The organism is Geodermatophilus sp. SYSU D00691, assembly GCF_054050275.1.
The window spans coordinates 1-164,654 of the sequence record NZ_JBJGYZ010000010.1; the positions used below are offsets into that span (position 1 = coordinate 1).

The window sequence follows — 164,654 nt, forward strand, 5'->3', positions numbered from 1 at the left end:
ACCTTGTACTGAACACCGGTGGCCACTGCGGTCACCAGGCCCTGGTGGTGGGGGGTGGGGGTGTACAGCGCGGGGGCGATGGGGCTCGGGGCGGTCGCGGCCGCGACCACCAGACCGACGTCCGGCGCGGCGCCCGGCTCCGGCAGGCGGGCCCTCGTTCTCGCCATGGCCGGATGGTGCCGCCGGGCAGCCGGGCGCGGCTCATCCTCCCGGTGCGAGTTCCGCGGCGCCCGGCGTCCCTAGCCTCGGGGTCCCCGACCGCGGAGGACGCCATGACGGCGGAGCCTGCCACCGCGCCCCCGGCCCCCACCGAGGAGACCGCCCCGGCCGCACCGGCCGCGCGTCCACCTGGCCGCCCGAGGTGGCTGCGCCACCTCCCGCGCTACACCTGGAGCGGCACGCTGGGCGCGCTGCTGCTCGCGTGCAGCTCGCTGACCCCGTCGCTGCTGCCGCGCGGCTGGCTGCTCCAGGGCCTGATCGCCGGGATCACCGCCGCGATCGGCTACGGGGTGGGGACGACGGTGGCCTGGTTCGTCGCCGAGGTCACCGACCGCCGGATGTCGGCCGCCTTCCGCCGGCGGGCCTGGCAGGTGCTCGTCGTCCTGGGGACCGTCCTGGTCGTGGTCATGCTCTGGCTGGGCTCGGGCTGGCAGCGGGACCTCCACGAGCTCATGGGCGCCGACCCGCCGGCGGGGTGGTCCGTCGCCGGGCTGGTCGTCGTCGCCCTGCTGCTCTTCGCCGCCGCGGTGGGCACCGGGCGCGCGATCCGGCGGCTGGCCCGCTGGCTGGTCCGGCTGCTCGGCCGGTTCCTGCCCCGCCGGGTCGCCCGGCCGCTGGGCGTCGCCGTCGTCACCGTCCTGGTGCTGCTGCTGCTCAACGGCGTGCTCTTCCGGGGGCTGGTGGAGGCGCTCAACTCGGCGTTCAGCGTCAAGGACGACGGCACGGAGGCCGGCGCGGTGGAGCCGACGGCGCCGGAGCGCTCGGGCAGCCCCGACTCGCTGGTGCCGTGGGAGGAGCTCGGGCTGCAGGGGCGCAACTTCGTCGGGACGGGGCCGACGCCGGAGGAGCTGCAGGCGTTCTCCGGCCGGCCGGCGCTGCAACCGGTCCGCGCCTACGCCGGGCTGGCGTCGGCGGAGGACGTGGAGGACCGGGCCGCCCTCGCCGTGCGCGACCTCGAGCGGGCCGGCGGGTTCGACCGGGCGGTGCTGGTCGTCATCAGCACGACCGGCACCGGGTGGGTGGACCCCGCCGCGAGCGACGCGCTGGAGTACGAGTTCAACGGCGACACCGCCATGGTGGCCGTGCAGTACTCCTACCTGCCGAGCTGGATCTCCTTCCTCGTCGACCAGACCAAGGCGCGCGACGCCGGACGGGCGCTGTTCGACGCGGTGTACGGGGTCTGGGCCGACCTGCCCCCGGACGACCGGCCCGCGCTCTACGTGTTCGGCGAGAGCCTCGGCACGTTCGCCGGGGAGGCCGCGTTCAGCGGGCTCGCCGACATCCGCAACCGCACGGACGGCGTGCTGTGGGCCGGCCCGCCGAACTTCAACCCGCTGTGGCGCGACCTCGTCGCCGACCGGGAGGAGGACACGCCCGAGTGGCTGCCGGTGCTGGAGGACGGCCGCACCGTGCGGTGGGCCGACGAGGCACCCGACCTCGCCCGTCCGACCGGGGTGTGGGAGGAGCCGCGGGTCGTCTACCTGCAGAACGCCTCCGACCCGATCGTGTGGTGGTCCCCGCAGCTGATCCTGACCCGCCCGGACTGGCTGGAGGAGGACCCCGCGCCTGACGTCTCGTCGGACATGTTCTGGATCCCCTTCGTGACGTTCTGGCAGGTCACGGCCGACATGGCGTTCGCCGTCGACGCGCCGGACGGGCACGGGCACCGCTACTCGGCCGACTACGCCGACGGCTGGGCCGAGCTCGCGCAGCCGCCCGGCTGGACCGACGCCGACACCGAGCGGCTCCGGCCGCTGCTCGCCCAGGAGTGAGTGGCCCCGCCGTCCGCCGCCGCGACCTGGTGGCCACGGGGGTGGTCCTGCTCGTCCTCGTGGCGGTCAACCTGGGTGCCTCCCTCCTGGGCCCGCCCTGGTGGGCCCGCGCGCTCGCCGGCCTCGGCCTGCTCGCCGTCGCCCGTCTCGACGGGCTGACGTGGGCGCAGCTGGGCCTGGGACGCGACCGCCTCGCGTCGGGCAGCCGGTGGGCGCTGGGCGCCGTCGGCGCGGTCGCGCTCGTCTACGCGGTGGGGGTCGCGCTCCCGCTGAGCCGGCCGGCCTTCGACGACCCGCGCTACGACCTGCCGGTGCTCGACGCCCTGGGCACCGCGCTCGTGGTCATCCCGCTCGGCACGGTGGTGTTCGAGGAGCTCGCCTTCCGCTCGGTGCTCTGGGGCGTGCTCTCCCGCCACTGCCCCCCGTGGCAGGTCCTGGTGATCACGTCCGTCCTCTTCGGGTTGTGGCACGCGGTGCCCGCCGCACGTGCGGGCGGGGCCCTCCTCGCCGTCGGCACCGTCGCCCTCACCACGGTCGGCGGGCTGGTGTTCGGTGAGCTGCGCCGGCGCAGCGGCAGCGTGCTGGCGAGCATCGGCGCCCACTGGGCCACCAACTCGCTCGGCGTCCTGTTCGGCTTCGTGGCCCGGTACCTGGACACCTGACCTCATCCGGCCCGGGTGATGCCGGGTCCTCGCGCGGCCCGCGACCCTTCCGGCAACCGCTGGTGGCTCCGGACGAGGAGGGCTCGCCATGACGCTGGTCGAGGCTGCGCCGGCTGCGACGTTCGTCGACGCCCTCGTCCTGCGGCTGGCGGCGGAGTACGGCGCGGACCGCGACGAGGTGCGCGCACGGGCGGAGGCCGCGCTGGCCGCGTTCGCCGGCGCCCGGGTGCAGGCGTTCGTCCCGATCCTGGTGGAGAAGCAGCTGCGGGAGGCCTACCGGAGGACCGGGTGACCCGTCTCCCGCCGGGTCTCGCGGGCCTCCGCGGCTACCGCGCGGCCTGGCTGCGCAAGGACCTCGTCGCGGGCGTGGTGCTGACGGCCCTGCTGGTGCCGCAGGGCATGGCCTACGCCGAACTGGCGGGGCTGCCCCCGATCACCGGGCTCTACACGACGATCACCTGCCTGCTGGCCTACGCCGTGGTGGGGCCGTCGCGGATCCTGGTGCTCGGCCCGGACTCGTCGCTCGGCCCGATGATCGCCGCGACTATCCTGCCGCTGGTCGCGGCCGGCGGGGACCCGGAGCGGGCGGTCGCCCTGGCGTCGATGCTCGCGCTGCTGACCGCCGGCGTCATGATCGCCGCCGGGTTCGCCGGGCTGGGCTTCGTCGCCGACCTGCTGTCGAAGCCGACCATGATCGGCTACCTCAACGGGCTGGCCCTGACGATCGTCGTCGGGCAGCTGCCCAAGCTGTTCGGGTTCTCCGTGGACGGCGACGGCCTGATCGGTGAGATCGTGGGCTTCGTCCAGGGGGTGGCGCAGGGGGAGGTCGTGCCGGCCGCGGCCGCCGTGGGGCTCGGCGGGATCGTGGTCGTCCTCGGGCTGCAGCGGTTCTGGCCCAAGGTGCCGGCGGTGCTCGTGATGGTCGTGCTGGCCATCGCCTTCAGCAGCCTCCTCGACCTCGGCGACCGCGGTGTCTCCCTCGTCGGCGTGCTGCCCGAGGGCTTCCCGCCCCTGACCATCCCGTCGATCGAGTGGTCGGACCTCGCCGCCCTGGTCGCCGGCGCGCTGGCCATCGCCCTGGTGTCGCTGGCGGACACCATCTCCACGGCCTCGGCGTTCGCCGAGCGCACCGGGCAGGAGGTGCGGGGTGGCCAGGAGATGATCGGCATCGGGACGGCGAACCTGGCCGCTGGCCTCTTCCAGGGTTTCCCGGTGAGCACCAGCGCCTCCCGCACCGCGGTGGCCGAGCGCGCGGGGGCCAAGACCCAGCTCACCGGCATCGTCGGGGCCGCGCTGGTCATCGTGATGATCGTCCTCCTGCCCGGGCTGTTCCAGGACCTGCCGCAGGCCGCGCTGGCGGCCGTCGTCATCACCGCGGCGCTCTCGCTGGCCGACCTGCCGGCGACGGCGCGGCTGTGGCGCCAGCGCCGGGTCGAGTTCAGCCTGTCGCTGGTGGCCTTCGCCGGGGTCGCGCTGCTCGGCGTCCTGCCGGGCATCGGCATCGCGGTGGGACTGTCGATCCTCAACGTCTTCCGCCGCGCCTGGCGGCCCTACCAGGCGACGCTCGGGCTGGTCGACGGGCTGCCCGGCTACCACGACGTCCGGTCCTACCCGGAGGCCGCGCAGCTGCCCGGGCTGGTGCTGCACCGGTTCGACGCGCCGCTGTTCTTCGCCAACGCCAAGACCTTCCGCGACGACGTCCTGGCCCTCGCCCGCAGCGAACCGGCGCCGCGGTGGATCGTGATCGCCGCCGAGCCGATCACCGACGTCGACACCACCGCCGCCGACGTCCTGCTCGAGCTCGACCACCGCCTCGACGAGCGCGGCGTGACGCTGGCGTTCGCGGAGATGAAGGACCCCGTCCGCCGGAAGATCGAGCGCTACGGGCTGACCGAGGCGATCGAGCCGCGCCACTTCTTCCCGACCGTCGAGGCGGCGGTGGCGGCCTACCGCGCCCGCACCGGGGCCACCTGGGAGACCCCGGCCTGAGCGGGGTCGGGGCGGCCGAGCGCCAGGGACCACAGCCGCGCCCAGACCAGCTGACCGCGCGGCGGGCGGATGCCCGGCCGCTCGCGGGGGAGCCGCACGCGCAGCGCGCCGGGGCTGACCGCGCAGCGGACCGGCGCGGCCAGCCGGACGGTCTCCCCGTCGATCCCGACCGGCACCTCGGGCACGTCGGCGCTGACGACGACCTCGGTGGCCTCGGCCCAGAGCAGGCCGCGCCGGTGGGCGCCCTGCAGCAGGCCCACGGCCTGCCGGGCGGTATCGACCCGCACCGCGACGACCCCCAGGACGCCGCGGTCGAGCCGGGCGCGGCGGCTCATCCCGGCGAGGTCCGAGGCCTCGTACGGGTTGTTGCTGACCAGCAGCGCCTGGGGTCCGGTGACGGTCTGGCCGTCGAACTCGGCCACCAGGTGCGCACCCTGCCGGCGGCTGAGCAGGTCGGGGAGGGCGTCGAGCGCGGTCCGCGTCTTGTCCTCGCGGTAGCCGGGGTGCTCCACGATCTCGGCGTACGCGCCGAACGAGGCGTTGTTCACGAACGGCCGGCCGTTGACCGTGCCGAGGTCGATGCGCGCCTCCACCCCGTCGCGGAGGGCGTCGAGGCACCGGGCGGGGTCGGCGCGGTCGAGGCCGAGGTCCTGGGCGAAGTGGTTGCGCGTGCCGGCGCTGATCACGAGCAGCGGCACGTCGTGCTCGGCGGCCACCTGGGCGACGAGGGCCTGGGTGCCGTCGCCGCCGGCCACCCCCAGCAGGTCCGCGCCGCGGGCGAGCGCGTCCCGGGCGAGCTGCTGCACGTCGGTGCCCGGCCGGTCGAGCAGCACCACCTCGGCGCCGAGCTCCTCGGCCCGCTCGCGCAGGGAGAAGCGGGCGACCTTGCCGCCGCCGGAGCGCGGGTTCATGATCACGAACGGCTGCCGGGCCGGCGGGACCTCGGTGGTCGGCAGCGCCCAGGCCGAGCGGTCCGGCCGCAGGGCGTACCGCCCGGCCGCCGCGGCGGACGCCAGCAACACGGCCGCCAGCAGCGCGATCCACAGCAGCCCGTTCGCGACGAAGGCCACGAGCAGTGCGAGGGGCGCGCAGATCGCCAGGCCGAGCGCGAACCAGCGCACCGCGCCGCGGTGCAGCAGGAACCAGAACACGCCGGCGATCGCGAGCGCGGACGCCACGCTGGTGAGCACCAGCAGCCACAACCCGCCGTCCACGGCGAAGCCCAGCAGGAGGGCCAGGGCCGCGACCAGCAGGACCAGCGCGCTCCGGGCCGTCCAGCGGCGGGCACGTACCGACTCCACGCGGCGCCACCTCCTCGGGGAGGATCCCCGTGCCAGGCTGCCCGGGCCGCGACGCCCGGGAGATCACCCGCTCCGGACGGTTCGGGCCGCGGTCCGCGCCCGAGCGGCGCGGCGCCAGTCGCTCGGGCTGACGCCGAACTGCCGGTGGAACCACCGGGTGAACGCGCTCGGCGCGCCGAACCCGAGCAGCTGCGACACCTCCGTCAGGGAGTACCGCTCGGCGGCCACGTAGCGCTCGGCCAGCCGCCTCCGGGTCTCGTGCACGATCGACGAGAAGCTGGTGCCCTCCTCCGCCAGGTGGTGCTGCAGCGCCCGCGGGCCGAGGCCGAGGGCCCGGCCGACGCGGCTCGCGTCGCAGCGCCCCTGCGGCAGCAGGACCTCCACCGCCTCGGCGGCCCGGGCGGCCGTCGTCGTCGTCGGCGGGGCGGCGACCGCGCGGAGGAACTGCCGGGTGTACGGGCGGAGCGACGGGTCCGCGGTGAGCAGCGGCGCCCCCAGTTCCGTTGCCGGCACCACCAGGCCGCTGCAGGGCGCCGAGAACGTGACCGGCGCCCCGAAGAACCGCCGCCACGGGGCCGGGTCGGCCGGTTCCGGACGGGTGAGGGACGCCGCCGAGGGGGTCCAGGAGGTGCCGCGCAGCGCCCGGACGATGCCGAGCAGCGCGCCCAGCACGAGGTCGAGCAGCTGCGCATGGGCCGTCGGCTCACCGAGCTCGAGCCACACGTCGAGGGTGCCCGTGCCGCCGTCCTGGCGGAGCCGCAGGTGCACCGCCTGCTCGTAGACGCGCTCGTAGGACAGCAGCAGGGACAGCGCGCCGCGCAGATCCGGCTCGTCGCGCAGCGCGACCGCGATCGGGCCGAGCGTGCCCAGCCGGCGCAGGCCCGCCAGGCGCAGCCCGAAGTCCTCGCAGCCGGAGCGCTCGGCGGAGGTCTCCAGCAGCCGCGCGACGGGCACGGCCGGGAGCCAGTCGCCGGCCTCGAGGTCGGCCGGCGCGAGGCCGGCGCCGGCGATCAGCTCGGCCGGGTCCAGGCCCACCGACGCGGCCAGCCCGGCGTACCCCGTGAGCGCGGCGCGCTGGATCCGTGGGCGCATCGCCGGACCCTCCTGCCGGTGCGCGAAGAGGTAAGACCCGGTGCGGGAACGGTAAAGCCCGGCGCAGCTCCCGTCACTAGCGTTCGGGACGCGGCGTCCCGCGGTCGACGGGCGCCGTGCCCAGCAGGAGGCGGCCATGCTCCCCGACGCAGCGGTGACCCTGGGCAGCCGCGACCTCGAGGTCCTGAGACACCTGGCCGACGGCCGGTCCACGGCGGCGATCGCCGCGGCGCTGTCGGTCTCGACGAACACCGCGCGCAGCCGGATCCGGCGCGTCGAGGGCAAGCTGCACGCCCGCGGCCGGGCCGCGGCCGTCGCGGCGGCCCGGGAGCACGGGCTGGTCTGACGTCGGGCTCCGGGGGGCCGCACGGGACGGCGGTCCGCGCCACGATGCCCCACACTGGTCCCACCTCGTCAGGCGGGCGACAGAGGGCCTCCGTGCCCGGGGTGCGCCCGCCTGGCGAGGCCGCGTGACCGGCCGGTCACCCTGCGACACCGGCGTGCTCGTCGGCGGAACCGGTGCGCGCCGCGGGCCCCGCGGCGCAGGGGATCGCCGCTACGATCCGGCACTCCAGCGTCCACGAACCCTCCGCCGTCCTTCCCCCGTCTGGCGGCTCGACCACTCGGCGCGGGCCGCGCAGCCTCCGAGCCCCGGGAGGTCCACGCCGTGAAGACCCGCAGCGCAGTGCTCCACACGCAGCCCGGCCGGTACGAGGTCACCGAGGTCGACCTCGACGGACCCCGCGAGGGGGAGCTGCTCGTCCGGATGGCCGCCGTCGGGCTGTGCCACACCGACGACCACGACGTCCCACCGGGGTCGGCCCCGCCGCTCCGGCTGCCCCTCGCCGGCGGCCACGAGGGCGCCGGCGTCGTCGTCGGGGTGGGTCCCGCCACGCCCGGCTGGGCGGAGGGGGACCACGTGGTGCTCAGCTTCGTCGCGGTCTGCGGCCGGTGCCGGATGTGCTCGACCGGCCGGCAGAACCTGTGCGACCTCGGCGCCAAGCTCTTCACCGGCGCCCGCATCGACGACCCCACCAGCTTCCGCATGTCGTACCAGGGCCGGCCGGTGGCCCAGGCCTACGGCCTCGCGGCGCTGAGCGAGCACACCGTCGTCGACGCCCGGTCGGCGGTGAAGATCGACCCCAGCCTGCCGCTGGACAAGGCCGCGCTCGTCGCCTGCGGCGTCCCCACCGGCTGGGGGTCGGTCACCAACATGTCCGACGCCCGGGCGGGGGACGTCGTCGTCGTCATGGGCGTCGGCGGGGTGGGCATGAACAGCGTGCAGGCCGCCCGGGCCATCGGCGCCCGCGCGGTGATCGCCGTCGACCCGGTCGAGTTCAAGCGGGAGGCCGCCAAGCAGTTCGGCGCGACCCACGCCACCGGCACGATGGCCGAGGCCACCGACCTGGCCCGCTCCCTCACGAACGGGCAGGGCGCCGACGCCGCCGTCGTGGCCGTCGGCGTCGTCACCGGCGAGCACATCGCCGAGGCGGTGACCTGCATCCGCAAGGCCGGCACGGTCGTCCTCACCGGCACCGGCAGCATGCGCCAGGCGGGCATCCCGGTGAACCACACCATGTTCACGGTGTTCCAGAAGCGGTTGCAGGGCGCGCTGTTCGGCGGCTGCAACCCGCGGTGGGACGTCCCGAACCTGCTCGCCCAGTACGTGGCCGGCACGCTCAAGCTGGACGAGCTGGTGACGCGGACCTACTCGCTGGACCAGGTCGCCGAGGGCTTCGACGACATGAAGGCCGGGCGGAACATCCGCGGCGTCGTCCTCCTCGACTGAGGAGGTCTCCGCTCAGAGGCCCCGCATCGTCCACGCGAGGACGACCAGCACGACGAGCGGGCCGAGCACCGCGGCGAACACCCATCCCGTGGGCGCCGGGACCAGCTCGTCCTCCGGGGGGTCCTCGGGGATGTCGGTCCTGGTCCCCGACCGGCTGCTGAGCTCCCGCATGACGCCTCCCCGACCCGGCTGCTCGTCCCTGAGCAGGTGCGAGCGTCGTGCCCCGGCGCAACCCCGCGCCTCGTCTGCAGGGGGTGAGTTGGGGCCGGGGACGACGAAGCGGCCCCATCCCGGAGAGAGCAGCCGCTGGTCGGAAGGGGTGCGCCATCAGGGACTCGAACCCCGAACCCGCTGATCGCGAGTGATGCTCCAGCCTGTTTTCGCTGGTGAAGCAGTTGAACCCTGCCGGGCGACGTCTCTTCCGGCTATTCCATCCTCCACAGCTCGCGCCCACGTTGCGCCCACATGCAGCTGCCGCCCTGGGTGACTGCCTTGGCCACCACGGCCCGTCGCTCTATCGAGGATTCGGTCTCAGTTCACGGTCGTCTGCCAGAACTCCGACCCTCCCGGCGCCGTGTCCACGACGTGGCTGGTGCCACCGTCCGGCCTCATGGTCACCGTGATCCGAGGACGCCAGGTGTCCCCGCACACCTGACCGAAGGTGAGCTCAGCCTTGTTGACGAAGGTCTGCAGGTGCAGTTCGAGAGCCGCTGTCACCTCTTCGAGCAGGAACTCCTGCTGTTGACGGGGGATCGCCCTCGGCAGCTTGATGAAATTCTCGATGTTTTCGATGAACGCCTCCCGCGCTTCAGGGGTCAGGCGCTTCCACTGTCGCGTCAGGACCATTCGGGCCCCTGGGACGAGCGCCTGCAGTACCAGGTCTGAGATGTTGAGGCAGGCATCGAAGTAACCGACCGCCGTCAATTCCAGGGCACCGCCGGGCAGCGTGCGCGCCGAGACCTCCGCCAGCTCCGGGCGCTCCTCGAGCGTGATACCGACGAAGGCGTCTAACAGCCGTGAGAGCGCGGTGTCCTGCAGCCATGTCGCTTCTGTCGTGACGGAGTCGATTTCCTGGTGCAGTTGAGCCACCGTGCCGTCGTGACACCAGGGGACGGCCACGGAGAACAGGAATTGCGGTTCTCCCCACGCCGACGCGACCGCGTTGTACCGGGAGAACTCCGAGTCGCAGTCGGCCTCGTTCGGGTCCTGCGGACCCTCACAACCAGGGTCGGCGGGGAAGTCGACATGGCCGTCGCCGTCGTTGTCCCGGCCGTCCGAGCAGCCAGGCAGATCGGTTTCATCGGCGTCCTGAGGACCGCTACAGCCGAGATCGAGCCCGTCGATGCTTCCGTCGCCGTCGTTGTCCAAGCCGTCCGAGCAAGCTGGAAGGTTCTCCTCGCTGTTGTCGGTCCCACTCGTGCAGCCAGGGTCGTCTCCGTCCAGGAGACCGTCCGCGTCGTTGTCCAGCAGGTCCGAGCAGGCCGGCTTGTCAACCTCGGACAAGCCGAACGGCTCACTGGCACAACCCGGATCGTCGCTGTCGACCTTGCCATCGCCGTCGTTGTCCAGACCGTCGGCGCACGCCGGCGGCTCGACCAAGCCCTCGCTGCCCGTCTCGGCGGAGGCGCAGTCGGGATCGTCGGGGAAGTCGATCAAACCGTCACCGTCGTTGTCGAATCCGTCCGAACACTCCGGCGTCGGTCCGCCGGGCATGAACTGGTCCAGCGACCAGGTGCCGGTGGCTGGGCCCGTAACACCCCAGTTCGCGGCGCCCACCGTCACCGTCATGACGTCTGTTCCTTCGACGTGGAGGAGTCCTCCAGGCCCTGGGACCACCTCGACCCGGCCCGTGAGGTACTCGTCAGCCGACTCGTGGGAAAACCCGTCGAACCCGGCGTCGGGGAGCACTTGGACCGTCTCCTCCAAGCAGGTGGTGAAGGTCTCCGTCCAGGCTCCGTTGATCTGCGGCATCCCCACGAAATAGCTGCCGTCGGGGTTGAGGTTCACGTTGACCGGAGCCTGGGTCGTGGTGCCCCCCCAATGGATCGTGTGGGTAGTCGGGCAGTCGCTCGCCACCGTCCGAGACGCTGTGGCGTCGATCGTGACTTGAGCCGTCGCTCCGTTCGAGACGAAGGTCACCGTTCCCATCGATGAGACATCACCTTGGCGGAGCGACCAGGTGATGGTGAGTGTGCCTGCGGCACCGTCTCCCTCAGGAACGGCGGCGGTGGCAGAAAATGCCGGCATTCCCAGGAAGCCCAGCAATGCGGCCAAGGCAATTACCAGAACTTTCTGCAGCCTCGCCATGGCCACCCCTCCAATCAAAGTGTCCTGCTCGATGGCAGGCACCAGTCAGATATCCGCTCCGCAGATTGGGGGTCGACGGTCCAGCGACTGGCGGCAGTCTGCACCGTCCGACAGTTGTCAGCAGTCGTAGGTGAAGGCCTCTGGCCGAGCGGGATCGGCGCCCTCCAGCGCCCAAGACCAGACGTAGGCCAGGGCGTCTGCGTCGCATTGAGAGATGGTGGGGACCCTGCCGAACTCGCTGTTGATCCAGCCGTAGCCCATGAGGTCGGTGGATTCGAGGAGGTTGGTGGCGTGGCCGAGTCCGAGCGCGTGGCCGATCTCGTGCAGCGCGATGCCCTCGGTCGCCCATACCGGAGTCACCGGGTCGTCGTCCTCGCCGGAATGTCCGGGAGGAGCGACATAGCTGACGATGACGTTGTTGCACCCAGAAGCGCCGCACTCGGCGAGACCACTAAAGGCTAGTCCTCCCGCGTGCGGCACGAGGCGGACCACGATGTCTGTCCGCGCGACGGCGCCCGGCGTGATTGGTACGTAGGTTAGGCTCACCGCTCCGCCCAGGCACTCATCGAGCGTCGCTTGCCAGGTCCGAATAGCCCGCTCGACAGCCGCGTACTGGTCAAGAGCTACGTTCGGGCTGGCTGCGATGGCGATTGTGAGATCGGTCTTACTCCACCAATAAGCCTGAGACTGTCGGTTCCCGGGCAGCTGATTGCTGATGACGTGAAGCGCCTCGGCGTCGGAAGCGGGGCGGCTACAGGTAGCCGCCTCCTGTGCTTGCGCCGAGGTCAACGGCAAGCTAGCGGAGAATGCAGCGACGGCGAGCACGGACAGAAGGCGCTTCACGGGTTCTCCGGCGGGAATCGGTAATCGTGTGCGGGCTGCGGCGTGACCGGCTCTACAGCGAGGCCGGCTCGGCGGAACCATTAAGCCGCTCGCGAAGTGAACTGGCATCGACCACTGAGCGCAATAGTCTTGGCGCCCCAGTGGGCAACGAGGTGAATCGAGAACCAAAGGTCTTACCACTCTTGGTGAAGGACATCTGTGGTGATCTCTGCAAGTTCCCGCACCGCGATCTACGGGATGTAATCGCTCGCCGCCTAAAAGCGACTTCGAGAAGGCAGAGCCACCGTCGCCGAGAGCCCGCTGTCACCCCGATGAGTGACAGGGCGTAGCCACCCTCGCGCTTGCAGGATCGGTGGTCTCGACACTGGAGCCGCCCTGCCGTCCGCTCGCATCCGCTCGCCCGAAGGCGTGACGAGTCGTAACGCGGCTGTGTCTCGGCGATCGCCGTCGGCGACGCTGGCGCCGTGCCCGAAGTGACGGGACGACTGGACAGCCCTACGAGCACCTCGAGCGGGCCAATGCGGAACTGCGGGCGCAGTTGCGCTATCTGCTGCTGGAACAAGGCGGAGTGCCGGACTGGTCGTTATTGAAGGTGACCGGCCCCAGACGTCCCACGACGACCTGGGGTAGCGGTAGTTCGAGTACCGCGGAGAGGTGGAGGCCCACTAGCCGCACAGCGGCCCGTTTTCCCGGCGCGCCCTCCGCTTCAGGACCCTGGCGGCCGCGACCCGTCCAGCGGAGCCCCTGGTGCGCCCACGCTCGACCACTCCGGCCCCGGGTGCGCCCACACGTGCGCCGACAGGAGCCCAAGCACGACGAAGCGGCCCCACCCCGGAGGGAGGAGCCGCTGGTCGGAAGGGGTGCGCCATCAGGGACTCGAACCCCGAACCCGCTGATTAAGAGTCAGCTGCTCTGCCAATTGAGCTAATGGCGCGTGTCGACCGGTGTGCCGGGCGACCGGGGGAGAACGATACCAGCGCGGATCGGGTCGGGTCCGGGCGGGTGCCGCTCAAGATCCCCCCTCCGTCGTCCGGGCGTGGACACTGGACGCGGACCAGCGGAAAAGGCATCCAGCGACGGGTGCGGCGGAAGGGACGGGGCGGGTGCGACGCACAGCTGCACTGGTGGCCGGGGCGCTGCTGCTCCTCGTGGGCTGCACCGACACCGCGGAGGAGCCCGACGCGTCGGGCGAGCCGTCGCCGTCGTCGTCCGCCGAGGCCCGGCCGGCCCAGCTCGCCGTCGCCCCGGCCGACGGGTCGGCCGACGTCTCGCCGGTCGTCCCGCTCGAGATCACGGTCACCGACGGCGAGATCGGCGAGGTGACCCTCGTCGACGCCGCCGGTACGCCGGTCACCGGGAAGCTCGCCGAGGACGCCGCCGGTGAGGAGGAGCCCGCCGAGGGTCAGGCGGTCACCGAGGTCTGGACCCCCGACACCGACCTCGCCTACGGCACCACCTACACGCTCACCGCCACCGCGACCGGTGGCGACGACGAGCAGGTCTCCGCCGCCACGACCTTCACCACCGCCACCCCCGAGACGCTGTCGACCCCGTCGATCGGCCCGCTCGACGGCACGACGGTGGGCGTCGGCCTGCCGATCCGCGTCTACTTCGACGAGCCGGTCGAGGACAAGGCCGCCGTCGAGAGCCACCTCCTCGTCCAGAGCTCCACCCCGACCGACGGCGTCTGGAGCTGGCTGTCCGACTCCGAGGTGCACTTCCGGCCGTCCACCTACTGGCCGGCGCAGACCGACGTCACGCTGCACGCCGACCTCTACGGCGTCAGCTTCGGCGGCGGGATCTGGGGCGAGAAGGACCGCGTGGTGTCCTTCCGCATCGGCGACCGGCACGTGTCGGTCGCCGACGCCGGGACCCACCAGATGCAGGTGTACGACGGCGACCAGCTGGTGCAGACGTTCCCGATCAGCGCCGGCGGCCCCGACTTCCCCAGCCGCAACGGCCCGCACGTGGTGACCGAGCTCAACCGCGACCGGGTCATGGACTCCAGCACCTACGGCGTGCCGGTCGACAGCCCCAACGGCTACCGGACCCCGGTCGAGTACGCGGTGCGGCTGTCGAACAACGGCGAGTTCGTGCACGCCGCCCCGTGGTCGGTGGCGCAGCAGGGCCGCGAGAACGTCTCGCACGGCTGCATCAACATGTCCACCGAGAACGCGGCCTGGTTCTTCAACTTCAGCCAGCCCGGCGACGTCGTGGAGATCAAGAACTCCATCGGCCCGACCCTGTCGGCGGCCGACGGCGACATCTACGACTGGGCCATCCCGTGGGACCAGTGGCAGGCCGGCAGCGCGCTCAAGTGACGAGCGCTGAAGCAGCCGGGTAACACCGACGTCACGGCGCGGCCGTCCGCCCGACACAGCGGTCGGCTGGGATGAGCGGGACCCGCCGAGCGGCGTGGTCGCCGGGCATCCCCGCCCGGCCGACGCCCGGGGGTGGCCGTGCCCGTCGTCCCGCCCGATCCCGCGCTGCGCGGTCGCTGGCAGCGCACCCTGCTGATCCGACCCGACGGCACCTGCGACACGTCGGCCGCGGTCACCTGGCTGCAGGCCGGCAGCTACTACGTCGACCTGCGGCTGCCGGTGGACCCCACCGCGACCGAGGGGTTCGCCGGGCGTCTCCGGGCCGACGGCAGGTGGACCTGCTGGGAACGGGTCGTCGACCTCCGGCCCGGCCCCACCCCCGACGAGGGCCTGCTCGAGCCCGACGGCCCCGACGCGCTGGTCGAGACCGGTCGGCACGAGGCCTACGTCGAGCGCTGGGCCCGCCGCACCGGCCCCGACCTGCCCTGCTGCGCGGTCGAGCTGCGCGACACGGCGACCGGGGCACCGGCCGTCCTGGTACGCGTCGGCGACGACGTCGCCTGGGCCACCGACGCCGAGGTCGCCCTCGGCACGGTGGGTGCGGACGGCGCCGTCGTCCGCACCGCCTCCAGCCGGCCGGCCCGCGCGGTTGCATCGCTCGACCTGGTCGCCGACGGCGCGGGGCTGCGGGAGATCACCACCGACCCCGCCGGCACGCCGCTGCTGCGCCGCTGGTCCGTCGTCGCCACCGAGGGCTCCGCCGCCGCGCTGCCCGTCCGCCGTCCCCGCCCCGTCGTCCCGGAGGTCCGCACCGCATGAGCAGCCTGACCGACTTCACCGAGGTCCCGGTCGTCGACGTCTCGGGCCTGCTCGGCGACGACCCCGCCGAGCACCACCGGGTGGCCGACGAGCTCGGCCGCGCCGCCCGCGACGTGGGGTTCTTCTACGTCACCGGCACGGGCCTGGACCCGGCGCTGGCCGAGGACCTGCTCCGCGTGACGACCGCGTTCTTCGCCCTCCCGCCGGAGGAGAAGATGCGCACCTACATCGGGCGCTCCACCAACCACCGCGGCTACGTGCCCGAGGGCGAGGAGGTCTTCGCCGGCGGTACGCGCGACCTCAAGGAGGCGTTCGACCTCTCCGCCGACCTGCCGGCCGACGACCCCGACTTCCTGGCCGGGCGGATGCTCGGCCCCAACCAGTGGCCGGACCTGCCCGGCTTCCGCGAGGCGGTCGGCGCCTGGTACGACGCGGTGCTGGCCCTCGGCCGCGCCCTGCTGCGCGGCTTCGCCCTGGCCCTCGGCGAGCCGGCCGACGCCTTCGACCGGTTCGTCGCCAAGCCGCCGTCGCAGCTGCGGCTGATCCACTACCCGCACGACCCCGCGGCCGTGGACGCCGTCGGCATCGGCGCGCACACCGACTACGAGTGCTTCACGCTGCTGCTGCCGACCGCGCCGGGGCTGGAGGTGCTCAACGGCGCGGGGGAGTGGATCGACGTCCCGCCGCGCCCGGGCACGCTGGTGGTCAACGTGGGCGACATCCTCGAGACCTGGACCAACGGCCGGTTCGTCGCCACCACCCACCGGGTGCGCAAGGTCGTCGAGGAGCGCTACTCCTTCCCGCTGTTCTTCAACGTCGACCACGACACCCTCGTCGCACCGCTGCCGCAGTTCGTCGCCGACGGCGAGCCCGCGCGCACGCCCTTGGTCGCCGGTGACCACCTCTTCGCCCAGACCGCGCAGAGCTTCCGCTACCTGCGCCGCCGCCTGGAGAGCGGCGAGCTGGTGCTGCCCGAGGGCTCGCTGGCCCTGTCGTCGTTCGGCCAGGAGGCGCTGCAGGGGCGCGTCGCCTGATCGCGCGACCGGTGGACCCGGCACCGCTCCCGACGGCCGCTGCCGCGGTGGGACCTCCCGCCTCGGCAGCGGCCGTCGCGCGTCCGGTGACGGAGACCACGCAGGTGGGGTCCCGCGTCACACGAAAGGAACATGAGCGGAAACGGCGGGTCACGAACCGCCAGTTCACTGGTGCCCGACCCACTCCGGTGGGGCGCACCTAGGGTTCCGCCGCCTGCGGGCGGGCTGGTCCGAGAGGTGCAGCGGGGCTCGTGCCGTCCAGGTGCGCGCGTCCGTGCCACGGCGGGACAAAAGCCCGGGAGACAGTCGTCGTCGGCTGCCTCGCGGCCGGCACGTCCCACGGAGGTGACGGGATGCCGCGCTCGGCCCCAGCCGCAGCACACGACCTCGCCGGCGTCGTCCAGCACGACGCCGCGCCGGCCACCGACCTCGTCGTCGACGTCCAGGACCTGCACGTGGGCCTCACCCGCGGCGGCCGGCAGGTCGAGGCGGTCCGCGGCGTCGACCTGCAGATCGGCCGCGGCGAGATCGTCGGCCTGGTCGGCGAGTCCGGCTCCGGCAAGAGCGTGCTCAGCCTCGCCCTGCTCGGCCTGCTGCCCGAGGCCTCGCAGCCGCGCACCAGCGGCCTGGCCCTGGTCGAGGGCACCGACATGCTCACCGCCGGCCCGGAGGTGCGCCGCACGGTGCGGCGGGTGTCGATGGGCGCGGTCTTCCAGGACCCGATGACCTCGCTCAACCCCACGATGAAGGTGGGCCGGCAGGTCGCCGAGGCGGCGGGCTCGGTGAAGGAGGCGCTGCGGCTGCTGCAGGCCGTGGGCATCCCCGAGCCCGAGCGCCGGCTCGACAGCTACCCGCACGAGCTCTCCGGCGGGCTGCGCCAGCGCGTCATGATCGCGATGGCGGTGGCCGGCGACCCCGCGCTGGTCATCGCCGACGAGCCGACGACGGCGCTCGACGTCACCGTCCAGGCGCAGGTGCTCGCGCTGCTGGGCCGGCTGCGCGACGAGGTCGGCTGCAGCGTCCTCCTCATCACCCACGACCTCGGCGTCGCCGCGCAGGTCAGCGACCGGGTGGCGGTCATGTACGCCGGCCGGGTCGCCGAGCTGGGGCCGACCGGCACCGTGCTGCGCGAGCCGGCCCACCCCTACACCGTCGGCCTGATGCGCTCGCGGCTGTCGCTGTCGACCGACCGCACCCGGCCGATCCGGGCGCTGGAGGGCGGCGCGCCCGACCCGGCCGACCTGCCGCCCGGCTGCGCGTACGCGCCCCGCTGCCCGCTGGCCACCGAGGCCTGCACCACGCTGCTGCCCGACCCGCTGCCGGTCGCCGGCGGCCACCTTCGGGCGTGCATCGCCGAGCCGTGGGCGGTCACCGGCCTGGCCGTCGCGCCGCCGCCCCCGCCGCTGCCCCTCCCACCGGTGGCGGTCGCCGAGGAGGCGGCCGCCGAGGGCTGGGCGGCCCGCGCCGGCGGGGTGCACAAGGTGTTCCGGGTCCGCGCCGGTCGCGGCCGGAAGGCGGAGCTCGGCGCGCTGCGCGGCGTCTCGCTCGACGTCCGCGAGGGCGAGTGCGTCGCGCTGGTGGGGGAGAGCGGCTCGGGCAAGTCCACCCTGCTGCGGGTCCTCGCCGGCCTGGAGAAGCAGTCGAAGGGGGACGTCGTCCTGGGCCGCGGCGGCCGGCCGCAGATGGTGTTCCAGGACTCCGGCGCCTCCCTCACCCCGTGGCTGACCGTGGGCCAGCTGCTCGACGAGCGGCTGCGCACCGAGAAGCTGCCCAAGGCCCAGCGGCGGGAGCGGGCGCTGGCCGCGCTGCGCCGCACCGGCCTGCCCGAGGCGGTCTACGACGCCCGCGGCAGCGAGCTCTCCGGCGGCCAGCGGCAGCGCGTGGCGCTGGCCCGCGCCACCGTCGTCCCGCCCGAGGTGCTGCTCTGCGACGAGCCGACCAGCGCCCTCGACGTCTCGCTGGCCGCCACCGTGCTCAACCTGATCCAGGAGCTGCGCCGCGACCTCGGCATGGCCGTCGTCTTCGTGACCCACGACCTGTCGGTCGCCCGGGTGGTCTCCGACCGGATCGCGGTGATGTACCTCGGCCGGATCGTCGAGGTCGGCGACTCCGACGAGGTCATCCGCTCGCCCAAGCACCCGTACACCAAGGCGCTGCTGGCCGCCGTCCCCGACTTCGGCGTCGAGCCGCCCGCGCTCAAGGGCGAGCCCGCCTCGCCGCTGTCCCCGCCGGCCGGCTGCGAGTACCACCCGCGGTGCCCGTTCGCGATCGACACCTGCGCCGACCCGCAGCTGTTCGTCCCGCTCGAGCGGCTGCGGACCGGCACCGACCTGCTCATGGACGCCGACTCCCGGCGCGTGGCCTGCATCCGCCAGAAGGAGATCTGAGATGGCCGTCGCCGAGGCAGTCGTCCCCACCGCGCCCACCCGCACCGGCCGCAGCCGCCCCACCGCCCGCAGCCGCGGGCGGTGGGACCTCGCCGCCGCCGGGCTGCTCGGGCTGATCACGCTCATCGCGGTGGCCGCCCCGCTGCTCGCGCCGTACGGCCCGCTCGACCCGGCCGGGATGCCGTCCACCCCGCCCGGCCAGGACGGGTTCCTGCTCGGCACCGACAGCGTCGGCCGCGACGTGCTCTCCCGCGTGCTCTACGGGCTGCGCTCCAGCTGGCTGGCCGCGCTCGCGGTGGTGGCGCTCGGGGTGCTCGTCGGCGGCCTGGTCGGGCTGATCGCCGGCACCCGCGGCGGCTGGGTCGACAACCTGCTCATGCGGGTCACCGACGGCTTCCTGGCGCTGCCGGCCCCCGTGGTCGCCATCGCCGTCGTCGCCGCGCTCGGCAGCGGGCTGTTCAACACGCTGCTCGCCGTCTCGATCGTCTGGTGGCCGTTCTACGCCCGCATCCTGCGCGGCGAGATCCGCTCGCTGGCCGCCCGGCCGCACGTGGAGGCGGCCCGGCTGGCCGGCGCCGGGTCGGTGCGGATCGCGCTGCGCCACCTCCTGCCCGGCGCCGTCCCGGCCGCCGTCGTCACGGCCAGCCTCGACATCGGCACCCTCGTGCTCACCCTCGCCGGGCTGTCGTTCCTCGGCCTGGGCCAGTCGGCGCCGGCCCCGGAGCTCGGCGCCGACACCGCCCGCAACCTCAGCTACCTGCTGCAGGACTGGTGGATCCCGGTGATGCCCGGCATCGCCGTCCTCCTCCTGTCGCTGGCGGCCAACGTCGCCGGCGACGGCATCCGCAACCTCATGTCCGGCCGCTGAAAGGGGAGGACCCGTGCTGCTCCTCATCGCCAAGCGGCTCGCCGCCGCCGTCGTCATCGTCCTGGTCCTCACCGCGGTGCTGTTCGGCCTGCAGCAGGCCTCCGGGGCCGACGGCGTCCGGGCCAGCCTCGGCGCCAACGCCTCCCAGGAGGCGGTCGAGGCCGAGCGGGCCGAGCTCGGCCTGGACGACCCGATCGCCACGCAGTACTTCCGCTACGTCGGCGGCCTGGTGACCGGCGACCTCGGCGAGTCCTACCGGACCCGCCGCGAGGTCAGCGACGACATCGGCACCTACCTGCCGGCCACGGTGGAGCTGGCGGCCTTCGGCCTGCTCCTCGCGATCGTGCTCGGCGTCCTGTTCGCCGTGGCGACGACGCTGCGCTGGCCGGGGGCCCGGGTGTTCCGGCTGGTGCTCATGACGGGGGCGGCCGCGCCGGTGTTCCTGCTCGGGATCGGCGGGATCATCCTCTTCTACAAGACTCTCGGGTGGCTGCCGGCCACCGGCCGCACCAGCATCGCCGACGCACCGGACGGGCCCACCGGCCTGCTGCTGGTCGACTCGCTGATCGGCTTCCGGTTCGACGTCCTCGGCGACGCGCTGCAGCACCTGGTGCTGCCCGGCCTGGCGGTGGCCGTCGGGCCGGCCGTCGCGATCGGCCGGGTGCTCGCCTCCTCGCTGAGCACGACGCTGCGCACCGACCACACGCGCACCGCCCGCAGCAAGGGCCTGTCCGAAGGGCAGGTGCTGCGCCGGCACGTGCTGCGCAACTCGCTCGGCCCCGCGCTGTCGATGACCGGCCTGCAGGTCGGCCTGATGTTCGCCGGCGTGCTCGTCGTCGAGCTGATCTTCGCGTGGCCGGGTCTGGGCCAGTACACGGCCCAGAGCATCCCGGTCAACGACTTCCCCGCCATCGCCGGCGTGATGCTCCTGCTCGGCGTGGCCTACGTCCTGATCAACACCGTGGTGGACCTGCTGCAGGCCGCCGCCGACCCCCGGATCGAGGCCTAGACCCTCCCGTGTCGCACGACCACGACCACGCCCACAGCCACGTCCTCGAGGGCGCCGAGGACTTCCCGCACTGGCAGCTGCCCCCGCGCACGCCGGGCCCGGTGCAGGTCAACCGGCCCCGCGGCGAGCGCGGCTTCGCCGGCATCCAGACGTTCATGAAGCTGCCGGTCTGCCTGACCCCGGAGGACCTGACCGCCGGCGAGATCGACGTCGCCGTCCTCGGGGTGCCGTGGGACGGCACCGTCACCGGCCGCGCCGGCACCCACCTGGGCCCGATGGCGATCCGCTCCACCGACTACATCGGCGGCTACGGGTCGAGCCTGCCGCACCTCGACGTGCGGGTGGACCCGCTGGAGCACCTGCGCGCCTGCGACTACGGCGACGCCGAGGTGCTGGTCGGCAACACGCTGGGCACCTTCGACCTGGTCCGCGAGTTCGTCGGCGGCGTCGTCGACGCCGGGGTCGTGCCGATCGTCCTGGGCGGCGACCACGCCATCACCTGGCCGTGCGCCACCGCCGTGGCCGACCACTTCGGCCACGGGAAGGTCGGCATCATCCACTTCGACGCGCACGCCGACACCGCACCGGACTCGCCCGGCTCGCTGGCCAGCCACGGCACGCCGATGCGCAAGCTGATCGAGAGCGGCGCGGTCCCCGGCAGGAACTTCGTGCAGGTGGGCCTGCGGGGCTACTGGCCGGACGAGCCCATCCTCGACTGGATGGAGGAGCACCAGCTCCGCACCCACTTCATGGCCGAGATCCGGCGCGACGGCTTCGAGGCGGTGCTCGAGCGCGCCATCGACGAGGCGCTCGACCAGGCCGACCACCTCTACATCTCCCTGGACGTCGACGTGTGCGACCCGGCGTTCGCGCCCGGCACGGGCACGCCCGAGCCCGGCGGCCTGACCAGCTGGGAGATCCTGCGCACCGTCCGCCGGCTGGCCGCCGAGGTCGGCATCGTCGGCATGGACGTCGTCGAGGTCAGCCCGCCCTACGACGGCACCGCCGGCATCACCGCGCTGCTCGCCCACCGCGCCGTCCGCGAGGCCATGACCGGCATGGCCATGCGCCGCATCGGCCTCACCCAGCCCGACTACGTCGACCCACGGTCGGCCGGCACCGGCGCCGCCCGCACCTTCCGGGACGCCTGACCCCTTCACGACCGAGGAGAGAACCGTGCAGCAACCCATGATCGTCGGCCGGCCCGTGCTGGTCGTCGTCGACATCCAGCAGGGCGGCGCCATGCCCGCCGACGTGGTCGGCATCGCGCACATGCCGGGCACGGAGGGCCGCGTCGCGCGCGCCGAGCGGCTGGTCGCCGCCGCCCGCGCCGCCGGCGTCCCGATCGTGTTCTTCCAGGAGGTGCACCGCCCCAGCGGCATCGACTTCGGCCGCGAGCTGGACGGCGCCGAGGGCCGGCACTGCGTCGACGGCGCTCCCGGCACCGACCTGTGGCCGACCCTGCTGCCCGACCCGGCCGCCGACGACCGCGAGTTCCACATCGTCAAGCGGCGCTACTCGGGCTTCATCGGCACCGAGTTCGAGATCGTGCTGCGGGCGCTGCAGGCCCGGACGCTGATCCTCATCGGCGGGCTCACCGACGTCTGCGTGCACTACACCTTCGCCGACGCCCACCAGCGCGACTTCCACGTCCGCGTCGTCGAGGACTGCGTGGGTGGGTCGTCCTTCCCCGCCCACGAGGCCTCGCTGAACGCCATGGAGTACCTGCAGTCCGGCGCCCGGCGCAGCACCGACGAGATCGTCGAGGCGTTCACCGCGCTGGGGACGACGGCCGAGCTGGCCGGGGTGGGCGCGTGAACCGCCGGCTCCTGGGGGCGGTGGCCTGCGTCGTCCTCGCCGCGTCGCTCGCCGCGTGCGGCGGGGACGGCCAGCCCGAGGTCACCAGCTCGGCGCCCGACGACGGCGTCCTGCGCCTGTCGTTCCTCCAGGACCCGGGCCAGCCGCCGGACCCCGACATCTACTACTCCGGCCAGGGGCTGCTGCTGACCCAGAACGCCTACGAGGGTCTCCTGCAGTACCGGGCGGGCACCACCGAGCCGGAGATCGAGGCCGCGCTGGCCACCGACTGGCAGGTCAACGAGGACAACACCGTCTACACGCTGACGCTGCGCGAGGGGGTCACCTTCCACGACGGGACGCCGTTCGACTCCTCGGCGGTCAAGCCGTCGTTCGACCGGCGGCTCGCGGTCAACCAGGGGCCGGCGTACATGGTCGCCGACGTCGCCTCGGTGGAGACGCCGAGCCCGACCCAGGTGGTCATCACGCTCTCGGCCCCGAACTCGGCGTTCCTCGACTACCTCGCCTCGCCGTACGGGCCGAAGATGATGAGCCCCACGATCCTGTCGGAGCAGGCCGGCGACGACTTCGCCCAGACCTACCTGCAGACGCACGACGCCGGCACCGGGCCGTACACGCTCACCCGCGCCGACATCGGCGAGCACTACGAGCTGCAGGCCTACGAGGACTGGTGGGGCGGCGACGTGCACTTCGACACCATCGACCTGCCGGTCATCACCGACCTGTCGACGCAGCAGCTGATGCTCAACAACGGCGAGCTGCACGCGATCCTGCACGGCCTGAACGCCCCGGCGGTCGAGGACTACCTGGGCAACGACGCCGTCGCCACCTACGACCTGCCGTCATTCATCACCGAGCAGGTCTACGTCAACCCGAACACGGGGCTGCTCGCCGACGCGGCGGCGCGGCAGGCGTTCCAGCAGGCGCTGGACCTGGAGTCGCTGCGCGAGCAGGTCTTCGCCGGCCGCAGCCGCGAGGCCACCGGCAACTACCCCGAGGGGATGCTCCCGGAGGGCACCGACACCCAGGCGGTCGAGGACGACACCGCCCCGCTGCAGGAGATCGGGCAGTCGGCGTCGGCCGAGGACAAGACCATCGTCATCGGTTACGACACCAGCGCCCCCGACGACCAGCAGCTGGCCAACCTGATCAGCGCGAACCTGCAGCAGCTCGGGTTCACGCCGCAGGTCCAGGGCTACACGACCTCGCAGGTGTTCGGCTGGATCGGCAACCAGGACGGCGCGCCGAACGTGTACGTCGCCAGCTACTGGCCCGACGCCGCCGACCCCTACACCTCGGCGCACATCCTGTACGCCGCGGACGGGGGCCTGAACTACCTGGGCTGCTCGGACCCGCAGATCGAGGAGCTGCTGCCGCAGGCGCTGGCCACCGGCGACGACGCGGTCTACGCCCAGATCGGCGAGCTCGCGTCAGCCACCGGGTGCTGGACCAACGTCGCCTACCGGCAGGACTTCATGGTCGCCCAGACCTGGCTCCAGGGCATGGAGGAGTCCAAGGACATCGCCGCGCCCACCAGCCTGCGGCTGGCCGGGCTGTCCGCCTAGAACACCCGGGGAGGGCCGGCGGCAGCCGGCCGCCGGCCCTCCCGCCCGCTCGAGAGAGGAACGCATGGCCCGCACCGGAGTGCGCGAGATCGTCCTGCTCACCCTCGGCTGGGAGGACCTGCCGAAGTCGGTGTCGGTGGAGGGCGCCCCGCCCGAGGCGCGGATGCGCGAGCCCGTGCCGGGCGTCCTGCTGCGGGTCGACGGCGGCTGGCTGCTGCTCGACACCGGCTTCAACACCGCCTACCTGCGCGACCCGGCGCTGCGCCGGCGGTTCGACCCGCACCTGTCGGCGGTGATCCCCGCCGAGGGCGAGCCGCTGGAGCAGGCGCTGGCCGACGCCGGCATCGACGTCGGCGACGTGCACGCCGTCGGGCTGTCGCACCTGCACCTCGACCACGCCGGCGGGCTGCGGCACTTCACCGGCCGGCCGGTGCACTGCCAGCGCCGCGAGCTCGAGTTCGGGCTCACCCCCGAGGCCGAGCAGCACGCGATCTTCCGCATCGACTTCGACGACCCGCGGCACGACTGGCGGCTGGCCGACGGCGACGCCGAGATCGCCCCGGGCGTCACCGCGGTGCTGACCGCCGGGCACACCCCGGGGCACCAGAGCTTCGTCGTCGACCTCGACGACAGCGTCGGCGGCGGCGGGTTCGTCCTCGCCTTCGATGCCGCCGACCTGACCGAGAACATCGACGACGAGGTGTCGGTCGGCGGCCGCGTGGCCGCCACGCCGGAGGAGTGCGTCGAGCAGATCCGCCGGCTCAAGTCGCTCGCCGCGGCACGCGGCTACCCCCTCGTCCCCGGCCACGACCCCGTCGTGTGGCCGGAGCTCACCCGGCAGCTCGCCGACCGCTTCGGCCGCGCGCGGGCCCGCTGAGTTTCCGATCTTCCGGCGCCGGGAACCTCCCTCCCAACAGCTCTCTAGGAAGGGGACGGTCGTGGACACCTGGCTGATCGTGCTGATCGTCGTGGTGGTGGTGGTCGTGCTGCTGCTGGTCGCGCTCATGGCGCAGAAGCGCAGCCGCGTGGCCAAGGCGCGCAACCGCGAGCAGGCGCGCGAGCACCTGCAGGAGGCGCAGGTCAGGTCGGCCCGCGCCGAGCAGCAGCACGCGCTGGCCGAGGAGCAGGCGGCGCGGGCCCGCCGGGAGCAGGCCGAGGCGGCGGAGCGCGCGGCCCGCGCCGAGCAGGAGGCCGCCGAGATCCGGGCGCAGGCCGACCAGGACCGCTCGGCCGCCGACTCGCTGCGGGCCAAGGCCGAGAAGCTGGCGCCCGACCTGTCGCACAACGGCACCCACAGCGGCACCCACACCGGCCCGGTCGACGGCACGCACGGGCGGCACGCCGTCCCCACCGAGCAGCCCGGCGACGGCGGGGCCACCCGCCGCTGAGTTTCCGCCCTCCGGACGGTCCAACGCGTGAGACCGTCGACTCCGGGAGGGCGTCATGACCCATCTGCTCGCCATCGGCACGCGCAAGGGCCTGTGGCTCGCGCGCAGTGACGACGACCGTCGCACCTGGACGGTGGACGGCCCGCACCTGCTGGCCCAGGAGGTCGCCGCGGTGTCGATCGACACCCGCGGCGACCGGCCGCGGGTGCTGGCCGGCATCCAGTACGGCCACTGGGGCCCGACCGTCATGTGGTCCGACGACCTCGGCGCCACGTGGGAGGAGACCGAGCAGGGGGCGATCCGCTTCCCGGAGGACACCGGCGCGGCGCTCGCGCGGGTGTGGCAGCTCCGCCCGGACTCCGCGGACCGGCCCGGGGTGGTCTGGGCCGGCTGCGAGCCGCACTCCCTGTGGCGCAGCGCCGACGGCGGCCGCAGCTTCGACCTGGTGCGCGGGCTGTGGGACCACCCGCACCGGCCCACGTGGGAGCCCGGGGGCGGGGGAGCGGCGATCCACACGATCCTGCCCGACCCGGCGTCGGACCGGGTCGTGGTCGCGATGAGCGCCGGCGGGGTCTACGTCAGCGAGGACGGCGGCGGGGCCTGGACGCCGCGCAACCGCGGCATCTCGGCCGGGTTCCTGCCCGAGGAGCCCGAGTACGGGCAGTGCGTGCACAAGGTGGCGATCGACGCCGGCGACCCGCAGCGGATGTACGCGCAGAACCACGGCGGGGTGTTCCGCACCGACGACGGCGGCCAGAAGTGGACGTCGATCGCCGGCGGCCTGCCGGCCGACTTCGGCTTCCCGATCGTCAGCTCGCCGCGCACCCCGGGGACGGCGTGGGTGATCCCGCTGGTCGCCGACATGCAGCGGGTGCCGCCGGACGGCCGGCTGCGGGTGCACCGCACGCGCGACGCAGGGGAGACGTGGACGGCGAGCACCAGCGGCCTGCCCGACGGGTCGTGGACGTCGGTGCTGCGCGACGCCTTCTGCGCCGACACCGGCGACCCCACCGGCGTTTACCTGGGCACCCGCGACGGCTGCGTGTACGCCAGCGCCGACGAGGGCGAGACCTTCACGACGGTGGTCGAGCACCTGCCCGACGTCCTCACCGTGCGCGCGGCCGGGCTGCCGTGACCGTGGAGGTGGTGCTGCCCGGCTCGCTGGCCGACCTGGCCGGCGGGCGCAAGCACCTCGAGCTCGCCGTCGACGGCGGCACGCTGGCCGACCTGCTCGACGCGCTCGCCGCCGACCACCCGATGCTGGCCCGGCGGATCCGCGACGAGACCGGCGCGCTGCGGCGGTTCGTCAACGTCTACGTCGACGGCGACGACGTGCGCTACGCCGGCGGCCTGGCCGCGACGCTGCCGGCGGGGACGCAGGTGCACGTGCTGCCGTCGATCGCCGGCGGCTGAGGGGGCGGCGGGTCAGAGGGTCGCGAGCTCGGCGCAGGCGGGGCACAGCTGGTCGGGCTCGTAGCCCTCCGGCGGCCAGCGCAGCTGCTCGTCCTGGGCGACGTAGGCGCCGCACAGCGCCTTGCGGCTCTGCCCGTTCACCCGGCCGATCGTGGCGTGGGCCGGGCCGATCCGGCGCGGGGCCAGGCCTTCCGAGCCGAAGGAGCCGACCATCACCACCGCATGGGCGGTGCCGTAGGCGTACGTGCTCGTCATACCGCCAGGGTCCGAAGTCCCCCGGTGCACATGCCAGCACCGCGCCCGGCGTGTCCGGCCCAGCGGGCACTTCCGTCCCACCCGTCCCCGGTCCCACCCCTGGCCGTGACCTCGGCGTGACTCCCTGCCGGATACCGACCGCCGTGGAGCCGGAACCGGCGCCCCGTAGGTCCTAGGCTGATGCCCCGTCCCCAGGGGGGAGGCGAGGCGATGGCCGACGCCGGCCGTCCGACCGAGACGGTCACGATCATGATGACCGACGTCGAGGGCTCGACCGCGCTCCGGCTGCAGCGCGGTGACCCGATCGCCGACGAGATCCTCGGCTCCTCCGCTGCGATCGTGCGGGACCAGCTCCGCCGGCACGCTGGCCGGGAGCGGCAGTTCCTCGGGGACGGCTTCCTGTTGTCCTTCGGGTCCCCCGGCGACGCGGTCGCCTGCGCGGTCGGCATCCAGCGCGCGCTCGAGGAGCACAACCTCGCGGAGCCGGACCGGTGGGTCCGGGTCCGCATCGGCATCCACGTCGGCGAGGTCGGCGAGCGCGACGGGGAGCTGTCCGGACAGGCCGTGCACGCCGCGGCCCGGGTCATGGCCGAGGCGGCGGGTGGGCAGATCCTCGTGTCGGCCGACCTCCGCGACGGCGTCGAGCCGGACCACTGGACCTTCGCGGACAGGGGGCTGTTCTGGCTGAAGGGGTTCCCGGAGCGCTGGCGCCTCTACGAGGTGTCGTGGGGCGGGGCGGCGCGCGGTCGACGGGCGCACGGGCCGGCTCCGCCGCTGACGCCGATGGTCGACCGGGACGACGAGCGGGCGGACCTGCGGCGAGCGGCGAAGGAGGCGCTGGGCGGTCACGGCCGGCTGGTGCTGGTGGCCGGCGAGGTCGGGGCCGGGAAGACCCGGCTGGTCACGGAGATCGCCCGCGAGTTCGAGGCCCGCGGGACGCGCGTGCTGACCGGCTCCTGCGCCGAGACGGACGGCGCCCTGCCGTACCTGCCCTACGTCGAGATCATCGAGCAGGCGGCCGCGGACCCGCGCAGCCCGCTCGGGCTGCGCGATGCGCTCACGGGCGTCGCCCCGGAGATCGCGCGGATGGCGCCGGGCTTGCGGCGTTTCCTCCCGGACATCGGCGCACCGGTCGAGCTGCCGCCGGAGCTCGCCCAGCGCTACGTCTGGAACAGCGTCGGGGAGTTCCTCACCCGGGCCGCCCAGCGCCAGCCGCTGCTGCTCGTGGTCGAGGACCTGCACTGGGCCGACGAGCCGACCATCCGCCTGACCGAGTACCTGGCGCCGCTGCTGCCGGAGCTGCCCGTGCTGATCCTCGGCACGTACCGCGACGCGGAGATCGACGTCGCCCATCCCCTCTCCCGGCTGCTCAGCCGGCTCGGGCGTCGTCGGCTCCTGGACCGGATCAGCCTGCGACGGCTGTCCTCCGGCGGGGTGCGGGCGATGGTGGAGGCGCTGACCGGGCGCCCCGCGCCCGAGGAGCTCGTCCGGCTGATCGAGAGCGAGACGGAGGGCAACCCGTTCTTCATCGAGGAGGTGTTCCTGCACCTCGCGGAGTCCGGTGAGCTGTTCGACGAGCACGGGCAGCTGCGCCGGGACCTCCACGTCGACGAGGTGTCCGTGCCGGAGGGCGTCCGGCTGGTCGTCGGTCAGCGTCTCGAGCGGTTGTCGCGCCCCACCCGCGACGCCCTGACCGCGGCCGCGGTGCTCGGCCGGACGTTCGAGCCGGGTCTGGTCAGCGAGGTGACCGGCGGCACGCCCGACGACCTCCTCGAGGCGTTCGACGAGGCCGAGCTCGCACGGCTCGTCGCCCCCGTCGAGCAGGACGGGCGCCTGGCGTTCGGTCACGAGCTCATCCGCCAGACCCTGCTCGCCGGCCTGTCGACGCTCCGACGGGAGCGGTTGCACCTGCGGGCCGCCGACGCCATCGAGAGCGACCACGCCCGCAGCCACAGCGACGGCATCGAGGTGCACGCGGCCGACCTCGCCCACCACCTGGCCCGTGCCGGACGCTCGGCGGACCCCGCGCGGCTCGTGCGCTACCTCGGCATCGCCGGTGCGCAGGCCTTCGACGCGGCAGCTTTCGACGACTCCGTCGCCAGGTTCGGGCATGCTCTGCACCTGCTGCCCCCCGACGAGCGCGAGACCCGCGCGGAGCTGCTCGAGCGGCAGGCGCTGGCGTTGCGCGGGACCGGCCGCTGGGACGACGCCCTGCGCACAATGGACGACGCGCTCCACCTGTACCAGGCGCTGGGCCGGACCGAGGCGCTCGGCCGGCTGGCATGGGCGATGGTCTACCAGCTGACCTGGACGGCGCGTCCCGCGGAAGCGGTCCAGGTGGGCCGGCGTGCGCTGGACGCCCTCGGCGACGTCGTGACGGCGGACCGGGCCCGGCTGATCAGCGCGATGGCGTGCGCCACGAGCCTGTCGGGGGACTACCCCACGGCGACGGCCATGTTCGCGCAGGCGCGCGGGATCGCCGAGCAGGTCGGGGACGAGCGCGCGCTCGCCGACGTGCTGCACGTCCAGACGGTGCACCACATGGGCTTCGCCGAGTTCCCCGACGGCGTCCGGGCCGGCCTGCGAGCCGCGGAGGTGTTCGAGCGAGAGGGTGCCCTGTGGGACCTGTGCAGCGTGCAGGCGTTCGTGGTCTACCTCGACGGGACCGTCGGCGGCCGGCAGGCCGCGGGGCTCGCCGACCGGACGATGGAGCTCGCGCACCGGCTCGGGCACCTCGGCGCGGTCTTCCTCCTGCTGAACGACCGTGTCCGAGGGGCCGTGGCGCGCGGCGACCTCCCCTCGGTGGAGTCCCTGGGCCGGCAGATGATCGACGTCTGCCGCCAGGGGGGCCTGCCCTGGCTGTTCATCGGCCACCTGGTCGTCGGGTTCTCGGCGCACTGGCAGGGCGACGTCGGGCGAGCCGAGGCGGAACTCCGCCGGGCGGTCGAGCAGGAGCCGCCGGGGGTCTACGCCGGGCAGAGCGTCGCCATCCTGGCGCGGTTCCTGGCACACGTCGGCCGCACCGAGGAAGTCGGGGCGCTCTACGAGTCGGCGCGGTCGATGTTCCCGTCCGGCGGGCCGGTGAGCAGCCTGGGCTCCTGGAACTGCATGTTCTCCATGGTCGAGGCGCTGTACCTCGGCGGATTCCGGCAGGAGGCCGCCGCGTTGTCCCTGACGGTGGAGGAGGCGCTGCTGGCCGGCCGTGACTGGGTCTCCTTCGACTGCCGCCGGGTACGGACCCGCGCCGGTGTGGCCGCTGCGGCGGGCGGCCGCTGGGACGACGCCGAGCGTCACTTCGCGCGAGCTCTCGACGACGCCGGCCGGACGTCGAACCTCCTGGAGGCCGCCGACGTGCGGCGGCTGCACGCGCGGATGCTGCTCGACCGCGGCGGTCCCGGCGACGGGACGCGGGCCACCGGACTCCTGACCGAGGCTCTCGCCCAGTACCGCAGGTTCCGGATGCCCGGCTACGCGGCCGAGGTCGAGCGGATGCTGGACGCGGCGCAGTCCCCGGCCACGATCACCTGAGCCAGGAGCCGCGGCGGTGAGCCCGGAGAGTCAGGTCACGAACAGGTCACGCCGCGGGCGGGCTCTTGACATGAGTATGTAAGGACGGTGTCCTAACAAACCATGGCGGCGGCGAGCGAGGGCCTGGTGCAGCGGCGGCTGCTGCGCCCGACCGCGAAGGTCCTCCCCGGGCACGCCCGGGTGCACAACCGCTCGATGGTGCTGCAGCACCTCTTCCACTCCGGCCCCCGCTCGCGCGCCGACCTGGCCCGCGCCACGGGGCTCACCCGCGTCACCATCTCCGACCTGGTCGCCTCGCTGCTGGCCGAGGGGCTGGTCGACGAGCGGGGCTCGCGCGCCGAGGGCCGGCCGGGCAAGCCGGCCACGATGGTCGGACTGCGCACCGACGCCTTCCAGGTCGTCGCGGTCGACCTCGCCGACGACGAGCGCATGCACGGCGCCGTCCTCGACCTGACCGGCGAGGTCCGCGAGCGCCGCTCGGCCGCCGCCGCCGGGCGCACCGGCGCGGCCGCCGTCGAGGCGCTGCTGGAGCTCTGCCGCGAGCTGGTCGCCGCGGCCACCCGCCCGCTGCTCGGCGTCGGCGTCGGCTCGCCGGGCGTCGTCGACCCCTCCGGCACCGTGCTCCAGGCCCCCAACCGGGGCTGGTACGACCTGCCCCTCGCGCACCAGCTCTCCGCCGCCCTCGACCTGCCGGTGCACGTCGCGAACGACGCCAACACCGCCGCGCTGGGCGAGTTCACCTTCGGGGGGGCCTCCGGCGGCGGCCTGCTGGTGCTCACCGTGGGGGGCGGCGTCGGCGCCGGCATCGTGCTCGACGGCGCGCTGGTCCAGGGCCACGAGCACGCGGCCGGCGAGATCGGCCACGTCACCGCCGTCGACGAGCGGGACGACATCGACGGCGCGCCGCTGGGCCGCCCGCTGCCCTGCGCCTGCGGCCGCAGCGGCTGCCTCGAGACGGTGCTGTCGGTGCCGGCGCTGCGCCGCCGGACCGAGGGCCTCGACGACGCCGCCGCCACCACGGCGCTGGCCGCGGTCGGGCGGCGGCTCGGGATCGTGCTCGCCCCGGTGGTCAGCACGCTCAACCTGTCCGAGGTCGTGCTCAGCGGACCTCGGGAGCTCCTGGACGGACCCCTGCGCGAGGCGGCGCTGGCGACCCTCCGGGAACGCACCATGCCGGTCGTCAGCAGCAACCTGCAGCTGCGGGTGACCTCGCTCGGCGAGGACGGCGCCTTGTCCGGGGCCGCCGTCCTCGTGCTGTCCGGCCAGCTCGGGGTCACGTGACGACCCCGAGCCGGCCAGTTGCAAGTCGGAGAACCACATCCCCGTCAGCGGCGCTGTCCGGCACCGACTGAGCTGCACTGGAAGGAAACCCCGACATGAAGAGGGTACGCACGGGAGGGCTCGCCGCCGTGGGCGTCGGCCTGCTGCTCGCCGTCGCCGCGTGCGGTGGCGGGTCCGAAGCCGCCGAGAGCGGCGACGAGACGATCACGCTCTGGCTCAACGGCACCGACACCCCGCAGGAGCTGCGCGACTACCTGGTCGAGACGTTCGAGGCGCAGAACGAGGGCGCCACGCTGGTCATCGAGGAGCAGGACTGGAGCGGGCTGGTGCCGCGGCTGCAGACCGCGCTCGCCTCGGAGGACCAGACCCCGGACCTGGTCGAGATCGGCAACACGCAGAGCCCGACGTTCACCTACGCCGGGGCGTTCGCCGACATCACCGACATGGTCGAGGACCTCGGCGGGGACGACCTTCTCCCGGGCTTCCTGGAGGCCGGCACGGCCGACGACGCCGTCTACGCGGTGCCGTACTACTCCGGCGCCCGCGCGGTGTTCTACCGCAAGGACATCTTCCAGCAGGCGGGCGTCGCGGTGCCCACCACGATGCAGGAGTTCCGCGACGCGGCGGTGGCGCTGCAGCAGGCCAACCCGACCGGTGCGGCCACCTTCTCCGGCTTCTGGTTCCCCGGCCAGGACTGGTACAACGGCATCGCCTGGGTCTACAGCGCCGGCGGCGACCTCGCGGTGCAGGAGGGCGACCAGTGGGTGGGCAACCTGTCCAGCCCCGAGTCGATGGAGGGCCTGGCCCAGGTCCAGGACCTGTTCACCAACGCCACCTCGGCGCCGCGTGACGCCGACTCCAACGAGCCGTGGGTCCCGTTCAACAACGGTGAGGCCGCGATGTTCTCGGCGCCGACCTGGGCGCGGTGGAGCATCGACCTGCCGCAGTGCAACAAGGGCGTCGACCCGGAGGACACCTCGCCCGAGGCCGAGGCGCTGCTCGAGGAGCAGCAGGCCTGCAACGAGGAGCTCACCGGGGTCTTCCCGCTGCCCGGCCCGACGGCGGGGGAGCCCGCCACGGTGTTCGCCGGCGGCTCCAACATCGCCATCCCGGCGCTCTCGCAGAACCAGGACCTGGCCCGGAACCTGCTGGAGGTCATCTTCAGCGAGGAGTACCAGACGATGCTCGCCGAGAACGGCCTGATCCCGGGCAACAGCGCCTACGCCGACGCGCTCGGCGACGACGCCTACGCCCAGGCCGCGCTCGACGCCGCGCTGACCGCCAAGCTCACCCCGGCGGCGGAGAACTGGGCCGACGTCGAGGGTGACCGCATCCTGGAGGACTTCTTCCAGGAGGTGGCCGCCGGCGCCGACCTCGCCGAGGCGGCGGCCCGGGCGGACGAGCTGATCACGCAGACGCTCAACTGACCGCCCGGTCCGGCGCCGGGGGCGGGACGCCCCGCCCCCGGCGCCGGGCCCGCACCCCGGAGTGCCCCATGCCCGCTCCCCGCAGCACCCCGGCGACGCTCGTCCCGCCGGCACCCCCGCGGGCCCCCGTCGTCCCGGCCCCGCACCCGGCCCCGGCCGCGGCGGCACCCCGCCGCCGTCCGGTGCGCCGCCGGCTGGGGCCCTGGCTGCTCCTGGTCCCCGCGCTCGTGCCGATCGCGGTCGGCCTCGGCTACCCGCTCGCCCGGCAGTTCGTGCTCTCGTTCCAGGAGTACGGGCTGGCCCAGCAGTTCGGCCGGCCGGCCGAGTGGGTCGGGCTGGACAACTACGTCGAGCTGCTCACCGACTCCTACGTGTGGAGCGTGATCGGCCGCTCGATCGCCTTCTGCCTGGTCAACGCCGGGCTCACCATGGGCATCGGGTTCGGCCTCGCCGTCCTCATGACCAAGGTCGGCCGGTTCTCGCGGATCACCCTCCAGGTGGGGCTGCTGCTGGCGTGGGGCACGCCGGTGCTGGCCACGCTGACCGTCTGGCAGTGGCTGTTCGACTCGCAGTACGGCGTCGTGAACTGGGTGCTGGCGGAGGTGCTCGGCTTCGACGGCATGCGCCAGCACTCCTGGCTGATCGAGCCGTGGTCGTTCTACCTGCTGGCCACCGTGATCGTCGTCTGGATGAGCGTCCCGTTCGTGGTCTTCTCCGTGTACGCCGGCCTGCTGCAGGTGCCGGAGGAGTGCATGGAGGCGGCCGAGCTCGACGGCGCCAGCTCCTGGCAGCGGCTGCGGCACATCGCGCTGCCGATGGTGCGGCCGGTCCTCACCGTCGTGGCCCTGCTGCAGGTCATCTGGGACCTGCGCGTGTTCACCCAGATCTACGTCCTGCAGAAGGCCGGCGCCCCCACCCGGGAGACGCACCTGCTGGGCACCTTCATCTACTCGCTGGCGAAGGAGTTCTCCATGGCCGGGGCCATGGCCACGATCATGCTGGCCATCACGCTGGTCCTCACCGTCTTCTACATCCGCCGGATGCTGCGGGAGGAGGACGCATGACGACCGCCGTCCGGGGGAGACGGCGGGGTGCCGGCCGCCGGCTGCTCGGCGTGCTCGCCGTCGCCGTGGCCCTCGTCTGGGTCTTCCCGATCTACTGGATGGTCAATTCCGCGTTCCTGCCGACCAATCGGCTGCGCACCCCGGAACCGACCTTCTTCCCGCTCGACGGGACCCTCCGGAATTTCCGCCAGGTCCTCACCGACTCCACATTCTTCGCGTCTTTCCGGGTGTCCCTCGCGGTCACCGCCCTGACCCTCGTCGCCGCCATTCTGTTCGCATTCCTGGCGGCGCTGGCGATCAGCCGTTTCCGCTTCCGCGGGCGCAAGTCGTTCATCGTGCTCGTCCTGGTCGTGCAGATGATCCCGGCCGAGGGCCTGTTCATCTCCCAGTACCAGGTCCTCGACGGCTGGCACCTGGTCAACGCGATCGCCGGGCTGTCGCTGGTCTACGTCGCGGCGATCCTGCCGTTCACGATCTGGATGCTGCGCGGCTTCGTCAGCGGCGTCCCGGTCGAGCTGGAGGAGGCCGCCATGGTCGACGGCCTGTCGCGGACGGCGGCCTTCTTCCGGATCACGTTCCCGCTGCTGGCGCCGGGGCTGGTGGCCTCGGGGGTGTACGGGTTCCTGCAGGCCTGGAACGAGTACACGCTGGCGCTGGTGGTCATGACCGACCCGGCGCAGCGCACGCTGCCGCTGTGGCTGCAGGGCCTGGTCGAGGCCAACCGGGCCACCGACTGGGGCGTGGTCATGGCCGGCGCCACCCTCATCTCGGTCCCCGTGATCGTCTTCTTCCTGTTCGTGCAGAAGCGGATGAGCGCCGGGCTCGTCGCCGGGGCGGTGAAGGGGTGACCGCGGACCGCTGGTCGGTCGGCCTCGACATCGGCGGTACGAAGGTCCTCGGGGTGCTGCTCGACGACGACGCGCGGGTGCGCGCCACCGCCCGGGTCTCGACCCGACCCGGCGCCGACGGCGTGGTCGCCGCCGCGGCCGAGGTGGTCGCGCGGCTGTGCGCCGGCGCCGGGCCGGAGCCGGCGGCCCTCGCCGGCGTCGGTGCCGGGGTGCCGGGCCTGGTCGACCCGGTCACCGGCCGGCTGACGCACGCGGTCAACCTCGGCATCTCCGACGAGGAGGTCGAGCTCGCGCCGATGCTGGGTGCCCGCCTCGGCGGCGTGCCCGTCGTCGTCGAGAACGACCTGAACGTCGCCGCCGTCGGTGCCGCGCGGGTGCTCGGGCTGGCCGGTGACCTGGCGTTCCTGGCGCTGGGCACCGGGGTGGCCGCCGGCCTGCTGCTGGGCGGCGAGCTGCGCCGCGGGCACCGCGGCGCGGCAGGGGAGATCGGGCACGTCCCGGTCGACCACGCCGGCCCGCTGTGCCCGTGCGGGCAGCGCGGCTGCCTGGAGCTCTACGCCTCGGGGACGGCGATCGACGCGGCCTGGCCCAACCGCGACGGCCGGCCCACCGCGGTCGACCTGTTCGCCGCGGCCGCCGAGGGCGACCCGCGGGCGGTGCGGGTGCGCGACGCGTTCGCCGACGCGGTGGCCGCCGCGGTGCGCCTCCTGGTGCTGACCTGCGACGTCGAGCACGTCGTCCTGGGCGGGGGCGTGGCCGAGGTCGGGACGCCGCTGCTCGACGCGGTCGCCGCCTCGGTGCGCCGGCAGGCCGCGGGCTCGGCGTTCCTGCGCAGCCTGGCGCTGGCCGACCGGCTGCAGGTGGTGCCGCAGGAGGTGCCGGTGGCCCCGATCGGGGCGGCGCTCACCGTCCGCGGGCTGGTCCCCGCGGGGGCCTGACGTGGAGGTGGTGCTGCTGCCCGACGCCGGGGCGGTGGGCCGGCTGGCGGCGGCGAAGGTGGCGGCCGTGGCGCGCCGCCGGCCCACGGCTGTGCTGGGGCTGGCGACCGGCTCCTCGCCCGAGGGCATCTACGCCGAGCTGGCGCGGCAGGTGGCCGCCGGGGAGCTGGACCTCTCGGGTGTCACCTGCTTCGCGCTCGACGAGTACGTGGGCATCCCGGCCGACCACCCGCAGAGCTACGCGGCGGTGCTGCGGCGGACCGTGGTCGGGCCGCTGGCGCTGGACCCGGCGAAGGTGCACGTGCCCGACGGCCGCGCCGCAGACCTGGATGCGGCGGCGCGGCGGTACGAGGAGGCGATCGCCGCGGCCGGCGGCGTCGACGTGCAGATCCTCGGCATCGGCGCCAACGGGCACATCGGCTTCAACGAGCCGACGTCGTCGTTCGCCTCGCGCACCCGCATCAAGACGCTCGCCCCGCGCACGCGGGCCGACAACGCGCGCTTCTTCGCCTCGCCCGACGAGGTGCCGACGCACTGCCTCACCCAGGGGCTGGGCACCATCCTCGACGCCCGCGAGCTGGTGCTGGTGGCGCAGGGGGCGGCCAAGGCCGACGCGGTCGCCGCCGCGGTGGAGGGGCCGCTGGCCGGCGTCTGCCCGGCCTCGGTGCTGCAGCTGCACCCGCGGGTGAGCGTGGTCGTCGACGAGGCGGCCGGGTGGCGGCTGCGGCTGGCCGACTACTACCGGCACACCTACGCGCTCAAGCCGGACTGGCAGCGACCCTAGAGCCGGCGGCCCAGACGGCACGGACGGTCCAGACGTCGTCGAGGACGACGGCGTCGGCGGCGTGGCCGGGGGCCAGCCGGCCGAGGCGGTCGTCGAGGCCCAGCACGCGTGCCGGCGTCGCGGTGAGCGCGGTGACGGCGGCGACCGGGTCGACGCCGGCGCCGATCGCGGTGCGCAGCGCGGCGTCGAGGGTGAGCGTGGAGCCCGCGAGCGTCGTCGTCCCGGCCAGAACGGCGACGCCGTCGCGCACGGTGACGTCGAGCCCGCCCAGCCGGTGCTCCCCGTCGGGGCCGCCGGCCGCGGCCATCGCGTCGCTGACCAGCGCGATCCGCCCGGGGGCGCCGGCGAACAGCAGCCCGGCGACGACCGGGTGCACGTGGTGCCCGTCCAGCACCAGCTCGAGGACGACGCGCTCGTCGGCCAGCGCCGCGCCGACCGGACCGGGCGCGCGGTGGCCGAGGCCCGGCATGGCGTTGAGGGCGTGGGTGAGCAGCCGGGCGCCGGCGTCGACGGCCCGCGCGGTGAGCTCGAGGTCGGCCTCGGTGTGCCCGACGGCGACGGTCACGCCGGCGTCGGCGAACCGCCGGACGGCGTCGAGGCCGCCGGGCAGCTCGGGGGCGAGGGTGACCGAGCGCAGCACCCCGCGCCCCGCGGCGAGCAGCCGGTCGGCCACCTCGGGCGTCGGCGCGCGCAGGTGGCGGGGGTCGTGGGCGCCGCAGCGGGCCGGGGCGAGGAACGGCCCCTCGAGGTGGGCGCCGAGCACGAGCGGGTCGTCGAGCGCGGCGACGGCGGCCAGCGACGCCTCCAGCTCCTCGACCGGGCGGGACACCAGGCTGACCAGGGAGCGGGTGGTGCCGTGCGCGCGGTGCACGGCGAGCGCGGCCCGCACCGCGTCGGCGCCGTCGTCGAACGCGTGCCCTCCGCCGCCGTGGACGTGCAGGTCGACGAAGCCGGGTACGAGCCACGCCCCGGCCAGGTCGATGGTCTCGTCCGCCGGTGGCGGAGCGCCGGTGCCGGTGGCGGCCACGAGGTCGCCGTCGAGCAGCACCCAGCCGTCGTCGACCCGCCCGCCGGCGTCGAGCCGGCGTGCCCCGGAGAGCGCCGTGGTCACCGGTGCAGCGCCTCGGCGGCCGCCCGCGTGCAGACCCGGGCGGCGCCGTGGGTGGCCAGCGCCGGACCGGCGACGAGGGCCAGGTCGTCGGGCATGCCGACGGCGACGGTGACCGCGTCGGGCCGGGCCTCGGTGGCGCGGCGCAGCCACTTCTCCTGCCAGGGGCAGCGGTAGGCGTCGCGGACCACGACCACCAGCGGCCGGCCCTCGGCGCGGGCGAGCACCTGCTTGACCGGCGGCTCGCCCTCCCGCACGGCGACCGCCTCGGCGAGCAGGCCGAGGTCGGCGAGCGGACCGGCGAGGCCCCACGCCGCGGCGCCCACGGCCATGTTGGCCCCGGCCCGCAGCTCGGCGACCACGGCCGGCCCGGGCAGCGCCACGTCGCCGCGGCGGTGCAGGGCCGCCCGCGCCGCGCGGAGCCCGACCTCGCCGTCGGGCCGGGGCGCGGGGCCGGCGACCCGGGCGCGCAGGGCGGCCGCCCGGCCGGCCGCCTCGACCAGCCGCTCCTCGGTCAGCCGGCCCTCGCGCAGGTGCCGCTCGACCGTCCGCCGGATCGCGGCGCAGTGCTCCTCGCCGTCCTCGGCCCCGACCAGCAGCAGGTCGGCGCCGGCGGCCAGCGAGAGCGCGGCGGCCTCGGGGATGCCGTGCGCGGCCCGGACCCCGGCCATGTCGAGGGCGTCGGTGACGACGGCCCCGGCGAAGCCCAGCTCGTCGCGCAGCACGTCGACCAGCAGCCGGCGGCTGAGCGTGGCCGGGCGGTCGTCGAGGGCGGGAAAGACGACGTGCGAGGTCATGATCGCCTCGACCCCCGCGTCGACCACGGCCCGGAACGGGGGCAGCTCGCGGGCGCGGAAGCCGGCCTCGTCGACGTCGACGACGGGCAGCCCGAGGTGCGAGTCGACGGTGGTGGCGCCGTGGCCGGGGAAGTGCTTGGCGGTGGCGGCCACGCCGGCGGCCCGCAGTCCCCGGACGTACGCGGCGCCGTGCCGCGCGACGAGGCCGGGGTCGGCGCCGAACGAGCGAACGCCGATGACCGGGTTGCGCGGGTCGCTGTTCACGTCGACCGACGGCGCGAGGTCGAGCGTCACCCCGGCCCGGCGCAGGTCGGCGCCGATCGCCGTCGCCACGGCCTCGGTGAGCGCCTCGTCGTCGGCCACCCCGAGGGCGAGGTTGCCCGGATAGCCGCTGCCCACCCGGTACTCGAGCCGGGTGACGTCGCCGCCCTCCTCGTCGAGGGACACGAGCGCGTCGGGCGACACCGCGCGCACCGCCGCGCTCAGCGCGGCCACCTGGTCGCTCCCGTCGACGCCGGGCGGGAGGTTCTGCCCGTACACGCAGATCCCGGCGAGCCCCTCGCCGAGCGCTTTCCGCACCCATTCCGGGAGGGTGGTGCCGTCGAATCCGGGGATGAGGCAGGAATTCACCAGCCGGTCGAGATCGGACATGCCCTCTGCTCTCCGTCGTCCATTTCCGGGACCGGTGGGAATCCTCGCACGAATGCGACGGGAAATGGGCGGGAAGCGCAGGGGGGAGGCCCGAGGTCGTCGGGTTGACGGTCTGCGTGAGCAGTCGCTAACGTTAGCACACACCGACGCAGTGAGCAGAGGAGACAGCCATGGGTGCACCGGTCGCGTTCTTCGAGGTCACCAGCCCCGACCACGAGCGGGCTCAGCGGTTCTACGGGGAGCTGTTCGGCTGGCAGGTCGCCGCCGACCCCGGGATGGGCGGCTACGGCCTGGTCGACACCGCCGCGGGGGAGGGGGCCATCGGCGGCGGCATCGGCCCGGTCGAGGAGCAGGACAGCCCCGGCGTGCGCATCTACGTCCGCGTGGACGACCTCGAGACCTACCTGCAGCGGGCCGAGCAGCTCGGCGGCACCCGGATGGTGCCCCCGACCGACCTGCCCGGCGGCTACGGGACGTTCGCGATGTTCGCCGACCCCGACGGCAACGCCGTGGGTCTCTGGGGCTGACGGCCGTGGCCCGGGGGGACGCCGCGGCGGCCGAGCCGCTGGACGAGGCGATGCGCGCGTTGGCCGAGCCGCGGCGCCGCGCCATCCTGCGGCTGGTCGCCCACGACGAGCTGGCGGCCGGTGAGATCGCCGCTGCCTTCGACGTGACCCGGACGGCGGTCAGCCAGCACCTCACGGTGCTCAAGACCGCCGGCCTGCTGACCGAGCGCCGCGACGGCACCCGGCGGCTCTACCGCGCCCGGCCCGAGGGCCTGGCCGGGCTGCGCGAGTTCCTGGAGCAGATGTGGGGTTCCTCGCTGGACGTCGCCCGCCGTCTCGTGGAGGAGGACCGTGCCTCCGGCGGCGACGTCCGGCAGGATCCGCGACCGACCCGGACCGGGACCGGTCCGGCGCGCAGAGAGGGCTCCCGATGACCCGACCCGCCGAGCTCCCGGGCGACCCGGCCCCCGCGACGGTGCTGCCGCTGCGCCGCCCGCCGGTCCGGCAGTCGACGGTGGTGCGCAGCGACCAGGCGCACACCTTCGACGTCTTCGTCGCCACGATCGGCACCTGGTGGCCGGTCGAGCCCTTCTCCGGCGGCGGCGACCGGGTGCGCGACGTGACCTTCGAGCCGCAGCCCGGCGGGCGCGTCTACGAGACCTGGGACGACGGCACGACCGTCGACTGGGGGACCGTCCTCGACTGGGAACCGCCCCACCGGTTCGTCATGACCTGGCTCGTCACCGGCGCGGCCACCGAGGTCGAGCTCACCTTCACCGCGCTGTCGCCGGCCGTGACCCGCGTGGCCGTGGAGCACCGCGGCTGGGAGGCGCTCGACCGCGCCGAGCTGTCGGCGGACTGCGCGCTGCCCGGTGGCTACACCGGCGGCGCCTTCACCCAGGGCTGGGCCACGATCCTCGGCCGCTTCGCCGACGCGCTGGAGGGAGCACGGTGAGGCAGCACTTCCTCTACAAGCTCCTCCCGCCGCGGCCGGACTTCGCGTTCACCATGACGCCCGAGGAGGCCGCGGTCATGGCCGAGCACGGCCGCTACTGGGCCGGTCTGCTCGAGGGCGGCAGCGTCGTCGTCTACGGCCCCGTCGCCGAGCCGACCGGCGCGTGGGGCATGGCGGTCGTCGAGGCCGACGACGCCGCGGAGCTGCACCGCATCCGGGAGGCCGACCCCGCGGTCACCTCCGGCACCTGCACGGCCGAGGTGCACCCCATGATCTCGGCGTTCGCCCGCCCCCGCGCGGGCTGACGGCTCACCCGCGGGAGACGACGCCGAGGGGCCCGGCGTCGTCCAGCGTGGGGGGATGACCGACCCCGAGGTCCGGCGCGCCCTCCCGCTGTGGCTCACCGTCGTGCTGGGCGTTGCCGGAGCTGCCGTCGCCGTGTGGGGCATCCGGGCCGGGGCGCCGGTACTGGCGCCGGTCCTGCTCGCGTTCGTGCTCACCGTCGTGGCGCAGCCGCTCGTCGGCGTGCTGGTCCGGCGGGGGGTGCGGCGCGGCCTCGCCGTCGCGGCGGTGGTGCTCGTCGTCGACGGCGGCCTCATCGCCTTCTCGATCGCCGTCGTCGTGTCGGTCGGCCAGCTGGCGACCGTGCTGCCGCAGTACGCCGACGAGTGGGACAAGATGCTCGACGGCCTCCGGTCGGCCCTGAGCTCGGCGGGGATCGGCCGCGACCAGGTGGAGCAGGCGCTCTCGTCGATCCAGCTGAGCAGCGTCGTCGACGTGGTGGGCGGGTTCCTCGGGACCGTGGTCGGGTGGCTCGGCGCGTTCGTCCTCGTGCTGGCGACGGCGCTGTTCATGTCCGTCGAGGGCGCCGGGTTGCCCGAGCGGCTCGCCCGGGTGCCCGGCACGAGCCGGCTGCGCGCGGCCCTCGGCGAGTTCGCGCGGAACACCCGGAGCTACCTGGTGGTGACGACGGTCTTCGGCTTCGCCGTGGCCGTGGTCGACACGATCGCGCTGCTGGTCCTCGGCATCCCGCTGGCGCTGCTGTGGGGCCTGCTGTCGTTCCTCACCAACTACGTGCCCAACATCGGGTTCTTCCTCGGGCTGGCCCCGCCGACCCTGCTCGCCCTCCTGGTGGACGGCCCCGGCACGGCGCTGCTGGTCGTGCTCATCTACTCGCTGGCGAACTTCGTCCTGCAGTCGGTGGTCCAGCCGGTGGTGGTCGGAGACACGGTCGGTCTCTCGGTCACCCTGACCTTCCTGTCGGTCATCGTCTGGACCCTCGTCCTGGGGCCGATGGGCGCCGTCCTGGCGGTCCCGCTCACCCTCTTCGTGCACGCCGTGCTCGTCGTGCAGGACCCCGAACGCCGCTGGGCGGCGGTGCTGCTCGCCGGGGTGTCGGGAGGGCGACCACCGCGCACCCGCCGCACGCACCGGCCGAGGACGGCGGAGGCGCTCGCCGAGCCGCCGACCGGGGCGCCCGCGGAGAGCGGGGAACGGACCCCGGCCCGCGAGTGAGCGCCCGGCAGCCCGGCGACCGTCACCCCGCTGTGCGGGCCGGGACGTCGGTCCCCGCGGTGGCCGCGTGGGCGGGCCCGAGCAGGTGCAGCTCGCGGGCCCGGCGGACGGCCTCGTTGCGGCGGGTGACGCCCAGCTTGCGCAGGATGGCCCGGACGTGCGTGCGCACGGTGTTGATCGAGACGAACAGCGCGGCGGCGATCTCGGCGGTGGACAGCATCTCTGCCAGGTGCTCCAGCACCTGGAGCTCGCGCGAGCTGAGCTCGGCGACAGCCGCCGGTGGCCGCGCCGGCGCGGCCGACCCGACGGCGTGATCGGGGGGACGGCGCGGCGCGGGGATCGCCGCTGCGGTGGGGTTCAGCCAGGCCCCTGCGGCGGCCAGCGCGGGATGGGCGCGCATCAGCGGCCGCAGCTGCCCCGGCGCGTCGAGGAACGGCCGCCGCAGGCGTTCCGGGGCGGCCGTCCGCAGGGCCTGCTCGAGCGTGGCGACGGCGGTGGGGGTCCGGCCGACGGCGGCGGACCAGCAGGCCCGGGCCACGGCGTCCTCGACGGCCAGCCCGAGCGGCAGGGGGCCGCCGGTGTCGGGCCGAGCGTCGGCGGCGCCGCCGTCGTCGGAGAGGAGGCCGCACGCGGCGGCGGCGGACCGCAGGACCGCCGCGCGCGGGACCTCCGCAGGCAGCCGGGCGAGCAGGGCCAGCGCCGTCGGGCCGTCGCGGCGCGCGAGGTGGAGCCGAACGGCTTCGGCGAGGACGTGCTCGCGCACCCAGCCCGGGACCCCCGGCAGGTCGAGCGACGGTCCGAGGACGCGCGCGGCGGCGTCGAGCTCGCCGCGGGTGCGCCGCAGCCGGCTCTCCAGCACGGCACGCAGCGGGCCGGTGACGACGGCGTCGCCGCCGCGCTGGGCGGCCCGGGCGAGCCAGCGGTGGGCCGGTGCCAGCTCGTGCCGGTCGAGGTGGACCCACGCGGCGGCCACGGCAGCGGCGGCGGCCCGGTCGGCCTCCGGCACCCGGCGTCCGTCGGCGAGCGCCTCGTGCTCGGCCGCCAGCTGCGCCGCCCGGCGCAGCCGACCGGCCAGCGCCTCCAGCAGGGCCAGCTCGGCCAGGCAGCGGGCGCTCGGCACCGGGGCGTCCGCGGCCAGGCCGGCGGTCAGGGCGCGGCCGACCGCGTCGCGCAGCGCCCGTTCGGGCGCGTCGGTGTGCAGCAGGGCGGTGGCGCGGCCGGTGGCCAGCACGGCCGCGAGCTGCGACCGCTCCGGGGCCCGTGCGGCGGGCAGGTCCCCGACCAGGGTCTCCGCGGCCTGCGCGGCGGCGCGCACCGGGGAAGGGTCGGGGGCGGCGGCCGCCGCGACGGCGCAGACGACCGCCGCGCAGGCCCGCAGCGCGGGGCGGGTGCGGGGATCGTCGGCGGCAGCGGCGGCCGTGCCCACGTCTGAGGCCTCGGCCGGCCGCTGCCCGCCGAGCGCCGCGGCCGCGCGCAGCACCGCCGCATCGGGCCCGGCGGCGGCTGCTGGTCCCGGTGCGGCGCCCGCGCCCTCGGTGAGCAGGCGGGCGACGGCCAGGTCGTCCACGAGCAGACGGGCCGCGAGCGCCTCGTCGCCGGCGGCGCGGGCGTGGTCCACCGCGGCCGGCAGGTCGCCGGCCGCGGCGTACCAAGCCGCGCACACCCGGTGTCCGGCGGCGTACGCACCGGGGTCCTCGTGGGCCAGCTGCGCCTGCAGCAGTTCTCGGAAGAGGCTGTGGATGCGGAAGCCACCGGGAGCGCCCGGTGCCCGCTCGACGAAGGCGTTCGCCGCTGCCAGCGGGGTCAGCACCCGACCGCTGCCGGACCGACCGGCCAGCCGGTCCACCAGGCCGGGCCACAGCTGCTCGGTGACGCTGATCCGCAGCAGGAACCTGCGGACGCCGGCCGGCTGCCGCTCGAGCACCTCGGTGACCAGGTACTGGGCGACGCTGCCCTCGTCGGCGGCGAGCGACGCCAGCAGCCGGTCGGGCTCCGCGCCCCGGGCGAGAGCGGAAGCGGCCAGCCGCAGGGCGGCCGCCCACCCCTCTGTGCGTCGCTGGAGCGCCGCGGCGACCTCGGCCGGCACGGGAGCGCCCAGCGAGGCGAGCAACCTCCCGGTCTCCTCCGCGGTGAAGGCGAGCGCGTCGGTGCGGATCTCGGTGAGCCGGTCGTCGAGCCGGTAGCGGTGCAGCGGCAGCAGCGGGTCGGCGCGGGCGCACAGCACCAGCCGCAGCCGCGCGCCGGCGTGCCGCACGAGCAGGTCGAGGTCGCGGATCAGCTCGCGGTCGGTGAGGCTGTCGGCGGCGTCCAGGACGAGCACCACCGGCTGCGCTCGCGCGGTCAGCGCCGCGGCCACCTGCGACGGCCAGGCCCCGGGGGCGGGTCCGGCCGGGCCCGCCCCGGCCAGGCCCACCCCGGTCTGCCGCAGCGCCGCCACGAGGTGCGCCCGGAAGGCGGCGGGGTCGTCGTCGCCGGCGTCCAGCGACAGCCAGGCCACGCGGCCGCCCAGCTGCTCCCGCAGCCACGAGGCCGCGAGGACGGACTTGCCCGAACCGGCGGGTCCGGCCACCAGGGTCACCGGCGTGGTCGCCACCCCGTCGGTCAGCGCCTGCAGGAGCCGCGGTCGGAGCAGCGGTGGGAAGCCCAGCCGCGGTGGGGAGAGCTTGCTCCGCAGCAGCACGCTCCCCGTTCGGTCGGCGACGTGGTGCTCGGGCCGGGGGCGGCGCGCCCCGCCGGTCGGGTCAGGCGGTCGGGACATCGGTCGGCTCCACTGCCCGCCGCACCGGACGGCCGTTGCGACGGGCGCTGCTCGAAGGGGGGTGCCGGTCAGGCGGTGCGCTGTAATCTCGGCCACAACCGAGTCGATGCGACACAGGGCGGTGGACGCGGGGCAGGAGACCCTAGGCCGGTGGCCGGGCCCTCGGGGGTGGGACGGTCAGAGCAGTCCGAGGTCTCGTGCGCGGGGGACCACGTGCTGCCGGTCGGTGGCGCCCAGCTTGGCGCGAAGGCGGTGGATGCGGGTGCGCGCGGTGTTCGGGGAGACCGACAGGGCCGCGGCGATCTGCGCGGTCGACCGGCCCGCGGCCATCAGGCGCAGCGCGTCGAGATCCCGGGCGGAGAGGACCGGCCTCCGGTCGTGGTGGCCGTCCGCGGGCGGGTCGTGCATCGGTGCGCTCCGTTCCTCGGGCCCGCGCCGGTGCCGGCCGCTCCCGGTCCGGTGCGAGGGATCCTCTGCAGCACCCCGGGAACCGGCGGCCGGTTCGGGCGGCGCGGTCCCGGGTGCCGCCACGGTAGGAAGTCGCAGGTCGGAGCGCTTTCCCGATGCGGCCGCGCCGCTTGCGCATCCGGGCCACCAGCGGAAGGAGCCGGGGTGGACCGCCTCGTCCGCTACGCCGCGCTGACCGGCTACCCGGAAGTGGCCCGCTCCGTGGGCCTCGACCCGGCCCGGCTGATGGCCGAGGAGGGACTGGACGTCGACGCGCTGGCCGACCAGGACCGGTGGATCCCCGCAGTACCGGTGGCCCGGCTGCTGGAGCGCTCGGCGGCGGAGTCCGGCCGCGAGGACTTCGCCCTCCGGATGGTGGGCTACCGGCGGCTCTCGGCGCTCGGACCGCTCAGCGTGGTGGTGCGGGAGGAGCCCGACCTGCGCAGCGCGCTGGACCTGCTGATCCGCTACGAGCGCGCCTACACCGGCGTCGTGGACCTGCGGCTCGTCGAGGCCGACGGGCTGGCCACGGTGCAGGTCTGGCTGGACTTCGGCGCGCCGGTCCCCGTCCGGCAGTTCCTCGACGGCACCACCGCCGTCGTGGTCAACGTCATCCGCGGCCTTGCGCGGGCCGACTGGCAGCCGCTGTCGGTGGTGTTCGCCCACGGCCCGCCGGCCGATCCCGGCCGCTACCACCAGGTGTTCGGCCCGGGCCTGCGGTTCGACCAGCCGTTCAACGGCGTGGTCTTCCCGGCGCGCGACCTGGACCTGCCCACGGTGACCGCCGACCCGAACATGCGGGCCTACGCCCGCCGGCTGCTCGAGACCGTGCCCGCCCCCCGGCCGGCCAGCCCGTCCGAGCGGGTCCGCTCGATCGTGGAGGTCCTGCTGCCCACCGGCCGCTGCTCGCTGGTGCACGTCAGCCGCTCGCTCAACGTCCCACCGCGCACGCTGCGCCGGCACCTGGCCGAGGACGGCGAGACCTTCTCGACGATCGTGCAGGCCACCCGGGCCCGGTGGGCCGAGCGGTACCTGTCCAACGACACCTACTCGCTGGCCCGGATCGCGCACCTGCTCGGCTTCGCGACCCCCAGCGCCTTCTCCGTCTGGTTCCGCGGGCAGTTCGGCACCACCGCCACCGAGTGGCGCCAGCGCACGCAGTCGGGACAGCTGCCCCGCCCGTCGCTGCGGGACGAGGTCGGGGATCGTGGCTGACGCCGCCGACCCGCCGGCAACGGGGGCGGGCCGGTCGGCGTTCCCGTGGGTCGTCTTCGCGCTGGCGTTCGCCCTGCTGCTGTCGGACTTCATGTGCCGGCAGGTCCTCGTGGCGGTCTTCCCGCTCCTCAAGGCCGAGTGGGCGCTGAGCGACACCGAGCTGGGCGCGCTCAGCAGCGTGGTCGCGCTCACCGTCGCGCTGCTGACCGTCCCGCTGTCGGTGCTGGCCGACCGCCACGGCCACCGCCGCGCCGTCCTGCTCATGGCCGGCCTGTGGAGCCTGGCCACGCTGGGGTCCGCACTGGCCGCCGGGTACGGGCAGCTGCTCGGCGCCCGCGTGCTCGTCGGCGTCGGCGAGGCCGCCTACGGCAGCGTCGGCCTGGCCATGGTGCTGGCGGTCTTCCCCTCCCACCGGCGCGCCGGCCTGGCGGGGGCGTTCACCGCCGGTGGCTCGTTCGGCGCCGTCCTCGGGATCTTCCTCGGCGGGGTGCTGGCCGCACGCTTCGGCTGGCGCCCGGCCGTCGCGGCGATGGCCGCGATCGGCTTCGCGCTGCTCATCGCCTTCACGGTGCTGGTCACCGACGACCGGCTCGCCCGCCACGCCCGGCCCGACCCGGCCGACGGCCCGTCGGGCGGGCGCGTGCGGGCGCCGCTGACCGCGGTGCTGAACCCTCCGGCGGTGCTGTGGGTCTACCTGGGCAGCGGGCTGCAGCTGTTCCTCGCCGGATCCCTGGTCGCGTGGCTGCCGAGCTACCTCCAGCGGGCCTACGCGCTGCCGGCCGGCACCGCCGCCGGGCTCGCCGCCGCTCTGCTGCTGCTCATGGGCGTCGGCATGATCGCCTGCGGACTGCTCACCGACCGGCTCGGCCGCACCCGGTCGGCGCGCCGCTGGACGAGCACCATCTGCTACGCCACGACGTCGCTGGTCCTCCTCGGCGCCGGCTTCTCCCTGCCTGCCGGGCCGGCGCAGCTGGTCCTGATCGGCGCGGGGGCGTTCTTCACCGCCGGCACCGTCGGACCGGCCGGTGCCCTGGTGACGGAGATGACCCCCGCGTCGGTGCGCGCCAGCGCCCTCGGCGTGCTCGCGATGGCGAACAACCTGCTCGGTCTGGCCGCCGGCCCGGTGGTCACCGGCGCCCTCGCCGACCGGCTCGGCCTGCCCGCCGCGCTGCGGTGGGCGCCGGTGGTCTCGGTCCTGGCCGTCGGCGTCCTCGTCGTCGGGCGGCGCGCCCACGCCGCCGGCGGGCGCGGCGTCGCCCCCGCCACCTGACCCCCGCAGAACGGCAGAGGCCCTGGTCAGTCGCCTGACCAGGGCCTCTGCCGCATGGGGTGAGTGACGGGACTTGAACCCGCGACACCCAGGACCACAACCTGGTGCTCTACCAACTGAGCTACACCCACCACGTCCTCGCGCGGCCGGGGCCTGACGGGGATCCAGGGGCAAGGATACCGGAGGCACTCAGCCCTCCGACGCGGCCTCCCGGGCCTCGCCGGCGGCCAGCAGGCCGGCGTAGGAACCGACCACCTCCGCCGCCGCGCCCTGCGCCTGGTCGGTGGTGGGCCCCGGCAGCGGCACGAACAGCGTCCGGCGGTAGTAGGCCAGCTCGCGGACCGACTCGATGATGTCGGCCAGCGCCCGGTGGGCCAGGCCCTTGGGCGGCTGGGCGAAGTACACCCGCGGGAACCAGCGGCGGGCGAGCTCCTTGAACGAGGAGACGTCGACCATCCGGTAGTGCAGGTGGTCGTCGAGCTCGGGCATGTCGCGGGCGAGGAAGCCGCGGTCGGTGCCGATCGAGTTGCCGCACAGCGGCGCGCTGCGCCGCTCGGGCACGAACCGCTTGATGTAGGCGAGCAGCTGCTGCTCGGCCTCGGCGAGGGGGAGGGTCGAGGCGCGGACGGCGTCGGTGAGCCCCGACTTCGCGTGCATCGCGGCGACGACCTCGGTCATCCCGTCGAGGACGTCGTCGGGGGCGCTGATGACCAGGTCGAGACCGGGGTCGAGGGGGTGGAGCTCGGAGTCGGTGACCAGGACGGCGACCTCGATCAGCTTGTCCTTGCCGAGGTCCAGCCCGGTCATCTCGCAGTCGATCCAGACCAGGTGTCCCGCGCTGTCAGCCACGTGGAGCGAGACTACGCACCGCCGGAACCGCTCGCCCGCCTCTAGCGCACCACCTGCCACTGCGCCACTGGAGAGTGTCGGAATCCGGGCGCCGCGACGCTAGGGTCGGTCCACCGAGTCCACGAGCTCACGGGGAGTTCCGCGTGTCCGCACCATCCACCCCTGCCGCGACCGCGCGTGCGGTGCCGCCGGCCCCGGGGTCCCTGGGCAGGGCGCTGGCCCACCCGTTCGCCTCGTTCAAGTGGCTGTGGCTGGCCTACATGACCCCCGGGCGCCCCGGCCGGCCGGTGAGCCAGACCGAGCTGCGGTGGATGTACACCGGGTGGCTGTTCGCCTTCCTGCTCAAGATGCTCGGCTCGTCGTGGGACGTCTCCTGGCACTTCAAGTGGCTGCGCGACGACCTCGCCCCGCCGCACCTGCTCAACTCGGTGGGGACCGCGGTCGTCATCGGGCTCGTCGTCGCCCACAGCTACAGCGGCTACGCCGTCGACCGGCGGGCGCTGCGGCTCATGCAGTGGGGCATCGCGCTGTTCCTCTTCGCGATCCCGCTCGACATCGTCAACCACCGGCTCTACGGCCTGGACATCACCAGCTGGAGCCCCACGCACGCCGTCCTCTACCTCGGCACCGCCGTGATGCTGGCAGGCGCGATCCGCGGCTGGTGGCTCTACGCCGAGCCGGGGCGCACCAAGGACCTGATCTCGCTGGGGCTCTGGCTGTTCTTCGTGGAGAACGTGCTGTTCCCCAACCAGCACCAGGAGTACGGCGTCCTCTCGCTGCGCGACTACGCCGCCGGCCGGACCACCGCCGAGCCGCAGCTGCTGGACTTCGCCGCCTCGCAGGGCGACAGCCCCGCCGAGTTCATGCTGCCCGTGCCCGGCTGGGTGCACCCCACCTGGTTGGTCCTGGCCGGGCTGCTGTCCCTGCTGATCGCCCGCAAGGTGGTCGGCCTCCGGTGGACGGCGACGATCGTCGCCGGCGGCTACCTGGCCTACCGGTGCATCGCCTGGCTGGCCCTCGTCGGCGGCGACTTCCCGCCGTCGGTCGTCCCCTTCGTGCTGCTCGTCGGTGCGGTCGCGATCGACCTCGCCGTCACCTACGGCCTGCCGGGCTGGGTGGCCGGGCCGCTGGTCACCGCGGCGGTCTACGGGGCGGGCGCCGGCCAGTCGGCGCTGGACCTCCTGCCGCCGTGGAACTGGTGGTCGCTGACCTGGGTCGCGGTCGGCTTCGGCGTGCTGTGGACCGCCGTGGACCTGGTCGCCGGCAGCACCTGGTACGCCCGGTGGAAGCAGCCCGTGGAGCCGTACCGCGAGGCGCGGGACACCCCGGTCGCCGTCGGTACCGGCGGCGCGACCGGCGTGTAGCGAAGGGACCGCCCCGTCGCATGACGTAACGTCGAGGGGGCCACAGCTCGCCCGGCGAGGGGTGCACCCCGACGACCCGGGCGCGGCGGACCGGCGCCGGCGCGCGCCCCTCGCCCCCCCGAACCGACCCGCCGGAGGACGACGTGCTGCCCCTCACCCCGACGCCGTTGCAGACGGCCGGGGAGCGTGCGCTCTTCGCCGAACTGGCCCGCTGGGACACCGGCGGCGCCGTGCGGGCCGCGGTCGTGGCGTCCCTGCCGTTCGGCGACGGCGCGCTCGGCCGCCGGCTCTCCGACGCCGTCCTGCTGGTGCCCGAGGGCCTGGCCGTCGTGCGGATCGCCGAGGTGCCCAAGCAGAGCGGCGTGGTGACCGCCCGCCCCGACGGCGCCTGGACGATCGGCCCGGGCGCCGGCCCCGGCGACGTCCTGCACCTCGGCGGCGGCGGGTCGACGCCGCTCGACGGCCTCATGCGGGCCGGCATGGAGGCGGCCATGCGGCTGCGCCGGGCCGGCCTGGAGCCCGGGCGGATCGCCCGGCTCACCGTGCTGGTCGGCGAGCTCGGCGGCCTCGTCCCCGAGGACGGCGACCTGGGGGAGGGCGACCAGGTCGCGCTGCTGGAGCCCCGCTCGCTGCTGCTCGGCATCGCCCGGGCCAGCCGGTACTCCGGCGTCGACAACCCGCGGCTGTGGACCACCGCCGACGTCCGCGCCGCCCTGGAGGCGCTCGGCCTCGAGGGCCGCGGGCCCACGGTCGAGGAGCTCAACGGCGAGGGCTTCCCGTACTCGCCCTACGTGCTGCGCCGGCCGGAGCTGCTCGCCCCGGCCGCCATGACCGCGGGCTCGACCGCGCCGCCGCCGGTGCACCCGGCCGAGGCCGCCGAGGCGCCGCCGTCGCCGGTGGCCGCCGCGGTCGCCGCGCAGGCCGCCGCCCGCGCCGCCGTGGCGCCGGTGGCACCCCCGCCGGTCCAGCCGGCCCCGCCGCCCGTCGTGCCGCGGCCGGCGCCGGCCGCCGACCCCTTCGCCGGCGTGCCCGCCCGCGACACGATCGCCGTCGGCGCCCCGCCGGAGCCCCCGGTCGACGAGACCGGCGGCATCGGCGGCCTGTTCGCCGGCGCCGAGCCGGACGAGCCCCCGCCGCCGGCCCCCGCCCTGCCGCCCGTCCCGCCGCCGACAGCGGTGCAGCAGGTGCCGGCTCAGCCGCAGGTGCCCGCGGCCGTGCCGCCGCGGACCGCCGTCCACACCGCCCCGGTCCAGGCCCCGCCGCCCCCGGTGCCGCCGTCCTCCGCCGCGGCCGCCCGCTCCCGGCGCACCGCGCTGCTGATCGGCGCCGCCGTCCTCGTGGTCGCGCTGCTGGCCCTCGGCGGGGTGCTGCTGCTCGGCGGCGGCGGGGACGACCCCGGCGGCGGCCCGGCCGCCGCCGGGTCCTCCACCCCCGCGGCCCGGACCACCCCGGCCGGCCCGGAGCCGGGCGCCACGCAGCAGGTCGGCGGCGTGACGTTCACCCTCGAGGCCGTGCAGGTGACCGACACCTGCCTCGGGCACGGCTACGGCGACGTCGGCGACTCGTTCGCCACGACCGACTGCGTGGGCCTGTCCCGCGGGCTCTACTCGGCCTCGCTCGAGGGACGGCCGATCGTCGTCGCCGTGTCGCACGTGCGGATGCCCGACAGCGCGGCGGCGCGCGAGCTGCGCGCGCTCGCCGACACCACCGGCACCGGCAACGTCAGCGACCTGCTGCGCGACGGGGTCACCTACGACGGCGCCCCGGCCGAGCTCGCCGACGCCGAGTACGCCAGCGCGGTGAGCGGCGCGGTGGTCACCATCGTCGAGACGGCGTGGGCGGCCCCCGAGGCCGCCGACGACGCCGGCGGCCTCGACGCGGCGGCCAGCAGCGGCCTGGTCCTCGAGCTGCCCGACCCGCCCACCGCCTGAGCCCTAGGACGTCGCGGCCGCCCGGGCCATGCCGGCCAGCAGCGCGGCCATCGCCGGGCGGTCCAGCCGGCCGGCGCTGTGCGGCGTGGAGTTGATCAGGCCGAATACCGCGTGCGCCCGCGCCCGGCAGGTCGCGGCGTCGGCGGCCGGGTGCAGCCGGGCCAGCACGGTCACCCACACCTCGACGTAGCGGCGCTGCAGCCGGCGCACCGCGGCGGCGTCGGCGGGCGGCAGCGAGCCGAGGTCGCGGTCCTGCACGGTGATGAGCGCGGGGTTGTCCAGCGCGAAGTCGACCTGGAAGTCGATGAGCGCCCGCAGCTGCGCCGCCGGGTCGCCGCCCGCGGCGGCCACCACCTCGGTGCCGCCGGCCAGCAGCCGCTCGCTGATGCGCAGCAGCATCTCGGCGAGCATCGCGTCCTTGCCGGCGAAGTGCCGGTAGATCGCCGGTCCGGTGACCCCGACGGCGGCCCCGATGTCGTCGACGCCGACCGAGCGCGAGCCGCGCTCGGCGAAGAGCCGCGCGGCCGCGCGCAGGATCTGCTCGCGGCGGGACGGGTTGTCCGCGTCCGCGTGCAGGGCGGCGTCCACGACCCTCTCGGCCATGGCGGCATGCTAGCCCACCGTGAACCCCCGTTAACACACCGAGCCGCTGCACTGGACCCCGGTGTGAACGACGGTTAACCTCTGCGACGTGGATGCACCGGTGCTTCCCCGAGCGGTCCCCGCCGACGCCGAGGCGGCCGCGCGCAACGCCGCGGCCCACCGCGCGCTGGTCGCCGACCTCGTCGGCCAGCTGCAGGTCGTCGCCCAGGGCGGCGGCGAGCGGGCGCGGCAGCGGCACGTCGAGCGCGGCAAGCTGCTGCCCCGCGAGCGGGTCGACGCGCTGCTCGACCCCGGCAGCCGCTTCCTCGAGCTCTCCCCGCTGGCCGCGCACGGGCTCTACGGCGGCGAGGCGCCCGCGGCCGGGATCATCACCGGCATCGGCCGGGTCTCCGGGCGCGAGTGCGTCGTCGTCGCCAACGACGCGACGGTCAAGGGCGGCACCTACTACCCGATGACGGTGAAGAAGCACCTGCGGGCGCAGGAGGTGGCGCTGCACAACCGGCTGCCCTGCGTCTACCTCGTCGACTCCGGCGGGGCGTTCCTGCCGATGCAGGACGAGGTCTTCCCCGACCGCGAGCACTTCGGCCGGATCTTCTACAACCAGGCCACGATGTCCAAGGCCGGCATCCCGCAGATCGCCGCCGTCCTCGGGTCCTGCACCGCCGGCGGGGCCTACGTGCCGGCGATGAGCGACGAGGCGGTCATCGTCCGCGAGCAGGGCACGATCTTCCTCGGCGGGCCGCCGCTGGTGAGGGCGGCGACCGGCGAGGTGGTCACCGCCGAGGAGCTCGGCGGCGGCGACCTGCACAGCCGGGTCAGCGGGGTGACCGACCACCTGGCCGAGGACGACGCGCACGCGCTGCAGCTGGTCCGGCAGATCGTCGGCACGCTCGGCCCACGCGCACCGCGCCCGTGGGACGTCGAGCCGGTCGAGGAGCCCCTGCACGACCCGGAGTCGGTCTACGACGTCGTCCCGCCCGACCCGCGCACGCCCTACGACGTCCGCGAGGTGATCGCCCGGCTGGTCGACGGCAGCCGGTTCGCCGAGTTCAAGCCGCTGTACGGGGCCACCCTGGTCACCGGGTTCGCGCGGCTGCACGGCCACCCGGTCGGGATCGTCGCCAACAACGGCGTGCTGTTCGGCGAGTCGGCGCTCAAGGGCGCGCACTTCGTCGAGCTGTGCGACCGGCGCAGCATCCCGCTGCTGTTCCTGCAGAACATCTCCGGGTTCATGGTCGGCCGCGACTACGAGGCCGGCGGCATCGCCAAGCACGGCGCCAAGATGGTCACCGCCGTCGCCTGCGCCCGGGTGCCCAAGCTGACCGTGGTCATCGGCGGCTCGTTCGGCGCCGGCAACTACTCGATGTGCGGCCGGGCGTACTCGCCCCGGTTCCTCTTCACCTGGCCCAACGCCCGCATCTCGGTGATGGGCGGTGAGCAGGCGGCGTCGGTGCTGGCGACCGTGCGCCGCGACGGGCTCGAGGCCCGCGGCGAGGAGTGGCCGGCCGCGGACGAGGAGGCGTTCAAGGCGCCCATCCGCGAGCAGTACGAGCACCAGGGCCACCCCTACTACGCCACCGCCCGCCTGTGGGACGACGGCGTCATCGACCCCGCGCAGACCCGCACCGTGCTCGGTCTCGCCCTGTCGGCGTGCGCCAACGCGCCGCTGGGCGAGCTCGGCTACGGCGTCTTCCGGATGTGAGCCCGATGTTCGACACCGTCCTCGTCGCCAATCGGGGCGAGATCGCCGTCCGGGTGATCCGCACCCTGCGCACCATGGGCATCCGCTCGGTCGCCGTGTACAGCGAGGCCGATGCCGGCGCGCTGCACACCCGCCTGGCCGACGTCGCCGTCCCCATCGGGCCCGCGCCGGCCGCGCAGAGCTACCTGTCGATCGACCGCGTCCTCGACGCCGTCGCCCGCAGCGGCGCGCAGGCGGTGCACCCCGGCTACGGCTTCCTGTCGGAGAACGTCGAGTTCGCCCGCGCCTGCGAGAAGGCGGGCGTGGTCTTCATCGGCCCGCCGGTCGCCGCGATCGAGGCGATGGGCGACAAGATCCGCGCCAAGCAGACCGTGAGCGCCGCCGGCGTCCCGGTCGTCCCCGGCCGCACCGAGCCCGGCATGACCGACGACGAGGTGGCCGCCGCCGCGGTCGAGGCCGGGTTCCCCGTGCTGCTCAAGCCGTCGGCCGGGGGCGGCGGCAAGGGCATGCGGGTCGTGCGGTCCGAGGCCGAGCTGCCCGACGCCATCGCGGCCGCCCGCCGCGAGGCGCGCAGCTCCTTCGGCGACGACACGCTGCTGGTCGAGCGCTACGTCGGCAACTCCCGGCACATCGAGGTGCAGGTCCTCGGCGACACCCACGGCACGGTGGTCCACCTGGGCGAGCGCGAGTGCAGCCTGCAGCGGCGGCACCAGAAGGTGATCGAGGAGGCGCCGTCGCCGCTGCTCGACCCGACCATGCGCGCCCGCATGGGCACCGCCGCCGTCGAGGCGGCCCGGGCGGTGGGCTACACCGGCGCGGGCACGGTCGAGTTCATCGTCGACGCCGACCGGGCTGGGCGGGAAGAGGACATGGATTTCTTCTTCCTCGAGATGAACACCCGGCTGCAGGTCGAGCACCCGGTCACCGAGCTGGTCACCGGCGTCGACCTGGTCGAGCTGCAGCTGCGCGTCGCGGCCGGCGAGCGCCTGCCGATCGCCCAGGGCGACGTCGTCCTCGACGGGCACGCGATCGAGGCGCGGGTCTACGCCGAGGACCCGGCGCGCGGGTTCCTGCCGCAGGCCGGCACCGTGCTCGGGCTGGCCGAGCCCGAGGGCCCGGGCGTCCGCGTGGACAGCTCGCTCGCCGTCGGCAGCGTCGTCGGCACCGACTACGACCCGATGCTGGCCAAGGTGATCGCGTGGGGCCGCGACCGCGACACCGCCCGCGCGCGGCTGGTCGGCGCGCTCGGGCACACCGCCGTCCTCGGCGTCACCACCAACACCCCGTTCCTGCGGGCGCTGCTCACCGATCCCGACGTCGTCGCCGGCCGGCTCGACACCGGGCTGATCGACCGGCGCGGCGAGGCCCTCGCGGTGAGCCCGCCGCCGTCGGCGGCGGTGTTCGCGGCCGCGGCGCTGTTCGAGCTGCTCGAGGCCGAGCCGGCCGGCGCGGTCGTCGACCCCTGGGACCTGCCCGACGGCTGGCGGCTGGGCGAGCCGGCCTGGACCGTGCGGCGGCTGCAGGCCGCCGGCGGGGAGCCGGTGACGGTGCGGGTGCGCGGCCGGGCGGCCGACGCGCAGGTCCGGGTGGGCGACGGCGTGCCGCTGGCCGCATCGGCGTCCCGGGACGGCGACCGGATGACCGTGATCCTCGACGGCGTGGCGCACCGGTTCGCCGTCGTGCACGCCGGCGGCACCCTCTGGCTGGCCGCCGACGGGCGGGTGACGGCGCTGCGCGAGCACGAGCGGCTGCGCTCGGCGGCCGAGGGCGCCGCCGGGGGCGGCGTGGTGACCGCGCCGATGCCCGGCACGGTCACCGTGGTGCAGGTGTCCGTCGGCGACGAGGTGACCGCGGGGACCCCGCTGCTCGTCGTCGAGGCGATGAAGATGGAGCACGTGCTGACCGCCCCGGTCGACGGGACGGTCACCGCGCTCCCCGTGACGGCCGGCGCACCGGTCCGGCTGGACGAGCAGGTGGCCGTGGTGACCCCGCGGGCCACCGGGGGAGAGGACTGACACCGTGCTGGACTACCGGCTCGACGAGGAGACCGAGGCCCTGCGGAAGACCGTGCGCGAGTTCGCGCTGGAGGTCGTCGCCCCGCAGATCGGCGAGTTCTACGAGCGCGACGAGTTCCCGACCGCGATCGTGCGGCAGATGGGGGAGCTGGGCCTGTTCGGCCTGCCCTTCCCCGAGGAGTACGGCGGCTCGGGCGGCGACTACTTCACCCTCTGCGTCGCGCTCGAGGAGCTGGCGCGGGTGGACTCGTCGATCGCGATCACCCTGGAGGCCGGCGTCTCGCTCGGCGCGATGCCGATCTACCGGTTCGGCACCGAGGAGCAGAAGCAGCGGTGGCTGCCGCGGCTGTGCGCCGGGGAGGCGCTGGGCGCGTTCGGGCTCACCGAGCCGGGCGGCGGCTCCGACGCGGGGGCGACGCGGACGACGGCCCGGCTGGAGGACGGGCAGTGGGTGGTCAACGGCTCCAAGGCGTTCATCACCAACTCCGGCACCGACCTGACCGAGCTGGTCACCGTCACCGCCGTCACCGGCACCCGCCCCGACGGCGGCAAGGAGATCTCGGCGATCGCCATCCCCTCGGGCACCCCCGGGTTCACCGTCGGCCAGCGCTACTCGAAGGTCGGGTGGAACGCCTCCGACACCCGCGAGCTGTCGTTCAGCGACTGCCGCGTGCCGGAGGAGAACCTCGTCGGCGAGCGCGGCCGCGGCTACGCGCAGTTCCTCTCGATCCTCGACGAGGGCCGGATCGCCATCGCCGCTCTGGCCACCGGGCTGGCGCAGGGCTGCGTCGACGAGTCGGTGAAGTACGCCGGGCAGCGCGAGGCGTTCGGGCAGCCCATCGGCCGCAACCAGGCCATCCAGTTCATGATCGCCGACATGGAGGTCCGCACCGAGACCTCGCGGCTGGCCTACTACCGGGCCGCGGAGAAGATGCTGCGCGGCGAGCCCTTCAAGCGGGAGGCCGCCGTAGCCAAGCTGCACAGCAGCGAGGCGGCGATGGAGAACGCGCGCTGGGCCACGCAGGTGCACGGCGGCTACGGATTCATGAACGAGTTCCCGGTCGGCCGCTTCTACCGCGACGCCAAGATCCTCGAGATCGGGGAGGGCACCAGCGAGGTGCAGCGGATGCTCATCGCGCGCTCGCTCGGGGTCGGCTGACCTGCGGTTCCGGGACGGCGGGGTCCGCGCGGCCGCCATCGAGTCGACGCGGGGCTGGTGCTCACGCCGGCGGCGAGGCGCGGGCCCGGGTACGTCGACGTCCTGGCCCGTCCCGAGAACCTGGCGCGGGCGTCGTTCCGCACCGTGCTGGACGCCCTCCGCGAGGTCGTCTCGGAGCGCATCAGGCGGTGACGTCGACCAGCACCTTGCCGACCGCGCCGTCCTCGACCGCCCTGTGGGCCTCGTCGGTCCTCTCCAGGGGGAAGACGTGCAGCGGCAGCCCGGCCTCCTCGCCCACGCGGACGGCGCCGTCGAGCACCGCGGCGTTGACGTCCTCGACGCCGATCGCCTTGGCCCGCTCGGGCTCGGTGTAGACGAACACGAACTGCCAGCGGGCGTTCGGGGTCATCTGCGAGCGGATCGGCAGTGTGAGCGACTCGTCGCCGGTGGCGGCGTAGATCGCGACGGCGGCGTGCGGGGCGACCAGCTGGGCGTCGGTGGCGGCGTTCTGCGCGGCGTTGACCTCGACGACCGCGTCGACGCCGCGGGGCGCGATCTTGCGGACCTCGGCGACGACGTCCTGCTGGCGGTAGTCGACGACGTGGTCTGCCCCCGCGGCCGCGGCGAGCTGCGCCTTGCGCGGGCTGCTCACCGTGGCGATCACGGTGGCGTCGGCCCAGCGGGCGAGCTGGACGGCGGCGTTGCCGACCGCGCCGGCGCCGCCCTGCACCAGCACGGTGTGCCCGGTCAGCGAGCCCGGGCCGATCCGGTCGGGCAGCAGCTCGCCGACGGTGAGGGCGCGGTGCGCGGTGAGGAACGGGATGCCGAGGGCGGCGCCCAGCTCGAACGACGGGTCGGGGCCGAGCAGCACGACCTGCCGGGCGGGGACGACGGTGTGCTCGGCGGCGGTGCCCCACGGCCGCTGCCAGGCGGCCTCCCAGATCCACACCCGCTCGCCGACCAGCACGGGGTCGACGCCCTCGCCGACCGCCTCGACGGTGCCGGCGCCGTCCTGGTTCGGGATCTGGCCCTGCGGGCCGGGCTGCGTCCTGGCCCGCGACTTCCAGTCGGTCGGGTTGACGCCGGAGAAGGCGACGCGGACGCGCACCTCCCCGGGGCCGGGCTCGGGGAGCGGCCGCTCGACCAGCTCCAGGACGTCGGGACCGCCGGACCGGCTGTAGGAGATCGCGCGCATGCTGCGCCGAACCCGGCCGGACCTCGTCCGATTCCCCTACAGGCGGGCCAGCTCGTCGGTCAGCGGGCCGAGGCCGAGCGGGCCGAGGTCGAGGACGGCCCGGTGCCACGCCTTGAGGTCGAACGCGTCACCGTGCCGCGCCCGCGCCTCCTCGCGGCCGGTGAGGAAGACCCGCTCGCCGACCTTGTAGACCGGCGCCTGCCCCGGCCAGCCGAGGTAGCGGTGCAGCTCGTCGGTGCGCATCCGGTCCTCCATGGCGACGTGCCGGCGCAGGAACGCCGCCGCCACCTCGTAGGTCCAGCGCGGGCCGAGGCCGGCGGCGGGCGGGAGCGGCAGGTCCAGGTGCACGCCGATGTCGAGGACGACGCGGGCGGCGCGCAGCTCCTGGGCGTCGAGCATGCCGAGGCGGTCGCCGGGGTCCTCGAGGAAGCCGAGCTCGTCCATCAGCCGCTCGGCGTAGAGCGCCCAGCCCTCGGCGTGCGCGGAGCAGTCGCAGAGCAGCCGCTGCCAGCGGTTGAGCAGCGCCGCGTTGTAGACGGTCTGCCCGACCTGCAGGTGGTGGCCGGGCACGCCCTCGTGGTGGACCGTCGTCGTCTCCCGCCACGTCGTCATCTCCTCGACGCCCTCGGGCAGCGACCACCACATGCGGCCCGGGCGGCTGAAGTCCTCGGTCGGGCCGCTGTAGTACACGCCGAGGCCGGTCGAGCCGATCACCCGGCCCTCGAGCCGGCGGACCGGCTCGGGGATGTCGAAGTGGACGCCGTCGAGCGCGGCGATGGCCCGGTCGGCGGACTCCTGCAGCCACGCCTGGAGCGCGTCGCGGCCGCGGACCAGGCGGGCCGGGTCGGCGTCGAGCGCGGCCATCGCGCCGGCGATCCCCTCGCCGGGGGCGATCCGCTCGGCCACCGCCTCCTTCTCGGCGACGATGCGGGCCAGCTCCTCCCAGCCCCAGGCGTAGGTCTCGTCCAGGTCGAGGTCGACGCCGGTGTGGAAGCGGCTCTCCACGGCGTAGCGGTCGCGGCCGGCGGCGTCCCGCTCGGGGGCGCGGGGGAGCAGCTCGCGCTCGATCCGGTCGGCGAAGGCGTGCAGCCCCTCCGCGGCGGCGGTCGCCGACCGCTCGAGGTCGCCGCGCAGCGCGCCGTCGTCCGGGGCGCCGCCGACCAGCTCGGCGAAGAAGCCGGGCTCCGCGGCCGTCCCGGCCCACGACCGGGCGTGCCCGGCAGCCAGGCGCACCTGCCGCGCCGCGGAGACGTGGCCGCCGGCCGCGGCCGCGACGAGCCCGTCGGCGTAACCGTCGAGCGCGGCCGGCACGGCGGCGAGCCGCCGCCCGATGGTGGTCCACTGCTCGGGGGTGTCGGTGGGCATCAGGTCGAAGACCATCCGCACGTACTGCAGCGGGCTGGCCGAGCTGTTGAGGTCCGCCTGCGCCAGGCCCGCCTCGTAGCGCTCGAGCTCGGCGCCGACGCGCTCGAGCATCGCCGCGCGGGCGATCTCCTCCCGGCGGTCCACCGGCTCGGTGGCCGCGGCCTCCGCGCGGGTGCGGCGCAGCAGGCCGGCCAGCTCCTCGTGGCCGTCGGTGGTGAGGTCGGGCCAGCGGTCGTCGTGCCCCGGGACCCCGATGTAGGTCGCGATCACCGGCGAGGCCGCGGCGTACTCCTCGACGAAGCGGTCGGCCAGGCGGTCGAGGGCGGACGGCGGGCGGGAGGTGGCGTCCCCGGCGGTGGCATCGCTCACCCGCGCACGCTAACGCCTCGCCGCCCCGGGGGTCTCCGAAGTTTTCTCAACCGGACGGTTGACCACGGGCGCGAACGGGTCTACCGTCTTCCTCAACCGAATGGTTGAGAACGAAGGAGGCGGTCGTGGCGGCCGATCCCTTGTCCCGGGTCTTCTCGGCCCTGGCCGATCCGCTCCGGCGCGACATGGTCGCCCGGCTGGCCACGGGGGACGCGACCGTCAACGAGCTCGCCGCCCCGTACGACGTCACCCTCCAGGCGGTCTCCAAGCACCTCAAGGTGCTCGAGGAGGCCGGCCTGGTCACCCGCAGCCGGGAGGCGCAGCGCCGACCGGTCCACCTCGAGGCGGAGGTGTTCGACCTGATGACCAAGTGGATCGAGCGCTACCGGCGGGAGGCCGAGCAGCGCTACCGCCGCCTCGACGACGTCCTCCGGTCCATGGAGGACCAGCCACCCACCCACGGAACAGGAGAACGGTCATGACCACCGCCCACACCCGCGAGACGCAGATCGAGGTCGACGAGGACGTCCCGCTGGTCCGCATCACCCGTGAGTTCGACGCCCCGCCGGAGAAGGTCTACCGGGCGCACACCGACCCCGAGCTGCTGGCCCGCTGGCTCGGCCCGCGCGACCTGGAGATGACGGTCGAGACCTTCGACGCCCGCACCGGCGGCGAGTACCGCTACGTGCACCGGCGGGGCGACGAGGAGTACCGCTTCCGCGGCACCTTCCACGAGCTGCGGCCGAACGAGCTGATCGTGCAGACGTTCACCTTCGAGGGCATGCCCGACGGGGTGGCGCTGGAGAAGCTGCGGCTCGAGGCCCTGCCCGGCGGCCGCACCCGCCTGGTGGCCACGTCCCTGGTCGACTCGTTCGAGGACCGCGACGCCATGGTCGCCAGCGGCATGGAGACCGGCATCGTCGAGGGCTACGAGAAGCTCGACGAGGTGCTGGCCGGCTCCTGAGTCAGCGCCAGGTGACCGTCTCGGGGCGCCGGCCGAGGACCCGCCCGACCTCCCGGGCGGCGTCCTCGCCGGCGTTCACCAGCACCGGCCGGGACGTGCCGGCGAACAGCGGCAGGTCCGACGTGCTGTCGCTGTAGACCGCGCGCCACGGCGGCGGGTGGCCCCGCTCGGCGAGCATCCCCACCTTCGACCCGCCCATCGCGCGGCGCACCCGCGGGGGCCGGAACGAGCCGGTCGACCCGACGACGTCGAGGTCGCCCAGGCCGATCGCCCGCAGGAAGCCGCGCGCCAGCACCTCCTCGCAGCCGGTCGCCACCACCACGACGTCGCCCGCGGCCCGGTGCGCCCGCACGCAGGCGATGGCGTCGGCCACCGCCGCCTCGGGCTTGCGGGTCAGCGCCTCCGCGTAGGCGTCGGCGACCACCGCGACGTCGTCGCCGTCGGCCCCGCCGACCGCGATCCGGGTCATCAGCCGCGCGGCGAGGGGCCGCAGCTGCGGCACCGCCGCGCCCGGCAGGAGCGCCGGGGACGCCAGCAGGAGCGGCAGCGCGCGGGCCGGCCGCCGGCGCAGGCGGCCGTGCAGGAACAGCGTGGACGCGTCGCCGCCGAGCAGCACCTTGTCGAGGTCGAAGACGACGGTCGATGTCACGGCTCAGTGGTTACCGCGCCGGCGCGGCTCAACCACCGAGGCCGGCGGCGCGGGCGCGTTCCTCGACGGCCCGGACGGCGGCGCGCAGGTCCTCGAGGTGCAGCTGCACCATGCCGGTGAGGGACACGATCCGGCGCCGCCAGGTCAGGTTGATGCAGCCGACCACCCGGCCGCCCAGCCGGATCGGCATCGCGATCGACTCCCGCCCGTCGTCGGCCTCCGAGCGCGGGCGGTCGTGGTCGCCGCCGAAGTCGGGAGCCCGGACGGCGTACCCGCGCCGGCGGGTGGTGGCGACGAGCCGGCGCACGGCGGCGTCGTCGTGGGCCAGGCGGTACGCGCGGCCCTCGCGGTGCCGCAGCCGCGCCAGCACCGCCTCGAACTCCGGGTCGGGGCAGAACGACAGGTAGGCGCGGCCGGACGCCGAACCGAGCATGTTCACCCGGTAGCCGTGGGGCCGCGGCGGCAGCGCGTCGAAGTAGGTGCGGGAGCTGTTGGTCTCCAGCGTCTCCATGTGGTCCAGCCGCGGCACCGACAGCACCGACGGCCAGCGCACCCGCGAGGACAGCTCCTCCAGCACCGGCGAGCCGATCTCGACCAGCCAGGCCTCGTCGTCGGTCTCCGCCCGACGCTGCAGCGTGTGGCTGGGCAGGAAGGCGCCGTCGACCATCCGCTGCCAGACCAGCCCGTGGTCGTGGGCGGTCTTGAGGATCCGGATCAGCGTGGGCTTGGAGATGCCGGTCGTCACGTGCAGGTCGTGGAGGCTCGCGGCCCGCACCTCCTGCAGGACCTGCAGCACCTGGAGGCCGCGCGACAGGGAGTCGATCGACCTGACCCGGTAATCCCGCGTGCCACCCACCTCCTCGTTTTCGCAGCGCGAAAAGTTCCCACAAGAGTGTTGCCGATCACATCCCGGGCGCGCGAGGGTGTCCCGCCATGGGGACGACGGGGTTCCACCGCCCGGGTTCGGCGGTCCGCGAGGGCGACCTGCTCTGGACACCCTCGCCCGAGCGGGTCGAGAGCACGCGGCTCACCGCGTTCACCCGCTTCGCCGCCGAGCGCACCGGGCGGGACTTCCCCGACTACGCCGCCCTGTGGCGCTGGTCGACCACCGAGCTGGAGGAGTTCTGGTCGGCGGTCTGGGACTTCTTCGGCGTGCAGGCGTCGCGACCGCCGACCGCCGTCCTCGCCGAGCGGACGATGCCGGGCGCCCGGTGGTTCCCCGGGGCGCGGCTGAACTTCGCCGAGCACCTGCTGCGCCAGGAGCGGCCCGGCGAGCCGGCGCTGCTGGCGGTCAGCGAGACCGCGCCGGTGCGGGAGCTGCCGTGGGAGGAGTTCACCCGGCAGGTGCGGCGGGTCGCCACCCACCTGCGCGAGCGCGGGGTCCAGCCGGGGGACCGGGTCGTCGCCTACCTGCCGAACGTCCCCGAGGCGGTCGTGGCGATGGTGGCCGGTGCGAGCATCGGCGCGGTCTGGGCCGCCTGCTCACCCGACTTCGGCGCCCGCGGGACGCTCGACCGGCTGGGCCAGCTGGCGCCCACCGTCCTGTTCGCCGCCGACGGCTACCGCTACGGGGGCCGCGACTTCGACCGGCGCGCCGAGGTGGCCGAGATCGTCGCCGGGCTGCCAACCCTGCGCGAGGTCGTCCACCTCCCCGTGCTCGGCCTCGAGGCGCCCGGCACCCCGTGGACGGAGGTTCTCGCCGGCCCCGACGACTCCGACTTCGCCTGCGAGCAGGTCCCCTTCGACCACCCGCTGTGGGTGCTGTTCTCCTCGGGGACCACCGGGCCGCCCAAGGCGATCGTGCACGGGCACGGCGGGATCCTGCTGGAGCAGCTCAAGGCGCAGGCCTTCCACATGGACCTGCGCCGCGGCGACCGCGCGTTCTTCTACACGACCACCGGCTGGATGATGTGGAACTTCTGCGTCAGCCTGCTGCTGTCCGGGGTGGCGCCGGTCCTCTACGACGGCAACCCCGCGCACCCGGACGCCGACGCACTCTGGCGGGCCGCGCAGGACAGCCGCGCCCGCCTCTTCGGCGCCAGCCCGAGCTTCGTCGAGCTCATGCAGAAGGCGGGCGTCGTCCCGAAGGAGCGCTTCGACCTCTCGGCGCTGGAGGTCGTGATGCCGGCCGGTTCCCCGGTCTCCCCGGCCATCACCGCCTGGTTCTACGAGAACGTCGGGGACGACCTCTGGGTCGCCACCGGCAGTGGCGGCACCGACATCTGCACCGGCCTGGTCGGCGGCGTCCCGACGCTCCCGGTGCGGGCCGGCGTGATCCAGGGCCCCTCGCTCGGCGTGGCGGCCGAGGCCTGGGACGACGACGGGCAGCCGGTCGTGGGCCGGGTGGGGGAGCTGGTCGTCACCCAGCCGATGCCGTCGATGCCCCTGTTCCTCTGGGGCGACGACGACGGCGCCCGCTACCGGGCCAGCTACTTCGAGACCTTCCCGGGCGTGTGGCGGCACGGCGACTTCTTCGAGGTGGACGAGCGCGGCGGCTGCTACGTCCGCGGCCGCTCCGACGCCGTCCTCAACCGGCACGGGGTGCGGATCGGCACCGCGGAGATCTACCGCGTGGTCGAGGACGACCCCGCCGTCGTCACCTCGCTGGTCGTGAACCTCGACCTCCCCGGCGGCGGTTTCTGCATGCCGCTGTTCGTGGTGCTCGCGCCGGGGCACGAGCTGACCGCCGAGCTGGAGGAGCGGCTGCGGCGCAGCCTGCGCGAGGAGTACAGCCCCCGGCACGTGCCGGACCGGATCGTCGCTGTCCGCGCTGTCCCCGTGACCCGCAGCGGCAAGAAGATGGAGGTCCCGGTCCGCCGGCTCCTCCTCGGCGCCGACCCCGCGTCGGTCGCCGACCCCCACGCCATGGCCGACCCCGACGCCCTGGCCGAGTTCGTCGCCTACGCCCGCACCCATCGCGACCACACCCTCTAGAGGAGAGAGCCATGGCCGAGCGCTCGTTCCCGCTGCCGTCCCAGGTGCCCGACGTCCCGGGCGCCGAGGGGTGGGAGCAGATGTACCCGTACTTCTCGCGCTTCCAGCCGGAGGACGACCAGCGGTTCTGGTTCTACAACTCGATGCACTTCCCGGAGGTCGTGCCGGCGTTCGACGGCATCACCTCGGAGATCCCGTACACCGCGATCGGGGCCAACACGAGCCGGCTGTTCCCCCTGCCCACGTCGATGGGGATCGAGTACCGGATCGTCAACGGGCGGGTGTACATCACGGCCAACCCGGTGACCGACCCGGCGCAGGTCGAGGCGCGGCTACCCCACTTCCAGGAGCGGGCCGGCTTCTACTACGAGAACTGGCAGCGCCTCTACGACGGCTGGCAGCAGCGCATCGAGGCGCTGATCGCCGACATCGAGGCGGTCGAGGTGCCGCGGCTCGGAGACCTGGACGACGTGTCGGTGGTGATGGAGTCGCGCGGGTTCGCGAGCAACCACCTGCTGCGGGAGAACTTCCACCGCTGCATCGACCTGTACTCGAAGATGTGGCACCACCACACCGAGTTCCTGATGCTCGGCTACGGCGCCTACGTCGTCTTCTTCGAGTTCTGCAAGCAGGCCTTCCCGGAGATGGGCGACCAGATGGTGGCCCGCATGGTCGCCGGCATGGACGTCACCATGTACCGGCCGGACGACGAGCTGAAGAAGCTGGCCGCGCTGGCGGTGGAGCTCGATCTCGCCGACCTGTTCGTCGAGGGCGCGGAGCCGCACAAGGTGCTCGCCGCCCTGGAGGAGCGCGGCAACGCCGGTGCCCGGTGGCGGGCGGCGCTCGAGGAGGCCAAGGACCCGTGGTTCCACGTCTCGGTCGGTGACGGCTTCTACCACCACCACCTCTCCTGGGGCGACGACCTGACCGTGCCGTTCGCCGCGCTGCCGCGCTACGTGGAGCAGATCGCGGCCGGGGAGGACCTCACCCGGCCCACCGACCGGCTGGCCGAGGAGCGCGAGCGGATCGCCGACGAGCACCGGGCGCTGCTCGGCAGCGACGACGAGAGGGCCGCCTTCGACCAGATGCTCGGCCTGTGCCGGCTGGTGTTCCCCTACATCGAGTCGCACAAGTTCTACTGCGAGCACTGGTTCACCACCCGGTTCTTCCAGAAGATCCGGGCCTTCGGTCAGCTGCTGGCCGACCGGGGGGTGCTGCGCGCGGCCGACGACGTGTTCCACCTGCGGCACGTCGAGGTCGAGGACGCGCTCGCCGACGTGCAGCTGGCGTGGGCGTCGGGCGGCACGGAGCTGGGCGCGCGGTACTGGCAGCCGATCGTCGCCCGCCGCAAGGAGATCGTCGAGGCGCTCTCCGGGTGGTCGCCGCCACCGGCCCTGGGGCCGGTCCCCGAGGCGCTCAACGACCCCGCGGTGAAGATGCTCTGGGGCGTCACCGACGAGACCATCGAGGCCTGGCTCGGCGGCGAGGACGACGACGAGGACACCGTCCGCGGGTACGCCGCCTCGCCCGGCGTGGTCGAGGGCGTGGCCCGGGTGCTGATGAACGTCACCGACATCGGTTCCATCCGCGAGGGCGAGATCCTCGTCTGCCCGGTGACCGCGCCCAGCTGGGGCCCGGTCTTCGGCAAGATCGCCGCGGCGGTCTCCGACATCGGCGGCACGATGTCGCACGCCGCGATCGTGGCCCGCGAGTACGGCATGCCGGCCGTCGTCGGCACCGGTACCGCCACGGCCAAGATCCGCACCGGTGACCGCGTCCGCGTCGACGGCGACCGCGGCCTCGTGACGGTGCTCCGGTGACCGTGGTGACGCAGACGCAGGCGGTCCTGCACTTCTCGCAGGTCGGCAAGGACGACGTCCCGCTCGTCGGCGGCAAGGGGGCCAGCCTCGGCGAGCTGACCCGCGCCGGGATCCGGGTGCCGACCGGGTTCGCCGTGACGACGGCGGCCTTCCGTGCCTCGGTCGAGCACCTGGACCTGGGCAGCAGGGTCGCCGTCCTGGACCCCGGGGACGATCTGACCGCTCCGTGCGCCCGGCTGCGCGGCGTGGTCGAGTCGGCGCCGCTGCCGGCCGAGGTCGCCGAGGCGGTCCGCGGCGCCTACGCGGACCTGTGCACCGAGTGCGGCGACCCCGACCTGCCCGTCGCCGTCCGGTCGAGCGCCACCAGCGAGGACAGCGCGGAGGACAGCTTCGCCGGCCTGCAGGACACCTACCTGTGGGTGCGCGGCGGCGACGCCGTGGTCGAGCACGTCCGGCGCTGCTGGGCCAGCCTCTACAGCGTCGAGTCGGTGACCTACCGGCGCCGGCGCGGCATCCCGGAGGCTGACCTGGGCATGGCCGTCGTCGTCCAGCGGATGGTCGGCGCCCGCAGTTCCGGGGTGATGTTCACCCGGAGCCCGCTCACCGGTGACCGCTCGGTCGTCGCGATCGACGCCAGCTGGGGGCTGGGCTCGGCCGTGGTCAGCGGTGACGTCACCCCCGACTCCTTCGTCGTCAGCAAGGTGACCGGCGAGATCACCCGGCGGACCGTGGCCACCAAGACCCGCTGGCACCGCCCCGACCCGTCCGGGTACGGCGTCGTCGAGCTCGACGTCCCGGCCGAGCTGCGGGACCGCCCATCGGTCTCCGACGCCGAGATCGCCGAGCTGGCGGCGACCGCCCGGCGGGTCGAGGCGCACTACGGCTGCCCCCAGGACATCGAGTGGGCGGTCGCGGAGTCCGACGGATCGGTCCACCTGCTCCAGAGCCGGCCCGAGACGGTGTGGGCGGAGAAGGACGCCGCGGCTCCGAAGGTGGCCGCGCCCACCGCCCGCCCGTTCGACCACGTGTTCAACCTGCTCGGCGGCAGGAAGCCGGGGGCGTGACGTGCACCTGACGCCCGACGACGTCCGCGACGTCCTCCGCGTCCTGGACTCCAGCGGACTGGCCGAACTGCACCTGGAGACGGCGGACCTCGCCCTCACCCTGCGCCGCGAGGGCGCCTCCGGCTGGACGGCGGAGCAGCAGGTGCGGCGCGCCCCGGTGCTGGACCGGGCCGCCGACCCCGTGCCGGTCGCCGCCGGTGCGGCCCCTGCCGAGCTGGAGGAGGGGCTCGTGGCCGTCCACCCGCCGCTCCTGGGCACCTTCTACCGGGCGCCGCAGCCGGGATCGCCGCCGTTCGTCGACGCCGGCGACCCCGTCGAGGAGGACACCGTCGTCGGGATCGTCGAGACCATGAAGATGATGACGCCGGTGCACGCCGGCGTCCGCGGGACGGTCGTGGAGTTCCGCACCGGCGACGGCGAGTTCGCGGAGAAGGACGCCGTGCTGCTGGTGGTGGACCCGGCATGAGGCGGATCCACCGGCTGCTGATCGCGAACCGCGGCGAGATCGCCGCGCGGATCGTCCGCACCTGCACCCGGCTGGGCATCGAGTCGGTGCTGGCCGCCTCCGACGCCGACCTCGACGCGCTGCCGGCCCGGCTCGCGGACCGGGTCATCCGGCTGGGACCGGCGCCGGCCGCGCAGTCCTACCTCGACCCGGTGGCGGTGGTGCGCGCGGCCGTGGCGGTCGGCGCGGACGCCGTGCACCCCGGCTACGGCTTCCTCTCGGAGAACCCCGCGCTGGCGCTGGCCTGCGAGGAGGCGGGCCTGCTCTTCGTCGGGCCGACGGTCGCGTCGCTGCACGCGGTCGGCGACAAGCTGACGGCGCGCGAGCACGCGCTGGCCGCCGGGCTGCCCGTCGTGCCGGGCGGGGAGGCCGCCGATCTGGCCGCGGCGCAGGCCGTCGCGGCCGAGGTCGGCTACCCGCTGCTGGTCAAGGCGGTCGGCGGGGGCGGCGGGCGGGGCATGAAGCTGGTGCGCTCGGCCGCGGAGCTGCCGCGCACCCTGGACCTGGCGGTGAGCGAGGCGGCCGCGGCGTTCGGCGATCCGCGCGTCTACCTGGAGCGCTTCGTGGAGTCCGGCCGGCACGTCGAGGTCCAGGTGCTCGGCGACGGCACCCGCGCCGTGGCGCTCGGTGACCGGGACTGCTCCGTGCAACGGCGCTACCAGAAGTTGTTCGAGGAGGCCCCGGCGCCGCTGATCCCCGAGCCGGTGCGAGCCGGGATGCGGGAGGCCGCGCTCGCCCTGGCCGCGCACCTCGGGTACCGCGGCCTCGGCACCGTCGAGCTGCTCTACGACCGGGAGCGGCAGACCTTCTACTTCCTGGAGATGAACGCCCGCATCCAGGTCGAGCACCCGGTCACCGAGCTGGTGACCGGCCTGGACCTGGTGGCCGAGCAGCTGGCCGTCGCCGAGGGGCTGACCCTGCGGCTGCGCCAGGAGGACGTCGTCCTCACCGGGCACGCCGTCGAGTGCCGCATCAACGCCGAGGACCCGGCAGCCGGCTTCCGGCCGTCGCCGGGGCGGGTCGAGCGGGTGGTGCTGCCGGCCGGCGACGGCATCCGGGTCGACACCCACGTGCAGGGCGGCTCCGTCGTCCCGCCGTTCTACGACTCGCTGCTGGCCAAGCTGGTCGTGCACGGCACCGACCGCGCCGACGCGCTCGCCCGTACCCGGGCCGCGCTGGAGCTGCTCCGCATCGAGGGCGTGACGACGACGGTGCCGGTGCACCGGGCCCTGCTGGACGACGACGAGTTCCGTGCCGGCGGCGTCGACACCGCCTTCTTCGAGCGGTTCCTCCAGGGGGTCGGCCGATGACGGCCGTGGGGCTCGTCGACGTCTCGATCCGCGACGGCAACCAGAGCCTGTGGGGCGCCACCGGTCTCCGGACCGAGCACGTCCTGCAGGTCGCGCCGCTGCTCGAGCGGGTCGGCTTCCGGGCGCTGGACTTCACCTCCAGCACCGCCATGGGCGTCTCGGTGCGCAACCACCGCCAGGACCCGTGGGAGCGGATCCGGCTGACCCGCGCGCTGATGCCGACGACGAGGCTGCAGCTGATCGGCACCGGCTTCCGGTTCATCTCCTGGGAGAACTCGCACCCGGAGACGATGCAGCTGGTCTACGACCGGCTGGCCGCCAACGGCATCGACCGGGTCGTGGTGCTCGACCCGATGCACGACATGGACGCCGCCCGCGAGACCGCCCGGCGGCTGAAGAAGGCCGGCATCGACGAGGTGGTCGGCGCGCTGACGTTCACGATCAGCGAGGTCCACGACGACGCCTTCTACGCCGACCTGGCCCGGCAGATGCGCGAGTGCCCCGACATCGACCGGGTCTACGTCAAGGACCCGGCCGGCATCCTCTCCGCCGACCGGGCGCGCACCCTGCTGCCGGCGATCTGCGGGCAGCTGGCCGGCACCCCGCTGGAGCTGCACTCGCACGCCACGATCGGGCTCTCCCCGTTGACCTACTCGATCGCGCCGGACCTCGGGGTCGAGGTGGTGCAGGTCGGCTGCGGGGCGCTGGGCAACGGCTCGTCGTTGCCGGAGGCGCGGCGCACGGTCGCCAACCTGCGCGAGATGGGGCACACGGTCGACGTCGACGACCGCGCGCTCGAGCTCGCCTGCCGGTTCTTCGACCGGCACGCAGCGGCCGAGGAGCTGCCGGTGGGCGCGCCGCAGGACTTCGACGCGGCGTTCCTGCACCACCAGATCGCCGGCGGGGTGCTGACGACGACGCGGCGGCAGCTGCGGGAGATCGGCATGGAGGACCGGTTCGACGGCCTGGTCGAGGAGGTCGGCCGGGTCCGCGCCGAGCTCGGTCACCCGATCATGGTGACGCCGTTCCCGCAGATGGTGGTCTCCCAGGCGCTGTTCAACACGATCGGCGAGGAGCGGTACGCGAACGTGCCCGACCAGGTGATCCGCTACGCGCAGGGCACGTTCGGCCGGCCGACGGCGCCGATCGCACCGGACGTGCTGGACCGGATCCTCGACCGGCCGCGGGCGCGCGAGCTGGCCGCCGAGCCGCCGCCGCCCGACCCGGCCGAGCTGCGCCGGCGCTTCCCCGGTGTCCCCGACGAGGAGCTGCTCCTGCGGGCGCACATGCCGGCCGACCAGGTCGACGCGATGATCGCCGCCGGTCCGGCGCCGCGGCACGCCAACCCGTCGCTGGCGCCGGTGCTCGCGCTGCTGTCGGAGCTGGGCTCCCGGCCCTCGGTGCACGACCTGGCGGTGTCCAAGCCGGGCTTCTCGCTGGCGGTGCGCCGTGGCTGAGTCGCTGGCGCAGGTGCGCGGGTTCGTCCTGGACATGGACGGCACGCTGGTGCTCGGCGACCGGGACAACCGAGGGCTGGCCCCGCTGCCCGGTGCGCGGGAGCTCCTCGCGGCGCTGCACGAGCGCGGCCTGCCGTTCTGCGTGTTCACCAACGGTACGGTCAAGACCCCGGCGCAGTGCGCTGACGCGCTGCAGGCGACCGGACTGCCGGTGCCGGCCGACGGCGTCCTGACCCCGGCCTCGTCCGCGGTCGACGTGTTCCGGCGGCGGGGGCACCGCCGGGTGATGGTGCTCGGCGTCAAGGGGATCACCGAGGTCCTCGAGGCGGCCGGGATCGAGACGCTGCCGCCGCTGCGCGGCACGGCGTGCGACGCCGTCTTCGCCGGCTGGTACCGCAAGGAGCTCACGCTCGAGGCGCTGGAGGCGGCGGTCGAGGCGGTGGACGGCGGAGCGCCGTACTACAGCGCGTCGCAGTCGCCGTACTTCGCGACGGCGGAGGGGCGCACGCTGGGATCGTCGCGGGCGATCAGCGCGGTGGTCCACGACCTGACCGGGGCGCCGGTGACCGTCGTCGGCAAGCCGTCGCTGCAGGCGCTGCGAACGGCCGGACGGCACCTGGGCCTGCCGGTCGGCGACCTCGCCGTCGTCGGCGACGACCCGGAGCTCGAGGTGCCCATGGCGCACGCGGGAGGTGCCTTCGCCGTCGCCGTCCACACCGGCATCGGGCACGCGGGGTCGTTCGCGGACCTGCCCGGGGAGCTGCGCCCGCACCTCGACCTGCCCGACGTCGGCGCCCTCGCGGAGCTGCTGCGGGCGTGACATCTGCGCAGGCGGAAGGACACGCCACCGTTCTCGGGGGCTCGGGTGCGCGGGCGCAGGAGGGTGCGGAACGGCGGCGTCGGCGTTCCCGGGTTCCCTCCAGCATCTCGGACCCGACCCTCACGTGACGGAAGGGTCGTGGCATGTCCCTCACGCCCCGGGCGGCGGTAGTCTCCCGCGATGCTGCGTGCGCGAGGGCTCCTCGTGGCGGCCGCGACCGCCACGCTCACCCTGCTCGGGACGGCGCCGGCGGTGGCCCACGGCGGGGACGACGAGGCGACGGCGCAGCTGCAGGCCGCTCTCGAGGCGCTCGTCGCCGCGCCGGGAGGGCCGCCGGGCGTGGTGGTGACGCTCGGCTCCGACGGAGACCTCGCGGTGGTCACGGCCGGGGTGGCCGACCTGGAGACCGGCGAGCCGCCGCGGGCCGACGACGCCATGCGGGTGGCCAGCGTGGCCAAGGCGTTCAACGGCGCGACCGCGCTGAGCCTGGTGGCGCGCGGTGTCCTGTCGCTCGACGACACGGTGGGGGAGCTGCTGCGCCGCCAGCCGGCCGAGTGGCGGGACGTCACCTTGCGGCAGCTGCTCGGGCACACCAGCGGCATCCCCGACTTCAGCGGCAGCGAGCGCTTCGTCGAGGCGCTGCTGGACTCGCTCGACGACCCGCCGCGGCCCCGCAGGCTGCTGACCTACCTGGACGATCCCGACCTCGAGTTCGAGCCGGGGACCGAGTACCGGTACTCGAACAGCGACAACATCCTGGTCGCGCTGATGATCGAGGCGGTCACCCGCGACGACTACGCCGACGTGCTGCGGCGGCGGGTGCTGGACCGGGCCGGGCTGGACGACACCTCGCTGCCCGTCGGCGTCGAGCTGCCGGAGCCGTACCTGCACGGGTACGACGTCGCCGCCGCCCCGCCCGACGACGTCAGCACGCTCGTGGCGGCCGGCTGGAGCTGGGCGTCGGGCGGCGTCGTGTCGACGCCGGCCGACCTGGCGCGGTTCATCGGCGCCGACGTCCGGGGCCGGTTCACCGACCAGACCACCCGCGCGGAGCAGTTCGCGTTCCGGCCGGGCTCGTCGGAGCCGCCGGGGCCGGGTGAGAACTCCGCCGGCCTGGCGCTGTTCCGGTACGAGACGGCCTGCGGCACGGTCTTCGGGCACACCGGCAACACGCTGGGCTACACCCAGTTCGCGGCCGCGACGGAGGACGGACGGCGGACGGTGACGGTCTCCGTGACCGCGCAGATCACCCCGTCGACGGCGCCCGAGCGGTTCGCGGAGCTGCGGGCGGTCTTCGAGCTCGCCACCTGCGCGGCCCTCGCCGGGAACTGAGGAATTCCTCGTCCTCCCGCGGGTACGGATCGGTTCCGATCCGCCTCCGGGAGGTGCCCGTGACCGCTGCTCGAGAGCCCCAGGAGATGGCCCAGGTCGCCACGGAGCTGGGGGCCAAGAAGACCCACCGCTCGTGGGACCGGGTGCTGGTCAGCGCCTTCCTGGCCGGGGCGTACATCGCCTTCGGCGGGCTGGTCGCGATCGCCGTCTCCTCGGGCCTGGACGCCGACCAGTGGGGCACTCTGCCCACGCTGTTCACCGGCGCCGCGTTCACCCTCGGCCTGGTGCTGGTGCTCATCGCCGGCTCCGACCTCGCGACCGGCAACATGATGCTGGTCCCGCTCAGCGCGATGCGCGGGAAGATCTCCGGCTCCGACGTCGCCCGCAACCTCACCCTGGTGCTGCTGGGCAACCTGATCGGCGCGCTGTTCGTCGCCTACTTCCTCGCCGTCCAGTCCGACGTCATCGGGTCGGCCGGCAGCTCCGGCAACTCGCTGCTCACCTACGAGCGGCTGGAGGGCATCGCGCTCGGCAAGGCGACCGAGCACAGCGCGTGGGAGACCTTCCTGCGGGCGGTGGGCTGCAACTGGCTGGTCTGCCTCGCGGTCTGGATGTCGCTCGCGGCGACCACCGTCTCGGGCAAGATCCTGGCGATCTTCTTCCCGATCACGGCCTTCGTCGCGATGGGCTTCGACCACGTCGTGGCCAACATGTTCTTCCTGCCCGCGGCGATGTTCGCCGGCGTCCCGGACCTCGGCTGGGGCGACGTGGCGGTCAACTGGCTGCTCGCCGCGGTGGGCAACCTGGTCGGTGCGGTCGTGTTCGTGGCGACGTCGTACTGGTACCTGTTCCTGCGCGACCGGCCCGAGCGGGCGCCGGCCACCTCGGAGCCCGCCGAACGGGCCTGACGGCCGGGGCCGAAGGGGCCGGGCGGACGGGACCTCCGCCGACTGCCGGCCCGGCGCCGGGCGGACGAGCGTGTCGGCATGATCCCGACCAAGCAGGCAGTCTCGGATTTCCTGGCGCACAAGCGGATCGCCGTGACCGGGGTGTCGCGGACGCCGGCGGACCACGGTGCCAACGTCGTCTACAAGCGGCTGCGCGAGCGCGGCTACGACGTCGTCGCGATCAACCCCAACGCCGACGAGGTCGAGGGCGATCGCTGCTTCCACGACCTGAAGTCGGTGCCCGGTGGCGTCGAGGGCGTCGTCATCGCCACCAGCCCCGCCCACGCCGACGCGACCGTGCGCGAGTGCGTCGACCTCGGCATCCAGCGCGTGTGGATGCACCGCGGGCCCGGCCCGGGCAGCGTCTCGGACGACGCGACCCGCTACGGGCGCGAGCACGGGCTCACGGTCATCGACGGCGGCTGCCCGTGCATGTTCGACCCGACGGCCGACCCCGGTCACAAGGTCATGCGGTTCTTCGGCGTCGGCCACATGCCCAAGCAGGTCTGACCGGCGCCGTGGGCGCGGGTCACAGCGCGGCGGCGACGTCCTCGAGGTAGCCGTCGACGACCGCCGGGGCGTCGGGGGCGCCGTCGTCGGACTCGAGGACGACGAGCGGCACCAGGCCGTCCCGGTGCACGTAGCGGGTCGCGGTCACCGGGGTGCCGTCGCGGTCCAGGCCGATCGCGACGCCCGTCCAGCCGGCGTGCTCGAGGTCGGCGGCCGTGCCGGTGAACTCGGCGCCGGCGTCGATGTCGCCGTCCCCGTCGGTGTCGTGGTCGGCGAGCAGGGAGAACTCGCAGCCGTCCGCGGCGGCGGCCGCGTCGTCGATCGTCCGGGTGGCCACGGCCGGGGCGACCTGCCAGGCCCACACGCGGATGGTGGAGCCGTCGCCGCGGTGGGCGGCGGTGGCGGTGGGCTCGCCGAGAGCGGGGTCGACGGCGGGCCCGTCGGGCGGCGCTCCGCCGGCGTGCCCATGCCGGTCACGAACGAGGTGCAGCCGGTCAGCGAGGCGGCGGCGACCAGGAGCGCGGCGGCCCGCCGGACGGCGGTCACAGCGCCCCGGCCGCGGTCTCGAGGAAGGCCTCGGCGACGGCGGTGACGTCGCGGCCGCGGTCGTAGTCCGAGACCTGGACGAGCAGGACGACGTCGTCCATGGCCACGTAGCGGACCTCCTCGACGGCGGTGCCGTTCTGCTCCGTGCCGACCTCCAGGCCGCTCCAGCCGAACCCCTCGTAGGAGGAGGCGGAGGCGACGACGGAGGCGCCGTGGTCGATGTCCCCGTCGCCGTCCTCGTCGTAGTCGGCGAAGTAGTCGTACTCGCAGTCGTCCGCCTGCCCGACGGCGTCGTCGACGAACTCCCGGGCCCGCTCGGGCGAGCTGACCCGCCAGGCCCAGGCGCCGAGCTCGGCCTCGCCGTCCTGGTGCCGCGCACTGGCGATCGGGTCGCCGAGGGCGGGGTCGACCTCCGGCACGTCGTCGGTGCCGCCGCTGTCGCGGCAGACCTCGGCCGGCGGGAAGCCCGGCTCGGCCGCCTCGAAGCCCTCCACCGGGGCGGTCAGCGCGCCCGCCAACCCCGCCTCGGCCGGCGAGCCCATCCCCGTCACGAACGAGGTGCAGCCGGTCAGCGCGGTGGTGGCGAGCAGGAGGGCGGGGATCCGACGAAGGCGCACGAGGCCGGGAGGGTACGGGCGGACGACGGTCCGCGCAGCACTCCGCCGCGCGGTCAGACGCGGGGGTGAGCGGCAGCCCGGCCCAGCCACGCGCGGTGGCGGTCGGTGAGCTCGTCGTGGGCCAGCCGGTCGGCGGTGGCACCGGGCCGCACCGCGCCGGAGAGCAGGTCGCCCAGGTTCCCGACGACGTCGACGTCCAGGGTGGCGACGTCGGCCAGGACGGCGTCGAGCGCGCCGAGGTCGCCGTGGACGTCGGAGATCGCCGCGATGCGCACCGCGCGGGGCTACGGGCGGGTGCCGTCGGCCTGGATCAGCAGCCGCCCGTCCGGGGCGTGGACGGTGTAGTGGATCGTCTGCGCGCGGATCCGGCCGTCCTCCACGAGGTAGGAGTCGGCGCCGTCGCAGACGCGGTACGGGCCGGCGTCGACGGTCCACTCCAGCAGCGCCATCCGGCCGGCCACCCGCGTCGACCCGTAGGTCCACCGCCCGCTCGGGATCTCCTCGTACAGCTGCCGGGCCAGCTCGCGGACGCCGTCGTGGCCGGAGAAGACGCCGCGCGCGATCAGGACGACGACGTCCTCGGCCACGTTGCGGGCGATGTCCTCCTCCAGCGCGCCCTCGGCGGCGAGCCGCAGGTGGTCGTCGAGCACCTCGCGGGTGGTCCGCGTGCGCAGATCGGTCATGGCCGCCTCCCGGGTGAGCCCCGGGGACAGCTCAGACCGGTGTGATGGACAGCGTCAAGGCCCGGCGGCCCTCGTCGGTGCGGGCGGTGCGCAGCCGCTCCGCGGTGGGGGTGCCGTAGTCGGTGGTGCGCTGGCGGGCGGGGCGGCCGATGGCGGCGGCGATCGCCTCGAGCTCGGCGATGGTCTTCAGCGAGCCGTTCTCGCTGCCGGCCATCCGGCTGATCGTCTCCTCCATCAGCGTGCCGCCGAGGTCGTTGGCGCCGCCGGTCAGCACCGCGCGGGTGCCGGCCTCGCCGAGCTTGACCCAGGAGGTCTGGATGTTGCCGATCCGCCCGTGCAGCAGCAGCCGGGCCACCGCGTGCACCGCCCGGTTCTCCCGCACCGTGGGCCCGGGGCGGGCCACGCCGGCCAGGTAGATCGGCGCGTTGTGGTGCACGAACGGCAGCAGCACGAACTCGGTGAAGCCGCCGGTGGCGTCCTGCTGGCGGGCCAGGGTGCGCAGGTGCGCGACCCAGTGCGCCGGGGTGTCGACGTGGCCGTACATCATCGTCGACGTCGTCGGCAGGCCCACCCGGTGCGCGGTGCCGATGATCTCCAGCCAGGTCGCCGTGGGCAGCTTGCCCTTGGTCAGCACCCAGCGGACGTCGTCGTCGAGGATCTCCGCCGCCGTGCCCGGAACCGACCCGAGCCCGGCCTCCTTGAGCCCGGTGAGGAAGTCGGCGAACGACAGCCCGGTGCGGGCGGCGCCGTTGACGATCTCCATCGGGGAGAAGGCGTGCAGGTGGATGCCGGGCTGGCGGGCCTTCACCTCGCGGGCCAGGTCGAGGTAGGCGGTGCCGGGCAGGTCGGGGTGGATGCCGCCCTGCATGCAGATCTCGGTGGCGCCGGCCGCCCAGGCCTGGTCGACCCGGTCGCCGACCTGGGACATCGACAGGGTGTAGGCGTCGGCGTCGGTGCGCCGCTGGGCGAACGCGCAGAACCGGCAGCCGGTGTAGCAGACGTTGGTGAAGTTGATGTTCCGGTTGACCACGTAGGTGACGTCGTCGCCGGTGACCTCGGCCCGGACGGCGTCGGCGAGCGCGGCCAGCGCGGCCAGGTCGGCGCCGTCGGCGCCGAGCAGCGCCAGGTACTCGGCGTCACTCAATCCGGCCGGGTCGCGCTCGGCGTGCCGCAGCGCCGCCCGCACCGCGGGATCGCCCACCGCCCGCGCGGTGGAGCGGCCGTCCCGGGCGGACGCGGTGCGGTCGCGCAGGTCGGCCCAGTCGCCGTAGACGGCGTCGAAGTCGCTGCGCCGGTCGCCGGTGCGCCCGACGGTGTCGATCTCCACGTGCAGATCGGTCCGGCCCGTCCCGGCGGTGCCCCACTGCTCGTCGGGCTCCTGCCACGGCCGCCCGGCCGGGATCCGCTCCGCGACGGCGAGGCCGCCGGGGCCGGCCAGCGCGGCCACGTGCGGGCGCACCCGCGGGTCCAGCCACGGCTCGGGGGAGAGCACGTACGGCGGCTGGGCGGCCAGCCGCTCGCGCAGCGCGTACCCGGCCTCGGCGGTGAGCGCGGCCAGCTTGTCGATGTTCGGCCACGGCCGCTCGGGGTTGACGTGGTCCGGGGTGAGCGGGGAGACCCCGCCCCAGTCGTCGACGCCGGCGCGGACCAGCAGCCCCAGCTCGGTGGAGTCGCTCAGGTTCGGCGGCGCCTGCACCCGGGCCTTGGGGCCGAGCACCAGCCGCGCCACGGCGACGGAGGCGACGTACTCCTGCAGCTGCAGGTCGCCCGCGCCGGCCATCGCGGTGCGCGGCTTGGCGCGGAAGTTCTGGACGATGACCTCCTGCACGTGCCCGTGCCGGGAGTGCGCGGCCCGGATCTGCCGCAGCGCGTCGACCCGCTCGGCGTAGTTCTCGCCGATGCCCAGCAGCACGCCGGTGGTGAAGGGGACGGCGGAGCGCCCGGCGTCCTCCAGCACCCGCAGCCGCACCGCGGGCTCCTTGTCCGGCGAGCCGAAGTGCGGGCCGCCGGGCTCGGACCACAGCCGGGTCGCCGTCGTCTCCAGCATCATGCCCATCGACGCCGCGACCGGCTTGAGCCGCTGGATCTCCTCCCAGGACAGCACGCCGGGGTTGAGGTGCGGCAGCAGCCCGGTCTCCTCCAGCACCCGGATCGCCATGGCCCGCAGGTAGCCCAGCGTGGAGTCGAAGCCGTGCGCCTCCAGCCACTCGCGGGCGACCGGCCAGCGGTCCTCGGGCCGGTCGCCGAGGGTGAACAGCGCCTCCTTGCAGCCCAGCGCCGCGCCCGCGCGGGCGATGTCGAGCACCTCGTCGGGGGCCAGGTAGGGCGCCCGGCCGGCCCTGCGCAGCCGCCCGGGCGTGGTGACGAACGTGCAGTAGTGGCAGCGGTCCCGGCACAGCTGGGTCAGCGGGATGAACACCTTCCTGCTGTAGGTGACCACCCCGGGCCGCCCGGCCGAGGCCAGCCCGGCGTCGCGCACCCGCGACGCGGCGGTGAGCAGCCGGTCCAGCGGCTCGCCCTCGCCCAGCCCGCGGGCGTGCAGCAGCGTCTCCGCCTCGGTGCCATCGAGCGCGACACCGCGCTCGGCGCGGGCCAGCGCACGGCGCAGGGCGGAATCCGTCGGGGTCAGCGGCGCGTCCATCGGGCCTGACGCTAGCCGCACATGCCGACGGGACCTACGGTCCGGTCCGTCTCAGACGTCCCGGCGGGTGTACGACAGCGCCGCCAGGCCGCCGATGAGCAGCACCCACACCAGCACCCAGGCCAGGTAGGCACCGCTCAGCGGCGCGGTGCCGAAGAACGGCGATGTCCCGCCGGCGGGTCCGACCGCGGCCAGCAGCGAGGAGTCCTGGAAGGAGTACATCGCGCCCTGCCAGAGCCCGTCGGTGGGCAACAGCACCCGCGAGACGGTCCCGACCCGGGCGACGCCCTCGTTGCCGATCAGGTCGCCGACGCTGCCGACGACGCCGGCGATCCACGTCGCGCCGAACAGCCCGACGGCGACGATGCCCGACGCCATCGGGGAGACGAGGGTGGCCAGCAGCAGGGTGAGGGTGAGCAGCACGGCCGTCTGCGCCGCGAGGAAGAGCAGCCCGACGACCGGGTTCGGCGGCCAGTAGCCGATCGTCGCCTGGACGACGAGGAACTCGGCCACGCCGGCGACGGCGACGAACGCGCTGCCGAACGCCACCAGCCCCAGCCACTTGCCGGCCAGGACGGCGGAGCGCCGCACCGGCCGCGCGAGGATCGCCAGCGCCATGCCCGACTCCACCTCGCCGGACAGGCTCGGCCCGGCGAGGAAGGCGGTGCCCAGCGCCCCGATGAGGCTGAGCCCGAACATGACCAGGTTGAGCACCTGGGCCGCGATCAGCCCCGACTCGCCGCTGGTCAGCATCCCCAGCTCGGCGGCGAGCCGGGAGAAGCCCCACGCGGACAGGCCCAGCAGGGCGGCGGTGAGCACGGCGAGGGCGCGCAGCACCTTGCGGCGCGACGCCTCGCGCAGCGTCAGCCCGGCGACGGTGAGGACGACGCTCACCGGTCCTCCTCCTCGTGCCGCAGGATCCCCAGCAGCCGTTCCTCCAGGCTGATCCGCCCCGGCTCGACGGCGTGCACCCGCGCGCCGAGGCCGACCAGGTCGGCGATCAGCTCGGGGACGGTCGACCCGTCGTCCTCACCGGACAGGGCCACGGTGTACTCGTCGCCGCTGCGGGTGACCGCCCCGGTCGCGGCCAGCCGCTCCTGCGCGGCCGCGCCCACACCGGTCAGGCGCAGCCGCAGCTCGCGCTGGCCGAGCAGCTCGGCCAGCGTGCCCGAGGCGGCGACGCGGCCGCCGTCGAGGATGACGACGCGGTCGCAGACCCGCTCCACCTCGCCGATCAGGTGCGAGTTGAGCAGCACCGCCACCCCGCGCTCCTTGAGCGAGAGCACGATGTCGCGGACGTCGGCCCGCCCGAGCGGGTCGAGCGCGCTGGTCGGCTCGTCGAGGACGACGAGCTCCGGGCGGGCGACCAGCGCCACGGCCAGGCCGAGCCGCTGCTGCATGCCCTTGGAGAACCCGCCGACCCGGTCGCCGGCCCGGGCGGCCAGCCCCACCAGCTCCAGGGCCGCCCGCTGCTCCTCCCGGGGGATGCGCGCACCGGCGAGGCGGACGTGCAACTCCAGCACCTCGGTCGGGCTCAGCCACGGCTGGTACCGGAAGAGCTCGGGCAGGTAGCCGACCTTCTCGCGAGCCTTCGGGTCGCGTCCGGACCGGCCGAGGAGCAGCACCTCGCCGTCGTCGGGGCGCACCAGCCCGAGCAGCATCTTGATGACGCTGGTCTTGCCGGCGCCGTTGGGCCCGAGCAGGCCGACCACCTCGCCGCGGCCGACGGCGAAGGAGACGCCGTCGACCGCGGTCCGCCGTCCGTACCGCTTGCGCAGCCCCGAGCACCAGACCGCCGGGGACGGCGGCAGCTCGGCGAGCAGCTGCCCGGCGGAACGGACGGCGGTGGTGTCCACGGTCAGTTCAGGCCCTCGGCGACCCCGAGGACCTCTACCTCGCTGAGCGAGCCGCCCACGGCGGTGACGACGCCGTCCTCGACCCACACCACGGCGGTGAGGGTGCCGTCCCGCGTGGCCAGGACCGTGGCGGGCTGCCCTCCGACCTCGGCGGGGCCGGCCGTCGCGAACTCGGCCGGCACCGGCAGCGGCAGCGTCGTGCCGTCGCCGGTGAACGAGCGCAGCTGCGCGGCGATGTCCTCGGGCAGGCCGGGCAGCGAGAGCAGGTAGTCGCGCGCGGTCTCGAACGGGACGCCGGAGGAGAAGGCGGTCGGCGCGGTCACCCGGGCGACGACCAGCCCCGGTGCGCCGGAGCCGCTGTTCCAGACCGCGGCCACGCCGGGGCCGGCGACCATGCGGAACGTGCTGCCGTCGAGGCCCGCGGGCGGGGGTGGCAGCGTCTCGCCGGCCGCGGCGGCGGCCTGCGCGGCACGGTCGGCCGAGAAGGTGAACTCGGCGACGGCCTGGCCGCCGGCGGCGTACTCCGGCTCGCCGGTGACCCCGTCGGGCAGGTCGGCGACCTCGGGCACCTCGAGCCCGGTCGCCTCCTCGGCGGCCGCGGCGCCGGCGACGGTCTGCACGTCGGGCTCGGAGACCAGCCGGAGGTCGCCGTACGCGGACAGGTCGGGCAGCCCGACCAGGTCGCCGGCGCTGAACTCGACCGGCGCCACCGCCTCGGTGCGGAAGATCTGCAGCCAGTCGGCGGCGGCCGCGGCACCGGCGCCGCCGAGGATCACGGCCGCGCCCAAGGCGGCCACGACCGGGCTGCGCAGAAGCGAACGGCGGCGCCGCTCGGGAGCCGGCGCCGTCCGGGTCGCCGGGGCGGCGGAGGTGGCGGTGAACCGCCGCCAGGCGGCGTCGACGTCGACGGACGTGGAGGCCGTCAGCGCGCCGGCCGCGATCTCGGCGTCCTCGCGGGCGGCCGCGAGGCCGCGCAGGCACTCGGGGCAGCCGGCGACGTGCGCGCGGTCGGCATCGGCGACGCCGGCCGGCTCGGCGACGAGCCGGCGCAGGGTGCCGTCGGAGGGGTGGCGGTCAGTTCTGAGACGCATGGCTGTTCAGCTCCTTGCGCAGGGCGGACTCGGCGCGGCGGACGGTGGTGCCGACGCTGCCGGGGGAGAGGTCGAGGGCGGCCGCCACGTCGGCGTAGCTCAGGCCGCTGTGGCGCAGGACGAGGGCGACGGCCTGCGTGCGGGGCAGGCGGGCCAGCGCGGCGCGGACGCGGCCGTGCTCGTCGCGGGCGACGACGGTGTCGGCGACGTCCGGTGCCGGGGTGTCGCGGGGGGCGGCGGCCTCCTCGCGGGCCGCGCGGCGGCGGCCCGAGCGGAGGTGGTTGAGCGCGGTGTGCGCCGCGGCCACGGAGAGCCAGCCGGAGGCCTCGGCCGCGGGCACGGAGGTGCGGCCGAAGGAGAGGAACACCTCCTGGGCGACGTCCTCGGCCGCGTGCCGGTCGCCGAGGACGCGGGCGGCCACGGCGACCACCCGCGGGTAGTCGGTGCGGAAGACCTGCTCGAGATCGGCCCGCACGGTCCCGCGCGCAGCCGTCACGGGCCTGCTCCTGATGGCTGGGGTGCGCACCCCGGCGACGACGTCCACACCCCTACAGCACCGCCGCGGCCCGGAACGTGACACGCATCCTTCAGCGGCCCGCGAGATTCCCGCGGTCGTCCACGTAGCGGCCGCGCAGCCGCAGCAGCGGGCGGCCGGCGGGGTTGAGCACGGGCACGCCCACCACCTCCAGCAGCGCGAGCACGTGGTCGCCGGCCTCGACGACGCGGTCGAGGCGGCAGTCGAGGGCGGCCAGGCCGTCCCGCAGCACGATGGCGCCGCTCGCCCCGGCGCGGGTCCAGGTGACCGTCTCCAGCAGGTGGCGGGCGCTCGGGCGGCCGGCGGAGGAGAAGCGGCTGGCCACGATCGCGTGCTCGGCGGCCAGCACGGTCAGGGCGCAGCGGCCGACGTCGGCGAGCACCTCGGCGGGGTAGCCGTCGGCGGCCAGGCCCACCGCGACCATCGGGGGCACGGCGGACACGCTCATCACCGCGCTGACCGTCGTCCCGACGTCGTCCATGTCGTCCTGGACGGTCAGCAGGCAGACGCCGGTGGCGTGGTGGCGCAGGGCGGCGGCGAACTCCTCGGCGTCGACCGGCCCCGCACTGGAAGTCATGGCGGTCAGTCGACCACACGGCCAGGATGGGCCGGGTGAGCAGCGCAGAGCAGAACACCTACGACGTCATCGTCCTCGGCGGCGGGTCGACCGGGGAGAACGTCGCGGACATGGCCGTCAAGGGCGGGTTGTCCGCCGTGATCGTCGAGGCGGAGCTGGTCGGGGGCGACTGCTCCTACTGGGCCTGCATCCCGAGCAAGGCGCTGCTGCGCGGGCCGGAGGTGCTGGGCGAGGCGCGCGCCGTCCGCGGCGCCAAGGAGGCGGTCACCGGCGAGCTCGACGTCGAGGAGACCCTCGCCCGCCGCAGCTGGTTCACCGGGGACGGCGACGACTCCGGCCAGGTCAAGTGGGTGGAGGGCGCCGGGATCGGGCTGGTGCGCGGCACGGGGCGGCTCGACGGCGAGAAGACCGTCGTCGTCACCGGCGCGGACGGGACCGAGACGCGGCTGACCGCCCGGCACGCGGTGGCGCTGTGCACCGGCTCGGACGCCGCCGTCCCGCCGATCGACGGGCTGCGGGAGATCGAGCCGTGGACGCCGCGCGAGGCGACCAGCGCCAAGGAGGTGCCCGGGCGGCTGCTCGTCGTCGGCGGCGGCGTGGTCGGGTGCGAGATGGCCACCGCCTACCGGGCGCTCGGCGCGGAGGTGACCGTCGTCGAGCTGGGGGAGCGGCTGATGCCGGCGCTGGAGCCGGAGGCCGGCGAGGCGGTGGCCGCGTCGCTGCGGGACAAGGGCGTCGACGTGCGGCTGGGCGTCGGGGTGAGCCGGGCCCGCCGGGAGGGCGAGGTGGTGCTCACCGTCGGCGACGAGGAGGTCCGCGGCGACGAGGTGCTGGTGGCGGTCGGCCGCCGGCCGAAGACGGTCGGCATCGGCGTGGAGACCGTGGGGCTCGAGGCCGGCAGGTACGTGGACGTCGACGAGTCGCTGCAGGTGCCGGGGGTGCCGTGGCTGTACGCCGTCGGCGACGTCAACGGCCGGCGGCTGCTCACGCACATGGGCAAGTACCAGGCGCGCCAGGCCGGCCGGGCGATCGTCGCGCGGGCCCGGGGCGAGGAGGTGTCGCTCGAGCGCTTCTCGCCGTTCGTGGCGACGGCCGACGAGGTCGCGACGCCGTCGGTGGTGTTCACCGACCCGCAGGTGGCCAGCGTCGGCAGGACGGTCGCGGAGGCGGAGGAGGCCGGCCTGCCGTTCCGCCGGGTGGAGTACGAGATCGGGTGGACGGCGGGGGCGTCGCTGTTCGCCGACGGTTACCAGGGCAAGGCCATCGCCGTCGTCGACACCGAGCGCGAGGTGCTGCTCGGCGTGACGCTGATCGGCCCGGCGGTGGGCGAGATGATCCACGCCGGCACGGTCGCCGTCGTCGGGGAGGTGCCGCTGTCGCGGCTGTGGCACGCCGTGCCGTCGTTCCCGACCATGAGCGAGATCTGGCTACGGCTGCTCGAGACCTACCGCGGCTGATCCGTGGGGTTCGGGGGCCGCATCGGGGTGGTGCTCCACCCGCGGCGCGACTGCGCGGCCGCGATCGGCCAGGTGGCCGCGTGGACCTCGACGCACGGCGTGGAGCTGCTCGCCTCGACCGATGACGTCGCACGGCTGGGGCTGGCCGGGGTCACGCCGGTGTCGCCGGAGGAGCTGGCGACGACGACCGACGGCCTGATCGCGCTGGGCGGCGACGGCACGCTGCTCGGGGCGATGCGGCTGGTGGCCGAGCGGCCGGTGCCGGTGCTCGGGGTGAACTTCGGGCGGCTGGGCTTCCTCGCGGAGGTGGAGGGGACCGAGCTCGCCGCGGCGCTGGAGGCGCTGACCGAGGGACGGGCGACCACCGAGAGCCGCGCCTGCCTGGTGGTGCGCAGCGGCGGGCGGGAGCATCTGGCGTTCAACGACGCCGTCCTGGCGCGGGTGCCGGGGGCGGGGCTGGTGCAGGCGACGCTGTCGGTGGGCGGGCAGCCGTACGGCCAGTACCGGTGCGACGCGCTGATCCTGGCGACGCCGATGGGGTCGACGGCGTACAACTACGCCGCCGGTGGGCCGGTGGTCAGCCCGGGCGCGGCCGGGGTGCTGGTGACGCCGTCCGCGCCGCTCAACGGGATCTCGCGGAGCCTGCTGCTCGGGCCGTCGGACGACCTCGTGCTGGAGCTGACCGACGGGTCGCCGGCGGTGGAGCTGGACGGGGTGCTCATGGAGCGGCTGGAGCCCGGGGCGGTGGTGGACGTGTCGCTGCGCCCGGACGCCGGGAAACTGGTGCGCATCCAGGGCTCGCGGGCGGCGGCGCGCAGCCGGGTGAAGCTGTCGCTGCTGGACCTGCCGCTGCTGCCGCAGGAGATGGCGGCGCTGCTGCCGCCGGAGCTGCGCGACCGGCTGACCGACGCCGACGACACCGCCTCCGCGGGGACCTAGCCGCCCAGCAGGTGGAGGGCGTAGGCGGCGAGCGAGGGGGCGTCGCTGAAGCGGCCGTCGCGGATGCGGGCGCGCAGCTCGTCCTCGGGCACGAACGAGGAGGTCATGTCGGCCTCGGTGGCCTCGCGGGCGGTGGGGCCGGGGGTGAGGTCGGTGGCGAGCCAGACGTCGAACTCCTGGGTGGAGAGGCCGGGCGCGAGGTGGAGGTGCCCGAGGTGGCGCAGGCTGCCGGCGCGGAAGCCGGTCTCCTCGGCGAGCTCGGCGCGGGCCAGGTCCTCGGCGCTGCCGGTCTTCCCGGCCGGCCAGGTGCCCTGCGGGAACCCCGGCACGCGCCGGCCCACGGGGTGGCGGAACTCCTCGACCAGCCAGAACCCGCTGTTCTCGTACGGGAGCACGAGCGTGAAGTGCGGCTTCTCGACGACGCCGTAGATGCCGGCCGACCCGTCCGCGTACTCGACGGCGTCCTCGCGCACCCGGAACCACGGGTTGGCGTAGACCTCCCGGCTGCTCGTCGTCCGCACGGCGGGCAGCCTCCCACGCGCAGACTGTCGGGGTGCTGGCGGCCGGGGTGCGGGAGCTCGTCGAGTCGCTCGTGGTTGCCGAGCTCGGGGACCGCGTGCTGCGGATCGAGCCGCTGCAGCGGTCGGAGCGCGGGCTGGTGCTGCGGGTGGAGGTCGCCGGCCGGCCCGCCGGGGTGGTGGTGACGCTGACCGGCCCGGGCGCCGATCACGAGCGCACGGCGGCGGCGACGGCGCTGGCGGCTGCGGCGGGGGTGCCGGTGCCTGCGGTGCTGGTGGTGGGGAACACGGGCGAGTTCGGCTACCTGGTGCGCGAGCACGTGCCCGGCACCGAGTGGTCGCGTGCGTCCCGGTCTGGACGCCGAGCGGGTGCGGGCGGTGCACCGGCAGCTGGCCGAGGTGCTGCTGGCGCTGCGCGGCGTGCCGCTGGACTCCTTCGGGTCGCTGGACGCGTCGGGGCGGCCGGTCGGTATGCCGCTGGTCGAGGCGCTGCACCGGCGGGCCGAGGAACGGGTGGCGGACGACGGGTCGCGGGCGCTGCTGCACGAGCTCCTCGACCGCGACGCGGGGTGCTTCGACGGCGTCCGGCCGGGTCTCGTGCACGACGATCTGCACCACGGGAACGTGGTGCTCGCCGAGTCCGGGGGGTCGTGGCGGATCACCGGCGTGCTCGACTGGGAGAAGGCGTGGGCCGGGTCGGCGGAGTCCGACGTCGCGCGCATGGCGTTCTGGGACGGCATGACCGGTCCCGGCTTCTGGGAGGTGTACCGGGCCGCCGTGCCGGAGGACGACGGGTTCGCCCACCGGGCGCTGCTGCACCAGCTGGCGTGGTGCTTCGAGTACCCGGTCAGCACCGCCCGGCACGACCGGGACACCGCGGCCGTCTGCGCCGCGCTCGGTGTCGCTCCGCCGTCCCGCTTCCGCGGCCGCTAGGCGACCTCGGGCCCGGGCCCCTACCGCTGCGAGTTCTGCGGTGACGGGGCTTTCGCTCGCCGGAAAGCCCCGAGACCGCAGAAGTCTTCTCGGCCACGCCTACCTCCGGTCGGGAGTCGCCGTCCGGGTACGGCCGGCTGGGACGGTGTGCGAAAGCTCCCTGAGCAGCGCACTCAGGTCCTGCCTTCCCGCCGCGCGTTCGCCTGGTGGTCCGACAGTGGCGAGAGCACGCTGTGACGGGATGCAGCGCTGATCCGGCGCGAGTGCCTGGAGCGCGACGAGCTGTTCTTCCTCTACGGCGAATGGCTCCATGAGCGCGCCGGGCACCCCGAGGGGGCGATCCGCATGCCCCCGTTGTCGCCCGAAACGAAGGTCCGGCTGCTGGAGCTCCTGCGCGAGCAGCATGGTGCGGATCCGCCATGAGGGACATGTGCGTGATGCCTCAGGGGGTGGGCGGTCGCCACGGCTCGTCCTCGTGCGCGAGCCACACCATCTCGGGGTCGAGCGCACGGATCAGCAGCTGGCCCTCATCGCTCGGCTCGTCGAGCTGGCCGGACCACACCGCCGCGTCTCCCGCGATCACGACCGGACGCCCGCCGTTCTCGACGACGACCACCTGCGTGCCGCGGGTGTGGCCCGGCGCCGGGACGAGCCGCACCCCGGGGAGCAGCTCGAGCTCGCCGTCGACCGGCACGTACTGCACGCCGGGCGCGTCGACCCACTCGCGGATGGTGTAGCCGTCCTTGCTCCGCGCGTCCTCGAGCTCCCGGCGCTGGACGTAGGTGGGCTTGCCGGCGAAGAGGTGGTTGCCGCCGCAGTGGTCGAAGTGCAGGTGGGTGTTGACGACGATGTCGATGCTGTCGAGGTCGAAGTCCTGCTCGCTCAGGGGCCGGAGGCGTGGATCGAGGTCGGCCCCGGCTGGGTGCAGCTCCGTCATGCCGGTGTCGACCAGCACGCGCGCCTCGGGATGGTGGATGACGTGCACGTTGACCGGCATCCGCTCGCCCTCGGCGAGCAGGTCGGCAACACGGACCGGCGTGATGGAGATGGGAGCGGGGGTGGAGATGTGCGTCATGAGCAGCTCCTTCACCGTTCGTTCGCTGGCACGCGGCCTGCTCGATCGGTCGCTGGCCGACCAGCAGATGGCTGATGGGCGAGGTCATTGCGTAGACGGTGCGAGTCGGCATGACTCATCGGTCCTTCCACCGCGGGCGGACGCCCGCGACGGCTGGGCCCTTCTCATCCCCGAGGTCGCCCGTGGAGCGATGCCGGCACATCGCCCTGAGCGGCCCACGATGAGACATCCGACTTCGATGCACAGCCTCAGCAGTCTGTTGGCCTGGGGCCCTTGTGCCACGGTGGGGACTGCGTGGATGACTGCGATGTCAGGTGCCACTGTCCTCGGCACGCAGGACGGAGATAGGCGCCTGTCGGCGACCTCGCGTCCTTCTCCCGAGCTCGCTTCTGGAGTGCCCGGAGCGCCAGCAGCGCGGCACGCATGGATGGATATGGCTTCTTGGAGCAGCCCGACATGTCGGTCGATCTCTCGAAGAAGGGTGCTCGGCCGGCCCATACCCGACCCGGCACCGCGGTGCACGCCTGATGGCGGGCAGCCATGTCACTCCTGATGGAGCGCTTCCGCAGATGGTAGCCGTGTCCCTACATCCGCTCACGGACCGAGCGAGCGCCCTCAGCGGCCCACTATGAGACAGGCCCCGCAACGGCTGAGCCCCGTAGCGCGTCGCGACTCCGCGCCGCACCTAGGCCTGCTCGGCGCCCCAGCGTGCGAGCGCGACGATCGCCTCGCGTAAGGCAAGGCCGCGATCGGTCAGCGCGTAGGCCCGGGTGTTGTGCCGGAGCGGCAGACGGGTCAGTACGCCGGCCGCTTCGAGCTCGCGCAGGCGGGTAGCGAGCATGTTCGTCGGCGCTCCGAGGTCGCGCTGCAGATCGCCGTAGCGCTGCGGCCCGTCGAGAAGCCGCTCCACGATCAGTAGGGCCCACCGGGCTCCGACGATGTCGAGGGCCGCGGCGAGGTCGCTCATGCGGTCGGATCGGCGGCCGGCTTCATCCAGAACGGCGAGTAGTGATAGCCGTCGAGGTCGTCGAACTGACGCTGGTACATGAAGGGGTAGTCGTCGGTGTCACCGATCCGCCCGCCGGCGGTGCCGGCGCGCTGGATGAGCTCGTCGACCGCCTCGCGGCTGCCCAGGTCGAACGAGACCGTGACCTTCGAGGGCGTGTGGGGTCCGCCGACCAGCTCCTCGACGCCGCCGACGCTCGCGTACATCTCGCGGCTGCCGAGCATGACGTACTGCTCGGGCGCGATCGCGAAGCACGACACGTTGTGATCGGACATCTCGGTGTTGAGGGTCCAGCCGAGGGCGGTGTAGAAGGCGGTTGCGCGCTCGACGTTCTCGACCGGGCAGGTGATGAAGAGACTCATGCGGGCGACACTTGCAAAACGCAAGTGCAACGTCAAGTCCCGGCCGCACGCTCCAGTTGGGTCGTGCTCATAAGGGCTATCAGTCTGGTCACCCCGGCAGGTGCGCCCGGAGCCAGTCGATGACGTCGGCGGTGACCTCGTTGCGGTTGGTCTCGTTGACCAGCTCGTGCCGGGCGTGGGGGTAGAGGGTGGCCGTGACGTCGGTGAGGCCGGCGGAGCGGTAGCGGTCGGCCAGTGCGATGACATTGCGCCCGCCCGGGCCGCCCACCGGGTCCCGATCGCCAGAGATCAACAAGAGCGGCAGGTCCGGCCGGATCTGCGACGGCTCGGCGGTGCGCTCGGCCTGCTCCAGGACGCCGCCGATGATCGCGTCCTCGGTGGGAAACCCGCAGAGCGGGTCGGCCACGTACGCGTCGACCTCCGCGGGGTCGCGGCTGAGCCATTCGAAGCCGGTGCGCGGCTCGAAGCCGGCGTTGAACGCGGCCAGCCCCGGCTGGTCGGCGGGCAGGCCGGCGAGGACGCCGCCGAGGCCGTCGAGGGTCGTCGAGCCGCTGAGCACCACGCCGCCGTAGCGGACCGGCTCGGCCAGCAGCGCGATCTGCATGCCCATCGATCCGAGGGAGTGGGCGAAGGCGAACAGCGGCAGATCCGGATGCTGCGAGGTGAGCAGGCGCGCGTGCGCGCGGATGTCGGCCACGAAGCCTTCGACTCCGGCCGCGCCGAAGCTGCCCAGCGGGACTTCCTCGGACACCGACGCGCCATGGCCCCGAGTGTCGGCGGCCGACACCACGAACCCGGCCGCGTTCAGGGCCCGGGCGAAGCGGTCGTAGCGGGGCCCGTGCTCGGCCAACCCGTGCACCAACTGGACGATCCCGACGGGCTCGCCCGTGACGTCGTCCCATGTGTACGTGGCGATAGCGAGCCGGTCGGCCGGGGACGGGAAGGTGGCGGTGGTCGGCATGCTGGCATCATCCGAGGGGTGGGCGCTGCTCGCATCCGTCGTGTCACAGATCCTCCGCTCGCCTCGCGAGCCACCCCTCCACCACTGCGACCGCTGGCTCGTCTCGGCCTACGAGGAGGACTGGGACCTCCGCCTGCCGCAGTAACCGGGGCGTCCTCGAGCGGCCCACCACCTAGGGACAGTCAGTCCTGCATGTACTGGCCATTCCAGTCCGCTGGCGGCAGTCCCATGACGCCGGCCCCAAAGGCGACGAAGGGCGCTCGATGTGGCCGCGCAGGCAGGCCGAGTCGCATCTCTTCCTCGGTCGGCCGCCCCTCGAGAGTCACGTAGGCGGCCTGCAGGGTCGGATGCCGTCAGGCCGTCGACCTCGGCCAACGAGCAGCGCCTGCCCGCGACGCTGACCTGGAGCAGGTTCGGTGCGGCAGCCAGTCCGGCCAGTCCTCCGCGAAGTGGGCAGTCGGCGATGAGAACGTGCTGAAGCGCAACAGCGGAAGCGAAGTTGGGCAGCTCGACCTTGCTCAAGTTCTCCAGCCGGAGAACTTCGAGGGTCGGCAGCTTGAGGCCGTGCAGCACCAGATGCTCCAGGCCGGCCGCCGCCGCTAGTGCCTCCGGAGCACCCTTCGCCGCCCCGAGCCCGTCTTGCGCAGGTACAGCCGCCGCAGGTGCGGCAATGCGGCGAGGGGATCAAGCGTGACGGTGCCTCGCCCCAGCTCCAGGTGGAGCTCCTCCAGAGTGTCAGCGTGCTCGCTCAGCACCTGCAGGTCCGAGGCCTCAGTGCGCAAGACCTTGAGTGCCCGCAGCGCCGGTAGGCCGGCCAAGAAGTCGAGGTTCTGACCGGCTGGGGTTCTGAGTAGGCACCGGTGGTGTCTCGGTATCGGCGCATCGGCAACTGGCTGACCTCACTTCCCGCCCTGGCGCGCCTTGTCCAGTGGCGGACTCTCGCACGGTCGGTCACGGCCCGCAGAGCCCGAGGCCGTAGCGCGGTCCCTGCGTGTCCCATGGGCCGCTCTGGACGCCACTGCCAGGCAACGCGTCGCCCTGAGCGGCCCATTCAGGGACAGCCTCGTCGGGAGGCGGAGGGGCGCATGGGACTCGAGAACCGGGAGGGAATGAGTGCCGTCGTCGAGGTGGGTCTGGCAGCGGGTCGCCCACGGTCGGGGGTGGCTGGCCAGGGTGCGCAAGGCCGCCAGGACGATCCCAGGAAGTCCGTCGACCCTATTGACTTCCTGATAGCATCAGGAGAACAGTTCCGCCCATGGCCGGGGCCGTCCCCCTCGATCGTCGGCACCGCCGGCGGCAAGAGACGATCGAGCAGGTGCTCGCTGTCGCCGCCGAGGTCATGGCCGAGCAGGGCGTGGCCGGGCTGAGCCTCGGCGAGGTGGCCCGCCGGATGGGCATCCGCCCGCAGTCGCTCTACGTCTACTTCGACGGCAAGCACGCCCTCTACGACGCGCTGTTCGAGCGCGGCTGGTGGCTGCTGCTCGAGCACATGCGCGCCGTCGTGGCGACCACCGACGGGCGCGATCTCGCCGCCGACCTGCTCACGTTTGTGTCGGCGTTCGCGCGCTGGTTGGTCGAGCACCCGGCGTACGCCCCGCTGATGGTGTGGCGACCGGTCCCCGGCTTTCGGCCCTCGGCCGCGGCCTACGCGCCCGCCGTCGAGCTGGACCGCATGGGCTGGGACGTCCTCGCCGCCCTGGGCGAGCGCGGCGTGCTGCCGCCGGGGACCGATCTCGACCTCGCCGACCGGACGCTGAACGTCGTCATCGGCGGCGTCATCAGCCAGCAGTTGGCCAACGCGCCGGGAGAGCCGTTCGAGACCGGCAGGTACACCAGCACCCTGCCCGACGTGGTGGCCATGTGGTTGGCCCACCGCGGGGTGCGGCCGGCTTCCGGCGCCGACCGAGGAGAGCCCGAGCAGCCGGGGAACGGAGGAGCCCTCCGATGAGCACGACCACCACTGCCCGCACGGCGGCGCGGACCGCCGCGCTCGACCGCCGCACGGCGTTACAGCTGGCCGCCGGTGAGTACCACCGGTTCCTGGCCCTCCTGCGAAGCCTCACCTCGGAGGAGTGGGCCCGCCCGACCGACTGTCCCGGCTGGGACGTCCGGGCCGTGGCCGGTCACGTCCTCGGCCAGGCCGAGATGGTCGCCTCGGTGCGCCAGCTGGCCCGGCAGTCTCGGGTCGCCGCCCGCGCCGGTGGGGACGTCGACGCGGTCACCGCGCACCAGGTGCAGGCCTTCGCCGGGCTCTCCCGGGACGAACTGGTCGGGCGGTTCGCCGCGGTCGCTCCCCGCGCCGTCCGCGGGCGCCGTCTCCTCGCCACGCTCCTGGGGCGGGTGCCCGCACCGGGAGAGGAGCTTGTCGGTGAACGGCCCGAGCGGTGGACCTTCGGGTACATGGCCGAGGTCGTCCTGACCCGGGACACCTGGATGCACCGCGTGGACGTTGCCCGCGCCACCGGCCGCACGCTCGAGCTCTCGCCCGGCCACGACGGCGTGCTCGTCGCCGACATCGTCGCCGAGTGGGCCGACCGCCACGGACAGCCCTATCGGCTGCGGCTGACCGGCCCCGCTGGAGGCACGTGGTCGTCGGGCACCGACGGGGCGGAGCTAGAGCTGGATGCGGTCGACTTCTGCCGGCTCCTGTCCGGCCGAGGCGAGGCCCCCGCCGGACTGCTCAGCCAGCAGGTTCCGTTCTGACCGCACCACCGGTTCCGGCTGCAGGCCGCCGAGCCGGTCCTCGTCGATACGGGGCAGACCCCGGCCCACCGGCCGACCTACCCGGCCGCGACCGAACGGCGAACCGTACGACCCGCCTCAACGACGCCATGGCCCGAGCTGACCAGGAACGTTCCGAGCCCTGGGCATCCTGTCCCTGAAGCCGCCCTTGAGGACACAGTCGGGCGCGTGGTCGAAGGGACGACATGTCGGCTCGCCGGCATGAGGACGAGCCGACATGTCGATTCCTCGAGCCGAGGTTCGAGTGGATCTAGAACGGTGGTGGGTCGTCGTCTGGTTCGGCTGTCGTCGGCGGCTCGGGGTCCGGCGGCGGTCGTCGCAGGCCGGGCGGATGGGTCGTACGGGTGATGCCCGACGGGGTGGTGACGTGGAACGTGCCGTCGGGCTCCATCACGAACCGCCAGCCCCTGAAATGGGTCTTCAGCCGGTGGTGGGTGCGGCACAGGCAGCAGAGGTTGGTGCAGTCGGTCGCTCCGCCCTCGCCGTGCGGGACCACGTGGTCGTGGTCGGCCCAGCCGGCACGGCCCGGGCAGAACGGGTAGCGGCAGCCCCGGTCCCGGGTGGTGACGAAGCGGCGCTGCGCGGGGGTGGGGTCGTGGCGGTCGACGGCCGCCGGCGGGTCCAGCCCCTCGCCGCGCCGCACCCGCCGGGCCAGCTCGTCGTAGGTCAGGGTGGCCAGCAGCCGGCCGTGGGCGTCGGTGAGCGCGAACTCCAGCTCGCCGCCCTCGGGTGTGGTCAGCCCCAGGGCGCCGACCCGGCGCAGCAGCTCGGCCAGCTGCATCGGCGTGATCGCGAAGCCGTTCACCTCACCCGGCGCGGTGGACGCGCCTTCGAGCGCGGCAAGAGCCGCGGTGATGGTGAGCCGCGCACGCACCCCGCCGGCGCCGGGCAGCGCGGCACCGCGCACCAACAGGGAGTAGATCTCGTGCCGGATCTGCCCGATCGGCCGGGAGTCGCCGTCGGCCTTGGCCATCCGGGCGAGCGTGTCGAGGAAGTCGTAGGCCTCGGCGGCCTCCTCGGCGCGCAACGTGGCCCCGAGGGTGGCCATGGCGTCGCCGGCGGGCTGGACGAACACGTCGGCGTTCTTCTCCGCCACTTGCCGGTTCTCGTCGGCGGAACCGGGGTCGAGCTCGAGCAGCACCGCCAGGATGCGCTTCTTCAGCGGCCCGAACCCCAGTCCGGCCGCCTCGGGCAGAACGATCTCCTCGACCCGCCCGGCCAGCACCGGGTCGGTGTGCGCCAGGGTGTCGGCGAAGATCTGCCCGCGCCGCTCGTCCAGCTCCCCGGCCCGCAGCGCCGCCCAGGTCAGCGGCAGGTCCTGCCGCCACGTCCACGCCCGCCGCGCCCGGTGCGCGGCGGTGAGCCGGCCGACCCCGAGCACCATGCCCAGCTCGTCGGGGAAGGACTCCGAGACGCCGGGGAACTCCGGGTCGGTCTGCCGCCAGTCCGTGCTGCGCGCCCCCGGGCTGCCGGCCGGCGGGTCCTCGACGTCCGGGGTGAGCTCGGCCAGCCGCAGGATCAGCTCGGCGTCGTAGGCCGCGTCCATCGCCTGCTGCTGGACCCGTCTCTGCAAGGCCGCGGCGACCTGTTCCCGCGACAGCAACGCCACCGGCACCCGCGCGGGCGTGGCCGGCTGGTCGACGAACCAGTCGATCAGCACACCCTCGAACGTCGAGGAACCGGAGATCCGCGGCACGACCTCAAGCTACGGAGGGGGTGTGACAGTTTCCGCAGCTCAGGGCAGTGCAAGGGGGGTGTCGTCCGGCGCGGGCAGGTCGCCGGCCGCCGTCGCCGTCACGGTCATCCCGCCGAGGGTGGCGACGCCGCCGAACAGGGTGAGGAACGCCGTGTCGGCCGCGTCGCGGCCGGAGCAGATCCGCACCAGCGACGACGTCGGGGCCAGCCGGGTCGCGTCGACCACGCACCAGGTGCCGTCGACGTCTGCCTCGACGGCGGCGTGGAAGTCCATCGGGTCCAGCCCCGGCGCGTAGACCGCGACCAGCCGGGCCGGCACCTCCAGCGCGCGCAGCAGCGTGACGGTCAGGTGCGCGTAGTCGCGGCACACGCCCTGCCCGGTCAGCAGCGTGTCGACGGCGGTGTCCACCGGCCGCGACGAGCCCGAGGTGTAGGTGAGCCGGCCGTGCACCCAGTCGGCGACGGACCGCACCAGCTCGGTCCGCGGCAGCGACCGGTCGAACTCCGCCGACGCGAAGCCCTCGAGCTGGTCCGACGGGCAGTACCGGCTCGGCCGCAGCGCCTCGGCCCACGCCGCGGGCGTCACCGCGCGGCCGGGACCCTCGGACGACGCCGCGGCGGTGTACGTGATGGTCGTCGTCCCCTCGGACAGGGCGAGGCGGTGCACGCGCGCGCCGTCCACCTCGAACTCCTCCGGCTCGACCGGTGACCCACCGGAGACGACCGTGAGCGTCTCCTCGACCGGCGACGCCACGGCGACCTGCAGCAGTCCCGTGACCGGGGCGGGGGACTCGACCGTGAGCGAGGCGGCGACGTCGATGCGCATGCGCGCATCGTTGCCCCGGTGGCGCACCGGGCGCGCTGTGTGCTCGGTCACCGTGGTGCCATGGTTGCTGTGCGAAACGGTTCGTGGCGGCGCTACATCGCCCTGGGCGACTCCTTCACCGAGGGGCTCTCCGACCCCGACCCCACCCGTCCCGGGGAGTACCGCGGGTGGGCCGACCGGCTGGCCGAGCACCTCGCGGCGGCCGCCGACACCAAGGTCGAGTACGCCAACCTGGCCATCCGCGGCCGGCTGGTGGGCCAGGTGCTGGACGAGCAGCTGCCGGTCGCGCTGGCGGCGCAGCCGGACCTGGTCAGCCTCGTCGCCGGCGGCAACGACCTGCTGCGGCCCGGCGGTGACCCCGACGCGCTCGCGGCCCGCATCGAGGACGCGGTCGTCCGACTGCGCGCCGCCGGCGCCGACGTGCTGCTCGCCACCGGCGTCGATCCGCGGCAGACGCCGATCATCCGGCGGATCCGGGGTCGCGTCGCCGTCTTCAACGCCTCCCTCTGGTCGATCGCGGCCCGGCACGGCGCCGCCGTCCTCGACCAGTGGGGCGCGACCTGGCTGCAGGACTTCCGGATGTGGGACACCGACCGCGTCCACCTCACCGCCGAGGGGCACCGGCGGATCGCCCTCGCGGCGGCCGAGGCGCTCGGCGTGCCGGTCGCCGAGGACGACGGGTGGCGCACCCCGCTGCCCCCGCAGCCGCCCCGCCCGCTGCGCACGGCCGTGAGCGAGGAGGCCGCGTGGGTCCGCGGCTTCGTCGCGCCGTGGGTCGGCCGGCGGCTGCGGGGGACGTCGTCCGGCGACGGGCGGACGGCGAAGCGCCCGGTGCCGCTCGTGCTGCCCCGGGCCGACTAGGGCTCAATCCTCGGTCGGCTCGTCCAGCTCGCCGGTCGGCGTCTCCACCAGCGGATGCTCCGGTGCCTGCGGCCGGCGCGGCGGCGGGAACGGCAGCACCGCGCCCGCCTGGGCCGGGTACGGCGAGGCGTCGTCCGCGTCGTCCTGCTCCTCGGTGAGCCCGCCGAGCGCGCCGCTGAGGTCGTCGGTCTCGTGCCGGCCCGGCGGCAGCGGCAGCCGTGCGGCGACCTCACCGGTGAGCGGCGCCGGGCTGTCGGCGACGGGCGTCGCCGGCGGGGCGTCGGTGACCTCGCCGATGAGCACCTCGGCCGGCGTCGGCAGGGGAGCGGGGCGGCCGAAGGCGAAGCCCTGGGCCATGGCGCAGCCGTGCCGCAGCAGCCAGTCGGCCTGCTCGAGGTCCTCGATGCCCTCGGCGATGACCTGCAGGCCCATGCCGCGGCCGAGCTGGAGCAGACCGTGCACGAGCGCCGCGGTCGACGGCTCGGTCACCACGTCGGCGACGAAGGAGCGGTCGATCTTCACCGTGTGGATCGGCAGCCGGTGCAGCGCGGTGATGGCCGAGTAGCCGGTGCCGAAGTCGTCGAGGGCGAGCGTGACGCCCTGCTCGGTGACGACGGCGACCGAGTGCAGCGTCGCCTCGGCGGCGAACAGCGCGGTGGACTCGGTGATCTCCAGCTCCAGCCGCTCCGGGGCGAGCCCCGACTCGGCCAGCGCCTCGGCGACCAGCTCGCTGAAGCCGTCCTCGGCGAGGTGGCGGGCGGAGATGTTGACGTGCACGCGCAGGTCCGACGGCCAGGTGGCGGCGTCGCGGCAGGCCTGCTTGAGCACCCAGGCGCCGAGCTTCGAGGTCAGCCGGTTGTTCTCCGCGGCGGGCAGGAAGACGCCCGGCGGCAGCAGCCCGCGGCTGGGGTGCTGCCAGCGGATCAGCGCCTCGTAGCCGAGCAGCGTCTCGTCGGCCAGGTGCACGATCGGCTGGTAGAAGAGCCGCAGCTCGTCGTTCTCGATCGCGTGCCGCAGGTCGGTCTCGAGCTGCAGCTGGTCGACCTCGCTGCGGGAGAGCGCGCCCTCGTGCACCTCGATGCGGGCGCGGCTGCCGTCGGTCTTGGCACGGGTCAGCGCGCTCTGGGCCTGCCGCAGCAGGTCGTCGGGGGTCAGGTCGTTGCCGAGGGTCAGGCCGACGCTGGCCGAGAGGGTGATCTCGCGGTCGTGGACGACGAACGGCTCGTCGAGCACCGACAGCAGCCGGTCGGCGAGCGCCCGCAGGCCGTCGAGGTCCTCGACGTCCTCGGCCACGACGAGGAACTCGTCGGCACCGAGCCGGACGGCGGTGTCCTCGACGCGGGTGCTCCACCGCAGCCGGTCGGCGACCTGGGAGAGCAGCAGGTCGCCGGCCTCGTGGCCGAGCGCCTCGTTGACCGCCTTGAACCGGTCGATGTTCAGGTGCACGAGGCCCACCTGCAGGCCCCGGCGGCGGGAGAGCGCCACGGCGTGGCGCAGCCGGTCGGTGAGCGCGCGCCGGTTGGGCAGCCCGGTGAGCGGGTCGGTGAACGCGCGGCGGACGAGGTCCTCCTCGGCACGGCGGCGGTCGGTCACGTCGACCAGCGACAGGACGACGAACTGCGGGGCGCCCGTGGTGTGCCGGACGACGTCGTGCGCCTGGACCACCCACAGCTCGGTGCCGTCGGAGCGGCGCAACCGGCGCTCGCCGTCGAGCAGCAGGTTCGGGTCGAGGTCCTCCTCGCCCGGGCCGGGGAGCACCTTGAGCTCGGTCACGGGCGGGTCGTCGGGGTGGGCGAGCAGGTCGACGTGCCGGCCGGTGAGTTCCTCGACGGTGCGGCCGGTCAGCCCGCACATCACCGGGTTCGCCACGAGGATGTGCCCGTCGACGGTGACGAGCGCCTTGGCGATCGGGGCGCCGAGGAAGAGCGCCTGGAACATCTGGCCGCGGTCGGCGAGCAGCGTGTCGATGGCCCGCAGTCGGTGCGGGGCCGTGCCGCGTGCGGGGAGGTTCACCTGGACAGGGTCGGGCATCCGGACGCCGAAGTGGCGGAACCTGCCGACGGAGAGTCGTGTTCGCGTCGCTACACAACGTGATGAGTCGGTGGAACGTCGGCGTCGTCTCGGCAAGGTGCGACAAGCGTCGCCCTCGCTGACCGCAGACCTGGCCAGGCGGGAATCTCCGGGCCCGGCTGGAGCGCTCGCACTCCTCGTGGACAAGAAGATCGGGTTCCTGTCGTTCGGGCACTGGCAGCCCATCCCCGGCTCGCAGGTGCGGACGGCGCGGGACGCCCTCGTGCAGAGCGTCGAGCTCGCCGTCGCGGCCGAGGAGCTGGGGGTGGACGGCGCGTTCGTGCGCGTGCACCACTTCGCCCGCCAGCTGGCCTCGCCCTTCCCTCTCCTGACGGCGATCGCGATGCGCACCCGGCGCATCGAGATCGGGACCGGCGTGATCGACATGCGCTACGAGAACCCGCTCTACATGGCCGAGGAGGCCGCGGCGGCCGACCTGCTCAGCGACGGACGGCTGCAGCTCGGCGTCAGCCGCGGGTCACCCGAGACGGCGCTGCGCGGCTCCGAGGCGTTCGGCTACGTCCCGCCGGAGGGGTCCGGGGACGCCGAGCTGGCGCGGGAGAAGACGACGCTGTTCCGCGCCGCGATCGCCGGCGCCACCGTGGTGGACGCCGACCCGCGGATGACCGGTGGGGTCGCCGGCCGGCTGGCCGTGCAGCCGCAGGCGCCGGGGCTGGCCGACCGGATCTGGTGGGGTTCGGGGACCCGGGCGACCGCCGTCTGGACGGCCGAGCAGGGCATGAACCTGATGAGCTCCACGCTGCTCAGCGAGGACACCGGCGTGCCGTTCGACGAGCTGCAGGCCGAGCAGATCGCGCTGTTCCGGTCGGCGTGGTCCGACGCGGGCTGGGAGCGCGAGCCGCGCGTCTCGGTGAGCCGCAGCGTCATGCCGCTGGTCACCGACACCGACCGCGCGTACTTCGGCGACCGGTCGGAGAGCAGCGACCAGGTGGGCCTGCTCGAGGGGGTGCGCGCCCGGTTCGGCAAGAGCTACGTCGGCGAGCCCGACGAGCTGGCCGAGGACCTGGCCAAGGACGCCGCCGTCCGCGAGGCCGACACCCTGCTGCTCACCGTCCCGAACATGCTGGGCGTCGACTACAACGCCCACCTGCTCGAGACGATCACCGAGCACGTCGCCCCGGCGATCGGCTGGGTGCACCCCGACCGCCGGACCAGCTGACCACCCGCACGTGCGAGGGCGGTGGCACCGGCTCCCCGGTGCCACCGCCCTGGCGGCTGCGGCTCACGCGTCCTGGACCTCGTAGCTGACGCTGCTGTCCTCGGCGACCGTGGCGGTCACCTGGATGCTGCGGGACGTGTCCTCGAGGTTGGTCACGGTGCAGTCCAGCGTCGTCCCGGCCGGGTCGACCAGCAGGGTGCGGTCGCCGGTGTCGCAGTCGGTCGCCAGCTGGACGTCCACACCGGTCTCGGACTCGATGTCGGCCGCGATCTGAGCGCTGACCTCCTCCTCGACGGCGGCCACCGGCACGACGGTGTTGTCGACGGTGAACTCGGCGTTGCCCTCGTCGTCGGTCTGGGTGACGGTGTAGGTGATCGGCTGGCCCTCGAGCGAGGCGCTGCAGCTGAAGGTGGCGCCGGCCTCGAGCTCGACGTCCGTCGGGCAGCTGACGTCGGTCGGCGCCACGCCGGCCTGCTCCTCGGTGAACGCCGTGAGCTGCCGTTCGACGTCGGCGGCGTCCAGGTACGACGTGCCGAACAGCAGGATGCCGCCGACGACGAGCCCCCCGATCAGGATCAGCGCGCTCAGCACCGAGCCGATGATCAGCCCTGTCTTCTTCTTGGGCGGCTGGTAGCCGTAGGGCGAGGCCGGCTGGCCGAACGGCGCGGGGGACGGGGCGAACCCCGGCTGGCCGTAGGGCTGCTGTCCGTACTGCTGGCCGTAGGGCTGCTGCCCGACGGGGGGATAGGTCGACTGGGTCATGGTGTCCTCCTCCTGGTGTGGCACACGGTGGAGGACGGCTCTTCGGGCGGACTTGACCAGCGCTGGTGCCGGACTTGCACCGCTGCTTGCGACGCCATGGGAGTGCCCGGCAGCCGGTGGTCACGGACCCTGGTCGATCCGGTGGCGGGCCGCCGACGGCCACGGCAGCCCGCCCGGCAGGTCGGCGCGCCAGGGGTACACGGCCTCCACCCACCAGGTGGCACCGGCTCGCGCGTGGTCGGCGTGGACGTCGTGGCGGGCGGGATCCGCGCCGTCGCTCTCGCCCGGGACGGCGAGGTCGAACGGCGCCGGATCGGCGCGCAGGGTGCGCATCCGCTCGGCCACGGCGGCGGTGTCCGCGACCTCCCACCGGCCGTCGAGACGCATCGGGACGACGCCGTCCCACCGGGCCGCCCGGACGAAGGGGCGGGTGCCCGGCCAGGTGCCGCCGACCCATACCGGGATGCGGGGCCGCTGCAGCGGCGGCGGGTGGCAGACCGCCGACCAGTCCGGTCCCGCCGCCCGGTAGAAGCGGCCCTCGTGGTGGACCGGCTCCCCGCTCCAGAGCCGGTCGAGCAGGTCCAGGTGCTCGTCGAGCATCTGCCCCCGGGTCCGGGGGTCGGCCTCCTCGCCGACGTACTCCCACTCGAACGGGAACGCGCCGGTGCCCACCCCGAGGGTGAGCCGGCCGCCGCTCAACCGGTCGAGCGTCACCGTCTGGCGGGCGACGACCACGGGGCGGCGGCGGGGGAGCGGCGTCACCAGGGTGCCGAGCCGGATCGCCGTGGTCGCGCAGGCCGCCGCGGTGAGCGCGATCCACGGGTCGACGACCGGGATCGGGCCCGGGCCGAAGGCGAACAGGTGGTCCCAGAGGAAGAAGCCGTCCCAACCCGCCTGCTCCGCGGCGACCGCCCACTCCGCGACGACCGCCGCGTCGACACCGTCGCCGAAGCAGGCGAGGGAGAGCCCGAACCGCATCCGCCGACCATGCCCGGGGCGGCGGCCGCTCAGTCGTTCCGCGGCCGGACGGGTTCGCGACGCGGGTCGCCGCCTGCGGGTCGACCGCCCGAGCGCGCCCGGCAGGGATCGAACCTGCGACCAAGTGCTTAGAAGGCACCTGCTCTATCCGCTGAGCTACGGGCGCTCGGCGACAGATCATCGCACTTCTCCCGGCCCGCTCCGCGTTGCGCCGAGCGGCCCGTTGACCGGGCGCCCCCGGAGCACCACCATGCGCCGGACGGGAGGTGCGCCGTGGGCAAGCCGACGGTGCCGGGGTCCTGGGCCGGCGCGGAGCGGTACGAGGCCTACGTGGGCCGGTGGAGCCGGCCGGTGGCGCGGCGGTTCCTGGACCTCCTCGCCGTGCCGGCGGGCCGCCGCTGGCTCGACGTCGGCTGCGGCACCGGTGCCCTCACGACGGCGGTCCTCTCCGCCGCGGCGCCCGCCTCCGTCGCGGGCGTGGACCCCTCGGCCGACTTCGTCGCGCACGCCAGGGCCACCATGACCGATCCGCGGGTCGTCATCGAGCAGGGGAGCGCGCAGTCGCTCCCCTTGGCGGACGGCTCGGTGGACGTCGTCGTCTCGGGACTGGTGCTCAACTTCGTGCCGGACGCCGCGGCCGCGCTGGCCGAGATGCGCCGGGTCGCCGCGCCGGGCGGGCTGATCGCGGCCTACGTCTGGGACTACGCGGGCGGCATGGAGCTCATGCGGCACTTCTGGGCCGCGGCCGCCGAGCGGGACCCGGTGGCCGGCGAGCTCGACGAGGGGCTCCGCTTCGCGCTGTGCCGCCCCGGGCCGCTGCGCCGGCTGTTCGACGACGCGGGCCTGGACGGCGTGGCGGTCGGGGAGATCGTCGTGCCGACCGTCTTCGCCGACTTCGACGACTACTGGACGCCCTTCCTGGGCGGTACCGGGCCGGCCCCGGCCTACGCGGCGGCGCTGGGCGAACCCGACCGCGCCGCCCTGCGGGAGCTGCTCCGCCGCCGGCTGCCGGTCGCCGAGGACGGGTCGATCCACCTCACCGCGCGGGCGTGGGCGGTGCAGGGCCGGTCCGGGTCGTCGCACGGCACGAGCTGAGCACGGCGGGGGGACCGCCGGCGGCCCGGCGTCCACAGGCGCGGGCGTCGTCCACAGATGCCGGCGGCGCCCACCGCTCGGTGCCGACCGGAGCCACGGTGGTCCCCACGCCGGCACCGCGCCGGCCGCGCCCGGCAGGGCGTTCGCACACCGCGAGGAGCACCGTGAAGGAAACCGGGGTCACCGTCATCGGCAACGTGGTGGCGTCGCCGCAGAAGAACCGCACCGCCAACGGCAGCGTCACGAACTTCCGCCTCGCCTCGACGTCGCGCCGCTTCGACAAGGGCGTGCAGGGGTGGGTGGACAGCAAGCGCCTGTACGTCGACGTCGAGTGCTGGGGTGAGCTGGGCGGCAACGTCTCGCACACGCTCAGCAAGGGCGACCCGGTGATCGTCTTCGGGTGGCTGTACACCGACGAGTGGGAGTCCGAGCAGGGCCGGCGCAGCAAGGTGAAGCTCCGCGCCGAGGCCGTGGGGCCCGACCTGAACAAGGGGACCGCCGAGTTCCGCCGGACCGCCCGCCCGCAGGTCCCGTCCGCCGACGCGGTGCCCGAGGACGGCGCGGCGACCCCGGAGACCCCGCCGGACGAGGAGCCGGACGCGTCCTTCGGGTCGTTCGACGGCTACCCGTACGAGGTCGAGGACGCGGGGGAGGAGGCGCGCACCCCGGTCCCGGTCGGCTGAGGCGGTGGTGCCGGGGATCCCGCACGGGATCCCCGGCTCCTCCGGGCGGGTGCGGCGGACTACACGCGGGGGTGCCGGTGTTGCACCTCGTGGACTCCGACAGCACCGTCCCGGGACCGGCACTCCACCACGCCGCCGGGAACTGGGAGGATCGGAGCGAGGACGCAGGGGGCCGGCCGGCCCCGCCCCCGTTCGCGACACAACGGAAGGCCCGAGAAGCCCAGTGGCTCAGTACATCTACTCGATGGTCCGTGCGCGCAAGGCGCACGGCGACAAGGTGATCCTCGACGACGTCACCCTGGCGTTCCTGCCCGGCGCCAAGATCGGCGTGGTCGGCCCCAACGGCGCCGGCAAGTCGACGGTCCTCAAGATCATGGCGGGCCTCGAGCACCCGTCCAACGGCGACGCCACCCTGGCGCCCGAGGCGACGGTGGGCATCCTGCTGCAGGAGCCGCCGCTCAACGAGGAGCTCGACGTCCGCGGCAACGTCGAGGAGGCGGTCAAGCCGCTCCGCGACGCGCTGACCCGCTTCGAGGAGGTCAGCGCGGCGATGGGGGAGCCCGACGCCGACTTCGACACGCTGCTGGCCGAGCAGGGCGAGCTCATGGAGGTCATCGAGAACGCCGACGGCTGGGAGCTCGACGCCCGCATCGAGCAGGCCATGGACGCGCTGCGCTGCCCGCCCGGCGACGCCGACGTCACGGTCCTCTCCGGCGGTGAGCGCCGCCGGGTCGCGCTGTGCAAGCTGCTGCTCGAGGCGCCCGACCTGCTGCTGCTCGACGAGCCCACCAACCACCTCGACGCCGAGAGCGTCGCGTGGCTGGAGCAGCACCTGGAGAAGTACGCCGGCACCGTCGTCGCCGTCACCCACGACCGGTACTTCCTCGACAACGTCGCCCAGTGGATCCTCGAGCTCGACCGCGGTCGCGCCTACCCCTACGAGGGCAACTACTCCACCTACCTGGAGACCAAGGCCGCCCGGCTCAAGGTCGAGGGCGCCAAGGACGCCAAGCGGCAGAAGCGCCTCAAGGAAGAGCTCGAGTGGGTGCGCTCCGGCGCCAAGGCCCGTCAGGCCAAGAGCAAGGCCCGCCTTGCCCGCTACGAGGAGATGGCCGCCGAGGCCGAGAAGTACCGCAAGCTCGACTTCGAGGAGATCCAGATCCCGCCGGGCCCGCGGCTGGGCAACGTCGTCGTCGAGACCAAGGAGCTGACCAAGGGCTTCGGCGACCGGCTGCTGATCGACGACCTGTCGTTCACCCTCCCGCGCAACGGCATCGTCGGCGTCGTCGGCCCCAACGGCGCGGGCAAGACGACGCTGTTCAAGATGCTCGTCGGCGAGGAGAAGCCCGACGACGGCGACATCAAGGTCGGCGAGACGGTCAAGATCTCCTACGTCGAGCAGAGCCGCGGCGGCATCGACCCGAAGAAGACGCTGTGGGAGGTCGTCTCCGACGGCCTGGACCACATCAAGGTGGGCAACGTCGAGATGCCCTCGCGCGCCTACGTCGCCGCGTTCGGGTTCAAGGGCCCGGACCAGCAGAAGCCGGCCGGCGTGCTGTCCGGTGGCGAGCGCAACCGGCTGAACCTCGCCCTGACCCTCAAGCAGGGCGGCAACCTGCTGCTGCTCGACGAGCCGACCAACGACCTCGACGTCGAGACGCTCTCCAGCCTGGAGGCCGCGCTCGAGGAGTTCCCCGGCTGCGCCGTCGTGGTCAGCCACGACCGGTGGTTCCTCGACCGCGTGGCCACCCACATCCTCGCCTACGAGGGTGAGTCGAAGTGGTTCTGGTACGAGGGCAACTTCGCCGACTACGAGAAGAACAAGATCGAGCGGCTCGGCGCCGAGGCGGCCCGCCCGCACCGCGCGACCTACCGCAAGCTCGCCCGCGACTGAGCAGGGACCTCGCTGCCCCCGCGCTTCGCAGGCTCGGCACGGGGCCCCGCAGCAGGGCCGTGCCAGCACGTCACCGGCCGGCCGGAGCACGCGCTCCGGCCGGCCGTCGGCGTTCCGGGGTCAGGAGCGGACGAGCACGTTCGCCCGGCGGGCGATCCGCCACCCGCCGTCGCGGCGCACGAACACGTACAGCGCCCGCATCTCCGGCGGCCGCCCGGCATCCGCGTCGGCCGCGGTCGACCACGCCTCCTTCGTCGCCACGGCGACCCCCTCGGCCGGCATGGTCACGTCGGTGAGGCGGTAGTGCGCCGTGGCGTCGCGCAGCACCGGCTGCGCCAGCCCGGCCACCGCGGCGGCCACGGCCTCCTCCCGGCCGCGCAGCACCCGTCCGGTCGCGTCGACCAGGACGGCGTCGTCGGCCACGTCGGCGGTCAGCAGCGCGGGGTCGTTGCGGTTGAAGCCGTCCTCCACGCGCCGGACCACCTCGCGCAGCGCCGCCAGGTCGGCGGCGTCGTCGCCCCCGTTGTCCTCCGCGACGCCGGTGTTCTGCCCGGCGACGATCCGCCAGTCCCCGCCCTCCCGCCGCCAGGTGTACGTCGGCCGCCCCAGCGAGCGGGGCGACAGCGGCCGGCCGTCGGCGTCGAGGTACTCCTGGTCCACCCAGGTGATCGCGACGTCCGGGGTGGGGAAGCGGACCTCCGCGACGGTGTAGCTCGCCGACGCACCGCTCATCGCCCCCGGCAGGACGCGGCGGGTGAACGCGGCGATCTCGTCGAGGCCGACGAGCCGGCGGCCACCGCCGGTCACCCAGACGGCGTCGGGGGAGAACAGGGCGAGGAAGCCGTCGACGTCCTCGGTGCGCTGCGTGTCCTCCACGACGGCGACCAGGTCGACGAGGCGGTCGACGTCGGCATTCGAGCGGTCGGGGGCGGGTGTCGGGTCCACGTGCAGCAGTGCACTTGCTCAAGTGCGCTGGAGGTCAAGCCCGCTCGTGGTCACGACCGGCGGTAGGGCAGGGTGTCCCCGTGCGGTACACGGTGCAGGTCCCGATGCGCTGGTCGGACATGGACGCCTACGGCCACGTCAACAACGTGGTGTTCCTGCAGTACTTCGAGATGGCCCGCGTCGACCTGTTCTTCGAGCGGGCCTCCCTGGAGGAGCGCACCGGCCTGCGCCGGGGCACCGTGGTCGCCGCCCACGACATCCAGTACAAGCGGCCGGTCGTCTACTCCCCGCGGCCGCTGGACGTGCAGATCTGGGTGTCCGGCATCCGCGCGGCGGCCTTCACCTGCCACTACGAGGTCGTCGACCACGGCACGCTCGCCGTCACCGGCAGCACCCTGCTCGTCCCGTTCGACTTCTCGATCAACCGCCCGCGGCGGCTGACCCCCGACGAGAAGGAGTTCCTCGCCCGCTGGACCGACGAGCCGGCGGGCGGGGCACCCGAGAGCTAGCGCCGGCGGCGGTTCACGACCGCCCAGGCGCTGCCGAGCACGGTGGCGGCGATCGCGGCCTTCACCAGCCCGCCCAGGATGAACGGGTAGAAGCCCGCGTCCAGCGCCTGCGCGGCGGTCATGCCGGTGCTGAGCGCCAGCCACGGCACGCCGACGGCGAAGATCACGGCCTGGCCGGCGATGAACAGCGGGACCGACTTCCACGGCGTGCGGTCGGCACCGCGCCGGGCCGCCAGGCCCATCAGGTACGCGGCCGGGATGAAGCCCAGCACGTAGCCGCCCGTGGCGCCCAGGACGACGTCGACGCCGCCGCTGGCCTCGGAGTAGAAGGGCAGGCCCACCGCCGCGGCGAGGATGTAGGCCACCTGCACGGCGACCCCGCGGACCGGCCCGAGCGAGGCCGCGACGAGGACGACGGCCAGCGTCTGCCCGGTGATCGGGACCGGCGAACCCGGCACGGGGACGGCCACCTGCGCCAGCAGAGCGGTGAACAGCACGCCGAGCGCGACCAGGCCGGCGTCCCGCGCCTTGACGGCGGGGACGAGGTCGGCGAGCACGAGCGGCCGCGAGGGCAGCGCCGGCGAAGAAGCGGTGGCCACGAATCCTCCAACAGTGGTCGGCGGCAGATCACCGGCAGTCTGCCGCATCGCCGCAAGGTCCCCGGCACGAGGCCGGTCGGGCGGGCGCGGACGGCTGGCCTGCGGACACGCCGACCGGTTTGCGGCCCCACCCGGAACCGTGTTGGCTCGGATCCGTCCGGAGCCCTCGGCGAAGGCGAGCACGGCGTGGCAACACGGTGGTGGGAGTCCCTGGTCTCGTGGGGACTCCCCCCGAGGACGCCGCCACCCGAGCCGCCGACCGCCGACGAGGCAGCGCACCGGGAACCGCCCGGTGCACCGCACGACGACGCGGCATCGCCGCCGCGCACCCCGGCCGTGCACCCCGAGACGCCCGGCTCGTCCGGTCGACCCGGGTCGCCCGCCGACCCGGACCGCAGCACCCCGCTGCGCCCCCACCGAGAAACGACAGGAGTTCCACCCGTGGCACAGCTCGACAACGTCATCGCCGACCTGCTCTCGATCGAGGGCGCCAGCGGCGCCGCCATCGTCGACGTCGACAGCGGCATGGCCCTCGCGGCCGGCGGCGCACCCGGTTTCGACCTCAACGTCGCCGCCGCGGGCAACTCGAACGTCGTCCGCGCCAAGCTGCGCACCATCAACGACCTGGAGCTCAAGGACGAGATCGAGGACGTCCTGATCACCCTCGAGCACCAGTACCACCTGATCAACGTGCTCAAGGGCCAGGGCAACGCCGGCCTGTTCATCTACCTCGTCCTCGACCGGATGACCGGCAACCTCGCGCTGGCCCGGCACAAGCTGCGGGCGGTCGCGCAGAAGGTCAGCGTCTGAGACGGTGCCGACGCCCGGCCCGGACGGGGCCGGGCGGGCGTCGGCGGCGGGGACGGGACCGACCGGGGCGGGGTGACCCGGTCGAGGCCTCAGGAGGCGGCGCCGGCCGCTTCCAGGATCCGCTCCCGCACCGCGGCGAGCTCCAGCTCGCCGGTGTCGATCCAGCGGGTGACGCGGCCGTCGGCCACCACCCCGACCCGGTCGCAGCACTCGGCCAGCTCGTCGGGGTCCACCGACACCACGACGACGGAGGTGCCCGCGGCGGTCGCCTCGTCGAGCAGTTGCCGCACCTGCGCGCGGGCCCGGACGTCGAGGCCGCGGGTGGGCTCGTGGACGACGAGGACGTCGCGGTCGGTCGCGGCCATCCAGCGGGCCAGCGCGAGCTTGTGCTGGTCGCCGCCGGACAGCGCGCCGACCGACGTCCGGATGCTCATCGTCTTCACGTCGAGCTGGTGGACGGTGTTGACGACCCCGCGCAGCGAGGCGATCTCGGCGTGCAGGGTGGTCATCGCCCCCCACGGCTCCTGGATGAGCGTGCGCGCGATGGTCTCGCGCGGGTCGACCCCGTAGGCGTCGTCGTCGGGGCGGTAGGCGGGCAGCCGCAGCGTCCCGTCGTCGGCCGCGGGCGGCTCGCCGTGCAGCAGCAGCTCGTCGGTGATCGCGGGCAGCTCACCGGTCAGCGCGCCGGCGATCTCGCGGACGCCGGACGACCGGTGGCCGGTCAGCCCGACCACCTCGCCGCGGCGCAGCAGCAGGTCCACGCCCGCCACCCGCCCGGGCACCCGCAGGTTGCGCACCTGCAGTGCCACCTGGTCCGAGTCGGAGGGGGACGGGGCGGACGGCGGCGGCTCGGGAGCAGCGACGACGGCGGGGCGGGGCGGCACCGCCACCGGCTCACCGACCGTCGCCGCGATCAGCCGCACCGGGTCCAGCGCCGCGCTGGGGCTGTCCAGGGCGATCCGGCCGTCGCGCAGGACCAGCACCCGGTCGACCACCTCGAGCATCTCCGGCAGCCGGTGGCTGATGTAGAGCACGCCCCGCCCCTGGCGCCGCAGCCGGTCGGCGACGGCGTGCACCCCGTTCACCTCCGACGGCAGCAGCGAGGCCGACACCTCGTCGAGCACCACCAGCCGGGTGTCCTCGGCCAGCACGCGGGCGATCTCGACCAGACCGTGCACGTAGTGCGGCAGCTCCCCGACGCGGGTGTCCGGGTCGACGTCCAGGGCGACCTCGGCGAGCAGGACCTGGGCCTGCCGGCGCAGGGCCTCCTGCGGGCGCCCGGCCTGCGGCGTGCCGCGGAAGACCGCCTGGGCGACGGTGAGCCCGGGATCGATCCGGACCAGCTGCTCGACCACCCCGACGCCGAGCCGGCGCGCGTCCTCGCCCGACAGCGGGGCGAAGGGCCGGCCGCACAGGTTCATCCGGCCGGAGTCGGCCACGGCGATCCCGGCGACGATGTCGCCGAGGGTGGACTTGCCGGCGCCGTTGGTGCCGACCAGCCCGACGATCTCGCCCTCGGCGATCGAGAAGGAGACGTCCCGCAGGACGCGCCGGGCCCCGAACGACTTCGTCAGTCCGTCGACCTGCAGCAACGTCATGGGCGGGCGCGCCTCCGGGAGAAGGGGTCCCCCGACCACCGGGTCGGTCGACCGGTTGTGCACGTGCCCCCCGTGGCGCTGTGTTACGGAACTGATCCTACCCGGGTGCGGTGGCGGCGCCCGCCGGGAGCGCGGACCTCCGGGCACTGCCCCGTCACGCGTGCAGCCACACCGCCGAGTCGGCCGGCAGGGTGCCGCCGCCCACGTCGCCGCTGGCCAGCAGCACCCGTCCCTCCGGCAGCGGCACCGGCCCGGACGAGGCGTTGAGCAGGCACACCAGCCCGCCCGGACGGCGGAACGCGAGGCAACCGTCGGGTGCCGGTACCCACTGCAGCCCCTCGCCGGCGAAGGCCGGGGACGACGAGCGCAGCGCCAGCGCCGCTCGGTACAGCGACAGCATCGAACCGGGATCGGCCTGCTGCGCGGCCACGGTCAGCCCCGCCCACCCCGGCGGCATCGGCAGCCAGGTCGTCGGCGCCGTCGTGAAGCCGTACGGCGGCTCCGAGCCCGACCAGGGCATGGGGATCCGGCAGGCGTCTCGGCCCCGCACGGTGTGCCCGGACCGCTCCCACACCGGGTCCTGCAGCGCCTCGTCGGGCACCGGGACGTTGGGCATGCCGAGCTCGTCGCCGTTGTAGACGTAGGCCGCACCGGGCAGGGCCAGCTGCAGCAACGCGGCCGCCCGCGCCCGCGCCGTCCCCACCTCGCCGCCGCCGTAGCGCGTGACGTGCCGCGGGCGGTCGTGGTTGGACAGCACCCAGCAGGCCGGGGCCGGCGTGCCGGCCACGGTGGCCAGCGAGTGGTGCACGGCCGACCGGAACTCCTCGGCGCCCCAGTCGGCCATGAGCAGCCGGAAGTTGAACGCCAGCTGCAGCTCGTCGGGGCGCAGGTAGAGCGCCAGCCGGTCGTCGTCGTGCACCCAGACCTCGCCGACGGCCATCGTGCCGGGGTGCTCGTCAAGCACCCGCCGGATGCGCCGGTGCACCTCGTGCACGCCGTCCTGGTCGAAGCGCAGGTCACCGGGGCCGTGGTCGTCGAGCAGCCCGGTGTCCTCGGCCGGCACCATGTCCGGCAGGTCGGCCGGCTTGGCCATGCCGTGGGCGACGTCGATCCGGAAGCCGTCGACCCCGCGGTCCAGCCAGAACCGCATCGTCTCCTCGAGGTCGGCCAGCACCTCGGGGTTGTCGAAGTCGAGGTCGGGCTGCTCGGGGGCGAACAGGTGCAGGTACCACTGCCCGTCGGGCACCCGCGTCCAGGCCGGCCCGCCGAACACCGACGGCCAGTTGTTGGGCGGCTCGGCGCCGTCCGGCCCTCGCCCGTCGCGGAAGACGTACCGCGCCCGCGCGGCGGACCCGGGCGGCGCGGCCAGCGCCTCCCGGAACCACTCCCGCTGGTGCGAGCTGTGGTTGGGCACCAGGTCGACGGTCACCCTGATGCCCAGCCGGTGCGCCTCGGCCAGCACGGCGTCGAACTCGGCGAGGTCGCCGAAGGCCGGCTCGACGTCGCGCGGATCGGCGACGTCGTAGCCGTGGTCGGCCATCGGCGACGGGTAGAACGGCGTGATCCACAGCGCGTCCACGCCCAGCTCGCGCAGGTACGGCAGCCGGGCCCGGATGCCCGGGAGGTCACCGACGCCGTCGCCGTTCCCGTCGGCGAAGCTGCGGATGTAGACCTGGTAGAAGACGGCGGACCGCCACCAGTCGGGGGACGGGTTCACCCGTGCTCCTCAGGGGTCGTTCAGGAGATGGAAAGGCCGCCGGGCGCGTCGTCGGGCCAGCGGTTCTGCATGCTGCGGGCGGCCATCTCCAGATAACCCCACAACGTCGCGTCCTGCTCGTCGGTGAGCCCGAGGGAGTCGACGGCGTCGCGCATGTGCCGCAGCCACGCGTCGCGCTCGGCCGGGCCGATGGCGAAGGGCGCGTGCCGCATCCGCAGCCGCGGGTGGCCGCGCTCCTGCGAGTAGGTGGTGGGGCCGCCCCAGTACTGCTCCAGGAAGCCGCGCAGCCGGACCTCGGCGCCGTCCCAGTCGTCCTGCGGGTACAGCGGCGCGATCACCGGGTCGTGCCGGACGCCCTCGTAGAACCGGGCCACGAGGCGCACGAACGTCGGGTGCCCGCCGATCTCCTCGTAGAAGGTCCGGGCCGAGGGCAGCGTGCGGCTCGACTCGCTCATGACACCGATGGTCCCGCGCCCCGGCAGTCGCCTGCCATGTGACCTCCGGTACGCACGTACGCCAGCAGCGGCAGGACGACGGCGGCGAGCCCCAGCGCCCCGCACAGGGCGACGACGCCGCTGGCGGGCAGCCCCTCCGCGGCCAGGCCGGCGCCCAGCGCGCCGAGCCCCTGCACGCCGTAGAGGCCGCTGACCGCCACGCCGAAGGCCCGCCCGCGGTGCGACGCCGGCACCGCCTGCACGAAGGTGGCGTTCAGCGGGATCAGCCAGCAGGCGCCGAGCCCCGAGACGAACAGCAGGACCACGACGACGCCGAACGGCGCGGCGCCCGGGCCCGCGACGAGGCCCACCAGCCCGGCGAGCAGCAGCGGCGCGAGCGACAGCACCACCAGCCCGGGCACGAGCTTCTCGCGGCGCCGGGGCGCGACCAGCCGGGCCAGCAGCAGCCCGCCCAGCGTGACGCCCAGCGGGTTGGCGGCCAGCAGCACGCCGACGCCGGTCGCCCCGTGGCCGAGCTCGTCGACCAGCGGCGCGGCGATGCCCTCCGGCGCGTACACGAACGCGGTGCCGATCCACAGCACGGCGAGGATGGCCAGCAGCCGCGGCGACCGGCGGATGAACGCCAGACCCTCGGCGGCGTCGCGCAGCAGCGACTGCGCCGGCTCGCCCGCGGTCGCGGCCGGCCGCCGCTGCAGCCCGGTCGCGAGCCAGACCGCCGACACCGCGAAGATCGCCGCGTCGACCAGCAGCGCCCCCGACGGGCTGAGCACGGTGACCAGCGCGCCGGCGGCGACGAAGCCGACCACCTGGGCCAGCTGCAGCCCGACGTTGGACAGCGAGTTGGCGACGGCGTACCGGTCGCCCTCGAGGACGTCGGCCACCAGCGCCGAGCGCGCCGACTCGAACGGCGGCGCGCACAGCGCCAGCACGAGAAGCAGCGCGAGCAGCACCGGCAGCGGCGTCCCGGGGATCGCCATGGCGGCGACCAGCAGGGCGCGGGCGGCGTCGGCCGAGACGAGCACCCGGTGCCGCGGCAGCCGGTCGGCCAGCACCGCCAGCACCGGTCCGCCGAGCAGCCAGGGCAGGTAGCTGATCGCGAAGGTGAGCGCCGACAGCAGCGCCGAGGTGGTCCGCTGGTAGACGAGGACGGTCAGCGCGACCCGCGCGAGCTCGTCGCCGGCCGTGGACAGCAGGAACGTGCCGAACAGCGGCCGGAACTCGCGGACGGCGAAGACCTGCCGGAACGTCGCCGGCCGCTCGTCGGCCGGGACGCCGTCCTCGGCCACGGCGTCCTCGCTGGCCGGCCGGCTCAGGGGACACCTCCAGGCGTCCCGGCGCCGGCCAGCACCGGCGCGGGTGCCTTGAAGCCCTCGGCGACGAACCGCTCGGTCAGCCGCTGGCGCAGCTCGCGGGCGACCCGCCACTGGTCGGCGTTGGTGGTGCGCACCTGCACGCGCATCGTGACGCCGGCGGCGGTGATCGACTCGACGCCGAGCGACTCGGGCTCGGCGAGCAGGACCTCCGCCCACTCCTCCTCGCCGTACATCTCGTCGGCGACCTCCTGCATCACCGTGCGGCAGCGCTCGAGGTCGGTGTCGTGGGTGACCGGCATGTCGATGACGACCTGGGCGAAGCCCTGGCTCTTGTTGCCCACGCGCAGGATCTCGCCGTTGCGGGCGTACCAGACCACGCCGTGGGCGTCGCGCAGTCGCGTGATGCGCAGGCCGACGGCCTCCACGGTGCCGCTGGCCTCGCCGAGGTCGACGACGTCCCCGACGCCGTACTGGTCCTCGAGGATGATCCCGATCCCGGCGATGAAGTCCTTGACCAGGTTCTGCGCGCCGAAGCCCAGCGCCACGCCGATCACGCCGGCGCTGGCGATGATCGGGGCGAGGTTGACCCCCAGCTCGCCGAGCACGAGGACGACGGCGATGCCCAGGATCACGAACGAGGCGAAGCTGCGCAGCACCGAGCCGATCGCCTCGGCGCGCTGCGAGCGGCGGGCGGTGATCGTCTCGACGCCGACCGGGTCGGCCGGGCGCCCGCGCCGGCGCCACGGCCGCAGGACGCTCGGGACCGCCCCGCTGGCCGTCCGCGCCGTCAGCCGGCGGATGCCCCGGTTGACCATCAGCCGGACCAGGGCGGCCAGGACGACGATCAGCAGGATCCGCAGCGGCTTGGTGATGAACGTCTCGGCGTGCTCCTGCCACCACTCCTGGGTGAACAGCCCCGCCGCCGCGGCGGACAGGTCGTCGGCGGCAGCGGAGAACACGGACGGTGAAGCAGTCATCACCCTCGATACTCCCAGGCAGGTCCCGGTCTGTCAGCGACCGGCTGCGTTCCGTTCCGGCACCAGGGACGAAAGTCCCGTCGCGGCGGCCAGGAAGGCGAGCTGGTCGGCGGCCAGCCCGACGGTGCGGCTCACCGCGCGGGCGCCGTGGCCCACCGAGGTCTCCCGGCGGAGCACGACCGGCGCCTCGCCGCTCGTCGCGTGCTGGAGGGCCGCGGCCAGCTTGCGGGCGTGCAGCGGGTCGACCCGGGTGTCGGACTCGAACGTCGTGAACAGCACCGCCGGGTACGCCGTCCCCTCCCGGACCGCGTGGTACGGCGAGTAGCCCAGCAGCCAGCCCAGCTCCGTCGGGTCCTCGGCGGTGCCGTACTCGTCGTTCCAGGTGCGGCCGAGCCCGAACCGCTCGTAGCGGACCATGTCGAGCAGCGGCGCGCTGCAGACCACGCCCGCCGCCAGGTCGGGTCGCTGGGTGAGCGTCGCGCCGACCAGCAGCCCGCCGTTCGACCCGCCCATGACCGCCAGCCGGCCGTGCGTCGTCCAGCCCTCGGCGACGAGGTGCTCGCCGGCCGCGGCGAAGTCGTCGAACACGTTCTGCTTGCGCTCGCGCATGCCGGCCCGGTGCCACTCCTCGCCGTGCTCGGAGCCGCCGCGCAGGTTGGCCACGGCCCACACACCGCCCGCCGCCACCCAGGACAGCGCCTGCGCCGAGTAGGCGGGGGTGAGCGAGACGTTGAAGCCGCCGTAGCCGTACAGCACGGTGGGGCGCGGCCGGTCCGGCGTCCCGTCGGCGGAGATCACGAAGAGGTGGACCGGCGTCCCGTCCGGCGACGTCGCGTGCGTCTCGACGACCCGCACGTCCGGCACGTCGCCGGCGACGGGCGCCTTCTCCTCCTCGACCGGCGCGCCGCCGGCGCTGTCCCAGCGGTAGACCGACGGCGGGGTGGCGTAGTCGGTGTACCCGAGCCAGGCGGTCGTGCCGCCCTCCGGCGGGGCGGACACGCCGGCGATGCTGCCGACGCCGGGCGCCGGGACGTCGGCCAGCCGGCCGGCGCCGTCGGCGTCCCAGACCGAGAGCCGGTCGGTGGCGTCGACCGCGTGCACGGCGAGCACCCGCAGCCCGCCGTCCGGGCCGTCGACCAGCGCCAGGTCGGTGAGGACGGCGTCCTCGGCCTGCGGGATCACCTCGCGCCAGGCCTCCGGCGCCCAGGTGGCGGGGTCCTCGGGGTCGGCGACGGCCAGCCGCCCGCGCGGGGCGTCGCGGTCGCTCGACAGCCACAGCCGCCCGTCGCGGGCGACCCACGCCGAGGTCTGCGCGTCGACCCCCACCTGCAGCGGGCGCAGCTCGCCGCTCCCGGCCAGGTCGGCGAGCCAGACGTCGTCGCGGGGCGCGGTGCCGATCGACGCGGAGACGACCAGCCACCGGCCGTCACGGCTGGTGCGGGCGCCGAAGTAGGTGGACGGGTCGCTGCCCTCGCCGTGCACCAGCTGGTCGCCGTCCGGGTCGGCGCCGACGCGGTGCCGCCAGACGCGGCGGTGGAACTGCTCCTCGCCGGCCGGCACCTGGTCGGGGGCCAGGCGCCTGACGTAGAACAGCTCCTCTCCGCCGGGCAGCCAGGCGACGGGGGAGTAGCGGCAGCGGTCGACCGGCCCGTCGAGCAGCTCCCCGGTGGCGACGTCGAGCACGTACAGCCGCGACTCCTCGTCGCCGCCGGTCGAGAGCTGGTAGGCCAGCCGGTCGCCCTCCCAGGACGGCGACCACGCGTCGAGGGTGGTGGTGCCGGCGGGGTCCAGCGCCATGGGGTCGACGAGCACCCGCTGCGTGCCGTCGGGCTCGCGGACGCGCAGGACGGCGTGCTCCTGGCCGGGGTCGCGGCGGGTGGAGAAGGCGCGGCCGGCGCGCCAGACCGGGATGCCGACGGCGCCGGCGTGCACCAGCTCCTCGAGCCGGCCGGCGAAGGCGCTGCGCAGCGGCAGGCCGGCCAGGTGCTCGGCGGCGAGGGCGTCCTGGGCCTCGGTCCACGCCCGCGTGCGGGGGTCCTCGGGGTCCTCGAGCCAGCGGTAGGGATCGGCGATCCGGTGTCCGTGCAGGTCCTCGACGAGGTCGAGCCGGGGGGCCTCGGGATAGCGCATCGCCGCCACGCTAGCCGACGGCGCGGGGGCGCCGACCGCCCTCGCCGGGCTGCGCCGCACGATTGCAGGAGCGCGGAGACGCTTCCGCAGGTCAGAATGGGGCCGACCCCCGGGTCCTCGAGCCACGAGGATCGCCGGGGCGACCGGAGGTGCCCCGTGCCGCGTGCCGCGTCCTCGTCGCCGTCGGAGAGCCACCCAGGCTCCCGCCGCGACCACTCCACCCGACCGCTGACGCCTGCCCCGCCGCGGTCCACGACGGCAGCGACCCTGCTGCTCAACGCCACCTACGAACCGCTCTGCGTCGTCTCCAGCCGGCGCGCGATCGTGCTCGTGCTGGCCGAGAAGGCCGAGGCCGTCGACATCGCCGGCGACGTCGTTCACGCCGAGTCGATCAGCCTGCCGGTACCCGTCGTCGTGCGGCTCACCCGCTACGTGCGGGTGCCCTACCCGGCGCAGGTGCCGCTCTCCCGGCGCGCGGTCTTCACGCGCGACGGGCAGACCTGCGTCTACTGCGGCAGCAGCGCGACGAGCATCGACCACGTCGTCCCGCGCAGCCGCGGGGGCACGCACACCTGGGACAACGTCGTCGCCGCGTGCCGCCGGTGCAACCACACCAAGGCCGACCGGTCGCTGGCCGAGCTCGGGTGGAAGCTGCCGCACCCGCCGCGGACGCCGAGCGGCGCGGCGTGGCGGCTGCTGGGTGCCCGCACGGTCGACCCGCGGTGGCGGGAGTGGCTCGGGGTGCCGGAGAGCGTCTCCGCATGACGTCGCCGGCGACGGCCCGGCGGCTGTGGGCGCTGGGCGAGCCGTACCACGCGCTCACGTACTTCGCGGACGAGTCGCGCACCGCCGCGGAGGCGGCCGGGTTGACCGGCTTCTGGAACGGCTACTTCGCCATGCGGGCGGCCCCGCTGGGCGCGGCGCCGGCCGCGGTGGTGACCGCGACGTTCTACAACTTCGCGCCGGACTTCGTGCGCCGCCGGGTGCCTGCCGTGTGGGACGCGGCGACGCCGGCGGCGGCGCTGGCAGCCCGCCTGGCCGGGGTGGACGCCGCCGTCCGCCGGGTGCACGGCGCGGAGTGGACCGCCTCGGCCGAGGCGGCCGAGGCGGCGGAGCTGGTGCGGATCGCGGTCGAGGCGGTCGACCTGCCCGGTCGCCCGCTCGCCGCGGCCAACGCCGGCCTGCCGGAGCCGGACGCGCCGCACCTCCTGCTGTGGCAGGGGCTGACGACGCTGCGGGAGCACCGCGGCGACGGGCACAACGCCGCCCTGCTGGAGCGGGAGGTCGACGGCGCCGGCGCGCACGTGCTGGCGGCCGCGGCCGGGCGCTCGGACCGCGAGTGGCTGATGCGGGCCCGCGGGTGGGACGAGGAGGCGTGGGCCGCGGCGAGCGATCGGCTCGCCGAGCGCGGCTGGCTGGACGGCGAGGAGCTCACCGCCGAGGGCGCCGCCATGGTCGCGGTGGTCGAGGCCGACACCGACCGGCTGGCGCTGAGGCCGTGGCGGGCGCTGGGCGACGCGCGCTGCGACCGGCTGGCCGAGCTGCTCGTACCGATCCGGCGGACCATCCTCACCGCCCACGCGTGGGAGCCCGGCAACCCGATCGGCGTCCCCGACCCGGACTAGGTGACCCGGGCGAGCTCGGCCGGGTAGCGCTCGTAGGACCCGTCGGCCAGCAGGCCGCGGAAGCGGTCCATCGCGTCCCACACGTCGACGAACCGGGTGTACAGCGGCGCGGGGCCGAGCCGCACGCGGTCCGGCGTCCGGTAGTCGGGGACGACGCCGCGGTCGATCAGCGCCTGGGTGAGCTGCCAGGCCGCCGGGTGGGCCACGGTGACGTGCGAGCCCCGGCGGGCGGCGTCGCGCGGCGAGGCGAGCGCGGCGCCGAGCGGCACCAGCCACTCGTCGGTGAGCGCGACGAGCAGGTCGGTGAGCGCCCGCCCCTTCGCGGCCAGCCGCGCGATGCCGGCCTCGGCGACCAGCCCGACGCCGACCTCGACGGCGGCCATCCCGAGGATGGGCGGCGTCCCGACGCCGAAGCGCTCGATGCCCGGCGTCGGGTCGTACTCCGGGCCCATGGCGAACTGGTCGCGCTGGCCGAACCAGCCCCAGATCGGCTGGCGCAGCTGCTCCTGCAGGTCGCGGCGCACGTAGAGGAAGGCGGGCGCGCCGGGGCCGCCGTTGAGGTACTTGTACGTGCAGCCCACGGCGAGGTCGGCGCCCGAGGCGGTCAGGTCGGTCTCCACCGAGCCGGCCGCGTGCGACAGGTCCCACAGGACCAGCGCGCCGGCGTCGTGCACCGTCCGGGTCACCGCCGGGACGTCGAGCAGCGCGCCGGAGCGGTAGGCCACCGACGACAGGACGACGACGGCGACCCGCTCGTCCAGCGCCGCGGCCAGCACCGCCGGGTCCACGCCCTCGTCGATGTCGGCCGGGATCTCGCGCACCGTGAGGCCGCGGGCCCGGGCCACGCCGGCGACGATGTAGCGGTCGGTGGGGAAGTCGTCGGCGCAGCTGACGATCACGTCGCGGCCGGGCCGGCCGTCCACCGCCGCGGAGACGAGCTTGAAGAGGTTCACCGACGTGGAGTCGGCGACCAGCACCTCGCCCGGCTCGGCGCCGAGCACGCCGGCGGCGAGGGCGTCGCCGATCGTCGTCGACCGCCGGATCCAGGTCGACCAGGAGCCGACCAGCCCGCCGGCCCACTCGGTCTCGACGACGCGGGCCAGCGCCTCGGGGGTGGCCTTCGGCATCCGGCCGAGGGAGTTGCCGTCGAGGTAGAGCAGCCGCTCCGGGCCCTCGTCGTCGGCCCCGGCGAACCGGGCGCGGAAACCGGCGAGCGGGTCCGCGGCGTCCAGCTGCTCGGCGGCGGTGCGGCTGAGGTCCATGACCCCAGTGTGTACAGGGCTAGCGTTCGCAGCCGTGACGGAGCTGCACGACCTGACCGCGCTGGAGCAGGCCGCCGCCGTGCGGGCCGGCGAGACGAGCCCCACCGAGCTCGTCGAGCACGCGCTGCGCCGCATCGCGGCGCTCGACCCGGGCCTCGGCGCGTTCGTCACGGTCACGCCCGAGCGGGCGCTGGCCGCCGCGGCCGCCGCCGAGCGGCTGATGTCCCGCGGCGGCGACCTGCCCCCGCTGCTCGGCGTCCCCACCGCGATCAAGGACCTGAACAACACCGCCGGGGTGCGCACCACCTTCGGCTCGACCGTGATGACCGACTTCGTGCCCGACGTGGACGACGCCGTGGTCACCCGGCTGGCCGCCGCCGGCACGATCAGCGTGGGCAAGACGAACACCCCCGAGTTCGGCTTCCCCTGCTACACCGACAACGAGCTGGTCGGGCCGGCGCGCTGCCCGTGGGACCCCACCCGGCTGGCCGGCGGCTCCAGCGGCGGCGCGGCGGTCGCCGTCGCCGCGGGCATGCTGCCGTTCGCGCAGGGCAGCGACGGCGGCGGCTCGATCCGCATCCCCGCGAACGCGACCGGCCTGTTCGGCATCAAGCCCAGCCGCGGCCGGGTCAGCAACGCCCCCTACGGCAGCGAGGTGACCGGCCTGGGCACCAACGGGCCGCTGGCCCGCACGGTCCGGGATGCCGCCGCGATGCTCGACGCCATGGCCGGGCCGGAGCCCGGCGACCCGGTGTGGGCGCCCCCGCTGGCGGACGGCGAGACCTTCCTGGCCGCCGCCGACCACGCGCCCGGCCGGCTGCGGATCGGCCGGGTCCTCGAGTCACCGATGGCCGACACCACGCTGGAGCCGGAGGTCGCCGAGGCGCTCGAGGACGCCACCGCGCTGCTCGGCTCGCTCGGCCACGAGGTCGAGGACGTCACCACCGGGCTGCTGACCGGAGACGTGCTCGACGCCTTCGAGCGCACCTGGTGCCTCTCCGGCACGCTGCTGCCGGTCCCGCCCGCCCGCGTGGGGGAGCTGCGGCCGCTCACCCGCGAGCTGCGGGCACGCGGCCTGGCGCTGTCGGCGCAGGCCGCGATGGAGGCGCTCACCGCGCTGCGGCTGTTCTCGCGCCGGTTCGTGCGGGCGACCGCCGCCTTCGACGTGCTGCTGGCGCCGGTCTGCACCATGACGCCGCGGCCGGTCGGCTGGTTCGACGCCGACGGCGACGGCGCCGCGGACTTCGAGCGGCAGAAGCGCTACGCCGCCTTCACCGCGCTCTACAACGTCACCGGTCAGCCGGCCGTCAGCGTGCCCCTGCACTGGACCGCCGGAGGCCTCCCGGTGGGGACCATGCTGGTCGGGCGGCCGGCCGACGAGGTGACGCTGATCTCGCTGTCGGCCCAGCTGGAGCAGGCACGGCCGTGGGCGCAGCGCCGTCCCGCCATGTGGTGACGTGAATCGGCAGGTGCCCCGGTAGATTCCACCCCGTGACCGTCGTCGAGACCATCCTCGTCTACGTCGTCGCACCGCTCGCCGTGATCGCGGTGCTCGCGGTGCTGACGCTCGTGCCGGGCCGGCGCAAGCGCCCCCGGTACAAGCCCGGGCAGTCGTGGGAGCACACGCCCGTCTGGTACGAGCCGCACCCCGAGGCCACCGGCATCGGCGGCGGGCACGGTGACGGCCACGGCGTCCCCGCCTTCGGCGCGGCGGTCTCCGGCGGTGAGACCAAGGCCATCGGCTCGTCGCTGTACGGGGAGCCCGCTTCCGGCGCCGGCCACTCCGCCGGTGCCTCCGCCGCCGCGGCTCCCGCCCCCGCGAACGTCGGCGGCCCGCGCGGCGGCGCCCGCGGGACCTGGTGAGCCCGGCGTGACCCCCTTCGACCTCCCGGCTGGAGCCCCACGATGACCCGCGCCCTCGAGGTGGAGTCCCACGACACGGCCACCGAGGCCACCGCGGCCGCGCGGACCGACGAGGGCGAGCCGCTCGACGCGATCTTCACCTGGCAGGAGCTCGCCCGCCTCGACGAGGCGCTGACGATGTCCTCCCGCGAGACCGGCCTGCGCTTCACCCTCTACATCGGCGACCTGGGCCGGCGCACCCGCGTCCGCGCCGAGGAGCTGCACGCGCAGTCCGGCGTCGACCCGTCGCACTCGGTGCTCGTGGCGGTCTCGCCCGGCCAGCGGGTCATCGAGGTGGTCACCGGCGCCGCGGCCGCCCGCCGGCTGCCCGACCGGGCGTGCGCGCTCGCCGTCCTGTCGATGACGACGTCCTTCGCCGGGGGGGACCTCGTCGGCGGCATCGTCAACGGGCTGCGCCAGATGTCCGACCAGGCCGGCCGCCTGCGCCACAAGGCCCACTGACCCCTGCACGACGAAGGGCCCGGTCCGCTCGGACCGGGCCCTTCGGGCGTGCTCAGCCGTCGGCCGCGTCGCACTCCCGGCAGCGCAGCGCGCGGGCGATGCCGTCGCGGCCCTCGGCCACCAGCCGGCGCAGGGAGCTGGGGTGGTCGGGCGCCGACAGCCAGGCGTCGGCGGCGTCGATGGTCCGCTGCTCGACGACCGGCGGGAACAGGTACTGCACGGCGTTCTTGGCGATCTCCCCGGGCCGGCGGTCCCACAGCGGGCGGATGTCGGCGAAGTACCGCTCCACGTAGCCGCCGGTGAGGTCGCGCTGGGCGGGGTGCCAGAAGCCGGCCAGCAGCGCCTCGTGGACGGCGTTCGGGATCTCGTCGTCGTGGAACGCGCGCTGCCAGGCCAGCTCCTTGGCCTCCGCCGTGGGCAGCAGCGCCCGGGCGGTCGCCGCGCGGCGGATGCCGGTGGCGGTGGCGTCCCGCTCCGACTCGGCGTCGATCTCCGGCGCCCCGGCGGCACCGATCGCGACCAGCCCGTGCAGGAACGCCCAGCGGGCGTCGGCGTCAACCTCGAGCCCCTCGAAGGCCACCGACCCGTCGAGCAGACCGCGCAGCACCTCGGCGTGCGCCTCGGTGCGGGCGGCCGCGGCGAAGGTCCGCGACCACTGCAGCTGCTGGTCGCTGCCCGGCACGGCCGTGCGCAGCGCCGCCAGCGACCGGTCGGCGAGCGCCGCCCAGCCCTCCGGCGCCCACGCCGGGTCGGCGTAGGACGACAGCGCGGCCTGCACCCGGGCCAGCAGCGCCTGGACGACGCTGATCTCGGTCTCGGCGTCGACGCCGTTCAGGACCAGCTGCACCCACTCCCGGGCCGGCAGCTCGGCGTCGCGGGTCATGTCCCACGCCGCCGACCAGCACAGCGCCCGCGCCAGCGGGTCGGGCATCGTGCCGATCCGCTCGCGCAGGGTGGCCAGCGACCGGTCGTCGAGCCGCAGCTTGGCGTAGGTGAGGTCGTCGTCGTTGACCAGCACCAGGTCGGCCGCCGGGTGCCCGACCAGCTGGGGGACCTCGGTGCGGGCGCCGGTGACGTCGAGCTCGACGCGGTTGCTGCGGGTCAGCCCGTCGGGCCCGGAGTCGTAGAGCCCCACGGCCAGCCGGTGGTTGCGCAGCACGGGGTGGTCGGCGACGGCGGTCTGCTCGATGGCGAAGCTCGCGTAGCGGCCGTCGTGGGTGAGCTCGTAGACCGGCCGCAGCGTGTTGACCTGGCTGGTGCGCAGCCACTGGTCGGCCCACTCCGACAGGTCGCGGCCGGTGCTCTCCGACAGCGGCCCGAGCAGGTCGGCCAGCGTGGTGTTGCCGTACTCGTGCGTGCGGAAGTACCGCCGGATGCCGGAGAGGAACTCCTCGCGGCCGACGTAGGCGACGAACTGCTTGAGCACCGAGGCGCCCTTGGCGTAGGTGATGCCGTCGAAGTTCACCTCGACCGCGGCCACGTCGACCATGTCGGCGGCGATCGGGTGGGTCGAGGGCAGCTGGTCCTGGGCGTAGGCCCACGCCTTCTCGGTGTTGGCGAACGTCGTCCAGGCGGTCGTGTACTCGGTCGCCTCGGCCTGGCACAGCGTGCTGATGTAGGTGGCGAACGACTCGTTGAGCCACAGGTCGTCCCACCAGCGCATGGTCACCAGGTCGCCGAACCACATGTGCGCCAGCTCGTGGAGCACCGTCTCGGCCCGCCGCTCGTAGCGGGCGCGGCTGACCTTGGACCGGAAGACGTAGTCCTCGAGGAAGGTCACCGCCCCGGCGTTCTCCATGGCGCCGGCGTTGAACTCGGGGACGAACAGCTGGTCGTACTTGTCGAACGGGTACGGGTAGTCGAAGACCCGGTGGTAGAAGTCGAAGCCCTGCTTGGTGACCCGGAACAGCTCCTCGGGGTCGAGGTGCTTGGCCAGCGAGGCCCGGCAGTACAGGCCGAGCGGGATGCCGTCGTGCGAGTCGGTGACCCGGGCGTAGGGACCGGCGACGAGCGCGACCAGGTAGGTGGAGATCCGCTTGGTCGGCGCGAAGTGCACCAGCTGCGAGCCGCCGGGGCCGGCCTCGATGGTGCGGTCGCCGGTGTTGGAGACGACCTGCCAGTCGAACGGCGCGGTCACGTGCACCGCGAAGGCGCCCTTGAGGTCGGGCTGGTCGAAGCAGGCGAACATGCGCTTGGCCTCGGCCGGCTCGAAGTGGCTGTAGAGGTAGACGTGGCCGTCCTCGGGGTCCTCGAACCGGTGCAGGCCCTCGCCGCTGTTGGAGTAGCGGCAGTCGGCGTCGACCGTGAGCGTGTTGCGCTCGGCGAGGCCGGGCAGCGGCAGGCCGCCCTCCTCAGTGTAGGTGCCCACGTCGAGCGCGACCCCGTTGAGCGTCGCCGAGCGGACCTGTTCGGCGACCAGGTCGATGAAGGTGTCCGCGCCCGGCCGGGAGCAGGTGAACTCCACCGTCGTCGTCGAGCGGAAGGTCTTGTCGCCCGGGCGGCCGGCGCCGTCGGTCACGTCGAGGGACAGGTCGTAGGACTGCACGGCCAGCAGCTCGGCGCGGGCGGCGGCGTCGTCGCGGGTCAGGTTGGGTACGGCCACGACGGGCAGCTTCCCATGCGCGGACGACGGACTTCGCCGCCGTGGCGGAGTTGAGGGAACAACCACCGTTCGCGGGGCCTTGGGCCCGGCAGGACCACCCCGACCTCTCGAGGAGCACCCGAACGATGACCGAGGCAGTGCAGAGCGCCCCCACCTCCGCCCGCGTGGACTTCTGGTTCGACCCCCTGTGCCCGTGGGCCTGGCTGACCAGCCGGTGGGTGCTCGAGGCGGCCAAGGTGCGCGACCTGGACATCCACTGGCACGTCATGTCGCTGTCGGTGCTCAACCGGGGCCGCGACCTGCCCGAGGAGTACCAGGCGATGATGGAGCAGGCGATCGGCCCGGTCCGCGTGCTCATCGCCGCCGCGCAGAAGTTCGGCGACGAGGTGCTCGGCGACCTCTACACCGCCATGGGCACGCTGCGGCACCACGAGAAGCTGGAGCTGGAGGACATCGTCGTGCCGGCGCTGGAGCGCGTGGGCCTGCCGGTCGAGCTCGCCGACGCCGCCGGCTCCACCGAGTACGACGAGGCCCTGGAGAAGAGCCACCACGAGGGCATGGACCCGGTCGGCGAGGACGTCGGCACCCCGGTTATGCACATCGACGGCGTCGCCTTCTTCGGCCCCGTGATCAGCACGGTGCCCACCGGTGAGGACGCCGGCAAGGCCTTCGACGGCGCGGTGCTGCTGGCCAACCTGCCCTCGTTCTGGGAGCTCAAGCGCACCCGCACCGAGGGCCCCGACATGGAGTCGGTGCCCGCCGACGTCCTGGAGATCACCCGGCGCTGACGTCCGGGGGTCCCACGGCTGCCCGGTCCGCGCCGTGGGACCCGTTCGGCCGGTTGGGCCGTCCGCGGACGGGTAGCCACACGCCGTGCGCGCAACGGGTCGCGCCGGCTCCGTCCGGGGCCGCGGTCCACGGGGCCATGTGTGCTGCCCGTACGCCGACGCGGCGGCGTTCCGGCGCCGGGAGGCGGCCTTCGGCGCGGCCGCCCGGGCCGACGGCATGCGGGTGGTGCACGCCGGCGCCGACGGGGTCCCGGACCCCGAGCAGCTCCTCGCCGCGCTCGCCACGGCCACGGAGGCGGCGCTGGCCGACGGCCGGCGCGGCCTGGCCGTCAGCGCCGACGCCACCGCGCTGGTCCGTGTCCCGCAGCACCGGCAGGCCTGGGCCCGAGTCGAGTTCCTGCTGGACCGGTACGCCGCCGACCACCCGGTGGCGGTCCTGTGCGGCTACCGGCTCGATCTGGGCGAGGAGCTCCTGGCCGAGTTCGCGGCCCTCCACGCGGGCGGGCCCAGGAGTGCCACGGCCGTCCGCGTCTTCGGCTGCGCCGACGGCGCGCTCGGCCTCGCCGGGCGGTTCGACCCGGCGGGGCTCGCGACGCTCGGCCGGGTGCTCGGGCGCCTGGGGCCGGTCGGGGACGACGGGGCGCTCGTCGTCGACCTGGCCCGCGTGGTGGACGTGGACCACCGGGTGCTGCTGGCCCTGGCCGGCCACGCCGCCGCGGCCGGCCGGGTGCTGTCGCTGAGAGCGGCCCCGCCGCTGGCGACGCGGCTGCTGGAGCTGCTGCCGGCGTCCCGCGGGGGACCGGCACGGGTGGGGGTGCGGACATGAGGACGGGCGCGGCACGGGGCCACACCGGGAACTTCCACGAGGCCGGGTTCTACGGTTCGGACGCGGAGTTCCTCTCCCTGATCGTGCCGTTCGTGCGGGAGGGGACCGCCGCCGGTGAGCCGGTCGTCCTCGGGTACGACACCCGCAAGAGCCACCTGCTGCGGCACGCGCTGCCCGGGACGGACGGCGTCACGTTCCTGGGGGACGCCCGCCTCTACGCCCGCCCGGCCGGCGCCATCGAGGCGTACCGGCGGGCGTTCGAGGAGCACGTGTCGGCCGGCGCCGGGCAGATCCGGATCGCGGGCGACGTCCCGCACGAGGGCAACGGTGGGCGCTTCGCGGGGTGGGACCGCTACGAGTCCGCCGTCAACGTCGTGTGGCAGGACCACCCGGTCTGGAGCCGCTGCCTCTACGACGCCACCACCGTGCCGGACGTCGTCCGGGACGTCGTGGAGCGCACCCACCGCCGGCTCGTCAGCCCCGACGGGGCCGCCGCGGCCAGTCCCCGCTACGAGGAGGTGGGGGAGTACCGGGCGCTCCCGCCGGAACCGGATCCGCTGGAGGGGACGCCGCCCGACGTCGAGCTGGTCGACTCCTCGCTGAAGAGGACCCGGGCCACCGTCACCGACGTCGCCCGGCCGCTGCTCGACGCCGATGCGTGCGACGAGCTGGTGTTCGGGGCGTCCGAGGCCGTCATCAACGCCCAGCTCTACGGACGACCGCCCACCGCCGTCCGCGTCTGGACGACGCAGGACCGGGTGGTCGTGCGGGTGCACGACCGCGGCCCCGGTCCCGCGGACCCGCTGACCGGCCTCGTCCCGACGCCCGAGGGGACGTCGGGTGCCGGGCTGGGCCTCTGGCTCTGCTCCCAGCTCGCCTCCGTGGACGTGGCCTTGGTGACCGGGGACGACGGGTTCGCGGTCCGGCTGCGCGCCGGCCGGCTGCCGGACGCGGCGGAGGCCGGGCTCGACGTGATCGCCCTCCCGGCCGGCACCGCGGGTGGGACGCCGCCGCAACCCGGGGCGGTGCACGCGGTCGACGGGGACGGCTCGTCGCTGTGCGACCGCGTCGGCGCGGGGGAGCTCGTCCCCGTGGACGACGCCCTGTGGTGGGACGTCGCCACGGACCAGCGGTGCCCGGCGTGCCAGCTGCTGATCCCCGTGGACGACGCGCACGGCCGGTGCTGAGCGCCTGCGGCATGCTGGGGCGGTGCCGCACCCTCTCCGCCAGCGCATCCTGATCACCGGCGCCAGCTCCGGCCTCGGCGAGGGCATGGCCCGCCGCTTCGCCGGCATGGGCCGCGACCTCGCCCTCGCCGCCCGGCGCACCGACCGGCTCGAACTGCTGAAGAAGGAGCTGCTGGCCGCCCACCCGGGCATCCGGGTGGAGGTGGCCGCGCTCGACGTGGACGACGCCGACGCCGTGGCCACCGTCGTCCCCGAGCTGGCCGACCGGCTCGGCGGCGTCGACCGCGTGATCGCCAACGCCGGCATCGGCGCGGGCGCCTCGATCGGTACGGGGAAGGCGGCGCGCAACCGCGCCGTCCTCGTCACCAACGTGCTGGGCACCCACGCCACCTGCGAGGCGGCGATGGAGCTCTTCCGCGCGCAGGGCGCCGGCCACCTCGTCGTCATCTCCTCGGTGGCGTCGATCCGCGGCATGAAGGGTTCCCGCAACGCGTACGGGGCGAGCAAGGCGGCGCTCAACGCGCTGGCCGAGGGGATCCGCTCCGACGTCCTGGGCAGCCGGGTCGTGGTGTCGACGATCCTGCCGGGCTACATCGAGACCGACATCAACACCGGACGCCGCGGGCCGTTCACCGTGGGCCTGGACAAGGGCGTGGACGCGCTGGTCGCCGCGATCGAGCGCGAGCCGGCCAAGGCGTACGTGCCGGAGCTCCCGTGGCGGCCGGTCTCGGCACTGCTGCGGGTGCTCCCGCTCCCCGCCGTCCGGCGGGTCACCGGCGCCTAGGAGCCTCTTCGGGACGAAGCTCCTACCAGGAGATGCGCATGGGGCGGCCGCGCACGTCGAGGTCGTCCCCGCCCACGGACGACGCCGTGCCCTCGGTGATGCGCCGCGCCGACCACGCCGCCGCGCACGCGTCGAGGCAGTCGATGGCCGGCACCCCGTCCGGTGCCTCGGCCAGGGCGTCGAGCACGTCCATGACCGGCTGCAGCGCACGGATGCGCTGCGCCAGCCCGCGCGCGGTGGCCTTCGGCGCGACGACGCCACCGAGGCCGTCGCGGAAGGCCAGCTCGGGGTGGACCTCGTGCACCCGCCGGTCGGGCTCGTCCCCCAGTGCGTCGTCCAGGGAGCGGATCGCCGGCACGAGGTTCCAGGCCTGGATCGACAACGCCTTGCCCGAGGCGTTGCGCGACACCACGCAGGCCTCCGAGTAGGACGTGCAGCCGAGCACCGGTCGCAGCGGTGCGGGGAAGACCGAGCTGCCGGCGCGGCCGAGCAGCCTGCGCGCGGCGACGTCGCAGGCGCGTGACCCGTCACCGGACAGGCCGATCGGCATGTCGATGCCGACCACCCCGACGTCGGGCACGGCCAGGACGGCGGCGGCGTCCTCCAGCACGGCCAGCGTCACGCGGCGGCCGTCGAGCCGGGCGCCGACCCACTTCCCGCGCCAGCCGTCCACTCCCAGCACCGCCACGTGCGGAGCCTGACAGACTGCGGGGCATGCGCGTCTTCCTCGGCAGCGACCACGCCGCCTACGAGCTGAAGGAGCACCTCGTCAAGGTGCTCGCCGAGGCCGGTCACGAGCCGGTCGACTGCGGCGCCCACGTGTACGACGCCGAGGACGACTACCCGCCGTTCTGCTTCGACGTGGGGGAGCGGGTGGTGGCCGAGCCGGGCACGCTCGGGGTCGTCCTCGGGGGCTCGGGCAACGGCGAGCAGATCGCCGCCAACAAGGTGCCGGGCATCCGCGCCGCCCTGGCGTGGAACCGCGACACCGCCACCCTGGCGCGGCAGCACAACGACGCCAACGTCGTCGCCGTCGGCGCCCGGCAGCACTCCCTCGACGAGGCGGCCGAGCTGGTGAAGCTGTTCCTCGACACCCCCTTCAGCGGCGACCCGCGGCACCAGCGCCGGATCGGCCTGGTGCGCGGCTACGAGCTCGACCGGCACCGCCCCGCCGGCGGGGTGCCCACCCACACGTCCGAGGCGTGACGGGGGAGCACCTCCGGCGGGCGGCCGCGGCCGCGCGGCAGGTCTTCGCCGGTGCCGACCCGGCGGCGCCGGTGCCGGTCATGGCCGACGACGTCGCCGCCGTCGCCGGGCACCTGGTGACCGTGCTGGTCTGGTACTCGCAGGACCTCGCCGCCGGGCCGGTGCGCACCGACGCCATCGAGCTCGGGACGCGGGCCGGCGCCGGCCTGGAGGAACGGCTGCGCCAGCTCGACGCGGCCGCCACCGTGCTCGCCCGCACCGTCGACGGCGCCGGGCCCGACGAGCGCGGCTGGCACGACTGGGGGATCGCCGACGCCTCCGGCTTCGCCGGCATGGGCTGCGCCGAGCTGCTGGTGCACGCCGGCGACGTCGCCGAGGCCCGCGGCCTGCCGTGGTCGCCGCCGGCCGACCTCGCCGACGCCGTCCTGGCCCGGCTGTTCCCGTGGGTGCCGGACGACGGCGACCCGGCCGCCGCGCTGCGCTGGGCGACCGGGCGCACGGCGCTGCCGGGCCGCGAGCGGGTGCACTCGTGGCGCTGGCACTGCGCCCCGCTCGCCGAGTGGGACGGTGCTCTGCCGGGGTGACGTGCTGGAACGGCCCCGTCCAGGGACCCGACCTGAGCGTGCGAAGGGCGGGGAGGACGGGGTCCTTTCAGAACTCTTCCGGGCACCAGGGGGCGATCGGCCAGCCGAACGCCGTCGACGCCTGCGTGACCGCGCCCGGGCTGACCTCGGTGACCCGGCCGGCGGCCTGCATCGCCGCCAGCGACGTGCCGCCGAGGTAGGCCGCCGCCAGCGCCTCGACGTCGACGACCAGGTCGGGGTCGGTGTCGGTGGGCGCGCAGAAGGCGCCGGCCGGGGTGCCGCGCAGGTGGAACCGGCCGTCGTTCCACGGGCAGAACCGGTCGCGGACCTCGAGCACGAGGTTGACCGGCGCCGGGTAGCGGCGGGCGGCCAGCGCGCGGTCGACGTCGACCAGGCGGACCCACAGCCCGTCGATGCCCTGCGTGTGCAGCGCCCGGCCGTCGGCGACCAGGTGCCGGATCGGGTCGTCGGGCGAGCCCATGGGGTAGCTCACGTGGCGGACCAGGTCGACCGAGAGCAGGAACTGCCACAGCGCCGCGTACGCCGGCGTGCTCAGCGCCCGGACCTCGGCGACGGTGAGGGTGCTGTCGGGCTCCCCGGTGTCGGTCCAGTGGTTCTTGATCCGGAAGGCCGCGTACCCGGTGACCGTGCCGTCGGGCTCGGTGTGCAGCAGGTGCCGCAGCGCGGTCTGCCCCTCCCGGTTCTCGGGGGCGTCGCGCAGCGTGCGGTCCCACCAGCGGTCGTCGCGGGCCATGTTGCCGGGGACCTGCCGGCGCAGCGCGTCGAACAGGGGCATCGCCGCGGCGCGGTACTCCTCGACGGTCACCCGCTCGACGCGGCCCTTGCCCAGGTCGACGTCGCGCCGCAGCGACAGCCGCTCGGTGCGGCCGCTCAGCGACCCGCGGGTGCTCGCCGGCGCGTACCCGTAGCGGCCGTAGATCGGGTACTCCGCGGCCCACAGCGCGGCGACCGGCTCGCGCTGCTGCTCATGCAGGTCGGTGAGCTGCCGCCGCATGATCGAGGTGAGCACGCCCTGCCGGCGGTGGGTGGGGGAGACGGTCACCCAGGTGATGCCGGCGGTGGGGACGACGGCGCCCGGGACGGTCATCTCCAGGCTGTAGATGCCCGACGTCGCCACCACGCGGTCGCCGTCCCACAGGCCCAGCGAGCGGTCGAGCTCGGCGATGGGCGACGGCGTCTCCAGCCACGGCCCGGACGGCTCCTCGGCGAACACGTCGAACATCGCCCGCCAGAAGGCCGGGTAGTCGTCGAGGGTCGCCGGGCGCAGCTGGGCGGTGAAGTCGGGCACGCCGACGTGTCTACCGGGCGGGTGCGACACCGCGCCAACGAGTTCTTCAGCTGCGCAGGTAGGCGAGGGTGGCCATCACGCGGCGGTGCTGGTCCTCGTCGGGCGCCAGCCCGAGCTTGGCGAAGATGTGCTGGGTGTGCTTCTCCACCGCCCCCGGCGTCACGACCAGGATCCGGGCGATCGCGGTGTTGGAGTGCCCCTCCGCGATGAGGCCCAGCACCTCCCGCTCCCGCGGCGTCAGCCGGCGCACCGGGTCGTCGGCCCGCCGGCGGGCGAACAGCTGGGCGACCACCTGGGGGTCGAGCACCGTCCCGCCGCCGACGACGTCCTGCAGCGCGGCGAGGAACGTGTCGACGTCGGCCACCCGGTCCTTGAGCAGGTAGCCCACCCCGCCGGCGCCGTCGGCGAGCAGCTCGTCGGCGTAGGCCACCTCGACGTACTGCGACAGCACCAGGACGGCGGTGCCGGGCACGGTCTGCCGCGCCTCGACGGCGGCCCGCAGCCCCTCGTCGGTGTGCGTGGGCGGCATCCGGACGTCGACGACGGCGACGTCGGGCCGGTGCTCGACCACGGCCTTGAGCAGCGAGGGACCGTCGGCCACCGCGGCGACGACCTCCGCGGCGGCCTCGGCCAGCAGCCGCACGAGTCCTTCGCGGAGGAGCACCGAGTCCTCGGCGAGCACTACCCGCACGGGACCTCCGCGACCAGCCGGGTCGGCCCGCCGCGCGGGCTGTCCACGGCCAGGGTGCCGTCCACCGCACGCAGCCGGTCGGCCAGGCCGGCGAGGCCGTGCCCCGGCGCGAGCACCGCGCCGCCGCTGCCGTCGTCCTCGACCTCGACCCGCAGCAGGCCGCCGAAGCGGGCCACCGTCACCCGCACCTTGGCGGCGCCGCTGTGCTTGGCCACGTTGGCCAGCGCCTCGCTGACCACGAAGTACGCGGTGTTCTCGGCGATCGGGGACAGCCGGCCCTCGGGCAGGTCGACGGAGAGCTCGATCGGCACGGGGGACCGGGCGGCGACCGCGGCCAGCGCGGCGGCCAGTCCGCGGTCGGCGAGCACCGGCGGGGCGATGCCGCGGGAGAGCGCGCGCAGCTCCTCCAGCGTCTCGCGGGCGAGCCCGGCGGCGTCGCCGAGCGTGGTGCGGGCGGCCTCGGGGTCGCGGTCCATCTGCCGCTGCGCGCGGGCGAGGTCCATCTGCAGCCGCACCAGCCGCTGCTGCGGCCCGTCGTGGATGTCCCGCTCCAGCCGCCGCAGCTGCTCCGCCTCGGCGGCCACCGCGGCGTCGCGGCCCCCGGCCAGCCGGCCGATCTCGGCCTGGGTGGCCGCGCGGGAGGTGAGCAGCGCGCGGGAGAGCTGCGCCTGCAGCAGCGCGGTCGCCCGGACGACGAACGGCAGGATCAGCGCGAACACGATGCCGATCGCGGTGTAGAAGGCGATCCGGGAACCGGCCGAGCTCTCGAAGCCGAGCAGCTCGAGCAGGTCCTGGTTGTCGGCCGACGTAGTCGGGTCGGGCAGCGCCCAGTCCCAGGCGCCGTAGGTGATCCCGCCGAGCGCCACCGACCAGAAGGTCACGGTGACGACGAAGCCGAGGATCGCGAACGGGAACGCGATCACGCCGTGCAGCGCGTCGAGCCACGTCTGCGGGTCGCGCAGCGGCGTGGTCAGCCGGCGCACCCGGCTGCCGTCGGGCCGCAGGTACCGCGGGCGCGGCACGTCGTACCCGAGCACCGGGGTGATCATCGCCCGCTCGACCCCCGCGAAGCCGCGGGCGACCAGCAGGGCGACGGCGAGGACGGCGACGCCGACCCAGATGACGAGCAGCCCGACGCCCACCGACAGGCCGGTCACGACGGCGACGAAGGCGGCGATCCCGAGCGGGAAGCGCAGCAGGTTGTACGCAGAGTCGGCGCCCAGCTGGCCCAGGCGGCTGCGCGGCTGCAGCGTCGCGGCCGGCGGCGAGGGGAGCACGGCGGTGTCGGTGGTCATGGCATCGAGCCTGGGGCCGGCCGGGGCGCGGACCCACCCCGCTGGCTGGCCGATCGGGGTTCGGGCTGGCCCGACTGCGGGTTGCTGGTCATCTCGGCCGCCGATCGTCCCCGGGCCGCCCGGCCGGTGTCCAGCGGCCTCACTACTGTCGGGGAGACGGGGGGAAACGGAGGGGAGCGTGCGACTCCATCGCGGCGCGGCCGTGCTCGCGGCGACGGTCCTGCTGGCCGGCTGCACCTCGTTCGCCGACGACGAGGGGGACGGCGGCGGGTCCGGTGAGGCCCGGGCGACCACGACGGCGCCGGCCGAGGAGCTCACCGTGGTGGCCGACGACGACCCGGTGGCCGCGGCGGTCAGCACCAGCCGCGCGCTGTACGGGTCCGCCGACGTCGTCGTGATCGCCCGGGAGGGGGACGACGCCGGCACGCTGCTGGGCGCCTCGGCCGCCGTGGGCCTCGGCGTGCCGCTGCTGCTGGAGCGCGCCGGGGGCGCGGTGGACGACGGCCTGGCCGCCGAGGTCGACCGGCTCGGGGCGGCCACCGTGCTCGCCGTCGGGGAGGCCGAGGGCTCCGCGCTGGGCAGCGCCACCGAGGAGGACGGCGCAGAGGTCACCCGTGAGACGATCGCCGTCCCCGCCGACCCGGAGGCCGTGGCCGCCGCCGGCGTGCCGCTCGGCGGGACCGAGGAGGTGGCCCTCGACGACGCGGTCGCCGCCGTCGCCGCGATGGACCCCGAGCAGCCGGCCGCGCTGCTCCCCGAGGGCGCCGGGACGGCGGGGACCGACGACGCCCCGGCGGAGCTGCCCGAGGTGGCGCGCGCCGATCCGCTGGAGGACGTCGTCGTCCTGGCCGTCGGTGGCCCCGAGGACGTGGCCGGCGCGGCCACCGCCCGGGCGGCGGGCGCGCAGGTCGTGGTGACCGGGGGCAGCGCCGACCCGCGCGCGTCGGCCGACGTCGTCGACGCGGTGTCCGAGCACGACGGCGGCGTGCTGGCCCTCGGGGCTGGCTTCGCCGCGGAGGACGGGCTGGACTGGAAGCTCGCGACGGCGCGCAGCGGCGTGCAGCTGCCCGGCGGCGGGCAGACGCTGTTCCCCGGCCGGATGCTCGTGGCGCTCTACGGCAGCCCGGGCACCGGCGCGCTCGGGGTCCTCGGCGAGCAGGACGTCGACGCCAGCGTGGAGCGGGCCCGCGAGCACGCCGCCCCCTACGAGGACCTGGTCGACCGGCCCGTCGTCCCGGCGTTCGAGATCATCGTGACCGTCGCGTCGTCGGTGCCGGGCCCCGACGGCAACTACTCGACCGAGCTCGACCTGGAGACCATCCGGCCGTGGGTCGAGGCGGCGGGGGAGGCCGGGGTCTACGTCTTCCTCGACCTGCAGCCGGGCCGCACCGACTTCCTCACCCAGGCGCAGGCGTACCAGCCGCTGCTCGAGCTGCCGCACGTCGGGCTGGCCCTCGACCCCGAGTGGCGGCTGGGACCGGACGGCGTGCACCTGCAGACGATCGGCTCGGTGGGGGTGGACGAGGTGAACGCCGTCATCGCCTGGCTGGCCGACCTCACCCGCGAGCGGCAGCTGCCGCAGAAGCTGCTCGTCGTCCACCAGTTCCAGCTGCGGATGATCACCGACCGCCAGCGGCTGGACCTCTCCCGCGACGAGGTCGCGGTGACCATCCACGCCGACGGGCAGGGGGCGCAGGGCGACAAGCAGGCCACCTGGAACGCCCTCCACCAGGACCTGCCGCCGGGTCCGCTGTTCTGGGGCTGGAAGAACTTCTACGACGAGGACCTCCCGATGCTCACCCCCGAGCAGACGGTCGCCTCGGTCAGCCCGGTTCCCGATCTCGTCAGCTACCAGTAGTCCGGGGGCTCCCGGACTGTCGGTGCGCTGTGGTGTGCTGGGCGCCCTTCGACCAGAGGAGATGACCGCGGTGACCAGCGTGGCGATCGGCCCGACGGAGCAGCTCGACCCCCGGCTGCTCGAGCACCGGCGGGAGCTGACCGGTTACTGCTACCGCATGCTCGGGTCGTCGTTCGACGCCGAGGACGCGGTGCAGGAGACGATGGTCCGGGCCTGGCGCGGGCTGGGTGACTTCGAGGGCCGCTCGGCGCTGCGCTCCTGGCTGTACCGGATCGCCACCAACGTCTGCCTCGACCAGCTCTCCGGCCGGCAGCGCCGCGCGCTGCCGATGGACCTCTCCGGCGACCCGTGGCAGCCGGTCGAGTCCTCGCTGGCCGCCCGCCGCCCGGGGACGGCGTGGGTCGAGCCGGTGCTCGACCGCATGGTGCTCGCCGACGACGCCGACCCCGCCGAGCGCGCGGTCGAGCGGGAGTCGATCCGGCTGGCGTTCATCACCGCCTTGCAGCACCTGCCGCCGCGGCAGCGGGCGGTGCTGCTGCTGCGCGAGGTGCTGCGGTGGAAGGCCGAGGAGGTCGCCCAGCTGCTCGACACCACGGTCGCCTCGGTCAACAGCGCCCTGCAGCGGGCCCGCGCCACGCTCGCCCAGGTCGGCGGCCGGCCCGACCCGCAGCCGCTCGACGCGGAGCACCGCGAGCTGCTCGACAAGTACGTCGACGCCTTCGAGCGGTACGACATCGACGCGTTCGTGCGCCTGCTGCACGACGACGTCGCCCAGCACATGCCGCCGTTCGAGATGTGGCTGCGCGGCGCCGACGACATCGCCACCTGGATGCGCGGGCCGGGCGCCAAGTGCGAGGGCTCGCGGGTGTTCGCGGTGTGGGCCAACGGCCAGCCGGCCGTGGCCCAGTACCGGCTGCGCGACGACGGCGGCCACGAGCCGTGGGCGCTGCACGTGCTCGACATCGCCGACGGCAAGGTCGTCCGGATCAACAGCTTCCTCGACCTCGACCAGCGGCTGTTCACGACGGTCGGCCTGCCCGCGGCACTGGCCCCGGGCGAGGCGTTCGCCGTCGCCTGACCGGGGGCCACGGCCGGTTCCGCACGGTTCCGCAACCGGTTGACGGGCCGGTCGGGGTGCAGGAACCTTCGGCAATGACGGTCATCGCGCTCCCCACGCACGGACGCTGGACCTGGGACGCGCGCGGCGACGGCCGCGCGGTCCGCGTCTCCACGCACCCCGACGTCGGGCTGCTCAACGTGAGCATCTGGCGCGCCGACGTCTGCGTCGGCACCGTCCGCCTGACCGCCGCCGACGCGGCCGGCCTGGCGAGCAGCCTCACCGACGGCATCGCCCGCCTGGTGACGCGGCCGGAGCCGGCCGCCGAGCCGGACCGCCTGCACGAGCTCGAGGCCCGGATCATCCGCCTGGAGAGGCGCCGGCCCGCGCCGCTCTGGCGCCGCGTCCCCGCGGCTGTCGCCGCCTGGGCGGGGAGGACTCCCGGGCCCCGCCGGTGACCCGGGCCCTCGACGTCACCGTCGCGGTGCGTGGGTTCACCGACGACGCGTCGGGTGCGGTCGACCCGCGATCGGCGGCTACTCCGACGGGGTGGCCCTGCCCCGCCTCCGGGACAGCAGGTGGGCGACGAGGAGGACGACCGCCAGGCCGCCGATGACGGCCACCGTGGTCCCGGCGGACCACGACGGCGCCTCCGACTCCTCCTCTGCGGAACCGGCCGGTTCCGTGGGAGCGGCCGGTTCCGTGGGAGCGGCCAGGGACCGCAACCGCTCGGCCAGGGTGATCACCGCGGCGTCCCAGTCGGCGGCCTCGAGTGCGGGCACGACCTCGCCGGCCATCAGGTCCTCGACCTCGACCTCGGACAGCGGGAAGGACTCGGCGACCCACCACCCGTACTCGTAGGCCTCGTCCCCCACCGCCACGGCGACGAGCATGTCCGAGCCCCGGAGGCCGGAGAGCCGGGCCGTCTCCTCGACCCAGTCGGTGTCGGCCTCGGTGTCGAAGGAGGACACGAAGACGGCATGGAGATCGATGGCGCTGTCCGCCGCCAGGTCGGTCAGGGCGGCCTGGACCGCCGGCTCGTCGCTACCGAGCACCTGGACCTCGTCGGTGATCTGCTCGGTCAGGACCAGAGCGGGTTCGGCCGACGCGGACCCGGGGGCCAGCAGGACGAGCGCCAGTGCCACGAGCACCACGAGCGGTCCGCGCACACGCACCTCACCGAGTCCGAACCGGCGGGACACCGGGTGCCCGACTGTACGCAGGCCGGGAGAACCGCCACGGCGGCCGGTCCGCGTGCCGGGCGCCCCTACCCGGGGGAGGCGTCGTCCGCCGAGGTCCGGCCGCCGGCGAAGGAGCCGACCACGGGGAGGGCGGCCCCGGCGGCAGCGACCACCGCGTCCAGCGTCCCGTCGAACCAGTCCACCAGGTGCAGCTGCCCGTGCCGGGTGCGGGTTCGCCCGTCCGGTCCCACCCGCATGGTCCGCGGGTCGATCTCGATGTCGCGCGCCGAGTCCAGCGTGGCGACGCCGACCTTCACCAGGCACTCCTTGAGCACCCAGTGGCGCAGGAACTCCCTCGCGGGGTCCGGTGCGGACCGCACGCGGATGACCTCGGCCTCGGTCAGCGCGAGGGGCAGCCCCGCTGCTTCCAGGCCGTCACGGGGTCGCACCGCCTCGATGTCCACCCCGACGGGCTGCCGGCCCGCTCCCGTGACCACCGCACCCCGGGTGTGCGCCAGGCTGACGTGGACGGCGGGCAGACCGGACAGCGAGGGGCGGCCATGGTCGGCCGACCCGCAGTCGGGGCAGCGTTGCGTGACCTCGAAGGTCTCGATCGGCAGGCCGGTGAGCTGCGCTGCGTTCCACCGGACCAGCAGGTGGGCTGCGGCCCGGGCGTCCCGATCGTCGGGGTGGCGGAGTGCGGCGCAGCGGCGCAGCTCGACGGCGGTCAGGAGCCGGTGGTCGAGCGTCCGCAGCACCTCCTGGGTCCGGGCGGCGAGGACCAGGGGCCCGCCCGTAGCAGTTCCACGTCCTCGCGACACCCTGCCTCCTCGATGGCTCGCCGGCCGTCCCCACGGCCCCTTGGGCGTGCCCCCATGCCGTCCCGTCGCACGCGGGAGCGCCGCTATCGCGTCGCCGCCGGAAACAATCCAAGAAATACCGGATCTCGTGAGCGAGTCGTGACCCTGTGCAACTCGCCGCGCGTCGCGGGGCCAGTCCTGACAGGCGTGAGGCACTCGTTGACGGGCAGTCATCAACGATCACGCTGCCAGGGCCGGCCCGGCTCCTGCCCGCACGACGGAACACCTCGGCGGGGAGCGCTGCCAGACATACGCACCTAGCGTGCACAACATGAAGTCGCAACACCGGAACTCGGCTGGATGACCGCGCCGCGGGACCAGTTCGGTTCGTTCCCCTCTCTCTCCGACGACGCCTCGTGGGCGTCTCGCCCCCCGACCGCCCCGCCCTACCAGGGCCGCACGCGCACCGCATCCCGCTACCGCCTGCACGAGAACCTCGTCGAGGAACTCTCCGGCTCCGCCGCCGCCTGCACCCGCCTGAGCCGGTACTTCGAGCGCACGTGCGACGACCGCCCTTCGGCCACCGCCCTCGAGTGCGAGGGCGAGCACATCTCCTACGCCGACCTCGATGCGCGCGCGAACCGCCTGGCGAACCTCCTGATGGCCCGTGGCATGGGCAGCGGTACCCGCGTGGGGATCCTGCTGGACCGCTCGGTGGACACCTACGTCGCGCTGCTGGCGATCACCAAGACCGAGGCGACGTTCGTGCCGATCGATCCTGCGGCACCCGCCGACCGGCTGCAGTACGTCGCCGAGGACTCCGACGTCGAGCTCGTGGTGACCACCACGGCGTTCGCCGCCTCGTGCGCCGGCCTCCCCTGTCCGACGCTCGCGCTCGACGAGGTCGGACCGGAGCTGGCCCTGCAGCCGAGCACCCGCCCGGGCATCGAGACCGCCGGGGACCCGGTCTGCTACGTCATCTACACGTCGGGGTCCAGCGGTCGCCCCAAGGGTGTGGAGATCACCCAGTCCAGCATCTGCAACTTCATCGGGATCGTTCCGCCGTTGTACGGGGTGGAGCCCTCCGACCGGGTCTACCAGGGCATGACGATCGCCTTCGACTTCTCCATCGAGGAGATCTGGCCGACCTGGGCGGTCGGGGCGACGCTCGTCGCCGGCCCGACGGACGGCCGACGGGTGGGGCCCGGGCTCGCGGATTTCCTGGAAGAGCAGCGGATCACGATGATCTACTGCGTCCCCACGGTGCTGGCCACGCTCGACCGCACCCTCCCGCTGATCCGCACGGTGAACGTCGGCGGCGAGGCGTGCCCGCGGGAGCTCGTCGACCGGTGGGGCCCCGGCCGCCGGATCCTGAACACCTACGGACCGACCGAGACCACGGTCACCTGCACGATGGCCGAGCTGCAGCCGGGCAAGGCGGTCACCATCGGCCGCCCGCTGCCCACGTACCGGATCGTGCTGCTCGACGACGACCTGCAGCCTGTCCGCGCCGGTGAGGTCGGCGAGATCTGCGTCGGCGGCCCCGGCGTCGCCCGCGGTTACGTGAAGCGGCCCGACGTCACGGCCGAGCGCTTCATCGCCGACCCGCGCGGCATCCCCGGGGAGCGGATCTACCGCACCGGCGACCTGGGGCGGTTCCTCCCCGACGGCGAGCTCGAGTACCTGGGCCGCGCGGACAGCGAGGTGAAGGTGCGAGGGCACCGGGTCGACCTCCAGGAGGTCGAGAGCCTGCTGCTCGAGCACCCGCAGGTGACGGCCGCCGTGGTCACGCTGCTGTCCTCTCCGGGCAGCGGCGGGGAGCTCGCCGGGTACGTCATCCTCCGGGACGACCACGGCCGCGCCGCGACGCCGGGCGAGGACGGGCCCGGCGGGCGGGACGACGCGGTGATCGCCGAGCTGCACGACCTGCTGTCCCAGCAACTGCCGCCGTACATGGTGCCCGCGTACATGGACGTGGTCTCCGCCATCCCCATGCTGCCCAGCGGCAAGGCCGACCGCGGGCGGCTCCCCGAGCCGACCCGCTCGCGCCTCATCCGCACCCAGCAGGACCACGAGCCACCCGAGACCCCGGCAGAGGCGTGGATCGCAGGTCTGTGGGAGGCGGCCCTCCGGCTGCCCTCCGGATCGGTGTCGGCGTCGGCGAACTTCTTCGACGCGCTGGGCGGCCACTCCCTGGTCGCGGCGAACGTGGTCTCGGCCATGCGGGAGAGCGACCTGGGCGCGGGCCTGTCGATCTCGGACTTCTACCGGCACCCCACGGTGCGCGACCTCGCCGCCTTCCTCGAGGACGGCGCGAGCGCCCGACCCGACACCCTGGACCTGGAACCCCGGGCGCCCCGGCCGGCTCCACCGACGGCAGGTCGCGTGACCGCGTTCGGGTCGGCGCAGGTGGCCGGCCTGTACGGCGTCCTCCTGCTGTTCCTCCTGCCGATCGCCGTGCTGTACGGGATCCACGACGGCCGGCCGTCGGTGGCTCTCGTCGTCCAACTCGCGATCGCCCTGCCGTCGTTCTACCTGCTCGCACGCTGGGTCCTGCCGATCGTCGGCTCCCGGCTGCTGGCGCGCGGCCTGCAGGCCGGTGACCACCCCCTGTGGGGTCACGTGCACCTGCGGGTCTGGATGCTGCAGAAGCTGATGATCATCTCCCCGCTCACCGTTCTCAGCGGTTCTCCCTGGGCGGCGACCTATCTACGGCTGGCCGGCGCCGAGGTCGACGACGACTGCCACATCGGGACGGCGGACATCTCGCTGCCCTCGTTCCTGCGGGTGCACCGCGGCGCGACGGTCGGCTACGGCACCCAGTTGCACGCCCACCGCGTCACCGAGGGCGTCCTGACCATCGGCCCCGTCACGGTCGGACCTGGAGCGGTCGTCGGGTCCGAGTGCGTGCTCGAGTGCGACTCGGTGGTCGGCGAAGGGGCGATCCTGCGGGATGCGTCGCTGCTGCAGTCGCACCGGGAGATCCCGGACGGCCAGACGTGGGCCGGCTCCCCGGCCGGCCCGTCGCCCGAGGCGGCCGACCCGGCGATGGAGCTCATGGTCAGCTGCCCGTCCGCACCCCGCACCTGGTCGCGCGCCCTCCTGGCCGGGTTCGGCGGGGGAGTGCTCCTGCTCGAGCTGATGCCGTTCCTGATCATGCTGCCGACGGTGGCGCTGGTGTGGTGGACCCTGCTCACCTTCGGGGTGGCCGCCGCGCTGCTCGCCACGGCGCTGTCCGGCCCGCTGTTCGTGGCCACCTCGTGCGCCCTCGTCCTCGGCACCCGTCGGCTGATCCTGCCGGCGACGCGGGAGGGGGTGCACCACCTGCGGTCGCAGCTGGGCCTGGAGAAGTGGCTCGGCGACAAGCTGCTCGAGCTCAGCCTGCTGATGAACAACACGATGTACTCCACCCTCTACACACCGATGTGGTTGCGGGCGCTGGGTACGAAGGTCGGCGCCGGCGCCGAGGTGTCGACCATCGCCAACATCGATCCCGACCTGCTCACGGTGGGCGACGGCAGCTTCGTGGCCGACATGGCCACCGTCGGCAGCGCGTCGTACGCCAACGGTCACGTCGCCTTCCAGCGGACGGAGATCGGGTCGCGCGCCTTCGTCGGGAACGCGGCGTTCATCCCGTCGGGGACGCACCTGGGGGACGGGTCGCTGATCGGCGTCCGCAGCGTGCCGCCCGCCGAGGGCGTGCCCGCGGGCACCGGGTGGCTCGGGTCGCCGGCGTTCTTCCTCCCGCGTCGTGAGCTGTTCGAGGAGTTCACCGAGGCCGAGACGTTCGCACCGTCCCGTCGGCGGGTGCAGGCACGCTACGTGATCGAGTTCTTCCGGATCGTCCTGCCGAGCTCGATCCTCGGCGTCGCGACCTTCGCCACGCTGTACGGGCTCTCGACGGTGGCGGTCAGCTGGGGCCTGCTCCCGACCGTCCTGCTCGCCCCGCTGGTCGCGCTCGCCTCGAGTGTCGCCGTCGTCCTCTTCGTGGCCGCGGTGAAGTGGCTCGTCATCGGGCGGTACAAGCCGCGCGTGCGCCCGTTGTGGAGCGGCTTCGTCCGCCGCACGGAGTTCGTCACCGGCATCTACGAGGCCGCGGCGGTGCCGGCTCTGCTCGCCTTCCTCACCGGCACCCCGGTCCTCGGGGCCGCACTGCGCCTGTTCGGCACCAGGGTCGGGCGCAGGACGCTGATCGACACCACGTACGTCACCGAGTTCGACCTCGTCGACATCGGGGACGACGTCTCGGTCGGCACCAACGCGTCGCTGCAGACGCACCTCTTCGAGGACCGCGTGATGAAGATGGACCGCGTCACGCTCCGCGACCGGGCGAGCGTCGGCGCGAAGGCGGTCGTCCTGTACGGCTCCGTGGTGGAGGAGGACGCCTCGCTGGTCGCGATGTCCCTCGCGATGAAGGGCGAGGTGCTGCCGGCCGGGACCACCTGGTGCGGCATCCCGGCCCAGAAGGTCAGCCGCCCGCCGACGCCTCCAGCGGCGCCCGTCGGGCGCGGGCGGTCCCGCTCGGTGACGACGGCGGAACGACGATGACGGCGAACCCGCAGAGCCCCGCCGAGGGGGTCCTCGACCGGTCCGGCCCGTCAATGGGCGCGGGTCCGGCGACCCGGGAGGTGCCGTCCGCCGGGGCGTCCCCGTTGGCGCACGCCTGCGAGCCTGCGCCGTCGGGAGACGTCTCGGGGACCCCGTCGAGCACGGCCGGGTCGCAGCGGTCGAGCACCCGCCTCATCGGGATCGACGCCGCTCGCGGCGTCGCCCTGATCGGCATGATGGCCGTGCACGTGCTGGACCCGGTGGGCGCCGACGGGACGCCGTCCCTCTCGTGGAACCTGGCGGCAGGCAAGTCGGCAGCGCTGTTCGCGTTGCTGGCCGGTGTCGGGGTCGCCTTCTCCAGCGGCCGGCGTCGTCGCCCGCGGGGGCGGGCGTGGGTGGCCTCGGCGGGCTCGCTCGTCACGCGTGCGCTGATCATCGGCGCGGTGGGCCTGCTGCTCGGATACCTGGTGCCCCGCAGCCTGGCCGGCGTGATCCTGCCCTACTACGCGCTGCTGTTCGTCCTCGCCATCCCGCTCCTGTCCCTGTCCATCAGGGCGCTCCTCCTGACCGCGGCGGCGATCGCGGTCGGCATGCCGGTGATCAGCCATCTGCTGCGGGCGGGCACGGAGACGACCACGGCCGCCAACCCGACCTTCGGCGACGTGGCGGCCCGCCCCGGCGGTCTGCTGACGGAACTGGCGCTGACCGGCACGTACCCGGCTCTGATCTGGGTGGCCTACCTGTGCGTCGGTCTGGCCGTGGGCCGAGCGCTGCTGTCGTCCCGCCGGGTCGTCGTGCTCATGACCCTCGTCGGCCTGGGGCTCGCGGTGTCCTCGCGGGTGGTCTCGTGGCTGCTGCTCGACGTGCTCGGCGGTCGCACGGAGCTCGAGGCGGTGGCCCGGCAGTCGCTGTCCGCGGAGCAGTACACCGACCTGCTGCTGTGGGGGCCGTCCGGCGTCACCCCGTCGGACACCGCGTGGTGGCTGGCCACGGTCTCCCCGCACTCGAGCACCCCGTTGGACCTCGCCTTCACGATCGGCGTGGGCCTCGGCGTGCTGGGGGTGTGCATCCTCGTCGGCCGCACGACGACGGCCTGGCTGCGGCCGATCGCGGCCGCGGGCAGCATGACGTTGACGCTGTACTGCCTGCACCTGCTGATGCTCAGCTCGCCGTTCCTGCCGGAGGACGACGTCGCCTCCATGCTGGTGCAGGTGCTGGTGGTGGTCGGCTTCGCGCTCGCCTGGAGCCGGTATCACGCACGCGGGCCGCTGGAGGACCTCGTCGCGGCGGCCACGAACGGCGTCAGGCGCAGGATCCTCGCCGGAGGCCGCGCGCAGGGGACCAGCGGTGGCCCGGACCGGCCCTGACTCCCCGGAGCGGGACGGCGGCCCGCCGCTGGCCCTGGTCTACCGCGGTCCGGCGTCCACGCCGGGCTGCCCGGAGGCGGTCGCCGCAGCTCTCCGCCGCAGCCGGTGGGACCTCCAGGTGCGCTTCGTCGGTCCCAAGGAGCAGGTGCAGGTCACCCCAGCCGTGCTGGCCGACGCCCGGCTCTACGCGCAGCCCGGCGGTGGCGGCCTGCGCGCGGCTCACCGCCGGGTCCGGCGCTCCACCGGGGCGGTGCGCGACTTCGTCCGGTCCGGCGGCGGGTACCTCGGTTTCTGCCTGGGTGGCTACCTCGCGGGGGAGACGCCGGGCTTCGGCCTCCTGCCCGGCGACGCCGACCGCTTCATCTCCTCCCCGGGGGCCCGGCCGGACCACGCGGGCGACAGCCTGGTGACGCTGACCTGGAACGGGCGGCGCCGGGAGATGTTCTTCCAGGACGGTCCCTGGTTCGACCTGGACGCCGGACGCGGCCCGGCCGAGGTGCTGGCGACCTACGACAACGGTCTGCCGGCCGCGGTCGTCGCACCGTTCGGCGCCGGCGCGGTGGGTGTCGTGGGGCCGCACCCCGAGGCCTCGCCCGACTGGTACGGCGACAGCGGGCTGCCGGTGCCGGCCGACCTCCACGCCGACCTCACCCAGGACCTCGTCGACCGGGTGATGGGTCTCGGCCGGGCGCCGGTCCGGGGCGACTGAACCGGCGGTCGGACGGGTGCACCGCCACCGGTGGGCGCCGCCCGAGGACGGGGGCGCCCACCGGGGCGATCAGGAGGCGTCGAGCAGGCGCCCGACCGTGCTGCCGAGCCGGCCGTCGAGAGCGTGCCCGACGCCGGCCGGCCACTCGTGCGAGGCGACCACGCCGCGGCCGGCGTACCACCGCTCGCCGGCCTGTGCGCCCCAGGCCGCGGTCAGGGGAACGGCCGTGTCCGCCGTGCCGGTGTACCAGTGGCCGCGCACGCCGGCCATCCGGGCGGTGGTCACCCCGGCGCCACCGTCGGCCGGCGGGCCGCCCCCGCCGAACACCACCCAGCCGCCGCCGACGCGCAGCAGCTCCGGGTGCCGGGGGACGAGGAAGCGGGTGACCTCCTGGGCGCCGGAGGAGAAGCCGGACAGCCACAGCTCGTCGATCGGGTAGTTCTCGAGCTGGGTCTCGATCAGGTCGGCGAGGAAGTCGGCGTAGGCGCTGGTGTCGCCGGTGTGCCAGCACTCGCAGGCCTGGTTGGGGCTCTCCACGGCCAGTGTGATCGCGTTGCGGGCCTTGGCGGCGGCGACCAGCCCGGAGGGACCGCCCAGCGCGTAGGGCGAGGTCGGGTTGTCCACTCCGTACTCGCCGGTTCCGTCGGCGTAGACGACGAGGCCCACCGGGCGGGACGGGTCGATGCCGCCGGCGTAGAGCAGGTAGCGGCCGGACTGGCCGTTGGCGGCGGTGAACGTGCTCCGCGGCCGGTCGGTGAACGCCCCGCCCGATCCGCCGCTGGTGGCGCCGGCGCCGGTGCCGGCGGCGGCGGCTGCGGCTGCGGCTGCGGGCCGCGTGCCCGAGGGGCTCGCGGGGGGCGCGGACTCCGGCTGCACCTCCTCGGCGGCCTCCGGAACCGACTCCTCCGGTGATTCCGCAGCCGGCGGGGGCGGCACCTCGGTGGCCGGTTCGGACGAACCGGTGGCGGGTTCCTCGACCGGCTCCCCGGCCTCGGGAGCGGGCACCGCGGGAAGGGCGTCGTCGTGCGGCGTGGCGGCGGCGCCGGCCGGGGACGGGACGCCGGCGTCGCCGGGTTCGCCGGCGTCCGCGGACGCCGACGGTCCTGCGCCCGCTGCGTCGAGGCCGAGGTCCTCGGGGCCGCAGGCTGCGGTCAACGAGATCAGGGCGACGGCAGCGACCACGCCGGCGCAACGGCGGACAGGGGAGAGGGAAGTGCGCACGGGAAGAAGTTCCTCCGGATGCCCGCGCCGATGGCCACGGACCGTGATTGCCAAGTGACGTACCGATGCTGGCACATACTCCGCGCATCCAAAAGGTCACGCTCAGGTAACACGTATCTCAGGAGCTCCACGCCTCCCGCGCACTCTGCCGATGACGTCTGTATGGGCGTCTGCCGGTCGGTCCGGCGAGGACGGCGCCGGGGCGCGAGGATGGGAGGGGCCGGCAGGCCGGACCACGCGACGAGGACAGGGATGCGTCGACCCCGACACTGGTACCTGGCGGCCTGGCTCTGCCTCGTCGTCCTCGTGGGCGGGTGCGGTGCACCGGAGGCCGCACCGCCGGAGGCCGCGCCGCCGGAGCCCTGGTCCGACCGTCCGGTGGTGGAGCTGCGCTTCGAGGTGGCCGAGGACCTGGCCTCGGTAGCGGGCTGGGAGCGCATCACGTTCACGCCCGACCTCCCCACGTGCGAAGTGGTGCTGCGCGCCTGGCCGAACAAGCCGGCCACCGCGCGGGCGGGTAGCTCCCTGGTGGTGTCCGAGGTGCTCGTGGACGGCCGGCTGCGGGACCCCGTCGACGTCGTCGCCGGTGCACCGGAGACGGCGCCCGCGGGCACCCTCCTGGAGGTCCCGCTCGAGGACTGTGCCGCTGCGGGCGAGGAGGTCACGGTGGAGCTCGAGTTCGACGTCGAGCTGGGCGAGGAGGTCAACGAGCGCGTGGGTACCTCCACCACCGCCGAGGCGGCGTGGTTCGCCACTGCCTTCCCCCTGCTCGCGTGGGAACGTGGCCGAGGCTGGGAACGCGGTCCCGCGGTCGCGGTCGACGGGGAGATGGCGGTCAGCGAGGACTTCAGGCTCGCCTCCCTGGATGTCGTGGCGCCGTCCGCCTACGACGTGCTCGGCACGGGGCGTGCCGCCGGCACGGAGGACGGGCCGGACGGGACGACCGTCCACCGCTTCACCGCGCCGGCCGTGCGGGACGTCGCGGTGTCGGTCGGGGACTTCGACGTGGTCGACCGCGAGATCGAGGGCATCCGGGTGCACGTGGCCACGGATCGGTCGGTGGAGGAGTCGGTCGCGTCGGACTGGCTGGACCAGATCGACGAGTCCACCGCAGACCTCGTCGACCTGCTGGGCCCCTTCCCGTACGACGACCTCTGGGTCACGGTCCTGTCCAGCCAATCGAGCGGGATCGAGTTCCCCGGGGCGATCCAGTTCGGTGACGTGGCACCCGACGAGCGCCGGGGCCTGGTGACCCACGAGCTGGCCCACATGTGGTTCTACGGGCTGGTCGGCAACGACCAGGGCGAGGACCCGTGGATCGACGAGTCGTTCGCGACGTTCGCGCAGGTGGTGGCCGACGGCGAGCAGTCGGAGCCCTACGAGCACGTCTTCGACGACGACATGCCGCCGGTGGGTGGCTCGATGCCCTACTGGGCCGAGTTCGGCCGACCCAGCAGCACGTACTTCGACACCGTCTACACCCTCGGCGGCGCGGCTCTCGTGGAGGCCCGTGACCGAGCCGGGCACGAGGCGTTCGACGCCGCGCTCGCGGACTACCTGCGGGTGAACGCCTACTCCGTCGCCACCCCCGACGACGTCCGAGAGGCGTTCGACGAACTGCCGGAGGTCCTCGCGGTGCTGCGGGAGGTCCGCGCGCTGCCCTGACGCCCACCGGCGCGCCGTTCTCGAGGTGCACAGGCGCCGCACAGGTCGCGGACCGGAAAACCGCAGGTACCCCGCCGACAGTGCTCGGCATGTCGCTTCCGACCCCGATCGGCTCAGAGGTGAGGCCGGACGCTGCCGCACCCCCTCGGCCTGTGCCATCCTGCCTCCCGGCTGAACACCTCAGGGCTTGCCTGCTCACGGGGGAGGTGAACATCAGCGCGGTGTCCCGCCGTGCTGAGGACGACGGCATGAGTGCTGCTGCCCATGACCCCGCGCTCTGCGACGGACGCGGATGCTCCGTGCACCACCCCAGCGACCACCACATGCGGGACTGGCCGAAGACCTGGAGCGCCTACCGCGGCTTCTTCTACCGCCGGTGCGCGCACGGCTTCGGCCACCCCGACCCCGATGACGTCGTCGCCCTCCAGTCGGCCGGTGGCGTCTCCGCTGCCCATCCCTGTGACGGTTGCTGCATCGCTCCCCTGCGAGACGCACGCTGAGCGGCGGACCTGGATCCGGCGCTGCGCCCGGCCTCACGGGGCCCGCACCTCCGCTCGGCGGTCTAGCCTGGACGGCGGGTGGTCGAGAGGGGCCGGGAACTGCGATGCCGGGCGCGGCGGAGGGCGAGCAGGCGGTGGCGTCCGCCTACCGGCGCACCGGGCTGACCGTCCGGGACGCGTGGCTCCGCTACCTGGCCCTGGGCGGCAACGCCGACGAGGTGTCGGTCGACGCCCAGCTGCACGGGCTGGCCGTGCTGTCACCGGGGGAGCACAACGTGCTGGCCCACGCCCTCAACGAGGAGCTGGACGACCTGGCCGACCCAGGGCCGCGGGTCCCCCCGGCACCGCTCGGCGAGGGGCTGCGCCGGTCCGGGGCGTGAGCGGGCCGACGAGGGCGGAACCCGGTGCACGACCAGGCGCGTGAGAGCATGATCGCTCCTGCACCCGTCGCCGGTCCGCCGGCCACAGCCGGTCCCGGCGGCGAGAAGGAGACGGCTCATGGCACGGCGTGACCTGGTGGTCGTCGGCGCCTCGGCCGGCGGGGTCGAGGCGCTGGGGGCCTTCCTGCGCGCACTGCCGCCCGATCTGCCCGCCGCCGTCCTGGTCGTCCTGCACATGCCGGCGGACTCCGCCAGCGCGCTGCCGTCGATCCTCGCGCGGTCGTGCCTTCTGCCGGTGCGCCCGGCGGTCCACGGCGCCGCCCTCGAGGCCGGCACCGTGCAGGTGGCGGTGCCCGACCGGCACCTGATGGTCGTCGACGGGCACCTCGCCCTGAGCCGCGGCCCGCGGGAGAACGGTCACCGCCCCGCCGTCGACGTCCTCTTCCGGTCGGCCGCGCGGGCCGCCGGCCGCCGGGTCGTGGCCGTCGTCCTGTCGGGCGTGCTCGACGACGGGACCGCCGGCATGATCGCGGTCCGGTCGCGGGGCGGCGTGGGTCTGGCCCAGGACCCCGCCGACGCGCTGTTCCCCGGCATGCCGACGAACGCCGCGGAGATCGGCGGTGCCGACCGGGTGCTGCCCGCCGCGGCGCTGGGCGCCCACCTGGAGGAGCTGCTCGCCGAGGAGGTCGACGACGTGGAGGAACCACCGCCGAGCGAGTTGATGGAGACGGAGACGGCGATGGCGAACATGGAGATGGACGCCGTCAACGCCGACGACCGCCCGGGGACGCCGTCCGGCTTCGGCTGCCCGAGCTGCCACGGCGCGCTGTGGTCGATCTCGGAGGGCGGGCTGGAGCGGTTCCGGTGCCGGGTCGGGCACGCCTGGTCCCCCGAGGCCCTGGCCGCCGAGCAGGCGCAGGCACTGGAGTCGGCGCTCTGGATGGCGCTGCGCGGCCTGGAGGAGCGCGCGGCCCTGAGCCTGCGCATGGGCCAGCAGGCCGACGAGCGGGGGCACCGGCTCAGCGCCCGGACCTTCCGCGAGCGCCACGACGAGGCGCAGCAGGCGGCCGCGCTGGTGCGGCGGATGCTGGTGCAGGAAGAGTGGAACGGGGAGGAGCTCCCCCGGGACGCGGAAGGAGCATGACCCGGTGACCGAGCGGACCGACGTGACCAGCGGGGACGGGCTCCTCGACGAGGCAGCGACCGGCCCGACCGAGGAGTTCGTCGTCGAGCCCGACGACGCCGGCGACGGGGGCGACGGCGGACCGGAGGGCGCCTTCCAGGGGCAGGAGGCCGCGTTCGAGGCGCTCCTCGTCTTCCTGCGGGAGCAACGCGGGTTCGACTTCACCGGCTACAAGAGGCCCAGCCTGATGCGCCGCGTGCGCCGGCGGATGGACGAGGTCGGCATCGCCTCGGTCGTCGAGTACCAGGACTTCCTCGAGGTGCACGCCGAGGAGTTCACCCCGCTGTTCAACACCGTGCTGATCAACGTCACCAGCTTCTTCCGCGACCGGTCCTCCTGGGACCACCTGCGCGAGCACCTGCTGCCCGACGTCCTCGCGGCGGCCGGGCCGACGATCCGGGTGTGGAGCGCGGGCTGCGCGTCGGGGCAGGAGGCGTACAGCCTGGCGATCCTGCTGGCCCAGGCGCTCGGCGCCGAGCAGTTCCGGCAGCGGGTCAAGATCTACGCCACCGACGTCGACGAGGAAGCCCTGACCCAGGCGCGCCAAGGGGTCTTCGGCGAGCGCGAGCTGGCCGGTCTCACCCAGGCCGAGATCGAGGAGTACTTCCAGCCGGAGGGCGGTCGGTTCGCGTTCCGCAAGGACCTGCGGCGGTCGGTGATCTTCGGGCGCAACGACCTGGTGCAGGACGCGCCCATCTCGCACGTCGACCTGCTGCTGTGCCGCAACGCGCTGATGTACTTCACCGCCGAGACCCAGCGGCGGATCCTCGGGCGGCTGCACTTCGCGCTCAACCCCGAGGGCCTGCTCTTCCTCGGCAAGGCCGAGATGCTGCTGTCGCACGGGCAGCTCTTCGCCCCGGTCGACCTGACCCGGCGGTTCTTCCGCAAGCGCAGCGCCGTCCCGGCGGCCGACCGCCGCCCGGTCCCGCTCGTCCCGCGCGAGGTCGCCGCGGGCGGGGAGGGGGAGCTGTCCCGGCTGCGGCGGGAGGCGATGCTCGCCTCACCGGTGGCGCAGTTCGCCCTCGACGCCGAGGGGCGGCTGGCCATGGTCAACCGGCAGGCCGAGCGGCTGCTGGGCGTCGACACCCGCGACGTCGGACGGCCGATCCAGGACCTGGAGATCTCCTACCGGCCGGTGGAGCTGCGGGGGGCCATCGCCGAGGCGGTGGGCGGCCGGGCCCCGGTCTGGGTGCGCGGGGTCGAGCGCCGCCGTCCCGGCCACGAGCACGACGTGTTCGACGTCCAGGTCGCGCCGCTCCACCGGGACGACGGCACGCTGCTGGGCACGACGGTCATCTTCGAGGACGTCACCCAGTTCACCCGGCTGCGCGAGGAGCTCGAGTACTCCAACCGGCAGCTGGAGACCGCCTACGAGGAGCTCCAGTCGACGAACGAGGAGCTGGAGACCACCAACGAGGAGCTCCAGTCCACGGTGGAGGAGCTGGAGACCACGAACGAGGAGCTCCAGTCCACCAACGAGGAACTGGAGACGATGAACGAGGAGCTGCAGTCGATGAACGACGAGCTCCACTCGGCCAACGAGGAGCTGCGCAGCACCACCGACGAACTCGACGCGCTCAACCGGTTCCTCCGCGGGGTGCTGGGCAGCTTCCGCGTGGGGGTCGCCGTCGTCGACCCCGACCTGCGCGTCCTCGCGTGGAACACCGCCGCCGAGGACCTGTGGGGGGTGCGGGAGGACGAGGCGCGCGGCCAGCACCTGCTCGGTCTCGACATCGGCCTTCCCCTCGACGACCTGCAGGCGCTGCTGCGCCGGCAGATCGCCGGGGACGGGGTGGCGCACGAGGCGATCGAGCTCGCGGCGGTCAACCGGAGGGGACGCCAGGTCCTGGTCCGCGTGACGGTCAGCCCGTTCCAGCCGTCGTCGGAGGGGCGGGAGGGCGCGGTCGTGCTCATGGACCCGGCCGACGCCTAGCCGCGGGGGTCACTCCGCGACGCGCAGCACCTCGTCGGCGTGCCCGCCGACGACGAGGGCCGCCAGGTCGCGCACCTTGACGTTGAGCCGGGAGCTGACCTTGACCAGGCGGGCGAAGGCCTCGTCCGCGTCGACGCCGAGCCGGGCCATGAGCACCCCCTTGGCCTGGTCGATGACCGCCCGGGAGGTGAGCGCGCGCTCCAGGTGCTCGGTGAGGGACCGCATCGCCTCCCGCTCGGCGACGGTGCGCAGGACGCCTGCCACCGCGGCGGTGACCAGCTCGGCGACCCGCCGCCCGGCCGGCGCGAAGCCCTCGGGACGTCCGGAGTAGACGTTCACCCCACCGATGACGCCGTCCTCGCCGGGCACCGGCAGCGCGAGGACGCTGCGCACGGCGCTCTCGCCGGCGATCCGGGCCAGCGCGGGCCAGCGGGCGTCGGCGGTCACGTCGTCGCTGACGACGACCTCCCCGGTGTCGTACGCCTGCCAGCACGGGCCCTCGCCCGCCCGCACCTGCAGGCCGTCGAACTCCTGCGCTTCCGTGGAGTCGCTGCCGAGGCGCTGGGGCTCGAGCGGGTGGCCGAGCGTGATGCTCACCCAGTCGGCACCCGGGACGGCGCCGGACAGGAGCGTGGCCATCCGGCTCAGCAGGCGCTGCCGGTCGACCTCGCCGACGGGCATCCCGCTGAGCTCGGCCAGCGCGGTGGCGAGCCCGATGACGGCGGGCGAGCGCAACGGTTCCGGCTCGGCCGCGGCCTGCGGCTCGGTGCCGTCGTCGGCGACGACCACCCACTGGATGCGGACGCCGGCGGCGAGCTCGTCGACCGCCTCGGTGAAGCCGAACAGCCGGACCGGGACGGCGGGCTGGCGGCGCGGGTGCAGGGTGACCGCCAGGTCGTGCTCCGTCGCCGTCCCGGTGCCGAGCGTGCGCAGCGCCGAACGGAACGCCTTCACGTCCTCGGGGGCGAGGTAGACGCTCAGCGGCTTGCCGTGCACCCGTTGCAGCGGGGTGCCGAGGCGCGTGGCCATCGCCGGGTTGACCTCGAGGAGGGCCCCGGCGCCGTCGGTGACGCACAGCCCGACGGGGACCAGCGCCGACAGCTGGCCGCGCCAGCGGCGTTCCGTTTCATGCTGGAGGAGGAGCTGGGTGATCTGCTCCTGCTGCGTGCGCATCTCCTCCTGGGCGACGCGCAGCTCCTCGGTGGCCACCTCCACGTCGGCCAGCTCGGTGAGCAGGCGCTCGGGTGTCGTGCCGTCGGGCAGCGGCAGGCCGTGCTGGCTCACGGCACCTCCTGGACCGCCTCGGCGCGGTCGGCCGCGGCGTCGCGGCGGTGCTCCTCGGCCCGGCGCCGGTGCTCCTCGACGTCCCCCGCACCGAGCCCGGCCGCGCGCTCGTGGGTTTCTGCCGCCCGCTCGTGGGTCCGGGCCGACCGCTCGTGGCTGACGGCGGCGCTGGCGTGCGACTCCTCGGCCCGGACCCGTGACTCCTCGGCGTGCCGCCGGGCCTCCGCCACGTCCTCGGCGTCCGGCGTCCCGCCCGCGGCGAGCCGTGTCAGCCGCTCGGAGACCTCGTCCGCACGCCGGCCGGCGGCCTCGCTCCGCTCTGCCGCCCTGCTCGCTGCGGCCCATGGCTCCATGGCTGCCCCCTCGCTTCGAGGACCCGCGCGTTCCAGCTCACCACAACGGGGAGTCGTCCCGCACGTCGGGCATACCCGCGCCGGACGCGTTCATCCCGCACGATCAGCGTGGAAGGCGGGACGCCGCGTGTCCACAGGTTGCGTCCGCCCGTCCGGAGCGCCGTCCGGTCAGGCCGGCCCGCCGGGTGCGACGTCGGCTCGCTCGCGGCGGTGGTGGGTCCCTGCGGGCGACGCGATGCCGTGGATCAGCAGTGCCACGAAGTCGCGGAGCGCAGCCTCGCCCATGCCGTCCGGCGAGGCGAGCGGGCTGGTCTGGACGCCGAAGAGGCAGGCGAGCAACGTGATCGCCGTCCGCACCGGATCGAGATCGGGCCGCACCCGCCCGAGCGCCTGCTCCGCGCGCAGGTAGTCGGCCAGCAAGGCCGGCGGCCCGCCCATCCCCTCGACGGCGGCGGAGAGGGACGCAGGGTCCAACTGCCGCTGGAGATCGGGCATGCCCGCCATCGCCAGTTCGAGGGGCACGATGTGCTCGCGCAGCCGGGAGAGCCGGTCGAACGCCTCGGTCAGCACGTCCACCAGCGAGCCGCTGCCGGCACGTGACGGCAGTTCGGCCATCCACTCGGTCAGTCCCTGCTGGCCCTCCACGAGGGCGGCGACGAACAGCGCCCGCTTGTCCGGGAAGTGCCGGTAGATGGAGCCCTCGGCCACGCCGGCCCGCTCGGCGATGACGCGGGTGGTGGCGTTGTGGTAGCCGACCTCGGCGATGAGTTCCGTGGTCGCCCGGATCAGGGCGGCTCGGATGTCGGTGCCGCGTGGCATGGCGGAGGCTCCCTCGGGCGCCGGAGCGGCGGCTAGTCGGTGATGTCGCGCCGTCGGAAGACCGCCAGGGTGGCGGCGGCCGCGACGGCGACGTAGGCGAGGCCCAACCCTAGAGCGCCCTGGTAGCCCAGCGCGGCGGTGCCGCCGTTGGCCAGCGCGCTGATCGCGGTGCCGGGCAGCCACTCGGCGAGGTCGGCCGCCGCGGCCGTGATCACGGCCTCCAGCAGCAGCACGTAGCCGACGCCGATGCCGATGGCGATGCCCGAGGACCGGGTGACCAGGGCGAGCGCCAGCCCGATGGTGCCCCACACCAGCAGGGACAGGTAGAGGTTCACGGTCGCGCTCAGGACCGTGGAGACCAGGTCCTGCCCCCACGCGGTGGGCTCGAACCCGCCGGCCGAGGCAGCGACCGGGGCCACCAGCACGTTGACCAGCAACGCGACGACGGTGGCGCCGCCCGTCGCGACGGCCAGCGCGATCCACTTGCCCACGACGAGGCGCCAGCGGCGCGGTTCGGACGCGACCAGGATGCGGACCAACCCGCTGGACCAGTCCGATGCCGTCGCGATCGCCCAGAACGACAGCGCCACGACGCCGAAGAAGGAGGACGCGGCGGACAGGCCGGAGACGATCCCGGAGCTGCTGAGCAGCTCATCGGTGCCGGGGAAGGAGATGCCGGGTCCGTCCTGGCCCGGAACGCCGCCCTGCTCGACGACCTGGAACATCACGAAGTTGATCAAACCGGCGAACAGGGCGGTCAGCCCGGCCCAGCCCAGCACGACCCCGGGGCGGCGGAGGCGGACGAGTTCGCTGCGGACGACGGCGATCATCGGGTGACCTCCGCGGTGGCTGCCGCGCGCCCGGCGCTCGCGGCCCTGGATCGGGAGAGCTCGCCGTCATCGGCTCCGGTCATCTCCAGGAAGATCGACTCGAGGCTGTCCCGGCTGACGGTGAGCGCCCGGAGGGTGATGCCGGCCGCCGCGGCGGCGCGGTTGATCGCTGCGGCGGCGTCGCCCTCGGTCTCCACCCGCAGGCCGTCCCCCCGCCTGAGCACTCGCCATCCCACCGCAGCGAGGACGCTCGCCAACTGCTCCGCGTCGCCGTCGTGCTCGGCGGCGACGTCCACATGGGTGGCGGCGCGGGCCAGCAGGCCCTCGATCGGGCCGTTGTAGAGCAGGACGCCGAAGCGGACGACCACCAGGTGGGTGCAGATGCTCTCGATCTCCGAGAGCAGGTGCGACGAGACCACCACCGTGCGGCCGGCCTGGCCCAGGCCTTGGAGCAGTGCACGGATCTCGACGATGCCCGCCGGATCGAGCCCGTTGGTCGGCTCGTCGAGGATGAGCAGCGCCGGGTCGGGGAGCAGGGCGGCGGCGATGCCCAGCCGCTGCTTCATGCCGAGGGAGTAGCGCTTGACCGGCTCTCTCTCGCGACCGAGCAGGCCCACGGCATCCAGGACCTCGTCGACGCGGCTCAGGGGCAGACCGCGGAGGCGGGCCAGCGAGACGAGGTTCGCCCGCGCCGACAGGCCGGGGAGGAAGGAGGGGCTCTCGATGAGGGCGCCGACCTCGTCGGCGTACGCCCGGGGGCTCGTGATCGGGCGGGCCAGCACCTCCGCTGTGCCGCCGCTGGGGGCGACCAGGCCCAGGAGCATGCGGATCAGCGTCGACTTGCCGGACCCGTTCGGGCCGACCAGCCCGATCACGCCGCCGCGGGGGAGGTCCAGGGTGAGCGAGTCGACGGCCAGGAGGGGGCCGAAGGTCCGGGACAGAGCGGCCGTGCGGATGGCCGAGGCGTCGTGCGTCGCGATGTGAGTGGGCACTCACTCACAATATGGGGAGACGATCGACGTGTCCAGGGCTGGAGGGGGCCACGTGGGAGAGCGTGAGACGCGGGGGACCGGTCGGCGCGAGGGCGCGAAGCGGCGTGGACGGCGCCTTGCCGGCTGGGGAAGGCCCTCGGTCTGGCACCACGCCTTCGCTGGGGGCGCTGACAGTGAGGACATAGCGATCCTGCCCTCCGCTGTCAGGTACGGAGAGGATCCGCGCGCTGGGGTGCCGTGGTCTGATCGGTCCGGACACTCCTGCATGCCTGCCTGGATCGTGGCGCTTGGAGGATCGGGGTGGACGAGATGTCGGACGGCCGCGACTCTCTGAGGGCACCGTCGTCCGCGTCGGTCGGCCGTCTCGATGCCCAGGAGGTGGCGGCGTTCTTCGATGCGCTGATCCCTCGGCAACTGGAGGAGAAGCGGGCGGTCGGCGCCACCGTCGCGGTGGTCGCCGGTGACGGGATCGTCCACGCGCGCGGTTACGGCTTCGCCGACCTGGAAGCCCGTATCGAGGCGCGAGCCGACCGGACGCTGTTCTACCTGGGGTCGGCGGGCAAGCTCTTCACCTGGACGGCGGTGATGCAACTGGTCGAGGCAGGCGAGATCGACCTGGACGCCGACGTGACCCGCTACCTCGACCTCGAGATCCCCGCGACCTACCCGGAGCCGATCACGGCCCGCCACCTGCTCACGCACACCCCGGGCTTCGAGGACGAGTTCGCCGCGGAGCTGACCTCACCCGGGAACGTCCTGCCGCTGCGCGACTTCCTCGTCCGATTCTTGCCGCGCCGGGTGTACCGCCCCGGCAGCACCTTCGCCTACTCCAACTACGGGACGGTGGTGGCCGGGTACCTCGTCGAACGCGTCTCGGGGGAGCCCTTCGAGCGCTACGTCACCGACCGCATCCTCCGCCCGCTCGGGATGACGCGGACCACCCTGGCACAACCTCCCGAACCCGAGCTCATCGCTGATCTGTCCAAGTCGTACCGGTGGCGGCGGGGCCGCCACGACGCGATCGACCTCGAGTGGAACGCCGCCGCGCCGGCGGCCGGCGTTCGAGGCACGGCCACCGACGTGGCCGCGTTCATGATCGCGCACCTCGACGACGGTCGGTACCGGGACGTGCGGATCCTCGGGGCGGGCACCGCCCGGCAGATGCGGCAGCGGCAGTTCACCCACGACCCACGGTTGTCCGGCCAAGGCTTCGGCTTCGCGCTCCTGCGCGCCAACGGCCAGGACATCGCCTGGCACGACGGCGAGAGCGCCCGCACCCGGACGATCCTGGCGCTCCTCCCCGCCCAGCAGGTCGGGGTGTTCGTCTCCTACAACACCCCGACGGTCGACGAGCACCAGACCCTGGTGGCGTTCCTCGACCGGTTCTACCCGGCGGCCGACCGGCCCGGGCCGGGACCGGGCACCGCGGCGCCGGCCTCGGCGAGGCGCTGGGCCGGCAGCTACGTGTCGGCACGCGCGGCCCACACCAGCCCCCAGAAGCTCGTCGCCTGGCTGACCGCGCTCCAGGTCCGCGGCGGCCCCAAGGGCACGCTGCGCGTCGCCGGCCAGGCGTACGCCGAGCGGGAGCCGGGCCTGTTCCAGCAGGTCGACGGGCATCGGCGGCTCAGCTTCGGCACCGATGCGCGCGGTTCCGCCACGCAGTTGTTCTGGGACCCGACCACCGCTTACTTCAAGGTGCCGTGGCACGAGACGCGGGCCGTGGTGGCCGGCACCCTCCTCGCCTGCCTCGGCGCGTTCCTCTCGGCCGTGGTCGTCTGGCCGACGTCCGCGTTCCGGCGACGTGGGCGCCCGTCGGTGTCCGGCGCGCGTTGGCCGGCCGCACTCCCCAGCCTGCTGGGGCTCGCACTGACCGTCCGGTTCGCCGCCCTGATGCGCGGCTTCGCCACCACCTTCGTCTACCCCGGCGAGCAGGTCGCCCGGCTGACCCGTGCCGCTCGCGCCCTCGTGCCGCTGACGATCGCGGCGGTCTGGAGCGCGGTTCCCGTCCTGCGGCGCAGCGGCCTGAGCCGGGCCGAGCGGGTGCACTACCTGCTGGTGACGGCGGCGGAGCTGGTCTTCCTCGGCTGGCTGCGCAAGTGGAACCTCCTGGGCAACCGGATCCCTCCGGGGCAGGTCACTCCAGCCAGACCTCGACCGTCTTCTGCTCGGCCTCGTCCTCGACCTCGACCACCTTCCCCGTCTCGCCGTCCTGCACCATGGCGTTGACGCTGTCCCAGTCGAGCTCCACGTCCCGCATCTGCGGGGTGAAGGCCTGCGCCATCTTCATGCCCCACTTGACCACGCCGAGGGGCACCTTGATGTTGACCGCCGGACTGCCGTCCTTGGTGTGGTCCACCACCTTGACCCGCAAGAACCTCGCCGTCCTCTCCGTCGTCTGATCCGTCATCTCGACTCCTTCCTCGGGTGGATCCCTCGTGCGGACTCACCGACGGGCGATGGCGACACCGTGGCGGCCCAGGGCCAGTTCGCGAGTGCTGAAGAGGGCGGCGTACACGGAGCCGAGCAGGACTCACTCGAGCCGCTCGAAGACCCCGATGGCGCCGGTGGTCCGGTCGTAGGTGATCGGCGCGCCCAGCAGGGTGGTGTGGCCCAGCCGCAGCGTCCACCACGCCCAGCGCTGCCGGTCGCGGTACCCGGTGAGCGCGATGGCCGCGAGCGGCAGTGCCGCGGCGATGTTGAGCGCCCCGACCAGGCGGAACGCGAGCAGCAGGAACGCGCCGGTCCCAGGATCGGTCTCGCGCAGCTGCGGCCACGACCGGCCGGTGAAGTGCTCGAAGCCGGGCACCAGCTGGCGCGGTGCGGCGACGGCCAGGGCTCCCCAGGCGGCGATCGCGAGATCGGTGGCCGCCACGCCGGTCGAGGTCGCCCGGACGCGTCGGGCCGCAGCCTGCCGTCGTGCGTGGGTGCGCCGCCGTCCCCGGGTCACCGGACGAGGATGACCGACGCTCAAGTCGCTGCGCGGCGGACCAACGATCTGATCGGAGGGACCTCCGGCACCCGCGACGGTGTGCAGATGGTCCCTGCGACGTCGCACCGCCTCCGGAACCGCGGGGGTGTCACGGTTCCCCGGGCTGCCGGCACGCTGGCGGCGGGCTTTCTGGCCTCGCTCGCGGGTCGGTACGCCACGGTCGCGCCGCGGCCGACCGGGACTGGGCCCGACGAGCAGAACCCCGGCTCCGCGACCTCGGGGAGGTGGACGAGGTCTCGGTCCTGCCCGTGGTCGAGCGCCTGACGAGCGGGCGGCCCGGCACCCCGCTGTGCGGGGAGGCGGGGTTGTCGCACCTGATCCGTGCCGGAGGCGGCCACGGTCGTCTTCGACACCGGCCTCGACCTGCGGGGCGCGGACCCGTCGCCTCTGGTCAGGAACGCCGCCGCACAGGGTGTGGACCTGCAGGCGCGGTCGACGGCGTGGGCATCTCGCACCTGCATCCCGACACGTCGGTGGGCTCGGATGCAGGTCCGCAGAGCGTTCGGGTGCTCGCCCTCTCCGGCCACGACAGCACGCCGTGGACCATCGATGCCATGGAACGGGTGATCGGGGACGGTTACCGCACTCTGCGGGTCGGCGAGGAACTGCGGATCGACGCGGCCGGGTGAGGCGGGGGCGGCGCCCGGGGGATCGGCGGATCGAGCTGGCCGTGCCGATCCGGTGCCCGCCGGCGGCGGTGTTCGCCCTGCTGGCCGACGTCCAGGACTTCGAGCCGCTCCCGCGGTCGGCGACCGTCCGCATGGTGAAGGAGCCGGAGGGCCCGACCGCGGTCGGCACGCGCTGGCACGAGTGGGTGCGGCTCGGGCCGGGCTGCCGCCTGCGCACCGAGAGCGTGGTGGCGGAGGTGGCGGAGCCGGGAGGTCCTCCGGCCGCATCGGCTCCTGCGGTGGCTCAGCCCGGCCCTCGAGCGTTCCTTGCGGCCGCACGTCGCCGAGCGCCTGCGGAACATCCGCGCGCTCCTGGAGGGCACGCCGCCCGGGTCCGCCGAGGCTCAGGGGCGGCGCACCGGGTCCTGAGACAGGTGCTCGCGGAAGAAGGCGAGGATGCGCCGCCGGGCGTCGGCCCGGATGCCCTCGTCGGCGGTCTCCGTGCCGGTCGCGCCGGCGACGGCGCGCATCCACAGCGGCAGGTCGGCGGGGTCGTGCACGTTGAGGAAGCCGTGACCCATGCCGGGGTAGGTCGTGATGTCGTGGTCGATCCCCGCTGCGGTGAGCGCCCTCTCGAGCCGCTCGGCGGTCCCGCGAACGCCCGGGTACCGGTCGTCGGCGCCGAAGCTGCCCACGATCGGGCAGGCCCGGGGGAGCGCTCGCTCCGTCTCGTCGTCGAGCGCGCCGTAGTTGACGCCGGCGACGGCGAAACCGTGGTCGGCCGCCATGGCCAGCGCGTACCCGCCGCCCAGGCAGAAGCCGATGACGCCGGTCGCGCCGGTGCAGTCGGGCCGAGCGGCCAGCCAGGCGCGGGCGGTGTCGAGGTCGGCGACGGCGCGCGAGGGGCGGTGCAGCCGGGCGTCGAGGAAGAAGGTGAGCAGGCACCGCCAGCGCGGCCCGAAGTGGAAGAGGTCGGGGGCGACCGCGAGGAACCCCTCACCGGCCAGCCAGTCGGCGTGGTCGCGCAGGTCGGCGCTCATGCCCACCGCGTCGTGGACCACCACGACACCGGGCCACGGACCGGCGCCGGCCGGTGCGGCCAGGTGGGCCGGCATCTCGCCGTCAGCGGTGGGGATCCGGACCTCGGTCATGCGGTCTCCATCGGTCGGCTCGGCGTCCGCTCCGCAGCGGCAGGTGGCCGGTCCAGGGCGGAGGCCTCCTCGGCCCGCTTCCTGACGCCCTTGAGCATCCCGGTCTCCATGTAGTGGTGCAGCGGGTCGCTGATGAGGAAGTCGAAGACCCTGGCCAGCAGGTCGGCTCCGGGTAGATGGCGGACGGCGAAGGCGATCAGCCGCACCGGCGGCGCGGCGTCCGGCGCAATGGCGTGCAGGGCCGGCTGGACGAACCCGTTGCCGCGGTAGCGGACGATCAGCCGGGTCCGGTCACCGGGCAGCGGGCGCAGCACGAAGGTCTCGAAGGCGACCAGGTGGCGGTTCGGCTCGACCTCCGTGACCGGGGCGTAGGCGCCGCCGCCCATGTAGATCCGGTCACCGGGTGCGAGGTCCTGCAGCTCGGGGTGGATGCGGGTGGCCGAATGCCTGCCCTCCGCGTAGCGGGCCCGGAACAGCAGCCGCTCCAGGCGGTCGTGGGTGTAGAAGCCGGCCCGGTGGATGCCCATCTGCACCAGCCAGGGCCAGACCTGCTCGGGCGGGGCGTCGATGGTGATGGCGCGGGTGCACTGCATCCGCGCACCCGGGGTCTGCTCGTCGCCGGGCAGCGCCTCGGTGGCCTCGTCGGTCGTCGCTCCCCACCGCAGCATGCCCGGTCGCCACGCCAGGTATCCGGCGATGAGGACGGCGGAACCCGCGGCGGCCAGCCGGGAAGCGGCGCTGGTGCGGCTCATGGGTCCCCCTTACCTGCTGTTCGCTCGAGGCTCACGCCGGGCCCCTCCGGGCCGACAGGGCCCAACGGCCGCTCCCATCCGGGCCGAGCGACGTGGTGCGCGGCCGGTTTCCCGGCTTGGCTGTGCGGTGTTCCCGTTCCTCGCCGCACACCCGCCTCGGAGGGGCCGATGAGTCTCCGGGCAGTGCCGGGCGTCGTGGTCGTGGCGCTCACCGGCTACCTCGCCTGGCTCTGGCCCTGGATGCTGTCGTGGGGAGCGACCGCCGACGAGCGGCCCGGCCGGTTGCCCGGGGACGACGTCGTGCGCCGCGGCGCTGTCGCGGGTCTGGCCGTGGCGGATGCAGCTGGGGTACGGCCCGGACCGGGCGGGCTTCTACAGCTACGACTGGCTGGAGAACCTCATCGGCCTCGACATCCACTCGGCCGCGCGGATCGCTCCCGAGCTGCAGCGGATCGGTGCGGGCGACCGCATCCCCTTGGGCCCGGACACCGACTTCCGGGTCGAGCGGGTCGAGCACGACTCCGCGCTGGTCCTGCACGTGGGCATGGACCGACGAAGCGCGCGGCTGGGGCGCCGTCGACCACGTCGTGATCGAAGGCGATGCTGAGGGCCAGGATGTCGCGAGCCTCGATCCGGTCTGCGACGACTGCCGGCTTGCGGGCGATGCCCCCCACCAGCACATCGAGGGTGTGGCCGTTCGGAGCGATCGCCCACCCGCTGTGCCGGCCGAACATGACGACCGCCGAGAGGCCCACCGCGCCGCCCAGGCCGGCCATCCGCTCGGGTCTCGTCGTGCGAGGAACCGCAGCACGGCACCCATCCGTCGGGAGACCGGGGGGCAGCAGCATCAGCCGGTGGACCAGCGGGGGCATCCCCTTGGTGCTCGGGACCGGCCGTGCCTGCACCTCGCGGATCTCGCGGCTGATCTCCAGGCAGGACCGGCGGTCGGTCTGCCGGAGGACGTGCCCGGTGGGGACGCGGGCGTCGCCCACCCGGCGCACGACCATCACCAGGACGTCCACGTCGTCGAGGACCGCGAGCTGACGATGGCCTCGACGCATGGCGTGCACCGTCCTGTCCTCGCTCACGGCGCGGCCCAGGCAGTAGGCGAGGTACCCGGTGAAGGACAGCTGTTCGCCCGATCGAGTCCCGTACTCGCTGATCAGAGTGCGGGCGGTCGTGACGTCCACCTCGACCAGTCCGTAGACCCAGTGCCGCCACCAGATCATGTCGATGAAGTTGGGCGTCCCCCGTCTGCTCGCGGGCAGGTCGACGATCGTGACTCCACCGGAGCCAGGGACCTGCCTCATCGGAATGGCGTCGGACTGCTGGAGCCCGATGAACCGGACTGCGCAACGGGCCCAGCTCGCCACGCGAGCTGGCGGTGACGCCGCCTGGGTGCTGGAGTCATCCGCCGCCGCCTCCTCCACCCGAGGAGGCCGCGGCAGCGCCACCGAAGATGACCGCCGTTTCCGTGTCGATGGTCGACCGGACGGCCTTGCCCACCCAGTCGCCTTCGGCGATCCGCTCGGCGTTCGCGTTCAACTCGCGCTTGGAGAGCCCGACGGAGTCCGGCGCCATGGCCTTGTGCACGGCTTTCAGCGCGAGCAGGAGGGAGACGAGCGCTCGCGTCCTGGCGTCCGCGGGGCCGCCCTGGCGCAGGGCCGTGGCGAGATCCGCTCGGACCGCTGCCTCGTGGCCGGTGTACTCCGCGGGCCAGCGATGGGTCGGGACGACGCCGAGGATGCGACCTTCCTCCTCCCGCAGCAGGCCGGCCGCGGCGAGTCGCTCGTAGAGCCTCACCCGTGTCCGCTTGCCGAGTGCGGTCACGACGCTCTGGGGCTTCTTGCCCTCCGCGTGGCCGACCGTGGCCAGGGCGTCGTCGAGCATGCCGTCCCCGGTGGGGCCGGCGTCCCGGACGACCAGTCGGCCTTCGCGCACCCGCTCGTCCCGGCCGGCGATGTCGACGCGTCCCATGAGGGCGAGCTCGGCCAGCAGCGCCCCACCGAGTGCGATGTTCGTGTTCGCGCTGTCCGCCACCAGCTTGCCGGTGTCGTCGGCGGTCAGCAGGAGCAGCAGGTCCTCGGCGATGAGCATTCGTCGATCGTCGGTGGTCTCGCCGGGGACCGACACGGACGTCAGACCACTTCCCGACGAGTCCATCGACCCCAGGACATCCGTGCCCGCTGCTCCGCAGTCAAGACGAGCTCGAAGCCTAGGAGCCCGCCGTCTTCCGAGGGCGAACGGTGTGCCGCGATGGAGACCCGTTCATCGGGTGACGTCGATCAGGCCGGAGGTCGCAGAGGGGCCGCGGAGGGGCTCTCCGGTACTGCTCCAGACTGCCTGCCAGGCGTGCTGAACTGGGCAAACCGCGTGGAGCGGGGGACGGGAATCGAACCCGCATGGCCAGCTTGGAAGGCGATGCTCGTGACGCACCTCTCTGCTGGTCAGGCGGCTGCGGGCTCCCGGCCGTGCCTTCCGAATGCCTCAGTGCCAGGTGCGGCGCCGGAGGGCGGGTCGTCGCTTCGCTCGGCCCGTCGCCCGTCGCCCGTCGCCCGTCGAGTGCCGAGTCCGCGCATGCGACTGCGGCCGCGCCGGGCGGCGGACGCGGCTGGAGTGCAGCGGCCGTGACCGAGGACATCCACCTGCCCGAGCTGCTCCGGCAGCGGGGGCAACGCGAGGGAGACTCCCGGTGCCTCTGGGCGATCACGGCCGGCTCGGAGATCTCGACGAGGCTGGAGCCCCGGTTCCTCGTGCACAGACGGGGACCGAGGGTCGGTCAGCTTCCCCCGTGGACGTGCTCGGGCAGGTCGCTCTGCCACCGCGGAGGCGAACCGGTCTCCGCCCACGGCCTGCGCCACTCGGGCGCCGCAAACGGCTCGGCGAAATACAACGTCTCGCGGTCGACCTTGTCGCCCCGGAAGTGGATGATCTTGACGTAGTGGAGCTGGTTGTTCCCGTCGTAGCTCAGCACGCCTTCGGCGATCCAGAGGTCACCCGAGCCTCTGATCTCGCGTGGCTGGAAGTCGAGCTTCGCGGGATAGCGTTCGCGCCAGCCCTGCTGATTGGCCTTGCCGAGGAACCACTCGCCGGACTGCGGAAACTCCAGTACGACGTCGTCGTGATAGAGCTCCGATGCTTTGGCCTCGTTCGGTCCACCCGTGTACGTCCACTGTCGCAAGAGCATCTCGCGGACCTGCTCGTACTGCATCGACTGATCCTCCTCGACCTATCTCATCGGGACCCGCCGGTGGGCGTTGTCCCTCTGGTCCACGCCTCGAGTTGGGCGGGCGCGGGCTGCGACTGCGGCGTTGTTCCGCATGGTGGGCCTCCTCGATCCGTCAGTCCTAGGTCGGTCGGGTCCGTGGTTCCGTCGGCCTCAGAGGGTGTTGGGTAACTGATCCAGCGCCGTGGGTGATGGCGCGAGTTGATCGCCGACGACGTCGGTGTGGCATCACCGGGCTGGGCTGGGGGCGGTGAGGGTCCGGGTGGCATGTGTGTGTGCACC

Annotated in this window: 151 protein-coding genes, 3 tRNA genes and 1 pseudogene; 87 read left to right on the forward strand and 68 right to left on the reverse strand. The window is 74.5% G+C overall.

Features of this window, described 5'->3' with window-relative positions:
- The first annotated feature begins 272 nt into the window (after window positions 1-272).
- The 4 genes from ACI797_RS09375 to ACI797_RS09390 all read left to right on the forward strand — a co-directional run bounded on the left by ACI797_RS09375 (window position 273) and on the right by ACI797_RS09390 (window position 4,642).
- On the forward strand, window positions 273-1,991 hold the full coding sequence (locus ACI797_RS09375; RefSeq protein ID WP_456858343.1) for an alpha/beta hydrolase: 1,719 nt from the start codon (window positions 273-275) through the stop codon (window positions 1,989-1,991).
- Entirely contained in the window at window positions 1,988-2,653 is a 666-nt protein-coding gene (locus tag ACI797_RS09380; RefSeq protein WP_456858344.1) for a CPBP family intramembrane glutamic endopeptidase, read from the forward strand. The genes ACI797_RS09375 and ACI797_RS09380 overlap by 4 nt, the downstream gene beginning before the upstream one ends.
- An 88-nt stretch (window positions 2,654-2,741) precedes the next feature.
- Window positions 2,742-2,945 (forward strand): three-helix bundle dimerization domain-containing protein, encoded by a 204-nt coding sequence (locus tag ACI797_RS09385; RefSeq protein ID WP_456858345.1) that lies wholly within the window; start codon window positions 2,742-2,744, stop codon window positions 2,943-2,945.
- On the forward strand, window positions 2,942-4,642 hold the full coding sequence (locus ACI797_RS09390; RefSeq protein WP_456858346.1) for a SulP family inorganic anion transporter: 1,701 nt from the start codon (window positions 2,942-2,944) through the stop codon (window positions 4,640-4,642). Before ACI797_RS09385 ends, ACI797_RS09390 begins: the two co-directional genes overlap by 4 nt.
- Here ACI797_RS09390 and ACI797_RS09395 read toward each other — a convergent pair.
- Together ACI797_RS09395 and ACI797_RS09400 are read right to left on the reverse strand one after the other, a co-directional pair.
- Entirely contained in the window at window positions 4,600-5,943 is a 1,344-nt protein-coding gene (locus tag ACI797_RS09395; RefSeq protein WP_456858347.1) for a diacylglycerol/lipid kinase family protein, read from the reverse strand. The two genes, ACI797_RS09390 and ACI797_RS09395, sit on opposite strands and share 43 nt — an antisense overlap.
- A gap of 63 nt (window positions 5,944-6,006) precedes the next feature.
- Window positions 6,007-7,035: an AraC family transcriptional regulator gene (locus ACI797_RS09400; protein ID WP_456858348.1), complete on the reverse strand. Its 1,029-nt coding sequence runs from the start codon at window positions 7,033-7,035 to the stop codon at window positions 6,007-6,009.
- A gap of 136 nt (window positions 7,036-7,171) precedes the next feature.
- On the opposite strand from ACI797_RS09400, the gene ACI797_RS09405 reads away from it, so the two are divergent.
- Together ACI797_RS09405 and ACI797_RS09410 are read left to right on the forward strand one after the other, a co-directional pair.
- The gene (locus tag ACI797_RS09405; RefSeq protein WP_456858349.1) at window positions 7,172-7,381 is read left to right on the forward strand and encodes a LuxR C-terminal-related transcriptional regulator; all 210 of its coding nucleotides are present in this window, start codon (window positions 7,172-7,174) and stop codon (window positions 7,379-7,381) included.
- A gap of 321 nt (window positions 7,382-7,702) precedes the next feature.
- Window positions 7,703-8,824: an NDMA-dependent alcohol dehydrogenase gene (locus ACI797_RS09410; protein ID WP_456858350.1), complete on the forward strand. Its 1,122-nt coding sequence runs from the start codon at window positions 7,703-7,705 to the stop codon at window positions 8,822-8,824.
- Window positions 8,825-8,836: 12 nt separating this feature from the next.
- Here the strand turns inward: ACI797_RS09410 and ACI797_RS09415 are convergent, their stop codons facing one another.
- The 4 genes from ACI797_RS09415 to ACI797_RS09430 form a co-directional block, all read right to left on the reverse strand.
- Window positions 8,837-8,995, reverse strand: a complete 159-nt coding sequence (locus ACI797_RS09415) for a hypothetical protein (RefSeq protein ID WP_456858351.1) — start codon at window positions 8,993-8,995, stop codon at window positions 8,837-8,839.
- 360 nt (window positions 8,996-9,355) lie between these two features.
- On the reverse strand, window positions 9,356-11,173 hold the full coding sequence (locus tag ACI797_RS09420; RefSeq protein WP_456858352.1) for a hypothetical protein: 1,818 nt from the start codon (window positions 11,171-11,173) through the stop codon (window positions 9,356-9,358).
- A gap of 75 nt (window positions 11,174-11,248) precedes the next feature.
- On the reverse strand, window positions 11,249-11,974 hold the full coding sequence (locus tag ACI797_RS09425; RefSeq protein ID WP_456858353.1) for a hypothetical protein: 726 nt from the start codon (window positions 11,972-11,974) through the stop codon (window positions 11,249-11,251).
- Window positions 11,975-12,835: 861 nt separating this feature from the next.
- Window positions 12,836-12,908: transfer RNA gene (locus ACI797_RS09430), tRNA-Lys, on the reverse strand.
- 169 nt (window positions 12,909-13,077) lie between these two features.
- Here ACI797_RS09430 and ACI797_RS09435 point away from each other — a divergent pair.
- The 13 genes from ACI797_RS09435 to ACI797_RS09495 all read left to right on the forward strand — a co-directional run bounded on the left by ACI797_RS09435 (window position 13,078) and on the right by ACI797_RS09495 (window position 26,596).
- Window positions 13,078-14,295 (forward strand): Ig-like domain-containing protein, encoded by a 1,218-nt coding sequence (locus tag ACI797_RS09435; RefSeq protein ID WP_456858354.1) that lies wholly within the window; start codon window positions 13,078-13,080, stop codon window positions 14,293-14,295.
- 138 nt (window positions 14,296-14,433) lie between these two features.
- Window positions 14,434-15,114 (forward strand): hypothetical protein, encoded by a 681-nt coding sequence (locus tag ACI797_RS09440; protein WP_456858355.1) that lies wholly within the window; start codon window positions 14,434-14,436, stop codon window positions 15,112-15,114.
- Window positions 15,111-16,148: an isopenicillin N synthase family dioxygenase gene (locus tag ACI797_RS09445; RefSeq protein ID WP_456858356.1), complete on the forward strand. Its 1,038-nt coding sequence runs from the start codon at window positions 15,111-15,113 to the stop codon at window positions 16,146-16,148. Before ACI797_RS09440 ends, ACI797_RS09445 begins: the two co-directional genes overlap by 4 nt.
- A 353-nt stretch (window positions 16,149-16,501) precedes the next feature.
- On the forward strand, window positions 16,502-18,535 hold the full coding sequence (locus tag ACI797_RS09450) for a dipeptide ABC transporter ATP-binding protein (protein ID WP_456858357.1): 2,034 nt from the start codon (window positions 16,502-16,504) through the stop codon (window positions 18,533-18,535).
- Between the two features lies 1 nt (window position 18,536).
- Window positions 18,537-19,403, forward strand: a complete 867-nt coding sequence (locus ACI797_RS09455; protein WP_456858358.1) for an ABC transporter permease — start codon at window positions 18,537-18,539, stop codon at window positions 19,401-19,403.
- Between the two features lie 13 nt (window positions 19,404-19,416).
- The gene (locus ACI797_RS09460; protein WP_456858359.1) at window positions 19,417-20,412 is read left to right on the forward strand and encodes an ABC transporter permease; all 996 of its coding nucleotides are present in this window, start codon (window positions 19,417-19,419) and stop codon (window positions 20,410-20,412) included.
- 8 nt (window positions 20,413-20,420) lie between these two features.
- Window positions 20,421-21,563, forward strand: coding sequence for an agmatinase (speB, locus tag ACI797_RS09465; protein WP_456858360.1), 1,143 nt, complete (start codon window positions 20,421-20,423; stop codon window positions 21,561-21,563).
- A 25-nt stretch (window positions 21,564-21,588) separates the two neighbouring features.
- On the forward strand, window positions 21,589-22,230 hold the full coding sequence (locus ACI797_RS09470) for a cysteine hydrolase family protein (protein WP_456858361.1): 642 nt from the start codon (window positions 21,589-21,591) through the stop codon (window positions 22,228-22,230).
- Complete coding sequence (locus ACI797_RS09475; protein ID WP_456858362.1) at window positions 22,227-23,795, forward strand: ABC transporter substrate-binding protein; 1,569 nt, start codon at window positions 22,227-22,229, stop codon at window positions 23,793-23,795. Before ACI797_RS09470 ends, ACI797_RS09475 begins: the two co-directional genes overlap by 4 nt.
- A 64-nt stretch (window positions 23,796-23,859) precedes the next feature.
- Complete coding sequence (locus ACI797_RS09480; RefSeq protein ID WP_456858363.1) at window positions 23,860-24,672, forward strand: N-acyl homoserine lactonase family protein; 813 nt, start codon at window positions 23,860-23,862, stop codon at window positions 24,670-24,672.
- Between the two features lie 61 nt (window positions 24,673-24,733).
- Window positions 24,734-25,183 carry a hypothetical protein gene (locus ACI797_RS09485; RefSeq protein WP_456858364.1) on the forward strand — a complete coding sequence of 150 codons (450 nt, stop codon included), beginning with the start codon at window positions 24,734-24,736 and terminating at the stop codon, window positions 25,181-25,183.
- A 55-nt stretch (window positions 25,184-25,238) separates the two neighbouring features.
- On the forward strand, window positions 25,239-26,318 hold the full coding sequence (locus ACI797_RS09490; protein ID WP_456858365.1) for a WD40/YVTN/BNR-like repeat-containing protein: 1,080 nt from the start codon (window positions 25,239-25,241) through the stop codon (window positions 26,316-26,318).
- Window positions 26,315-26,596 carry a ubiquitin-like small modifier protein 1 gene (locus ACI797_RS09495; protein WP_456539787.1) on the forward strand — a complete coding sequence of 94 codons (282 nt, stop codon included), beginning with the start codon at window positions 26,315-26,317 and terminating at the stop codon, window positions 26,594-26,596. The genes ACI797_RS09490 and ACI797_RS09495 overlap by 4 nt, the downstream gene beginning before the upstream one ends.
- 12 nt (window positions 26,597-26,608) lie before the next feature.
- Here the strand turns inward: ACI797_RS09495 and ACI797_RS09500 are convergent, their stop codons facing one another.
- Complete coding sequence (locus ACI797_RS09500; RefSeq protein WP_456858366.1) at window positions 26,609-26,851, reverse strand: hypothetical protein; 243 nt, start codon at window positions 26,849-26,851, stop codon at window positions 26,609-26,611.
- A 180-nt stretch (window positions 26,852-27,031) separates the two neighbouring features.
- Between ACI797_RS09500 and ACI797_RS09505 the strand changes: the two genes are divergently transcribed.
- The 7 genes from ACI797_RS09505 (at window position 27,032) to nagB (ending at window position 36,721) form a co-directional block, all read left to right on the forward strand.
- The gene (locus ACI797_RS09505; RefSeq protein WP_456858367.1) at window positions 27,032-30,379 is read left to right on the forward strand and encodes an ATP-binding protein; all 3,348 of its coding nucleotides are present in this window, start codon (window positions 27,032-27,034) and stop codon (window positions 30,377-30,379) included.
- 102 nt (window positions 30,380-30,481) lie between these two features.
- On the forward strand, window positions 30,482-31,660 hold the full coding sequence (locus ACI797_RS09510) for an ROK family transcriptional regulator (protein ID WP_456858368.1): 1,179 nt from the start codon (window positions 30,482-30,484) through the stop codon (window positions 31,658-31,660).
- 95 nt (window positions 31,661-31,755) lie between these two features.
- Window positions 31,756-33,087: an extracellular solute-binding protein gene (locus ACI797_RS09515; protein ID WP_456858369.1), complete on the forward strand. Its 1,332-nt coding sequence runs from the start codon at window positions 31,756-31,758 to the stop codon at window positions 33,085-33,087.
- A gap of 68 nt (window positions 33,088-33,155) precedes the next feature.
- Window positions 33,156-34,151: a carbohydrate ABC transporter permease gene (locus ACI797_RS09520; RefSeq protein WP_456858370.1), complete on the forward strand. Its 996-nt coding sequence runs from the start codon at window positions 33,156-33,158 to the stop codon at window positions 34,149-34,151.
- Window positions 34,148-34,999 carry a carbohydrate ABC transporter permease gene (locus ACI797_RS09525; RefSeq protein WP_456858371.1) on the forward strand — a complete coding sequence of 284 codons (852 nt, stop codon included), beginning with the start codon at window positions 34,148-34,150 and terminating at the stop codon, window positions 34,997-34,999. The genes ACI797_RS09520 and ACI797_RS09525 overlap by 4 nt, the downstream gene beginning before the upstream one ends.
- A complete protein-coding gene (locus ACI797_RS09530; protein WP_456858372.1) occupies window positions 34,996-35,937 on the forward strand; it encodes an ROK family protein in 942 nt (313 codons plus the stop codon). The genes ACI797_RS09525 and ACI797_RS09530 overlap by 4 nt, the downstream gene beginning before the upstream one ends.
- Window position 35,938: 1 nt before the next feature.
- Window positions 35,939-36,721, forward strand: a complete 783-nt coding sequence (gene nagB, locus ACI797_RS09535; RefSeq protein ID WP_456858373.1) for a glucosamine-6-phosphate deaminase — start codon at window positions 35,939-35,941, stop codon at window positions 36,719-36,721.
- On the opposite strand, the gene nagA is transcribed toward nagB, so the two are convergent.
- Together nagA and ACI797_RS09545 are read right to left on the reverse strand one after the other, a co-directional pair.
- Entirely contained in the window at window positions 36,696-37,832 is a 1,137-nt protein-coding gene (gene nagA, locus ACI797_RS09540) for an N-acetylglucosamine-6-phosphate deacetylase (protein ID WP_456858374.1), read from the reverse strand. The genes nagB and nagA overlap by 26 nt on opposite strands.
- On the reverse strand, window positions 37,829-39,277 hold the full coding sequence (locus tag ACI797_RS09545) for a glycoside hydrolase family 3 N-terminal domain-containing protein (RefSeq protein WP_456858375.1): 1,449 nt from the start codon (window positions 39,275-39,277) through the stop codon (window positions 37,829-37,831). The genes nagA and ACI797_RS09545 overlap by 4 nt, the downstream gene beginning before the upstream one ends.
- A gap of 170 nt (window positions 39,278-39,447) precedes the next feature.
- Between ACI797_RS09545 and ACI797_RS09550 the strand changes: the two genes are divergently transcribed.
- From ACI797_RS09550 to ACI797_RS09570, 5 genes are read left to right on the forward strand one after another with little or no spacing between them, the layout of a single operon-like run.
- Window positions 39,448-39,804 carry a VOC family protein gene (locus ACI797_RS09550; protein WP_456858376.1) on the forward strand — a complete coding sequence of 119 codons (357 nt, stop codon included), beginning with the start codon at window positions 39,448-39,450 and terminating at the stop codon, window positions 39,802-39,804.
- 5 nt (window positions 39,805-39,809) lie between these two features.
- A complete protein-coding gene (locus tag ACI797_RS09555) occupies window positions 39,810-40,217 on the forward strand; it encodes an ArsR/SmtB family transcription factor (protein WP_456858377.1) in 408 nt (135 codons plus the stop codon).
- Window positions 40,214-40,738, forward strand: coding sequence for an SRPBCC domain-containing protein (locus ACI797_RS09560; RefSeq protein WP_456858378.1), 525 nt, complete (start codon window positions 40,214-40,216; stop codon window positions 40,736-40,738). Before ACI797_RS09555 ends, ACI797_RS09560 begins: the two co-directional genes overlap by 4 nt.
- Window positions 40,735-41,043 carry a YciI family protein gene (locus ACI797_RS09565; protein WP_456858379.1) on the forward strand — a complete coding sequence of 103 codons (309 nt, stop codon included), beginning with the start codon at window positions 40,735-40,737 and terminating at the stop codon, window positions 41,041-41,043. The genes ACI797_RS09560 and ACI797_RS09565 overlap by 4 nt, the downstream gene beginning before the upstream one ends.
- A gap of 55 nt (window positions 41,044-41,098) precedes the next feature.
- On the forward strand, window positions 41,099-42,253 hold the full coding sequence (locus ACI797_RS09570) for an AI-2E family transporter (RefSeq protein WP_456858380.1): 1,155 nt from the start codon (window positions 41,099-41,101) through the stop codon (window positions 42,251-42,253).
- A gap of 22 nt (window positions 42,254-42,275) precedes the next feature.
- Here the strand turns inward: ACI797_RS09570 and ACI797_RS09575 are convergent, their stop codons facing one another.
- Complete coding sequence (locus tag ACI797_RS09575; RefSeq protein ID WP_456858381.1) at window positions 42,276-45,011, reverse strand: LuxR C-terminal-related transcriptional regulator; 2,736 nt, start codon at window positions 45,009-45,011, stop codon at window positions 42,276-42,278.
- A gap of 177 nt (window positions 45,012-45,188) precedes the next feature.
- The gene (locus ACI797_RS09580) at window positions 45,189-45,419 is read right to left on the reverse strand and encodes a response regulator transcription factor (RefSeq protein ID WP_456858382.1); all 231 of its coding nucleotides are present in this window, start codon (window positions 45,417-45,419) and stop codon (window positions 45,189-45,191) included.
- A gap of 204 nt (window positions 45,420-45,623) precedes the next feature.
- Here ACI797_RS09580 and ACI797_RS09585 point away from each other — a divergent pair, with 204 nt between their 5' ends.
- The gene (locus tag ACI797_RS09585) at window positions 45,624-46,673 is read left to right on the forward strand and encodes an AraC family transcriptional regulator (protein ID WP_456858383.1); all 1,050 of its coding nucleotides are present in this window, start codon (window positions 45,624-45,626) and stop codon (window positions 46,671-46,673) included.
- Window positions 46,666-47,943 carry an MFS transporter gene (locus tag ACI797_RS09590; protein ID WP_456858384.1) on the forward strand — a complete coding sequence of 426 codons (1,278 nt, stop codon included), beginning with the start codon at window positions 46,666-46,668 and terminating at the stop codon, window positions 47,941-47,943. Before ACI797_RS09585 ends, ACI797_RS09590 begins: the two co-directional genes overlap by 8 nt.
- Before the next feature lie 55 nt (window positions 47,944-47,998).
- Here ACI797_RS09590 and ACI797_RS09595 read toward each other — a convergent pair.
- Window positions 47,999-48,074: transfer RNA gene (locus ACI797_RS09595), tRNA-His, on the reverse strand.
- A gap of 58 nt (window positions 48,075-48,132) precedes the next feature.
- A complete protein-coding gene (gene orn, locus ACI797_RS09600) occupies window positions 48,133-48,792 on the reverse strand; it encodes an oligoribonuclease (RefSeq protein WP_456858385.1) in 660 nt (219 codons plus the stop codon).
- Window positions 48,793-48,935: 143 nt separating this feature from the next.
- On the opposite strand from orn, the gene ACI797_RS09605 reads away from it, so the two are divergent.
- Window positions 48,936-50,156, forward strand: coding sequence for a hypothetical protein (locus tag ACI797_RS09605; RefSeq protein WP_456858386.1), 1,221 nt, complete (start codon window positions 48,936-48,938; stop codon window positions 50,154-50,156).
- 143 nt (window positions 50,157-50,299) lie between these two features.
- Window positions 50,300-52,087, forward strand: a complete 1,788-nt coding sequence (locus ACI797_RS09610; protein ID WP_456858387.1) for a hypothetical protein — start codon at window positions 50,300-50,302, stop codon at window positions 52,085-52,087.
- A 3-nt stretch (window positions 52,088-52,090) separates the two neighbouring features.
- Here the strand turns inward: ACI797_RS09610 and ACI797_RS09615 are convergent, their stop codons facing one another.
- Complete coding sequence (locus ACI797_RS09615) at window positions 52,091-52,690, reverse strand: SACE_7040 family transcriptional regulator (protein ID WP_456858388.1); 600 nt, start codon at window positions 52,688-52,690, stop codon at window positions 52,091-52,093.
- An 88-nt stretch (window positions 52,691-52,778) separates the two neighbouring features.
- On the opposite strand from ACI797_RS09615, the gene ACI797_RS09620 reads away from it, so the two are divergent.
- Genes ACI797_RS09620 through ACI797_RS09635 form a run of 4 tightly spaced genes read left to right on the forward strand, consistent with a single transcriptional unit; the run spans window position 52,779 to window position 57,758 of the window.
- The gene (locus ACI797_RS09620; protein WP_456858389.1) at window positions 52,779-54,392 is read left to right on the forward strand and encodes a carboxyl transferase domain-containing protein; all 1,614 of its coding nucleotides are present in this window, start codon (window positions 52,779-52,781) and stop codon (window positions 54,390-54,392) included.
- A 5-nt stretch (window positions 54,393-54,397) separates the two neighbouring features.
- A complete protein-coding gene (locus tag ACI797_RS09625) occupies window positions 54,398-56,407 on the forward strand; it encodes an ATP-binding protein (protein WP_456858390.1) in 2,010 nt (669 codons plus the stop codon).
- A 4-nt stretch (window positions 56,408-56,411) separates the two neighbouring features.
- A complete protein-coding gene (locus ACI797_RS09630; RefSeq protein WP_456858391.1) occupies window positions 56,412-57,566 on the forward strand; it encodes an acyl-CoA dehydrogenase family protein in 1,155 nt (384 codons plus the stop codon).
- A 57-nt stretch (window positions 57,567-57,623) separates the two neighbouring features.
- On the forward strand, window positions 57,624-57,758 hold the full coding sequence (locus tag ACI797_RS09635; RefSeq protein ID WP_456858392.1) for a hypothetical protein: 135 nt from the start codon (window positions 57,624-57,626) through the stop codon (window positions 57,756-57,758).
- Here ACI797_RS09635 and ACI797_RS09640 read toward each other — a convergent pair.
- Together ACI797_RS09640 and ACI797_RS09645 are read right to left on the reverse strand one after the other, a co-directional pair.
- Window positions 57,748-58,761, reverse strand: a complete 1,014-nt coding sequence (locus ACI797_RS09640) for an NADPH:quinone reductase (RefSeq protein ID WP_456858393.1) — start codon at window positions 58,759-58,761, stop codon at window positions 57,748-57,750. The two genes, ACI797_RS09635 and ACI797_RS09640, sit on opposite strands and share 11 nt — an antisense overlap.
- A gap of 36 nt (window positions 58,762-58,797) precedes the next feature.
- Window positions 58,798-60,495: a DUF885 domain-containing protein gene (locus ACI797_RS09645; protein ID WP_456858394.1), complete on the reverse strand. Its 1,698-nt coding sequence runs from the start codon at window positions 60,493-60,495 to the stop codon at window positions 58,798-58,800.
- 125 nt (window positions 60,496-60,620) lie between these two features.
- On the opposite strand from ACI797_RS09645, the gene ACI797_RS09650 reads away from it, so the two are divergent.
- Together ACI797_RS09650 and ACI797_RS09655 are read left to right on the forward strand one after the other, a co-directional pair.
- The gene (locus ACI797_RS09650; RefSeq protein ID WP_456858395.1) at window positions 60,621-60,977 is read left to right on the forward strand and encodes an ArsR/SmtB family transcription factor; all 357 of its coding nucleotides are present in this window, start codon (window positions 60,621-60,623) and stop codon (window positions 60,975-60,977) included.
- Entirely contained in the window at window positions 60,974-61,459 is a 486-nt protein-coding gene (locus ACI797_RS09655) for an SRPBCC family protein (RefSeq protein ID WP_456858396.1), read from the forward strand. The genes ACI797_RS09650 and ACI797_RS09655 overlap by 4 nt, the downstream gene beginning before the upstream one ends.
- A 1-nt stretch (window position 61,460) precedes the next feature.
- On the opposite strand, the gene ACI797_RS09660 is transcribed toward ACI797_RS09655, so the two are convergent.
- Window positions 61,461-62,108, reverse strand: coding sequence for an HAD family hydrolase (locus tag ACI797_RS09660; protein WP_456858397.1), 648 nt, complete (start codon window positions 62,106-62,108; stop codon window positions 61,461-61,463).
- Window positions 62,109-62,136: 28 nt separating this feature from the next.
- Window positions 62,137-62,964 carry a helix-turn-helix domain-containing protein gene (locus ACI797_RS09665; RefSeq protein ID WP_456858398.1) on the reverse strand — a complete coding sequence of 276 codons (828 nt, stop codon included), beginning with the start codon at window positions 62,962-62,964 and terminating at the stop codon, window positions 62,137-62,139.
- Between the two features lie 77 nt (window positions 62,965-63,041).
- On the opposite strand from ACI797_RS09665, the gene ACI797_RS09670 reads away from it, so the two are divergent.
- The 10 genes from ACI797_RS09670 to ACI797_RS09715 all read left to right on the forward strand — a co-directional run bounded on the left by ACI797_RS09670 (window position 63,042) and on the right by ACI797_RS09715 (window position 74,807).
- On the forward strand, window positions 63,042-65,042 hold the full coding sequence (locus ACI797_RS09670) for an acetoacetate--CoA ligase (protein WP_456858399.1): 2,001 nt from the start codon (window positions 63,042-63,044) through the stop codon (window positions 65,040-65,042).
- A gap of 11 nt (window positions 65,043-65,053) precedes the next feature.
- Window positions 65,054-66,862, forward strand: a complete 1,809-nt coding sequence (locus ACI797_RS09675) for a PEP-utilizing enzyme (protein WP_456858400.1) — start codon at window positions 65,054-65,056, stop codon at window positions 66,860-66,862.
- Complete coding sequence (locus ACI797_RS09680) at window positions 66,859-67,926, forward strand: PEP/pyruvate-binding domain-containing protein (protein ID WP_456858401.1); 1,068 nt, start codon at window positions 66,859-66,861, stop codon at window positions 67,924-67,926. Before ACI797_RS09675 ends, ACI797_RS09680 begins: the two co-directional genes overlap by 4 nt.
- A 1-nt stretch (window position 67,927) precedes the next feature.
- Entirely contained in the window at window positions 67,928-68,392 is a 465-nt protein-coding gene (locus ACI797_RS09685; protein WP_456858402.1) for an acetyl-CoA carboxylase biotin carboxyl carrier protein, read from the forward strand.
- Window positions 68,389-69,741: an acetyl-CoA carboxylase biotin carboxylase subunit gene (locus ACI797_RS09690; RefSeq protein WP_456858403.1), complete on the forward strand. Its 1,353-nt coding sequence runs from the start codon at window positions 68,389-68,391 to the stop codon at window positions 69,739-69,741. The genes ACI797_RS09685 and ACI797_RS09690 overlap by 4 nt, the downstream gene beginning before the upstream one ends.
- Window positions 69,738-71,198 (forward strand): biotin carboxyl carrier protein, encoded by a 1,461-nt coding sequence (locus ACI797_RS09695; RefSeq protein WP_456858404.1) that lies wholly within the window; start codon window positions 69,738-69,740, stop codon window positions 71,196-71,198. The genes ACI797_RS09690 and ACI797_RS09695 overlap by 4 nt, the downstream gene beginning before the upstream one ends.
- Window positions 71,191-72,018, forward strand: coding sequence for an HAD-IIA family hydrolase (locus tag ACI797_RS09700; protein ID WP_456858405.1), 828 nt, complete (start codon window positions 71,191-71,193; stop codon window positions 72,016-72,018). Before ACI797_RS09695 ends, ACI797_RS09700 begins: the two co-directional genes overlap by 8 nt.
- 180 nt (window positions 72,019-72,198) lie before the next feature.
- Window positions 72,199-73,350 carry a serine hydrolase domain-containing protein gene (locus ACI797_RS09705; RefSeq protein WP_456858406.1) on the forward strand — a complete coding sequence of 384 codons (1,152 nt, stop codon included), beginning with the start codon at window positions 72,199-72,201 and terminating at the stop codon, window positions 73,348-73,350.
- An 86-nt stretch (window positions 73,351-73,436) separates the two neighbouring features.
- Complete coding sequence (locus ACI797_RS09710) at window positions 73,437-74,258, forward strand: formate/nitrite transporter family protein (protein WP_456858487.1); 822 nt, start codon at window positions 73,437-73,439, stop codon at window positions 74,256-74,258.
- A gap of 78 nt (window positions 74,259-74,336) precedes the next feature.
- Window positions 74,337-74,807 (forward strand): CoA-binding protein, encoded by a 471-nt coding sequence (locus ACI797_RS09715; RefSeq protein ID WP_456858407.1) that lies wholly within the window; start codon window positions 74,337-74,339, stop codon window positions 74,805-74,807.
- Between the two features lie 19 nt (window positions 74,808-74,826).
- On the opposite strand, the gene ACI797_RS09720 is transcribed toward ACI797_RS09715, so the two are convergent.
- The 10 genes from ACI797_RS09720 to ACI797_RS09765 all read right to left on the reverse strand — a co-directional run bounded on the left by ACI797_RS09720 (window position 74,827) and on the right by ACI797_RS09765 (window position 83,353).
- Entirely contained in the window at window positions 74,827-75,171 is a 345-nt protein-coding gene (locus ACI797_RS09720; protein ID WP_456858408.1) for a hypothetical protein, read from the reverse strand.
- A 178-nt stretch (window positions 75,172-75,349) separates the two neighbouring features.
- Window positions 75,350-75,970, reverse strand: coding sequence for a hypothetical protein (locus tag ACI797_RS09725; protein ID WP_456858409.1), 621 nt, complete (start codon window positions 75,968-75,970; stop codon window positions 75,350-75,352).
- A gap of 53 nt (window positions 75,971-76,023) precedes the next feature.
- Window positions 76,024-76,245, reverse strand: coding sequence for a metallophosphoesterase (locus tag ACI797_RS09730; protein WP_456858410.1), 222 nt, complete (start codon window positions 76,243-76,245; stop codon window positions 76,024-76,026).
- Window positions 76,246-76,254: 9 nt separating this feature from the next.
- Window positions 76,255-76,653, reverse strand: coding sequence for a nuclear transport factor 2 family protein (locus tag ACI797_RS09735; RefSeq protein WP_456858411.1), 399 nt, complete (start codon window positions 76,651-76,653; stop codon window positions 76,255-76,257).
- A 31-nt stretch (window positions 76,654-76,684) separates the two neighbouring features.
- Window positions 76,685-79,294: a bifunctional FO biosynthesis protein CofGH gene (locus tag ACI797_RS09740; protein WP_456858412.1), complete on the reverse strand. Its 2,610-nt coding sequence runs from the start codon at window positions 79,292-79,294 to the stop codon at window positions 76,685-76,687.
- A 51-nt stretch (window positions 79,295-79,345) separates the two neighbouring features.
- Complete coding sequence (locus tag ACI797_RS09745) at window positions 79,346-80,188, reverse strand: ABC transporter permease subunit (protein WP_456858413.1); 843 nt, start codon at window positions 80,186-80,188, stop codon at window positions 79,346-79,348.
- A complete protein-coding gene (locus ACI797_RS09750) occupies window positions 80,185-81,150 on the reverse strand; it encodes an ABC transporter ATP-binding protein (RefSeq protein ID WP_456858414.1) in 966 nt (321 codons plus the stop codon). Before ACI797_RS09750 ends, ACI797_RS09745 begins: the two co-directional genes overlap by 4 nt.
- Window positions 81,151-81,152: 2 nt before the next feature.
- The gene (locus ACI797_RS09755) at window positions 81,153-82,241 is read right to left on the reverse strand and encodes a hypothetical protein (protein ID WP_456858415.1); all 1,089 of its coding nucleotides are present in this window, start codon (window positions 82,239-82,241) and stop codon (window positions 81,153-81,155) included.
- On the reverse strand, window positions 82,225-82,737 hold the full coding sequence (locus tag ACI797_RS09760; RefSeq protein ID WP_456858416.1) for a sigma-70 family RNA polymerase sigma factor: 513 nt from the start codon (window positions 82,735-82,737) through the stop codon (window positions 82,225-82,227). The genes ACI797_RS09755 and ACI797_RS09760 overlap by 17 nt, the downstream gene beginning before the upstream one ends.
- 91 nt (window positions 82,738-82,828) lie before the next feature.
- Window positions 82,829-83,353: a flavin reductase family protein gene (locus ACI797_RS09765; protein WP_456858417.1), complete on the reverse strand. Its 525-nt coding sequence runs from the start codon at window positions 83,351-83,353 to the stop codon at window positions 82,829-82,831.
- Between the two features lie 26 nt (window positions 83,354-83,379).
- Between ACI797_RS09765 and ACI797_RS09770 the strand changes: the two genes are divergently transcribed.
- Window positions 83,380-84,810, forward strand: a complete 1,431-nt coding sequence (locus tag ACI797_RS09770; protein ID WP_456858418.1) for a dihydrolipoyl dehydrogenase family protein — start codon at window positions 83,380-83,382, stop codon at window positions 84,808-84,810.
- Between the two features lie 3 nt (window positions 84,811-84,813).
- Window positions 84,814-85,749, forward strand: coding sequence for an NAD(+)/NADH kinase (locus ACI797_RS09775; RefSeq protein WP_456858419.1), 936 nt, complete (start codon window positions 84,814-84,816; stop codon window positions 85,747-85,749).
- On the opposite strand, the gene ACI797_RS09780 is transcribed toward ACI797_RS09775, so the two are convergent.
- Window positions 85,746-86,270, reverse strand: a complete 525-nt coding sequence (locus ACI797_RS09780) for an NUDIX domain-containing protein (RefSeq protein ID WP_456858420.1) — start codon at window positions 86,268-86,270, stop codon at window positions 85,746-85,748. The genes ACI797_RS09775 and ACI797_RS09780 overlap by 4 nt on opposite strands.
- 339 nt (window positions 86,271-86,609) lie before the next feature.
- Between ACI797_RS09780 and ACI797_RS09785 the strand changes: the two genes are divergently transcribed.
- Window positions 86,610-87,200 (forward strand): phosphotransferase, encoded by a 591-nt coding sequence (locus ACI797_RS09785; protein WP_456858421.1) that lies wholly within the window; start codon window positions 86,610-86,612, stop codon window positions 87,198-87,200.
- Window positions 87,201-87,642: 442 nt separating this feature from the next.
- On the opposite strand, the gene ACI797_RS09790 is transcribed toward ACI797_RS09785, so the two are convergent.
- The 4 genes from ACI797_RS09790 to ACI797_RS09805 all read right to left on the reverse strand — a co-directional run bounded on the left by ACI797_RS09790 (window position 87,643) and on the right by ACI797_RS09805 (window position 90,604).
- Window positions 87,643-88,275, reverse strand: coding sequence for an MBL fold metallo-hydrolase (locus tag ACI797_RS09790; protein WP_456858422.1), 633 nt, complete (start codon window positions 88,273-88,275; stop codon window positions 87,643-87,645).
- Between the two features lie 685 nt (window positions 88,276-88,960).
- Window positions 88,961-89,242: a winged helix-turn-helix transcriptional regulator gene (locus tag ACI797_RS09795; RefSeq protein WP_456858423.1), complete on the reverse strand. Its 282-nt coding sequence runs from the start codon at window positions 89,240-89,242 to the stop codon at window positions 88,961-88,963.
- On the reverse strand, window positions 89,239-89,643 hold the full coding sequence (locus ACI797_RS09800) for a VOC family protein (protein ID WP_456858424.1): 405 nt from the start codon (window positions 89,641-89,643) through the stop codon (window positions 89,239-89,241). The genes ACI797_RS09795 and ACI797_RS09800 overlap by 4 nt, the downstream gene beginning before the upstream one ends.
- Before the next feature lie 88 nt (window positions 89,644-89,731).
- Complete coding sequence (locus ACI797_RS09805) at window positions 89,732-90,604, reverse strand: alpha/beta fold hydrolase (RefSeq protein ID WP_456858425.1); 873 nt, start codon at window positions 90,602-90,604, stop codon at window positions 89,732-89,734.
- A gap of 1,315 nt (window positions 90,605-91,919) precedes the next feature.
- Here ACI797_RS09805 and ACI797_RS09810 point away from each other — a divergent pair.
- Window positions 91,920-92,552 (forward strand): TetR/AcrR family transcriptional regulator, encoded by a 633-nt coding sequence (locus ACI797_RS09810; RefSeq protein ID WP_456858426.1) that lies wholly within the window; start codon window positions 91,920-91,922, stop codon window positions 92,550-92,552.
- The gene (locus ACI797_RS09815) at window positions 92,549-93,307 is read left to right on the forward strand and encodes a maleylpyruvate isomerase family mycothiol-dependent enzyme (RefSeq protein WP_456858427.1); all 759 of its coding nucleotides are present in this window, start codon (window positions 92,549-92,551) and stop codon (window positions 93,305-93,307) included. Before ACI797_RS09810 ends, ACI797_RS09815 begins: the two co-directional genes overlap by 4 nt.
- 289 nt (window positions 93,308-93,596) lie before the next feature.
- Here the strand turns inward: ACI797_RS09815 and ACI797_RS09820 are convergent, their stop codons facing one another.
- The gene (locus tag ACI797_RS09820) at window positions 93,597-95,042 is read right to left on the reverse strand and encodes a DUF222 domain-containing protein (protein WP_456858428.1); all 1,446 of its coding nucleotides are present in this window, start codon (window positions 95,040-95,042) and stop codon (window positions 93,597-93,599) included.
- A 39-nt stretch (window positions 95,043-95,081) separates the two neighbouring features.
- Window positions 95,082-95,867, reverse strand: a complete 786-nt coding sequence (locus tag ACI797_RS09825) for a transglutaminase-like domain-containing protein (protein ID WP_456858429.1) — start codon at window positions 95,865-95,867, stop codon at window positions 95,082-95,084.
- A gap of 60 nt (window positions 95,868-95,927) precedes the next feature.
- Here ACI797_RS09825 and ACI797_RS09830 point away from each other — a divergent pair, with 60 nt between their 5' ends.
- A complete protein-coding gene (locus ACI797_RS09830) occupies window positions 95,928-96,728 on the forward strand; it encodes an SGNH/GDSL hydrolase family protein (protein ID WP_456858430.1) in 801 nt (266 codons plus the stop codon).
- Window positions 96,729-96,731: 3 nt separating this feature from the next.
- Here the strand turns inward: ACI797_RS09830 and ACI797_RS09835 are convergent, their stop codons facing one another.
- On the reverse strand, window positions 96,732-98,741 hold the full coding sequence (locus ACI797_RS09835) for an EAL domain-containing protein (RefSeq protein WP_456858431.1): 2,010 nt from the start codon (window positions 98,739-98,741) through the stop codon (window positions 96,732-96,734).
- A 196-nt stretch (window positions 98,742-98,937) separates the two neighbouring features.
- Between ACI797_RS09835 and ACI797_RS09840 the strand changes: the two genes are divergently transcribed.
- Window positions 98,938-99,978: an LLM class flavin-dependent oxidoreductase gene (locus ACI797_RS09840; protein ID WP_456858432.1), complete on the forward strand. Its 1,041-nt coding sequence runs from the start codon at window positions 98,938-98,940 to the stop codon at window positions 99,976-99,978.
- A 63-nt stretch (window positions 99,979-100,041) separates the two neighbouring features.
- On the opposite strand, the gene ACI797_RS09845 is transcribed toward ACI797_RS09840, so the two are convergent.
- From ACI797_RS09845 to ACI797_RS09855, 3 genes are all read right to left on the reverse strand, one after another.
- Window positions 100,042-100,740, reverse strand: a complete 699-nt coding sequence (locus ACI797_RS09845; protein WP_456858433.1) for a DUF4333 domain-containing protein — start codon at window positions 100,738-100,740, stop codon at window positions 100,042-100,044.
- A 120-nt stretch (window positions 100,741-100,860) separates the two neighbouring features.
- Window positions 100,861-101,718, reverse strand: coding sequence for an LLM class flavin-dependent oxidoreductase (locus tag ACI797_RS09850; protein ID WP_456858434.1), 858 nt, complete (start codon window positions 101,716-101,718; stop codon window positions 100,861-100,863).
- Window positions 101,719-101,811: 93 nt separating this feature from the next.
- Window positions 101,812-101,884, reverse strand: a tRNA-Arg gene (locus tag ACI797_RS09855).
- Window positions 101,885-101,991: 107 nt separating this feature from the next.
- Between ACI797_RS09855 and ACI797_RS09860 the strand changes: the two genes are divergently transcribed.
- From ACI797_RS09860 to ettA, 3 genes are all read left to right on the forward strand, one after another.
- Complete coding sequence (locus ACI797_RS09860; protein WP_456858435.1) at window positions 101,992-102,813, forward strand: class I SAM-dependent methyltransferase; 822 nt, start codon at window positions 101,992-101,994, stop codon at window positions 102,811-102,813.
- Window positions 102,814-102,977: 164 nt separating this feature from the next.
- Window positions 102,978-103,496, forward strand: a complete 519-nt coding sequence (locus tag ACI797_RS09865; RefSeq protein WP_456858436.1) for a single-stranded DNA-binding protein — start codon at window positions 102,978-102,980, stop codon at window positions 103,494-103,496.
- 223 nt (window positions 103,497-103,719) lie between these two features.
- Complete coding sequence (ettA, locus tag ACI797_RS09870) at window positions 103,720-105,390, forward strand: energy-dependent translational throttle protein EttA (protein WP_456858437.1); 1,671 nt, start codon at window positions 103,720-103,722, stop codon at window positions 105,388-105,390.
- Window positions 105,391-105,510: 120 nt separating this feature from the next.
- On the opposite strand, the gene ACI797_RS09875 is transcribed toward ettA, so the two are convergent.
- Window positions 105,511-106,335 (reverse strand): SgcJ/EcaC family oxidoreductase, encoded by an 825-nt coding sequence (locus ACI797_RS09875; RefSeq protein WP_456858438.1) that lies wholly within the window; start codon window positions 106,333-106,335, stop codon window positions 105,511-105,513.
- An 80-nt stretch (window positions 106,336-106,415) separates the two neighbouring features.
- Here ACI797_RS09875 and ACI797_RS09880 point away from each other — a divergent pair, with 80 nt between their 5' ends.
- Window positions 106,416-106,844 (forward strand): acyl-CoA thioesterase, encoded by a 429-nt coding sequence (locus ACI797_RS09880; RefSeq protein ID WP_456858439.1) that lies wholly within the window; start codon window positions 106,416-106,418, stop codon window positions 106,842-106,844.
- On the opposite strand, the gene ACI797_RS09885 is transcribed toward ACI797_RS09880, so the two are convergent.
- The gene (locus ACI797_RS09885; protein WP_456858440.1) at window positions 106,841-107,443 is read right to left on the reverse strand and encodes a biotin transporter BioY; all 603 of its coding nucleotides are present in this window, start codon (window positions 107,441-107,443) and stop codon (window positions 106,841-106,843) included. The genes ACI797_RS09880 and ACI797_RS09885 overlap by 4 nt on opposite strands.
- Before the next feature lie 441 nt (window positions 107,444-107,884).
- On the opposite strand from ACI797_RS09885, the gene ACI797_RS09890 reads away from it, so the two are divergent.
- Window positions 107,885-108,253 carry a hypothetical protein gene (locus ACI797_RS09890; RefSeq protein ID WP_456539879.1) on the forward strand — a complete coding sequence of 123 codons (369 nt, stop codon included), beginning with the start codon at window positions 107,885-107,887 and terminating at the stop codon, window positions 108,251-108,253.
- Window positions 108,254-108,342: 89 nt separating this feature from the next.
- Here ACI797_RS09890 and ACI797_RS09895 read toward each other — a convergent pair whose 3' ends face one another.
- The 6 genes from ACI797_RS09895 to ACI797_RS09920 all read right to left on the reverse strand — a co-directional run bounded on the left by ACI797_RS09895 (window position 108,343) and on the right by ACI797_RS09920 (window position 116,443).
- Complete coding sequence (locus ACI797_RS09895; RefSeq protein WP_456858441.1) at window positions 108,343-109,851, reverse strand: ATP-binding cassette domain-containing protein; 1,509 nt, start codon at window positions 109,849-109,851, stop codon at window positions 108,343-108,345.
- A gap of 154 nt (window positions 109,852-110,005) precedes the next feature.
- The gene (locus ACI797_RS09900) at window positions 110,006-111,568 is read right to left on the reverse strand and encodes a glycoside hydrolase family 13 protein (protein WP_456858442.1); all 1,563 of its coding nucleotides are present in this window, start codon (window positions 111,566-111,568) and stop codon (window positions 110,006-110,008) included.
- A 20-nt stretch (window positions 111,569-111,588) separates the two neighbouring features.
- On the reverse strand, window positions 111,589-112,023 hold the full coding sequence (locus ACI797_RS09905) for a globin (RefSeq protein WP_456538245.1): 435 nt from the start codon (window positions 112,021-112,023) through the stop codon (window positions 111,589-111,591).
- Window positions 112,020-113,309, reverse strand: a complete 1,290-nt coding sequence (locus ACI797_RS09910; RefSeq protein WP_456858443.1) for an MFS transporter — start codon at window positions 113,307-113,309, stop codon at window positions 112,020-112,022. The genes ACI797_RS09905 and ACI797_RS09910 overlap by 4 nt, the downstream gene beginning before the upstream one ends.
- A gap of 23 nt (window positions 113,310-113,332) precedes the next feature.
- On the reverse strand, window positions 113,333-114,313 hold the full coding sequence (locus ACI797_RS09915; RefSeq protein ID WP_456858444.1) for a mechanosensitive ion channel family protein: 981 nt from the start codon (window positions 114,311-114,313) through the stop codon (window positions 113,333-113,335).
- A 33-nt stretch (window positions 114,314-114,346) separates the two neighbouring features.
- Window positions 114,347-116,443 (reverse strand): prolyl oligopeptidase family serine peptidase, encoded by a 2,097-nt coding sequence (locus ACI797_RS09920; RefSeq protein WP_456858445.1) that lies wholly within the window; start codon window positions 116,441-116,443, stop codon window positions 114,347-114,349.
- A 156-nt stretch (window positions 116,444-116,599) separates the two neighbouring features.
- Here ACI797_RS09920 and ACI797_RS09925 point away from each other — a divergent pair, with 156 nt between their 5' ends.
- Window positions 116,600-117,208, forward strand: a complete 609-nt coding sequence (locus ACI797_RS09925; RefSeq protein ID WP_456858446.1) for an HNH endonuclease — start codon at window positions 116,600-116,602, stop codon at window positions 117,206-117,208.
- Window positions 117,205-118,068 carry an SCO6745 family protein gene (locus tag ACI797_RS09930; protein ID WP_456858447.1) on the forward strand — a complete coding sequence of 288 codons (864 nt, stop codon included), beginning with the start codon at window positions 117,205-117,207 and terminating at the stop codon, window positions 118,066-118,068. Before ACI797_RS09925 ends, ACI797_RS09930 begins: the two co-directional genes overlap by 4 nt.
- Here the strand turns inward: ACI797_RS09930 and kynU are convergent.
- On the reverse strand, window positions 118,065-119,330 hold the full coding sequence (kynU, locus tag ACI797_RS09935; RefSeq protein ID WP_456858448.1) for a kynureninase: 1,266 nt from the start codon (window positions 119,328-119,330) through the stop codon (window positions 118,065-118,067). The genes ACI797_RS09930 and kynU overlap by 4 nt on opposite strands.
- Window positions 119,331-119,364: 34 nt before the next feature.
- Between kynU and ACI797_RS09940 the strand changes: the two genes are divergently transcribed.
- Genes ACI797_RS09940 through ACI797_RS09950 form a run of 3 tightly spaced genes read left to right on the forward strand, consistent with a single transcriptional unit; the run spans window position 119,365 to window position 121,694 of the window.
- On the forward strand, window positions 119,365-120,786 hold the full coding sequence (locus ACI797_RS09940) for an amidase (protein ID WP_456858449.1): 1,422 nt from the start codon (window positions 119,365-119,367) through the stop codon (window positions 120,784-120,786).
- A 35-nt stretch (window positions 120,787-120,821) separates the two neighbouring features.
- Complete coding sequence (gene ctaJ, locus ACI797_RS09945; RefSeq protein WP_456858450.1) at window positions 120,822-121,193, forward strand: aa3-type cytochrome oxidase subunit CtaJ; 372 nt, start codon at window positions 120,822-120,824, stop codon at window positions 121,191-121,193.
- A gap of 42 nt (window positions 121,194-121,235) precedes the next feature.
- Complete coding sequence (locus ACI797_RS09950) at window positions 121,236-121,694, forward strand: DUF5130 family protein (protein ID WP_456538234.1); 459 nt, start codon at window positions 121,236-121,238, stop codon at window positions 121,692-121,694.
- 52 nt (window positions 121,695-121,746) lie between these two features.
- On the opposite strand, the gene pepN is transcribed toward ACI797_RS09950, so the two are convergent.
- A complete protein-coding gene (pepN, locus tag ACI797_RS09955; RefSeq protein WP_456858451.1) occupies window positions 121,747-124,296 on the reverse strand; it encodes an aminopeptidase N in 2,550 nt (849 codons plus the stop codon).
- A gap of 125 nt (window positions 124,297-124,421) precedes the next feature.
- Here pepN and ACI797_RS09960 point away from each other — a divergent pair, with 125 nt between their 5' ends.
- The 4 genes from ACI797_RS09960 (at window position 124,422) to ACI797_RS09975 (ending at window position 127,881) form a co-directional block, all read left to right on the forward strand.
- Complete coding sequence (locus tag ACI797_RS09960) at window positions 124,422-125,084, forward strand: mycothiol-dependent nitroreductase Rv2466c family protein (RefSeq protein WP_456858452.1); 663 nt, start codon at window positions 124,422-124,424, stop codon at window positions 125,082-125,084.
- 139 nt (window positions 125,085-125,223) lie between these two features.
- Complete coding sequence (locus ACI797_RS09965; protein WP_456858453.1) at window positions 125,224-125,910, forward strand: MEDS domain-containing protein; 687 nt, start codon at window positions 125,224-125,226, stop codon at window positions 125,908-125,910.
- Window positions 125,907-127,097 (forward strand): anti-sigma factor RsbA family regulatory protein, encoded by a 1,191-nt coding sequence (locus ACI797_RS09970; RefSeq protein ID WP_456858454.1) that lies wholly within the window; start codon window positions 125,907-125,909, stop codon window positions 127,095-127,097. The genes ACI797_RS09965 and ACI797_RS09970 overlap by 4 nt, the downstream gene beginning before the upstream one ends.
- Window positions 127,098-127,119: 22 nt before the next feature.
- Window positions 127,120-127,881: an SDR family oxidoreductase gene (locus tag ACI797_RS09975; protein WP_456858455.1), complete on the forward strand. Its 762-nt coding sequence runs from the start codon at window positions 127,120-127,122 to the stop codon at window positions 127,879-127,881.
- Window positions 127,882-127,903: 22 nt separating this feature from the next.
- Here the strand turns inward: ACI797_RS09975 and ACI797_RS09980 are convergent, their stop codons facing one another.
- Window positions 127,904-128,569 (reverse strand): DUF429 domain-containing protein, encoded by a 666-nt coding sequence (locus ACI797_RS09980; protein ID WP_456858456.1) that lies wholly within the window; start codon window positions 128,567-128,569, stop codon window positions 127,904-127,906.
- Between the two features lie 26 nt (window positions 128,570-128,595).
- Here ACI797_RS09980 and ACI797_RS09985 point away from each other — a divergent pair, with 26 nt between their 5' ends.
- The gene (locus ACI797_RS09985) at window positions 128,596-129,087 is read left to right on the forward strand and encodes a ribose-5-phosphate isomerase (RefSeq protein WP_456858457.1); all 492 of its coding nucleotides are present in this window, start codon (window positions 128,596-128,598) and stop codon (window positions 129,085-129,087) included.
- The gene (locus tag ACI797_RS09990; protein WP_456858458.1) at window positions 129,084-129,671 is read left to right on the forward strand and encodes a maleylpyruvate isomerase N-terminal domain-containing protein; all 588 of its coding nucleotides are present in this window, start codon (window positions 129,084-129,086) and stop codon (window positions 129,669-129,671) included. Before ACI797_RS09985 ends, ACI797_RS09990 begins: the two co-directional genes overlap by 4 nt.
- A gap of 67 nt (window positions 129,672-129,738) precedes the next feature.
- On the opposite strand, the gene ACI797_RS09995 is transcribed toward ACI797_RS09990, so the two are convergent.
- The 3 genes from ACI797_RS09995 to ACI797_RS10005 are packed head-to-tail and all read right to left on the reverse strand — an operon-like array spanning window position 129,739 to window position 132,966.
- Entirely contained in the window at window positions 129,739-130,980 is a 1,242-nt protein-coding gene (locus tag ACI797_RS09995) for a GNAT family N-acetyltransferase (RefSeq protein WP_456858459.1), read from the reverse strand.
- A gap of 46 nt (window positions 130,981-131,026) precedes the next feature.
- Window positions 131,027-131,671 carry a response regulator gene (locus ACI797_RS10000; protein WP_456858460.1) on the reverse strand — a complete coding sequence of 215 codons (645 nt, stop codon included), beginning with the start codon at window positions 131,669-131,671 and terminating at the stop codon, window positions 131,027-131,029.
- On the reverse strand, window positions 131,662-132,966 hold the full coding sequence (locus tag ACI797_RS10005; protein WP_456858461.1) for a sensor histidine kinase: 1,305 nt from the start codon (window positions 132,964-132,966) through the stop codon (window positions 131,662-131,664). The genes ACI797_RS10000 and ACI797_RS10005 overlap by 10 nt, the downstream gene beginning before the upstream one ends.
- Window positions 132,967-133,144: 178 nt before the next feature.
- Between ACI797_RS10005 and ACI797_RS10010 the strand changes: the two genes are divergently transcribed.
- The 3 genes from ACI797_RS10010 (at window position 133,145) to ACI797_RS10020 (ending at window position 136,339) form a co-directional block, all read left to right on the forward strand.
- Window positions 133,145-134,824, forward strand: a complete 1,680-nt coding sequence (locus ACI797_RS10010) for a hypothetical protein (protein WP_456858462.1) — start codon at window positions 133,145-133,147, stop codon at window positions 134,822-134,824.
- A gap of 61 nt (window positions 134,825-134,885) precedes the next feature.
- Complete coding sequence (locus ACI797_RS10015; RefSeq protein ID WP_456858463.1) at window positions 134,886-135,902, forward strand: sigma-70 family RNA polymerase sigma factor; 1,017 nt, start codon at window positions 134,886-134,888, stop codon at window positions 135,900-135,902.
- Window positions 135,903-135,976: 74 nt separating this feature from the next.
- Window positions 135,977-136,339 (forward strand): hypothetical protein, encoded by a 363-nt coding sequence (locus ACI797_RS10020; RefSeq protein ID WP_456858464.1) that lies wholly within the window; start codon window positions 135,977-135,979, stop codon window positions 136,337-136,339.
- Between the two features lie 78 nt (window positions 136,340-136,417).
- Here the strand turns inward: ACI797_RS10020 and ACI797_RS10025 are convergent, their stop codons facing one another.
- Both ACI797_RS10025 and ACI797_RS10030 read right to left on the reverse strand, forming a co-directional pair.
- Window positions 136,418-137,050 (reverse strand): TPM domain-containing protein, encoded by a 633-nt coding sequence (locus ACI797_RS10025; RefSeq protein WP_456858465.1) that lies wholly within the window; start codon window positions 137,048-137,050, stop codon window positions 136,418-136,420.
- Between the two features lie 98 nt (window positions 137,051-137,148).
- On the reverse strand, window positions 137,149-137,820 hold the full coding sequence (locus tag ACI797_RS10030; RefSeq protein ID WP_456858466.1) for a 4'-phosphopantetheinyl transferase family protein: 672 nt from the start codon (window positions 137,818-137,820) through the stop codon (window positions 137,149-137,151).
- Window positions 137,821-138,222: 402 nt separating this feature from the next.
- On the opposite strand from ACI797_RS10030, the gene ACI797_RS10035 reads away from it, so the two are divergent.
- From ACI797_RS10035 to ACI797_RS10045, 3 genes are read left to right on the forward strand one after another with little or no spacing between them, the layout of a single operon-like run.
- Window positions 138,223-142,410 carry a Pls/PosA family non-ribosomal peptide synthetase gene (locus ACI797_RS10035; RefSeq protein WP_456858467.1) on the forward strand — a complete coding sequence of 1,396 codons (4,188 nt, stop codon included), beginning with the start codon at window positions 138,223-138,225 and terminating at the stop codon, window positions 142,408-142,410.
- 53 nt (window positions 142,411-142,463) lie between these two features.
- Window positions 142,464-143,777 (forward strand): heparan-alpha-glucosaminide N-acetyltransferase domain-containing protein, encoded by a 1,314-nt coding sequence (locus ACI797_RS10040; RefSeq protein WP_456858488.1) that lies wholly within the window; start codon window positions 142,464-142,466, stop codon window positions 143,775-143,777.
- Complete coding sequence (locus tag ACI797_RS10045) at window positions 143,758-144,486, forward strand: BPL-N domain-containing protein (protein ID WP_456858468.1); 729 nt, start codon at window positions 143,758-143,760, stop codon at window positions 144,484-144,486. The genes ACI797_RS10040 and ACI797_RS10045 overlap by 20 nt, the downstream gene beginning before the upstream one ends.
- A gap of 69 nt (window positions 144,487-144,555) precedes the next feature.
- Here the strand turns inward: ACI797_RS10045 and ACI797_RS10050 are convergent, their stop codons facing one another.
- Entirely contained in the window at window positions 144,556-145,641 is a 1,086-nt protein-coding gene (locus ACI797_RS10050) for a hypothetical protein (RefSeq protein ID WP_456858469.1), read from the reverse strand.
- Window positions 145,642-145,959: 318 nt separating this feature from the next.
- On the opposite strand from ACI797_RS10050, the gene ACI797_RS10055 reads away from it, so the two are divergent.
- The 4 genes from ACI797_RS10055 (at window position 145,960) to ACI797_RS10070 (ending at window position 151,368) form a co-directional block, all read left to right on the forward strand.
- Entirely contained in the window at window positions 145,960-147,372 is a 1,413-nt protein-coding gene (locus ACI797_RS10055; RefSeq protein WP_456858470.1) for a M1 family aminopeptidase, read from the forward strand.
- 604 nt (window positions 147,373-147,976) lie between these two features.
- Entirely contained in the window at window positions 147,977-148,252 is a 276-nt protein-coding gene (locus ACI797_RS10060; protein WP_456858471.1) for a hypothetical protein, read from the forward strand.
- 118 nt (window positions 148,253-148,370) lie between these two features.
- On the forward strand, window positions 148,371-149,396 hold the full coding sequence (locus ACI797_RS10065; RefSeq protein ID WP_456858472.1) for a chemotaxis protein CheB: 1,026 nt from the start codon (window positions 148,371-148,373) through the stop codon (window positions 149,394-149,396).
- Between the two features lie 4 nt (window positions 149,397-149,400).
- Entirely contained in the window at window positions 149,401-151,368 is a 1,968-nt protein-coding gene (locus tag ACI797_RS10070; RefSeq protein WP_456858473.1) for a CheR family methyltransferase, read from the forward strand.
- Between the two features lie 9 nt (window positions 151,369-151,377).
- On the opposite strand, the gene ACI797_RS10075 is transcribed toward ACI797_RS10070, so the two are convergent.
- From ACI797_RS10075 to ACI797_RS10095, 5 genes are all read right to left on the reverse strand, one after another.
- A complete protein-coding gene (locus tag ACI797_RS10075; RefSeq protein ID WP_456858474.1) occupies window positions 151,378-152,652 on the reverse strand; it encodes an ANTAR domain-containing protein in 1,275 nt (424 codons plus the stop codon).
- A complete protein-coding gene (locus ACI797_RS10080) occupies window positions 152,649-153,005 on the reverse strand; it encodes a hypothetical protein (RefSeq protein ID WP_456858475.1) in 357 nt (118 codons plus the stop codon). Before ACI797_RS10080 ends, ACI797_RS10075 begins: the two co-directional genes overlap by 4 nt.
- 168 nt (window positions 153,006-153,173) lie before the next feature.
- Window positions 153,174-153,824: a TetR/AcrR family transcriptional regulator gene (locus tag ACI797_RS10085; protein WP_456858476.1), complete on the reverse strand. Its 651-nt coding sequence runs from the start codon at window positions 153,822-153,824 to the stop codon at window positions 153,174-153,176.
- Between the two features lie 32 nt (window positions 153,825-153,856).
- Window positions 153,857-154,654 carry an ABC transporter permease subunit gene (locus ACI797_RS10090; RefSeq protein ID WP_456858477.1) on the reverse strand — a complete coding sequence of 266 codons (798 nt, stop codon included), beginning with the start codon at window positions 154,652-154,654 and terminating at the stop codon, window positions 153,857-153,859.
- Window positions 154,651-155,646, reverse strand: coding sequence for an ABC transporter ATP-binding protein (locus ACI797_RS10095; RefSeq protein WP_456858478.1), 996 nt, complete (start codon window positions 155,644-155,646; stop codon window positions 154,651-154,653). The genes ACI797_RS10090 and ACI797_RS10095 overlap by 4 nt, the downstream gene beginning before the upstream one ends.
- A 378-nt stretch (window positions 155,647-156,024) precedes the next feature.
- On the opposite strand from ACI797_RS10095, the gene ACI797_RS10100 reads away from it, so the two are divergent.
- Window positions 156,025-157,872, forward strand: coding sequence for a serine hydrolase domain-containing protein (locus ACI797_RS10100; RefSeq protein ID WP_456858479.1), 1,848 nt, complete (start codon window positions 156,025-156,027; stop codon window positions 157,870-157,872).
- Here ACI797_RS10100 and ACI797_RS10105 read toward each other — a convergent pair.
- Entirely contained in the window at window positions 157,781-158,053 is a 273-nt protein-coding gene (locus tag ACI797_RS10105; RefSeq protein WP_456858480.1) for a hypothetical protein, read from the reverse strand. The two genes, ACI797_RS10100 and ACI797_RS10105, sit on opposite strands and share 92 nt — an antisense overlap.
- A gap of 123 nt (window positions 158,054-158,176) precedes the next feature.
- Window positions 158,177-158,518, reverse strand: a complete 342-nt coding sequence (locus tag ACI797_RS10110) for a hypothetical protein (RefSeq protein ID WP_456858481.1) — start codon at window positions 158,516-158,518, stop codon at window positions 158,177-158,179.
- Window positions 158,519-159,075: 557 nt separating this feature from the next.
- On the opposite strand from ACI797_RS10110, the gene ACI797_RS10115 reads away from it, so the two are divergent.
- Window positions 159,076-159,264: a hypothetical protein gene (locus tag ACI797_RS10115; protein ID WP_456858482.1), complete on the forward strand. Its 189-nt coding sequence runs from the start codon at window positions 159,076-159,078 to the stop codon at window positions 159,262-159,264.
- 383 nt (window positions 159,265-159,647) lie between these two features.
- On the opposite strand, the gene ACI797_RS10120 is transcribed toward ACI797_RS10115, so the two are convergent.
- A complete protein-coding gene (locus ACI797_RS10120; RefSeq protein ID WP_456858483.1) occupies window positions 159,648-160,394 on the reverse strand; it encodes a dienelactone hydrolase family protein in 747 nt (248 codons plus the stop codon).
- Window positions 160,391-161,146 (reverse strand): hypothetical protein, encoded by a 756-nt coding sequence (locus ACI797_RS10125; RefSeq protein WP_456858484.1) that lies wholly within the window; start codon window positions 161,144-161,146, stop codon window positions 160,391-160,393. The genes ACI797_RS10120 and ACI797_RS10125 overlap by 4 nt, the downstream gene beginning before the upstream one ends.
- Window positions 161,147-161,483: 337 nt before the next feature.
- On the opposite strand from ACI797_RS10125, the gene ACI797_RS10130 reads away from it, so the two are divergent.
- Window positions 161,484-161,753, forward strand: a complete 270-nt coding sequence (locus ACI797_RS10130) for a hypothetical protein (RefSeq protein ID WP_456858489.1) — start codon at window positions 161,484-161,486, stop codon at window positions 161,751-161,753.
- Between the two features lie 4 nt (window positions 161,754-161,757).
- Here the strand turns inward: ACI797_RS10130 and ACI797_RS10135 are convergent.
- The 3 genes and pseudogenes from ACI797_RS10135 to ACI797_RS10145 all read right to left on the reverse strand — a co-directional run.
- A pseudogene (locus ACI797_RS10135) lies at window positions 161,758-162,456 on the reverse strand (hypothetical protein); the annotation flags it as partial.
- Between the two features lie 97 nt (window positions 162,457-162,553).
- On the reverse strand, window positions 162,554-163,243 hold the full coding sequence (locus ACI797_RS10140) for a GOLPH3/VPS74 family protein (protein ID WP_456858485.1): 690 nt from the start codon (window positions 163,241-163,243) through the stop codon (window positions 162,554-162,556).
- A gap of 682 nt (window positions 163,244-163,925) precedes the next feature.
- Window positions 163,926-164,357, reverse strand: a complete 432-nt coding sequence (locus ACI797_RS10145) for a hypothetical protein (protein ID WP_456858486.1) — start codon at window positions 164,355-164,357, stop codon at window positions 163,926-163,928.
- Between the last annotated feature and the right edge of the window lie 297 nt (window positions 164,358-164,654).

Bases quoted from the DNA above. Each gene is read 5' to 3' on its own strand.
- ACI797_RS09375 (WP_456858343.1), top strand. From the start codon at position 273: ATGACGGCGGAGCCTGCCACCGCGCCCCCGGCCCCCACCGAGGAGACC.
- ACI797_RS09385 (WP_456858345.1), top strand. From the start codon at position 2,742: ATGACGCTGGTCGAGGCTGCGCCGGCTGCGACGTTCGTCGACGCCCTC.
- ACI797_RS09400 (WP_456858348.1), bottom strand. From the start codon at position 7,035: ATGCGCCCACGGATCCAGCGCGCCGCGCTCACGGGGTACGCCGGGCTG.
- ACI797_RS09405 (WP_456858349.1), top strand. From the start codon at position 7,172: ATGCTCCCCGACGCAGCGGTGACCCTGGGCAGCCGCGACCTCGAGGTC.
- ACI797_RS09415 (WP_456858351.1), bottom strand. From the start codon at position 8,995: ATGCGGGAGCTCAGCAGCCGGTCGGGGACCAGGACCGACATCCCCGAG.
- ACI797_RS09445 (WP_456858356.1), top strand. From the start codon at position 15,111: ATGAGCAGCCTGACCGACTTCACCGAGGTCCCGGTCGTCGACGTCTCG.
- ACI797_RS09450 (WP_456858357.1), top strand. From the start codon at position 16,502: ATGCCGCGCTCGGCCCCAGCCGCAGCACACGACCTCGCCGGCGTCGTC.
- ACI797_RS09455 (WP_456858358.1), top strand. From the start codon at position 18,537: ATGGCCGTCGCCGAGGCAGTCGTCCCCACCGCGCCCACCCGCACCGGC.
- ACI797_RS09480 (WP_456858363.1), top strand. From the start codon at position 23,860: ATGGCCCGCACCGGAGTGCGCGAGATCGTCCTGCTCACCCTCGGCTGG.
- ACI797_RS09490 (WP_456858365.1), top strand. From the start codon at position 25,239: ATGACCCATCTGCTCGCCATCGGCACGCGCAAGGGCCTGTGGCTCGCG.
- ACI797_RS09500 (WP_456858366.1), bottom strand. From the start codon at position 26,851: ATGACGAGCACGTACGCCTACGGCACCGCCCATGCGGTGGTGATGGTC.
- ACI797_RS09505 (WP_456858367.1), top strand. From the start codon at position 27,032: ATGCCCCGTCCCCAGGGGGGAGGCGAGGCGATGGCCGACGCCGGCCGT.
- ACI797_RS09510 (WP_456858368.1), top strand. From the start codon at position 30,482: ATGGCGGCGGCGAGCGAGGGCCTGGTGCAGCGGCGGCTGCTGCGCCCG.
- ACI797_RS09515 (WP_456858369.1), top strand. From the start codon at position 31,756: ATGAAGAGGGTACGCACGGGAGGGCTCGCCGCCGTGGGCGTCGGCCTG.
- ACI797_RS09520 (WP_456858370.1), top strand. From the start codon at position 33,156: ATGCCCGCTCCCCGCAGCACCCCGGCGACGCTCGTCCCGCCGGCACCC.
- ACI797_RS09525 (WP_456858371.1), top strand. From the start codon at position 34,148: ATGACGACCGCCGTCCGGGGGAGACGGCGGGGTGCCGGCCGCCGGCTG.
- ACI797_RS09545 (WP_456858375.1), bottom strand. From the start codon at position 39,277: ATGTCCGATCTCGACCGGCTGGTGAATTCCTGCCTCATCCCCGGATTC.
- ACI797_RS09550 (WP_456858376.1), top strand. From the start codon at position 39,448: ATGGGTGCACCGGTCGCGTTCTTCGAGGTCACCAGCCCCGACCACGAG.
- ACI797_RS09560 (WP_456858378.1), top strand. From the start codon at position 40,214: ATGACCCGACCCGCCGAGCTCCCGGGCGACCCGGCCCCCGCGACGGTG.
- ACI797_RS09570 (WP_456858380.1), top strand. From the start codon at position 41,099: ATGACCGACCCCGAGGTCCGGCGCGCCCTCCCGCTGTGGCTCACCGTC.
- ACI797_RS09575 (WP_456858381.1), bottom strand. From the start codon at position 45,011: ATGTCCCGACCGCCTGACCCGACCGGCGGGGCGCGCCGCCCCCGGCCC.
- ACI797_RS09580 (WP_456858382.1), bottom strand. From the start codon at position 45,419: ATGCACGACCCGCCCGCGGACGGCCACCACGACCGGAGGCCGGTCCTC.
- ACI797_RS09615 (WP_456858388.1), bottom strand. From the start codon at position 52,690: ATGGCCGAGAGGGTCGTGGACGCCGCCCTGCACGCGGACGCGGACAAC.
- ACI797_RS09625 (WP_456858390.1), top strand. From the start codon at position 54,398: ATGTTCGACACCGTCCTCGTCGCCAATCGGGGCGAGATCGCCGTCCGG.
- ACI797_RS09640 (WP_456858393.1), bottom strand. From the start codon at position 58,761: ATGCGCGCGATCTCCTACAGCCGGTCCGGCGGTCCCGACGTCCTGGAG.
- ACI797_RS09655 (WP_456858396.1), top strand. From the start codon at position 60,974: ATGACCACCGCCCACACCCGCGAGACGCAGATCGAGGTCGACGAGGAC.
- ACI797_RS09670 (WP_456858399.1), top strand. From the start codon at position 63,042: ATGGGGACGACGGGGTTCCACCGCCCGGGTTCGGCGGTCCGCGAGGGC.
- ACI797_RS09675 (WP_456858400.1), top strand. From the start codon at position 65,054: ATGGCCGAGCGCTCGTTCCCGCTGCCGTCCCAGGTGCCCGACGTCCCG.
- ACI797_RS09690 (WP_456858403.1), top strand. From the start codon at position 68,389: ATGAGGCGGATCCACCGGCTGCTGATCGCGAACCGCGGCGAGATCGCC.
- ACI797_RS09695 (WP_456858404.1), top strand. From the start codon at position 69,738: ATGACGGCCGTGGGGCTCGTCGACGTCTCGATCCGCGACGGCAACCAG.
- ACI797_RS09705 (WP_456858406.1), top strand. From the start codon at position 72,199: ATGCTGCGTGCGCGAGGGCTCCTCGTGGCGGCCGCGACCGCCACGCTC.
- ACI797_RS09710 (WP_456858487.1), top strand. From the start codon at position 73,437: ATGGCCCAGGTCGCCACGGAGCTGGGGGCCAAGAAGACCCACCGCTCG.
- ACI797_RS09715 (WP_456858407.1), top strand. From the start codon at position 74,337: ATGATCCCGACCAAGCAGGCAGTCTCGGATTTCCTGGCGCACAAGCGG.
- ACI797_RS09735 (WP_456858411.1), bottom strand. From the start codon at position 76,653: ATGACCGATCTGCGCACGCGGACCACCCGCGAGGTGCTCGACGACCAC.
- ACI797_RS09740 (WP_456858412.1), bottom strand. From the start codon at position 79,294: ATGGACGCGCCGCTGACCCCGACGGATTCCGCCCTGCGCCGTGCGCTG.
- ACI797_RS09755 (WP_456858415.1), bottom strand. From the start codon at position 82,241: ATGCGTCTCAGAACTGACCGCCACCCCTCCGACGGCACCCTGCGCCGG.
- ACI797_RS09765 (WP_456858417.1), bottom strand. From the start codon at position 83,353: ATGACTTCCAGTGCGGGGCCGGTCGACGCCGAGGAGTTCGCCGCCGCC.
- ACI797_RS09770 (WP_456858418.1), top strand. From the start codon at position 83,380: ATGGGCCGGGTGAGCAGCGCAGAGCAGAACACCTACGACGTCATCGTC.
- ACI797_RS09790 (WP_456858422.1), bottom strand. From the start codon at position 88,275: ATGACGCACATCTCCACCCCCGCTCCCATCTCCATCACGCCGGTCCGT.
- ACI797_RS09795 (WP_456858423.1), bottom strand. From the start codon at position 89,242: ATGAGCGACCTCGCCGCGGCCCTCGACATCGTCGGAGCCCGGTGGGCC.
- ACI797_RS09800 (WP_456858424.1), bottom strand. From the start codon at position 89,643: ATGAGTCTCTTCATCACCTGCCCGGTCGAGAACGTCGAGCGCGCAACC.
- ACI797_RS09805 (WP_456858425.1), bottom strand. From the start codon at position 90,604: ATGCCGACCACCGCCACCTTCCCGTCCCCGGCCGACCGGCTCGCTATC.
- ACI797_RS09815 (WP_456858427.1), top strand. From the start codon at position 92,549: ATGAGCACGACCACCACTGCCCGCACGGCGGCGCGGACCGCCGCGCTC.
- ACI797_RS09825 (WP_456858429.1), bottom strand. From the start codon at position 95,867: ATGCGCATCGACGTCGCCGCCTCGCTCACGGTCGAGTCCCCCGCCCCG.
- ACI797_RS09830 (WP_456858430.1), top strand. From the start codon at position 95,928: ATGGTTGCTGTGCGAAACGGTTCGTGGCGGCGCTACATCGCCCTGGGC.
- ACI797_RS09845 (WP_456858433.1), bottom strand. From the start codon at position 100,740: ATGACCCAGTCGACCTATCCCCCCGTCGGGCAGCAGCCCTACGGCCAG.
- ACI797_RS09850 (WP_456858434.1), bottom strand. From the start codon at position 101,718: ATGCGGTTCGGGCTCTCCCTCGCCTGCTTCGGCGACGGTGTCGACGCG.
- ACI797_RS09895 (WP_456858441.1), bottom strand. From the start codon at position 109,851: ATGACGTTGCTGCAGGTCGACGGACTGACGAAGTCGTTCGGGGCCCGG.
- ACI797_RS09905 (WP_456538245.1), bottom strand. From the start codon at position 112,023: ATGAGCGAGTCGAGCCGCACGCTGCCCTCGGCCCGGACCTTCTACGAG.
- ACI797_RS09915 (WP_456858444.1), bottom strand. From the start codon at position 114,313: ATGACTGCTTCACCGTCCGTGTTCTCCGCTGCCGCCGACGACCTGTCC.
- ACI797_RS09920 (WP_456858445.1), bottom strand. From the start codon at position 116,443: ATGCGCTATCCCGAGGCCCCCCGGCTCGACCTCGTCGAGGACCTGCAC.
- ACI797_RS09930 (WP_456858447.1), top strand. From the start codon at position 117,205: ATGACGTCGCCGGCGACGGCCCGGCGGCTGTGGGCGCTGGGCGAGCCG.
- kynU (WP_456858448.1), bottom strand. From the start codon at position 119,330: ATGGACCTCAGCCGCACCGCCGCCGAGCAGCTGGACGCCGCGGACCCG.
- ACI797_RS09950 (WP_456538234.1), top strand. From the start codon at position 121,236: ATGACCCGCGCCCTCGAGGTGGAGTCCCACGACACGGCCACCGAGGCC.
- ACI797_RS09960 (WP_456858452.1), top strand. From the start codon at position 124,422: ATGACCGAGGCAGTGCAGAGCGCCCCCACCTCCGCCCGCGTGGACTTC.
- ACI797_RS09970 (WP_456858454.1), top strand. From the start codon at position 125,907: ATGAGGACGGGCGCGGCACGGGGCCACACCGGGAACTTCCACGAGGCC.
- ACI797_RS09985 (WP_456858457.1), top strand. From the start codon at position 128,596: ATGCGCGTCTTCCTCGGCAGCGACCACGCCGCCTACGAGCTGAAGGAG.
- ACI797_RS10005 (WP_456858461.1), bottom strand. From the start codon at position 132,966: ATGACCACCGACACCGCCGTGCTCCCCTCGCCGCCGGCCGCGACGCTG.
- ACI797_RS10015 (WP_456858463.1), top strand. From the start codon at position 134,886: ATGACCGCGGTGACCAGCGTGGCGATCGGCCCGACGGAGCAGCTCGAC.
- ACI797_RS10020 (WP_456858464.1), top strand. From the start codon at position 135,977: ATGACGGTCATCGCGCTCCCCACGCACGGACGCTGGACCTGGGACGCG.
- ACI797_RS10035 (WP_456858467.1), top strand. From the start codon at position 138,223: ATGACCGCGCCGCGGGACCAGTTCGGTTCGTTCCCCTCTCTCTCCGAC.
- ACI797_RS10040 (WP_456858488.1), top strand. From the start codon at position 142,464: ATGGGCGCGGGTCCGGCGACCCGGGAGGTGCCGTCCGCCGGGGCGTCC.
- ACI797_RS10055 (WP_456858470.1), top strand. From the start codon at position 145,960: ATGCGTCGACCCCGACACTGGTACCTGGCGGCCTGGCTCTGCCTCGTC.
- ACI797_RS10060 (WP_456858471.1), top strand. From the start codon at position 147,977: ATGCCGGGCGCGGCGGAGGGCGAGCAGGCGGTGGCGTCCGCCTACCGG.
- ACI797_RS10065 (WP_456858472.1), top strand. From the start codon at position 148,371: ATGGCACGGCGTGACCTGGTGGTCGTCGGCGCCTCGGCCGGCGGGGTC.
- ACI797_RS10080 (WP_456858475.1), bottom strand. From the start codon at position 153,005: ATGGAGCCATGGGCCGCAGCGAGCAGGGCGGCAGAGCGGAGCGAGGCC.
- ACI797_RS10085 (WP_456858476.1), bottom strand. From the start codon at position 153,824: ATGCCACGCGGCACCGACATCCGAGCCGCCCTGATCCGGGCGACCACG.
- ACI797_RS10090 (WP_456858477.1), bottom strand. From the start codon at position 154,654: ATGATCGCCGTCGTCCGCAGCGAACTCGTCCGCCTCCGCCGCCCCGGG.
- ACI797_RS10105 (WP_456858480.1), bottom strand. From the start codon at position 158,053: ATGACGGATCAGACGACGGAGAGGACGGCGAGGTTCTTGCGGGTCAAG.
- ACI797_RS10120 (WP_456858483.1), bottom strand. From the start codon at position 160,394: ATGACCGAGGTCCGGATCCCCACCGCTGACGGCGAGATGCCGGCCCAC.
- ACI797_RS10125 (WP_456858484.1), bottom strand. From the start codon at position 161,146: ATGAGCCGCACCAGCGCCGCTTCCCGGCTGGCCGCCGCGGGTTCCGCC.
- ACI797_RS10130 (WP_456858489.1), top strand. From the start codon at position 161,484: ATGCAGCTGGGGTACGGCCCGGACCGGGCGGGCTTCTACAGCTACGAC.
- ACI797_RS10140 (WP_456858485.1), bottom strand. From the start codon at position 163,243: ATGCTCATCGCCGAGGACCTGCTGCTCCTGCTGACCGCCGACGACACC.
- ACI797_RS10145 (WP_456858486.1), bottom strand. From the start codon at position 164,357: ATGCAGTACGAGCAGGTCCGCGAGATGCTCTTGCGACAGTGGACGTAC.